204 protein-coding genes, 2 tRNA genes, 3 pseudogenes and 1 riboswitch (1 of these 210 cut by a window edge) are annotated in these 224,216 nt (G+C 65.1%); of the genes and pseudogenes, 98 read left to right on the forward strand and 111 right to left on the reverse strand.

The genetic code is table 11. From position 1 onward, the window contains the following. Together cmoB and cmoA are read right to left on the reverse strand one after the other, a co-directional pair. Positions 1-272: the 5' end (the start) of a tRNA 5-methoxyuridine(34)/uridine 5-oxyacetic acid(34) synthase CmoB gene (gene cmoB, locus ACPRTJ_RS16175; RefSeq protein ID WP_229589968.1), read on the reverse strand. Its footprint begins 685 nt before the window's first position; only the first 272 of its 957 coding nucleotides appear in the window; it begins with the start codon at positions 270-272; the stop codon falls past the left edge of the window. Continuing rightward, positions 269-1,048 (reverse strand): carboxy-S-adenosyl-L-methionine synthase CmoA, encoded by a 780-nt coding sequence (gene cmoA / locus ACPRTJ_RS16180; protein WP_173925038.1) that lies wholly within the window; start codon positions 1,046-1,048, stop codon positions 269-271. The genes cmoB and cmoA overlap by 4 nt, the downstream gene beginning before the upstream one ends. A 162-nt stretch (positions 1,049-1,210) precedes the next feature. Here cmoA and ACPRTJ_RS16185 point away from each other — a divergent pair, with 162 nt between their 5' ends. The 3 genes from ACPRTJ_RS16185 to ACPRTJ_RS16195 all read left to right on the forward strand — a co-directional run bounded on the left by ACPRTJ_RS16185 (position 1,211) and on the right by ACPRTJ_RS16195 (position 4,395). Next, positions 1,211-2,386, forward strand: a complete 1,176-nt coding sequence (locus ACPRTJ_RS16185; RefSeq protein ID WP_054914767.1) for an alpha-xenorhabdolysin family binary toxin subunit A — start codon at positions 1,211-1,213, stop codon at positions 2,384-2,386. A gap of 10 nt (positions 2,387-2,396) precedes the next feature. Then, positions 2,397-3,401 carry an alpha-xenorhabdolysin family binary toxin subunit B gene (locus ACPRTJ_RS16190; protein WP_058540954.1) on the forward strand — a complete coding sequence of 335 codons (1,005 nt, stop codon included), beginning with the start codon at positions 2,397-2,399 and terminating at the stop codon, positions 3,399-3,401. Positions 3,402-3,480: 79 nt separating this feature from the next. Next, positions 3,481-4,395 carry a hypothetical protein gene (locus ACPRTJ_RS16195; protein WP_426427117.1) on the forward strand — a complete coding sequence of 305 codons (915 nt, stop codon included), beginning with the start codon at positions 3,481-3,483 and terminating at the stop codon, positions 4,393-4,395. Positions 4,396-4,413: 18 nt separating this feature from the next. On the opposite strand, the gene ACPRTJ_RS16200 is transcribed toward ACPRTJ_RS16195, so the two are convergent. The 5 genes from ACPRTJ_RS16200 to ACPRTJ_RS16220 all read right to left on the reverse strand — a co-directional run bounded on the left by ACPRTJ_RS16200 (position 4,414) and on the right by ACPRTJ_RS16220 (position 13,622). Then, on the reverse strand, positions 4,414-4,812 hold the full coding sequence (locus tag ACPRTJ_RS16200; protein WP_043862010.1) for a protease inhibitor I42 family protein: 399 nt from the start codon (positions 4,810-4,812) through the stop codon (positions 4,414-4,416). Between the two features lie 135 nt (positions 4,813-4,947). After that, positions 4,948-7,368 carry an endopeptidase La gene (gene lon / locus ACPRTJ_RS16205; protein WP_426427118.1) on the reverse strand — a complete coding sequence of 807 codons (2,421 nt, stop codon included), beginning with the start codon at positions 7,366-7,368 and terminating at the stop codon, positions 4,948-4,950. Between the two features lie 197 nt (positions 7,369-7,565). Next, on the reverse strand, positions 7,566-9,974 hold the full coding sequence (locus tag ACPRTJ_RS16210) for a glucose/quinate/shikimate family membrane-bound PQQ-dependent dehydrogenase (RefSeq protein WP_043862008.1): 2,409 nt from the start codon (positions 9,972-9,974) through the stop codon (positions 7,566-7,568). Positions 9,975-10,020: 46 nt separating this feature from the next. After that, positions 10,021-11,373 (reverse strand): carbohydrate porin, encoded by a 1,353-nt coding sequence (locus tag ACPRTJ_RS16215; protein ID WP_058540955.1) that lies wholly within the window; start codon positions 11,371-11,373, stop codon positions 10,021-10,023. 200 nt (positions 11,374-11,573) lie between these two features. Beyond that, complete coding sequence (locus tag ACPRTJ_RS16220; protein WP_426427119.1) at positions 11,574-13,622, reverse strand: TonB-dependent receptor; 2,049 nt, start codon at positions 13,620-13,622, stop codon at positions 11,574-11,576. Positions 13,623-13,819: 197 nt separating this feature from the next. Here ACPRTJ_RS16220 and ACPRTJ_RS16225 point away from each other — a divergent pair, with 197 nt between their 5' ends. Both ACPRTJ_RS16225 and ACPRTJ_RS16230 read left to right on the forward strand, forming a co-directional pair. Then, complete coding sequence (locus ACPRTJ_RS16225; protein WP_043862005.1) at positions 13,820-14,041, forward strand: VF530 family DNA-binding protein; 222 nt, start codon at positions 13,820-13,822, stop codon at positions 14,039-14,041. Positions 14,042-14,066: 25 nt separating this feature from the next. After that, positions 14,067-14,705: a Pr6Pr family membrane protein gene (locus ACPRTJ_RS16230; RefSeq protein ID WP_411269350.1), complete on the forward strand. Its 639-nt coding sequence runs from the start codon at positions 14,067-14,069 to the stop codon at positions 14,703-14,705. Positions 14,706-14,715: 10 nt separating this feature from the next. On the opposite strand, the gene ACPRTJ_RS16235 is transcribed toward ACPRTJ_RS16230, so the two are convergent. The 3 genes from ACPRTJ_RS16235 to ACPRTJ_RS16245 form a co-directional block, all read right to left on the reverse strand. Further along, a complete protein-coding gene (locus tag ACPRTJ_RS16235; RefSeq protein WP_043862003.1) occupies positions 14,716-15,480 on the reverse strand; it encodes a siderophore-interacting protein in 765 nt (254 codons plus the stop codon). Beyond that, positions 15,477-16,049, reverse strand: a complete 573-nt coding sequence (locus ACPRTJ_RS16240) for a PadR family transcriptional regulator (RefSeq protein WP_054914759.1) — start codon at positions 16,047-16,049, stop codon at positions 15,477-15,479. The genes ACPRTJ_RS16235 and ACPRTJ_RS16240 overlap by 4 nt, the downstream gene beginning before the upstream one ends. 166 nt (positions 16,050-16,215) lie before the next feature. Continuing rightward, on the reverse strand, positions 16,216-19,362 hold the full coding sequence (locus ACPRTJ_RS16245) for a transglycosylase domain-containing protein (RefSeq protein ID WP_123752805.1): 3,147 nt from the start codon (positions 19,360-19,362) through the stop codon (positions 16,216-16,218). A gap of 439 nt (positions 19,363-19,801) precedes the next feature. On the opposite strand from ACPRTJ_RS16245, the gene ACPRTJ_RS16250 reads away from it, so the two are divergent. After that, positions 19,802-21,226, forward strand: coding sequence for an amino acid permease (locus ACPRTJ_RS16250; protein ID WP_043862000.1), 1,425 nt, complete (start codon positions 19,802-19,804; stop codon positions 21,224-21,226). A 96-nt stretch (positions 21,227-21,322) separates the two neighbouring features. Here the strand turns inward: ACPRTJ_RS16250 and ACPRTJ_RS16255 are convergent, their stop codons facing one another. Next, positions 21,323-22,939 carry an FMN-binding glutamate synthase family protein gene (locus ACPRTJ_RS16255; protein WP_054914757.1) on the reverse strand — a complete coding sequence of 539 codons (1,617 nt, stop codon included), beginning with the start codon at positions 22,937-22,939 and terminating at the stop codon, positions 21,323-21,325. Between the two features lie 130 nt (positions 22,940-23,069). Then, complete coding sequence (locus ACPRTJ_RS16260) at positions 23,070-27,338, reverse strand: DEAD/DEAH box helicase (RefSeq protein WP_426427120.1); 4,269 nt, start codon at positions 27,336-27,338, stop codon at positions 23,070-23,072. 202 nt (positions 27,339-27,540) lie between these two features. On the opposite strand from ACPRTJ_RS16260, the gene ACPRTJ_RS16265 reads away from it, so the two are divergent. Further along, positions 27,541-27,948 carry an NUDIX hydrolase gene (locus ACPRTJ_RS16265; RefSeq protein ID WP_043861997.1) on the forward strand — a complete coding sequence of 136 codons (408 nt, stop codon included), beginning with the start codon at positions 27,541-27,543 and terminating at the stop codon, positions 27,946-27,948. Beyond that, complete coding sequence (locus ACPRTJ_RS16270; protein WP_054914755.1) at positions 27,945-28,583, forward strand: LysE family translocator; 639 nt, start codon at positions 27,945-27,947, stop codon at positions 28,581-28,583. Before ACPRTJ_RS16265 ends, ACPRTJ_RS16270 begins: the two co-directional genes overlap by 4 nt. An 18-nt stretch (positions 28,584-28,601) precedes the next feature. Here ACPRTJ_RS16270 and metR read toward each other — a convergent pair whose 3' ends face one another. After that, positions 28,602-29,519: a transcriptional regulator MetR gene (gene metR, locus ACPRTJ_RS16275; protein ID WP_043861995.1), complete on the reverse strand. Its 918-nt coding sequence runs from the start codon at positions 29,517-29,519 to the stop codon at positions 28,602-28,604. A gap of 180 nt (positions 29,520-29,699) precedes the next feature. Between metR and ACPRTJ_RS16280 the strand changes: the two genes are divergently transcribed. Then, positions 29,700-30,692: an alpha/beta fold hydrolase gene (locus ACPRTJ_RS16280; protein ID WP_104572022.1), complete on the forward strand. Its 993-nt coding sequence runs from the start codon at positions 29,700-29,702 to the stop codon at positions 30,690-30,692. Here ACPRTJ_RS16280 and ACPRTJ_RS16285 read toward each other — a convergent pair. The 11 genes from ACPRTJ_RS16285 to ACPRTJ_RS16335 all read right to left on the reverse strand — a co-directional run bounded on the left by ACPRTJ_RS16285 (position 30,689) and on the right by ACPRTJ_RS16335 (position 42,881). Beyond that, on the reverse strand, positions 30,689-31,015 hold the full coding sequence (locus ACPRTJ_RS16285; RefSeq protein WP_173925076.1) for a GlpM family protein: 327 nt from the start codon (positions 31,013-31,015) through the stop codon (positions 30,689-30,691). The two genes, ACPRTJ_RS16280 and ACPRTJ_RS16285, sit on opposite strands and share 4 nt — an antisense overlap. A gap of 21 nt (positions 31,016-31,036) precedes the next feature. Next, complete coding sequence (locus ACPRTJ_RS16290; protein WP_229590064.1) at positions 31,037-32,311, reverse strand: sigma-54-dependent transcriptional regulator; 1,275 nt, start codon at positions 32,309-32,311, stop codon at positions 31,037-31,039. A gap of 47 nt (positions 32,312-32,358) precedes the next feature. Next, positions 32,359-34,266 carry a sensor histidine kinase gene (locus ACPRTJ_RS16295; protein WP_043861991.1) on the reverse strand — a complete coding sequence of 636 codons (1,908 nt, stop codon included), beginning with the start codon at positions 34,264-34,266 and terminating at the stop codon, positions 32,359-32,361. A gap of 66 nt (positions 34,267-34,332) precedes the next feature. Next, on the reverse strand, positions 34,333-35,067 hold the full coding sequence (locus ACPRTJ_RS16300) for an amino acid ABC transporter ATP-binding protein (RefSeq protein WP_043861990.1): 735 nt from the start codon (positions 35,065-35,067) through the stop codon (positions 34,333-34,335). Continuing rightward, a complete protein-coding gene (locus ACPRTJ_RS16305; RefSeq protein WP_043861989.1) occupies positions 35,064-35,735 on the reverse strand; it encodes an ABC transporter permease subunit in 672 nt (223 codons plus the stop codon). The genes ACPRTJ_RS16300 and ACPRTJ_RS16305 overlap by 4 nt, the downstream gene beginning before the upstream one ends. Next, positions 35,735-36,481, reverse strand: coding sequence for an amino acid ABC transporter permease (locus ACPRTJ_RS16310; RefSeq protein ID WP_043861988.1), 747 nt, complete (start codon positions 36,479-36,481; stop codon positions 35,735-35,737). The genes ACPRTJ_RS16305 and ACPRTJ_RS16310 overlap by 1 nt, the downstream gene beginning before the upstream one ends. Positions 36,482-36,580: 99 nt before the next feature. Continuing rightward, positions 36,581-37,495, reverse strand: coding sequence for a glutamate/aspartate ABC transporter substrate-binding protein (locus tag ACPRTJ_RS16315; RefSeq protein WP_043861987.1), 915 nt, complete (start codon positions 37,493-37,495; stop codon positions 36,581-36,583). Positions 37,496-37,834: 339 nt separating this feature from the next. Next, positions 37,835-39,373, reverse strand: coding sequence for a glycerol-3-phosphate dehydrogenase (gene glpD / locus ACPRTJ_RS16320; protein ID WP_043861986.1), 1,539 nt, complete (start codon positions 39,371-39,373; stop codon positions 37,835-37,837). Positions 39,374-39,545: 172 nt separating this feature from the next. Continuing rightward, on the reverse strand, positions 39,546-40,301 hold the full coding sequence (locus ACPRTJ_RS16325) for a DeoR/GlpR family transcriptional regulator (RefSeq protein WP_043861985.1): 756 nt from the start codon (positions 40,299-40,301) through the stop codon (positions 39,546-39,548). Between the two features lie 162 nt (positions 40,302-40,463). Then, the gene (gene glpK / locus ACPRTJ_RS16330; RefSeq protein WP_043861984.1) at positions 40,464-41,963 is read right to left on the reverse strand and encodes a glycerol kinase GlpK; all 1,500 of its coding nucleotides are present in this window, start codon (positions 41,961-41,963) and stop codon (positions 40,464-40,466) included. A 66-nt stretch (positions 41,964-42,029) separates the two neighbouring features. Then, a complete protein-coding gene (locus ACPRTJ_RS16335; protein WP_426427121.1) occupies positions 42,030-42,881 on the reverse strand; it encodes an MIP/aquaporin family protein in 852 nt (283 codons plus the stop codon). Positions 42,882-43,183: 302 nt separating this feature from the next. On the opposite strand from ACPRTJ_RS16335, the gene ybaK reads away from it, so the two are divergent. Beyond that, the gene (ybaK, locus tag ACPRTJ_RS16340; protein ID WP_043861982.1) at positions 43,184-43,654 is read left to right on the forward strand and encodes a Cys-tRNA(Pro) deacylase; all 471 of its coding nucleotides are present in this window, start codon (positions 43,184-43,186) and stop codon (positions 43,652-43,654) included. Positions 43,655-43,746: 92 nt separating this feature from the next. Next, a complete protein-coding gene (locus tag ACPRTJ_RS16345) occupies positions 43,747-44,526 on the forward strand; it encodes a PhzF family phenazine biosynthesis protein (protein WP_116052172.1) in 780 nt (259 codons plus the stop codon). 82 nt (positions 44,527-44,608) lie between these two features. On the opposite strand, the gene ACPRTJ_RS16350 is transcribed toward ACPRTJ_RS16345, so the two are convergent. Beyond that, complete coding sequence (locus ACPRTJ_RS16350) at positions 44,609-45,718, reverse strand: ABC transporter ATP-binding protein (RefSeq protein WP_043861980.1); 1,110 nt, start codon at positions 45,716-45,718, stop codon at positions 44,609-44,611. Beyond that, a complete protein-coding gene (gene argF / locus ACPRTJ_RS16355; RefSeq protein ID WP_043861979.1) occupies positions 45,715-46,635 on the reverse strand; it encodes an ornithine carbamoyltransferase in 921 nt (306 codons plus the stop codon). Before argF ends, ACPRTJ_RS16350 begins: the two co-directional genes overlap by 4 nt. A 390-nt stretch (positions 46,636-47,025) precedes the next feature. Here argF and ACPRTJ_RS16360 point away from each other — a divergent pair, with 390 nt between their 5' ends. Both ACPRTJ_RS16360 and grxD read left to right on the forward strand, forming a co-directional pair. After that, a complete protein-coding gene (locus ACPRTJ_RS16360; RefSeq protein ID WP_116052171.1) occupies positions 47,026-49,134 on the forward strand; it encodes a molybdopterin oxidoreductase family protein in 2,109 nt (702 codons plus the stop codon). A 92-nt stretch (positions 49,135-49,226) separates the two neighbouring features. Continuing rightward, positions 49,227-49,562: a Grx4 family monothiol glutaredoxin gene (gene grxD, locus ACPRTJ_RS16365; RefSeq protein ID WP_038999109.1), complete on the forward strand. Its 336-nt coding sequence runs from the start codon at positions 49,227-49,229 to the stop codon at positions 49,560-49,562. Positions 49,563-49,702: 140 nt separating this feature from the next. Here grxD and bfr read toward each other — a convergent pair whose 3' ends face one another. Together bfr and ACPRTJ_RS16375 are read right to left on the reverse strand one after the other, a co-directional pair. Further along, positions 49,703-50,173 carry a bacterioferritin gene (bfr, locus tag ACPRTJ_RS16370; protein WP_043861977.1) on the reverse strand — a complete coding sequence of 157 codons (471 nt, stop codon included), beginning with the start codon at positions 50,171-50,173 and terminating at the stop codon, positions 49,703-49,705. Between the two features lie 201 nt (positions 50,174-50,374). Next, positions 50,375-50,593 carry a bacterioferritin-associated ferredoxin gene (locus ACPRTJ_RS16375; protein WP_043861976.1) on the reverse strand — a complete coding sequence of 73 codons (219 nt, stop codon included), beginning with the start codon at positions 50,591-50,593 and terminating at the stop codon, positions 50,375-50,377. A 236-nt stretch (positions 50,594-50,829) separates the two neighbouring features. Between ACPRTJ_RS16375 and ACPRTJ_RS16380 the strand changes: the two genes are divergently transcribed. After that, positions 50,830-51,432, forward strand: a complete 603-nt coding sequence (locus ACPRTJ_RS16380) for a peroxiredoxin (protein WP_043861975.1) — start codon at positions 50,830-50,832, stop codon at positions 51,430-51,432. Positions 51,433-51,542: 110 nt separating this feature from the next. Here ACPRTJ_RS16380 and rnt read toward each other — a convergent pair whose 3' ends face one another. Together rnt and pyrC are read right to left on the reverse strand one after the other, a co-directional pair. After that, the gene (rnt, locus tag ACPRTJ_RS16385) at positions 51,543-52,154 is read right to left on the reverse strand and encodes a ribonuclease T (protein WP_173925077.1); all 612 of its coding nucleotides are present in this window, start codon (positions 52,152-52,154) and stop codon (positions 51,543-51,545) included. A gap of 53 nt (positions 52,155-52,207) precedes the next feature. Further along, positions 52,208-53,254 carry a dihydroorotase gene (gene pyrC, locus ACPRTJ_RS16390; RefSeq protein ID WP_043861973.1) on the reverse strand — a complete coding sequence of 349 codons (1,047 nt, stop codon included), beginning with the start codon at positions 53,252-53,254 and terminating at the stop codon, positions 52,208-52,210. A gap of 131 nt (positions 53,255-53,385) precedes the next feature. On the opposite strand from pyrC, the gene ACPRTJ_RS16395 reads away from it, so the two are divergent. Continuing rightward, positions 53,386-54,354, forward strand: a complete 969-nt coding sequence (locus ACPRTJ_RS16395; RefSeq protein ID WP_116052170.1) for an OmpA family protein — start codon at positions 53,386-53,388, stop codon at positions 54,352-54,354. 134 nt (positions 54,355-54,488) lie between these two features. Further along, positions 54,489-55,706: an argininosuccinate synthase gene (locus ACPRTJ_RS16400; protein ID WP_043861971.1), complete on the forward strand. Its 1,218-nt coding sequence runs from the start codon at positions 54,489-54,491 to the stop codon at positions 55,704-55,706. A 51-nt stretch (positions 55,707-55,757) separates the two neighbouring features. Here the strand turns inward: ACPRTJ_RS16400 and ACPRTJ_RS16405 are convergent, their stop codons facing one another. Then, the gene (locus ACPRTJ_RS16405) at positions 55,758-56,285 is read right to left on the reverse strand and encodes a hypothetical protein (protein ID WP_302099647.1); all 528 of its coding nucleotides are present in this window, start codon (positions 56,283-56,285) and stop codon (positions 55,758-55,760) included. Between the two features lie 467 nt (positions 56,286-56,752). Between ACPRTJ_RS16405 and ACPRTJ_RS16410 the strand changes: the two genes are divergently transcribed. Next, a complete protein-coding gene (locus tag ACPRTJ_RS16410) occupies positions 56,753-57,379 on the forward strand; it encodes a response regulator transcription factor (RefSeq protein ID WP_043861969.1) in 627 nt (208 codons plus the stop codon). 75 nt (positions 57,380-57,454) lie between these two features. On the opposite strand, the gene ACPRTJ_RS16415 is transcribed toward ACPRTJ_RS16410, so the two are convergent. The 8 genes and pseudogenes from ACPRTJ_RS16415 to metG all read right to left on the reverse strand — a co-directional run bounded on the left by ACPRTJ_RS16415 (position 57,455) and on the right by metG (position 64,025). Then, positions 57,455-57,634, reverse strand: coding sequence for a PA3496 family putative envelope integrity protein (locus tag ACPRTJ_RS16415; RefSeq protein WP_043861968.1), 180 nt, complete (start codon positions 57,632-57,634; stop codon positions 57,455-57,457). Between the two features lie 104 nt (positions 57,635-57,738). Further along, positions 57,739-58,377, reverse strand: a complete 639-nt coding sequence (nth, locus tag ACPRTJ_RS16420; RefSeq protein WP_043861967.1) for an endonuclease III — start codon at positions 58,375-58,377, stop codon at positions 57,739-57,741. A gap of 4 nt (positions 58,378-58,381) precedes the next feature. Further along, the gene (locus ACPRTJ_RS16425) at positions 58,382-58,903 is read right to left on the reverse strand and encodes an Rnf-Nqr domain containing protein (RefSeq protein WP_116052169.1); all 522 of its coding nucleotides are present in this window, start codon (positions 58,901-58,903) and stop codon (positions 58,382-58,384) included. Continuing rightward, entirely contained in the window at positions 58,896-59,510 is a 615-nt protein-coding gene (locus ACPRTJ_RS16430; RefSeq protein ID WP_116052168.1) for an RnfABCDGE type electron transport complex subunit G, read from the reverse strand. The genes ACPRTJ_RS16425 and ACPRTJ_RS16430 overlap by 8 nt, the downstream gene beginning before the upstream one ends. After that, positions 59,507-60,490: an RnfABCDGE type electron transport complex subunit D gene (locus ACPRTJ_RS16435; RefSeq protein WP_116052167.1), complete on the reverse strand. Its 984-nt coding sequence runs from the start codon at positions 60,488-60,490 to the stop codon at positions 59,507-59,509. Before ACPRTJ_RS16435 ends, ACPRTJ_RS16430 begins: the two co-directional genes overlap by 4 nt. Before the next feature lie 16 nt (positions 60,491-60,506). After that, positions 60,507-61,322: pseudogene (locus ACPRTJ_RS16440) on the reverse strand (RnfABCDGE type electron transport complex subunit B); the annotation flags it as partial. Continuing rightward, positions 61,319-61,894 carry an Rnf-Nqr domain containing protein gene (locus ACPRTJ_RS16445; protein ID WP_043861962.1) on the reverse strand — a complete coding sequence of 192 codons (576 nt, stop codon included), beginning with the start codon at positions 61,892-61,894 and terminating at the stop codon, positions 61,319-61,321. The pseudogene ACPRTJ_RS16440 and the gene ACPRTJ_RS16445, both read right to left, overlap by 4 nt. Positions 61,895-61,985: 91 nt before the next feature. Further along, a complete protein-coding gene (gene metG / locus ACPRTJ_RS16450; protein ID WP_426427122.1) occupies positions 61,986-64,025 on the reverse strand; it encodes a methionine--tRNA ligase in 2,040 nt (679 codons plus the stop codon). A 151-nt stretch (positions 64,026-64,176) separates the two neighbouring features. On the opposite strand from metG, the gene apbC reads away from it, so the two are divergent. Beyond that, positions 64,177-65,271 (forward strand): iron-sulfur cluster carrier protein ApbC, encoded by a 1,095-nt coding sequence (gene apbC, locus ACPRTJ_RS16455; RefSeq protein ID WP_058540969.1) that lies wholly within the window; start codon positions 64,177-64,179, stop codon positions 65,269-65,271. Positions 65,272-65,451: 180 nt separating this feature from the next. Here the strand turns inward: apbC and ACPRTJ_RS16460 are convergent, their stop codons facing one another. Continuing rightward, positions 65,452-65,661 (reverse strand): cold-shock protein, encoded by a 210-nt coding sequence (locus tag ACPRTJ_RS16460; protein ID WP_008365925.1) that lies wholly within the window; start codon positions 65,659-65,661, stop codon positions 65,452-65,454. Positions 65,662-66,011: 350 nt separating this feature from the next. On the opposite strand from ACPRTJ_RS16460, the gene dcd reads away from it, so the two are divergent. Together dcd and ACPRTJ_RS16470 are read left to right on the forward strand one after the other, a co-directional pair. Continuing rightward, positions 66,012-66,578: a dCTP deaminase gene (dcd, locus tag ACPRTJ_RS16465; RefSeq protein WP_028943496.1), complete on the forward strand. Its 567-nt coding sequence runs from the start codon at positions 66,012-66,014 to the stop codon at positions 66,576-66,578. A gap of 100 nt (positions 66,579-66,678) precedes the next feature. Next, a complete protein-coding gene (locus ACPRTJ_RS16470; RefSeq protein ID WP_043861959.1) occupies positions 66,679-66,906 on the forward strand; it encodes a hypothetical protein in 228 nt (75 codons plus the stop codon). A gap of 2 nt (positions 66,907-66,908) precedes the next feature. Here the strand turns inward: ACPRTJ_RS16470 and pdeM are convergent, their stop codons facing one another. The 16 genes from pdeM to ACPRTJ_RS16550 all read right to left on the reverse strand — a co-directional run bounded on the left by pdeM (position 66,909) and on the right by ACPRTJ_RS16550 (position 84,372). Further along, on the reverse strand, positions 66,909-67,568 hold the full coding sequence (gene pdeM, locus ACPRTJ_RS16475; protein WP_258659807.1) for a ligase-associated DNA damage response endonuclease PdeM: 660 nt from the start codon (positions 67,566-67,568) through the stop codon (positions 66,909-66,911). Beyond that, on the reverse strand, positions 67,569-70,028 hold the full coding sequence (locus ACPRTJ_RS16480; protein WP_426427123.1) for a ligase-associated DNA damage response DEXH box helicase: 2,460 nt from the start codon (positions 70,026-70,028) through the stop codon (positions 67,569-67,571). 83 nt (positions 70,029-70,111) lie between these two features. Next, positions 70,112-70,876: an ABC transporter ATP-binding protein gene (locus ACPRTJ_RS16485; protein ID WP_054914743.1), complete on the reverse strand. Its 765-nt coding sequence runs from the start codon at positions 70,874-70,876 to the stop codon at positions 70,112-70,114. 10 nt (positions 70,877-70,886) lie between these two features. After that, positions 70,887-72,002 carry a succinylglutamate desuccinylase/aspartoacylase family protein gene (locus tag ACPRTJ_RS16490; RefSeq protein WP_054914742.1) on the reverse strand — a complete coding sequence of 372 codons (1,116 nt, stop codon included), beginning with the start codon at positions 72,000-72,002 and terminating at the stop codon, positions 70,887-70,889. Between the two features lie 8 nt (positions 72,003-72,010). Beyond that, positions 72,011-72,721, reverse strand: coding sequence for an ABC transporter permease (locus ACPRTJ_RS16495; protein ID WP_043861955.1), 711 nt, complete (start codon positions 72,719-72,721; stop codon positions 72,011-72,013). Then, on the reverse strand, positions 72,718-73,446 hold the full coding sequence (locus ACPRTJ_RS16500; RefSeq protein ID WP_043861954.1) for an ABC transporter permease: 729 nt from the start codon (positions 73,444-73,446) through the stop codon (positions 72,718-72,720). Before ACPRTJ_RS16500 ends, ACPRTJ_RS16495 begins: the two co-directional genes overlap by 4 nt. A gap of 103 nt (positions 73,447-73,549) precedes the next feature. After that, entirely contained in the window at positions 73,550-74,332 is a 783-nt protein-coding gene (locus ACPRTJ_RS16505; protein WP_253086740.1) for a transporter substrate-binding domain-containing protein, read from the reverse strand. Positions 74,333-74,443: 111 nt separating this feature from the next. Beyond that, positions 74,444-76,081 carry an ATP-dependent DNA ligase gene (locus ACPRTJ_RS16510; RefSeq protein WP_426427124.1) on the reverse strand — a complete coding sequence of 546 codons (1,638 nt, stop codon included), beginning with the start codon at positions 76,079-76,081 and terminating at the stop codon, positions 74,444-74,446. Beyond that, on the reverse strand, positions 76,078-77,094 hold the full coding sequence (locus tag ACPRTJ_RS16515) for a ligase-associated DNA damage response exonuclease (protein ID WP_078480563.1): 1,017 nt from the start codon (positions 77,092-77,094) through the stop codon (positions 76,078-76,080). The genes ACPRTJ_RS16510 and ACPRTJ_RS16515 overlap by 4 nt, the downstream gene beginning before the upstream one ends. A 108-nt stretch (positions 77,095-77,202) precedes the next feature. Beyond that, complete coding sequence (locus ACPRTJ_RS16520; RefSeq protein ID WP_253086738.1) at positions 77,203-79,230, reverse strand: c-type cytochrome; 2,028 nt, start codon at positions 79,228-79,230, stop codon at positions 77,203-77,205. Positions 79,231-79,406: 176 nt separating this feature from the next. Next, positions 79,407-81,845 (reverse strand): penicillin acylase family protein, encoded by a 2,439-nt coding sequence (locus ACPRTJ_RS16525; protein ID WP_253086737.1) that lies wholly within the window; start codon positions 81,843-81,845, stop codon positions 79,407-79,409. Positions 81,846-81,961: 116 nt separating this feature from the next. Further along, positions 81,962-82,603, reverse strand: a complete 642-nt coding sequence (locus ACPRTJ_RS16530) for a glutathione binding-like protein (protein ID WP_043862633.1) — start codon at positions 82,601-82,603, stop codon at positions 81,962-81,964. Positions 82,604-82,701: 98 nt separating this feature from the next. Then, a complete protein-coding gene (locus ACPRTJ_RS16535; protein ID WP_078480560.1) occupies positions 82,702-82,908 on the reverse strand; it encodes an SEC-C metal-binding domain-containing protein in 207 nt (68 codons plus the stop codon). A gap of 6 nt (positions 82,909-82,914) precedes the next feature. Beyond that, positions 82,915-83,394 carry an LEA type 2 family protein gene (locus ACPRTJ_RS16540; RefSeq protein WP_043862632.1) on the reverse strand — a complete coding sequence of 160 codons (480 nt, stop codon included), beginning with the start codon at positions 83,392-83,394 and terminating at the stop codon, positions 82,915-82,917. A 2-nt stretch (positions 83,395-83,396) separates the two neighbouring features. Next, on the reverse strand, positions 83,397-83,873 hold the full coding sequence (locus ACPRTJ_RS16545) for a YchJ family protein (protein ID WP_043862631.1): 477 nt from the start codon (positions 83,871-83,873) through the stop codon (positions 83,397-83,399). Positions 83,874-83,877: 4 nt separating this feature from the next. Continuing rightward, positions 83,878-84,372, reverse strand: coding sequence for a DUF6231 family protein (locus ACPRTJ_RS16550; protein ID WP_043862630.1), 495 nt, complete (start codon positions 84,370-84,372; stop codon positions 83,878-83,880). A 159-nt stretch (positions 84,373-84,531) separates the two neighbouring features. Between ACPRTJ_RS16550 and ACPRTJ_RS16555 the strand changes: the two genes are divergently transcribed. The 4 genes from ACPRTJ_RS16555 to ACPRTJ_RS16570 all read left to right on the forward strand — a co-directional run bounded on the left by ACPRTJ_RS16555 (position 84,532) and on the right by ACPRTJ_RS16570 (position 87,166). After that, the gene (locus tag ACPRTJ_RS16555; protein WP_043862629.1) at positions 84,532-85,224 is read left to right on the forward strand and encodes an OmpA family protein; all 693 of its coding nucleotides are present in this window, start codon (positions 84,532-84,534) and stop codon (positions 85,222-85,224) included. Positions 85,225-85,314: 90 nt separating this feature from the next. Then, on the forward strand, positions 85,315-86,028 hold the full coding sequence (locus ACPRTJ_RS16560) for an OmpA family protein (RefSeq protein ID WP_054914734.1): 714 nt from the start codon (positions 85,315-85,317) through the stop codon (positions 86,026-86,028). A 111-nt stretch (positions 86,029-86,139) separates the two neighbouring features. Further along, a complete protein-coding gene (locus tag ACPRTJ_RS16565; RefSeq protein ID WP_043862627.1) occupies positions 86,140-86,415 on the forward strand; it encodes a DUF1145 domain-containing protein in 276 nt (91 codons plus the stop codon). Then, on the forward strand, positions 86,408-87,166 hold the full coding sequence (locus ACPRTJ_RS16570; protein ID WP_426427125.1) for a collagen-like protein: 759 nt from the start codon (positions 86,408-86,410) through the stop codon (positions 87,164-87,166). Before ACPRTJ_RS16565 ends, ACPRTJ_RS16570 begins: the two co-directional genes overlap by 8 nt. A gap of 87 nt (positions 87,167-87,253) precedes the next feature. On the opposite strand, the gene ACPRTJ_RS16575 is transcribed toward ACPRTJ_RS16570, so the two are convergent. Then, entirely contained in the window at positions 87,254-87,718 is a 465-nt protein-coding gene (locus ACPRTJ_RS16575; protein ID WP_043862625.1) for a CopD family protein, read from the reverse strand. Between the two features lie 97 nt (positions 87,719-87,815). On the opposite strand from ACPRTJ_RS16575, the gene dinG reads away from it, so the two are divergent. The 5 genes from dinG (at position 87,816) to pdxH (ending at position 95,224) form a co-directional block, all read left to right on the forward strand. Continuing rightward, on the forward strand, positions 87,816-89,960 hold the full coding sequence (dinG, locus tag ACPRTJ_RS16580) for an ATP-dependent DNA helicase DinG (protein WP_043862624.1): 2,145 nt from the start codon (positions 87,816-87,818) through the stop codon (positions 89,958-89,960). 81 nt (positions 89,961-90,041) lie between these two features. Then, positions 90,042-92,228: a beta-galactosidase gene (locus tag ACPRTJ_RS16585; protein ID WP_054914731.1), complete on the forward strand. Its 2,187-nt coding sequence runs from the start codon at positions 90,042-90,044 to the stop codon at positions 92,226-92,228. A gap of 108 nt (positions 92,229-92,336) precedes the next feature. Then, positions 92,337-93,482, forward strand: coding sequence for a serine hydrolase domain-containing protein (locus ACPRTJ_RS16590; protein ID WP_054914730.1), 1,146 nt, complete (start codon positions 92,337-92,339; stop codon positions 93,480-93,482). A gap of 98 nt (positions 93,483-93,580) precedes the next feature. Continuing rightward, positions 93,581-94,558: an OmpA family protein gene (locus ACPRTJ_RS16595; RefSeq protein WP_054914729.1), complete on the forward strand. Its 978-nt coding sequence runs from the start codon at positions 93,581-93,583 to the stop codon at positions 94,556-94,558. Positions 94,559-94,576: 18 nt separating this feature from the next. Beyond that, positions 94,577-95,224, forward strand: coding sequence for a pyridoxamine 5'-phosphate oxidase (gene pdxH / locus ACPRTJ_RS16600; RefSeq protein WP_043862620.1), 648 nt, complete (start codon positions 94,577-94,579; stop codon positions 95,222-95,224). On the opposite strand, the gene ACPRTJ_RS16605 is transcribed toward pdxH, so the two are convergent. Beyond that, positions 95,221-95,457: a hypothetical protein gene (locus tag ACPRTJ_RS16605; protein WP_043862619.1), complete on the reverse strand. Its 237-nt coding sequence runs from the start codon at positions 95,455-95,457 to the stop codon at positions 95,221-95,223. The two genes, pdxH and ACPRTJ_RS16605, sit on opposite strands and share 4 nt — an antisense overlap. 147 nt (positions 95,458-95,604) lie before the next feature. Between ACPRTJ_RS16605 and ACPRTJ_RS16610 the strand changes: the two genes are divergently transcribed. Further along, complete coding sequence (locus ACPRTJ_RS16610) at positions 95,605-96,069, forward strand: glycine zipper 2TM domain-containing protein (RefSeq protein ID WP_043862618.1); 465 nt, start codon at positions 95,605-95,607, stop codon at positions 96,067-96,069. A 91-nt stretch (positions 96,070-96,160) separates the two neighbouring features. Here the strand turns inward: ACPRTJ_RS16610 and nhaA are convergent, their stop codons facing one another. The 4 genes from nhaA to ACPRTJ_RS16630 all read right to left on the reverse strand — a co-directional run bounded on the left by nhaA (position 96,161) and on the right by ACPRTJ_RS16630 (position 100,581). Next, complete coding sequence (gene nhaA, locus ACPRTJ_RS16615; RefSeq protein WP_078480555.1) at positions 96,161-97,342, reverse strand: Na+/H+ antiporter NhaA; 1,182 nt, start codon at positions 97,340-97,342, stop codon at positions 96,161-96,163. A 169-nt stretch (positions 97,343-97,511) separates the two neighbouring features. After that, positions 97,512-99,131 (reverse strand): NAD(P)/FAD-dependent oxidoreductase, encoded by a 1,620-nt coding sequence (locus ACPRTJ_RS16620; protein ID WP_043862616.1) that lies wholly within the window; start codon positions 99,129-99,131, stop codon positions 97,512-97,514. A 105-nt stretch (positions 99,132-99,236) separates the two neighbouring features. Further along, positions 99,237-99,911 (reverse strand): COG3650 family protein, encoded by a 675-nt coding sequence (locus ACPRTJ_RS16625; RefSeq protein ID WP_043862615.1) that lies wholly within the window; start codon positions 99,909-99,911, stop codon positions 99,237-99,239. A 70-nt stretch (positions 99,912-99,981) separates the two neighbouring features. Further along, positions 99,982-100,581 (reverse strand): short chain dehydrogenase, encoded by a 600-nt coding sequence (locus ACPRTJ_RS16630; protein WP_043862614.1) that lies wholly within the window; start codon positions 100,579-100,581, stop codon positions 99,982-99,984. Positions 100,582-100,684: 103 nt separating this feature from the next. Between ACPRTJ_RS16630 and ACPRTJ_RS16635 the strand changes: the two genes are divergently transcribed. Continuing rightward, a complete protein-coding gene (locus tag ACPRTJ_RS16635) occupies positions 100,685-101,635 on the forward strand; it encodes a LysR family transcriptional regulator (protein WP_043862613.1) in 951 nt (316 codons plus the stop codon). A gap of 33 nt (positions 101,636-101,668) precedes the next feature. Here the strand turns inward: ACPRTJ_RS16635 and ACPRTJ_RS16640 are convergent, their stop codons facing one another. From ACPRTJ_RS16640 to ACPRTJ_RS16660, 5 genes are all read right to left on the reverse strand, one after another. After that, positions 101,669-102,370, reverse strand: coding sequence for an ABC transporter ATP-binding protein (locus ACPRTJ_RS16640; protein ID WP_043862612.1), 702 nt, complete (start codon positions 102,368-102,370; stop codon positions 101,669-101,671). After that, positions 102,371-103,138, reverse strand: coding sequence for a high-affinity branched-chain amino acid ABC transporter ATP-binding protein LivG (livG, locus tag ACPRTJ_RS16645; protein WP_054914726.1), 768 nt, complete (start codon positions 103,136-103,138; stop codon positions 102,371-102,373). Further along, positions 103,135-104,391 carry a high-affinity branched-chain amino acid ABC transporter permease LivM gene (locus ACPRTJ_RS16650; protein ID WP_043862610.1) on the reverse strand — a complete coding sequence of 419 codons (1,257 nt, stop codon included), beginning with the start codon at positions 104,389-104,391 and terminating at the stop codon, positions 103,135-103,137. Before ACPRTJ_RS16650 ends, livG begins: the two co-directional genes overlap by 4 nt. Further along, positions 104,388-105,311 (reverse strand): high-affinity branched-chain amino acid ABC transporter permease LivH, encoded by a 924-nt coding sequence (gene livH, locus ACPRTJ_RS16655; protein WP_426427126.1) that lies wholly within the window; start codon positions 105,309-105,311, stop codon positions 104,388-104,390. The genes ACPRTJ_RS16650 and livH overlap by 4 nt, the downstream gene beginning before the upstream one ends. A gap of 223 nt (positions 105,312-105,534) precedes the next feature. Next, entirely contained in the window at positions 105,535-106,653 is a 1,119-nt protein-coding gene (locus tag ACPRTJ_RS16660; protein WP_043862608.1) for a branched-chain amino acid ABC transporter substrate-binding protein, read from the reverse strand. Positions 106,654-107,008: 355 nt separating this feature from the next. Between ACPRTJ_RS16660 and ACPRTJ_RS16665 the strand changes: the two genes are divergently transcribed. Continuing rightward, the gene (locus ACPRTJ_RS16665) at positions 107,009-107,314 is read left to right on the forward strand and encodes a DUF2288 domain-containing protein (RefSeq protein WP_043862607.1); all 306 of its coding nucleotides are present in this window, start codon (positions 107,009-107,011) and stop codon (positions 107,312-107,314) included. Positions 107,315-107,518: 204 nt separating this feature from the next. Here ACPRTJ_RS16665 and ACPRTJ_RS16670 read toward each other — a convergent pair whose 3' ends face one another. Continuing rightward, a complete protein-coding gene (locus ACPRTJ_RS16670; RefSeq protein ID WP_054914724.1) occupies positions 107,519-109,705 on the reverse strand; it encodes a hypothetical protein in 2,187 nt (728 codons plus the stop codon). 198 nt (positions 109,706-109,903) lie between these two features. Between ACPRTJ_RS16670 and ACPRTJ_RS16675 the strand changes: the two genes are divergently transcribed. After that, positions 109,904-110,791: an NAD(P)-dependent oxidoreductase gene (locus ACPRTJ_RS16675; protein ID WP_043862605.1), complete on the forward strand. Its 888-nt coding sequence runs from the start codon at positions 109,904-109,906 to the stop codon at positions 110,789-110,791. Here ACPRTJ_RS16675 and ACPRTJ_RS16680 read toward each other — a convergent pair. Beyond that, positions 110,691-112,943 carry a putative bifunctional diguanylate cyclase/phosphodiesterase gene (locus ACPRTJ_RS16680; RefSeq protein WP_426427127.1) on the reverse strand — a complete coding sequence of 751 codons (2,253 nt, stop codon included), beginning with the start codon at positions 112,941-112,943 and terminating at the stop codon, positions 110,691-110,693. The two genes, ACPRTJ_RS16675 and ACPRTJ_RS16680, sit on opposite strands and share 101 nt — an antisense overlap. 214 nt (positions 112,944-113,157) lie before the next feature. Then, positions 113,158-116,004 (reverse strand): RNA polymerase-associated protein RapA, encoded by a 2,847-nt coding sequence (rapA, locus tag ACPRTJ_RS16685; RefSeq protein WP_054914722.1) that lies wholly within the window; start codon positions 116,002-116,004, stop codon positions 113,158-113,160. A gap of 116 nt (positions 116,005-116,120) precedes the next feature. On the opposite strand from rapA, the gene ACPRTJ_RS16690 reads away from it, so the two are divergent. Further along, complete coding sequence (locus ACPRTJ_RS16690; RefSeq protein ID WP_058540983.1) at positions 116,121-116,819, forward strand: M949_RS01915 family surface polysaccharide biosynthesis protein; 699 nt, start codon at positions 116,121-116,123, stop codon at positions 116,817-116,819. 6 nt (positions 116,820-116,825) lie between these two features. Here the strand turns inward: ACPRTJ_RS16690 and ACPRTJ_RS16695 are convergent, their stop codons facing one another. Continuing rightward, a complete protein-coding gene (locus ACPRTJ_RS16695) occupies positions 116,826-117,440 on the reverse strand; it encodes a decarboxylase (protein ID WP_100633623.1) in 615 nt (204 codons plus the stop codon). A gap of 151 nt (positions 117,441-117,591) precedes the next feature. On the opposite strand from ACPRTJ_RS16695, the gene ACPRTJ_RS16700 reads away from it, so the two are divergent. From ACPRTJ_RS16700 to ACPRTJ_RS16730, 7 genes are all read left to right on the forward strand, one after another. Then, positions 117,592-117,921, forward strand: a complete 330-nt coding sequence (locus tag ACPRTJ_RS16700; protein WP_043862600.1) for a hypothetical protein — start codon at positions 117,592-117,594, stop codon at positions 117,919-117,921. A gap of 70 nt (positions 117,922-117,991) precedes the next feature. Next, positions 117,992-118,153 (forward strand): hypothetical protein, encoded by a 162-nt coding sequence (locus tag ACPRTJ_RS16705; protein WP_088513942.1) that lies wholly within the window; start codon positions 117,992-117,994, stop codon positions 118,151-118,153. Between the two features lie 133 nt (positions 118,154-118,286). After that, the gene (ccoM, locus tag ACPRTJ_RS16710; RefSeq protein WP_043862641.1) at positions 118,287-118,403 is read left to right on the forward strand and encodes a cytochrome c oxidase subunit CcoM; all 117 of its coding nucleotides are present in this window, start codon (positions 118,287-118,289) and stop codon (positions 118,401-118,403) included. Positions 118,404-118,645: 242 nt separating this feature from the next. Next, complete coding sequence (locus ACPRTJ_RS16715; protein WP_253086732.1) at positions 118,646-120,634, forward strand: FUSC family protein; 1,989 nt, start codon at positions 118,646-118,648, stop codon at positions 120,632-120,634. After that, positions 120,621-120,827 (forward strand): DUF1656 domain-containing protein, encoded by a 207-nt coding sequence (locus ACPRTJ_RS16720; protein WP_043862598.1) that lies wholly within the window; start codon positions 120,621-120,623, stop codon positions 120,825-120,827. Before ACPRTJ_RS16715 ends, ACPRTJ_RS16720 begins: the two co-directional genes overlap by 14 nt. An 11-nt stretch (positions 120,828-120,838) precedes the next feature. Next, positions 120,839-121,696, forward strand: a complete 858-nt coding sequence (locus ACPRTJ_RS16725) for an efflux RND transporter periplasmic adaptor subunit (protein ID WP_043862597.1) — start codon at positions 120,839-120,841, stop codon at positions 121,694-121,696. A 53-nt stretch (positions 121,697-121,749) separates the two neighbouring features. After that, positions 121,750-122,169: a DMP19 family protein gene (locus ACPRTJ_RS16730; RefSeq protein WP_116052147.1), complete on the forward strand. Its 420-nt coding sequence runs from the start codon at positions 121,750-121,752 to the stop codon at positions 122,167-122,169. Between the two features lie 4 nt (positions 122,170-122,173). Here ACPRTJ_RS16730 and ACPRTJ_RS16735 read toward each other — a convergent pair whose 3' ends face one another. Further along, the gene (locus ACPRTJ_RS16735) at positions 122,174-122,932 is read right to left on the reverse strand and encodes an SDR family NAD(P)-dependent oxidoreductase (RefSeq protein WP_426427128.1); all 759 of its coding nucleotides are present in this window, start codon (positions 122,930-122,932) and stop codon (positions 122,174-122,176) included. 115 nt (positions 122,933-123,047) lie between these two features. Between ACPRTJ_RS16735 and ACPRTJ_RS16740 the strand changes: the two genes are divergently transcribed. Next, entirely contained in the window at positions 123,048-123,965 is a 918-nt protein-coding gene (locus ACPRTJ_RS16740; RefSeq protein WP_236176567.1) for a LysR family transcriptional regulator, read from the forward strand. Here the strand turns inward: ACPRTJ_RS16740 and ACPRTJ_RS16745 are convergent. Continuing rightward, positions 123,904-125,118, reverse strand: a complete 1,215-nt coding sequence (locus ACPRTJ_RS16745; protein WP_426427129.1) for a GAF domain-containing sensor histidine kinase — start codon at positions 125,116-125,118, stop codon at positions 123,904-123,906. The two genes, ACPRTJ_RS16740 and ACPRTJ_RS16745, sit on opposite strands and share 62 nt — an antisense overlap. A 192-nt stretch (positions 125,119-125,310) precedes the next feature. Between ACPRTJ_RS16745 and ACPRTJ_RS16750 the strand changes: the two genes are divergently transcribed. Next, on the forward strand, positions 125,311-125,634 hold the full coding sequence (locus ACPRTJ_RS16750) for a DUF2025 family protein (RefSeq protein ID WP_426427130.1): 324 nt from the start codon (positions 125,311-125,313) through the stop codon (positions 125,632-125,634). 71 nt (positions 125,635-125,705) lie between these two features. Here the strand turns inward: ACPRTJ_RS16750 and ACPRTJ_RS16755 are convergent, their stop codons facing one another. After that, positions 125,706-126,782 (reverse strand): diguanylate cyclase, encoded by a 1,077-nt coding sequence (locus ACPRTJ_RS16755; protein ID WP_078480541.1) that lies wholly within the window; start codon positions 126,780-126,782, stop codon positions 125,706-125,708. Between the two features lie 154 nt (positions 126,783-126,936). Between ACPRTJ_RS16755 and ACPRTJ_RS16760 the strand changes: the two genes are divergently transcribed. Further along, positions 126,937-128,004 carry an MBL fold metallo-hydrolase gene (locus ACPRTJ_RS16760; RefSeq protein ID WP_426427131.1) on the forward strand — a complete coding sequence of 356 codons (1,068 nt, stop codon included), beginning with the start codon at positions 126,937-126,939 and terminating at the stop codon, positions 128,002-128,004. On the opposite strand, the gene ACPRTJ_RS16765 is transcribed toward ACPRTJ_RS16760, so the two are convergent. Next, complete coding sequence (locus ACPRTJ_RS16765) at positions 128,001-128,903, reverse strand: formate/nitrite transporter family protein (RefSeq protein WP_043862589.1); 903 nt, start codon at positions 128,901-128,903, stop codon at positions 128,001-128,003. The two genes, ACPRTJ_RS16760 and ACPRTJ_RS16765, sit on opposite strands and share 4 nt — an antisense overlap. Before the next feature lie 116 nt (positions 128,904-129,019). Between ACPRTJ_RS16765 and ACPRTJ_RS16770 the strand changes: the two genes are divergently transcribed. From ACPRTJ_RS16770 to ACPRTJ_RS16795, 6 genes and pseudogenes are all read left to right on the forward strand, one after another. Further along, positions 129,020-130,213: a hypothetical protein gene (locus ACPRTJ_RS16770; RefSeq protein ID WP_426427132.1), complete on the forward strand. Its 1,194-nt coding sequence runs from the start codon at positions 129,020-129,022 to the stop codon at positions 130,211-130,213. A gap of 81 nt (positions 130,214-130,294) precedes the next feature. Continuing rightward, positions 130,295-132,244, forward strand: coding sequence for an FAD-dependent oxidoreductase (locus tag ACPRTJ_RS16775; protein ID WP_116052142.1), 1,950 nt, complete (start codon positions 130,295-130,297; stop codon positions 132,242-132,244). Positions 132,245-132,371: 127 nt separating this feature from the next. Continuing rightward, the gene (locus tag ACPRTJ_RS16780; protein ID WP_054914714.1) at positions 132,372-133,268 is read left to right on the forward strand and encodes a nitrilase family protein; all 897 of its coding nucleotides are present in this window, start codon (positions 132,372-132,374) and stop codon (positions 133,266-133,268) included. A 60-nt stretch (positions 133,269-133,328) separates the two neighbouring features. Next, positions 133,329-134,473: pseudogene (locus tag ACPRTJ_RS16785) on the forward strand (hypothetical protein). A gap of 93 nt (positions 134,474-134,566) precedes the next feature. Beyond that, positions 134,567-135,094: a UPF0149 family protein gene (locus ACPRTJ_RS16790; protein ID WP_231390896.1), complete on the forward strand. Its 528-nt coding sequence runs from the start codon at positions 134,567-134,569 to the stop codon at positions 135,092-135,094. Positions 135,095-135,236: 142 nt separating this feature from the next. After that, the gene (locus tag ACPRTJ_RS16795) at positions 135,237-135,572 is read left to right on the forward strand and encodes a low molecular weight protein tyrosine phosphatase family protein (protein ID WP_058540993.1); all 336 of its coding nucleotides are present in this window, start codon (positions 135,237-135,239) and stop codon (positions 135,570-135,572) included. A gap of 186 nt (positions 135,573-135,758) precedes the next feature. Here ACPRTJ_RS16795 and ACPRTJ_RS16800 read toward each other — a convergent pair whose 3' ends face one another. Both ACPRTJ_RS16800 and ACPRTJ_RS16805 read right to left on the reverse strand, forming a co-directional pair. Continuing rightward, positions 135,759-137,006, reverse strand: a complete 1,248-nt coding sequence (locus ACPRTJ_RS16800; RefSeq protein ID WP_043862583.1) for a ribonucleotide-diphosphate reductase subunit beta — start codon at positions 137,004-137,006, stop codon at positions 135,759-135,761. 249 nt (positions 137,007-137,255) lie between these two features. Further along, complete coding sequence (locus ACPRTJ_RS16805; protein ID WP_043862582.1) at positions 137,256-140,144, reverse strand: ribonucleoside-diphosphate reductase subunit alpha; 2,889 nt, start codon at positions 140,142-140,144, stop codon at positions 137,256-137,258. Between the two features lie 728 nt (positions 140,145-140,872). Here ACPRTJ_RS16805 and ACPRTJ_RS16810 point away from each other — a divergent pair. Genes ACPRTJ_RS16810 through fhuF form a run of 3 tightly spaced genes read left to right on the forward strand, consistent with a single transcriptional unit; the run spans position 140,873 to position 143,728 of the window. Next, the gene (locus ACPRTJ_RS16810) at positions 140,873-141,598 is read left to right on the forward strand and encodes a response regulator transcription factor (protein WP_054914711.1); all 726 of its coding nucleotides are present in this window, start codon (positions 140,873-140,875) and stop codon (positions 141,596-141,598) included. Next, a complete protein-coding gene (locus ACPRTJ_RS16815; protein ID WP_054914710.1) occupies positions 141,595-143,226 on the forward strand; it encodes an ATP-binding protein in 1,632 nt (543 codons plus the stop codon). Before ACPRTJ_RS16810 ends, ACPRTJ_RS16815 begins: the two co-directional genes overlap by 4 nt. Beyond that, complete coding sequence (fhuF, locus tag ACPRTJ_RS16820) at positions 143,213-143,728, forward strand: siderophore-iron reductase FhuF (RefSeq protein WP_426427133.1); 516 nt, start codon at positions 143,213-143,215, stop codon at positions 143,726-143,728. Before ACPRTJ_RS16815 ends, fhuF begins: the two co-directional genes overlap by 14 nt. A gap of 9 nt (positions 143,729-143,737) precedes the next feature. On the opposite strand, the gene ACPRTJ_RS16825 is transcribed toward fhuF, so the two are convergent. After that, positions 143,738-144,439, reverse strand: coding sequence for a 4'-phosphopantetheinyl transferase family protein (locus ACPRTJ_RS16825; RefSeq protein ID WP_088514031.1), 702 nt, complete (start codon positions 144,437-144,439; stop codon positions 143,738-143,740). 101 nt (positions 144,440-144,540) lie between these two features. Next, positions 144,541-145,332: a dienelactone hydrolase family protein gene (locus ACPRTJ_RS16830; protein ID WP_058540996.1), complete on the reverse strand. Its 792-nt coding sequence runs from the start codon at positions 145,330-145,332 to the stop codon at positions 144,541-144,543. Between the two features lie 132 nt (positions 145,333-145,464). Between ACPRTJ_RS16830 and ACPRTJ_RS16835 the strand changes: the two genes are divergently transcribed. The 4 genes from ACPRTJ_RS16835 (at position 145,465) to ACPRTJ_RS16850 (ending at position 149,826) form a co-directional block, all read left to right on the forward strand. Further along, a complete protein-coding gene (locus tag ACPRTJ_RS16835) occupies positions 145,465-146,067 on the forward strand; it encodes a membrane protein (protein WP_043862576.1) in 603 nt (200 codons plus the stop codon). A 111-nt stretch (positions 146,068-146,178) separates the two neighbouring features. After that, positions 146,179-146,856, forward strand: a complete 678-nt coding sequence (locus ACPRTJ_RS16840) for a response regulator (protein WP_043862575.1) — start codon at positions 146,179-146,181, stop codon at positions 146,854-146,856. Continuing rightward, complete coding sequence (locus tag ACPRTJ_RS16845; protein ID WP_043862574.1) at positions 146,853-148,199, forward strand: ATP-binding protein; 1,347 nt, start codon at positions 146,853-146,855, stop codon at positions 148,197-148,199. The genes ACPRTJ_RS16840 and ACPRTJ_RS16845 overlap by 4 nt, the downstream gene beginning before the upstream one ends. A gap of 298 nt (positions 148,200-148,497) precedes the next feature. Continuing rightward, positions 148,498-149,826, forward strand: coding sequence for a dicarboxylate/amino acid:cation symporter (locus ACPRTJ_RS16850; RefSeq protein ID WP_054914705.1), 1,329 nt, complete (start codon positions 148,498-148,500; stop codon positions 149,824-149,826). A 111-nt stretch (positions 149,827-149,937) separates the two neighbouring features. On the opposite strand, the gene ACPRTJ_RS16855 is transcribed toward ACPRTJ_RS16850, so the two are convergent. Both ACPRTJ_RS16855 and ACPRTJ_RS16860 read right to left on the reverse strand, forming a co-directional pair. Next, a complete protein-coding gene (locus ACPRTJ_RS16855; protein ID WP_043862572.1) occupies positions 149,938-150,432 on the reverse strand; it encodes a SprT family zinc-dependent metalloprotease in 495 nt (164 codons plus the stop codon). A 128-nt stretch (positions 150,433-150,560) separates the two neighbouring features. After that, on the reverse strand, positions 150,561-151,160 hold the full coding sequence (locus tag ACPRTJ_RS16860; protein WP_043862571.1) for a Yip1 family protein: 600 nt from the start codon (positions 151,158-151,160) through the stop codon (positions 150,561-150,563). A gap of 268 nt (positions 151,161-151,428) precedes the next feature. Here ACPRTJ_RS16860 and ttcA point away from each other — a divergent pair, with 268 nt between their 5' ends. Continuing rightward, complete coding sequence (gene ttcA, locus ACPRTJ_RS16865; RefSeq protein WP_054914704.1) at positions 151,429-152,253, forward strand: tRNA 2-thiocytidine(32) synthetase TtcA; 825 nt, start codon at positions 151,429-151,431, stop codon at positions 152,251-152,253. Positions 152,254-152,258: 5 nt separating this feature from the next. After that, a complete protein-coding gene (locus ACPRTJ_RS16870) occupies positions 152,259-152,930 on the forward strand; it encodes a DNA-3-methyladenine glycosylase I (protein ID WP_054914703.1) in 672 nt (223 codons plus the stop codon). A 96-nt stretch (positions 152,931-153,026) separates the two neighbouring features. Here ACPRTJ_RS16870 and ACPRTJ_RS16875 read toward each other — a convergent pair whose 3' ends face one another. The 3 genes from ACPRTJ_RS16875 to arsC are packed head-to-tail and all read right to left on the reverse strand — an operon-like array spanning position 153,027 to position 154,388. Further along, positions 153,027-153,440 carry a DUF2069 domain-containing protein gene (locus ACPRTJ_RS16875; RefSeq protein ID WP_043862568.1) on the reverse strand — a complete coding sequence of 138 codons (414 nt, stop codon included), beginning with the start codon at positions 153,438-153,440 and terminating at the stop codon, positions 153,027-153,029. Next, positions 153,433-154,038 (reverse strand): NAD(P)H:quinone oxidoreductase, encoded by a 606-nt coding sequence (wrbA, locus tag ACPRTJ_RS16880; protein WP_043862567.1) that lies wholly within the window; start codon positions 154,036-154,038, stop codon positions 153,433-153,435. The genes ACPRTJ_RS16875 and wrbA overlap by 8 nt, the downstream gene beginning before the upstream one ends. After that, the gene (gene arsC / locus ACPRTJ_RS16885) at positions 154,035-154,388 is read right to left on the reverse strand and encodes an arsenate reductase (glutaredoxin) (RefSeq protein ID WP_054914702.1); all 354 of its coding nucleotides are present in this window, start codon (positions 154,386-154,388) and stop codon (positions 154,035-154,037) included. Before arsC ends, wrbA begins: the two co-directional genes overlap by 4 nt. Before the next feature lie 87 nt (positions 154,389-154,475). On the opposite strand from arsC, the gene ACPRTJ_RS16890 reads away from it, so the two are divergent. After that, a complete protein-coding gene (locus tag ACPRTJ_RS16890) occupies positions 154,476-154,940 on the forward strand; it encodes a TlpA disulfide reductase family protein (RefSeq protein ID WP_043862565.1) in 465 nt (154 codons plus the stop codon). An 84-nt stretch (positions 154,941-155,024) separates the two neighbouring features. On the opposite strand, the gene ACPRTJ_RS16895 is transcribed toward ACPRTJ_RS16890, so the two are convergent. From ACPRTJ_RS16895 to ACPRTJ_RS16910, 4 genes are all read right to left on the reverse strand, one after another. Next, a complete protein-coding gene (locus ACPRTJ_RS16895; RefSeq protein ID WP_426429132.1) occupies positions 155,025-155,417 on the reverse strand; it encodes an META domain-containing protein in 393 nt (130 codons plus the stop codon). Positions 155,418-155,425: 8 nt separating this feature from the next. Further along, positions 155,426-155,863: a hypothetical protein gene (locus tag ACPRTJ_RS16900; protein ID WP_058541001.1), complete on the reverse strand. Its 438-nt coding sequence runs from the start codon at positions 155,861-155,863 to the stop codon at positions 155,426-155,428. Between the two features lie 31 nt (positions 155,864-155,894). Continuing rightward, the gene (locus ACPRTJ_RS16905; protein ID WP_236176574.1) at positions 155,895-156,884 is read right to left on the reverse strand and encodes a 2-hydroxyacid dehydrogenase; all 990 of its coding nucleotides are present in this window, start codon (positions 156,882-156,884) and stop codon (positions 155,895-155,897) included. A gap of 67 nt (positions 156,885-156,951) precedes the next feature. Further along, a complete protein-coding gene (locus tag ACPRTJ_RS16910) occupies positions 156,952-159,705 on the reverse strand; it encodes a response regulator (RefSeq protein WP_043862561.1) in 2,754 nt (917 codons plus the stop codon). Positions 159,706-159,918: 213 nt separating this feature from the next. Between ACPRTJ_RS16910 and ACPRTJ_RS16915 the strand changes: the two genes are divergently transcribed. The 7 genes from ACPRTJ_RS16915 (at position 159,919) to ACPRTJ_RS16945 (ending at position 168,248) form a co-directional block, all read left to right on the forward strand. Then, complete coding sequence (locus ACPRTJ_RS16915; protein WP_043862560.1) at positions 159,919-160,635, forward strand: response regulator transcription factor; 717 nt, start codon at positions 159,919-159,921, stop codon at positions 160,633-160,635. A 63-nt stretch (positions 160,636-160,698) separates the two neighbouring features. Continuing rightward, entirely contained in the window at positions 160,699-161,982 is a 1,284-nt protein-coding gene (locus tag ACPRTJ_RS16920) for a HAMP domain-containing sensor histidine kinase (RefSeq protein ID WP_078479810.1), read from the forward strand. Between the two features lie 175 nt (positions 161,983-162,157). Then, on the forward strand, positions 162,158-163,060 hold the full coding sequence (gene cysM / locus ACPRTJ_RS16925) for a cysteine synthase CysM (RefSeq protein ID WP_162484876.1): 903 nt from the start codon (positions 162,158-162,160) through the stop codon (positions 163,058-163,060). Then, positions 163,060-164,418, forward strand: coding sequence for a 23S rRNA (uracil(1939)-C(5))-methyltransferase RlmD (rlmD, locus tag ACPRTJ_RS16930; protein WP_116052138.1), 1,359 nt, complete (start codon positions 163,060-163,062; stop codon positions 164,416-164,418). Before cysM ends, rlmD begins: the two co-directional genes overlap by 1 nt. 98 nt (positions 164,419-164,516) lie before the next feature. Beyond that, positions 164,517-166,757 carry a GTP diphosphokinase gene (gene relA / locus ACPRTJ_RS16935; protein WP_054914700.1) on the forward strand — a complete coding sequence of 747 codons (2,241 nt, stop codon included), beginning with the start codon at positions 164,517-164,519 and terminating at the stop codon, positions 166,755-166,757. 94 nt (positions 166,758-166,851) lie between these two features. Beyond that, on the forward strand, positions 166,852-167,682 hold the full coding sequence (gene mazG, locus ACPRTJ_RS16940) for a nucleoside triphosphate pyrophosphohydrolase (RefSeq protein ID WP_054914699.1): 831 nt from the start codon (positions 166,852-166,854) through the stop codon (positions 167,680-167,682). Positions 167,683-167,708: 26 nt separating this feature from the next. Further along, positions 167,709-168,248 (forward strand): DUF2058 domain-containing protein, encoded by a 540-nt coding sequence (locus ACPRTJ_RS16945; RefSeq protein WP_043862554.1) that lies wholly within the window; start codon positions 167,709-167,711, stop codon positions 168,246-168,248. Positions 168,249-168,312: 64 nt separating this feature from the next. Here the strand turns inward: ACPRTJ_RS16945 and ACPRTJ_RS16950 are convergent, their stop codons facing one another. The 4 genes from ACPRTJ_RS16950 to purM form a co-directional block, all read right to left on the reverse strand. Further along, on the reverse strand, positions 168,313-168,495 hold the full coding sequence (locus tag ACPRTJ_RS16950) for a hypothetical protein (RefSeq protein WP_043862553.1): 183 nt from the start codon (positions 168,493-168,495) through the stop codon (positions 168,313-168,315). A gap of 221 nt (positions 168,496-168,716) precedes the next feature. Beyond that, on the reverse strand, positions 168,717-169,427 hold the full coding sequence (locus ACPRTJ_RS16955; RefSeq protein WP_043862552.1) for a DUF3108 domain-containing protein: 711 nt from the start codon (positions 169,425-169,427) through the stop codon (positions 168,717-168,719). Positions 169,428-169,435: 8 nt separating this feature from the next. After that, complete coding sequence (gene purN, locus ACPRTJ_RS16960) at positions 169,436-170,089, reverse strand: phosphoribosylglycinamide formyltransferase (protein WP_054914698.1); 654 nt, start codon at positions 170,087-170,089, stop codon at positions 169,436-169,438. Next, entirely contained in the window at positions 170,089-171,147 is a 1,059-nt protein-coding gene (purM, locus tag ACPRTJ_RS16965) for a phosphoribosylformylglycinamidine cyclo-ligase (RefSeq protein ID WP_043862550.1), read from the reverse strand. Before purM ends, purN begins: the two co-directional genes overlap by 1 nt. A 330-nt stretch (positions 171,148-171,477) precedes the next feature. Here purM and ACPRTJ_RS16970 point away from each other — a divergent pair, with 330 nt between their 5' ends. The 6 genes from ACPRTJ_RS16970 (at position 171,478) to ACPRTJ_RS16995 (ending at position 176,360) form a co-directional block, all read left to right on the forward strand. Next, positions 171,478-172,533, forward strand: a complete 1,056-nt coding sequence (locus tag ACPRTJ_RS16970; protein WP_426427134.1) for a DUF2066 domain-containing protein — start codon at positions 171,478-171,480, stop codon at positions 172,531-172,533. A gap of 4 nt (positions 172,534-172,537) precedes the next feature. Next, on the forward strand, positions 172,538-173,611 hold the full coding sequence (locus tag ACPRTJ_RS16975) for an AI-2E family transporter (protein ID WP_043862548.1): 1,074 nt from the start codon (positions 172,538-172,540) through the stop codon (positions 173,609-173,611). A gap of 15 nt (positions 173,612-173,626) precedes the next feature. After that, positions 173,627-174,109 (forward strand): hypothetical protein, encoded by a 483-nt coding sequence (locus ACPRTJ_RS16980; RefSeq protein WP_043862547.1) that lies wholly within the window; start codon positions 173,627-173,629, stop codon positions 174,107-174,109. Positions 174,110-174,240: 131 nt separating this feature from the next. Next, positions 174,241-174,945 carry a DnaA regulatory inactivator Hda gene (hda, locus tag ACPRTJ_RS16985; protein ID WP_043862546.1) on the forward strand — a complete coding sequence of 235 codons (705 nt, stop codon included), beginning with the start codon at positions 174,241-174,243 and terminating at the stop codon, positions 174,943-174,945. Positions 174,946-175,059: 114 nt separating this feature from the next. Further along, the gene (locus ACPRTJ_RS16990; protein WP_043862545.1) at positions 175,060-175,692 is read left to right on the forward strand and encodes a C40 family peptidase; all 633 of its coding nucleotides are present in this window, start codon (positions 175,060-175,062) and stop codon (positions 175,690-175,692) included. Positions 175,693-175,826: 134 nt separating this feature from the next. Next, positions 175,827-176,360 (forward strand): C40 family peptidase, encoded by a 534-nt coding sequence (locus tag ACPRTJ_RS16995; protein ID WP_043862544.1) that lies wholly within the window; start codon positions 175,827-175,829, stop codon positions 176,358-176,360. Positions 176,361-176,425: 65 nt separating this feature from the next. Here the strand turns inward: ACPRTJ_RS16995 and ACPRTJ_RS17000 are convergent, their stop codons facing one another. Then, positions 176,426-177,742 (reverse strand): PQQ-dependent sugar dehydrogenase, encoded by a 1,317-nt coding sequence (locus tag ACPRTJ_RS17000; protein WP_426427135.1) that lies wholly within the window; start codon positions 177,740-177,742, stop codon positions 176,426-176,428. Positions 177,743-177,820: 78 nt separating this feature from the next. Next, complete coding sequence (locus ACPRTJ_RS17005) at positions 177,821-178,399, reverse strand: hypothetical protein (RefSeq protein ID WP_058541005.1); 579 nt, start codon at positions 178,397-178,399, stop codon at positions 177,821-177,823. Between the two features lie 150 nt (positions 178,400-178,549). Then, positions 178,550-178,771, forward strand: a riboswitch (cobalamin riboswitch). Positions 178,772-178,906: 135 nt separating this feature from the next. On the opposite strand from ACPRTJ_RS17005, the gene cobO reads away from it, so the two are divergent. The 14 genes from cobO to ACPRTJ_RS17075 all read left to right on the forward strand — a co-directional run bounded on the left by cobO (position 178,907) and on the right by ACPRTJ_RS17075 (position 191,403). Further along, positions 178,907-179,518, forward strand: coding sequence for a cob(I)yrinic acid a,c-diamide adenosyltransferase (gene cobO, locus ACPRTJ_RS17010; protein ID WP_043862541.1), 612 nt, complete (start codon positions 178,907-178,909; stop codon positions 179,516-179,518). Further along, positions 179,515-180,810, forward strand: coding sequence for a cobyrinate a,c-diamide synthase (locus tag ACPRTJ_RS17015; protein ID WP_043862540.1), 1,296 nt, complete (start codon positions 179,515-179,517; stop codon positions 180,808-180,810). Before cobO ends, ACPRTJ_RS17015 begins: the two co-directional genes overlap by 4 nt. After that, on the forward strand, positions 180,807-181,454 hold the full coding sequence (gene bluB / locus ACPRTJ_RS17020) for a 5,6-dimethylbenzimidazole synthase (protein WP_286900380.1): 648 nt from the start codon (positions 180,807-180,809) through the stop codon (positions 181,452-181,454). Before ACPRTJ_RS17015 ends, bluB begins: the two co-directional genes overlap by 4 nt. Continuing rightward, a complete protein-coding gene (gene cbiB, locus ACPRTJ_RS17025) occupies positions 181,454-182,362 on the forward strand; it encodes an adenosylcobinamide-phosphate synthase CbiB (protein WP_426427136.1) in 909 nt (302 codons plus the stop codon). The genes bluB and cbiB overlap by 1 nt, the downstream gene beginning before the upstream one ends. Further along, positions 182,355-183,347 carry a threonine-phosphate decarboxylase CobD gene (gene cobD, locus ACPRTJ_RS17030; protein ID WP_426427137.1) on the forward strand — a complete coding sequence of 331 codons (993 nt, stop codon included), beginning with the start codon at positions 182,355-182,357 and terminating at the stop codon, positions 183,345-183,347. Before cbiB ends, cobD begins: the two co-directional genes overlap by 8 nt. Further along, a complete protein-coding gene (locus ACPRTJ_RS17035) occupies positions 183,344-184,798 on the forward strand; it encodes a cobyric acid synthase (protein WP_078479796.1) in 1,455 nt (484 codons plus the stop codon). Before cobD ends, ACPRTJ_RS17035 begins: the two co-directional genes overlap by 4 nt. 1 nt (position 184,799) lies before the next feature. Continuing rightward, positions 184,800-185,315, forward strand: coding sequence for a bifunctional adenosylcobinamide kinase/adenosylcobinamide-phosphate guanylyltransferase (cobU, locus tag ACPRTJ_RS17040; protein ID WP_054914690.1), 516 nt, complete (start codon positions 184,800-184,802; stop codon positions 185,313-185,315). A 2-nt stretch (positions 185,316-185,317) separates the two neighbouring features. Beyond that, entirely contained in the window at positions 185,318-186,373 is a 1,056-nt protein-coding gene (cobT, locus tag ACPRTJ_RS17045; RefSeq protein WP_088514024.1) for a nicotinate-nucleotide--dimethylbenzimidazole phosphoribosyltransferase, read from the forward strand. Continuing rightward, positions 186,370-186,939, forward strand: a complete 570-nt coding sequence (gene cobC / locus ACPRTJ_RS17050) for an alpha-ribazole phosphatase family protein (protein ID WP_116052136.1) — start codon at positions 186,370-186,372, stop codon at positions 186,937-186,939. The genes cobT and cobC overlap by 4 nt, the downstream gene beginning before the upstream one ends. Further along, positions 186,939-187,667 carry an adenosylcobinamide-GDP ribazoletransferase gene (locus ACPRTJ_RS17055; protein WP_078479793.1) on the forward strand — a complete coding sequence of 243 codons (729 nt, stop codon included), beginning with the start codon at positions 186,939-186,941 and terminating at the stop codon, positions 187,665-187,667. The genes cobC and ACPRTJ_RS17055 overlap by 1 nt, the downstream gene beginning before the upstream one ends. Positions 187,668-187,789: 122 nt before the next feature. Further along, a complete protein-coding gene (locus ACPRTJ_RS17060; RefSeq protein WP_116052135.1) occupies positions 187,790-188,983 on the forward strand; it encodes a cellulase family glycosylhydrolase in 1,194 nt (397 codons plus the stop codon). A gap of 40 nt (positions 188,984-189,023) precedes the next feature. After that, positions 189,024-189,428, forward strand: a complete 405-nt coding sequence (locus tag ACPRTJ_RS17065; RefSeq protein ID WP_043862530.1) for a MarR family winged helix-turn-helix transcriptional regulator — start codon at positions 189,024-189,026, stop codon at positions 189,426-189,428. A gap of 63 nt (positions 189,429-189,491) precedes the next feature. Next, positions 189,492-190,700, forward strand: coding sequence for an MFS transporter (locus ACPRTJ_RS17070; RefSeq protein WP_043862529.1), 1,209 nt, complete (start codon positions 189,492-189,494; stop codon positions 190,698-190,700). A 151-nt stretch (positions 190,701-190,851) separates the two neighbouring features. Further along, complete coding sequence (locus ACPRTJ_RS17075) at positions 190,852-191,403, forward strand: glutathione peroxidase (protein ID WP_043862528.1); 552 nt, start codon at positions 190,852-190,854, stop codon at positions 191,401-191,403. Between the two features lie 7 nt (positions 191,404-191,410). Here ACPRTJ_RS17075 and ACPRTJ_RS17080 read toward each other — a convergent pair whose 3' ends face one another. Continuing rightward, complete coding sequence (locus ACPRTJ_RS17080) at positions 191,411-191,677, reverse strand: DUF2798 domain-containing protein (protein ID WP_043862527.1); 267 nt, start codon at positions 191,675-191,677, stop codon at positions 191,411-191,413. A gap of 113 nt (positions 191,678-191,790) precedes the next feature. On the opposite strand from ACPRTJ_RS17080, the gene ACPRTJ_RS17085 reads away from it, so the two are divergent. Continuing rightward, entirely contained in the window at positions 191,791-192,726 is a 936-nt protein-coding gene (locus ACPRTJ_RS17085) for a LysR family transcriptional regulator (protein ID WP_043862526.1), read from the forward strand. A 41-nt stretch (positions 192,727-192,767) separates the two neighbouring features. Here the strand turns inward: ACPRTJ_RS17085 and ACPRTJ_RS17090 are convergent, their stop codons facing one another. The 3 genes from ACPRTJ_RS17090 to ACPRTJ_RS17100 all read right to left on the reverse strand — a co-directional run bounded on the left by ACPRTJ_RS17090 (position 192,768) and on the right by ACPRTJ_RS17100 (position 195,229). After that, a complete protein-coding gene (locus tag ACPRTJ_RS17090) occupies positions 192,768-194,042 on the reverse strand; it encodes an OmpP1/FadL family transporter (RefSeq protein ID WP_043862525.1) in 1,275 nt (424 codons plus the stop codon). Positions 194,043-194,186: 144 nt separating this feature from the next. Next, positions 194,187-194,669, reverse strand: a complete 483-nt coding sequence (locus ACPRTJ_RS17095; protein WP_054914682.1) for a hypothetical protein — start codon at positions 194,667-194,669, stop codon at positions 194,187-194,189. A 335-nt stretch (positions 194,670-195,004) separates the two neighbouring features. Further along, positions 195,005-195,229 carry a hypothetical protein gene (locus ACPRTJ_RS17100; RefSeq protein WP_043862639.1) on the reverse strand — a complete coding sequence of 75 codons (225 nt, stop codon included), beginning with the start codon at positions 195,227-195,229 and terminating at the stop codon, positions 195,005-195,007. A gap of 957 nt (positions 195,230-196,186) precedes the next feature. Here ACPRTJ_RS17100 and ACPRTJ_RS17105 point away from each other — a divergent pair. Continuing rightward, on the forward strand, positions 196,187-196,612 hold the full coding sequence (locus ACPRTJ_RS17105; protein WP_078479791.1) for a tetratricopeptide repeat protein: 426 nt from the start codon (positions 196,187-196,189) through the stop codon (positions 196,610-196,612). Between the two features lie 175 nt (positions 196,613-196,787). Then, a complete protein-coding gene (rmuC, locus tag ACPRTJ_RS17110) occupies positions 196,788-198,173 on the forward strand; it encodes a DNA recombination protein RmuC (RefSeq protein WP_162484864.1) in 1,386 nt (461 codons plus the stop codon). Here the strand turns inward: rmuC and ACPRTJ_RS17115 are convergent. Then, on the reverse strand, positions 198,145-201,621 hold the full coding sequence (locus ACPRTJ_RS17115) for a PAS domain-containing hybrid sensor histidine kinase/response regulator (RefSeq protein WP_043860010.1): 3,477 nt from the start codon (positions 201,619-201,621) through the stop codon (positions 198,145-198,147). The two genes, rmuC and ACPRTJ_RS17115, sit on opposite strands and share 29 nt — an antisense overlap. A gap of 111 nt (positions 201,622-201,732) precedes the next feature. Continuing rightward, entirely contained in the window at positions 201,733-202,278 is a 546-nt protein-coding gene (locus tag ACPRTJ_RS17120; RefSeq protein WP_043860011.1) for a TetR/AcrR family transcriptional regulator, read from the reverse strand. Positions 202,279-202,368: 90 nt separating this feature from the next. Here ACPRTJ_RS17120 and ACPRTJ_RS17125 point away from each other — a divergent pair, with 90 nt between their 5' ends. Next, positions 202,369-203,562 carry an MFS transporter gene (locus tag ACPRTJ_RS17125; RefSeq protein WP_100635012.1) on the forward strand — a complete coding sequence of 398 codons (1,194 nt, stop codon included), beginning with the start codon at positions 202,369-202,371 and terminating at the stop codon, positions 203,560-203,562. Between the two features lie 58 nt (positions 203,563-203,620). On the opposite strand, the gene ACPRTJ_RS17130 is transcribed toward ACPRTJ_RS17125, so the two are convergent. Then, on the reverse strand, positions 203,621-204,799 hold the full coding sequence (locus ACPRTJ_RS17130) for an MFS transporter (RefSeq protein WP_043860013.1): 1,179 nt from the start codon (positions 204,797-204,799) through the stop codon (positions 203,621-203,623). Positions 204,800-204,973: 174 nt separating this feature from the next. Here ACPRTJ_RS17130 and ACPRTJ_RS17135 point away from each other — a divergent pair, with 174 nt between their 5' ends. Both ACPRTJ_RS17135 and ACPRTJ_RS17140 read left to right on the forward strand, forming a co-directional pair. Then, entirely contained in the window at positions 204,974-206,116 is a 1,143-nt protein-coding gene (locus ACPRTJ_RS17135; protein WP_426427138.1) for a TDT family transporter, read from the forward strand. 168 nt (positions 206,117-206,284) lie between these two features. Then, positions 206,285-208,159, forward strand: a complete 1,875-nt coding sequence (locus ACPRTJ_RS17140) for an MFS transporter (RefSeq protein WP_426427139.1) — start codon at positions 206,285-206,287, stop codon at positions 208,157-208,159. A 15-nt stretch (positions 208,160-208,174) separates the two neighbouring features. Here ACPRTJ_RS17140 and sugE read toward each other — a convergent pair whose 3' ends face one another. The 3 genes from sugE to rdgC all read right to left on the reverse strand — a co-directional run bounded on the left by sugE (position 208,175) and on the right by rdgC (position 210,633). After that, the gene (gene sugE / locus ACPRTJ_RS17145; protein ID WP_043860016.1) at positions 208,175-208,492 is read right to left on the reverse strand and encodes a quaternary ammonium compound efflux SMR transporter SugE; all 318 of its coding nucleotides are present in this window, start codon (positions 208,490-208,492) and stop codon (positions 208,175-208,177) included. A 117-nt stretch (positions 208,493-208,609) separates the two neighbouring features. Next, positions 208,610-209,572: a bile acid:sodium symporter family protein gene (locus tag ACPRTJ_RS17150; protein WP_043860017.1), complete on the reverse strand. Its 963-nt coding sequence runs from the start codon at positions 209,570-209,572 to the stop codon at positions 208,610-208,612. A gap of 140 nt (positions 209,573-209,712) precedes the next feature. Continuing rightward, positions 209,713-210,633, reverse strand: a complete 921-nt coding sequence (gene rdgC / locus ACPRTJ_RS17155) for a recombination-associated protein RdgC (RefSeq protein WP_088514017.1) — start codon at positions 210,631-210,633, stop codon at positions 209,713-209,715. A gap of 159 nt (positions 210,634-210,792) precedes the next feature. On the opposite strand from rdgC, the gene ACPRTJ_RS17160 reads away from it, so the two are divergent. Then, positions 210,793-210,868, forward strand: a tRNA-Val gene (locus ACPRTJ_RS17160). 16 nt (positions 210,869-210,884) lie between these two features. Then, positions 210,885-210,961: transfer RNA gene (locus tag ACPRTJ_RS17165), tRNA-Asp, on the forward strand. 163 nt (positions 210,962-211,124) lie between these two features. Here ACPRTJ_RS17165 and ACPRTJ_RS17170 read toward each other — a convergent pair. The 3 genes and pseudogenes from ACPRTJ_RS17170 to ACPRTJ_RS17180 form a co-directional block, all read right to left on the reverse strand. After that, a pseudogene (locus ACPRTJ_RS17170) lies at positions 211,125-213,590 on the reverse strand (TonB-dependent siderophore receptor). A gap of 108 nt (positions 213,591-213,698) precedes the next feature. Then, positions 213,699-214,661: a FecR family protein gene (locus ACPRTJ_RS17175; RefSeq protein WP_043860020.1), complete on the reverse strand. Its 963-nt coding sequence runs from the start codon at positions 214,659-214,661 to the stop codon at positions 213,699-213,701. A 44-nt stretch (positions 214,662-214,705) separates the two neighbouring features. Beyond that, a complete protein-coding gene (locus tag ACPRTJ_RS17180; RefSeq protein WP_043860021.1) occupies positions 214,706-215,230 on the reverse strand; it encodes a sigma-70 family RNA polymerase sigma factor in 525 nt (174 codons plus the stop codon). Positions 215,231-215,436: 206 nt separating this feature from the next. On the opposite strand from ACPRTJ_RS17180, the gene ACPRTJ_RS17185 reads away from it, so the two are divergent. Continuing rightward, positions 215,437-217,128 carry a molecular chaperone HscC gene (locus ACPRTJ_RS17185; RefSeq protein WP_054914674.1) on the forward strand — a complete coding sequence of 564 codons (1,692 nt, stop codon included), beginning with the start codon at positions 215,437-215,439 and terminating at the stop codon, positions 217,126-217,128. Here ACPRTJ_RS17185 and ACPRTJ_RS17190 read toward each other — a convergent pair. The 4 genes from ACPRTJ_RS17190 to ACPRTJ_RS17205 form a co-directional block, all read right to left on the reverse strand. Further along, positions 217,125-219,854: a molecular chaperone DnaJ gene (locus ACPRTJ_RS17190; protein ID WP_426427140.1), complete on the reverse strand. Its 2,730-nt coding sequence runs from the start codon at positions 219,852-219,854 to the stop codon at positions 217,125-217,127. The genes ACPRTJ_RS17185 and ACPRTJ_RS17190 overlap by 4 nt on opposite strands. After that, complete coding sequence (locus ACPRTJ_RS17195) at positions 219,851-220,543, reverse strand: DUF1266 domain-containing protein (protein ID WP_043860023.1); 693 nt, start codon at positions 220,541-220,543, stop codon at positions 219,851-219,853. The genes ACPRTJ_RS17190 and ACPRTJ_RS17195 overlap by 4 nt, the downstream gene beginning before the upstream one ends. 587 nt (positions 220,544-221,130) lie before the next feature. Beyond that, on the reverse strand, positions 221,131-221,913 hold the full coding sequence (map, locus tag ACPRTJ_RS17200) for a type I methionyl aminopeptidase (protein ID WP_116055203.1): 783 nt from the start codon (positions 221,911-221,913) through the stop codon (positions 221,131-221,133). Beyond that, the gene (locus ACPRTJ_RS17205) at positions 221,910-222,113 is read right to left on the reverse strand and encodes a ParD-like family protein (RefSeq protein WP_043859970.1); all 204 of its coding nucleotides are present in this window, start codon (positions 222,111-222,113) and stop codon (positions 221,910-221,912) included. Before ACPRTJ_RS17205 ends, map begins: the two co-directional genes overlap by 4 nt. Before the next feature lie 102 nt (positions 222,114-222,215). Here ACPRTJ_RS17205 and pcaQ point away from each other — a divergent pair, with 102 nt between their 5' ends. Further along, positions 222,216-223,148, forward strand: coding sequence for a pca operon transcription factor PcaQ (pcaQ, locus tag ACPRTJ_RS17210; protein ID WP_043859971.1), 933 nt, complete (start codon positions 222,216-222,218; stop codon positions 223,146-223,148). A gap of 188 nt (positions 223,149-223,336) precedes the next feature. Continuing rightward, a complete protein-coding gene (locus ACPRTJ_RS17215) occupies positions 223,337-224,059 on the forward strand; it encodes an FKBP-type peptidyl-prolyl cis-trans isomerase (protein WP_054914671.1) in 723 nt (240 codons plus the stop codon). Positions 224,060-224,216 lie beyond the last annotated feature (157 nt).

Raw genomic sequence — 224,216 nt, forward strand, 5'->3', positions numbered from 1 at the left:
AACGGGCCCTTGCGCCAGGGCGACAGGCCCATCAGCGCGGTGCGCACCTGTACGCGGGTGGCGTCGTCGCAGTCGCTGTCCAGGCGCAGGCCGTGCAGCAGGTCGACCTGGCTGGGCTCCAGGGCCGGCAGCGCATCCAGCGCGCTTTGCCAGCGCTCCAAATCGCCATGGCCCTTTTCCAGCTTGGCATCGAGTTGCGCCTGCAGGCCTTGAGCCCAGTGCGCCAATGGGGTGCCCGCCATGCGGCGGACCAGGGGAGTCAGATCGATCATGGCAGGGCAATCAGCGAGGCGAAGTTCAGGCACTGGAACCACGGCACCACCTGCGAGAAACCGGCTGCCAGCAGGCGCTGACGGTGTTCCTCGAGGCTGTCGGGTTTCATCACGTTTTCGATGGCACTGCGCTTCTGGGCAATTTCCAGTTCGCTGTAGCCGTTGGCGCGTTTGAAGGCCACGTGCAGATCGGTGAGCAGGGCCTGCTGCTGCGGGTCGGCAAAGCGCAGCTTCTCCGACAGGATCAGTGCGCCGCCAGGCACCAGGCACTGGCGAATGCGGCCAAGCAGGGCCAGGCGTGCCTGCGGCTCGATGAACTGCAGGGTGAAGTTCAGCGCCACCACCGACGCCGGCTGCAGGTCCAGCGCGGTGATGTCGGCCTCGATCACCTGCACCGGCAGCAACTCCTGGTGCATCGCGTCCTGGTGGCTGAGGTATTCGCGGCAGCGCTCGACCATGGCCGGGGAGTTGTCTACCGCCAGCACCTTGCAGCCCTCGCTGCGTACATGTCGGCGCATCGCCTGGGTCACCGCACCGAGCGAGCTGCCCAGGTCGTACAGCAGGGTATCGGGCTGGGCGAACTGGGCAGCCAGCACGCCGATGTTCTCGACGATCGTCGGGTAGCCGGGCACCGAGCGCTTGATCATGTCGGGGAAAACTCGCACGACATCTTCGTTGAAGGTGAAATCGGGGACCTGCGCCAGCGGGGTGGCGAACAGGCGATCGGGCTCTTTGCTCACGGGCAATCCAGGCGTTCGGCGGTAAAGGGCCGGCATTTTAGCCAATGTTGCAACAGGATGCATGGCCGACTGACCGGCGCGGCTGGCCGCTGCATTCCAATGCCGGCTTCGAGGAAAGCCTGCCGGCTATTTGTCTTGCAGGCGGGTCCTTAGAGTGAAGTGGCTTGACCCTATTGGCTCACTCACAAGGAATGTGAAATGAAACTCGAACCTGGCGCGCGCTCGTACGATACCGGTGAACTGGAAAAGGAAGCGGCCCTGCTGCCCAGAAACCTGATCGAAGGCATGAACCAGCGTGATGGCGAAAACGAGGGAGGGCTGACGCTTTCCCGCGAACATATCGTCACGCTCAATCAGTATGTGAAGTATGTCACCGGCCTGCCGACCGAAACCGCGTCGCTGGTGCCCTGGCTTGGCTACACCGACATCAAGGAGCCGGTACTGTCGGTCAGTGCCATGCGCACGACCTTTCTCAACCTGCACAAGCATGCCCGCGCCTGGGGCACGCTGTCCGACGAGTGCAAGAAGCTGTCCGCCGAGCTGGGGGTGTGTGCCCGTGGCATCAACACCACCGGCGAGGGGGTGATGCAGGAATGCGAGAAGACCAAGGCCCTTGGCGGGCGGCGTGATACGTGGGAGTCCGTGCAGTTCGCAGCGCCGGTTGCGTTGAGCTTCGGCGACCGGGAGATCGTCTCGTCGCTGGTGGACTACATGGAGGTGCTCAAGGATGAAGTCGAGCATTTTCACGCGCGCGTAAGCAGTGTGCGCAGCCACACCGAAACCTTTCGCGACACCGCGCGTTTCGAGCTGATGAACGAGGTCGCCCTCAAGACCGACGCCATCGAGCGTCACCAGGCCAGCGGTGCCACCCAGGCCCTGCGCGATGAGCTGGCGGCGCTGGACAAGGAAATCGACAACCTCAACAAGCAGTACGACGAGTACGTCAAGGCGGCCCTGTCCGGGCTGGCGGCCGGCCCGCTGGGGGCGGTCATCTCAGGCTCGATCTACGGCTCCAAGGCCGAAAAGGTGCGCAAGACCCGCAACCGGGTGCAGAAGGAACGCAAGGCTGTCGGGGCGCGCCTGACGGCGGCGGTCAACCTGGAGGGACGCCTGCAGGTACTCACGACCCATATGGATGAACTGGCCACCCGCCTGCAGGAGGTGGTGACCGCTTCCTCGCACCTGCAGACGGCCTGGCAGACCATCGGCACCTACATCGAAGCGTCCATCGAAAAGCTCGAAAAGATGAACGACAGCCGGCAGCTGGGCATTTTCATCATCCATTTCAGAAACTTTCTCTCGCAGTGGGCGTTTATCGAAGCCTGCTCCATCACCATGAGCCGGGTCTTCGACGACACGCTGTGGGCCCAATAAGGAGCTACCCATGAGCAACATTCTTCAATTTCCGCTGGGCTGGGATGATCCGCAGTTCGACAGGGTCCTGCGTGCCGGTGCCGCCTACCTGAAGGCCGCCCAGGACAGCCGCTATGCCTTCCTGCCCCTGTTGCACGAGCGTGTGGAGCGCAATGCACGCTGTCTTGACGACAACCTCCAGCAACTGATGCGCCATGCCGATCGCATCATCGTCGCGATCAAGAGCAATGACCTGGGCGGCCTCGAAAAGGACATCGACCCGAACGATGATCCCGAGGACATTGCGCAGTATCTGGAGGTGGCACAGGACGCCATCGGCGAGATTGCCGTCAAGCTCAACGATCAGTTGGGGCAGTTGCGCACGGCCACGGCTCAGATCACGGCCATCCCGGTCTATGACTCCAGTGCCGACAAGGCTCGCTATCAGGGCGAGCTCGACAGGCTGGCGGCCAATAGCAAGGCCTGCGAAGACGAACTGGCCGTGCGGCGCGAGGCCCTGGCCAGTCTTGACGAGGCGATCAAGGTACTTGAGGCGGCCAAGGTGGAATCCACCTTCGGCGGCCTGTTGCCGACCACCGAGCAGCTCAAGGCGGCGGCGGATGTCATCGCCACGGGCGGACTGTCGGTCGAGGCAGTGCAAGGCGCGCTGAAGAAAATTGGCGAAATCATCGGTGCGGCAATGGAAGGCATGCGCTATGCAACGATGCTCGAGCAGCGCCGAGGGATGCAGAAGCAGCACGATGAACTGCAACTGCAACTGACCGCGATGGCACGGGACAAGACGCGCCTCCAGGCCCAGTGCCAGCACCTTGAGGCTTATGCCGAGCTGGTCACGTCACGCGAGCAATGGCTGGCCGGCATCAGGCGCATCGCCGTGCAACTGAAGCCGGTTTGGGATCGGCTCATCGCCTGCAGCATCGACGATGTGCAGGCGTTGAGAGCGGTCAGCGAGCTGGTCGAGGCGTTGAAAGCCTACAAGAAAAAGATCAAGGCCGAGTATGTTGCCGGCCTTTGAGTGAAGGGCGCAAGGCGCTGCAGGCTGTGCTGGCCAGCAGCGCCTTGCGGCTTCTGGATTGCTCTGGTGATGACCCACAATGAACAACATTATTCAAAGACTGAGGCATCCACTGCCTCAGGATGAGCTGGATACCCAGATAGCCCTGATTCCGCTGCAATTGGTGCAGGATCTGGAGGAGGAGGGGCGAATCGACCTGACGTTCAACCGCGAACACGTTGCCGTGCTGGATGCCTACATGGACCATGTGATGGCGATACCGACCCGGCGGGAGGCCTTTCTGCAGTGGTTGGGATACTACCGTCACCCGGACCCCGAGCTCGACTTCTACCCGATGCAGGTGTTGTTCCATCGCATCAACCTCCACGCCGACTCATGGGGGCGGTTGAAGCAGAAAAGCATTCAGTTGCCCATCGCGCTGATCAACTGCGCCAGCTCCATCAGCCTGTCAGGCGAGCGTGCGCTGCTGGCCTGTGAACGTACCAAGGCGTTGGGCGGGCGCAGGGAGGCTTGGCAAGGCGTGCAGTTCGAGGTGCCCGTGCAACTGGATGCACCAGACCGAACCCTTGTGCTGGAGATGGCACGGTGGGTGGCCAACCTCAAGAACTCGGCGGGCGTCTTCCAGTTCCAGGTCGGCGAAGTACGCAAGGAGACCGATAGGTTTCGTGATGACGCCCGGTTCGAATTGAGGCCGGCACTGGGGCGCAAGATCGAGCGCCTGGTGGCATCCGGCACAAAGGAAGGGAACCTGGGGCTACTGGCGCAGCGCATGCGAAATCTGGTGGTACGCCTGGAAGACGTCACCACTGCTGCGTCGCACCTGCAGACCGCCTGGCAGTTCATCGAGACCTATCTGGACGCCTCGATCGGCAAGTTGCACAGCATGCAGGACAGTCAGCAACTGGCCAGATTCGTCATTCACTTCAAGAATTTCCTGGCGCAGTGGTCATTCATCGAAGAGTGCGCCAGGCGTCTTCAGAAACGCCTCGAGTAAATGCTCCGCGGCGCAGCCTCAGCGTACCTGGATGTCGCAGTCGAAGCTCATCGCCGGCTTGACCTCCGGTGCCCAGGGTTGCTGATACACCAGCAGCAGATGGCCGCTGCCGCTGGCGCTGGCCTTGAAGCGCCACAGCGATCGGCCGGCACTGCCCACCAGGCCGGTGTCTTCGGGGTTGCTGTAGACCTCGGGGCCCAGCGCCGCAAGTACGCCGTTGGCCGGATTCTGCAGCAGCCAGCGATAACCGGTACTGGGGTTGCTGGGCAACGCCAGGGTGATGGCCTGGCCGACATCGAGCGTGACCGGGCACTGGCTCTGTTTTTCCACCAGCAGCGGCTGTGGAGGTGTGGGCTGGCTGGCACAGCTGGCCAGGAGTATCAGGCTCGAACTCAGTAACACACGGGATGCGGTCATCATGACTCCTGGCTCGCGGAGGGTCCGGGCAGCCGATAATAGGGAAAGTGTGCTGCCTTGGGAAGATTCTCACGCTTCGCTGCCGGGTGCCCGCGCGGGCTGCCTGCAGCCCGCGCTGTTTCTGTTACCGCTGTTTCAGAACAGCACCTTGGCCACGTCGCTGAAGCGCCTGGCAAAATGCACCTGCAGGCCGGCCTTCAGGTAGCCGGGCAGTTCTTCGAAGTCGCCGCGGTTGGCCTCCGGCAGGATCAGCTCGTGGATCTTCTGCCGGCGCGCCGCAATCACCTTCTCGCGTACCCCGCCAATCGGCAATACCTGCCCGGTCAGGGTCAGCTCTCCGGTCATGGCCACGCCTTTCTTCGGTGCCTGGTCGCGTGCCAGGGACAGCAGGGCGCTGGCCATGGTCACCCCGGCACTCGGGCCGTCCTTGGGCGTGGCCCCTTCGGGCACGTGCAGGTGAATGAACGACTCATTGAAGTAGCCCACCTCACCACCGTACTGCTTGAGGTTGGCGCTGACGTAGCTGTAGGCGATCTCGGCGGATTCCTTCATCACCTCGCCCAGCTGGCCGGTGAGCTTGAAGCCACGGTTGAGGGTGTGGATGCGGGTCGCCTCGATCGGCAGCGTGGCGCCGCCCATGCTGGTCCAGGCCAGGCCGGTGATCACGCCCTTGCCCGACAGCACCTGCTCGCTGCGAAACACCGGCATGCCGAGTGAAGCTTCGAGGTCCTTGGGGCCGATCTTTATCACTGCATCGGGTGTGTCGATCAACTGCACCACGGCCTTGCGCACCAGCTTGCCCAGTTGCTTCTCCAGCTGGCGCACCCCGGCTTCACGGGCATAGCCTTCGATAACCGTGCGCAATGCGCTGTCGCTGATACCCAGGCTGGCCTTGGCCACGCCGGCCTTGGCCAGTTGCTTGGGCCACAGGTGACGCTTGGCGATGGCGACCTTTTCCTCGGTGATGTAACCGGACAGGCGGATCACCTCCATGCGGTCGAGCAGCGGCCCGGGGATGGCATCGAGGGTGTTGGCGGTGCACACGAACAGCACCTTGGACAGGTCCAGGCGCAGGTCCAGGTAATGGTCGAGGAAGTCGACGTTCTGTTCCGGGTCCAGGGTTTCGAGCAGGGCCGAGGCCGGGTCGCCCTGGTAGCTCTGGCCCATCTTGTCGATCTCGTCGAGCATGATCACCGGGTTCATCACCTCGACGTCCTTGAGCGCCTGCACCAGCTTGCCCGGCTGGGCACCGATGTAGGTGCGCCGGTGGCCCTTGATCTCGGCCTCATCGCGCATGCCGCCGACGCTGAAGCGGTAGAACGGCCGCCCCAGGGACTCGGCGATGGACTTGCCGATGCTGGTCTTGCCCACGCCCGGCGGGCCCACCAGCAGCACGATCGAACCGCTGATCTCGCCCTTGTAGGCGCCCACGGCAAGGAACTCGATGATGCGATCCTTGATGTCATCCAGGCCGGCGTGGTGCTGGTCGAGCACCTTGCGTGCATGCCTGAGGTCGAGCTTGTCCTTGCCGTACACGCCCCAGGGCAGGGCGCTGGCCCATTCCAGGTAGTTGCGGGTGACGGCGTACTCGGGCGAGCCGGTCTCCAGGATCGACAGCTTGCCCATTTCTTCGTCGATGCGCTTTTGCGCCGCAGCGGGCAGGGTCTTGCCTGCCAGGCGTTGCTGGAACTGCTCCAGGTCGGCGCTGCGGTCGTCCTTGGTCAGGCCCAGCTCCTGCTGGATGACCTTGAGCTGTTCCTTGAGGAAGAACTCGCGCTGGTGCTCGCCGATCTGGCGGTTCACCTCGGCAGAGATCTCGTTCTGCAGGCGTGCCACCTCGACTTCCTTGCGCAGCATCGGCAGCACCTTTTCCATGCGCTTGAGCATGGGCACGCAGTCGAGTACTTCCTGCAGCTGGTTGCCGGTGGCGGAGGTCAGGGCGGCGGCAAAGTCGGTGAGCGGCGAAGGGTCGTTGGGGCTGAAGCGGTTGAGGTAGTTCTTCAGCTCTTCGCTGTACAGCGGATTGAGCGGCAGCAGCTCCTTGATCGCGTTGATCAGGGCCATGCCGTAGGCCTTGACCTCGTCGGTCGGCTGGCTGGGCTGGTGCGGGTATTCGACTTCCACCAGGTAGGGCGGGCGGTGGTGCTTGAGCCAGGTGCGGATCCGCACGCGGGTCAGGCCCTGGGCGACGAACTGCAGCTTGCCGTTCTCGCGGCTGGCGTGGTGCACCTTGACCAGGGTGCCGTACAGCGGCAGGGCCGAGGTATCGAAGTGGCGATGGTCTTCGGGCGGGGTGTCCATGAAGAACAGCGCCAGGTTGTGATGCGGGGTCTTGGCCACCAGGTCCAGGGTCTCGGCCCAGGGTTCTTCGTTGACGATCACCGGCAGTACCTGCGCGGGGAAGAACGGGCGGTTGTGGATCGGGATCACGTAGACCTTGTCCGGCAGTTGCTGGCCGGGGATGGCGAGGGTGCGACCGGTGTGGTCGGAGGCGTCGAGATGCTCGACTTCAGCGTCTTGGTCGGGATGTTCGGGGAGATCCTGCTGGTCGCTCATGGGGCACCTGCGTGAATGACTATGGTGCTTAGATGGGGCGGGAGGGGGGAGGTTTCAATGGGCGGACAGGTATGTGCAGTACCGGGCGGCCCCTTCAGCGACAAGGCCGGCGCCTGCCGGGCCATGCTGTCACATGGTCCTGCAGGCGCCGGCCTTGCCGGCGAAGGGCTGCACGGCAGCCCAGGTTCAGCGGTCGATCACTGCGCCAGTTTGTAGGCGATCACGTAATCGCCCATCTTGGTGCCCAGCGAACCGTGCCCGCCAGCCATCACCAGCACGTACTGCTGGCCATCCTTGCCGGTGTAGGTCATCGGCGTGGCCTGGCCGCCAGCCGGCAGGCGCGATTTCCACAGCTCCTTGCCGGTGTTCACGTCATACGCACGCAGGTACTGGTCCAGGGTGCCGCTCAAAAAGCCCAGGCCGCCAGCCGTCACCATCGAGCCGCCCATGCTCGGTACACCCACCGGCAGGCCGATCGGAATCGGCGAGCTGTCGCGGCTGGTGCCGTTCTTGTGCTTCCACACCACCTTGTTGGTGGTCAGGTCGATACCGGCCACATAGCCCCAGGCCGGGGCCTGGCACGGTACGCCCAGGGGCGACATGAACGGGTGCATGATCACCGCGTAAGGTGCGCCGGTGTTGGGCTGCACGCCGCTGGTCTCGCTTTCGCGCTTGCTGCCCTCGGCCACTTCGGCACGCGGCACCATCTTCGACACGAAGGCCATGTAGTTGGGGCTGGTGAACAGCAGCTGACGCACGGGGTCGACCGACACGCCGCCCCAGTTGAACACGCCCACGTTGCCCGGGTAGATCAGGCTGCCCTGCTCCGACGGCGGGGTGTACTGGCCCTCGTAGCGCAGTTCGCGGAACTGGATACGGCACAGCATCTGATCGAACGGGCTGGCGCCCCACATGGCCGCCTCGGTCAGGTCCGGGCCCAGCAGGTTCAGGTCCGAGCGGGCCTGGGTCGGTGCGGTGTGGTCGCCCTTGACCGCGCCCTGGGGCGCCGGGATCTCGCGGATCGGCACGATGGCACTGCCGTCACGACGGTCGAGCACGTACAGGCTGCCCTGCTTGGTCGGGGCGATCAGCGCAGGTTTGACGCCGTCGGCGGTCTTCAGGTCGAGCAGGGTCGGCTGGCTGCCGACGTCCATGTCCCACAGGTCGTGGTGGGTGAACTGGTAGTTCCAGCGTACCTTGCCGGTGGCCAGGTCCAGGGCGACGATGCCGGCACTGAACTTCTCGGCACCTGGGGTGCGGTCGGCGCCCCACTGGTCAGGGGTCTGGTTGCCCAGTGGCAGGTACACCATGCCCAGCTTCTCGTCGACGCTGGCCAGCGACCACATGTTGGCCGAGTTGCGGCTGTAGGTCTTGCCCGGTGCCAGCGGTGCGGTCTCGTCCGGGTTGTCGCTGTCCCAGTTCCATACCAGACGACCGTCATGCACGTCGTAGGCACGGATCACGCCCGAGGGCTCGTTGGTGGACTCGTTGTCGGTGACGTGGCCACCGATGATCACCAGCTCGCGAGTGATCGCGGCAGGCGAGGTGGAGTAGTAGCCACCGGCGGTGAACGGGCCGATGCCCTGGGTCAGGTCGACCACGCCCTGGTTGCCGAAGCCTTCGCAGACCTTGCCGGTGTCGGCGTTGATCGCGATCAGGCGCGCATCGGCGGTGGGCAGGTACAGGCGACGCGGGCAGCTGCGCACCACGGCCTGGCCGGCTTCGGAGATTTTCGGCGCAGGGGCGCCGTCCATGTTCACGTAGTTGTTTTCGTCGTAGTACGACACGCCACGGCAGGTCATGTGGGCAAAGCCCTTGAAGCCCACCGGGCTCTTGATCTGCGGATCGAAGCGCCAGATCTCGGCACCGGTATCCGGGTCCAGGGCCAGCACCTTGCTGTGCGCGGTGCAGGCATACAGCTTGCCATTGACCTTGAGCGGGGTGTTCTCGTTGGTCAGCTCGACCGGGTCATCGCTGGTCGGCAGGTCGCCGGTGCGAATGCGCCAGGCCTCTTCGAGCTTGTGCACGTTGTTCGGGGTGATCTGGCGCAGCGGCGAGTAGCGGTCACCGAATTCGGTGCGCCCGTAGGCCTGCCAGTCGCCATCGGGCATGGCCGGCGCGGTGCTGCTCAGCTCGGTGCTGTCGCGGCCCAGCTCGCCCTTGATTTCACCCGGGAAGGTGAACTGGCTTGCCACTGCGGTGGCGCCCGACAGCACCACCGCCAGGCTCAGCAGGCCGGTGTTGAGCTTGCCGGGCTGGCCCAGCAGCGGGCGGCGTGCCCACGGCAGCAGCAACACCACTCCCAGGGCGAACCACAGCGACAGGCGCGGTACCAGTTGCCACCAGTCCAGGCCGACCTCCCACAATGCCCACAGGGTGCTACCCAGCAGCACCAGGCCGTACAGGCCCAGCGCGGTGCGGCGCAGTGCCAGCAGCAGCACGCCCGACAGGGCAAAGCCGATACCGGCGATCAGGTAATACAGCGAGCCGCCGAGCTGGCTCAGCTTGATACCGCCGGCCAGCAGCGCCAGCCCCATCAGCAACAGCAGCACGCCGAGCAGTCTCGGCAGCCAGCGGGTTCTACTCAAGGCACCATCAGTGCTCATCGTGTGTTCTCCATCAAGGTGAAAAGGTTCGAGCCGCAGGGCCCGTTCAGAAGCTGCTCTGGATCTTGAGGCCGCCGATCAGCGCGTCGTCCACGTGCCCGACCCCGCCCGGGTGGCGGATGTACTGCAGGTTCGGGCGCACGGTCAGCCACTGGGCCAGGTGGATGCCGTAATACAGCTCGGCGCTGTACTCGGTGTCCTGGACGGGCAGGAAGGCGGGGTTGTCGTAGTCGAAGAGGGCATTGGCGCGGTTGCGGGCCTCGGCGTTCCTGCGATAGGCCGGGTTGACGTGCACGCGAGCGAGGGCGAAGCCGATGTCGTCCTTGGCGCGGGCATCGAACAGCCCTTTGTAAACCACACCTGCCTGAACATAGTTGTCGATGGCATTGGTCTTCTTGTCGTGCAGCGTGGCATTGGCAAAAACGCTCAGGCCACGTGAGTGATCGCTGGCCAACGACGTCACCTGCTGCTGTGCCCCCAGCCAGAACCCGTGCTTGCTCGAGCTGCTGCGATAGTCCTGGCCACTGAGGGCTGCCGGTTGGCCGTTGCCGTCCTTGTAAACATCTTGTGCCTTGGCACTACTGTAGTAGTAACCGGCGCGATATTCCCCTTTGAGGCCGTCGATGGCCGGCGTCCACACCAGTTCCACCGGCAGTACTGCGCCCTGGGTGCCGCTGCCGCTGAGCTTGAAGCCGTTCTGGCGCTCGAGGTTGGAGGGGTTCTGTTCGTAGGCACCGACCTGGGCGTAGAGTTCCGGCGTAAGGTGGTACTTGACGCGCAGGGCCCACTGGCTCACCGGCCAGTTGTACCAGATGCTGCCGGCCCAGTTGCCCACCTGCGAGCCGCAGAAGGCCAGGTTCTGGAAGTCGCAGGGGAAGCTGTTGAAGTCCTCGCCCTGGCCGAAGCGCCCGACCTTCACGTCGAGGTCGCCGTCCAGGTACGTCTGCTTGAACCACATCTGGGTCAGCCGCCAGGTCTGGCCACGGCCCCAGACTTCCTGGGCCGAGGTGAAGCCGCCCACCCGCGGATCGTTGATGCGATCGTTGCTGATGTTGTTGCCGTGGCGCTCGGTCACGGTCAACTGGAATTCGGCGCCCTGCCAGCCGAGGATCTTCTGCAGGTCCAGGTGGCTGCCCAGGCTGAACTGGTCGCTGTAGCGGGCGGTGTTGCTGTGGTCGTGGCCACCGTGCAGGTTGCTGCCCATCTCCCCGGTGTAGCCCAGAGTGAAGTCGTAGCCGCGCTCGGCCAGCGCCGAGCGTGTGCCGCCCCAGTCGCCGAGCATCCAGGGCGAGTCGCCGTCGAAGAGGGGGGCGGCCTGCAGGCTGCAGGCCAGGGTGCTGGCGGCCAGGCCTGCCAGCAAGGTCGCGGCGGCGGGGGGCAGATGATGGAACTGATGCATGAGATAGCGCTGTCTTTTGATTGTTGGAAGAACGGCAAATTGCCCGAGATGCAGGCATCGTCGAGGGCAAGGCAGTATCAGGAATAGGTGAAGCGGTTCAGCTTGAGGCGGGGAGGATATAGGCGAACGTGCCGGAAAAAAAGCCGGATCAGCAAGAGTGACCGTTGCCGGATGGGTAACAATCCGGCAACGGTGTGGGTTCAGAAGGTAGTTCGCAGGCCTACCTGGACGCTGCGACCCGGCGCTGGGGCGATGTCGCGCAGGATCGAACTGGCATAGCGTACGGTCTGATCGGTGAGGTTTTCGCCGCGCACGAAGGCCAGCCATTCACTCTGGCCGATCTCGAAGCGATAGCCCACGCTGGCCCCCAGGGTGGTGTAGCCGTCGGTGCTGGTTTCATTGGCCGGCTTGCGATGCTGGCTGCTGGCATGCTGCACGTCGACCCGTGCCTGCCAGCGTTCAAGGTTCCAGGTCAGGCCGCTGTTCAGGCGCAGCGGGGCAATGCGAGGCAGGTCTTCGCCGGTATCCAGGTTCTTGGCGCGGGTGTAGTCGCCAGACAGTTCCAGGGCGAAGCTGCCGTAGGCGTTTTCCAGCAGTTGCCAGCGGTCCTGGGCTTCGATGCCGTAGAAGCGGGCGCGCACGCCGTGATAGAGGTATTCGGGCACGTCGCCATGCTCGTGATCATGGTCGTGATCGTGATCGTCATCCCCGTGATCGTGATCATGCCCTTCGCGCAGGTTGCCGCTGGCCAGCAGGCCGATGTAGTTGCGGAAATGGCTGTAGAACACGCCCACGCTGCCCTTGTGCGTGCCGTTGTCGAAGCGCAGGGCCAGGTCGCTGGAGATCGCCTTCTCCTTCGAAAGCCCCGGGTCGCCCACCTCGTAGGTGCCGGTGGCGACGTGAGCGCCATTGGCATACAGCTCGTAGAAGGTCGGTGCACGTTCGGTGTAGCCCAGGCTGGCGGCCAGCGACCACACCGGGGTCAACTGGTACACCGCACCCGAGGACAGGCTGGCGGCGGTGAAGCTGCTGGCGCTGTCGGCCTGGGCGAAACGTTCGCTGCCCTGGCTGTCGGGGTCGACCCGGGTGTGCTCCAGGCGTGCGCCCAGGCTCAGGTCGAGGCGGTCGGTTGCCTTCCACTGTTCGAGCACGAACAGCGCCAGGCTGTCGGTATCGGTCTGCGGCACGAAGGCTTCTTCGCCGAGCGCCGAGAACTCGTTGCGGGTGACCTGGGCGCCGATCACGCCTTCCACCGGCCCCAGCGGCTGGTGTCGGGCCTCGACGCGGGCCTCGTAGCCCTTGTTCTTGAAGTTGGTATGCACCTCGCCGCCTTCCAGCTCCTGATGCTTGTAGTCGGTGTAGCCGGCGTCGAACTTGAGCGAGCTGAACGGGCCGTCGAGGTCGTGCAGTTCGGAGGCAAAGGCATAGTGGTCCTGTTCCATGGCCAGACGCACGCCGGGCTCGGCCACCGAACCGTAGTTGGCATCGTAGCGGCTGTAGGACAGGCCCGCGTAACCGTGTTCCCAGTTGTACGAACCGCCGACGGCACCACCGTCCTGGCGCCCGTCGCTGTTTTCCAGGCGATGCTTGCCGCCGGGTTCGTCGGCATCGCGCACCTTCGAACTGCGGGCGTAGCCGGGGATGCGCAAATCGTTGAACTGGCGGCTGTTGGCGTCCAGGTGCAGGGCGAAGCGGCCATCGCCGGCTTCCAGCTTGCCCGCACTGCTGCGGGTGGTGTCGGCGCCCCCGTAGCGCAGCTCGCCGGCACCATGAATGCCTTGCACCGGCGCGTCGGGGATGCGGTTGTCGAAGGTGTTGACTACCCCGCCGATGGCATTGCCACCGTAGAGCAGGGCGGCCGGGCCGCGCACGATCTCGACGCGCTCGACGTTCACCGGGTCCAGTGGCACGGCGTGGTCGTACGACAGCGAAGAGGCATCCAGTGCACCCACGCCGTTGCGCAGGATACGGATCCGGTCGCCGTCCAGGCCGCGGATCACCGGGCGGCTGGCGCCCGGGCCGAACCAGGTGGAGGCGACGCCGGGCTGGGTGTTCAGGGTTTCGCCCAGGCTGCCCTTTTGCTGCAGGGTCAATGTGTCGCCTTCGAGCACGCTGCTGGGGGCTGCCAGCGGGGTGCCCAACGGGTTGGCTGTGATGACCTGGGGTTGCAGTTCAACCGCGTGGCTGGGCAGCGAGGCCAGCCACAGTGCGGCGGCAAGGGGGGAGAGGTGGAGCGGCAGGTGACGCATGGTGGGGTCCTTGGCAGTTATCGTTTTGGTTACAATATAACATTACCGTAAAACAATAAATGCCAAGGTGCTGTCCAGAGCCTTCGCGGTCACTAGAATCACCTCAGGTGCCCTTGATCGAGAAAGGCCGCACCAGGTGCTGACGCGCCGCCGCACCTGGGCTAAGGTGCGCACCTTCGTTTGGCTGGAGCACAGGCATGACTGCCGCTGACAACAACCCGCTGCATGGCGTGACACTGGAACAGATCCTCACCGCGCTGGTGGCGCACTACCAATGGGAAGGGCTGGCGCAGCGCATCGATATCCGCTGCTTCAAGAGTGACCCGAGCATCAAGTCGAGCCTGACCTTCCTGCGCAAGACGCCCTGGGCGCGGGAAAAGGTCGAGCGCCTGTACCTGAAGCTGCAACGCGGTCGCTGAGCCGATGCCGGTGGCTGACCGTCGCATGGGCATCGGCCTGCTGGCGGGCCTTGGCTGGGCGGCGTTGACCATCCAGCTGTATCTGGTGCTGCTGGCGCGCTGGCAGGATCAGGCCAGCCTGCTGGGCGGGCTGGTGAATCTGTTCGGTTATTTCACGGTGTTGAGCAATACCCTGGTGGCCACGGTGCTGACCCAGGCGGCCTTTGGCCGTGAATCGGCGGCGCGGCGCTGGTGGCTGTCGCCCTGGGTGAGTTCCGGGGTGGCGGTGAGCATCGTGTTCGTGGCGCTGGCCTACAGCCTGTTGCTGCGTCACCTGTGGCAACCGCAGGGCTGGCAGTGGCTGGCCGATGAGCTGCTGCACGACGTGATGCCGGCGGCCTATGCGCTGTACTGGTGGTGGTGCGTGCCCAAGGGGCAGTTGCGTTTCACGCACCTGCTGGGCTGGCTGGTATACCCGCTGGGGTACTTTGCGTATGTGCTGGCGCGCGGTCACGGTATCGGTTTCTATCCGTACCCGTTCGTCGATGTGGCGAGCCTGGGCTATGCGCAGGTGCTGCTCAATGCGCTGGCCATGCTGGGGGGCTTCATTCTGGTCGGCGTGCTGCTGATCGTCCTCGACCGCTGGCAGGGCAGGCGCCTGGCACGGGCCCAGGCGCAACCCTGAAGGTCGACGCTTATTCCTCGTCGTTGGGGTCCAGTCGCCAGTAGGCGGCCGCCTTGAGGTACGCCTCGTTCACGCCTTTCTCTTCCAGCAGCAGGCTCTTGGCCTTGCGCGTCAGCGCCTTTTCCAGGGCAACCCAGGCGTACAGCGTGCCCGACGGCAGGCTCAGGTCACGCAACACCTGCAGCACGTCCTGCTGGTGGCGCCGTACCCAGATCACCTCGACCTGCGCCGCGCTGGGCAGTGGCTGGCGTTCCTGGTCGTCCTCGATTTCGATCACCGCCAGCACCTTGCGTCCGGCTGGCAACTCTTCGAGCCGGCGGCCGATGGCCGGGATGGCGGTTTCATCGCCCACCAGCAGGTAGCTGTCGAAGATGTCCGGCACCACCAGCGAGGCGCGTGGCCCGGCGATATGCAGGTAATGGCCGGGTTCGGCCTGGGCCGCCCAGGTGGAGGCGGGGCCATCGCCGTGCAGCACGAAGTCCAGGTCCAGCTCGCCGGCGGCCAGGTCGATGCGCCGCGGGGTGTACTCGCGCATGGTCGGTCGCACGTCGGTGGCGCCGGGGTTGTCCAGGGCCACCTGTTCTTCGGGGGAGCAGGCGAACATGAGTTTGACGTGGTCGTCGCTGCCGACGCTGAGAAAGCCCTGCAGCTCGGCGCCGCCGAGGGTGATGCGGCGCATGCGCGGGGTCAGCTCGGTCACGCGCAGTACCTCGAGGCGGCGGCGCTTGATCTCGTGGTTGACGCGATGGATTGAAAGGTTGGGGCTGTCCGTCATTCGGAAGTCTCCTGGGTGGGGGTTGCCGGGCCGGCAACGATGGCTTTTGCGGTGTCGTTGAGCAGGGTGCGTACCCGCTCGATCTCTGCGGGGTTCCAGCGCCCGGCATGGATCTGCAGGGCATGGCGCAGGTTGTGGACGGCTTCGTGGATTTCCGGCGGACGGTCGTGCACGCGCATCGAGCGCTTGCTCACCTCGATGCGCGTGCGCACGCCGTCCAGGGCGATGGCCTGGTCGACCAGCGACTGGCGCCCGGCGTCGGTGACGCTGTAGAGCTTCTTGCTGCCGTGGACTTCGCCGCTGATCAGCTCGCTCTCTTCGAGAAAGGTCAGGGTCGGGTAGATCACGCCGGGGCTGGGGCTGTAGCCGCCGTCGAACTCGGCCTCGATCTGGCGGATCAGGTCGTAGCCGTGCCCGGGCTTTTCCGAAAGCATGGCCAGCAGCAGCAACTTGAGATCGCCGGGGGCGAACACGCGGGGGCCACGGTCGCCGCGTTCACGGCCGTGCCGGCGCTCGAAGCCGTCATGGCGCTCGCCGCTGTCGCGGTGGGGTGGGTGATGGTCACGCATGGACTGTCTCCTGTCTGCGTTGCGATGTATCTAAAGATATTACTCAAGATATATCTTAACGCAAGACATGGAGATGATTATTTTTCGCATTTGGCGCTGATCTGTTTCACCGGCAGGGCCGGCTCCTGCACGCAAGCGTGTGGTTGCTGCAGGCGGGCGAATGGCGTCAGGGCTTCGAAAGGTCTTGCGTTGCCACCAGCGGCGGCGTGCACAACGTGTTGCCCCCCGGCTGCAGGTATGGCAGCAGTATCGGCGCCATGCCCTTGAGCACCTGCACCGGCAACGCCGAGGTGAACTTGAATGCCTCGGCCGCGCGCCCCGGCACGAACGCCGTCAAGGTGCCGAAATGGTTGTCGCCCAGAAAGAACACGAACGTCGCGGTGCGGTTCAACGAACGCGAACCGATCAGCCGCCCGCCAGCACCGAAGCTCTCGATGCGGTTGTCCCCGGTGCCGGTCTTGCCGCCCATGGTCAGCAGGGTGCCGTCGGGCAGCTTGAAACTCCCCGACACCCGTCGCGCCGTACCGGCGTCCACCACCTGCGACATGGCCCCGCGCAGGGCCCGCGCCACTTCCACCGACAGCACCCGCTGGCCCCGGTCCGGGTCACCGGCCAGGCGCAGTTCATAGGGCGTGTCGGCGGCGAAGTGCAGGGTGTCGATACGCAGCACCGGCAGGCGCACGCCGTCGTTCTGGATGATGCCCACCAGCTCGGCCAGCGCCGCCGGGCGGTCGCCCGAGCTGCCGATGGCGGTGGCCAGCGATGGCACCAGGTGATCGAACGGGTAGCCCACGCGCTTCCAGCGCTGGTGAATGTCGAGGAACGCCTCGATCTCGACCATGGTACGGATACGGCTGTCACGGGCGCCCTTGTGCCGGCTCTTGAACAGCCAGCTGTAGACTTCCTGGCGTTCGAAATGGCTGGCCAGCACCGCGTCCTGAAAGCTTGCGGTGGGGTTCTTCAGCAGGTAGCCCAGCAGCCACAGGTCCAGCGGGTGCACCCGGGCGATGTAGCCCTGGTCGGGCAGGTCGTAGGTGCCCGGGCCGTAGGCGGCATACAGGCCTTCCAGACGCTGGTCGGTCAGTTGGTCCTTTTTCAGTGGTGGCCGCTTGGCCGCCCCTGGCTCGGCCTTCATGTGCGCGCGCACGAAGGCGTTGAAGGTGGCCTGGTCGGCCTCGGGGAACAGGTAACGGTGCACGGCGGCCAGGCGGATCGGCGTGACCCGCAGGCTGTCGAGAAAGGTGTCCAGGCGTTCCTGGGAGGTCTTGCGCTGGTACTTCTTCCAGAACCGGCGCATGAAGTCGGTGCCCTCGCGGTCGGCGAAGCGGGCAAGGTACTCCTGGCGCCGCGGCTCGGCATCGTCCTTGAGCAACTTGCCGCTGTTGCCCGGTGCCGAATAGGTGCTGTAGCGCACCAGGTCGCGCATCAGGCGAATGAAGGGCAGGTTGATCGACTCGCGCAGGGCATCCTTGAGGGTCGGCATGCGGCCGTTGTCCTCGCGGCGAAAGTTGTTGAACACATGCATGCCGCCGCCGGTGAAAAAGGCTTCGCCGGGGCTGGCCGAATACTTGCGCTCCAGCGCCGCGTCGAGCATCGCGGTGATGTTGCGGTCCTTGTTGCGGGCCAGGTAATCCAGGGCCCAGCGGCTGATGAAGTCGGTGTCGGCCACCTCCACCTTGCTCAACTGGGCCGGGGTCATGTCGACGTACTTGTCGTGCAGCTCGGCGATGATTTCCAGGTACTGGGTCAGCACCCGCAACTTGGCGGTGGAGCCCAGCTCAAGCTTGCTGCCCTCGTTGATGTCGAACGGCTGGTCGGTGCTGTCGGTCTGTACCCGTACCCGCGAGCCGTCGGCGGTGCGTTCCAGCAGGGTGAAGCTGTAGCGCACCTGGGTGGTGCTGGTGGGGGTCAGCAGGCGTTCGCCAATCAGCCCCATCTGCGCCGCAAAGGCCGGGTCGGCGAGGCTCTTGAGGTACTCGCTGACCTGCCCCTGCAGGTCGGCCTGCAGCGTGCTGGTGGCCGACAGGTCGAGGCGGTCCAGGTCGTACAGCGGGCGCCCCAGCGCCGACGACAAGCGGCTGCGGGCCACGCTGATGCCCTTGTTGGTGACGATGGGCACGATGGTCGGCTGCGCCACCCAGTCGCGAAACACCACCTTGCTTGCCAGCGCGGCATCGGCCAGCGGGCGGTCGATGATGTTGTTGGCGGCCAGCAGGCGCACGTGGCTGTCGGTGAGGGTGGCCAGTTCGTTACGACCCTTGGACAGAAAGTGCGACGGGCGACGCTGGGCGATCATCAGCGACAGCACCTGGCGCAGCGCCAGGCCACGTGCGGTCAGGCTGGCCGGGTCGCTGTCGGTACTGGCCAGGGTCTTGTTGACCTCGGCAAAGTCGGCGCCGTACCACACCCGCAGGCCCTCGGCCATGCCGTGCACTTCGCCGTGGCCGGGCACCGCCGACAGCGGCACGCTGTTGAGGTAGTCGCGCACGATGCGCTGGCGTGCGCCCAGGGTCTGCGGCCCGTCCTGGTAGGCGCGCACGCTGGCCGAAATCATCTGGCGCAGTTTCTCGCTGCCCGACACCGTGAGGCCATCGGGGGAGTGGCGGTATTTTTCCAGCTGCGTGGCCAGCGTGCTGCCGCCGGCCGACTGGCCGGGCAGGGCCAGGTGCTTGGCGACCTGACTGTAGGCGGCCATGGCGAAGCGCGGCCAGTCCACCGCCGGGTTGCTGCGCGGATCGGCGGGGTCGAGCAGGTCGCGGTTCTCGATGAACAGCAGGCTGTGCACGATCACCGGCGGGATCGAGGCGAAATCCGGGTACAGGTGCTGCGGGTAATGGAACTGGTACAGCGCGTCGCCCTTGCAGTCGGTGATCGACAGGCCGGCCTGGATCTTCTCGGCATAGGGCACGAAGAACCCGTGCTGCACATAGTTCATCAGCGCCGGCGAAAAACGCGCCTGCTCGACGATCACGTAATCGCGCTTGAACAGCCGCGGCAGAAACTCGCCCAGCGCGCTGTAGCCCAGGCGCTTGTCGAACGGGCCTTCGCCCGGGTAGATGACGGCATCGCTGGGGCCCTTGTGCATCGAATAGCTCAGGGTGGCGGCGAACTGGCTGAACTCGCGCGCCTGCAGGCGCGAGGTGTGCATTTCACGGGCGATCGCCAGGCCCAGCAGTACCAGGGCCCCCAGCACCAGCAGGCCGAACAGCCACCAGCCATAGCGCCGGCGGGGACGTTTGGGCAATGCGGGAGTATCCGGTTGTTCTGCGGCAGCCTGCGTCTTGTCTGGTTCCGTTTGCCACTGTGCGCCCATAGTGTTCAGCCCGGCTGCGTATGTTCGTCTCGCTTGCCTGAAGCTTAGACGCTGGTCGCAATTGATGAAAAATTTGTGGGTTGCCAGCGGCAGGTTCGCCAATCACGGCGCGAACATGCGCCTTTGGTGCAAGGTTGTGTTGCCCCGTTTTGGTGCTATGTTAGCCGCCCGGTTGACACCCGCACGGCCAAGCGCGGGTAATGCCACTCCGAATAAGCGGTAATTGCCGAGAGTTCTCGCCAAATATCGGGGTTTATATAGTGAAAAGCCCTGTAGCGGCCTTCCTATACTGCTCGCCCCTTTCGCTCGGCCGGTGCTCCGCGCACCGGTCGACGTGCTTGCCCACAAGGTGAGCCCGGCGCGGCGAAACAGCAGCCTATCGGCGCTGTACAGCCTGCACGAAGGGTTATATCCAATAACAAAATGAGGTTGTATTCCTATGCCAGTCGGCAACCACCCTTCTCATGGTGAGACCGCCCAGGGCGGCCCACTCAAGCGGGAACTCGGCGAACGTCACATTCGCCTGATGGCGCTGGGCGCCTGTATCGGTGTCGGGCTGTTCCTCGGTTCGGCCAAGGCCATCGAAATGGCCGGGCCGGCGATCATGCTGTCCTACATCATCGGCGGCCTGGCGATCCTGGTGATCATGCGCGCGCTGGGCGAGATGGCCGTGCACAACCCGGTGGCCGGGTCCTTCAGCCGCTACGCACAAGACTACCTGGGCCCGCTGGCGGGCTTTCTGACCGGCTGGAACTACTGGTTCCTGTGGCTGGTGACCTGTGTCGCCGAGATCACCGCGGTGGCCATCTACATGGGCATCTGGTTTCCGGACGTACCGCGCTGGATCTGGGCCCTGGCGGCGCTGGGCAGCATGGGCGCGATCAACCTGGTGGCGGTGAAGGCCTTCGGCGAGTTCGAGTTCTGGTTCGCCCTGATCAAGATCGTGACCATCATCGCCATGGTGCTGGGCGGCATCGGCGTGATCGCCTTCGGCTTCGGCAACGACGGTGTGGCGCTGGGCATCTCCAACCTGTGGAGTCACGGCGGCTTCATGCCCAACGGCGTGACCGGCGTGCTGATGTCGCTGCAGATGGTGATGTTCGCCTACCTGGGCGTGGAGATGATCGGCCTTACCGCCGGTGAAGCGCGCAACCCGCAAAAGACCATCCCGCAGGCCATCGGCTCGGTGTTCTGGCGCATCCTGCTGTTCTACGTCGGCGCGCTGTTCGTGATCCTGTCGCTGTACCCGTGGAACGAGATCGGCAGCCAGGGCAGCCCGTTCGTGATGACCTTCGAGCGCCTGGGCATCAAGACCGCAGCCGGCATCATCAACTTCGTGGTGATCACCGCGGCGCTGTCGTCGTGCAACGGCGGTATCTTCAGTACCGGGCGCATGCTCTACAGCCTGGCGCAGAACGGCCAGGCGCCGGCCAGCTTTGCGCGCACCTCGCGCAACGGCGTGCCGCGCAATGCACTGCTGCTGTCGATCGGCGCGCTGCTGTTGGGCGTGCTGGCCAACTACCTGGTACCTGAAAAGGTCTTCGTGTGGGTGACCTCGATCGCCACCTTCGGCGCGATCTGGACCTGGGTGATGATCCTGCTGGCGCAACTGCGCTTTCGCGCCGGGCTGAGCCAGGCCGAACGGGCCGCGCTCAAGTACCGCATGTGGCTGTGGCCGCTGAGTTCCTACCTGGCCCTGGCGTTCCTGATCCTAGTGGTCGGCCTGATGGCCTACTTCGAGGAAACCCGCGTGGCGCTGTTCATCGGCCCGGCGTTCCTGGTAATGCTGACGGTGCTGTACCACGTGTTCAAGCTGGCGCCCAAGGGCGACAGTGAAGCAGTGGCGGCATCCAGCGCATCCTGATGTACATAACCCCGGCCCAGGCCGGGGTTTTTGTGTGGCTGTACCGCCCCTTTGCCGGCAATGCCGGCTCCTGCAGGTGAGGAGTCGGCGACGTCGTTACGCCGCTTCGGCGTTGGGCTCGAAACTGTCTGCCCGCGCCATCTGCCACATCCGCGAGTAGAACTCGCCGTTCACCTCGCCGGTAAGCAGTTCACCCGGCTTGAGGAACACGTGCAGCTGCGAGAACAGCTTGATCTCGGTGGCCGACATGCGCCGCACCAGGTGCTTGGCCTCCAGCTGCGAGGGGTGATCCAGCCCGGCGGCGGCGAGCATCTCGGCCAGCGCCTTGAGCGTGTTGCGGTGGAAGCTGAACACCCGCTGCGCCTTGTCCGGTACCACCAGCGCCCGCTGGCGCAGGCCGTCCTGGGTGGCCACGCCGGTCGGGCACTTGTTGGTATGGCAGCTTTGCGACTGGATGCAGCCGATGGCGAACATGAAGCCGCGCGCCGAGTTGGCCCAGTCGGCACCGATGGCCAGCACGCTGGCGATATCGAACGCACTGACGATCTTGCCGCTGGCGCCCAGCTTGATCTTGTCGCGCAGGTTCAGCCCCACCAGGGTGTTGTGCACGAACAGCAGCCCTTCGCGCAGCGGCACGCCGATGTGGTCGGTGAACTCCACCGGCGCGGCGCCGGTGCCGCCTTCCTTGCCGTCGACCACGATGAAGTCGGGCAGGATGCCGGTCTCGAGCATGGCCTTGGCAATGCCCATGAACTCCCACGGGTGGCCCAGGCAGAACTTGAAGCCGACCGGCTTGCCGCCGGACAGCTCGCGCAGCTGGGCAATGAACTGCATCAGCTCGATGGGGGTGGAGAATGCGCTGTGGCGCGACGGCGAGATGCAGTCTTCGCCCATCATGATGCCGCGGGTGTCGGCGATTTCCTGGGTCACCTTGTGCTTGGGCAGGATGCCGCCGTGGCCGGGCTTGGCGCCCTGGCTCATCTTGATTTCGATCATGCGCACCTGCGGGCTGCTGGCCTGCTGCGCGAAGCGCTCGGGGTCGAAGCGACCGTCCGAGGTGCGGCAGCCGAAGTAGCCGCTGCCCAGTTCCCAGGTCAGGTCGCCGCCATGTTCGCGGTGGTAGGGGCTGATGCTGCCCTCGCCGGTGTCATGTGCGAAGTTGCCGAGCTTGGCACCCTGGTTGAGGGCGCGAATGGCGTTGGCGCTGAGCGAGCCGAAACTCATGGCCGAGATGTTGAACACCGAGGCCGAATAGGGCTGGGTGCACTGCGGGCCGCCGACGATCACCCGAAAGCTCTCGGGGTCGCTGAGCGGTGCCGGGCGCATGGAGTGGCCGATGAACTCGAAGCCCGACTGGTAGACGTCGATCAGGGTGCCGAACGGCTTGTCGGCGGTTTCGTTCTTGGCCCGCGAGTACACCAGCGAGCGCTGGGCGCGGGAGAAGGGCAGCGCATCGCTGTCGGATTCGAGCAGGTACTGGCGGATTTCCGGGCGGATGCCCTCCACCAGGTAGCGGATGTTGCCCAAAATCGGGTAGTTGCGCCGCACCGCATGGCGGCTCTGCAGCAGGTCGAACAGGCCCAGCAGGCTGAGCAGGCCGGTGACCAGGGTGAAGGGCCACAGCCAGTCGTGGTGCAGGAACGGCAGGCTGGCGAGGGTGAACACGACACACGCGGCGAAGAAGGCATAACGGCTGAGGAGGGAGAGGCTCATGCGGGTTCCTTTTGCAGGCAATCCAAGACCTTATATCGAATGGGGGATTGGATGCCAGTGAACCCATCAAGACAGCGTTGCGGCCTTCGCCGGCAATGCCGGCTCCTGCACACACCGCAAAGCTTCGGGATCAGTGATGGACATCGCGCACCACCCGCTCACGCAGCGCCGCATCCTCCTGCACCCAGTACTGCGCCTTGCCCGCCACCCGCGCCGCCACCGCCACGCCGTCGCGGTACACCACCCGGTTGCCGCTCACCGCTGCCACCTTGGTGCCGGGCAGCAAGGTGCCCACCAGGTTCAGCGGGTCGCTGGCACTCACCGCCACCAGGCTGCCATCCAGCGGGCGCCTGCGTACTTCGCGCAATACGCCGATGGCCTCGGGCAAGGCGAACTGTTCGCCGGCCAGCCCGCTGATGAAGCGACCGCCACGGATCTCGCCACGCGCCTCCAGGCGGTGCAACGTGCGCAGCAGGTCCCGCCAGCTCGGCAGCCAGTCGGCCTCGCGTTCGAGCAGCCGCCAGCACACCACGCCATAGCGGCGCAGCAGGGTCAGGGCCACCTGTTCCAGGGCGTCCTCGGCCGGCGTGCCGGCGCGGCGCAGCAATGCCCAGCGCCCGGCGTCCTCCATGCCGCCACTGAATGCCCCGCGACCGCGCCGATGGCTGCGTGCCTGGCGCTTGCTGGCCGGGGTGATCAGTGCACGCAGGCCGGCAAAGCTGTCGGCACTGATCTGCCCGGCCGCCACCAGTTCCTGCAGGGCTGTCTCCAGCTCGCTGGGCAACAGGCGTGCCTCGTCGCGCAGCTCATCGAAAAACAGTGCGCCGTGCTCGCTGAGCGCGGCCAGTACACGTTGCGCGCGGGGCGACGGTGCCGGGGCGTCGTCGGTGGCGGCCAGTGCTCGCCACAACCCCAGCCGCGCCCGTGGCAGCAGCACGACAGGGGTGCTGCGCAGGGTACTGGCCGCAGCCTTGCCCGAAGGGGCCAGGCGAGCCCACACGAACTTGCCGGCCCGGCAGGCATCGTCCAGCCACTGCCCACTGTAGTCGCGCAGCCGGCTCGGCAGCAGGTCGCTTTCCCAGGCCGAGGCCGCTGCGGCGAAGCCTTCCAGTTGGGTCAGCGCCTCGCCCAGCGCCGCCGGGCCCTCCAGCCGGGTGCCGGGCGAGAGGTGCTGCCAGTCGAACAGAAAGCGCATGAAGTCCTGCAGGCTGACCGGCTCGATTTCGCGGCGCAGGTGCTTGAGCGTGTAGCGGTGGATGCGCGCCAGCAGGTGGCGTTCGCACCATTGTTCAGGGGGGGGGCCCGGGCTGAAGTGCCCGCGCATCACATAGCCCTCCGCTTCCAGGCGCAGCATGGCCTGCTCGACCTGTGAGGGGCTCAGGCACAGCGGCGCGCCGATCTCGCTGCTGGTCAGCGGGCCGAAGCCGCTCAGGCGCGCGCGCAGCAGTTCCACGGCAGCACTGTCGGCATCGATGGGCTGATCGAACCCGGGCAATGGGGTGGGCGCCGCTTGCGGGTACAGCGCCAGCAGCCACGGCAGGCGTTCGCGGGCCAGCCACAGGCCGCCACCCTGCGGCAACTTCAGGTGGCAGGCGCGTGCGCCGGCGGCCAGTTGCTGCAGCCATGCCAGCCAGCCCGGGTTGGCCTGCACCTCGGCATCGCACACGGCCGCCAGGCTCATCAGTGCCTCGTGCATTTCGTCAGCGCCGCCTGGCAACGGCCAGGCCTCGGCACGCACTGCGGCAATCGCCTGCGGATCCAGTGCGCCCAGGTCGTCGGCACTTTGCGGGTCGCTCCAGCGCCGGTTGAGCACGGCCTGGGTGCGCCGCTCTTCCAGCGGTGCGTCATCGAGAAAGGCGTATGGACGTGCATTCAGGATCGCCGCCGCCAGGGGCGAAGGCGCCGGCAGGTCGCGGCAGATCAGGCGGATGCGCCTGTCTTCGATGCGCCGCAGCAGGTTCAGCCAGCCCTCGCAATCCATCGCCTCGTGCAGGCAGTCGTCGAGGGTCTGCTCCACCAGCGGGTGGTCGGGAATCTCGCGCTCGCCGACGATGTTTTCCAGGCACGCCAGCTGGTCGGGGAACACGGCAGCGGTGAGGTCTTCGCTTTTCATGCGCTGGATCTGCGGGGCGACCTTGCGCCCGCCGGCATAGCGCGGCAGTGCCAGCGACACCCCGGCGTTCCAGCGCCAGCGCACGCCGAACAGCGGCGCATCGAGCACGGCCTGGGTCAGCAGGTGCTCGGCACTGGCGCTGGAAATGTAGCGCCACACCTCTTCCAGGGCAAAACTGTGGCCGGCCGACAGCGACAGGATCAGCGCATCCTCGCTGGCTGCCGCCTGCAACTCGAAATTGAAGGTGCGACAGAAGCGTTTGCGCAGTGCCAGCCCCCAGGCGCGGTTGATGCGGCTGCCGAAGGACGAGTGGATGATCAGCTGGGTACCGCCGGACTCATCGAAAAAGCGCTCCATGATCAGCGTGTCCTGCGAGGGCAGGGCGCCGAGGGCCTGGCGGGTGCGGGCCAGGTAGTCGAGCAGTTGCTCGGCGCTGTCCGCGTTCAGCCCGAGCGTGGCGTGCAGCCAGGTCAGCAGCGGTTGCAGCTGGCCGCCGCTGGTATCCAGGCGCTGGTCGATTTCGGCTTGCAGGCGTGCCACAGCGAAGGACAGCTCGTCGCTGCGCCCCGGCGCCTCGCCCAGCCAGAAGGGGATGGTCGGCGGTTGCCCGTGGGCATCCTCTACTCGTACCTTGCCGGCCTCCACCCGCAGGATGCGGTACGACGCGTTGCCCAGCTGGAAGATGTCGCCGGCGATGCTCTCCACCGCGAAGTCTTCGTTCACGCTGCCGATGTTCAAGGCCTGGGGTTCGAGCAGCACGCGGTAGTCGGCGTTGTCCGGTATCGCCCCGCCACTGGTCAGGGCGGCCAACTGGCTGCCGCGCCTTCCACGCAACTGGGCACTGACCGCATCGCGGTGCAGGTACGCGCCGCGCACGCCCTGGCGCCCGCTGTAGCCTTCGGCGAGCATGCGCAGCAGGGCCTGGTAATGCACCTGGTCGAGATTGGCGTAGGGCATCGCACGGGTGAGGCACGCAAACAGCGCCTGTTCGTCCCAGGGCTGGCAACTGACCTCGGCGACGATCTGCTGGGCCAGCACGTCCAGCGGTGCGTTGGGGATATGCAGCTCGTCCAGCTCGCCACGGCGCACGCAGTCGAGCAGGGCCACGCACTCGATCAGCTCGTCGCGGGTGGTGGCGAACACACGACCCTTGGGGGTGCCGTCCACCTGGTGGCCGGAGCGGCCAACCCTCTGCAGCAGCGCGGCAATCGAGCCAGGCGAGCCGATCTGGCACACCAGGTCGACCTCGCCGATGTCGATGCCCAGCTCCAGCGAGGCGGTGGCCACCAGCACCTGCAGCTCGCCGCGCTTGAGACGCTGCTCGGCGTCGAGGCGAAATTCCTTGGCCAGGCTGCCATGGTGCGCGGCCACCGCCTCGCGTCCCAGGCGCTCGCTCAGGTGGCGCGCCAGGCGCTCGGCCAGGCGCCGGGTGTTGACGAACACCAGGGTGGTGCGATGCTCGCGGGCCAGTTGCGCGAGGCGATCGTAGACCAGCTCCCACACATCGTTGGCCATCACCGCGCCCAGTGGCGCGCGCGGTACCTCGATGGCCAGGTCGCGCTGGCGCGCATGGCCGATATCCACCAGGGCGCAGGGGCGCTGATGGCCTACCAGGTACTGCGCCACCCGCTCGATCGGACGCTGGGTGGCCGACAGGCCGATGCGCCGCAACGGGCGCTGGCACAGCGCCTGCAGGCGTTCCAGGCTCAACGCCAGGTGGCTGCCGCGCTTGTTGCCGGCCACGGCGTGGATCTCGTCGACGATTACCGTGTGCACCGAGGCCAGGCCCTGACGCCCGGACGTCGAGCCGAGCAGCACGTACAGCGACTCGGGGGTGGTCACCAGGATATGCGGGGGCTGGCGGCGCATGGCCGCGCGTTCCTTCTGCGGGGTATCGCCGCTGCGCACTGCGGTGCGCAGGGTCGGCGTGGGCAGCCCGAGGGCGGCCAGTTCGGCGCTGATACCGGCCAGGGGGGCCTGCAGGTTGAGCTGGATGTCGTTGGACAGCGCCTTGAGCGGCGAGACGTACACCACCAGCGTCTGTTCGGGCAGCTCGCCGCCGGCGTGCAGGGCCTGGGTGAAGAGTTCGTCGAGGACCGCGAGGAACGCGGTGAGGGTCTTGCCGGAGCCGGTGGGGGCCGCCACCAGCAGCGATTGCCCGCTGCGGATCAGCGGCCACGCCTGGGCCTGGGCGGCGGTCACCGTGGCGAAACGGTGCTGGAACCAGGCACGGACGGCGGGGTGGAAGGCGTCGAGTACCGGGTGATTGCGGGCGGGCAGGTTCATGGGGTGTTTATGCGGCCGTTGCGCCCTGGTTGCAAGGGGCTTTCGTCAGGCTGCTGCGGCCGCTTCGCCGGCAAGGCCGGCTCCTACAAGGAATGCGCCGAACCTGTGGGAGCCGGCCTTGCCGGCGAAGCGCTCAGCAAGATTGAAAGCCCTGCGCCAGCATGTGATCCTAGCGCGCCTTCCCCGCCACGAGCCGCCTACCATGAGCAAAACCATCCGTATCGCCGCTGCCCTGTTGCTCGACGCTCAGGGCCGAACCCTGTTGGTACGCAAGCGCGGCACCCTGGCCTTCATGCAGCCTGGCGGCAAGATCGAACCCCACGAGCAACCCGTCGATGCCCTGGCCCGCGAGCTGTTCGAAGAGCTGGGCCTGCGCATCGACCCGCAGCAGGCGCAGTACCTGGGCCAGTTCAGCGCACCGGCGGCCAACGAGCCGGGTTTCGAAGTGCAAGCCGAGCTGTTTCAGTTGCACACCGACCTGACGCTTGAACCCGCAGCGGAAATCGAGGAAGCCTGCTGGGTCGACGCCCACCAGGTGGATCACCTCGAACTGGCGCCGCTGACCCGCGACCTGATCCTGCCGCTGCACCTGCAACGGGCCGCGCAATGATCCCGCTGCACGAATGGCTGCTGTTCAGCGGCGCCGCGCTGCTGATGGTACTGACCCCCGGGCCGAACATGATCTACCTGATCTCGCGCTCGATCTGCCAGGGCCGCATGGCCGGCGTGACGTCGCTGATCGGTGTGGTGGGCGGGTTTCTGGTGCACATGACGGCCGCAGCTGTGGGCCTCACCGCGTTGTTCATGGCCGTGCCGCTGGGTTACGACCTGCTGCGCTGGGCCGGTGCCGGCTACCTGCTGTGGATGGCCTGGCAGGCGGTCAAGCCGGGTGCGCGCTCGCCGTTCGAGCCCCGTGAGCTGGCCCCTGATTCACCGGCGCGGCTGGTGACGATGGGGTTTCTGACCAGCGTGCTGAACCCCAAGGTGGCGGTGTTCTACCTGTCGGTGCTGCCGCAGTTCATTTCGCCCGAGCACGGCTCGGTGCTGGCGCAGAGCCTGACCCTGGGCCTGACCCAGATCGGCGTGAGCTTCACCGTGAACCTGCTGATCGCACTGTTCGCCGCCGGCCTGTCGGCCTGGTTTGCGCGCTACCCGCTGTGGCTGATGTTGCAGCGCTACGTGATGGGCTTTGTGCTGGCGGCCCTTGCGCTGCGCCTGGTGCAGGAACAACGCAAACTGGCTTGATGCTTGCCGCTTGAACCTTCAGCGCACTGCACTGACCCCATCCAGGGTCGAGAACGAGGTGTCCTTGGCGGTCAGCAGAAAGTCGCGCATGTACGGTGCATCGAGCATGTCGCTGCGCACTGCGGCGTACAGCGTGGCGAATAAGCCCTTTTCACCCAGGCGCTTGCCCTTCACGTAGCCGCGCGAGCTGTACTCGTGCAGGGCCCAGTGCGGCATGCCGCATACCCCGCGTCCGCTGGCCACCAACTGCATCATCATCACCGTCAGCTCGGCGGTGCGCACCTGCCCGGGCTCGATGTCGGCCGGCTCCAGAAAGCGCGTGAAGATGTCCAGGCGGTCGCGTTCCACCGGGTAGGTGATCAGGGTTTCCGTGGCCAGGTCCTGCGGCACCACGTAGGGCCTGGAGGCCAGTACGTGCTGGTTGGCCACCGCCAGCATCGCCTCGTAGGTGAACAGCGGCACGTAGGTGATGCCGGTCAGCTCCAGCGGGTCGGAGGTCACCACCAGGTCCAGGTCGCCACGGGCCAGGGCCGGCAGCGGGGCGAAGGCGAAGCCCGAGGCCAAGTCCAGCTCCACCTCTGGCCAGGCATCGCGGAACTGGTCGATGGTGGGCATCAGCCACTGGAAGCAGCTGTGGCACTCGATGGCCATGTGCAGGCGCCCGGCAGTGCCGCCGGCCAGGCGCGCAATGTCCCGTTCGGCGCCGCGCAGCAGCGGCAGGGTGGCGTCGGCCAGTTGCAGCAGGCGCAGGCCGGCGCTGGTGAAGCGGATCGGCTTGGTCTTGCGGGTGAACAGCTGCATGCCCAGGCGTTCTTCGAGTTCCTTGAACTGGTGGGACAACGCCGACTGGGTCAGGTGCAGGCGCTCGGCGGCCTCCACCAGGCTGTCGGCTTCGCGCAGGGCGTGCAGGGTCTTGAGGTGGCGAATTTCCAGCACCAGGGTGCTCCATGAACAGAATTTGATGGATGAGACAATTTGTTGAGTTTGTCTCATGTTGACGATGCTGTCGACCGCCCGGCAGTTGTCATCAAACGGTCACCGATCTGTGGCAGCGCGCCGGCATGAACTTCATCAGACTCGCGCTTTACTGGCGAACTGCACTCTGGTGTTTCTTTCATGCGGGCAATCCTGTTTCTGGTGGCGCTGTGCAGCGCCTTTTCTTCGTTCGCGGCGCCTCGCTGCGACATCACTTCAGCTATCCGATACGCCGAGGCGGGGCCGGTCAGCCTGGCCTATCAGAGCATCGGGCGTGACAGCGACCCGGCCCTGCTGCTGGTCATGGGCCTGGGCGGCCAGTTGATCCACTGGCCCGACGAGGTGGTACTTGCGCTGTGCCAGCAGGGCTTCAGGGTGATCCGCTACGATAACCGCGACGTCGGCCTGTCGCGCTGGAACCAGCCCCCCGCCCAGGCCAACCTGACGGTCGAGGCGCTGCGCTACCGGCTCGGCCTGCCGGTGGCGGCGCCCTACAGCCTGAGCGACATGGCCGCTGATGGCCTGGCGCTGATGGATGCGCTGCACGCGCAGCGCTTTCATGTGCTGGGGGTGAGCATGGGTGGAATGATTGCCCAGCACCTGGCGGCGATGGCGCCCGAGCGGGTCGAGAGCCTGACCCTGATCATGTCCAGTTCGGGGGCGCAGGGGCTGCCGGCGCCTGCGCCGGCGCTGGTTCGGCAGTTGGCCCGGCGCGGTGCGCCGAATCGCCAGGTGGCCCTGGAGCAGCAGGCCGACTTGCTGGCCGCGCTGGGCAGCCCGCAGGTGCAGGATGATCGCCAGGCCCTGTTGCAGCAGGCCGCCACTGCCTACGACCGGGCCTTCAACCCCGAAGGCGTGCAGCGCCAGGTCATGGCCATACTTGCCGAGCCCAGCCGTGTCGAGCTGCTCGACAACCTGCGAGTCCCGGCCCTGGTGGTGCACGGCACGGCCGACCCGCTGTTGCCGGTGATGCACGGCGTGCACCTGGCCGCGCACATCCAGGGCAGCCAGCTACGCCTGATACCGGGCCTGGCGCACCGCTTCCAGGAGCCGTTCAAGGCCCCGCTGCTGGCGGCGGTACTGCCTTACCTGAAGGCGCACCGCGAAGAGCTGGGCCATCTGGCCCAACGCTAGTGCAGGCGCACCCATACGCTGACCAGCACGGTGGCGGCGATCAGCCAGGCCACTGCCGCCAGCGCCAGTGACAGCTCCAGGCGCAGGCGGTCGACCAGCACGTACAGCGCGGCCAGGTACACGAAGTAGGGGATGATCGACCACATGCCGAACACGATGGTGGCCTTCAGGTCCTCCAGCGAGCGGCCCTTGCCGATGATGTAGTGGGCAATCAGGGCAAAGGTGGGAAACAGCGGCACCAGCCCGGCCACGTAGTAATTGCGGGTCTTGGCCAGGGCCGCGATGATCAGCACCACCACGGCGCCCAGGCAGGCCTTGAGAATCATGTCCATCGAAACGCTCGCTCAGGCCAGGCCGTATTTTTTGACTTTGTCGAACAGGGTGGTCTTGGCCATGCCCAGCTCCTGGCTGGCCTGGCTGAGGTTGCCGCCGGTGCGCTGCAGGGCGTCGCTGAGCAGGTTGCGCTCGAAGGCCTCGACCGCCTCGGCAAAGCCCAGGCTCTGCGCCACATTGGCGCCGGCCTTCTTGAACGCCGGCAGGCCCAGGGCGTGGCGTTCGGCCACGTTGCGCAGCTCGCGCACGTTGCCCGGCCAGTCATGGGCCATCAGGCGCGACAGGGTCTGGCTGTCCAGCGGCGGTGCCTCGCGGTCGAAGCGCAGGGCCGACTGCTGCAGGAAGTGCTCGAACAGTTGCAGGATGTCTTCGCGGCGCTCGCGCAGCGGCGGCAGTTCCAGGGTCACCACGTTGAGACGGTAGTACAGGTCGCTGCGAAACTGGCCGGTCTGGCCGAGGGCATCCAGGTCCGATTTGGTGGCGGCGATCACCCGGCAATCCACCGCAATGCTCTGGTTCGAACCCAGGCGTTCCAGGGTGCGCTCCTGCAACACGCGCAGCAGCTTGATCTGCAGGTTGAGCGGCATGCTCTCGACTTCGTCGAGAAACAGCGTGCCGCCGTTGGCGTGCTCGATCTTGCCGATGCGGCGCTTGCCGGCACCCGTGAAGGCGTTGGCCTCGTGGCCGAAGATTTCGGTCTCGAACAGGTTCTCCGGCAGGCCGCCGCAGTTCAACGCCACGAAGGGCTGGCTCTGGCGCCGGCTGAAGTCGTGCAGGCAGCGCGCGACCAGCTCCTTGCCGGTGCCGGTCTCGCCCTCGATCAGCACGTTGGCCGAGGTATCGGCGACGTTGGCGATCAGCTCGCGCAGGTTCTGCATGGCCGGCGAGCGGCCGATGATGCGCCCCTCCAGGGTGCTGCGCTCGGCCAGCTGGCGGCGCAGCGAGAACACTTCGCGGGCCAGGCCGCGCTGTTCCAGCGCCCGGCGCACCACATCCACCAGGCGCTCCGGCGAGAATGGCTTTTCCATGAAGTCGTAGGCGCCGTTGCGCATGGCGCCCACGGCCATGTCGATGTCGCCGTGGCCGGTGATCAGCACCACCGGCAGGCTCTTGTCGCGGGCCTTGAGGCGGCTGAGCAGTTCCAGGCCATCGATGCCCGGCAGGCGGATATCGCTGACCACGATGCCGGCGAAATCATCGCCGATGCGCTCCAGTGCCTGTTCGGCACTGCCGACGCCTTCGCAGGCGATATCTTCCAGGGCCAGCGCCTGCTGGCACCCGAGCAACACATGCGGATCGTCTTCGACGATCAGGACGGTAAGGGGCGATGGGGTCATAGGGACTCGGCAGGTTCAGTGGGGGCATCGACCAGCGGCAGGCTGAGCACGAACGCGGTACCGCCGCTGGCGGGGTGTTCGACGTTCAGGGTACCGCCGGCTGCAGCGGCGAGGCTGGCCGACAGGGTCAGGCCCAGGCCCAGGCCGTGCTCGCCCGGTTTGGTGGTGAAAAACGGTTCGAACAGGTGCTTGCGCGCTTCATCGTCGATGCCATGGCCGTTGTCGCGCACGCGCAGGCGGTACTTGTCGCCCACCAGCTCGCCTTCGAGCCAGAGTTGCGGCAGCGGCACCGCGGCCATGGCATCCAGGGCGTTGCCGATCAGGTTGACCAGGATCTGCTCCAGGCGGGTCTGGTCGATGGTCAGTTGCTGGTCGGCGTACTCGAGGTGCAGTTTCAGGTGACAGCCCTCGATGCGCGCATTGAGCAGTTGCAGGGCGGCGGTCACGGCCTTTTCCAGCGAGGCCTGGCCACGGTCGTCGCCGCGCCGGGCGAACGAGCGCAGGCTGGCGGTGATACGGCCCATGCGGTCGATCAGTTCGTTCATGGTCAGCAGGTTGGCGCTGGCGGTTTCCAGCGCACCGCGCTGCAGAAAGCGCACGGTGTTGCCCGACAGGGTGCGCAGCGCCGCCAGCGGCTGGTTCAGCTCATGGGCGATGCTGGTCGACATCTGCCCGATGGCCGCCAGCTTGCCGGCCTGCACCAGTTCGTCCTGGGCATGGCGCAGGGTCTGCTCGGCGTGCCGGCGTTCGCGGATCTGGCCCTTGAGGCGTTCGTTGCTGGCACGCAGGTCGGCGGTGCGCTCGGCAATCTTGCGTTCGAGCTGGTTGTTGGCTTCTTCCAGCGCCTCGCGGGCGGCCAGGCGGGTGGCGATCACCTTGCGTCGCTCGTTCCAGGCTATCAGCAGGATCGCCAGCAGGGCGAAGGCCACGGCCACCAGCACGCCCTGGATCATCGATTCGTGGCGCAGGTCCTGCAGCGGGGTCAGCAGGGTGAAGTGCCAGGGCGTGTCGCTCAGGCGCCGGGTCTGGGCCAGGTAGGTGACCTTGCGGTTGCTGTCGCCCAGTTCGGCATTGGCCGGAAAGGTCAGCTTCTCGACCCCGTCGGCGAGCTTCTCGCGCGCCAGCGGCTGCAGTTCGTTGAGCGGGAACCAGTAGTACTGCAGGCTGCGCGCCAGGCGCTCCTTGATTTCCGGGGTCAGCGGGCGCACCGACTTCAGCCGCCGCGCCGGGTCGCTGGAGAGGATGATGATGCCGTTCTCGTCGCTGACGAAGGCTTCCAGGCGGGCTCGCTGCCAGCGCTCTTCGAGCGCTTCCAGGCGCACCTTGATCACCGCCACGCCGATGATCTTGCCGTGTTCCTCCAGGCCATGGGCCAGGTAGTAGCCAGGTTCGCCGGTGGTGCTGCCGATGCCGTAGAAGCGCCCGGGCTGGCCGCGCACGGCATTCTGGAAATAGGCACGGAACGAGAGGTCTTCGCCCAGGTAGCTGTCGACGTCGCGCCAGTTGCTGGTGGCCTGCACCCGGCCGGTGGTGTCGAGCACATAGATGGCGCGGCTGCGGCTGCGCCGGTTGAGCCCTTCGAGGTATTCGTTGACCGCCTGGCGCTGGTCGCCATCGGTGGAGTTCAGCAGGCTGGAGACGCTGTCTTCGAGTTCCAGCAGGCTGGGCAGGTAGGTGTACTTGCTGATCTCGCTCTCGACCGCGCGGGCATGCAGTTCAAGCTGACGCTCGCCGGTCTCGCTGAGGGTGCGGATGCCGTTGTGCTCGCTGATCAGGTAGCCGATCACACCCAGGCCGATCATCAGCAGCAGGACCAGTGGGGGCAGGAACAGGTGGCGGATCAGGCGAGGTTTCACGGCAAGGTCAGGCTTGGCTGGGCGAAAGAGCGTGGGATCGCATTTCATCACAGTGGCCTTGTCACGACCAGCGCCCTCTGCCCGGCGTGGGCCGGGCAGGGGCACCGGGCGGCATCAGTGCTGCAGGATCTTGCTGAGGAAGTGCTGGGTACGCTCGTCGCGCACGCTCTGGTCACCGAAGAACTCTTCCTTGGTGCAGTCTTCGATGATGTTGCCCTTGTCCATGAAGATCACCCGGTTGGCCACTTTGCGCGCAAAGCCCATTTCGTGGGTCACGCACATCATGGTCATGCCTTCGTGGGCCAGTTGCACCATCACGTCGAGTACCTCGCTGACCATTTCCGGGTCCAGGGCCGAGGTGGGTTCGTCGAACAGCATCACGATCGGGTCCATGGCCAGGGCGCGGGCGATGGCCACGCGCTGCTGCTGGCCGCCGGAGAGCTGGCCGGGGTGCTTGTGCGCATGGGCCGACAGGCCGACGCGCTCGAGCAGTTGCAGGCCCTTCTTGGTGGCTTCTTCCTTGCTGCGGCCCAGCACCTTGATCTGCGCGATGGTCAGGTTCTCGGTGATGGTCAGGTGCGGGAACAGTTCGAAGTGCTGGAACACCATGCCGACCCGCGAGCGCAGCTTGGGCAGGTTGGTCTTGGGGTCGGCGATCGAGGTGCCGTCGACCACGATGTCGCCCTTCTGGAACGGTTCCAGCGCGTTGACGCACTTGATCAGGGTGGACTTGCCCGAGCCAGACGGCCCGCACACCACCACCACTTCGCCTTTCTTGACCTCGGTGCTGCAGTCGGTCAGAACCTGGAAATCGCCGTACCACTTGTTGACGTTCTTGATGGAAATCATACGGTTATCCTTTTCTGCAGACGCTTGACCAGGAAGGAAGCGGAGAAGCTGATGACAAAGTACACGGCGCCGGCAAACAGCAGGAACTCGTTGGAGCGCCCGATGATGTCGCCACTGGCCCGTGCCGAGTTGAGGAAGTCCACCAGGCCCACGGTGTAGACCAGCGAGGTGTCCTGGAACAGGATGATGCTCTGCTGCAGCAGCAGCGGGGTCATCTTGCGAAATGCCTGGGGCAGGATGATCAGGCGCATGGTCTGCGCGTAGTTCATGCCCAGTGCCTGGGCAGCCGCCATCTGGCCCTTGGAGATCGACTGCACGCCGGCCCGCACGATTTCGCAGAAGTACGCCGCCTCGAACATCATGAATGCCACGACGCAGGAGGTGAACGCACCCACCGGGGTGTCTTCGCCGGTGATCCAGCGCAGCACGAACGGTACCGCCAGGTAGAACCAGGTGATCACCAGCAGCAGCGGGATGGAGCGAAAGTAGTTCACGTAGGCGCCGGCCAGGCGCGACAGCAGCTTGCTCGACGACAACCGCATCAGTGCCAGCACAGTGCCCAGCGCGATGCCGCCAATGATGCCCATGAGCATCAGTTGCAGGGTCATCTTCATGCCGTTCCACAGGCCCGGCAGGGCTGGCACGATTCCACTGAAATCCATGTCCATTATTTACCCCCCACGGAGATCAGGCCCGGCACCGCGACTTTCTTCTCGACCAGGCGCATCAGCAGCATCAGCCCCATGTTCAGGGTGAAGTAGATCAGCGTGGCCAGGGTGAAGGCCTCGAACAGGTTGGCCGAGAACTCGGCGGTCTGCTTGGTCTGTGCCAGCAGTTCCATCAGGCCGATCAGCGACGCCACCGAGGAGTTCTTGAACACGTTCAGGAATTCGGAGGTAAGCGGCGGAATGATGATCCGGTAGGCTTGCGGCAGCAGCACGTTGTTGTAGATCTGCGGCAGGCTGAAGCCCATGGCGCGGGCAGCGGCTTCCTGGCCACGGGGCAGCGCCTGGATGCCGGTGCGCACCTGCTCGCACACCCGTGCAGCGGTGAACAGCCCCAGGCAGATGACCACGCTGATCAGCGCCGAGGTGGTCGGGTTGAGGTCCTGCTTGTACCACTCCTGCAGGCCTTCGGGCAGCAGGTCGGGTACCAGGAAGTACCAGATGAACAGCTGCACCAGCAGCGGCACATTGCGAAACAGTTCCACGTAGCACGTGGCGATACCCGACACCAGACGGTTCGGTACGGTACGCATGACGCCGAGCACCGAGCCCAGCAGCAGCGCAATGATCCAGGCGGCAACGGCGATCAGGATGGTCCAGCCCAGGCCGGTGATATACCAGTCCAGGTAGGTCTCGCTGCCAACGCCGGTGGACTTGAAAAAAACGCCCCAGTCCCAGTTGTAATTCATCGGGGTCTCCCCTCAGATCGGTTGTTTCACGGGCACCTTCGAGCATCCGGGGGCGCTGGGCGCCCTCGGATGAAAGGTTAGACACTAACTAGCTGGGGGTCAGGACTTCTTTTCGTCTGCAGCTTTGTCGGTAGGATTGGCGATCAGCGCCTTGAGCTCGTCGCTCATGGGGAACATCAGGTTCAGGCCTTTAGGCGGGATTGGCTGGTTGAACCACTTGTCGTAGATCTTGTTGATCTCACCCGACTTGTACAGGGCGACGATGGCGTCATCGACCGCCTTCTTGAACGGGGCATCGCCCTTGCGCACCATGCAGCCGTAGATTTCATAGGACTGCGGGGTACCGGTCACGGCCCAGTCGGTCGGCTTCTTGGCCTTGGCCATTTCGCCGGCGAGCAGGGCGTCGTCCATCATGAAGGCCACGGCGCGGCCGGACTCGAGCATCTGGAACGACTCGCCGTGGTCCTTGGCGGAGATGACGTTCATCTTCATCTGCTTGTCGGCGTTCATCGACTTGAGGATGCGCTCGGATGTGGTACCGGCGGTGGTCACCACGTTCTTGCCGGCCAGGTCCGGGAAGTCCTTGTAGGAGGAATCCTTTTTGGACAGCAGGCGGGTACCGATCTCGAAGATGCCGACCGAGAAGTCGACCTGTTGCTGGCGCTCGAGGTTGTTGGTGGTGGAACCGCACTCGACGTCAACGGTGCCGTTCTGCACCAGCGGGATGCGGGTCTGCGAGGTGACCAGGTTGTATTTGACCTTCAGGTCCGGCTTGTTCAGGTCCTTTTTCAGGGCCTCGACGATAGCCAGCTGGATGTCGTGGGAGTAACCGACGGGTTTGCCCGAAGCGTCGGCGATGTAGGAGAACGGGATGGAAGCGTCGCGGTGCCCCAGGGTAATGGTGCCCGAGTCGTTGATTTTCTTCAGGGTGCCGGTCAGTTCGGCGGCAAGGGCCGGCGTGCTGATCAAAGCGGTCGCCATGGCGGCGCCCAACAGATGGGGAACGATACGCATCAAATTTTCCTCGACGTTGTTTTTCTTATTGAGCCGTTGGCGGGCTCTTTCGTTCAGCGAACACAGCAATGAAGCGGTTGCGCATTCGGGTACTGAGTGTAGAGCATGACTCATGCCAAACTCTGATTTTGATCATAACCCCATGCAAATAGCGGCGGCGGGCATTTTTTGCCGGGGTATGGCGGGGGAGGGATGTCCGGGTTTCCGATTAAGGGCCAATGGCTCGTTCGGGAAACCGAACAGATAGTCCTTTGTTGGCCTCATCGCGGGTCAAGCCCGCTCCCACTGGTTTGGTGAGCTTGTGGGAGCGGGCTTGACCCTCGATGCGATTTGGCGGTGTCAGGCCGCCTGAATACGCCCGCGGCTCAGTTCTACCCGTTGCAGGTAAACCCGCAGAGCCTGTTGTTCGGCCGGGCTGGTGAAAAGCCCCAGCTTGGTGCGCCGCAGCAGGATATCGTCGGCGCTGACCGCCCATTCCTCGCTGCACAGGTAATCCACCTCGCGGGTGAACAACCCGCCACCAATCGCATCACCCAGGTCGTCCGGGCCCTGGACGCCCTCGAGCAGGCGCCATACGCGGCTGCCGTAGGTCAGCGCCCAGCGCTTGGCGATATCCGCTGGCAGCCAGCCGAAGCGCGCGAGAATCTCGTCGCACAGCGCCTGCGGCGTGGTCATCTGTTCACCGCCCGGCAGGCTGGAGGTGGCGGTCCAGCTACCGGTCATCTGGGTGAAGTACGGCGCCAGCTCGGCCATGGCCGATTCGGCCAGCTTGCGGTAGGTGGTCAGCTTGCCGCCGAACACCGACAGCAGCGGCGCCTCGCCGGCAGACGCCGACAGGGCCAGGGTGTAGTCGCGGGTGACCGCCGAGGGGTTGTCCGACTCGTCGTTGCACAACGGGCGCACACCGGAATAGGTGCTGAGGATGTCGGCGCGGCCAAGCTGGTGGTTGAAGTGCGCGTTCACAACCTTGAGCAGGTAGTCGGTCTCGGCCTCGGTGATGCTCACCTGGGCCGGGTCGCCGCTGTACTCGCGGTCGGTGGTGCCGATCAGGGTGAAGCGCTCCAGGTACGGGATGGCGAACACGATGCGCTGGTCTTCGTTCTGCAGGATGTAGGCATGCTCGCCCTCGTACAGCCGGGGCACGATCAGGTGGCTGCCCTGAATCAGGCGAATGCCGTAGGGCGCCTCCAGCTTGAGGTCGTCCTTGATGAACCTGGCCACCCACGGGCCGGCCGCGTTCACCAGGGCGCGGGCCTGGATGGTCTGCTGGCTGCCGTCGGCGCGTTCGAGCTGCACGTTCCACAGCTTGCCCACGCGCCGTGCGCTGACGCAGCGGGTACGGGTGAGGATGTGCGCACCCAGCTCACGCGCGGCCATGGCGTTGAGCACCACCAGGCGGGCGTCGTCCACTGCGCAGTCGGCGTATTCGAAACCGCGGGTGATGGCCGGCTTGAGCGGGTTGCCCGGGCCGAAGCGCAGGCTGCGCGAGGCGCCCAGCTGCTTGCGCTTGCCCAGATGGTCATACAGGAACAGGCCGGCGCGGATCATCCAGGCCGGACGCAGGTGCGGCTGGTGCGGCAGCACGAAGCGCATCGGCTTGACGATATGCGGCGCCTTGGCCAGCAGCACTTCGCGTTCTGCCAGCGCTTCGCGCACCAGGCGGAACTCGTAGTGCTCCAGATAGCGCAGGCCACCGTGGATCAGCTTGCTGCTGGCCGAGGACGTATGGCTGGCCAGGTCATCCTTTTCGCAGAGCAGTACCGACAGGCCGCGTCCGGCCGCATCGGTGGCGATACCGACGCCGTTGATGCCGCCACCGATCACGGCAACGTCATAGATTTCGGCAAGGGCGGGCGATGGCGAGCTGGACTGGGACACGAGGCGGCCTCTGGTTTCTATCGAATATGAACATTAATGTTCGTTTGCGAAAATGGTAGCGCAACAAAATGGCGCCCGCCAGTCGCTTTCAATAGAAAATACTGATCGGATGACAAATAAATGAAAAATTATGAACATTCGAGCGGCCCCCGTTGCGAGGGCCGCGATGGCGCTACACCACGTCCAGGCGGATCTTGTGCTGGTTGAGCAACTGGGCGAGGGCGGCGACGGGGGGCTGGTCGGTCACCAGGCAGTCGATCAGGCTGATCGAGCCCAGGCGCACCATGGCGTTGCGCCCGAACTTGCTGGAGTCGGCGGCGAGGATCACCTGGCGCGCATTGGCGATGATGGCCTGGGACACACGCACTTCCTGGTAATCGAAGTCGAGCAGGCTGCCGTCCTCATCGATGCCGCTGATGCCGACCAGGGCGAAGTCGACCTTGAACTGGTTGATGAAGTCGACGCTGGCCTGGCCGACCACACCGCCATCGCGGCGCACGTTGCCGCCGGCCAGCAGTACTTCGAAATCGTCCTTGGCGCTGAGGATGGAGGCCACATGCAGGTTGTTGGTGATGATCTTCAGGTGGTTGTGGTTGAGCAGGGCGCGGGCGATGGACTCGGTGGTGGTGCCGATGTTGATGAACAGCGAGGCGTGATCGGGGATCTGCGCGGCGATGGCTTCGGCGATACGCTGTTTTTCGTCGCGCATCTGGTCGGCACGCATGGCGTAGGCGGTGTTCTCGATGCTCGAGTCATAGGCCGCGCCACCGTGATAGCGGCGCAGCAGGTTCACTTCGGCCAGCTGGTTGATGTCACGGCGGATGGTTTGCGGGGTTACAACGAACAGCTGCGCCATTTCCTCGATACTGACATAGCCGCGTTCGCGGACCAGCTCGAGAATTTGTTGTTGGCGAGGGGGCAGATTCATGGGCGGTCCTTTTGGGCTGCCGGGCAAATCTGCATGATGCCGCAGGATGGGGGCGGGGGCCAGCGCGGGGCTGGCTGAAACGATCCTGTGGGCGCCTCGCCAGCAAGGCTGGTGCCTACAGTGTAGGAGTCAGCCTTGCTGGCGAAGAAGCCTGCGCAGGTTTTATTCCTCGTGCGGTTCCCAGTCGCGGGTACGGTCCACTGCCTTCAGCCAGCCGGCGTACAGCTTCTCTTTCTGCGCCTCCTCCAACTGCGGAGTGAACTCGCGCTCGATGATGGCCTTGCCGCGCAGCTCGTCCAGCCCGCTCCAGAAGCCACATGCCAGGCCGGCCAGGTAGGCGGCGCCGAGCGCAGTGGTTTCGCGCATCTGCGGGCGTTCCACGCAGGTGCCGAGAATGTCGGCCTGGAACTGCATCAGGAAGTTGTTGGCCACCGCGCCACCGTCCACCCGCAGTGCGCTCAGGCGCTCGCCGCAATCCTGCTGCATGGCGTCGAGCACGTCGCGGGTCTGATAGGCGATCGACTCCAGCGCGGCGCGGATGATGTGGTCGACCTTGACCCCGCGGGTCAGGCCGAACAGGGCGCCGCGCGCGTACGGGTCCCAGTACGGCGCACCCAGGCCGGTGAATGCCGGCACCAGGTACACGCCGTTGCTGTCCTTGACCTTGCTGGCGAAGTACTCGGTGTCGTGGGCGTCGTTGACGATCTTCAGTTCGTCACGCAGCCACTGCACGGTCGAACCGCCGTTGAACACCGCGCCTTCCAGGGCATAGGCCACTTCGCCGCGCGGGCCGCAGGCAATAGTGGTCAGCAGGCCATGGGACGACTGCACGGCCTTGTCGCCGGTGTTCATCAGCAGGAAGCAGCCGGTGCCATAGGTGTTCTTGGCCTGGCCCGGCTCCACGCACATCTGGCCGAACAGCGCAGCCTGCTGGTCGCCGGCGATGCCGGCAATGGCGATGCCGCTCTTGGTGTGGCCGTACACCTCTGACGACGAGCGTACCTGGGGCAGCATCTGCTTCGGGATGCCCAGCACCTGCAGCATCTTCTCGTCCCATTCCAGGGTGTGGATGTTGAACATCAGGGTGCGCGAGGCGTTGGTGTAGTCGGTGACATGCACCTTGCCGCCGGAGAACTTCCAGATCAGCCAGGTATCCACGGTGCCGAACAGCAGCTCGCCGCGTTCGGCGCGTTCACGCACGCCGTCGACGTTATCCAGGATCCACTTGAGCTTGGTGCCCGAGAAGTACGGGTCGGTGACCAGGCCGGTGGTTTCGCGGATGTAGTCCGCGTGGCCGTCACGCTTGAGCTGCTCGCAGATCTCGGTGCTGCGTCGGCACTGCCAGACGATGGCGTTGTACACCGGGCGACCGGTTTCGCGGTCCCACACCACGGTGGTCTCGCGCTGGTTGGTGATGCCGATGGCTGCCACCTGGTCGTGGCTCAGGCCCGCCTGGGCCAGTGCTTCGACCATGGTCGCGCTCTGGGTGGCGAAGATCTCCATCGGGTCATGCTCGACCCAGCCGGCCTGGGGGTAATGCTGGGCGAACTCGCGCTGCGAGGTGCCGACCACGTTGGCGTCACGGTCGAAGATGATCGCGCGTGAACTGGTCGTGCCCTGGTCCAGGGCTATGATGTAGTGCTTGTTCGGGGTGTCGGTCATGGTGTGGGCCTTGCACTCGAAAAGGTGGAAGTCGGGGCAGGGCGAGCCTGGCTCGCCGGTTCGGCATCAGGAGGCCTGGGTCTTGCCCCGAGCGTTGTCGTCGATCTGGGCGTTCGCGCCGTCTGCCGTGGGCAGGTTGCGCGCGATCACGCCGCGATACAGGGCGGCACCCACGCTTGCACCTATGATCGGCGCAATGATGGGAACCAGGAAATAGGGAATGTCACGTGCGCCAGTAAAGGCCACGTTGCCCCAGCCGGCCAGGAAGGTCATGAGCTTGGGGCCGAAGTCGCGCGCCGGGTTCATCGCAAAGCCGGTCAGCGGGCCCATGGCACTGCCGATCACCGCGATCAGCAGGCCGATCAGCAGTGGTGCCAGTGCGCCGCGGGGCAGGCCGTTGCTGTCGTCGGCAAGGGCCATGATCACCGCCATCAGGATGGCCGTGATCACGGCCTCCACCAGAAATGCCTGGCCGGTGGACAGCAACGGGTGCGGATAGGTGGAGAACACCGAGGCCAGCTCCAGGCTGGCGGTGCTGCCGCGCACCATGGCGTGGGTCTGTTCGTAATCGAAGAACAGGTTGCTGTACAGGGTGTACACCAGCGCCGCGCCGCAGAAGGCACCGGCCACCTGGGCGACGATGTAGAACGGCAGCTTGCGCTTTTCGAAGCCGCTGAACAGGCTCAGGGCGATGCTCACGGCCGGGTTCAGGTGCGCACCCGACACCCCGGCGGTGAAGTAGATCGCCATGCTGACCCCCACGCCCCAGATGATGCTGATTTCCCACAGGCCGAAGCTGGCGCCCGCGACCTTGAGTGCCGCGACGCAGCCGGTACCGAAAAAGATGAGCAATGCGGTGCCGAGGAATTCGGCCATGCATTGGGCAGACAGCGTTGGTTGTCGTAGAGCAGTCGTCATTCGTGACCTCGGTTCTTGTTGTTGTGAGGCGCGTGTGCGCTCGACAAAAACCCGAGCAGAATCCCCATTCTGGTCGGGTTGACGGCAGAACTGCACGGTATTGGGGCAGTTCGATATTCAGAATCGAAAAAATATAGACAAGAAACGCTGATGTCAAAGGTCGAAAGTGAACTGCCATTCATATTCTGACTGCCGGTGGCTCAGGTGGTGTCGGTGGCAACCGGGCGGGTAATGGTTGGCTCCGGCGTTTTGCCCTAAAGTAGCCAGCGACTGGAGACCGATCACCCTGCCTGGAGCCCTGCATGACCCCCGCCCTGGATTTGCTCAAGAAAGCCCGCGCCGAACACCGCATCCACAGTTATGAACACGACCCCAAGGCGGCTTCCTACGGCCTGGAAGCCGCCGAGAAGCTCAACCTGGAGCCAGCGCGGGTGTTCAAGACGCTGCTGGCCAGCACCGAGAAGGGCGAGTTGCTGGTGGCGGTGGTGCCGGTGGTGGGCAGCCTGGACCTCAAGGCCCTGGCCCATGCGGCGGGCGCAAAGAAGTGCGAAATGGCCGACCCGATGGCCGCACAGCGTTCCACCGGGTACCTGGTGGGCGGGATCAGCCCACTGGGGCAGAAGAAGCGCCTGCGCACCTTCATCGATGCTTCGGCGCAGCAGTTCGAAACCATTCATGTCAGCGCCGGGCGGCGCGGGCTGGAGGTGGAACTGGCGGCGGCGGTGCTGGCCGAGCACACCCGGGGCAGCTTTGCGGCGATCGGCCGCGAGTAGCATCTGTATCCTCCAAATCCGGCCATTCTGTATATGGAAGCGCGAGCGCCCGGGCAGGCATGCTCGCTGCCTTCCCATGCAGGAGCCAACCCATGCAGCTTGAATTTCACCAGGTCGATGCCTTCAGTTCCCAACCCTTCAGCGGCAACCCGGCGATGGTGTATCGCCTGGAGCAATGGCTGCCCGATGAACTGATGCAAAAGATTGCGGCCGAGCACAACCTGGCCGAAACCGCATTCGTCGTGCGCGAGGCGCAGCGCTGGCGCATCCGCTGGTTCACGCCCTCCACCGAAGTGCCGCTGTGCGGGCATGCGACCCTGGCCAGCGCGCATGTGCTGTTCGAGGTGTATGGGGAAGATGCCGAGCGCCTGGCGTTCGACAGCCGTTCGGGGCCGCTGACCGTGAGCCGCGAGGCGGGGCGCCTGGTGCTGGACTTCCCGCGCTACGACCCGCAGCCGCTGGCCGAGCTGCCGCCGGTGGCGCAGGCGCTGGGGTGCCCGGTGGTCGAGGTGTGGCAGACCAATGAACTGTTCGTGGTGCTCGAAAGCGAACAGGCGGTGCGGGATTGTCGCCCTGACATGGCGGCGCTGGTGCCGTTGCCGGGGCTGGGCGTGATTGTCACGGCGCCAGGGCGCGAGCATGATTTTGTGTCGCGCTATTTTGCGCCGGGGATCGGTATCCCTGAAGACCCGGTGACCGGCTCCACGCACTGCTCGCTGATCCCTTACTGGGCGCAGCGCCTGGGCAAGGATGAGCTGCACGCGGTGCAGTGTTCCGCGCGGGGTGGGGAGCTGTTCTGCCGCCTGGAAGGGGCGCGGGTGAAGATTGGCGGGTATGCGACGCGGGTGGCGAGCGGGACGTTGTTCCTCTAGCGGCCCTTTTCGCCAGCAAGGCTGGTTCCTACAGTAGGCCAGGCAATTTCCTGTAGGAGCCAGCCTTGCTGGCGAAGCCTTATCAGAGCGCCGCGCTGTAGCGTCGCACGCCGTTCTCCGCCACCGGCAGTTGTGCCGGCACCGTGCCGGCCACCGGGAACAGCACCAGGTGGTCCGCCGCCACTTCAATGCCCACCTCGCCGCCGACCTGATGGTCGATATGGCTCGGGAAGATCGCTTCGAGCTGGCTGCCGGTACCCAGTTGCAGGCGGTACAGGGTGGACGCACCGAGGAAGCTCTTGCCGACGATGCTTGCCTTCAAGGCACTGTGGGGCGCATGCACGATATCGTCCGGGCGCAGCAGCACATCCACCGCGCTGCCCTGGGGCAGGGTGTAGGCCCGATTGCCGCGCAGCTCGCCCAGTTCGGTCTGCACCGATTCGGGGCTGGTCAGCTGGCCACGGATGAAATAGCCCTGGCCGATAAAGCTGGCCACGAACGGCGTGAACGGTTCGTGGTAGAGGTTGTACGGGGTGTCCCACTGCTCCAGGCGGCCTTCCTTGAACACGCCCACATGGTCGCTGACGGCAAAGGCCTCTTCCTGGTCATGAGTGACCAGGATCGCGCTGGTGCCGCGACTCTTGAGGATGTCACGCACCTCATGACTGAGGCGTCGGCGCAGTTCCACGTCGAGGTTGGAGAACGGCTCGTCCAGCAGCAGCAGTTGCGGCTCGGGAGCCAGGGCACGGGCCAGGGCCACACGCTGTTGCTGGCCGCCGGACAGCTCGTGCGGGTAGCGCCCGCCAAGCTTGTCCAGCTTCACCAGCTCGAGCATTTCATCGACCACCTGGCGCTGGCGCGGGTGCTTGCCGATGCCGAACGCGATGTTCTCGGCCACGGTCAGGTGCGGGAACAGCGCGTAGTCCTGAAACACCATGCCGATGCGGCGCTTCTCCGGGGCCAGGGTGAAGCCGGCCTTGGAGATGACTTCGCCCGCCAGGCTGATCTCGCCCTCGTGCACCGGCTCGAAACCGGCGATGGCGCGCAGCGTGGTGGTCTTGCCGCACCCCGAGGAACCCAGCAGGCAACCGATGTCGCCGGCGTTGAGGTGCAGGTTGAGGTTCTGGACGATGCGCTGCTCGCCATAGCCGCAGGCGAGGTCGCGCAGGTTAAGCAGTAGAGGTTGACTCATGCGTGGTGATAGGCCGGTTCGACAAGATATTCGAGAAGCGCCTTCTGTGCATGCAAGCGGTTTTCAGCCTGGTCCCAGGCGACCGAACGGGGGTCGTCGAGCAGGTCCAGGCTGATTTCCTCGCCACGGTGGGCGGGCAGGCAATGCATGAACAGGGCATCCGCAGCCGCCAGGTCGAGCAGTTCGCGGTTGACCTGGTAAGGCGCAAACAGCGCCAGGCGCCGTGCAGTTTCCTCCTCCTGGCCCATGGAAGTCCAGACATCGGTGCTCACCAAGTGTGCACCGCGCACGGCGTCCTTGGGGTCGCGCACGATCTGCACGCGCTCGCCGGCCTGGGCCACGAACGCCGGGTTGGGCTCATAGCCCTCAGGGCAGGCGATGCGCAGCTGGAAGTCGAACTGGATGGCCGCTTCTATATAGCTGTTGCACATGTTGTTGCCATCGCCCACCCAGGCCACGGTCTTGCCCTGAATCGAGCCGCGGTGTTCGAGGAAGGTCTGCATGTCGGCCAGCAGCTGGCACGGGTGCAGGTCGTCGGACAGGCCGTTGATCACCGGTACCCGCGAATTGGCGGCGAACTCGGTGAGCGTGCTGTGGGCAAACGTACGGATCATCACCGCGTCGAGCATGCGCGACATGACGATGGCGCAGTCACCGATCGGCTCGCCACGGCCCAGCTGGGTGTCGCGTGGCGACAGGAAGATGGCCTGGCCACCGAGCTGGATCATGCCGGCTTCGAACGACAGCCGGGTACGCGTGGACGATTTTTCGAAAATCATGCCCAGCACGCGGTTTTTCAGGGGTTCGAAGAGTACGCCGCGGTTACGCAGGTCCTTCAGCTCGATCCCTCGGCGGATCACACTGACCAGTTCTTCGGCGGTGAAATCCATCAGGGAGAGAAAGTGCCTAGCGCTCATCATTGACTACCTTTTTGCAACAGACCGCAGATCATCAAAAGCCGGTTTTCGAAAACAACGGAAGTGACCTGCGGCGAAAGCCGCACGGGGCGACGAAATAGGGAAAGGCGCAATACTATAATTAAATGTCGCGTCTTACCAAGTGGGGGCTGCGAACTCGACGTTGCCGAATGTGTTGCAAGCCGTTGGGTGACGCTTTTTATTGGGCCGGACAGGCTTTGTACACTGCCCGCCGAGGCCTTTGCAACGCATGCGCGGTACAGGTGCCAGCGCGCCGCGACCATCGCCTTGCCTGATGCCGGGCGATTCACGCCACGAACGTCACTGGCGAGGGGGGCGGGGCAGGGCCATAGTCGAGGTCGCTAATCAGACCCACAACAAGAGGCGGCCATGAGCAAAAGCGTGCATCACCGTGCCTGTCATCTGTGCGAAGCCATCTGCGGCCTGACCCTGGAAGTGGCCCATGAGCCTGGGCAGGCGCCGCGCATCACGTCGATCAAGGGCGATGCGCTGGACACCTTCAGCCGTGGCCATATCTGTCCCAAGGCCGTTGCGTTGCAGGACATCCAGAACGATCCGGACCGCCTGCGTACTCCCATGCGCCGCATCGGCGAGCAATGGCAGGCCATCGGCTGGGACGAGGCGTTCGCGCTGGCCGCCCGGAAGCTCTGGGCCCTTCAGCAGCGCCATGGTCAGAACGCGGTGGCGGTGTACCAGGGCAACCCCAGCGTGCACAACTACGGCCTGATGACCCACAGCAACTATTTCCTGGGCCTGCTCAAGACGCGCAACCGCTTTTCCGCGACCTCGGTCGACCAGTTGCCGCAGCACCTGACCAGCTACCTGATGTATGGCCATGGCCTGCTGTTGCCGATTGCGGACATCGACCATACCGACTTCATGCTGATTCTGGGCGGCAACCCCTTGGCTTCCAACGGCAGCATCATGACCGTGCCCGATGTCGAAAAGCGCCTCAAGGCCCTGCAGGCACGGGGCGGCAAGCTGGTGGTGGTCGACCCGCGGCGCAGCGAGACCGCGGCCATGGCCGACCAACACCTGTTCGTGCGCCCAGGCGCTGATGCGGCGCTGCTGTGCGGGCTGCTCAACACCCTGTTCGAGGAAGGCCTGAGCCGTACTACGCACCTGCCGGTGGCCGGGCTGGACGCGGTGCGCGAGGCAATCGCGCCGTTCACAGCCGAAGCCATGGGCCCGCGCTGTGGTATCGAGGCCGCGCAGATCCGCCAGTTGGCCCGCGACTTCGCCGCCGCCGACAAGGCCGTGTGCTATGGGCGCATGGGCATCTCGACCCAGGCTTTCGGCACCCTGTGCCATTGGCTGGTGCAGATGATCAACCTGGTCAGTGGCAATCTGGATCGGGTCGGCGGCGCCTTGTGCACCCAGCCGGCAGTGGACCTGGTGGCCAGTACCAGCGGCGGGCATTTCAACGCCTGGCAGAGCCGTGTGTCGGGCCTGCCCGAGTACGCAGGCGAGCTGCCGGTGGCGGCACTGGCCGAAGAGATGCTGTGCGAGGGCGAAGGGCAGGTGCGCGCACTCGTCACCGTGGCCGGCAACCCGGTGCTCTCCACGCCCAATGGACGGCAGCTGGAGCAGGCGCTGCAAGGGCTGGAGTTCATGCTCAGCATCGACCTGTACATCAACGAGACCACGCGCCATGCCGACCTGATCCTGCCGTCCACCTCGGCGCTGGAGAACGATCACTACGACACCACCTTCAACCTGCTGGCGGTGCGCAACGTCAGCCGCTTCAACCGGGCGATCCTGCCCAAGCCCGAAGGCGCGCTGCACGACTGGGAGATTTTCGTCGGCCTGGCCAAGGCCTTCGCGGCACTGGCCGACAAGCCGCTCAAACCGACCCTGACACCCGCGCAGATGATCGACCTGGGCTTGCGCGGCGGGCCCCATGGCCAGGGCAGCGTGTTCGACCTGTCGCTGCACACCCTCGAGCGCTATCCCCACGGTATCGACCTGGGGCCGTTGCAGCCCAACCTCGGTGCGCGGCTGAAAACTGCCAGCCAGTGTGTCGAGGCCGCGCCCGCGGTGATCCTGGCCGACCTTCAGCGCTTCGCCGCGCAAGCTTTGCCTCACGCCACGCAACTGGTGCTGATCGGGCGTCGGCATGTGCGCAGCAACAACTCTTGGATGCACAACTACCATCGCCTGGTGAAGGGCAAGCCGCGCCACCAGCTGCTGATGCATCCCGACGACCTGGCCGGCCGGCAGTTGCAGGACGGCCAGCGGGTGCGTGTCAGCTCGCGCGTGGGCAGCATCGAGGTGGAGGTGCTCGCCAGCACCGATATGATGCCCGGCGTGGTCAGCCTGCCACACGGCTTCGGCCATGGGCGACCAGGCATGCGCCTGGGCATCGCTCAGGCGCAAGCAGGGGCCAGTGCCAACGATCTAACCGACGAGCGTCAGCGCGACGCGGTATCGGGCAATGCGGCGCTCAACGGGGTGGTGGTAGAGGTGGTTGCGGCCTGATATCGGCAAGGCCGAGCGTCACGCTCGGCTTTCCGATACAATGCGTCACCGTGCCGACAACCAGGTCGGAAAGTTCAGCCGCGAGGTGCTTCATGGATATTATCGAAACAATCAAAGAGCAGATTGCCAACAACACCATTCTGCTTTACATGAAAGGCTCGCCGAATGCCCCGCAGTGCGGCTTTTCGGCCAAGGCGGCGCAAGCCGTGATGGGTTGTGGCGAGAAGTTCGCTTACGTGGATATCCTGCAGAACCCGGAAATCCGCGCCAACCTGCCCAAGTACGCCAACTGGCCGACCTTCCCGCAACTGTGGGTGGGCGGTGAGCTGGTCGGCGGCAGCGATATCATGGCCGAGATGTTTGCCAACGGCGAGCTGCAGACCCTGATCAAGGACGCCGCTGCCAAGGCCGAGGCTGCCAAGGCCTGAATCCGGTTTTGCACTGAAGAGCCCCGCATCTGCGGGGCTTTTTTGTGCCTGCCTGGGCCCGGTGGCCGGCAAGGCCGGTTACCCCAGGCGAAAAAAAGCCCCGCACAGGCGGGGCTTTGGTTGCAGCCGGTTGGGCGTGATTACTCGCCCATCTGCGACTGCAGGTAGTTTTCCAGGCTGACCTTGTCGATCAGGCTCAACTGGGTTTCCAGCCAGTCAATATGCTCTTCCTCGGCCTCGAGGATGTCTTCGAGCAGTTCGCGGCTGCCGAAGTCGCCCACGGTCTCGCAATGCGCAATCGCCGCCTTCAGGTCGATCAGGCCTTTCTGCTCCAGGCGCAGGTCGCACTCGAGCATTTCCTTGGTGTGTTCGCCAATCAGCAGCTTGCCCAGGTCCTGGACGTTGGGAATACCTTCGAGAAACAGGATGCGCTTGATCAGTTTGTCAGCGTGTTTCATCTCGTCGATGGATTCTTTGTATTCGTGCTTGCCGAGCTTTTCCAGACCCCAGTCTTCGTACATGCGCGCATGCAGGAAGTATTGGTTGATTGCGACCAGCTCGTTTCCGAGGATCTTGTTGAGATGCTGGATGACGCTAACGTCGCCTTTCATGATGGGGTCCTGCCCTGCGTAAGTGTGTCGATAAGCACGAGTCTGAGCCCGACAACTTCCAGTGTCAAACCTAAGTTATTGAATAATAAATGAAAATTAATCGGAATAAGAATGTTTGTGTTCCGCGTTTTAAGCCTAACTACTTGAATTGCAGGCATAAAAAAACCGGACACGAGGTCCGGTTCTTCAAATTCGCTGTTTTCAGGCTGCGGTAAATTCTACCGGATAAGGCAGGGCGGCCTGGCTGACCTGCAGTTTGGTCAGGGTTTCACGTACCACTTCCTTGGCCAGGCAGGCACATTTGCCGCACTGGGTGCCCACGTTGGTGGCGGCACGGACTTCCTTGTAGCTGCAGCATCCTTCGTAAATCGCATCGCGGATCTGTCCGTCGGTAACACCAACACAAAGACACACATACATAAGGGAGACCATCGCTGGTAAAGGCTTGATGTCGGGGAGCTTAATGCTAATGAGAATGCTTGTCAAAGTACCTTGTGCAGAGGCCCGTTCCAGAGCGACCGGCGGTCAGTCTGGCAGTGGGCTGGCATTCGCTCGGCGCACGGCGTCGGTCGGTGTATGATGGGCAGTTCTTGTGTCATGCCAGCGGACCTGCGGGTCGGCTGCGCAAACCATTCAATACCATCAGGAGATATCGAATGAGCGTGCTCGTAGGCAAAAACGCCCCGGACTTCACCGTACCTGCAGTACTGGGCAACGGCGAGATCGTCGACAGCTTCAACCTGGCTTCGGCTATCAAGGGCAAGTACGGCCTGGTGTTCTTCTACCCACTGGACTTCACCTTCGTCTGCCCGTCCGAGCTGATCGCCCTGGATCACCGCATGGACGACTTCAAGGCGCGCAACGTTGAAGTGATCGCCGTTTCGATCGACTCGCACTTCACCCACAACGCCTGGCGCAACACCCCGATCAACGCCGGCGGTATCGGCCCGGTCAAATACATCATGGCTGCCGACCTCAAGCACGAAATCGCCCAGGCCTACGACGTCGAGTCCGAAGGCGGCGTGGCCTTCCGTGGCGCGTTCCTGATCGACGACAAGGGTGTTGTCCGTTCGCAGATCGTCAACGACCTGCCGCTGGGCCGCAACATGGAAGAGCTGATCCGTCTGGTCGACGCGCTGCAATTCCACGAAGAGCACGGCGAAGTCTGCCCTGCCAACTGGAAAAAAGGCGACAAGGGCATGACCGCTTCGCCAGAAGGCGTTGCTGCCTACCTGAGCGAGAATGCTGGCAAGCTGTAAGCGCCACGCATGAAAAAACCGGCCCTGGTGGCCGGTTTTTTTATGCCTGTTCGCCAGCAAGGCTGGATCCTGCGTCGCGTAGCGTCTGCAGGCGCCGGCCGGCGAAGCGGTCAGTCGCGAAAGTCCTGCCAGCCGCCCATTTCCTTCCAGCGATTGACGATGCCGCAGAACAGCTCGGCCGTCTTCTCGGTGTCGTAGCGCGCCGAGTGTGCCTCCCGCCCGTCAAAGTCGATGTCGGCACTCTGGCAGGCCCGCGCCAGCACGGTCTGACCATAGGCCAGGCCAGCCAGGGTGGCGGTGTCGAAGCTGGAGAACGGGTGGAAGGGGTTGCGCTTCATGTCGTGGCGCGCCACGGCCGCGTTGAGGAAGCCCAGGTCGAAACTGCTGTTGTGCCCCACCAGGATCGCGCGCTTGCAGCCATTGGCCTTGAGGGCCTTGCGCACGCCGCGGAAGATGTCGGTCAGCGCCGACTCTTCGCTGACCGCCATGCGCAGCGGGTGATCGAGCTTGATGCCGGTGAAGTCCAGGGCCGCCTGTTCGATATTGGCGCCCTCGAAGGGTTCGACGCGGAAGAAATAGGTGTGCTCCGGGAACAGGAAGCCCTTTTCGTCCATGCCGATGGTGACTGCGGCTATTTCCAGCAGTGCATCGGTGGCGCAGTTGAAACCACCGGTTTCAACATCCACCACCACCGGCAGGTAGCCGCGAAAGCGCTCTGCCATCGGATGGCGCGAACCGCCGCCTTGACCTTCCTGGTCGTCTTCGTAATCGTCGCTCACACAGTCTCCTCCAGCAGGCGCCAGCGCAGTTGCTCACCGGCGCGCAGCGGGATGACAGTCTGCTCGCCGAACGGCAGGCTGCCTGGGGCGGTCCAGCTTTCGCGGACCAGGGTAATGTGGTCGGTGTTCGCCGGCAGGCCGTAGAACGCCGGGCCATGCAGGCTGGCGAAACCTTCCAGCTTGTCCAGCGCGTTGCGCTGTTCGAACGCCTCGGCATACAGCTCGATGGCGGCGAACGCGGTGTAGCAGCCGGCACAGCCGCAGGCGGCTTCCTTGGCATGCTGGGCGTGGGGCGCCGAATCGGTGCCGAGGAAGAACTTGCTGCTGCCGCTGGTGGCTGCGTCGAGCAGAGCCACCTGGTGGGTGTTGCGCTTGAGGATCGGCAGGCAGTAGAAGTGCGGGCGAATACCGCCCACCAGCATGTGGTTGCGGTTGTACAGCAGGTGCTGGGCGGTGATGGTCGCGCCGACGTTGGCCGGGGCCTCGTTGACGAACTGCACGGCTTCGGCAGTGGTGATGTGCTCGAACACCACTTTGAGCGTGGGGAAGCGTTCGACCACACGGCGCAGATGCTCGTCGATGAACAGCTTCTCGCGATCGAACACGTCGATCTCGGGGCGGGTCACTTCGCCGTGCACCAGAAGCGGCATGCCCACCTCGGCCATGGCTTCGAGCACCGGGAAAATCTTGTCGACGCTGGTCACGCCGGAGTCCGAGTTGGTGGTCGCGCCGGCCGGGTACATCTTGGCGGCATGCACGAATCCGCTGGCCTTGGCCGCGCGAATGTCCTCGGGCTGGGTGCGGTCGGTGAGGTACAGCACCATCAGCGGTTCGAAGCGGCTGCCGGCAGGGCGGGCGGCCAGGATGCGCTGGCGATAGGCGTCGGCTTCGGCAGTGTTGCGTACCGGCGGTACCAGGTTGGGCATGATGATGGCGCGGGCAAAGGTGCGCGCCACGTCGCCGACGGTATGGGGCAATACAGCGCCATCGCGAAGATGGATGTGCCAGTCGTCGGGACGCAGGAGGGTCAGGCGGTCGGACATTGGGGATTCCAGGCGGTTCGAACTCCCGGTGAATGCTACCGGAAAAGCCCGATCCGAGCACTCGCTATCAAGTTTTGCGCAGGGCGTCCGATAGCTTGCAGGTATGCCGTAAGAAATTTGTGGAGCCGCCCGTGCGCCAACGTTACCTAGCCCTGCTCAGTATGTTTGCCAGCCTGCCGGCCGTGGCACTCACCTTCCAGACTCGCGTGGAGAACGTCGAGTGGAAGGTCGAGGGCGATCAGTTCGAATGCCGGCTGATCCAGCCGATCGCCGATTTCGGCAGCGGCGAGTTCGTGCGCCGCGCGGGCGAGCAGGCCACCTTCCAGCTGCGCTCCACCAGCAATGTGCTGGGCGCCGGCTCCGCGACCCTGCTGGCCGCCGCCGCACCGTGGCAGCCCGGGCGTGGCGACATCAACCTGGGCGCGGTGCGCATGGCGCGCAGCGGCGTGCTGTTCAACAGCTCCCAGGGCCAGGCCAGCCGGCTCATCAATGGCCTGCTGGACGGGCGCAGCACCGTGGTGCGCAACTACACCGGCGAAGCCGGGCGCAGCATGGAAGTGCGCGTGCTGCCGGTGAAGTTCAACCGTGCCTACGGTGACTACCAGGCCTGTGCGGCCAAGCTGCTGCCGATGAACTATGACCAGGTGCGCCAGGCGCGCGTGGGCTTTCCGGGCGGCGGTATCGATCTGGATGCCGATGCACGTGCCCGCCTGGACGTGATCATCGACTTCCTCAAGGCCGACCCCACGGTCAACCACATCGAGCTCGATGGCCACTCCGACAACAGCGGCAACCGCCTGACCAACCGCGACCTCTCGCGTCGCCGCGCCCTGGCGGTGCAGGACTACCTCAAGGCCCATGGCATCCCCGAAGAGCAGATCACCGTGCGCTTTCATGGCGAGCGCTATCCGCTGGCGGCCAATACCAATGCCGCCAATCGGGCACGCAACCGCCGGGTGAACATCCAGCTCGACCGCGTCACCCCGGTCGAGAAGCCCGCAGAGGTTGCCCCGCACAAGCCTTCCGAACCGGCAGCGACCCCGCCTGCGCCGGCACCCACGCAGACGCCGGCCGCCCAGGCAGGCAAACCCGCCGCCTGATTCGACGGTGCGACCGCCGGTCGCGCCGACGACAATTTCTGTCGCTTTGTCGTCACAAGCTGTCGCCCCACTGTAAATTCTGCGGTAAGGCCGGTAGAATCACCGGCTTTCCGTACAACCCGTGGAGTGATGGCATGGCGGACGTAAAAAAGGTCGTACTGGCGTATTCCGGCGGCCTTGATACTTCGGTGATTCTCAAGTGGCTGCAAGATACCTACAACTGTGAAGTGGTGACGTTCACCGCCGATCTGGGGCAGGGCGAGGAGGTCGAACCGGCCCGCGCCAAGGCTCAGGCCATGGGTGTCAAAGAGATCTACATCGATGACCTGCGAGAAGAATTCGTCCGCGATTTCGTGTTCCCGATGTTCCGCGCCAACACCGTCTACGAAGGCGAGTACCTGCTGGGTACTTCCATCGCACGTCCGCTGATCGCCAAGCGTCTGATCGAGATCGCCAACGAAACCGGCGCCGACGCCATTTCCCATGGCGCCACCGGCAAGGGCAACGACCAGGTGCGTTTCGAGCTGGGTGCCTACGCGCTCAAGCCAGGCGTCAAGGTCATCGCCCCATGGCGCGAGTGGGACCTGCTCTCGCGCGAGAAGCTGATGGACTACGCCGAGAAGCACGGTATCCCGATTGAGCGTCACGGCAAGAAGAAGTCGCCGTACTCGATGGACGCCAACCTGCTGCACATCTCCTACGAGGGCGGCGTGCTGGAGGATACCTGGACCGAGCACGAAGAAGACATGTGGCGCTGGACCAAGTCGCCAGAAAACGCCCCTGACGTTCCGACCTACCTGGAACTGACCTACCGCAACGGCGACGTCGTGGCGCTGGACGGCGTCGAGATGACTCCAGCCACCGTCCTGGCCACCCTGAACCGCATCGGCGGCGAGAACGGCATCGGTCGCCTGGACATCGTCGAGAACCGCTATGTGGGCATGAAGTCCCGTGGCTGCTACGAAACCCCGGGCGGCACCATCATGCTGCGCGCGCACCGTGCGATCGAGTCCATCACCCTGGACCGCGAAGTGGCTCACCTCAAGGATGAGCTGATGGCCAAGTACGCCAGCCTGATCTACACCGGCTACTGGTGGAGCCCTGAGCGTCTGATGCTGCAACAGATGATCGATGCTTCGCAGTTGAACGTGAACGGTGTGGTTCGCCTGAAGCTGTACAAGGGCAACGTGATCGTCACCGGTCGCAAGTCTGACGATTCGCTGTTCGATGCCAACATCGCCACCTTCGAAGAAGACGGCGGCGCCTACAACCAGGCCGACGCGGCGGGCTTCATCAAGCTCAACGCACTGCGCCTGCGCATTGCCGCGAACAAGGGCCGCTCACTGGTGTGAGGGGCGCTTGAACGAAAGGAACCCGGCCTGAGGCCGGGTTTTTTTATGCCTTCATTGCGGTGGCTCGGCGCCCAGGGCATGGGTGGTCAGTGTGGTCTGCGTGCCGGTTTCAAGGTTGTGGATGACCAGCGTGCCCAGCCTGGGCTGTTGCGTGATGGCCTGAGTGACAAGGTATTCGATCAGCGATGTGCTGTGTGCACCGGAAATGACGATGGTCGAGATAGCGGGTGCCATGGCGTCGCAACCCAGGGGTGGGGCTTGTGTGGTCAATTGTGCAAAGGCAGAACGGGCAGGCGGCAGGTGACTTTCACGTTGTTCTGAAGTTGACCAGTCTTTGGGTTCATCCTGAACTTCAGGCGTGTCCTCGTTGTACTCCGGGCAATACAGCGTCTTGCTGTTGAAGTTGAGCGTCAGGAAAAACAGGATTGTCAGAAAGGGTGGAAAGCCCACCAGAAACCACGTGTAGATACCCTGGCTGTCTTCGCCAAGAAAGGGCAGTGAGGCCAACGCAGAGGCTTCGATGATACCCGCGAAAATAGCAATGATCGTCAGTGGGCTTTTCGGTTCGACGTTGCTCATGTACGTGCCTGCTGCTCGGCGTGAGCGCTGTTTCGTGGGCGCAAGGGTCAGGGTTCGCATTGTTTTTGGAACCACTATGCGGCCTGGGTACTTCGGTGTTCAGGGGGTTATGGATCGTCCTCAGGAAATACTTCGGTGCAACTTCGACGCGATAAAACGCCGTGACAGGATTGATACCCGGGTTAGTCAAATATCACGGATATTTCCTGCGTGCGGGCGAGCGTTGTCATATGGAACGTGGCGAGAGTGCGGTGTTAGTGTTTGTTCGCACTGCATGCACGCCTCGAACGACGCAATGATTGTTTCTGCTTAACGCCTGCTATCAGGAAGTTTTGTAGGAATAATCTTCTATTTAGGTAGGTCTGGTCTTGTCGTGCAACTGTCAAGGAAGCTGCAATGCACTATGCCGGTTGACTAGGCTATTGTGCGGGCTCAAAAAATCGAACAGCGAAAATTGGATTTTGCCCATGAATAAAGTGCTGATCGTGGATGATCATCCGGTCATTCGCCTGGCTGTACGCATGCTGATGGAGCGGCATGGCTATGAAGTTGTCGCAGAGACCGACAACGGAGTGGACGCGCTGCAGCTGGTCAAGAAACACCTGCCCGATATCGTGATACTGGATATCGGCATGCCCAAGCTCGATGGGCTGGAGGTCATCGCAAGGTTGACCTCCAATGACGTGAACATAAAGGTACTGGTGCTGACCTCACAGGCACCTGGGCATTTTTCGATGCGGTGCATGCAGGCGGGCGCCGCGGGTTATGTCTGCAAGCAGCAGGACCTTACCGAGCTGCTCAGCGCCATCAAGGCGGTCCTCTCCGGTTACAGCTACTTCCCCAACCAGGCCCTGCACTCGGTGCGTTCGAACCTTGGCGGTTCCAGCGAAGCGGATATGGTCGAACGTCTGTCGGGGCGGGAGATGATGGTGCTGCAGCAACTGGCACGCGGCAAGACCAACAAGGAGATTGCCGACGGCATGTTTCTGAGCAACAAGACGGTGAGTACCTACAAGACGCGCCTGTTGCTCAAGCTCAATGCGCGCTCCCTGGTGGACCTTATCGAACTGGCCCAGCGTAACGGCCTGGTGTGAACCAGACCTTGCCAGGGCGACTGCCTGGCCCCTGCATGCGCTAGAGACGGCCCGCCCGCGACCTGAAGTGGGCCGTCAAAGATCGAAGTCGTAATCGGCCAACTGCTTTTGCAGGCGGCGTTCTTCCAGCATGTTGTCGATGGTGCGACGCTTGCTGAGGTTGGTCTTCGCCGTTTCGGGCGGGCTTTCCGTTTCCTGTTCGTCTGCCGTGTCCGGCTCGACGTCGATATCCAGCTCTTCGTTATCGGTGCTCATAAGTCACTCCATGCCAAGAGGGCTATTGGCGCACCTTATAGCGATATTTTCAGAGCCGGTAAAAAAGATTTTTTCAATCGTGCGCAACCGATTCAACTATTTGTTCAATCGTCGGAGGTTTTTTGCGGGTACTCGCAAAGGTCCTCGATACGGCAGCTTCCACAGCGTGGCTTGCGCGCCTGGCATACATAGCGCCCATGCAGTATCAGCCAGTGGTGCGCATCCAGCAGATAGTCCTTGGGCACAAACTTCATCAATGCCTTTTCCACCTCCAGCACCGTCTTGCCGGGGGCGATACGGGTGCGGTTGCTGACCCGGAAGATATGCGTGTCCACCGCCATGGTCGGCTGGCGAAATGCGGTGTTGAGCACCACGTTGGCCGTCTTTCTGCCCACCCCGGGCAACGCTTCGAGGGCTTCGCGGGTTTGCGGCACTTCGCCGCCGTGGCGCTCGATCAGCAGGCGACAGGTTTCGATGACGTTCTTGGCCTTGCTGTTGTACAGGCCGATGGTCTTGATGTAGCTGGACAACCCTTCAACGCCCAGGTCGTAGATGGCCTGGGGCGTGTTGGCCACCGGGTACAGGCGTGCAGTGGCCTTGTTGACCCCCACGTCGGTGGATTGCGCCGAGAGGATGACCGCGATCAGCAGTTCGAAGGGGGTGGTGTAGGCCAGCTCGGTCTTCGGGTCCGGGTTGTCTTCGTGCAGCCTGCGAAAGATTTCCAGGCGTTTGGCAGCATTCATGGGCTCAGAGGCTTCCTTGACGGCTAGAGGGGGCCGGCTTGCGCCGCACCCGGTTGAAAATGGCCAGTAGCAGGCCCAGCAGGATCAGTGCGCCCGGGGTCAGTTGGGCCAGGCGCAGCCCGGCAGAGCCCAGCAGTTCGCGGCACAGGCCCAGCAGCAGGTGCACTGTACACAAGCCGATGACCACCAGCAGGCCTTGCGCGACGCCGCGATGGCGCTCGAAGCACTGTTCCAGCAGCACGCATTGCAGTGCGATCAGCGCCGGGTAGATGCCCAGTTGCGCGTGAACCTCCAGGGCCCAGGCGCGCAGGCTCAGCTCCAGGCAGGTCACCAACATCGCCGCCAGCAGCACGCTGACCAGCGTGGTCTGCAGCCCTTGCAGCAGCGGGCGCAAGGGCGTCATGCACAACCGGTGCAGGCACAGGCTCAACAGGCTGAACAACGCCAGCGCTGCGGCCTGGGCCAGGGTCTGGCTGGCGCCCAGCATCGGGGCCAGGCTGAGGATGAGCAGGCTGCGGCTATTCATGTTCACCGGTACCCAGCAGATAGAGGGAGTGTTCGTCGAAGTAGCGCAGGGCATCGTGCACCGCCTGGATCACTGCGCGGGAGGTCACGCTGGCGCCGGCCAGCTGGTCGAACTGGCCGGCATCGCGCTTGAGGGCCCAGGCCGGATCGGGGGTGTCCGCCAGCGTGCGGCCCTCGAACCCGCGTAGCCAGGTGTTGCCCGGTTCACTCAACTTGCCGCCAAGCCCTGGCGTTTCCTGGTGCTGCAGCACCCGGGTGGCCAGCAGGCGGCCGTGGCTGTCGATGGCGATCAGCAGGTCCAGTGGCCCCGCATAGCCCTGAACCCGGCTGTGCAGCACCACGGCGCTGGGCTGGCCGAGCAGGGTCGCGCGGTAGCCGGCCAGCAGGGTGCTATGGGCCAGGGTCGGTGCGGGCAGTGCGAGGGGGCGTTGCAGCGGCTGGTTGTCGTAGCGCTCTGCCGGCAGCACGCTCAGCAGGCTCCTGGCCTTGAGCTGCAGTTCAGCCTGGCTGATACGCGCGGCGTTCAACTGCGCCCAGCCAATGGCGCAGCCGATGGCCAGGCACGCCACGGCCGCCACCAGCAGCACTGCACGCGCCCGGGGGGTCATGCCGGCTGCCCTTGGCGCCGCGCGGCCCAGCGTTCGAGCGCCGGCACGCACAGGTTCATCAGCAGCACGGCGAACGCACTGCCGTCGGGGTAGCTACCCCAGGTACGGATCAGATAGACCAGCACGCCCACCCCGGCGCCGAACAGCAGGCGTGCGCTGGCCGCCCTGGGGCCGCTGACCGGTTCGGTGACGATGAAGAACGCGACGAACAGGCTGGAGCCGGCCAGCAGGTGAAACAGCGGCGAGCCATTGGAGTCGGAGCCCGAGCCGTTCCAGCCCAGCAGGCTCATGATGAACAGGCTGCCCAGCATGGCCACCGGGGCATGCCAGCTGAACACCTTGCGCTGCAGCAACAACAGGCCACCGGCCAGGAAGGCCAGGGCGACCCACTCGCTGCCCGCGCCGGCGAACCGGCCGAAGGCCGGGTGCTGGCCGAACAGTTCGTCGATGGTCAGGCTCTGGTTGTGGCGCACCACATCCAGCACCGTCGCCTGGGCCCAGGCGTCGGGTCGGACGGCCAAGCCGAACACCGCTTCGAGGCTGGTGCCCAGGTCCAGCGGTTGCGGCCCGGGCCACTGGGTCATCTGGGCCGGAAAGCTGACCAGGGCCACGGCATAGCCGAGCATGGTCGGGTTGAACGGATTCTTGCCAAGCCCGCCGTACACATGCTTGCCCAGGGCCAGGGCGCTTGCGCTGGCAATCACCGGCACCCACCAGGCGAGGTAGGCGGGCAGGGCGATGGCCAGCAGCGTGGCGCTGACCAGGGCGCTGCCATCGCCCAGTGCAGCACGCACCGGGCGGCGCTGGGCGCGCAGCAACACCGCTTCGGTCGCCAGCGCCGCGGTGGTGGTCAGCAGCAGGTTGAGCAGGGTGCCCCAACCGTGCAGCCAGGTCAGTGCCAGCAAGCCGGGCAGGCACGCCAGCAGCACCAGGCGCAGGCTGGCGCGCAGGCGTTCGCCCGGGTCAGGCGCGGGCAGCATCGCTTACCGCCAGCAGTGATTCCAGGTGAGCCTGGGCCTGTTGCTGCGCTTGCTGCAGGTCAGCCAGTTGCGCTTGCTGCGCCGGGCTTGGCGAGTCGCCAAAGGCTGTGCGCGCCTTGGTCAGCTGGGCGCGACTCATGGCCGCGGCAATCTTGGCCTTTTTCAGCGCCGCATCGGCGGCTGCAGCCTTTTGCGCCTGCACCCGCGCAATCGCGGCCTTGATCGGGTCGTCGGCCGGCACCGCAGCCGCCGCGTTCGGGGCGGGCCGCTGGCTGCGCGCGATGCGTTCGGCCTGCTTGCGCGCCTCTTCGCGTTGCAGGCGCTGGGCACGCTGCTCGAAGCGGTGGCGTGCATGGCTGCGCCGGGCGGCGCGGGCGAGCTGCTGTGGCCGGGTGTGCGCCAGGCCGCCGACGATCGGCACGATAGGGCTGTCGGCAGGCAGTGGCAGCAGGTCGATGCAGTCGACCGGGCAAGGCGCCACGCACAGGTCGCAGCCGGTGCATTCGGCGCTGATGACTGTGTGCATCAGCTTGGCGGCGCCGACGATGGCGTCCACCGGGCAGGCCTGGATGCATTTGGTGCAACCGATACATTCGGCCTCGCGAATGAAGGCGACCTGGGCGGGCGCACTGCCGCGGTCGGTATCCAGGGCAATCACCGGCACCTGCAGCAGTGCTGCCAGTGCGGCAATGGTCTCGCTGCCGCCGGGTGGGCACTTGTTGATCGCCTCGCCCGCCGCCAGCCCCTGGGCGTAAGGCTGGCAGCCGGCATGACCGCACTTGCCGCATTGGGTCTGGGGCAGCAGGGCGTCGATGCGTTGAATCAGGCTCATGAGGTGAACAGTCCGTTGAAACCGAGAAAGGCCAGGGCCATGATCCCTGCGCCGATCAGCTCGATGGGCAGGCCGCGCAAGGCCACGGGGGCCGCGTCGCTGCGTTGGCGCAGGTCGTCGAACAGGCACAGCGCCAGCCAGAAGCCCAGGCCGCCGCCCAGGCTCAGGGCCAGGGTGGCGAACGGGTCGAGCGTGGCATCGCTGGCTTGCAGGGCAAGGCCCAGGACGGCGGCATTGCCCAGCAGCAAGGGTTTGAGGCCGGTGAACGGCCAGTGTGGCAGTTGGCGTTGCAACCGGTTCAGCACCGGCGCTGCCAGCAGAACGCACAGCGGCAGGAACACGAACAGGCGCAGGTACTCCAGTTGCAGCGGGCGCAACCCGTAGCGGTAAAGCAACTGCCCCGGTACGACCGCCAGCACCATCAGCACCAGCGTCGCCAACCCCAGTGCGTGCACCCGGCGACGTGACGCCGGCTCGACGGGCTGCAGCAGCGGGTCGAGCGCGAGGGCCTGGTGCAACACGAGGTTGTTGACCAGCGCAGCGCTGATAAGGGTAAGGAGCAATTCGGTCATGGGCGCGCCACAGGCAAGAGGCTGTGCGCCATTATCCGGCAATCACGGTGCAATGAGAACGCCCCGGCCGGTCAGGGTCGGGGCGTGGCACTTACTTGATGCGCTGACCCGGCTTGGCGCCGCTGTCAGGGCTGAGCAGGTAGATCTCCTCGCCGCCAGGGCCTGCGGCCATGACCATCCCCTCGCTCACGCCAAAGCGCATTTTGCGTGGCTTGAGGTTGGCGATCATCATGGTCAGACGACCTTCCAGCTTGCTCGGGTCCGGGTAGGCGGACTTGATGCCGGAGAACACGTTGCGCTGCTCGTCACCGATGTCCAGGGTCAGTCGCAGCAGCTTGTCGGCCCCTTCCACGGCTTCGGCCTTGAGAATCAGCGCTACCCGCAGGTCGACGGCGGAAAAGGTGTCGAAGTCGATCTCGGCCGACAGCGGGTCCTTGGTCAGTTCGCCGTTGCCGGTGACCACGCTGGTCTGGCTGGCGGCCAGGTCCTGCTTGGAAGCGTCGACCATGGCTTGCACCTTGACCGGGTCGATGCGGGTCATCAATGCCTTGAACGGGTTCAGCTGGTGGTTCTCGAGACGGCTCTGGTGGTCGTTCCAGGTCAGCGGCGCGACGTTCAGGAACGCCTCGGCATCGCTGGCCAGTTGCGGCAGCACCGGCTTGAGGAAGATCACCAGCTGGCGGAACAGGTTGATGCCCTGGGCGCACACTGCCTGCACTTCGTCCTGCTTGCCTTCCTGCTTGGCCAGCGACCACGGGGCCTTGTCGGCGATCCAGGCGTTGGCGCGGTCGGCCAGGCCCATGATTTCGCGCATCGCACGGGCGAAGTCGCGGCCTTCGTAGGCGTCGGCGATACCCGGTGCCGCAGCCAGGAAGGCCTCGGTCAGCTCCGGTGCGGCGTCGCCGGCCACCATCACGCCGCCGTTGCCCTTGTGGATGAACCCTGCGCAGCGGCTGGCGATGTTGACCACCTTGCCGATCAGGTCCGAGTTGACCTTCTGCACGAAGTCTTCCAGGTTCAGGTCCAGGTCATCCACGCCACGGCCCAGCTTGGCCGCGTAGTAGTAGCGCAGGTATTCCGGCGACAGGTGGTCGAGGTAGGTGCGCGCCTTGATGAAGGTGCCACGGGACTTGGACATTTTCTGGCCGTTGACCGTCAGGTAGCCGTGCACGTTGATTGCGGTCGGCTTGCGGTAGCCGGCGCCTTCGAGCATGGCCGGCCAGAACAGCGCGTGGAAGTTGACGATGTCCTTGCCGATGAAGTGGTACAGCTCGGCGCTGGAGTCTTTTTTCCAGTAGGCGTCGAAGTCCAGTTCCGGCGTGCGGTCGCACAGGTTCTTGAAGCTGGCCATGTAGCCGATCGGCGCGTCCAGCCACACATAGAAGTACTTGCCCGGCTCGCCCGGGATCTCGAAGCCGAAGTACGGCGCATCACGGGAGATGTCCCATTCCTGCAGGCCGGAATCCAGCCATTCGGCCAACTTGTTGGCCACGGCGTCCTGCAGTGTGCCGCTGCGGGTCCACTGCTGCAGCATGGCCTGGAAGTCGGGCAGCTTGAAGAAGAAGTGCTGGGAGTCCCTGAGCACCGGGGTGGCGCCGGAGATCGCCGACTTGGGGTTCTTCAGTTCGGTCGGCGCGTAGGTGGCGCCGCATTTTTCGCAGTTGTCGCCATACTGGTCGTCGGCCGCGCATTTGGGGCAGGTGCCCTTGATGAAGCGGTCGGCCAGGAACATCTGCTTGTCGGGGTCGAAATACTGGGTGACCGAGCGCGTGGCGATATGCCCGGCGTCACGCAGTTTCAGGTAGATCTGGCTCGACAGCTCGCGGTTTTCGTCGGCGTGGGTCGAATGGTAGTTGTCGAACTCCACCAGAAAGTCGGCAAAGTCGCCGCAGTGCTCGGCCTGCACGTTCGCGATCAGTTGCTCGGGGGTAATGCCTTCTTTCTCGGCGCGCAGCATGATCGCCGAACCGTGCGCGTCGTCGGCGCACACGTAGGTGCACTGGTTGCCGCGGTACTTCTGGAAGCGCACCCACATGTCTGTCTGAACGTACTCGAGCATGTGGCCAAGGTGGATCGACCCGTTGGCATAGGGCAGGGCGCTGGTGACGAGAATCTGGCGTGGCTCGGACATGGGGGCTCGGCTACTTTCGGCTACAGGGTATGAACGGTGATCGGCCACTATAAAACGATGGGAAATATATTTCACCCCATGGACGTATCTGCCGTTGTTTCACGGGTTAGCATAGCGACCTGTTTCATTCAGTCTTTTATCGGGAGTCTCCATGAGCGCCGTCACTCGCGCAGCGGTTGAAACCGTCCTTCGCCAATACACCGACCCTTACCTGAACCAGGACCCGGTCAGCGCCGGGTGTGTGCGCAGCATCGATATCCAGGGCGACCGGGTCAGCGTGGCCCTGGAGCTGGGCTATGCCGCCGGCCTGTTCAAGAACGGCTGGGCCCAGGTGCTGCAGACCGCCGTCGAGGGGATCGAGGGCGTGGCCTCGGCGCAGGTCGAGATCACCTGTGTGATCGCCGCGCACAAGGCCCAGGCGCAGATTCCGGGCCTGGCCAACGTCAAGAACATCGTGGCCGTGGCCTCGGGCAAGGGCGGTGTGGGCAAGTCCACCACCGCCGCCAACCTGGCCCTGGCCCTGGCCCGTGAAGGGGCGCGGGTGGGTATCCTGGATGCCGACATCTATGGCCCCAGCCAGGGCGTGATGTTCGGTATCGCCGAAGGGACCCGGCCGCAGATCCGCGACCAGAAGTGGTTCGTGCCGTTGCGTGCGCATGGCGTGGAAGTCATGTCGATGGCGTTTCTTACCGACGACAACACGCCGATGGTATGGCGTGGCCCGATGGTCTCCGGTGCGTTGCTGCAACTGGTGACCCAGACCGCCTGGGACAACCTCGACTACCTGGTGATCGACATGCCGCCGGGCACCGGCGACATCCAGCTGACCCTGGCGCAGAAGGTGCCGGTGGCCGGTTCGGTGATCGTGACCACGCCGCAGGACCTTGCGCTGCTGGACGCGAAAAAGGGTGTGGAGATGTTCCGCAAGGTGAATATCCCGGTGCTGGGCGTGGTCGAGAACATGGCCGTGCATATCTGCTCGAACTGCGGGCATGCCGAGCACCTGTTCGGTGAAGGTGGTGGCGAGAAGCTGGCGGCGCAGTACGGTGTGGAGCTGCTGGCTTCGCTGCCCCTGTCGATGCTGATTCGCGAGCAGGCCGACAGCGGCAAGCCGACTGCGATTGCCGAGCCTGAGAGCCAGATTGCCATGGTGTACCAGGAACTGGCACGGCAGGTGGGCGCGCGCATCGTGCTGCAGGAAGCGGCGGCACCGGCGATGCCCAATATCACCATCAGCGAAGACTGAGTCGACACCCTCGCCTGTGTAGGAGCCGGCGTTGCCGGCGAAGGGCCCACTGCATCACCAGGCAGGTACTGCGGTGTTGCCTTCGCCGGCAACGCCGGCTCCTACGGGCAGCCCCACCGGCAAGGCAAAAAAAAGCCCCGCCGGTGAGGGCAGGGCTTTTTTCAAGCAGTGAAGCGCAAGTTAGATAACTTGTACTTCTTCAGCTTGCATGCCTTTCTGGCCGCGGGTAGCGACGAAAGAGACCTGCTGGCCTTCTTTCAGGCTTTTGAAGCCGTCAGCTTGAATGGCTTTGAAGTGTACGAACAGGTCGTCACCGGATTGTGGGGTGATGAAGCCGAAGCCTTTTTCATCGTTGAACCACTTAACGGTACCGGTTTGGCGATTGGACATGGTCTGTCTCCTTGGACAAAGTTAATTACGGCTCAGGAAACGCCCTGGCCGAGACTGAGTGCAAAGAGGCAGAAAATTCATGAAGATGGGTTGATCGAGATCTTGCATCAGGTAGAGATTCTCAGTGACACGTGCAGCACAGTGGCGTCACCATAACCCTTTTTCCAGAACGTGCCAATGGTCTTGTTCAGCTTTCGTGCAATTCAAGACTGACGGCGCCGCGATACCCCGCGCAGGCCCCGTATGACGCGGATCTTGCCGCCAACACCGCACGGAACTTTGAACCCGGCGCCGGGCCCGGTAAGATGCCCCACAGAATTTCTTCACCACGCTATTTCAGGACACCCGCCATGAGCATCAAATCGGACAAGTGGATTCGCCGCATGGCGCAGGAACACGGCATGATCGAGCCCTTCGTCGAGCGTCAGGTACGCGGCGAAAGCGACAACCGGCTGATCTCCTTCGGCGTTTCCAGCTACGGCTACGACGTGCGCTGCGCCGACGAGTTCAAGGTGTTCACCAACATCAATTCGGCCACCGTCGATCCGAAAAACTTCGACGCCGGCAGCTTCGTCGACGTCAAGAGCGACGTGTGCATCATCCCGCCCAACTCCTTCGCCCTGGCGCGCACCGTCGAGTACTTCCGCATCCCGCGCAACGTGCTGACCATCTGCCTGGGCAAGAGCACCTATGCCCGTTGCGGCATCATCGTCAACGTCACCCCGCTCGAGCCGGAGTGGGAAGGCCACGTGACCCTGGAGTTCTCCAACACCACCACCCTGCCGGCCAAGATCTACGCCAACGAAGGCGTGGCGCAGATGCTGTTCCTGGAGTCCGACGAAGAGTGCGAAGTGTCCTATAAGGACCGCGGCGGCAAGTACCAGGGCCAGCGCGGTGTGACCCTGCCGCGCACCTGAGCCGACGAAGCGAGGGAATTACTCGCCGGCAAGGCACTCCAAGCAGATGAACCGTCCCGGCACGCCAGGAGGCGTGTCGGACTTCGCTCAGGAGCCGCCTATGAAACTCGACCCCTCAATCAGCGCCAAACTTGCCGTGCTGCAGCCCAATCAGATCGGGCTGGTGGCCTGGTCATTGCTTGCGCAGCCGCCACTGATGCAGGCCGGTGGCGTCCCCGGCCAGCCTGGCCCGGACACCCCGTCGCCGGCGCAGCCAGGCGATAACCCGCCGATGGAACCGGGTGAACCCACACTCCCTGATGAACCGCCACCGGCACCGGTTGCCTGAGCCTAGGGCTTGACCGGCCATACCTGCGCGTCTGCCGTCAGGTACACGCGCTCACCCGGCTGAGGCTGCACTGCCCAGCCGCCGGTGAAGTCCCCGAAGGCCGGCAGCAGGCCGAGCCGTTCGCCGATCACGAAGCAGGGCAGGCGCAGTCGTTGCCGCGCGCGCCCCCGCAGCACATACACCGGGTGTACGTGGCCGGCCAGCACCAGGTGCGTGGGATGGGGCTCGGGCTCGTGCTGCAAGGCGAACGGCCCCAGCAGCAGCGGGCCGTCCAGCACATCGATGCGCAGCCCCTCGGGCGGGTCGCCGGCATGCAGGTCGTGGTTGCCGCGTATCAGCGTGATCTTCAGCCGGGCGTGCCGTTCCCGCCATTGCCGCACGCGTTCCAGCGTGGCCGCGGCGCGACCGGTGCGTGCGTGCAGAAAGTCGCCCAGCACGATCAGCTCTTCGCATGGGTAGCTGGTCAGCAGCCGGTCCAGGCGTTGCAGGGTCGATTGCGTGGTGCCGCGGGGCACGGGCAGGTGCTGGGCGCGAAATGCCGCCGCCTTGCCGATATGCACATCGGCAACCAGCATCACCCTGCGCGCCGGCCAGTACAGCGCCTTGTCCCCCAGCAGCCAGAGCTGCTCGCCGTGTACGTCGATGTTCAGGCAGTGACTCATTCAGCGCTCCCGGCTCGCGGCCTTTTCCAGGTCGGCGACCATGCGGGCGATGCGGTCGGCGAGCTTTTCCGTGCTCAGGGTTTCGCGCATGCCTTCCACCAGCAGCGGAAAGGCCAGCGGACCCGGGCGCGCAAGCGGCTGCAGATGCAGGCGCAAACCGCCCAGCCGGCTCAGTACCTGCGCCAGGCGGTCGATCTCCAGCTCTGCGTTCAGCACCTCGTCACGGGCCTGGCCCAGCAGCAGGTTGCCCGCGTCGTGCTGGCGGAACACCTCGAAGAACAGGCCGCTGGACGCCTGGATCTGCCGGGTGCTCTTGTGCGAGCCGGGATAGCCGCCGAACACCAGCCCGGAGATCTGCGCGATTTCGCGAAAACGGCGCATGGCCATTTCGCCGGCATTCAGGCTGGCCAGCACGTCCTCGAGCAGTCCATCGGGGCTCAGCAGGTCCGGCAGCATGGCCGCCCACGGCACTTCGCCAGGGCACAGCAGTTCCAGGCCATAGTCGTTCACCGCAATCGAGAAACTCGCCGGCTGGCTGCGGCTGTAGCGCCACGCCAGCAGGCTGGCCAGCCCAAGGTGGGTGGTGCGCCCGGCAAATGGATAGAGAAACAGATGGCAGCCCTGACGCGAGGTCCAGGTCTCGGCCAGCAGCATGTCGTGGGTGGGGATCACCGACCAGCGCCGCTGCAGCTCCAGCAATGGCTTGACCGCCTGCATGGCCGGCCCGTGGTAGCGACCGTGCGCGGCGCTGTCGAGCTGCTCGACCACGGCCCTGGCCAGCTCGCTGGAAAGCGGCATGCGCCCGCCGTTCCAGCGTGGTACGGCAGGTTTGCGTGCGGTGCTGCGACGCACATAGGCGGTCATGTTGTCGATGCGCACCAGCTCCAGCGTGCGCCCGGCGAACAGGAAGGCATCGCCCGGGCGCAGGCGGGCAACGAAGGCTTCCTCGACACTGCCCAGGTTGCGCCCGCCGCCTCCCTTGCTCCAGAACTTCAGCTGGATGCTCGCATCGCTGACGATGGTGCCGATGCCCATGCGGTGGCGGCGCGCCAGGCGCGCGTTGGCCACCCGCCATACCCCGTCCGGCGCTTCGATGACCCGGTGATAGTCAGGGTAGGCGCCCAGCGAGGCACCGCCGTTGCGCACGAATTCCAGCGCCCATTGCCACTGTTCGTCGCGCAGGTGCCGATAGGCCCAGGTGCTGCGCACTTCCTCGAGCAGTTGCGCGGGGCGAAACCCGGCCCCCAGGGCCATGCTCACCAGGTGCTGCACCAGCACATCCATGCACAGCGCCGGAGAGCGCCTTGCCTCTATCTGGCGTGCTGCCACGGCCTCGCGGGCGGCGGCGGCCTCCACCAGCTCCAGGCTGTGGGTCGGTACCAGGGTCACCCGCGAAGGGCGGCCCGGCGCGTGCCCCGAGCGTCCGGCGCGCTGCATCAGACGCGCCACGCCCTTGGCCGAGCCGATCTGCAACACCCGTTCGACGGGCAGAAAATCCACCCCCAGGTCGAGGCTTGAGGTACATACCACTGCCTTGAGCTGGCCCTGTTTCAGGCTCTGCTCGACCCAGTTGCGGGTTTCGCGGGCCAGCGAGGCGTGATGCAGGGCAATGATGCCGGCCCAGTCGGGGCGCGCCTCCAGCAGCGCCTGATACCACAGCTCGGCCTGGGCGCGGGTGTTGGTGAACACCAGGCAACTGCTGCTGCGCGCCACCTCATCGCGCACCTGCGCGAGCATCTTGAGCCCCATGTGCCCGGCCCAGGGGAAGCGCTCGATGGCTTCGGGCAGCAGGGTATCGACCTCGATGCGCTTGTCCTGGCGGCCTTGCACCAGGCAACCGCCCTCGGGCAGCAGCACGTCGCGGGCATGCTCCAGGTTGCCCAGGGTGGCCGAGATGCCCCATACGATCAGGCCCGGGTGCCAGCGGCGCAGGCGCGCCAGGGCCAGTTGCAGTTGTACACCGCGCTTGTTGCCGAGCAGCTCGTGCCATTCGTCCACCACCACCAGGCGCAGGCTGGCGAACTCGCTCTGCGCCGCATCGCGGGTCAGCAGCAGGGTCAGGCTTTCGGGGGTGGTGATCAGGGCACTGGGCAGGCGCCGGCTCTGGCGGGCACGCTCGGCGCTGGAGGTGTCGCCGCTGCGCACGCCCAGGCTCCAGTGAATCTGCAACGCGTCCAGTGGCGCCTGCAAGGCCCGCGCGGTATCGGCGGCCAGGGCGCGCATGGGGGTGATCCACAGCACTTGCAGCGGTGCCGGGTGCTTGGCGCGTGGCGTGTCCTGGGCATGGAGGTGTTGCAGCGCGGCCAGCCACAGGGCGTAGGTTTTGCCGGCGCCGGTGCTGGCATGCAGCAACCCGGATTCGCCGCGGGCGACGGCGGCCCACACGCGCTTCTGAAAGGCGAAGGGCTTCCAGCCACGGGTGGCAAACCAGGGGCCAGCAAGGTCGGACGGTTTACGCATGCCGGGGCCGCTTGTGGGCAGTGGGTGTGTCTTCACAGACCATCAATGCCCGGCATTAGTTTTAGCGGGTGACAATCGTCGGGTTATTTGAGGTTGCCACTCAGGAACTGGCGCAGCCGCTCGCTCCTGGGGTTGCCCAGCACATCGGCCGGTGCGCCCTGTTCCTCCACCAGCCCCTGATGCAGGAACAGCACCTGGCTCGATACCTGCCGTGCAAAGCTCATTTCGTGGGTCACCATGATCATGGTGCGGCCTTCCTCGGCCAGCCCCTGGATCACCCGCAGCACTTCCCCCACCAGCTCCGGGTCCAGCGCCGAAGTCGGCTCGTCGAACAGCATCACCTCCGGCTCCATTGCCAGCGCCCGCGCGATCGCCACCCGCTGCTGCTGGCCACCGGACAGGAACGCCGGGTACTGGTCTGCCACCCGGGGCGCCAGGCCTACCTTGTCCAGGTAGGCACGTGCCCGTTCCTCGGCCTCGTGCCGGCTTACCCCCAGCACCCGGCGCGGCGCCATGCTGATGTTCTCCAGCACGCTCAGGTGGCTCCACAGGTTGAAATGCTGGAACACCATGGCCAGGCGCGTGCGGATACGCTGCAGCTCGTCGGCATCGGCCACGCGCAGGCCGTGGCGGTCGTGCACCATGCGCACCGGCTGGCCGTCCAGGGTCATGCTGCCCTCGTCGGGCTGTTCGAGAAAATTGATGCAGCGCAGAAAGGTGCTCTTGCCCGAGCCACTGGCGCCGATCAGGCTGATCACGTCGCCGGTGCTGGCCTGCAGTGAAACGCCCTTGAGCACATGGTGCTCGCCGTAGCGCTTGTGCAGGCCTTCGATGGTCAGTTTGTACATGCACGGCCCCTCATGGCGATAACAGGTAGCCGCTGCGGTACGGCTGGTTGCCCGCCACATGCGCAATCACCATGCCAGCGGTGGCCATGCGTCGCAGCGAGCGGGCATACAGCAGCCCGGCCTGCTGGTTGTATACCGGGGTCACGCGGTCGCTGAGCGGGTCGATCACCTCGGCGATCAGTTGCCCGGCCTGCACCGGCTGGCCCGGGGTGACATGAAACACCAGCAGGCCGCCCAGCGGCGTGGCCACCGGTTCGACCGCCGCCAGCGGTGTGGCCGGGTAGGGCAGGGGCGGCAAGGGGGCTGCCTCGCCTTCGATGGCACCGAAACGGGTCAGGTAGTTCAGGATCGCCTCGCAGTCGGTGCTGGCCAGCGGGTGGCTCACATCGCCCTGACCGCGCAGCTCCACCGTCACCGAAAAGCTGCCCTGGGGGATGGGGAACTGCTTGGCAAAGCGTTGCTGCAGCTGCCACCACACCAGGGTGAAACACTCATCGAACGACTGCCCGCCCGAATCGGTGGCCAGCAGGCTGGCCTGGGCCCCGAGGTAGCGCGACAGCGCCTCGACCCGGGGCCAGGCTTCCGGGGTGGTGTACAGGTGTGCGACGGCCTCGAAGTCGCAGTGCAGGTCCAGCACCATGTCGGCATCGCAGGCCAGGCGTTGCAGTACCAGGCGCTGGGATTGCAGCGGGGTGGCGGCGGGCTGCGCGTCCAGCGCCCGGCGCATGCACTCGCGAATCAGCTCGACGTTGTGCCGCGGGTCCTGGGTCAGGTGCGCCTCGATCTGGTCACCGATGGTGTCGCTCAGGTCGACGAAGTGGCGGTTGAAGTTCTCGCCGCTCTGCAGCTCGAAACGCCCCAGGGGCACGTCCATCAGCACCTGTTCCAGGCCCACCGGGTTGGCGATGGGCACCAGCACGATCTCGTGGCGCAGGCGGCCCTGGCTCTGCAATTCGCCCAGGCGTTGCTTGAGGTGCCAGGCCACCAGCATGCCGGGCAGCTCGTCGGCATGCAGCGAAGCCTGGATATAGACCTTGCCGGCACCGCGCGGGCCGAAGTGGAAGCTGTGGATCTGGCGGCAAATCCCCGGCACCGGGGCCAGGATGTCGTGGGTCTTGTGGTGCATGAACGGTCCTAGTGTGCGGGGCCGAGGAAGGCCAGCCAGCGTCGTTCGGCCAGGCGGAACAGGCCCACCAGTGCGAACGTCACGCACAGGTAGATGATGGCGGCCGTACCGAACGACTGAAAGGTCAGAAAGGTGGCCGAGTTGGCGTCGCGGGCGACCTTGAGGATGTCCGGCACGGTGGCGGTGAAGGCCACGGTGGTCGAGTGCAGCATCAGGATCACCTCATTGCTGTAGTACGGCAGCGAGCGGCGCAACGCGGACGGCATGATGATATAAGCATAAAGTTTCCAGCCGCGCAGGCCGTAGGCCCTGGCCGCTTCGACTTCACCGTGGTGCATGCTGCGGATGGCGCCGGCGAAGATCTCGGTGGTGTAGGCGCAGGTGTTCAGGGCAAAGGCCAGGATGGTGCAGTTCATGGCGTCGCGAAAGAAGCTGTCGAGCAGCGGTTGCCCGCGCACCACCTCCAGGCTGTAGATGCCGGTGTAGCAGATCAGCAGCTGGATATACAGCGGCGTGCCGCGAAACAGGTAGGTGTAGAACTGCACTGGCCAGCGCACCCACAGGCGCCGTGACACCCGTGCGATCGACAGCGGGATCGACACCACGAAGCCGATCAGCAGCGAGGCGCTGAGCAGCCACATCGTCATCGCCAGCCCGGTGATGTGGGTGCCGTCGGTATAGAGGAACGCGCGCCAGTATTCCTGCAGCAGCTCGATCATCGCAGTGCCTCCCGGGTGCCGACGTTGTAGCGCCGTTCGAGCCAGCGCAGGGCCACGTTTGAAGCGCTGGTGATCAGCAGGTAGATGAAGGCCGCCACCACCAGAAAGTAGAACAGCTGGTAGCTGCTCTTGCCGGCATCCTGGGCGGCCTTGACCAGGTCGGCCAGGCCGATGATCGACACCAGCGCGGTGGCCTTGAGCATCACCATCCAGTTGTTGCCGATGCCCGGCAGGGCGAAGCGCATCATCTGCGGGAACACCACGAAGCGAAACCGCTGAAAGCGCTTGAGGCCATAGGCGGTGGCCGCTTCGACCTGGCCGCGCGGCACCGCGAGGATCGCGCCGCGAAAGGTCTCGGTGAAATAGGCACCGTAGATGAAGCCCAGGGTGATGACCCCGGCAGCGAAGGGGTTGATCTCGATGTAGTCCCACTCCATGGCGTCGGTCAGGCTGGTGAGCCCGGTCTGCAGGCTGTAGAAGATCAACAGCATCAGCACCAGGTCGGGCACCCCGCGGATCAGCGTGGTGTAGAGCTGCGCGGGGATGCGTAGCAGCGGCAGCGCGGAGAGCTTGGCGCTGGCGCCGAGCAGGCCCAGGCCGACGCTGACCAGCAGCGACATGAAGGACAGTTGCAGGGTCATCCAGGTGCCTTGCAGCAGCAGCGGGCCGAAGCCCCTGAGGCTGAAGGCGCCAAGGCCCAGGTGTTGCAGGAGGTCGTCAAGCATGGGGCGAGCCTGTGCGGGTGGGACCTTGGGTACGCGGTGAGTCAGCTCTTGCACGCACCGCGAACCCGTGTAGGAGCCGGACTTGCCGGCGAAGAGGCCGGCCCTACTTGCCGCTGTACAGGTTCAGATCACCAAAGTGCTTCTTCTGGATGTCGGCATAGGTGCCATCATCGTGTAACGCTTTGATACCTTTGTTCAGCAAGGCCTTCAGCTCGCTGTTACCTTTCTTAATGCCCACCGCCGTCTTCGACGGCAGCAATTCGCTGTCCACCGGTTGGCTCACTTCGTAGCCCGCGCCTTGTGGCGATTTCAGAAAGCCCAGTTCGGCCTGCAGCATGTCCTGGATCGAGGCGTCCAGGCGTCCCGAAATCAGGTCGGCATACACCTGGTCCTGGTTCTGGTAGGCCTGGGTCTTGACCCCGGCCTTGTCCAGCACGGCCTTGGCATAGGCTTCCTGGATGGTGCCCTGCTCGTAGCCGACGGTCTTGCCCTTGAGCGAGGCCGGGTCGGCGCTCATACCTGCACCTTTTCTGAACACCAGTGCGGTAGGCCCGGAGAACAGCTCGTCAGAGAAGTCGATGACCTTCTCCCGCGCCGGGGTCACCGTCATGGACGAGATCACGCCGTCGAACTTGTTGGCCTTGAGGCCCGGAACCATGCCGTCGAAGTCGCTCTCGACCCACCTGCACTTGACCTTGAGCTCGGCGCAGATCGCGTTGCCCAGGTCGATGTCGAAGCCCACCAGGCTGCCGTCGGCGGCCTTGGACTCGAAAGGGGCGTAGGAGGGATCGACGCCGAAGCGCAGTTCCTTGTAGTCCTTGGCCAGGGTGTTGCCCGCAGCCAGGCACAGCGCTAGAGCAGACAGCGTCAGCAGAGCTTTTTTCATGGTGTGGTCCTTCAAGCGCAAATGATGGGTGGCTGCGCAGCGTTACCGCTGGCCGCTCGACATCAAGCTCACAGCAATTTCCGCACCATAGTCCCAATTGCTGCGTTTCGCTTACCCCAGCAGCGACTGCAACGTGGCCAGGTCGTCTGCTTCGTCCACCGGTTTGTCCAGGCGCCAGCGCAGCATCCGCGGGAAGCGCACCGCAATCCCGCTCTTGTGGCGCTTGGACAGTGCGATGCCCTCGAAGCCGAGTTCGAACACCAGCGTCGGGGTCACGCTGCGTACTGGACCGAAGGTTTCCACGGTGGTCTTGCGGATGATTGCATCAACCTTGCGCATCTCTTCGTCGCTGAGCCCCGAATACGCCTTGGCAAAGGGCACAAGGCTACGCTGCGGGCTGCCGGCGGGGGCGTCCCACACCGCAAAGGTGTAGTCGCTGTACAGGCTGGCGCGCCGGCCATGTCCGCGCTGGGCATAGATCAGCACCGCGTCCACGCTGAACGGGTCGATTTTCCACTTCCACCACACCCCCATGTCCTTGGTGCGGCCCACCCCGTACAGGGCGTCGCGGGCCTTGAGCATCAGGCCCTCGACCCCCAGGCTGCGCGATGCCTCGCGCTGGGCGGCAAGCTCGGTCCAGGTGTCGCCCTGCAGCACCGGCGACAGGCGCAGCGCCGGGTGCGCAGTGGTCTGCACCAGCGCTTCCAGCTGCGCCCGGCGCTCGGCCTGCGGGCGGCTGCGCCAGTCGGCGCCCTGCCATTCGAGCAGGTCGTAGCCCAATAGCACCACTGGCGCATCGGCCAGGATCTTCTTGCCCAGGGTCTTGCGCCCGATGCGCTGCTGCAGCAGGGCGAAGGGTTGCACGCCGTCGCGCCACACCACGATCTCGCCGTCCACCACGCAGCCATCGGGCAGCACGGCGGCCAGCGCCTGCAGTTCGGGGAAGCGCTCGGTCAGCAGCTCCTCGCCGCGTGACCACACCCACAACTGGCCCTCGCGTTTGACCACCTGCGCACGGATGCCGTCCCACTTCCATTCCGCCTGCCAGGCCTGGGGCGGGCCGAGCAGGGCGTCGAACTGGTCCACCGGCTGTTGCAGCGCATGGGCCAGAAAGAACGGGTACGGCTGGCCGCCGCGCTGGGCATGTTCGTCTTCGGACTCGGCCGCGATCAGCTTGAGGTAGCCCTGGGCCGTGGGGCGGTACGACAGGTCGGTGTAGCCCACCAGGCGCTGAGCCACGCGCTTGCTGTCGATGTCGGCCAGTTGCGCCAGGGCGCGGGTGACCAGCAGCTTCGACACGCCGACGCGAAAGCTGCCGGTGACCAGCTTCAGGCACACCAGCAGGCTCTGCCGGTCGAGCTGTGCCCACAGGGGCGGCAGGCGCTGCGCCAGGGTTTCGGGCGGCAGTCCGCGCAGCGGCAGCAGGCAATCCTCGACCCAGTAGGCCAGGCCCGCGTCGCTGCTGTGGGCGGCTTCGGGCAGCAGCAGCGAAAAGGTCTCGGCCAGGTCGCCCACGGCCTGGTAGCTCTCCTCGAACAACCAGTCGGGCAAACCCGACAGGCTGATTGCCAGCTCGCGCAGCAGCCGTGTGGGTACCAGCTGGCGCGGCCGCCCGCCGGCCAGGAAGTACACCGCCCAGGCGGCGTCTGCGGGGCTGGCGCTGGCGAAGTAGCGCACCAGTGCATCGCGCTTGGCGTTGCTCGAGGTGGTGGCGTCGAGCTGGCCGTAGAGTTCGGCGAAGGCCTTCATGCGCTGGCCTCGGTCGGGGCGCCTTCATCCTCGTCACCGTATTCGGTGACGAACGCCTGGGCATCCAGCCCGCGCTCGCACAGGTAGCGCACCAGCACGGCCACCGAGCCGTGGGTCACCATCACCCGCTGCGCCCCGGTCTGTTCGATGGCCCATAGCAGGCCGGGCCAGTCGGCGTGGTCGGAGAGCACGAAGCCGCGGTCCACCCCGCGCCGGCGCCGGGTGCCGCGCAGGCGCATCCAGCCGCTGGCGAAGGCGTCGCTGTAGTCGCCGAAGCGGCGCATCCAGCTGCTGCCGGCCGCCGAGGGCGGGGCCAGGATCAGCGCCTGGCGCATGCGTGGGTCGTGCTTGTCCATCTCGCTGGCATGCAGCGTGGCGGGCAGGGCGACACCCGCTTCGCGGTATACCCGGTTCAGCGGCTCGACCGCGCCATGCACCAGGATCGGCCCCAGGCTCGGGTCCAGGCCATGCAGGATGCGCTGCGCCTTGCCGAACGAATAGCAGAACAGCACGCTGGCCTTGCCCAGTGTGATGTTCTCGCGCCACCACGCATTGATCTGGTCGAAGATCTGCTGCTGGGGCTCCCAGCGGTAGATCGGCAGGCCGAAGGTCGACTCGGTGATGAAGGTGTGGCAGCGCACCGGTTCGAACGGTGCGCAGGTGCCATCGGGTTCGACCTTGTAGTCGCCGGACGCCACCCACACCTCGCCGCGATACTCCAGGCGCACCTGGGCCGAGCCCAGCACATGGCCGGCCGGGTGCAAGCTCAGGGCCACCCCGCCGTGGTCCAGGCGCTGGCCGTAGTCGAGGGTCTGCAGGTTGATGTCGGCGCCCAGGCGGCTGCGCAGGATGCCCGCGCCGGGGCTGGCGGTGAGGTAGTGGCGGTTGCCGTTGCGGGCGTGGTCGCCATGGCCGTGGGTGATCACCGCACGTTCAACGGGGCGCCACGGGTCGATGTAGAAATCCCCGGGTGGGCAATACAATCCTTCGGGTCGTGCAATCACCAGGTCCATGCCAAGGCCGCTGCGCTGGGGGTTTAACCTAGGAGCGCGGCCGGGCCGGTGAAGTTCGATCCGAAAGCGTCGCCGGCGTGCTGCCGGCTACGCTGCAGGGGGGCTGCTTCAGTAGCGCGCGTCTACCGGGCGCCCGCCGTTGGGCCAGTCCTTGACCTTGTCGGGGAAGTCCGGGCGTGGCTGGCTGGAGAACCAGGCCGCCACGTCCACCGCGTCCTGGTCGGACAGGCCGCCCTGGCCGAGCGGGAACTTCTCGTGCATGCCGATCGGCATGTTGCGTTTGACGAAGGCGGCCGCAGTGTAGGTGCGCGCCATGCCGGCACCGATGTTGAACGACTGCTCGCCCCACAGCGGCGGGAAGATCCAGGTGCCGTCGGCGCGGGTCAGGCCTTCGCCGTCGTTGCCATGGCACACCGCGCACTGCTGGGCATACACCTGCTTGCCGTTGTCCAGGTCGGGCTTGATCGACGGGTCGACCTTGCCTACGCCGCGCCCTGGCACCTTGTCCTCGGGCTTGGTGTTGTTCTTCATCCACTCGAAGTACGCCACCATCGCCTGCATGTCGGCCCCTTGCGGTGGCAGCGGCGAGCCGCTCATCGAGCGCCGGAAGCAGCCGTTGATGCGCTCCTCCAGGGTGATCACCTTGCCCGCCCGTGGCGCATAGCCGGGGAAGAAGGCCGATACCCCGACGAACGGCGAACCGTCGGCCACGGTGCCGGCGTTCAGGTGGCAACTGGTGCAGTTGAGCGCGTTGCCGACGTTGTCGGGCAGCAGGTCACGGGTCTGCAGGTGCAGGCGCATGCCGCGCACCACCTCATCGGCATTGCTGGCCGCCAGCAGGTCGGCCAGGCGCGGGGTCTCGAAGGTCGAGGCGTCGCGATCCTGGGGCTTGAGCTGCTGGCGCAACTTGGCCACCTGCGCTGCGCTGATCGCCGAGCCGTCGTTGCCCCAGCTGCTGCGCACGAACGTGAGGATCTCGGCGATCTCGGTGTCGGTCAGGCGCGAGAACCCGGGCATGGTGTACACCCGCGGGTGGGCGACGGTTTCGGCGGTCTGCCAGCCGGTCAGCGTGATGTGCAGCAGCGAGGTCGGGTTGGCCGAGGCCACGCTGGGGTTGTGCGCCAGTGGCGGGAACATGCCCGCCACGCCGGCGCCGTCCGGGCGGTGGCAGTCGCTGCAGAACTGCGTGTAGCCCAGCCCGCCGCGGGTGGTGAACAGGTTGTCCGGCGCTGGGGCAGGGGTTCGTTCCACCATCGGCATCGGCAGGTCGTCCTTGCCCGGCGGCAACGACTTGAGGTAGCGCGCGATGGCGGTGAGGTCGGCGTCGGTGAAGTGCTGGGTACTGTGGGAGATCACCTCGGCCATGTTGCCCGACACCGTGGCAAAGCGGTTCTGCCCGGTCTTGAGCAACTGCACGGTGTCGTCCACCGTCCACAGGTTGCGCAGGCTCAGGGCGCGCCAGTGCTCCACGGTCTCGCCTGCCAGGAAGTGCTGGCCGGCGCTGCCGGCGTCGTCCATGGCCTTTTCCTGGAAGGCCACGCCGCGCGGGGTATGGCAGGCGCCGCAGTGGCCCAGGCCCTGTACCAGGTAGGCGCCGCGGTTGAGCTCGTCGCTGCGGGCCGGGTCGGCCACGAAGGGCTGCTTGTCGAGAAACACCAGGTTCCACAGCGACAGGCCCCAGCGCTGGCTGAACGGAAACTTCATGTCCGCTTCCAGGTTGGGCTGGTTGACCGGCTTCACGTCCTCCATCAGGTAGGCGTACAGGTCGCGCATGTCGCCTTCGGTCATTTTCGCGTAGGAGGGGTAGGGCATGGCCGGGTACAGGTTGGTGCCGGCCGCGTTCACCCCTTCGCGCATGGCGCGGTCGAACTGCTCGAAGGTGTAGCGGCCGATGCCGGTGACCTTGTCGGGGGTGATGTTGCTGGAGTAGATGGTGCCCATCGGCGTGGTCAGTTCGAGGCCGCCGGCCATCAACTCGCCGCCCTTGGCGGTGTGGCAGGCCACGCAGTCGCCCAGGCGGGCAATGTAGGCGCCGCGTTCGACTGCCGTTGCCGGGGGCGGCTCACTGGCAGAGGCGGGGTACGCAAACAGCAGCGTCGAGCCAAGCATGGCCAGACGCGATACAAGAGAAGCCATCGCAATCGTCCTTTGGATGCGGCCGCAGGTGGTCCTGTAGGCACGTATCCGCAATCGTTTTTATAGGGTCATCAGACAAACCCGGTTATAGCCGATGGACGAGGGTGGCACTTTGATATGGATCAGCGCGGGGCGAGAAGGGGGCTCGCCGCCAGGGCGACGGCGAGCCGAAGGGGTTACTTGCCGGGCACCAGGGTCAGGCGCTTGCTGCCGTAGGCGCGTTCGAAGTTCTGCGGCTGCATCGGGAAGGTCACGTAGCTGCCCTTGAACCAGGCATCCAGGCCGTCGGCGAAATGCGCGCTGGCCGGGTTGCCCGACTGCCCGCTGCTGCTCACCCCCTGCAGCGGCTCGGCCAGGCCGAAGTCGACCACCATGCGCATCGACGGCATCAGGCGGGCGTTGAAGTCCTGGCCCCAGGCATAGGCCGAGGCGTTGAGTGTGGTGTGGTCGCCGCCGGTGGCCAGCGGGCCGCGCTTGAGCGTGTCGCCCAGGCCATAGGGTGCGCTGACGGGCCAGTGGTACTGGTGCAGCTTGCCCCATTGCCAGGCCCGGCGGTCGGTGCCCATCTGCGCTTCGCCGGCGCTGATGGCCGCGGCCAGGCTGCGGGCCAGGATCGTCGGCTTGTCCTGCTTGCCCGGACTGTTGCGGTCATCCCAGAACGGGCTGTCGTCGCGGCCCAGCAGGTGATCGGCCTGGGCCGAGTACGACAGCCGCGCATTGGCGACGAAGGCTTGCCAGCTCGGGCTGGTTTCAGGCCCCAGTTCATCGAGGAAGATCTGCCGGGCGCTTTGCTGCAGGAACAGCTCGTACACCGCGGCATCCGCCGATTGCGGGCTCAGGCGCCCGTCGAACGCCATCAGCCGGGTGTAGGCCTCGCGGGCGCGGGCCTTCTGCTCGGCGGGCAGGGCGTCGATGGCCTGCTTGAGCGGCTGGGCCATGCCGGGTGCTTCGAACATGGCCTTGAGCTTGGCGGCGAACAGGGTGGTCTGGTCGTACTGCATGGCGATCAGGCTGCGGCTGTCGTGCTTGCCGTTGCCGGCCAGCTGCGCCAGGCGTTCGGCACGCTCGGGGTAGTACCAGCTGTTGGACAGTTGCAGGCCATAGCCCTTGGGAATGCTGCGCTGGTTGGCATTGCCCAGCCAGCCTTGCGGCGGGTCCTGGTCGTAGGGGTGGAGCATGGCGTCGGCGTAGCCATCCCAGTCATAGCGCCCGTCGGCACCTGGGGAGGGCAGCAGGCCCTGGCCTTCGCGGCGGTTGGGGTAGCGGCCGGTAACCTGCCAGCCCACGTTGGCGGCGTCGGCGAACACCAGGTTCAGCGCGGCGGCGCCGATTTCGCGGCTGGCGTCGAAGGCACGTTCGACGCTCTGTGCCCGCGACAGGTCGAAGAACGCATCAAGGCTCTTGTCGCCCTTGAGTTCGGGCATCTTCAGGGCCAGGCCGAGGCTGCCCTGGGTGCCGGTCAGCAGTGCGCCGTGGCGGGTTTCGTACAGGGTTTCGCGTTGCGGGCGCTGGCCCTTGACGAAGTAGGTCTCGTTGCGCGCCTGCACCGGCTGCCAGCGGCCGTCGACTTCATAGAGCACGCGGTTGCCTTCGCGCTTGAGTTTTTCCAGGTACAGGTCCTGGTTGTCGCCCATTGCCGCGCTGCTGCTCCAGGCCAGCTTGCCGTTGAAGCCGGACAGCACGAACGGCAGGCCGGCCAGGCTGAAGCCGGCGGCCTGGTATTTGGTGGTACGTACCTGCACCGGGCTCAAGGCCCAGGCGCCCTGGCTGTCGCTGGCCAGCAGGCTGCGGCCGCTGCGGCTGCGCTGCGGGGCGATGGCCCAGTTGCTCGACGCCGGGGTGCCCAGCAGGTTGAGCGCGGCCAGTTGCTCGCTGACCTTGTTCAGTGTGGCCAGGCCCGGCAGCTGGCTGCCCGGGTTCAAACCCTTGAGCTTGTCGGCTTCGGCCATGGCCAGCGGTTCGTCCGGGTAGCTGGGCAGCAGCCACGGCAGTGTGTCGGCACCGACTTTCTGCGCCAGGGTCAGTGCGGCGATTTCTTCCTGCAGGTTCACCGACTGGCTGAAGCTGTACAGGCTGAAGATCAGCGCCGAATCTTCAGGCTTCCAGTACTCGGGGCGGTAGCCGCTCTGGGCCAGCGGGGCCGGCAGGCGGTCGCGGTAGCGGAACAGGTAGGCGTTGACCCCGCGTGCGTACACCTCGAAGAAGCGCTTGAGGCGCGGCGAGGCGTCGGCGTAGAGGTCGCTGGCGTTCTTTTTCAGGTTGACCGCGCGCATGAAGCGGTCGACCTCCAGCGCATCCGGGCCGGCCATCTCGGCCAGGCGCCCCTGGGCCAGCAGACGCATGCCGACCATCTGCCCGATGCGATCGCCCGCGTGCACATAGCCCAGGGTGAACAGCGCATCGTGGAAGCTGCTGCTCTCGATCAGCGGCATGCCCAGGGCGTTGCGCCGCACCGAGACGTTCTGTGCCAGCCCCTTGAGCGGTTGCACGCCGCTGGTGGGGATGACGCTGTCCTGATGGTTGCCCAGTTGGCAACCGCCCAGGCTGAGCAGCCCGAGCAGGGTCGCGGCGACGCCGAACCGGGGTAGAACGGGGGAAAGGGCTGGCGAGGCCATGGGCAAGGCTCCTGCAGGGGATGGCGCTAAAAGGCGCTACGTTAGTGAGCGCGATCACGCCATGCAAGCGGGGGCGCGGGCTTTATTTTCAAAGTACCGCGCGGCCTTGTCGTGGTTCAGGCTGGCGGCGGGTTGATCTGCTCGACCAGGGCGTAGGCGCGCTGTGTGGCGGGGCGTGCCTGGATGCGCTGGAACCAGCCTTTGAGGGCCGGGAAGTCGTCCAGGTTCTGCTGCTGCCAGGTGTGCGAAACGATCCACGGGTAGATCGCCATGTCGGCGATGCTGTAGTCGTTGCCGGCGACGAATGGTCGGTCGGCCAGGCGCTTGTTCAGTACCCCGTACAGGCGCGCGGTTTCGTCCACGTAGCGCTTGATGGCGTAGGGGATCTTCTCGGGGGCGAAGCGGTTGAAGTGGTGGTTCTGCCCGGCCATCGGGCCCAGGCCGCCCATCTGCCAGAACAGCCATTGCAGGGCCTCCTGGCGGCCGCGCAGGTCCTTGGGGATGAACTGCCCGGTTTTTTCGGCGAGGTAGAGCAGGATGGCCCCGGACTCGAACAGCGACAGCGGCTGGCCGTCGGCGGTGTCATGGTCGACGATGGCCGGGATGCGGTTGTTGGGGGCGATTTTCAGAAAGTCTTCGGCAAATTGCTCGCCCTTGCCGATGTTGATCGGGTGAAGGGTGTAGGGCAGGCCGGTCTCTTCGAGAAACAGGGTGATCTTGTGGCCGTTGGGGGTGGTCCAGTAATACAGGTCGATCATGGTCACGCTCCGTTTGATGGTCGTCTGCTGGAACTGTGCTTGATGTCGAGGCGCAACGTGTGTGGGAGCGGGTCAGGCCCGCTCCCACAGGGGAGGCATCAGGCCCCGTGGCACTTCTTGAACTTCTTGCCGTTGCCGCATGGGCAAGGGTCGTTGCGGCCAACGTCCTTCAGGGCATTGCGCGCAGGTTCCTGAGGGGCATGGTTGCAGTGCGGGCCATGCACATGGCCGTGGTCATGATCATGCGCGTGATGGTCATGATCGTGATTGCAGTCGGGGCCATGAACGTGGGGTTGCTGGGTCATCGAGGGTTACTCCGGAATGAGATCGGCGGGAATTATCTCACCCTTGCGCAACAAGTGCAGGTCGTGGGCAAAGAATAATCCGGTGCTCAGCTCACCCTCCAGGCGATAGGGGATGGCCTGATCGGGGCGCTTGAGCAGCTTGGCGATGGGTTTGAGCTGGCGCCACAGGTTGGTACGCACCGGTACCTGGATGGTGCGCCGACTGTGCGCGTCCACCCGAAACCACTGGCCGTGGTCGCCTTCGACCAGCAACAGGTCGGCCAGGTACACCGCGTAATGCAGGTTGCGCACCTGCAGGGTGCTGTCGTTGGGATTGTCGATGCGAAAGTGCAGGATGAACTCCTGCTGCATCAGCCGCGCCTTTACTGTCTCGACCCGCACCAGGTGCACGCCGGGGTCCTGGTAGCTGCCGCCCCACCAGCTGGCGCAGCCCGCCAGATTCATCAGCAGCAGGCCGATGAGCAGCCGACGGGCGCAGGTGGTCATGACTAATGGCTCATGTAGCTGGCGCAGCACTTCTTGAACTTCTGCCCGCTGGCGCATGGGCAGGCGTCGTTGCGCCCGGCCTTGAGGCCCACCGTGGGGTCGATGAAGTACCAGTGCCCGCCGTTGTGCACGAAGGCCGAGCGCTCGCGGTGGCTGTGCTCGCCGTCGTTGTCGTGCCAGCGCGCCGTGAAGGTGACGAACGCGTGATCGGGCTGGCCGCCGAACACCTCGGCGCTCTCGACCTCCAGGCCCAGCCAGGTGCTTTGCGCGCTCCAGGCGGCAATGCCGGCGCGATCCAGCCCGGCCTGCTGCACCGGCAGGGTGGTCTTGATCAGGTAATCCACCAGCCCCAGCACATAGGCGCTGTAGCGCGAGCGCATCAGCGTCTGTGCATCGGGCGCCGGGTGGCCGGCATGATAATGCCCGCAGCAGGCATCGAGCAGGTTACCGCTGCCGCACGGGCAAACCGAGACACTCATTGCATCACCACCAGTACTTTCCAAAATTTTGCGGGTTGGCCCAGAACTTGGCGTTGAGCCAGTCGGGTACCTGTTTGTAGTCACGTAGATCATAGGTGAACAGGTTCAATACCTGCTCGTCACGTTGAAAACGCTCGCTGTCCTGCAGCGCCAGTGCGTAGAAGTCGGTGTCGCGCCAGCCGCTGGCCGCAAGGTCGACCAGCACCGCCACGCGGCTGGCGTTGAGGTTGCGAATGCCGCCGAGCAGTTGCAGGCCCTGCTGGTTGCTCAGGTGTTCCAGGCAGTCCACCAGCACCGCCAGGTCGAAACGCTGCGCGGCAAGCTCGGCCGGCAGCGCGCCGGGGCGGGCCACGGCGATCTGCGCCTGCGGGTGCGCGGCGGCGAAGGCCTCCAGTGCCGGAAACGACGTGCCCACCAGCAACAGGCGTTGCGGGGCATGGTGCTCCAGCAGGGCGGCGAGGGCCTGCTGGGGCGTGCGCGAAGAAAAACGGTCAGTCATCGAAGCTCCTCGTTAATGCGTCAAGACTAGCCGGCCCGCGACGCAAGGCATAGAGGCACGCGCAAAGCGCCATGGCTTATTGCTGGCGCAGATGGAATCACCGGTCTTTACTCCCAGAGCATCGGTTTTGCACCGATTCCCCCTAGGAGACGCGACAAAATGAGCATAGTTCGCACAGCATTGCCTCTGGTTCTGCTAACCAGCGTATTGACTGGTTGTGCAGGTTTGCAAAAAACCGACTGGCCGAAGTGTGCCGCCGTCGGGGGCGTTGGCGGTGCCGCCCTGGGCGCCATCGAAAGCTCCAGCTGGGCCGGCTGGGGCGCGCTGCTCGGCGGCGGTCTGGCGGCCGGTTACTGCTGGGCCCATGGCGACGGCGACGAAGACGGTGATGGCGTACCGGACAGCCGCGACAAGTGCCCGGGCACCCCGCGTGGCGTTCAGGTCGATGCCAACGGCTGCCCGCCGGAGCCGGTCGCGGTGGTCGAGGAAGTCGTGGTGGTCAAGGAAGAGGTCATCGTTATCCGCGATGTGCTGTTCGAGTTCGACTCGGCCAGGCTCACCACGGCTGACAAACTGCGCCTGGACAAGATCGCCACGCGCCTCAAGGCCGAAGCCCCGAGCGCACGCCTGAGCGTCACCGGGCACACCGACAGCCGCGGTAGCGATGCCTACAACCAGAAACTCTCGGAGCGCCGCGCCCATTCGGTGACCGACTACCTGGTCGAGAGCGGCATTGCGCGCAGCAGTTTCGTTTCGGTGCAGGGCGCCGGTGAAACCCAGCCGGTGGCAGACAACAACACCGCCGACGGACGCGCGATGAACCGCCGCGTGGAAATTCGCATCGATCGCTGAAGCCCTTGCACCCCGCGGCTTGTGAAGTGTCGCGGGCGCGTCTTTACTCCTGTGTGACCGGTACTGGCCGGTGACACAGGAGCATTCCCCATGAATGTAATCACCAAGGCTGCGCTGCCCGTGCTCGTGGTCGCCAGCCTGCTGTCCGGTTGCGCTACCCACAGCGATGGCAGCGCCCCGTTGAACCAACGAACCTGGCCCCTATGCAGCCTGCTGGGCGGCGCCGTGGGTGGCGGCCTGGGCGCCATCGAAAGCTCTGCTTGGGCCGGTGGCGGCGCGGCGCTGGGTGCCATCGCCGGTGGCCTGATCTGCTTTGCCCAGGACGGTGACGAAGACGGCGATGGCGTGTTCGACCGCCGCGACCGCTGCCCCGATACCCCGCCCAACACCCCGGTGAGCCACAACGGTTGCCCGTTGCCCCAATACCCGCCGAGCGAGAAGGCCCCGGCGCCTGAGCCCGAGGTGATCACCCTCAACGACCAGGGCAGCGTGATGTTCGCCTACGACTCGGCCGAACTCACCCCGGCCGCCCAGCAGCAGTTGCGTACCCTGACCGGCAAGCTCAATGACCCGAGCGTGGCCAGCATCAAGGTGATCGGACACACCGACAGCCGTGGCAGCGATGCCTACAACCAGGCGTTGTCCGAGCGGCGTGCCAGCAGCGTGGCCGAGTACCTGATCAGCCAGGGCCTGGCACCGCAGAAAATCACCAGCCAGGGGCGTGGCGAGCGCGAGCCGATTGCCGACAACGAAACCGATGCGGGCCGCGCGCAGAATCGCCGGGTCGAATTGCACCTCAATTGATCGACAGCGGGGCTGGCATCCGGAGGGTGCCAGCCGGTAATGTGGCGTGCAGTGCCTGTGTCGCGTAAGCGGGCCGCCAAACAAGAAAACGCAACAACAAGGGGCGCGGGTATGAAGGCGTTGTGGGGGCTGGGCAAGGCCCTGACGGTAGTGTTCTGGTGGGTGGTACTGGTGAATCTGCTGATGCCGGCAGACAAGCCGTTCCACCAGCTGATCAACCTCGCGGGGGCCATGCTGCTGGTGCTGCACGTGCTCGAGGTGCTGATGTTCAACGGACGGTTGCGTGAGCGCAGCCATCGTTGGTTCGACCGTTTGCAGATTCTGCTGGTCGGCATCTTTCATATCCAATCGATACCGGCCCCGCGCCAGGAGGCTGGTCATGCGTAAGGTCGTGTTGTTGGCAGCACTGTTCAGCCCGTTGGCCCTGGCCGATGCGATCAGCGTGGCGGCGCACTCGGTGCTGCGCCTGCCGAACAAGGCCAGCGTGGTGCACCTGCAGCGCCTGGAGGTGGCGGATTCGGCCACCCTGGTGCTGCCGGCGAGCCTGGTGGAATTGAAGGTGGATGAGCTGCACCTGGGCAACCAGGCGCGCATTGCCATCGTGCCGGCCGAGCATGCGCTGAGCATGGAAGTGGCCCAGGCGCAGTTGGGCCAGGGCAGTGAGATTGCTGCCCACGGTGCGCCGGGTACCTATGAGCGGGTCGCCAGGCCCGGACGTGACCTGAGCTTGCGCATTCAGGCGCTGGAGGCTTCAGAACTGGCCATCGACGCCCGTGGCGGCGCGGGGGCACCGGGGTATGTGGGGCTCGATGGTGGCAACGGCAAGGCGGGTGGTTGCACCTGGGGCCAGGCCAGCGGTGGCGCCAATGGCGACAACGGGGGCGATGGCCATGACGGGGCGCCCGGAGGCCGGGTGCGCCTGGCACTGCCGGCCAGCTTCCCGGCCGAGCAGATCAAGGTCAGGCTCGACGGCGGTGCGCCGGGGCTGGCAGGTGCGCCGGGCAAGCCGGGCGCAGGCGGGGCCAGCAAGGGTTGCCTGGTGTACCGCACCGATGCAGGGGCGACGGGAAGACCCGGGCAGCCCGGGCAACCGGGGGCGGCCGGGGCTGACGGGGAGCTGATTCTTCAGCGCCTCTGATCTTCAGGGCCGCTTCGCCGGCCAGGTCGGCTCCTGCAGGCAAACGTGGCCTTTGCAGGAGCCCGCCTTGCTGGCGAAGCGGTCACCTCACACCAGCAGCCGGCTCGATGCCACCAGCACCACCGCAATACCCAGCAGCAGATTGATCCCCACCAGGCGCCGAATGCGCCCGAGCACTGCGGCCCCGGCGGGCCAGTCCTGCGCCTTCACCGCCTTGCGCAACTCTGGCAGCAGCAGCGCCTGGATTCTCAGAAACAGCGCAAACATCGCAATCCCTGCGCCAATCATCACCTGCACATAACGTGGCGCAGTCTCGAACCCCGAGAAGCGCATGTGCATCATGCCAACGCCGGTGATCGCCAGCACCGCGACCGCCACCCAGACCCACACGAAAAAACGTTGAAACACTTCTACCCACAGCGTCAGCCGTGAAGGGCCGTCAAGCGCGGCCACCATGGCCGGGCGCAGGATCAGCCAGGCGAAGAACATGCCGCCCACCCAGATCAGGGCGGCCAGCAAATGCAGGCTGTAGGGGATGGCAAAGGCGGTCATCGGGAACTCCATTCGGCGCAAGGGGCAATAGCGGGGTATGATAGCGACCCATTCGAAACACTGAAAATTTATCCAGCCCTCCGGGCGCCCCGACACCATGATCAGCAACGAACTCAAATCCCAGATTCAGGGCGCCTATTCGCGTTTTCTCGAAGCCAAGAGCCTCAAGCCCCGCTACGGCCAGCGTCTGATGATCGCCGAAGTGGCCAAGGTGCTGGGCGACATCGCCGTGGACGACGAAGGCCGCCGCAGCGGCGAGCCCGCCGTGGTCGCGGTCGAGGCCGGCACCGGTACCGGCAAGACGGTGGCCTACAGCCTGGCCTCGATTCCCGCGGCCAAGGCTGCTGGCAAGCGCCTGGTGATCGCCACCGCCACCGTGGCCCTGCAGGAACAGATCGTGTTCAAGGACCTGCCGGACCTGATGCGCAACAGCGGCCTGAACTTCAGCTTCGCCCTGGCCAAGGGGCGTGGTCGCTACCTGTGCCTGTCCAAGCTCGACCTGCTGCTGCAGGAAGGCCACGCCCAGACCGCCACCGCGCAGCTGTTCGAGGAGGAGGGCTTTCGCATCGAGGTGGACGAGGCCAGTCAGAAGCTGTTCACCAGCATGATCGAGAAACTGGCCGGCAACAAATGGGACGGCGACCGCGACAGCTGGCCACAGGCCCTGGAAGACCAGGACTGGTCGCGCCTGACCACCGACCACAGCCAGTGCACCGGCCGCCACTGCCCCAACTTCGGGCAGTGCACCTTCTACAAGGCCCGCGAGGGCATGGGCAAGGTCGACGTGATCGTCACCAACCACGACATGGTGCTGGCCGACCTGGCCCTGGGCGGCGGCGCCGTGCTGCCCGACCCGCGCGACACCATCTACGTGTTCGACGAAGGCCATCACCTGCCGGACAAGGCCATCGGCCATTTCGCCCATTACACCCGCCTGCGCTCGACCGCCGACTGGCTCGAGCAGACCGCCAAGAACCTGGCCAAGCTGCTGGCGCAGAACCCGCTGCCGGGCGACCTGGGCAAGTACATCGAGCAGGTGCCGGAACTGGCCCGCGAGATCAAGGCCCAGCAGCAGTTCATGTTCAGCGCCTGCGAGCAGGTGGCGGAGTTTCGCCCCGGCGAAGACATGGAAGGCCGCGAACGCCCGCGCTATCGCTTCGTCGGCGGCGTGGTGCCCGAGCACATGCGCGAGATGGGCATCGAACTGAAAAAGGGCTTTTCGCGCCTGACCGACCTGTTCACCCGACTCACCGACCTGCTCAAGGAAGGCATGGACGCGGAAGTCAGCATCGGCATCCCCAGCCACCAGGCCGAGGAGTGGTACCCGTTGTTCGGCAGCCTGCAGACCCGTGCCCAGGGCAACTGGGAGCTGTGGACCGCCTTTACCGCCGAAGACCCGGAAGACAGCCCGCCGATGGCGCGCTGGCTGACCCTGGCCGAAAGCGGTGCGCTGTTCGATATCGAGGTCAACGCCAGCCCGATCCTGGCGGCCGAGATGCTGCGCCGCAACTTGTGGAACGTCGCCCATGGCGCCCTGGTGACCTCGGCCACCCTGACCGCGCTGGGCAAGTTCGATCGCTTTCGCATGCGCGCCGGGCTGCCCAAGCTGGCCGTCACGGCGGTGGTGCCCAGCCCGTTCCACCACGTGGATGCGGGCGTGCTGCGCGTGCCGGACCTGCGCGCCGACCCGCGCGATGCTCCGGCGCATACCGCCGCGATCATCCGCGACCTGCCCGAGCTGGTGGAAGGCTCGCGTGGCTCGCTGGTGCTGTTCTCGTCGCGCAAGCAGATGCAGGACGTGTTCGACGGCCTGGACCGCGACTGGCGCAAGCAGGTGTTCATCCAGGGCAACCTGTCCAAGCAGGAAACCCTCAACAAGCACAAGGCGCGCGTCGACGGCGGGGACTCCAGCGTGCTGTTCGGCCTGGCCAGCTTTGCCGAAGGGGTCGACCTGCCGGGTGCGTATTGCGAGCACGTGGTCATCGCCAAGATTCCCTTCGCGGTGCCGGACGACCCGGTCGAGGCGGCCCTGGCCGAGTGGATCGAGGCCCGTGGCGGCAACCCGTTCATGGAGATCGCCGTGCCGGATGCCTCGCTGCGCCTGATCCAGGCCTGCGGGCGCCTGCTGCGTACCGAACAGGACCGCGGCACCATCACCCTGCTTGACCGGCGCGTGGTCACCCAGCGCTACGGCAAGGCTATCCTCAATGCGCTGCCGCCGTTTCGCCGGGAAATTTCCTGAGCGGCACAGCGCTTTGCAGTGCCCCGTTGTCTATTGCACAGATCAAGGCCCGCAAGGGCCATCAAGGAGAACTCCAGCCCTATGTTGCGCCGTACCCTGCCTGCCGTGATTGCACTGTTGTTCAGCTCGCCGCTGCTGGCCGGGCAACAGACGCTGTTCAACTTCGTTCGCCCGGCCGCGGTGGTCAATGTGGTGACCGAAGATGCCAGCCTGCCGCAGTACAACGCGGAGCAGACAGCCGAGGGCGAGGTACTGCGGCGCGTGGTGTTCAACCCCGTGGAGCGCCCGAGCCTGCGCCTTAGCCCGCAGACCGGGGTGTGGGACTGGACGGGCGCTACCGCGCTGACCTTGCGCATGCAGAGCGCCATGGACTGGGCGCTGAGCGTCGACGTGACGGTGCTCAGCAGCGACGGCAGTACCCTCACCAGCCGCATCGACCTGCCGGCCGGCCCGGCACAGACCGTGATGGTACCGCTGACCGCCAGCTCGCCGCTGACCCAGGGCATGCGTGTCGGCCCGCCGATGCCGTTCCGTCATCAGGGCCAGCGGGTGCTGCTGACCAGCAGCGAGGGCAAGGCCGACCTCAAGCAGGTGGTATCGGTCACGCTGTCGATGCCCAGGCCCAAGGTGGCGCAGAGCCTGCTGATCGAGCGCTTTGGCGTGCAGGACGACGACGTGCTGCAAAAGGCCGCCTATGCCGGCCTCATCGACGGTTATGGGCAGTCCACCCGTGGTCGCTGGCCCGAAAAGATCAGCAGTGACGACCAGCTCAAGGCGGCTGCCCAGCGCGAGCAGCAGCAGCTCAAGGGCTGGCTGGACGAGCGCAGCAAGCTCAAGCTGGACACGTTCGGCGGCCTGCTTGGCGCTGAGGCATTCGAGGCCAAGGGGTTCTTTCGCACCGAAAAGCGTGAGGGTCGCTGGTTTCTGGTCACACCGCTGGGGCATCCGTTCTACTCACTGGGGGTCAATGCCGTGGCGGCCGATGGCGGGCGCACCTACGTGGAAGGGCGCGAGTCGATGTTCACCGCCTTGCCCGAGGCGCAGACCCCGCTGGCGCAGTACTACGGCCAGGGCGACAACCTGGACGGCAACGGTTCTTCCCAGGGGCGCGGTTTCGGCAAGGGGCGCTGGTTCGACTTCTACGCCGCCAACCTGGGCCGTGGTCACGCCACGCCGACGTTCGACCAGGCGCGCTGGCAGGGCCAGAGCCTGGATCGCCTGCAGGCCTGGGGTTTCAACACCCTGGGCAACTGGAGCGACAACGGCCTGCAGAGCGAACGCCTGGCCTACACCCTGCCGTTGTCCATCGGCGGCGACTACACCAGCATCAGCACGGGGGTGGACTGGTGGGGTGCGATGCCCGACCCGTTCGACCCGCGCTTTGCCATGGCCACCGAACGTGCTGTGGCGATTGCCGCGCGCGACCATCGCGACGATCCGTGGCTGATTGGCTATTTCGCCGACAACGAGCTGGCCTGGGCGGTGCCGGGTAATGAACCGAAGCAGCGTTATGCGCTGGCCTATGGCACCTTGCGCCTGACCACCGACTCGCCGGCCAAGCGTGCCTTTCTCAAGCAGCTGCGCGACAAGTACCGCAACCAGGAAGGCCTGTCCAAGGCGTGGGGCATCGAACTGACGGCGTGGGAACTGATGGAGGACCCGGGTTTCGAGCCGCCGCTGCCCGACCCCGCGCACCCGGAAATCGAGGCCGACTTCAAGTATTTCCAGCGGGTGTTTGCCGAGACCTACTTCAAGACCATCTCCGACTCGCTGAAATGGCATGCGCCCAATCACCTGCTGCTGGGTGGGCGGTTTGCGGTCAGTACGCCTGAAGCGGTGGCGGCGTGTGCCAAGTACTGTGATGTGGTGAGCTTCAATGTGTATGCACCCACGCCGCAGGATGGCTACGACTTTGCCCAGCTCAATGCGCTGGACAAGCCGGTGCTGGTGTCGGAGTTCCAGTTTGGCTCGCGTGATCGTGGGCCGTTCGGGCCGGGGCCGATGGAAGTGGCGCGTGAGGAGGACCGTGGGCCGGCCTATGCGAACTTCGTCAAGGCGGCCTTGAAGGAGCCTTCGATTGTGGGGGTGCATTGGTTCCAGTACCTGGATCAGCCGGCCAGCGGGCGTTTGCTCGATGGCGAGAATGGGCATTTCGGCTTGGTGGGGATTACCGACGTGCCGTTTCAGGGGTTTGTGGAGAGTGTGCGCAAGAGCAATCTTGGGGTGGTGGAGCAACTGAACAAGCCGCTGGTGATGCCGGCACGGTAGGCGCCTGAGAGCGCAAGGGGACCGCCTGGCTTTGCGGTGTTCCCAAAAACCTCCAGTGCTGGAACAATGCCAGCCATTTTGTGGCGCAGTACGGCGGGGTAATTACGGGTGCAGATTCAAGGTCATTACGAACTCCAGTTCGAGGCGGTACGCGAAGCCTTCGCAGCACTTTTCGATGATCCCCAGGAACGCGGCGCCGCACTGTGCATCCAGGTCGGTGGCGAAACGGTCCTCGACCTGTGGGCCGGCACCGCCGACAAGGACGGCCAGCAAGCCTGGCACAGCGATACCATCGCCAACCTGTTCTCCTGCACAAAAACCTTCACCGCCGTCACCGCCCTGCAACTGGTGGCCGAAGGCAAGCTGGCGCTGGATGCACCGGTCGCTCGCTACTGGCCAGAATTTGCCCAGGCCGGCAAGAGCTCGGTAACCCTGCGCCAACTGCTGTGCCACCAGGCCGGCCTGCCGGCGATCCGCCAGTTGCTGCCCGCCGAAGCCCTGTACGACTGGCAGACCATGGTCGACACCCTGGCCGCCGAAGCCCCCTGGTGGACCCCCGGCACCGCCCACGGCTACGCCGCGATCACCTACGGCTGGCTGCTGGGCGAGCTGATTCGCCGCGCCGACGGCCGCGGCCCGGGCGAGTCGATCGTGGCGCGCACCGCCAGGCCCCTGGGGCTGGATTTCCATGTGGGACTGGACGATGAAGAGTTCTACCGTGTCGCGCACATCGCCCGGGGCAAAGGCAACCCGGGTGACGAGGCAGCCAAGCGGCTGCTGCAGGTGACGATGCGTGAGCCCGAGGCGTTGTCCACCCGCGCCTTCACCAACCCGCCAGCCATCCTGACCAGTACCAACAAGCCTGAGTGGCGACGCATGCAGCAACCGGCGGCCAACGGCCACGGCAACGCACGCAGCCTGGCCGGGTTCTATGCCGGGCTGCTGGACGGCAGCCTGCTGGAATCGGAACTGCTCGACGAACTGACCCGCGAACACAGCCTGGGCCAGGACATGACCCTGCTGACCCAGACCCGCTTCGGCCTGGGCTGCATGCTTGATCAGCCACAGGTGCCCAACGCCACGTTCGGGCTGGGCGCCAAGGCTTTCGGACACCCGGGGGCCGGCGGCTCGGTCGGTTTTGCCGATCCGGAACACGACGTGGCCTTTGGCTTTGTCACCAATACCCTGGGCCCGTATGTCCTGATGGACCCGCGGGCACAGAAACTGGTTCGGGTGCTGGCCGGCTGCCTTTGATCGGGTAAGTCCCTGCAACCGGAACCCATTGTCTATTCTGGATTCCAACAGCCTGCGCTGTCGGGTCAAATTTCTTTCATTTTCATGGTGTATCGCTGATGTCTTCACATAAAACCTTAGCTCTCGCCCTGTGCCTGGCCGTGACCGGTTGCGCACAGCACCCTCAGAACGGCTCGGCCGATGGCGGCCATGGCTGGTGGCCCTTCGGCTCCGACAAGGTGGCCGAAAAGGACGTGAAGGATGTGGTCACCGAGAAGGTCGCCCAGGCTGATGCCAAGTCCGAAAGCAGCAGCCGCTGGTGGTGGCCGTTCGGAAACAGCGACAAGGCCCAGAGCCAGGCCCAGGCGGTACCCAAGATCGACGTCAAGGCCACCCAGGCCTGGCTCGACGACTACGAGCCCAAGCTGCGCGAAGCGATCAAGGACAGCAAGTTCGAGCTCGAGCGCCGCGAAGACGTGCTGGTGGTGACCGTACCGGTCGACTCTTCGTACAACCCTGACCGCCCCGCCATGCTGTTGCCGGCCACCCTCGGCCCGATCACGCGCGTGGCCAAGGTGATCGAGACCGACTCCAAGACCGCCGTGCTGGTACTCGGCCATGCCGACAGCAGCGGCGCAGCTGCTGCCAACCAGAAGCTGAGCCAGGAGCGCGCCCAGTCGGTATCGGCGATTTTCCGCCTCAGCGGCCTGCAGCGTGATCGCCTGATGCTGCGTGGTATGGGGTCGGTGGCGCCGCGCGCCGCCAACGACAGTGTGCAGGGCCGCGCCTTGAACCGCCGCGTCGAGCTGCTGTTGACGCCACAGAACACCATGCTGGCGCTGGTGGCCAAGTACCAGCAGCCGACCCCTAGCCCGGCCGAACTGGTTGCCGTGCAGGACGTCAAGGCACCGGTCAAGGCCGCTGCCAAGCCCGCCACCAAACCAGCGGCGAAAGCCACTGCGAAAAAAGCCCCGGCCGCCAAGCCGGTGGCCAAGAAGAAGCCGGCTGCAGCCGCTGCCAAGCCGGCCGCCAAGAAAGCCGCCCCGGCCGCGAAGAAAGTCGTTGCCAGCAGCACCAGCCCTGCGAAGACCAACTGATCGTCAAGGAAACGCAGCATGACCCAGACCCTGGCCGATATGCGCCGCGACTACACTCGCGACGGCCTGACCGAAACCCAGGCGCCGGCAGAGCCGTTCGCGTTGTTTCACCAATGGTTCGAGGATGCCGTCAAGACCGAGCAGCCGCCCGTCGAAGCCAACGCCATGACGTTGGCAACGGTGGACGGCGAGGGGCGTCCGCATTGCCGTATCCTGCTGCTCAAGGGGCTGGATGAGCAGGGCTTCACCTTCTTCACCAACTACGAAAGTGCCAAGGGCCATCACCTGCGCGCCAACCCGTTCGCCGCCATGACCTTCTTCTGGCCCACCCTGGAACGCCAGGTGCGCATCGAAGGCAAGGTGGTGAAGGTCACGGCGCAGGAATCCGATGCGTATTACCAGGTACGCCCGCTGGGTAGCCGCCTGGGCGCCTGGGCATCGCCGCAGAGCCGGGTGATCGCCAACCGTGAAGAGCTGCAGGATCTGGTCAAGGCCACCGAGCAGCGCTTCAGCGATACCCAGCCGCACTGCCCCGAGCACTGGGGTGGCTACCGCCTGCTGCCGGAACGCATCGAGTTCTGGCAGGGCCGCCCGAGCCGCCTGCATGATCGTCTCAACTACCGGCTCAAACAGGGTCTGTGGCTGCGCGAGCGCCTGGCCCCTTAACCGGCGCGGTATTCGGCGGCCGCGCGTTCCAGCCAGGCCGCCAATTCCTTGCGTTTGACCTTTTGCGCCCTGGCGCTGTCCAGACGTTGTAGCATGAAGACGCGTTTGTGCTCGTCGTCCCCGGCCAGCGACAGGGCCAGGTCGCGGTCCATCCAGCGCTTGATGCGTACATACAGCCACCCGTGAAAATACAGACCCGCCAGGGTGGTTACGGCGATGATGAAGTAATCCATGTCTATCCTTGCCTGTTGAGTGTTGGGGTCATGGCGGGGATCAAGTGCCTGTACCGACGCTGAATGGAAGCAATTTTATACACCGTGTGTCGTGACAGTGGTCAACGCGCGGAGTCTAATGACTACCTGTCTTCTGGAGATGATCCTATGCGTAAATCAGTTTTGTTGGTGGCGTCGTTCACCACGATGTCGCTGCTGCTTGGCGGCTGTACCTCCAACCTGACCGGCGATTCCTATTCCCGCGATGAAGCCCGTCGCGTGCAGCAAGTGCGCATGGGTACCATCGAATCGCTGCGTCCGGTCAAGATCGAAGGCACCAAGACCCCGATCGGCGGCGGCGCCGGTGCCATCGTGGGTGGCGTGGCCGGCAGCGCGGTAGGCGGCGGTCGTGGCAGTATCGTCGCGGCAGTCATCGGTGCGGTAGCCGGCGGCCTGGCAGGTTCTGCAGCCGAGGAAGGCCTGACCCGCACCCAGGGTGTGGAAATCACCGTGCGTGAAGACGATGGCAGCATGCGCGCCTATGTCCAGCAGGTTCAGCAGAACGAAATCTTCCGGGTGGGCGAGCGCGTTCGCATCATGACCGTGGATGGCACCAGCCGGGTTTCTCACTGAACCTTGTCCTGCAGCCCTCTGGCTATGAGGGCGTGCAAACAAAACCCCGACTCGGCACCGCCGGTCGGGGTTTTTCATTGCCGGTTCGGCATCAACTGCCGACGGCCTTGCGGCTGGCCATGGCGGTTACCGCGTAGCCGATCACCGCTGCCAGGATGGAACCGGTGAGAATGCCCATGCGGTCCATGCCGGCGTACTCGCTGCTGCCCGGCACGAAGGCCAGCGAGCCGACGAACAGGCTCATGGTGAAGCCGATGCCGCACAGGATCGCCACCCCCAGCACCTGGCCCCAGTTGGCGCCACTGGGCAGGGCGGCCAGACCCAGCTTGATCGCCAGCCAGGTCAGGCCGAACACCCCGACGGTCTTGCCCAGCAGCAGGCCGACCGCGATGCCCATCGGCACATGGTGGGTAAAGCTCTCGGCGGTGACGCCGGCCAGCGACACGCCGGCATTGGCGAATGCGAACAGAGGCAGGATACCGAACGCCACCCAGGGGTGAAGGGCGTGCTCCAGCGCCAGCAGGGGCGACGGCTCGGCGTTGCGAGTGCGCAGCGGGATGGTCAGCGCCAGGGTGACACCGGCCAGCGTGGCATGCACGCCGCTCTTGAGTACGCACACCCACAGGATCAACCCGATCACCATGTACGGCCCCAGCTTCACCACACCCATCCGGTTCATCGCCACCAGCGCTACCAGGCAGGCGGCGGCCAGCATCAGCGACAGGCTGGACAGGGCGCCGGAGTAGAACAGGGCGATGACGATGATCGCGCCCAGGTCGTCGATGATCGCCAGGGTCATCAGGAACAGCTTGAGCGACACCGGTACACGCTTGCCGAGCAGGGCCAGCACGCCGAGGGCGAAGGCGATATCGGTGGCGGTGGGGATCGCCCAGCCGGCCACGGCGGCGGGGTTGTCCTTGTTGAGGAAGTAGTAGATCAGTGCCGGAACCACCATGCCGCCGATGGCGGCTGCGCCGGGCAGCACGATCTGCGAGGGCCTGGACAGGTGGCCGTCGATGATCTCGCGCTTGACCTCCAGGCCGATGAGCAGAAAGAACAGTGCCATCAGGCCGTCGTTGATCCACAGCAGCAGGGGCTTGGCGATTTGCAGCGCGCCCACCTGGGCCACCACGGGCACGTCGAGCAGGCCGTTGTAGAGGTAGGAGAGGGGGGAGTTGTTGATGATCAGCGCAAGGGCAGCCGCGGCAATCAGCAGCAGGCCGCTGGCTGATTCGAGCTGGAAGAAACGCGTGAATGTGCTGCGTAGAGGCAAGGGTGCTCCTCCATCCTGAAATTCGAAGAGGAACACCCTACCCTGTGGGGATATGCTTTAGAACAAAAACTATATTCTTTTTTGTTATATGCTATTGCGGCTTTTCCGCCAGCAAGGCCAACCCCTGCAGGGGCCGATCTTGCCGGCGAAACGGCCCGCAAGCCCTACCTCACGCTTCCAGGTCCAGCCCCAGCATGCTGCGCGCCACTGCCTCGGCCACGCGAATTCCGTCCACGCCCGCCGACAGAATCCCGCCTGCATACCCAGCCCCCTCACCAGCGGGGAACAACCCCTTCAGGTTCAGGCTCTGCAGGCTGGCATCACGGGTGATGCGCAGCGGCGAGGAGGTACGCGTCTCGATGCCGGTCAACACCGCATCGGGCAGGTTGTAACCCTTGATCTGGCGGTCGAACGCCGGCAGTGCCTCACGGATCGCCTCGATGGCGAAGGCCGGCAGGCTCAGCGCCAGGTCGCCCAGGCTCACGCCCGGCTTGTACGAGGGTTCCACGCTGCCCAGGGCGGTGGATGGCTTGCCGGCGACAAAGTCGCCCACCAGTTGCGCCGGTGCCTGGTAGTTGCTGCCACCCAGCTCATAGGCCAGGCTCTCCAGACGTTCCTGCAGTTCGATGCCGGCCAGTGGGCCGCCCGGGTAGTCCTGCTCGGGGGTGATGCCGACCACGATGCCAGAGTTGGCATTGCGCTCGTTGCGCGAGTACTGGCTCATGCCGTTGGTCACCACGCGGCCCGGTTCGCTGGTGGCAGCTACCACCGTGCCGCCCGGGCACATGCAGAAGCTGTACACCGAACGTCCGTTCTTGGCGTGGTACACCAGCTTGTAGTCGGCCGCGCCGAGTTTCGGGTGGCCGGCATACTTGCCCAGACGGGCCTTGTCGATCAGGGTCTGCGGGTGCTCGATGCGAAAGCCGATGGAGAACGGCTTGGCTTCCATGAACACGCCCCGCGCATGCAGCATGCGGAAGGTGTCGCGGGCGCTGTGCCCCAGGGCCAGGATCACGTGGCGCGAATGCAGCTGTTCGCCACTTTCGAGTACCACGCCGGTCAGTTGCTCGCCCTCGCTGATCAGGTCGGTGACCTTCTGCTCGAAACGCACCTCGCCGCCCATGGCTTCGATCTGCTGGCGCATGTTCTCGACCATGCCGGTCAGGCGGAAGGTACCGATGTGCGGCTTGTTGACGTACAGGATCTCGTCCGGCGCACCGGCCTTGACGAACTCGTGCAGCACCTTGCGGCCGTGATGCTTCGGGTCCTTGATCTGGCTGTACAGCTTGCCGTCGGAGAAGGTGCCGGCACCGCCTTCGCCAAACTGCACGTTGGACTCGGGGTTGAGCACGCTCTTGCGCCACAGGCCCCAGGTGTCCTTGGTGCGTTGGCGCACCTCCTTGCCGCGTTCGAGGATGATCGGCTTGAAGCCCATCTGTGCCAGCAGCAGGCCGGCGAAGATCCCGCACGGGCCGAAGCCGACCACTATCGGGCGTTCGGCAAGCTCGGCCGGTGCCTGGCCAACCGGCTTGTAGCTGACGTCCGGGGCCGGGGTGATGTTGTGATCGTCGGCGAACTTCTGCAGCAGCTCAGCTTCGTTGCTGGCTGTCAGGTCGATGGTGTAGATGAACAGCAGTTCGGTGTTCTTCTTGCGCGCATCGTAGCTGCGCTTGAACAGCGTGAAGTCCAGCAGCTGGTCGTCGCTGATCCCCAGGCGCTGCACGATGGCTTCGCGCAGGGCTTCGTCCGGGTGATCCAGCGGCAACTTCAGTTCAGTGATTCGTAGCATGACAGGGTCCAGTATCCCGGCCATCAAAGGGCCGGCGGCTTTGCACAAACCGCCAAGTATAAGCTGTTCGCAGGCGCTTAAGGCAGCTTAAACGCGTGCGGCCGGTCAGTCGTTGCGCGAGCCGCCGTAGTAGCCGCAGCCACGCAGGGTCTGGCCATCGATGCGCAGTTCGGCGCTCAGGTGGCTGACCGCGCCGGTGGCGATGTCCACGCAGCGCTGCGGGGCGACCCACAGGTCGATGCGCTGGCCATTGGCTTCGGTGCTCAGTGACAGGCGCCCGTCGGGCATCTGCTCTTCCAGGTACGGCACCGCCAACGAGGGCTGGCCAGGGCGGTCGAGCACCATGCCCTGGCCGCTGGCCTTGATGTTCCAGTCTGGCTCATGGCCGCTGGCGCGCAGGATCAGGCGCTTGAAGTTCGGGTCGCTGCAGGCGCTGGAGGAGTGCTCGACGCGGTACAGCTGCTGCACGTCGAGCTGGCCATCGTTGCCGGCCTGCTGGCTGCCGGCCAGCTTGCCGCGCACGTCGGCGAACAGGGTGCCGGGGGTTGCCGCCAGTGCCGAAGCTTCCTGCAGCAGGCCGGTGTTGCCGGTGTCGCGGACCACGAAGCGGCGGCTCTCCTCGCACGGCTTGAACAGCAACTGGCCACCAGCGGCGGACAGCTCGCCCTGCAGGCGAGTCATGCCGACGGTGGACACCGTCTCGGGTTTGTCTGCCAGCATCTGGCAACCGGCGAACAGGGGCAGCAGGGCGGCTAACAGCAGCGAAGGGGCGGCACGCATCGGGGGGCTCCAGCATCGGGTCCAGAAAAGTGCCGTCACGTTACGCAGCCTGGGGCGCAATCACAAGGCCCTAGCCCACGTGATAGGTCTGCCCGGTCTGCAGCCCCTCCACGCTCTTGGCGTAGGCCAGCGCCACGTCGGCCGCCGGTACCGGCTTGAAGCCGCGAAAGTAGGGGGCATAGTCGGGCATGGCCTCGAGCAGCACGGTCGGACTGATGGCGTTGACCCGCAGCCCGCGTGGCAGCTCGATGGCGGCGGCGCGCACGAAGGCGTCGATGGCACCGTTGACCAGGCTGGCCGAGGTGCCGGTACGGATCGGGTCGTGGCTGGTGACGCCGGTGGTGAAGGTGAACGAGCCGCCGTCATTGATGAACTCGCGACCGATCAGCAGCAGGTTGACCTGGCCCATCAGCTTGTCGTTCAGGCCCAGGGCAAACCCCTGTTCGTCCAGTTCGTCCAGGGGCGCGAACACCACGTTGCCGGCGGCGCACACCAGGGCATCGAAGCGCCCGGTCTGCTCGAACAGGCGGCGAATAGAGGCACTGTCGCTGATATCGGCCTGCAGGTCGCCGCTGTTGCGACCGACCCGGATCACCTCGTGGCGCTGTTCCAGTTCACGGGCCACGGCCGAACCGATGGTACCGCCGGCGCCGATCAGAATGATTTTCATGGGGCTGTTCCTCGCGTGTGGGGTGAGGTTTCAGTCTAGGGTGGATTTTTGCGTGAATAAGCCTGCTAATAGGCAACCTTTGGTTTTCATGCGGAAACAATCCATGAGCGAGCTGGACGATCTGGCGGCCTTTGCGGTGTTGATGGATGCGGGCAGTTTTACCCTGGCCGCGGAGCAGCTGGGCTGGAGCAAGGGGCAGTTGTCCAAGCGCATCAGCCAGCTGGAGAGCAGCCATTCGGTCAAGCTGCTGCACCGCACCACGCGGCGCCTGAGCCTGACCGCCGCGGGCGCAGCGCTGCTGCCCCAGGCCCAGGCGCTGGTGCGCCAGGTGACCCAGGCGCGCCAGGCGCTGTCGCGGCTCAAGGATGACCTGTCGGGCCCGGTGCGGGTGACGGTGCCGGTGTCGCTGGGTGAAACCTTCTTCGAAGGCCTGCTGCTGGAGCTGGGCAACCAGTACCCGCAGTTGCAGATCGAACTGGAACTGGACAATGCCTACCGCGACCTGCTGCGCGACGGCTTCGACCTGGCCATCCGACAGATCCCGGGCAATGACGAGCGCCTGGTGGCGCGGCCGCTGCTGGCCATGCAGGAGCTGACCTGCGCCAGTCCGGCGTATCTGGAGCGCCACGGCACGCCGACCACGCCGCAGGCGCTGGCCGAGCATCGCTGCCTGCTCAACAGTCATTACAGCGGACGCGAGGAATGGCTGTACCACCAGCAGCATGAATTGCTGCGGGTGCAGGTGGCGGGGAATTTTGCCAGCAATCACTACAGCCTGTTGAAGAAGGCGGTGCTGGTGGGGGCGGGGGTGGCGCGGCTGCCGTCCTACATGTTGCATGCCGAGCTGGCGGACGGGCGCTTGTGCTGGTTGCTGCGCGATTACCAGACACGCAGTACGCCGTTGTTCCTGGTGCACCCGTATCAGGGCGGGATGCCCAAACGCGTGCAGGTGGTGGCCGATTACCTGGTGCGCTGGTTCAAGCGTGGCAGCCAGGCGCTGGGTGCGTTGCCGGTACCGGCCCCTTCACCGACAACGCCGGCTCCTGCACTGTAGGAGCCGGCGTTGCCGGCGAAGGGGCCGTCTGGTTCAGCCCCCCAGGTACGCGTCGCGTACTTTCGGGTCGGTCAGCAGCGCTTCACCGGTGCCCTGCATCACCACCCGGCCGTTCTCCAGCACATAGGCACGGTCGGCGATCTTCAGGGCCTGGTTGGCGTTCTGCTCCACCAGGAACACCGTTACACCATCCTTGCGCAGCTGTTCGATGATGTCGAAGATCTGCTGGATGATGATCGGCGCCAGCCCCAGTGACGGTTCGTCGAGCAGCAACAGCTTGGGCTTGCTCATCAGCGCACGGCCGATGGCGAGCATCTGCTGCTCGCCCCCGGACATGGTGCCGCCACGCTGGCTGAAGCGCTCCTTGAGCCGCGGGAACAGGTGCAGCACCTTGTCCATCTGCTCTTGGTAGTCGCCCTTGTCGGTGAAGAACCCGCCCATGGCCAGGTTCTCCTCCACGGTCAGGCGTGCGAACACGCGCCGACCCTCGGGCACCACGGCAATGCTCTTGCGCATGATCTGCGCCGAACTTTGCCCCACCAGCTCCTCGCCCATGTAGCGGATGCTGCCGCTGTGGGCCTGGGGCGACCCGCACAGGGTCATCAGCAGGGTCGACTTGCCTGCGCCGTTGGCGCCGATCAGGGTGACGATTTCGCCCTGGCGAATCTCCACGTTGACGCTGTGCAGCGCCTGGATCTTGCCGTAGAAGGTGGAAACGTTTTCGAACTGCAGCATTTACGCTTCCCCCAGGTAGGCTTTGATCACTTCGGGGTTGTCCCGGATCTGTTGCGGGGTGCCATCGGCCAGCGGCGTGCCCTGGTTGATCACCACGATATGGTCGGAAATGCTCATGACCAGCTTCATGTCGTGCTCGATCAGCAGCACGGTCACCCCGTGTTCCTCACGCAAGGTGCCGATCAGCGCCTTGAGGTCTTCGGTCTCTTTCGGGTTCAGGCCTGCCGCCGGCTCGTCGAGCATGAGGATCCGCGGGCGGGTCATCATGCAGCGGGCGATTTCCAGCCGGCGTTGCTGACCATAGGCCAGGGTGCCGGCGTTACGGTTGGCGAACTCGACCAGGTCGACCTTTTCCAGCCAGTACTGCGCGTACTCCATCGCCTCGTGCTCGCTGCGACGAAAGCCCGGGGTCTTGAACAGGCCGGCGAAGAAGTTGGTGTTCAGGTGACGGTGCTGGGCGATCAGCAGGTTTTCCAGCGCGGTCATTTCCTTGAACAGGCGCACGTTCTGGAAGGTACGCACCACGCCCTTGCGGGCGATCTCGTGGCCGGCCAGTCCCTGGATGGGCTGGCCGTCGAGCAGGATGCTGCCGCCACTGGGCTTGTAGAAGCCGGTCAGGCAGTTGAACACGGTGGTCTTGCCGGCGCCGTTGGGGCCGATCAGTGCCACCACTTGTTTTTCCTTGACGGACAGGGCCACGCCGTTGACCGCCAACAGGCCGCCGAAGCGCATGCTCAGGCCGCTCACTTGCAGAATTTCGCGGCTCATCGACGCAGCTCCATGTGTGGACGTTGCATAGGCAGCAGGCCCTGCGGACGCCAGATCATCATCAATACCATCAGGGCACCGAACATCAGCATCCGGTATTCACTGAAGTCGCGCATCAGTTCGGGCAGCAGGATCATCACGATGGCCGCGAGGATCACGCCCAGCTGAGAGCCCATGCCGCCGAGCACGACAATGGCGAGGATGATCGCCGACTCGATGAAGGTGAACGACTCCGGCGTCACCAGGCCCTGACGCGCGGCGAAGAAGCTGCCGGCAAAACCGGCGAAGCAGGCACCGAGGGTGAAGGCCGAGAGCTTGATGATGGTCGGGTTCAGGCCCAGCGCACGGCAGGCGATCTCGTCTTCGCGCAGCGCTTCCCAGGCGCGCCCGATCGGCATGCGCAGCAGACGGTTGATCACGAACAGCGCCAGCAGGGCCAGCAGCAGTGCCACCAGGTACAGGAAGATCACCTTGTTGATCGAGTTGTATTCCACCCCGAAGAACTCGTGGAAGGTCTGCATGCCTTCAGCCGCCCTGCGCTCGAAGCTCAGGCCGAAGAACGACGGCTTGGGAATGTTGCTGATGCCGTTCGGGCCGCCGGTGAGGTCGGTCAGGTTACGCAGGAACAGCCGGATGATCTCGCCGAAACCCAGGGTCACGATGGCCAGGTAGTCACCGCGCAGGCGCAGCACCGGGAAGCCCAGCAGGAAGCCGAACGTGGCCGCCATCATCCCCGCGATCGGCAGGCACACCCAGAAGCTCAGGCCGAAGTAGTGCGACAGCAGCGCATAGCTGTAGGCGCCCACGGCGTAGAAGCCCACGTAGCCAAGGTCGAGCAGGCCCGCCAGGCCGACCACGATGTTCAGGCCAAGGCCCAGCATCACGTAGATCAGGATGAGCGTGGCGATGTCGACCGCACCGCGCGAACCGAAGAACGGCCACACCAGGGCAACCGCGATCAGGCCCAGGATGATGTAGCGCTGGGTACGCGGCAGGGTCAGGAAGTTGCTGACCTTGGGCGATATCAGTGCACCCCGGGGGGCGGACCGCATCATCGCGCTCCATTGCTTGTCGAACAGCACGCGCAGGAACATCAGCACCGAGCACACCACAATCACGCTCAGGGCCAGGGGCCCCTGGCCATGCACCTGCAGGCTGATACCGACGATGCTGAGTTTCAGGCCAAGTACCGGGAATGCCACGGCCCAGACCAGCAAGGCGCTGAAAAACGCCGATTTGAGATTTCTGCTCATACTTTCTCGACCTCCGGACGGCCCAGGATGCCGGTCGGACGGAACAACAACACCAGAACCAGAAGACCGAATGCCACCACGTCCTTGTACTGGTCACCGAAGATATCGGCGCCAAAGGCCTCGGTCACGCCCAGCACCAGCCCGCCGAGCATGGCGCCCGGAATGCTGCCGATGCCGCCCAGTACCGCCGCGGTAAAGGCCTTCAGGCCTACCAGGAAGCCGGCGTTGGGGTTGATCACGCCGTACTGCATGCTCAGCAGTACCGCTGCCACGGCCGCCAGGGCCGCACCGATCACGAAGGTCAGGGCGATGATGTTGTTGGTGTTGATACCCAGCAGGTTGGCCATCTTGATGTCTTCGGCACAGGCGCGACAGGCGCGGCCCAGGCGTGAACGCGAGATGAACAGGGTCAGCCCGGTCATGGCCACCAGGGTGACGACGAAGACCAGGATCTGCATGTAGGAAATCAGGACTTCCTCGGCGCCGCCCGGCCCGAAGGAGATGCTCCCCGGAATCAGGTTGGGGATCGACTTGTCCTTGGAATCCTGGGCAAGCAAGACAGTGTTCTGCAGGAAAATCGACATGCCGATGGCAGAGATCAGCGGGATCAGCCGGTTGCTGTTGCGCAAGGGGCGGTAGGCGACCCGTTCGATGCTGTAGCCATAGGCGCTGGTGACCACGATGGTCGCGATGAACGCGGCGGTCATCAGTATCGGCAGTGAGTCGATGCCCATCATGGCCAGCCCGGCAAGGGCGATGAAGGCCACGTAGGAACCGATCATGTACACCTCGCCGTGGGCGAAGTTGATCATTCCAATGATGCCGTAAACCATTGTGTAGCCAATGGCTATCAAGGCATAGGTGCTGCCAATGGTCAGGCCATTAACCAGCTGTTGGAAGAAGTGATAGATCTCAGGCATTACAGCGCTCCTAAAAACCCGATACGCATTTCACTGGTGGGCTTGCGCCCGTCCCGGCTTGTGGTCTGAGGCCACTTCGCACGGGCACTGCCAGCGAACCGCTGGTGACGGTTTTAAGATTTTCAGGTGAACCTGCTCCCGGATCGCGGGAATCAGGCCCATGAACCTCGTAAAACAAAGCCCACTGCTCGCACAGTGGGCTTGTAGTCATGGAGTGACGGGATTACTGAGGGGAAACTTCGGTTTTAGGTTTGCCGAAATGCCATTCGTAGACGACGAACTTGAAGTCCTTCAGGTCGCCGTTCTTGTCATAGGACAAGTCGCCGGTAGGGGTCTTGAAGGTGCCGGTGTGCAGGGCCTGTGCGACCTTGTCGGTGTCTTCGCTCTTGGCCGCCTTGATGCCTTCGGCGATCAGTTCCACCGCCGAGTAGGCCGGGAACACGAACGGACCGCTCGGGTCCTTGCCGTCAGCCTTGATGGCGTCGACGATGGCCTTGTTCGCAGGGTCGGCGTCGAACGACTTGGGCAGGGTTACCAGCAGGCCTTCGGAAGCGCCCTGGGCGATCTGCGAGATCGAGTCGTTGCCAACGCCCTCTGGGCCCATGAACTTGGCCTTCAGGCCTTTTTCCTGAGCCTGGCGCAGGATCAGGCCCAGCTCTGGGTGGTAGCCGCCGTAGTACACGAAGTCGACGTTGGCTTGCTTGAGCTTCTGGATGATCGAGGAGAAGTCCTTGTCGCCGGCGTTCAGGCCTTCGAACACGGCAACCTTGGTGCCTTTGCCTTCCAGGGTCTGCTTGACCGCGGTGGCGATGCCTTCACCGTACTGCTGCTTGTCGTGCAGTACCGCAACCACCTTGGGCTTGACGTGGTCGGCGATGTAGTTGCCGGCGGCCGGGCCCTGGGCGCTGTCCAGGCCGATGGTACGGAAGATCAGCTTGTAGCCGCGGGAGGTGATTTCCGGGCTGGTGGCAGCCGGGGTGATCATGATCACGCCTTCATCTTCATAGATGTCGGACGCTGGTTGAGTGGAGCTGGAGCACAGGTGGCCGACCACGAACTTGACGCCATCGTTGACCACTTTGTTGGCGACTGCCACGGCCTGTTTAGGGTCGCAGGCGTCGTCGTATTCCTTGGCTTCGAGCATCTTGCCGTCAACGCCGCCCTTGGCGTTGATGTCCTTGATGGCCTGTTTTGCACCGATGAACTGCATGTCACCGTATTGAGTAACCGGACCGGTCTTCGGGCCGGCGATGCCGATCTTGATGGTATCGGCGGCAACTGCATGGCTGGCAACCCCGGCCAGAACCATTGCGGCGAACAGCTTGGAAATCTGCTTACTCATAGTGCTCCACTCATTCTGTTGTAATTTTTATAGTCCTGGTGCCCAGGGCTACGGACCGGGATACCGTGACGGCCACGCCGTCCCGCCTTTCCCGTGTTCCCCCGCAAAATGCCCTGGCAACTGTACCGGTACAGTGTAGAGCGCCGCTTGATCGATTGAAAAGCGGGCTTTTCGGGGCAAAATCCGGGGGTGTCGCCTAATCGACAGAAAGTTACATAAAGGCGCCGCCAATTTGCCAGCATGCTGCGGCGGGGCGTGATCTTCATGGCCTTGTCGATCAATTACTTATTTGAAACTGGGTTTTTCTGCAAAAATAGCGACCTTTCAGTGGTCGAATTATTTCTGGTAGGAACCCATGACAGATCAACCAAGCACCCTCTATGCCAAATTGCTCGGCGAGACTGCAATCATCGAGTGGAAAGCGCTGGAGCGTTTTTGGGCCAAGGGTGACCTGATTTGGGTCGACCCGTCGCTGGACCTGATCGAGGTGGCGTCGGCAATGGCCGAAAACCGCAGTGAAACCGTGGAAAAATGGCGAAATGATGGCACGGTCGTGCCGGTGACTGCCGAGCAGGCGCTAGACCTTTCGCACACGATTGCGCCGATCTGGGCAGTGGTGGTTTCGCCGTTTATCGTGATTCAGAAAAAGTCCGCGCCCTGATCTGGTGCGCAAAAACGAACAGCCGGAAGATTTTGGTGCGCGAGGGCGTTCAGGCGGGGTGGTTGTTGGTAACAGTGGGGCAGGGGTTCAAAAAACGCGGTAACAGTTCTTGCCTCATCGCGGGTCAAGCCCGCTCCCACAGGTTGGTGGAGACCTTGGTGGGAGCGGGCTTGACCCGCGATGGCCGCAAAGCCGCCGCGCAGATTACTCGTAGTCTGTCTTGCCCGTATGGCTGTTGAGCGAAATCACCCGCGTCTTGCCGATGCGGTGACGGTAGATCTCGCGCAGGTACTTCACCGCCTTCTTCACGCACTCGCGTGACAGGCGGATATCGTTGATCGACACGAACTTGCTCTTGTCGTTGATCAGCTCGCGGTACTTCTTCTCGTACATCGGCTTGATCGCGTACCAGTTGGTATCGAGGATCTTGGCCGGGTTCTCGAACTCGTTGAGCAGGTCGTCGATACGGTCCTCGTCGAACTCCTCACGGGTGATGAAGTCGAGGATGGCGTTGTCCAGCGTGTCGTCGAAACGGTACGGGGTGCGCGCGAAACAGCGCTTGATGAACGCCACGATCAGGGTCAGGAAGTCGTCCGACAGGCACGGGCTCTTGGCGATCAGGGTGGTCAGCGACAGGTTGGCCGAGGCGCCGATCACCAGCGCGTAGCGCTTGAGCGTGGTGTTGGGGAACAGGCTGTTGAGGTGGGTCTTGAGCCGGTTCAGGTCCATGTACGAGAGCTTGTAGTCCTTGGGCAGGGACACGATCGACACCACCGACGAGCAGTTCTTGAAGAAGTGCAGGTCATGCAGCGCCGCGGCGTCGTAGCCGGAGGTCTTGTACTGCTCCAGGGCCGCGCGATAGCGCTTGGACTCGATCGGCAGCAGGCTGATGCCCTCGATCGCCTGGGTCACCTTGTTGAAGTGCGGCAGGTCGATGGAGCGGAAGAACAGGTCGTCGATGTTGAGCTGCGGCTTCTCTTTCTCGAACACCTTGAACTTGTCGTTGCCTGGTGTCGGCTGCTCGGGCACTACCGATTCGGCGTAGGCGATGGCCACCGGGCCGGCCAGGCTCATGAACAGGTCGTTGGCATCCAGGCGGATGGTCTCGCCGATGTCGATGCCCGCGCGCCGGAAGTAGTTCTGGTCGTAGTCGGTGGTCACCGCCTGGGCGGTGAGGATGTTGAAGATCTGCTGCGAGATGTACTGGTTGGCGTGCTTCTCCATGGCATTGACGTCAATGTCCTGGATGTTGCCGTCATCGTTCTCCTCGGCATAGCGCATGATGTCGTTGGAGATCAGCATCATCGCGTTCCACGGACGGATACGCCCCATCACGCTGGCTTCGCTGCTGTCCTCGTTGTCGAAGTTGTACGAGAAGTCCCATTCCTCCGACAGGTACTTGCACAGCAGGCGGCCGGCGTTGATGTGCAGTGCCTCGGACATCTCGCTGCGGTGATCGGAGATGTTCGGCAGCACGCAGATGCCGCTGGTGAAGATCGGCTCGAAGACGAAGGAGTGCCCGCTCTTGGTGTCGTTCTCGTCGGCCGGCTTGGTGTCGAACGTCTTGTTCATGTACGAGAACTGCTGGGCCAGGCCGAACTCCGAAGCCATGCCCGAGCCGGTACCGCCACCGGCGCTGAAGATGTAGAAGTACAGGCGCGACTGGTTGGCCTTGATGCCGCACGAGTCGATCAGGTACGAGTGGATCAGCTTCCAGTCGGCACTGGAGAAGCGCTGGGTTTCCTTGTTGAGGATGATCTTGGCCAGGTACTGGCCCAGGATCGGCGCGTTGCCGGCGCCGCCCGCATGCACCTCGGACAGGTCCATGATCTTCATCTTGCTGTAGTCGCGCAGAAAGCCGCTCTTCTCGCCCTTGCGCGAAAAACGGATGCGCCCGGCGATGTCCTTGTCCAGGTCGCCCAGCATCACCAGCGGTTCCACCAGGAACACCGGCTTGGCGCCCTTGTTCTGCACCAGGCGCAGGTTGTTGCGGATCCAGCGGCCCGGGCTGTAGGGCTGCTCGCCGGCGTGGCGGTCTTCGTTGTTGAATTCGTTGAGGTAGAAGGTGCGGGCGTTGTACACCAGCTCCGCCACATCCAGGGCAATGTTCGAACCGCAACGACCCAGGCCGATCAGGCACACCGAAGGGAACTGCTGGTCCAGGCGCAACTGGGTGTCATCTTCGACATGCACACTGGGCGGGAACACCAGGTCGCGCAGGCCGTCGAGGTTGTCCAGGATGCGCTGGATATCGGTCTCGGTGTAATACAGGTACTGCTGCGGCGTAGCCGCGCGCGGGCTGTAGTATTCTCGAGGCGCCGGGGCGGTGAGCGCGGTGGAGGATGACATCAGCTCGGAAACCGCGGTGGCAGAAGTATTCTTTGAGGTCATTTTGCGCCATTTGCCTGGGTGGACGGCTGGTAAAAGTCGATATCATCGAGCCATCACGGGATAAGTTTCGCGACTGTATCAGTGCGCCTTTGGCGTGAGCGATAGGGTCCTGCCCTATAACCCTCTAAGGGTTTTCCTGTCACGTCTGAGAACTGAATCGTCCGCATCGCCAACTTCTTTAATTTGCCAGGAGCTGTCATGAGCATTGCACTACCTTCGCTGGGGTTCGCCGGTATCGGTCTGATGGGATTGCCCATGTGTCGGCGCCTGCTGGCGGCCGGTTTTCCGTTGACCGTGTGGAACCGTTCATCGGACAAGTGCGCGCCACTGGTGGCCGCCGGGGCGAGCCAGGCGAACAGCCCGGCAGAGCTCTGCGCGGCGGCGGACGTGGTGATGCTGTGCCTGGCCGACACCCAGGTGGTGCACGAGGTGGTGTTCGGTGACGACGGTATCGCCGCAGGCGGCGCGGCCGGGCAGCTGCTGGTGGATTTTTCCAGCCTGGAGCCCGGCGCCACGCGGCAAATGGCCGCACAGCTGAGGCAGGCCTGCGGCATGCACTGGCTGGATGCACCGGTGTCGGGCGGCACCCCGGGCGCCGAGGCCGGCAGCCTGGCGATCATGGTCGGCGGCGAGGCGGCCGATCTTGAGCGGGTGCGCCCGGTGCTCCAGGTGCTGGGGCAGCGGGTCACGCACATGGGTGCGGTGGGGGCAGGGCAGGTGACCAAGGCCTGCAACCAGATGATCGTGGCCTGTAACGCACTGGTGATTGCCGAGGTGGTGGCCCTGGCCGAACAGTCAGGGGTAGATGCCAGCCTGATCGCCGAAGCCCTGGCAGGCGGTTTCGCCGATTCCAGGCCGTTGCAGATCCTGGCCCCGCAAATGGCCGAGCAGCGTTACGAGCCGGTGAAGTGGCACGTGCGCACCTTGCTCAAGGACCTGGATACGGCGGTCAAGTTTTCCCGCGAGCAGGGCTCGGCCACCCCGATCAGCGGCCTGGCGGCGCAGCTGATGCGCTTGCACGGCAGCCAGGGTTACCTGGAAAAGGATCCCGCAACCCTGGTCGAGCTGTTTCGCCGCAAGCCATAGGCAGGTCGCTGCACTGGTTGAGGCTGCCGAGCACCGCGTGCAGCTCGCCCATCGGTACCGGGCGGCTGAACAGGTAGCCCTGCAGAAAGTCGCAGCCCTGCTGGCGCAGGAACTGGTACTGCTCGACGGTTTCCACTCCCTCGGTCACCACCTTCAGGTGCAGGGTGTGGGCCATGATGATGATGGCCTGCACGATGTCCATGTCCTGCTCGGAGTGGGGGATGTCCTGGATGAACGAGCGGTCGATCTTCAGCGTGTCCAGCGGCAGGCGCTTGAGGTAGGCCAGCGATGAGTAGCCGGTGCCGAAGTCGTCGATCGAGAGTGAAACGCCCTTGGCCCGGATACGCTTGAGCAGGGCGATGGTGTTGTGGATGTTGCCCATCAGCGCGTTTTCGGTCACCTCCATTTCCAGGCGCCAGGCCGGCAGCCCCGCGCTGAACAGCGCATCTTCCACTTCGCTGACGAGTTCTTCGCGGCCCAGGGTCAGCGCCGAGCAGTTGACGGTGACCTTGAGTTGGTCGAAGCCATGGCGGCTCAACTGCGCCAGGTCCTGGCAGGCGCGGCGCAACACCCACAGGTCGAGCTCGCCGATCAGGCCGTTGGCTTCGGCAATGCCGATGAAGCGGTCGGGGCTGAGCAGGCCGTGCTGCGGGTGCTGCCAGCGGATCAGCGCTTCGAGCTTGGCCACCTGGCCGCTGGCCAGGTCGAAGATCGGCTGGTAGTGGATGCGCAGCCCGCGCTCTTCGAGCAGGGCCACGCGCAGCTCCTCCTCCAGTTGCAGCTCCAGGGTGGCGCGGGTTTTCAGGTTGCTGCTGAAGAAGTTCAGGTTGTTGCGCCCGCAGCCCTTGGACTGATACAGCGCCAGGTCCGCGTGCTTGAGCAGCTCGTCGCAGCTTTCGCCATCGTCGGGGAACACGCTGATGCCGATGCTGGTGGTCATCACCATGCGCCGGCCGCTCAGGTCGATCGGTTCCTTGACCTTGTGCATGATGCGCTGCGCCAGGTGGCGGGCCTCGTCGCGGTTGTGCAGGCCGATCAGAATGCAGAACTCGTCGCCGCCGAAGCGGGCCACCACGTCGTGGCTGCGGGTGGCGCTCTTGATCTGCGCGGCGATCACCTGCAGCAACTGGTCCCCCGCGTCATGGCCCAGGCTGTCATTGATGCGCTTGAAGTGGTCGATGTCCAGGAACATCACCGCCAGCATGCCGCCGCTGGCCGCCTGTTCGGCCAGGCGCTCGGCGAACAGCTGGTTGAAACCGCGACGGTTGACCAGGTTGGTCAGTGCATCGTAGTGCGCCGCCTGTTGCAGCGAGACCCGTGCCTGGTCCAGCTGGCTGAGCAGCATGTTGACCCGACGCAGGTCGTGCTCCTTGCTCTGCAGCTTCTTGTCCGACAGGGCGGCGCTGATGCAACTGGCGCTGATCAGCAGGGCGACGAAGGCGATGGCCAGGCTCAGGTGCAGGCTGTTGTCGGTGATCGGCAACTGCAGCGGCGCGTCCACGGGCAGTACCAGGGTCAGGGCCCACATGCCGGTGAAATGGGTAGCAATGATGCCGGTGGCCATCACCAGGCTGGCGACGTACCTGGGCCAGTTGCTGTGGGCTGGGCGGTAGCGGGTCAGCAGCAACGCCAGCAGGCTGACGCCGAAGGCGACCACCACCGAACTTGCCAGCAGGTCGGCGCGGTAGAACTGCGAGGCGTTGGAGCGCATGGCTGCCATGCCGGTGTAATGCATGGCGCCGATGCCCAGGCCGATGGCGATGGCCGCCAGCACATGCTGGTGCAGGCGCGGCTGGGGTGTGCCGAGCAGGTTCATCGCACTCCAGGCGGCGAGCAGCATCAGCAGCAGCGATACGGCCGTCAGGGCCAGGTCGTAGTGCACCTCGAGGGGGGCCTGGAAGGCGAGCATGCCGATGAAGTGCATGCCCCACACGCTGCAGGCCAGGCAGAAGGTGCCGAGCAGGCGCCATTGACGTTGGGCGGCGCTGTGCTCGGCATTGCCCACGCGTTCGATGATGTCGAAGGTGGCGAAACTGCCCGCGCAGGCGACCAGGTAGGCAAGTGCCACCAGGTAAGGGTTGTGCCGGCAATCGAGAAGCAATTGTCCGGTTGCGGGAAGTTCGGCGAGTACATGCAGCCCCTGCCACTCCATAGCATGCCTCTTGGTCCGGTGTGCACGCGGCCTCCAGCGGGGTGGAGACGGTTTTGGCTGAGTATAGGAAGAGAGCATTAACCCATCGGGATTAATGGCAGATTGACTTGTATGGATTGGAGATTGGGGCGATAGCGTTTGGTTCTAAAACCGGGTCGCGCCCTTCGCCGGCAAGCCGGCTCCTGCATCGATCGTGCAGGAGCCGGCCAGTGGGTCAGCCGGCGACCAGTACCCGAATTGCCTCAAGGCGCAGTGCGGCCTTCTCCAGCATCGCCAGGCCCTGCTCGCGTTGCGCACGCAAGGCCTGGATTTCGGTGTCGCGCACGGTCGGGTTGACCGCCTGCAACGCGGTCAGGCGCGCCAGTTCTTCATCGGTTTCGGCTGCCAGGCGGCGCTGCGCCTCGGCCACACGCTCGGCGTGGCGCGGCATGATCTTGGCCTCGCCGGCATTGATGCGCGGGGTCAGGACATCGCGCTGGGCCTGGATGAACTTGTTGGCGCTGGCCTTGGGCACGCTTTCGAGCTGGTCGTTGAGGGTCTCAAACGACACCCGCGCCGCCAGGTCGTTGCCGTTGGTGTCGAGCAGGCAGCGCAGCGCTGCCGGCGGCAGGTAGCGGCCCAGTTGCAGGGCGCGCGGGGCGACCACTTCGCTGACGTACAGCAGTTCGAGCAGCACGGTGCCCGGCTTGAGCGCCTTGTTCTTGATCAGCGCCACCGCGGTATTGCCCATCGAGCCGCTGAGCACCAGGTCCATGCCGCCCTGCACCATGGGGTGTTCCCAGGTGATGAACTGCATGTCCTCGCGCGACAGCGCCTGGTTGCGGTCGTAGGTGATGGTCACGCCTTCGTCGTCGCCCAGCGGGAAGCTGGCGTCGAGCATCTTCTCGCTCGGCTTGAGGATCAGGGCGTTTTCCGAGTGGTCCTCGCTGTCGATACCGAAGGCGTCGAACAGGGTTTCCATGTAGATCGGCAGGGCGAACTGGTCGTCCTGCTCGAGGATCGCCTCCACCAGCGCCTGGCCTTCGCCGGCACCACCGGAGTTGAGCTCCAGCAGGCGGTCGCGGCCGCTGTGCAGCTCCGACTCCAGGCGCTGGCGCTCGGCGCAGGCTTCGTTGACCAGCGCTTCCCATTCGCCGTCGTCGCCGCTTTCCAGCAGCGGCAGCAGGCGCGGGCCGAACTGGTGCTGCAGGGCGTTGCCGGTAGGGCAGGTATTGAGGAAGGCATTGAGTGCCTGGTGATACCACTGGAACAGGCGCTCCTGCGGGCTGTTCTGCAGGTGCGGCACATGCAGCTCGATGGTGTGCTTCTGGCCGATACGGTCCAGGCGGCCGATGCGCTGTTCCAGCAGGTCGGGGTGGGCCGGCAGGTCGAACAGCACCAGGTGGTGGGCGAACTGGAAGTTGCGGCCTTCGCTGCCGATTTCCGAGCAGATCAGCACCTGCGCGCCGAACTCTTCGTCGGCAAAGTAGGCGGCGGCGCGGTCGCGCTCCAGGATGCTCATGCCCTCATGGAACACCGTGGCCGGAATGCCCGAGCGCACGCGCAGGGCGTCTTCCAGGTCCATCGCGGTTTCGGCGTGGGCGCAGATCACCAGCACCTTGACCCGCTTGAGCATCTTGAGGGTGTCGATCAGCCATTCGACCCGTGGGTCGAAGCGCCACCAGCGGCTCTCTTCGTCGCTGTCGCCCTGGGCCTGGAAGCTGACTTCCGGGTACAGGTCGGCATGCTCGCCCACCGGCAGTTCCATGTACTCGTCGGGGCACGGCAGCGGGTAGGCGTGCAGCTGGCGCTGCGGGAAGCCCTGCACCGCAGCGCGGGTGTTGCGAAACAGCACGCGGCCGGTGCCGTGGCGGTCCAGCAGCTCGCGGATCAGGCGTGCGCTGGCCTGGGTGTCGCCATCGTTGACTGCGGCCAGCAGCGCCTCGCCTTCGGCACCCAGGAAGCCCTGGATGGTGGCGTGGGCCTTGGGCGACAGGCGGCCTTCATCGAGCAGCTCCTGCACCGCCTCGGCCACCGGGCGATAGTTGTCGCTCTCGGCGCGGAACGCGGCCAGGTCGTGGAAACGGTTGGGGTCGAGCAGGCGCAGGCGTGCGAAGTGGCTGTCCTGGCCCAGTTGCTCGGGGGTGGCGGTCAGCAGCAGTACGCCGGGGATGACCTCGGCCAGTTGCTCGACCAGCGCGTACTCCGGGCTGACCTGGTCTTCGTGCCACACCAGGTGGTGCGCCTCGTCGACCACCAGCAGGTCCCAGCCGGCGGCGAACAGCGCGTCCTGGGCCTTTTCATCCTCGGTCAGCCACTCCAGCGCCACCAGCGCCAGTTGCGCATCCTCGAACGGGTTGCTGGCATCGCTTTCGATGAAGCGCTCGGCGTCGAACAGTGCCACCTGCAGGTTGAAACGGCGGCGCATTTCCACCAGCCACTGGTGCTGCAGGTTCTCCGGCACCAGGATCAGCACGCGGCTGGCGCGACCCGTGAGCAGCTGGCGATGGATCACCAGGCCGGCTTCGATGGTCTTGCCCAGGCCCACTTCGTCGGCCAGCAGTACGCGCGGGGCGATACGGTCGGCCACTTCGCGGGCAATGTGCAACTGGTGGGCGATCGGCTGGGCACGGGTGCCGCCCAGGCCCCACAGCGACGACTGCAACTGGCGGCTGGTGTGTTCCAGGGTGTTGTAGCGCAGCGAGAACCACGCCAGCGGGTCGATCTGCCCGGCGAACAGGCGGTCGCTGGCCAGGCGGAACTGGATGAAGTTCGACAGCTGGGTTTCAGGCAGGGTGCAGGCCTGGTTCTGGGCATCGAGGCCGTGGTAGACCATCAGGCCGTCGATGACCTCGACTTCGCGCACGGTCAGCTTCCAGCCTTCGAAGTGGGTGATCTGGTCGCCCGGCGAGAAACGCACGCGGGTCAGGGGCGCATTGCGCAGGGAGTACTGGCGGGTGTCGCCAGTGGCCGGGTAGAGCACGGTCAACAAGCGGCCGTCCTGTGCCAGAACGGTCCCTAGACCCAGCTCGGCTTCGCTGTCGCTGATCCAGCGTTGCCCCGGTTGATACTGCTGCGCCATACTGCCTGACTCCCGCCATTCAAAAGGCGACTATCTTAACGGATAGGGCTGCACAGACCAAAGCGTCTGGCGATTTCATCGACGAAAGCCGTCTTTGCCACCACAGGCCTCGACCCATGCTCCGACACCCTCTGCTGTCCCTCCCGTTACGCCACTGCATCGTACTGGCCAGCCTGGCCTCGCTCGGCGCCTGCGACCAGCAGGGTTTCGAACTGCTGCCACCACTGGAGCCCCCGGCGCTGGCGGCGCTGGGCGTGCAGGTGCCGGTGCAGAACGTGCACTTTCGCGACCGCGATGGCGAGGCGGTGCTGGTGCTCAGCCGTCTGGACGACCAGGTCAGCGACGAGGAAACCCAGCAGGAGGTCGACCGGGTGGTGCTCACCGCCACCCTGTATGGCCGCAGCCACGACGCCCAAACCTACAAGGCGCGCTGGACCATCGAGAATGAAACCACCTGCCCGGGGCTGGACCTGGACGTGGGCTTCTATACCGACGTCAGCGGCGCCAGCGACCTGAACAACGATGGTGTGGCCGAACTGACCGTTGCCAGCCATTCCTTTTGCGGCGGCGGTGTCGACCCGCAGGACCTGCATGTGGAACTGCGCGAAGGGGCCGCCAGCTACGTGATCAACGGCCAGTCGTTGATCGCCCCGGAAGGCGAGGATGCCTTTGGTGGTGAACGCGAAGACGGCCCCACCCTCAAGGACGCACCGCCGGTGCTGCGCGAACACCTGGAGAAGGTCTGGAACAGCGTGCTCAAGCGCCCGTGGAGCGAAGCGGCGCCCGAACCGGACGATGACGACCCCGATCAGTAGGGCACGTCAGTAGGTGGCGACGGGGACTTCCACCGTATAGCGGTGCTGCGGGTTGCGTGTGTCAGTCAGGGTGTACCGGCTCATCGAGCCGTTGTCGTTGGCCATCGGCTGGGTATCGATGTCGACGGTGAACGTCTGGCCACCGGTGTGCAGCGTGCCCTGGGGTGTGATTCGCGCATCGGCCGGGACGAGCAGGCCCCCCAGGTGGCCGTAGCCATTTTCATCGAAGTGATAGTCGACCAGGGCGTCGCGTCGTTGCAGGGCGAACACCTCGGGCAGGTAGGGCCGGTGGTCGATGTTCCAGTCATTGCGCAGGTCGCTCACCCAGACGCCCGGCAGGTCGAAACGGTGGCGCAGCAGGCTGTCTTCAAGCGGCACGCTGACCACCTCCAGGCAACACACGGTCTGCTTGCGCTGCTCGTCCAGCACGGCCATGCGCGTGCCGCGGGCAACCACTGCCGGCAGCATGGCAAATGCCATGTTCTCTTCGATATACCCGGCATCGGCCGCCGTGGCGAGGTTGCGCCAGCCACCGAACAGCACCGGGGCCGGGTCGGCCATGGCCGCAAGGCCGGCCGTGGCCAGGCCGATACTCGCCAGGAGGCGATAGGGGATACGCATCGTAGGCTCCTGCCTTATAGGGCGAAAAACGGGAAGCGCAGCGTACTATACTCAGGCACACCCCTGGCTGTGACGGGTGCCACACTTTTGCCATCGGCGCTCAAGGCTGCCGTTTGGCAGCCGACACATTGGCGACAGGAGAACAACAACCATGCTGCCGCCCATCATTCCCCTCAGTGCCGCCCCGGTCACCACGCAACACGACCCGGTCAAGCAGCCGCCGACCATCGCCCCCGTGGTGCCGGCCCAGCCCAGCGCCACCGACAGCAATATCGATTTCAAGAAGCGCGACCCGCAGGAGTCGGGGGTACTGCTGCGTGACGAGCAGCGCCGCCGCCAGGGCAAACGCCGCAAGGCCCCGGACGAAGAGCTGTACCAGGCCCTGCCGGGCGACGAGGTCAACGCCGACAACACCGTGCCGGTGGCGCCGTTGATGGGCGAACAGCCGCGCCAGGGCCTGCTGGTGGACATCGAAGTCTGAGCGGGGCTGTTCAGTGCGGGCGCGAGCCCTCATCATGGCGACTTCCGCAGTCCGTTCCACGAGCCTGAACATGAGCCAAGACGACAACCTGATCGATTTCGGCGCCGAGCGCGCCCGTCGCGTGCACGACCTCAAGGAAAAGCGCCTGAACGAAGTGCGTCAGGCGTTCGAGCAGGCAATGCCCCTGGGCAAGGGCAAGAAAAAGCCCAAGGGCAAGCCGAAGAAGCGCTGATTCTTGATGCAGGTCAACCCTGCACCCGCCTCGCGCGTCCGTTGATGGGCGCCATTGACCTCGGTCAATTTCCTCTCCCGCCCCATTCGCTACTGTTACCCCATCAGACAGGTGCAGGCGAATGGAGGCCGATATGTTCTTCGATAATGTGGTTATCGCTGGCGTTGTGACAGTCGGCCTGATGCTGCTGTTTTTCGCAGGCCTGGGTATTTTCATCTGGAAGGACTCGAACAAGCGCAAGCAGGGCTGATCCTTTCCGATACACGAGCACGCAAGGCATTTAGGGCAACTTCGGTTGCCCATTTTTTTTGCCTGGAATTTGGGGTGGCAGTACCGGGGCCTGCCGGGATGGGCCCTGTAGGCACGGCCTTGCCGGCGCGGGAAGACAGAAAAATTCTGGACTATAAGTAGTTAGCTAGCTAATAATTCGCATCTGACCTTTCCCGCGTATCTGTGTCTATCTTTACTTCATCGCTTCCCAAGGTTCGATCCGTGCCCATCACTCTGCAGGCCCTGCTGGCGCCCAACCGACTCGCTGTGCAATTTGCCGTGAAAACCCTGCTTGGCGGCGGGTTGGCGCTTTGGCTGGCGTTGCGCTGGGGGCTGGAACAACCGGCCTGGGCGTTGATGACGGCTTTCATCGTGGCCCAGCCGCTGTCGGGCATGGTGCTGCAGAAGGGCCTGGCACGGCTGTTCGGCACGCTGGTCGGGACGATCATGTCAGTTGTGTTCATGGGCCTGTTCGCCCAGACGCCGTGGCTGTTTCTGCTGGCGCTGGCCCTGTGGCTGGCGCTGTGCACGGCCTGCTCGACCCTGCTGCGCAGCGCCTGGGCGTATTCCTTCGTGCTGGCCGGTTACACCGTGGCGATCATCGCCTTGCCGGCCATCAATCACCCGCTGCTGGTGTTCGACCAGGCGGTGGCACGCTGCACCGAGATCAGCCTGGGCATCATCTGCGCCACCTTGGTCAGCGCCTTGCTCTGGCCGATGCGGGTTGAGCAGCAGCTCAGCGGGCAGGCTCGCCAGGCCTGGCAAAGCGGCCTGCAGGCGGCCAGTGCGACCCTGACCGGCGAGGAGCAGGGGCGCAAGGGCCTTCTGGAGATTCTGGGGCGCATCGTCGCGGTGGATGCCCAGCGCGAACACGCCTGGTTCGAAGGCAGCCTGGGTCGCCAGCGTGCCCGGGCGATTCGCGGGCTCAGCCAGAAGCTGCTGATCCTGTTGCGCATCGCCCGTTCTGTACGCCGTCAGTGGCGCCAGCTCGACGACGAACAGGCGCAGCACATGGCCCCGTGGTTGAGCGAGGTGCAGGCCGCCCTGGCCGAGCCCGATCAGGCCGCACTGCTGGTGCTGCGCCAGCGCGTGTGGGATGCCGCCCATGACGAGCACAACAGCCCCGCGCAGCATTACTGCCTGGCGCGTCTTACCTTGCTGCTGGACAACGCCATGGCGGCGACCCTGGCCCTGCGCGCGGTGGAGGAGGGCAAGGCACCGGTCGACCTGCCCGACAGCCTGGCGGTGCACCGCGACGTGCCGCTGGCACTGCTGTTCGGCTCGCGCAGTGCGCTGGCGTTCCTGGCCATGGCCAGCTTCTGGCTGGCCACCGCCTGGTCGGCGGCGCCCGGCGGCCTGGTGCTCACCTGCGTGGTGTGCAGCCTGTTCGCCAGTCGCGAGAACGGCGCGCAGATCGGCATGAGTTTTTTGCGCGGCATCCTGCTGGCGGTGCCCGTGGCGTTCTTCGTCGGGCAGATCCTGCTGCCGCAGTGGAGCGGTTTTGCCTTGCTGTGCATGGGCATGGGGGTGCCGCTGTTCCTGGGCGCGCTGGGCATGGCCAACCCGAAAATCGGCGCCACAGCCACTTCGTACTGCCTGCACTTCATCGTGCTGGTGGCACCGCTCAATACCATGACGTTCGATGTGGCCAACTTTCTCAACAGTGCCCAGGCCATGCTGCTGGGGGTGGGCGCAGCGGTGCTGGCGTTCAAGCTGCTGGTGTTGCGCAACCCCGCATGGCACGGCCGGCGCCTGCGCGCCGCCACCCAGAACGACCTGGTACGCCTGACCCGGCGCGACCTGCGCGGCGCCGAAACCTGGTTTGGCGGGCGCATGGCCGACCGCCTGCTGCAGCTGGCGCGCCATTACACCGCGCTGCCCGAGCAGGAGCGCGGCCACTGGGACGATGGCCTGCACGGGCTGGACATCGGCGACGAACTGCTGCACCTGCGCATGTGCCTGGCGGTGGCCCAGGTGCCACCGGACGCGGCGCAGCGTGCGTATTTCCAGCAGCTGGAAAACGTGCTGGCACAGGGCCCGGGTGCCGGGCGCGGGCAGCGCCTGGATGCTGCCAGCGAAGCCTTCATCGCGGCGTTGCAGCAACGCCCCGACAGCGACCCGCTACGTCTTGCCGTGGGCGCGGTACTGCAACTTCGACACAGCTGGGCCAAATGGTGCCGGCGACAGGAGGAACTCCATGGGGTTGCGTGAGTGGGCAATGGGCGGGGTACTGCTCAGCCCGTTTCTGATCTATGCGGTGCTGGCGCTGCTGCTGACCTTCGCGGTGCGGCTGCTGCTGCGTCTGACCCCGCTGGGGCGCTGGGTGTGGCATGAAGCCCTGTTCGACACTGCACTGTTCGTTTGTATTCTGGCCCTGGTCACCCGCGTACTGGGGCCCCTGTAAGGAGTTTGACCATGCGTACCTATGTGCGTGTTGCCGTAACCCTGTGCCTGGTGGTGGTGGCGGTGTTCGCCGGCCTCGAACTGTGGCGCTACTACATGCTCACCCCCTGGACCCGCGACGCGAAGATCCGCGCCGACGTGGTGATCGTCGCCCCGGATGTGTCGGGCTGGGTGCGCGAGCTCAAGGTGCACGACAACCAGGAGGTCAAGGCGGGGGATTTGCTGATGTCCATCGACAAGGACCGCTTCGAGGCCGCGCTGGAAAAAGCCAATGCCGTGGCCGAGACCCGCCAGCAGCAACTGCGCCTGCGCGAACACGAGGCCTCGCGCCGCGCTGCACTGGGCCCGCAGGCGATCAGCGCCGAGCTGCGCGAAAATGCCCAGATCAACGCCGCCGTGGCCCGTGGCGAGCTGCGCCAGGCATTGGCCGAGGTCAAGGTGGCCGCGCTCAACCTGGCGCGCAGCCAGGTCAAGGCACCGCGGGACGGGCACATCACCAACCTGCGCCTGGCCGAGGGCAATTATGTGAATGCCGGGCAGCCGGTGATGGCGCTGGTGGACGACTCGACCTTCTATGTGCAGGCCTATTTCGAAGAAACCAAGCTGCCGCGCATCAAGGTCGGTGCGCCGGTCAAGGTGTGGCTGATGAGCGCCGGCGAGCCGATGCAGGGCCATGTGCAGAGCATCAGCCGCGGCATCACCGATCGCAACGCCACCCCCGACAGCCAGTTGCTGGCCGAAGTGGAGCCGACCTTCAACTGGGTGCGCCTGGCCCAGCGCATTCCGGTACGCATCCGGCTCGACGAGGTGCCGGCGGGGGTCAACCTCAGTGCAGGCATGACCGCCAGCGTGCAGGTGCGCGAGGACTGAGGCGGCGCCTATAATCGCGCCCATCGATTCGGCACGTGGGCGAGGGAACGTACATGAGCATCACCAACAGCCCCACCTGGGCGCAACTCGAAGCACGCTGGGGTCACGGTTTCGACACCTTGCTGGCGCAGGAGCAGGAAGCCATCGCGCTGTGGTGGCTGGAGGCCGAAACCATGAACGGGCGGCTGGACCAGTATTTCTGGAACAGTGCCGGCGACCAGGCCCTGATCGCCTTGCGCGGCCTGCATGCCCTGCACATGCCGGTCACTGCCAAGGCGTTCGGTGATGCCCTGGCGCTGTTCGGCCCGCACTACCCCGAGCGTCGTGACGCGCGCATGGAAGTGCTCGAGGCGCTTGAGGCAGCGCACGGCGAGGACCTGTTCGAGGCCCCGTCGCGATTGATCCAGAACCTGCCCGAGGACTTCGTGCAGGCCGCACTGGACCGCCTCACCGAGCTGTACAGGCACCTCTGAGGTTTCAGAGGAACATCCCGCCCGATACCTCCACCCGCTGGCCGTTGATCCAGCTGCCACCGTCGCCGAGCAGCACAGCCACCGCCGCGCCGATATCATCCGGCAGGCCGACGCGGCCCAGGGCGGTGTTGCTGGCGATAAAGCCGTTCACCTGGTCATTGTCGCGCACCACACCGCCACCAAAGTCGGTCTCGATGGCACCGGGGACCAGGATGTTCACGCGAATGCCACGCGCACCGAGCTCCTTGGCCTGGTAGCGGGTCAGCACCTCCATCGCCCCCTTCATCGCCGCGTAGGCGGCAAAGCCGGGCAGGGCGAAGCGGGTCAGCCCGGTGGAAATGTTGACGATGCGGCCCTGGTCGGCAAGCAGCGGCAGCAGCCGCTGGGTGAGAAAGAACGGGCCCTTGAGCTGGATGTTGAGCAGGGTATCGAACTGCGCTTCGGTGGTTTCGCTGAAGCTTGCGTTGATGCCGATGCCGGCGTTGTTCACCAGAAAGTCGAACTGCCGACGGCCGAAGGTACGCTGCAAGGTGTCATCGAGGGTGGCGGCGAACGCCTCGAAGCTGGCGCTGTTGCTCACGTCCAGTTGCAACATGGTGGCGCGCACGCCTTTTTGCTCAAGCTCGGCCACCAGCGCGTGGGCCTCGTCGGCCTTGCTGTGGTAGGTGCCGATGATGTCGATGCCCTGGGCTGCCAGGTGCAACGCGGTGTTCCTGCCCAGGCCACGGCTGGCGCCGGTAATCAGTGCGATCTTGCGGGTCATGGTCGGTTCCTCGGGGTGGCTGAAGTCGAGCACAGTCTATTGGTCGCTCCGGTACTGATAAATCCGCTGGATTCGGAAATACTGTTCGGCAGGGTCGAACAATGAAGGGGGCTGGATGAACACGCTGGAGCTGTTGCGCACCTTTGTGCGGGTTGCCGAACTGTCGAGCTTCACCCTGGCCGGTGAGAGCCTGGGGCTGCCGCGTTCTACCGTCTCGGAACAGGTGCGCCTGCTCGAGAGGCACCTGGGCACGCGCCTGCTCAACCGCACCACGCGGCGTGTACAGGCCACCCAGGATGGCCTGCAACTGTACGAGCGTAGCAAAGACCTGCTGTCGCGAATGGACGAGCTCGAAGGGCTGTTTCGGCCAGACCCGGCCCAGTTGCACGGTCGCCTGCGCATCGACCTGCCGACGCTGATGGCACGGCGCATCATTCTGCCGGCCTTGCCGGCGTTCATGCAGCAGCACCCGGGGCTGGCGCTGGAGATCAGTTGCACCGATCGCCAGGTCGACCTGGTGCGCGAGGGCTTCGACTGCGTGCTGCGCATCGGTGCGCTCAGTGACCTTGCGCTGGTCGCCCGGCCCCTGGGCAGCCTGCGCATGGTCAACTGCGCCAGCCCTGCCTACCTGCAGCGCATGGGGGTGCCGACACGGCTGGAGGCCCTGCGCGACCACCAGTTGATCCACTACGTACAGAACCTGGGGGGGCGCTGCCCGGGGTTCGAGTACCGACAGGGCGCCACGACGCGGTATCAGCCCATGGGCGGTGCAGTCACGGTGAACAATACCGATGCCTACGAAAGCGCCTGCCTGGCCGGGTTGGGCATCATCCAGGCGCCCTTTGCCGGTGTGCGCGAGTACCTGGAGAGCGGGCAACTGGTCAGCGTGCTGGACCAGCAGGTGCCCGAGCCGATGCCGGTGTCATTGCTGTTCGCTCGGCAGGTGCACCTGCCGTTGCGGGTGGCGGCGTTCATGGGTTGGCTGGAGCAGGTTCTGGCGGGGCAACTCGATCCAGTGGCAGACGCAGGCTGAACAGCGTGCCGGCCTCGCGGCTGGACACCACTTCCATGCGCCCGCCATGGGCCAGGGCAATCTGGTTGGCGATGTACAGGCCCAGCCCCAGGCCGCTTTGCGGGGTGCCGTCGAGCGGGCGCGAAAACGGCTGGAACAGTTGCGCCATCACCGCCGGGGCAATCGGCACGCCCTGGTTGTGCACGCCCAGGGTGAACACCTGCTGCTCGATACGCGCCGATACATCTACCGGGCTGTTGGCGTCGCCATGGTTCAGCGCGTTGGCCAGCAGGTTGGAGAGCAGCTGGGTGATCCGCTCGCGGTCGCAGCACATGCCGCTGAGGTCATCGATATGCAGGCGTATCACCCGCTGCGGGTAGACCCGTTGCAGCTCGGAGGCCACCTGACGCAGGGCGGTGTCCAGGTCGGGGCAGGGCTGGATGTTCACCATGATGCCGTTGCCCAGGCGCCCGCGGGCGAAGTCCAGCACATCGCGCACCAGTTCGGTGGCACGGCGTCCGGAGGCGAGGATGTGCTCGGCGATGGTTCGCGAGCGTGCATCGCCCAGGCGCTTGACCAGCAGCTCGGCGCCGGCGGTGATGGCGAACAGCGGGTTGCGCAGGTCGTGGCCGAGCACCGCGATGAACTGTTCGCGCAGCTCGGCGATGGCCAGCTCCTTCTTCAGCGCCGCCTCGGTCTGCTGGGCGGCTTCCTCGCTCTCGATCTGGATCGTCAACAGCCGCGCGAAGGACTCCATCATCGGCTGGATGGCACTGCCGGTGAGGGCGGCCGGGGCCGGATCGAGCGCGCAGATGGTGCCGAAAAAGCTGCCGTTGGTACGGAACACCGGCACCGAGATATAGCTTTCGAAGCGGTACAGGCGCGGGGTGGGGTGGTGGCAGTAGCGGGCGTCCTCGCTGGCCTTGTCGATCACGATGGTCTGGTGGCTGCCGCGAATCTCGTGGCATAGCGTGGTGGCCACGTCCAGCTCGCCGCCCACTCCCAGGCCAAAGCCCAGGTTGTCGAGCACGGCGCAGGCTGTCCAGTTGTTCTCGGTGACACGGGCCACGGCCGCAAAGCGCATGCCGGTGGTTTCGCAGATCACCTGGAGGATGGCCGGCACGGCGTTGATCCGCGCAATCGTGGCAAGGTCGGCGGTGATGGCAGTACTCATGGAACGTCCACGTGGCTGGCGGCAAGGTGAGGATGTCTGGCAGTTTAGCGAAAAAAAGGGTGTCAGGCGCAGGCGGGTTTTTAGTAACCTCTGCCTGTCGAGCTTCTCCGTCAGAGAGGGCCGCAGACGACCCGCCCCGCGTGCCAATTCCATTCACCCCGCATCTTCGACGATGCTTCAGTGAGGTTTGACATGCACATCACTTCCCAGGATATCTGCGCCGCGGCCGACCAGCTCAAGGGCTTCGTAGGCTTCAACCACAAGCTGGGCCGGCATATCGTGCGCTTCAGCGAAGACTCGTTCGGCATGGACGTGGCCGACGACAGCATCATCCCCAGTGATGAATTCGTGTGGCAGGCGAGCGGCGGCGAGGTGATGACCTTGCGCCGCGAACTGATCGAGGTGCTGCTGGCGCAGAATGTCGACGAGCGGTTGAACATCACCGAGCCGTTGCGGGTGTACCTGCGTCGCAACGACCTGCCGGAGATCGCGGCCCAGCGCCGCTTGCGGGCGTGACACAGGGCCGCAAGCCCTAGCTGCAGGAGCCGGCCATGCCGGCGAAGGCGCCGGAATGTGGTGCCTGCATTTCAGTCCGGGTAGGCCAGGCGCAGCGGCACCACCTCGCCGCGGGCCACATTGACCTTGTTGCGGCCACTCTGCTTGGCCGCATACAGCGCCTTGTCCGCCTCGTTCAGCCACACCATGGAGTCTGCGAAGCCTGGCTGGAAGCTGGCCAGGCCGATGCTCAGGCTGATGCGCAATTGCGGGAGCTGCTCGTTGCGGTACTCGTTGACCCGCTGGCGCAGGCGCTCCATGACCTGGCTGGCATGCTCCAGGCTGCACCCGGGCAGGATCACGCCGAATTCATCCCCGCCGTAGCGCCCCGGCACGTCGTCCTCGCGCAGGTTGCGCTTGAGCTCGACGCTCAGCTGGCGCAGCACGCAGTCACCCACCACATGGCCATACACATCGTTGATGGTCTTGAAGTGGTCGATGTCGATGATCGCGATCACGGCCTGGGCCGGGGCCTGCTGGCACAGCTGAAAGCGCAGCTGCAGCAGGTCTTTCCATGAGCCGTGGTTGAACAGGCCGGTGAGGCTGTCGGTGCGGCTCAGCGCACTGAGGCTGCGCTTGTGCTCGGCCAGCTTGATCGCCAGGCGGTAGCACACCCAGCCCAGCGCCAGCGGATAGAGGGTCAGCATCGGCAGGCAGGCGTACACCTGCACGGTGCTGACCTCCAGTTGCAGGCTCGGCCCGAACAGCGCCACCGCCGCCACCATGCCCAGCCCCATGGCCAGCAGCCCTTGCACAAACAGGCGCTGACCACCGGCGGCGACGTTGTTCATGCCCATCATGGCCAGGATGGTGACGCTGATCAGCGGGTTGAACTGCACGGTGCCGGCCCAGAAGCCGCCCATCAGCGAGTCGACCATCAGGTTGCGCTGTTCGGCGCGATAGGGGGCTTGCGAGCGCAGGCCGAGCTGGTAGGCCAGGTGCGGCCAGCCCAGCCCGTTGAACACCAGCAGCGCTACGACCCAGTACGGCAGCTGCAGGGGCAGCACGCCGGAGAGCACGCTGAACAGGCCGATACCCGAGCCGATGATACGCGGCAGGTAAATTCTTCTGACAAATGATAGTCCCTTGCCGTTGCTGATTTGAGTCATGATTTGCCGATCTGCCTGACGCCGTTCATCGCATAATTTGCGTGAATATTGTTGAACAAAGCCGGGCTGTTCAAGAATGGCCTTGCAGGCCATTTCACAGTTGGTACGGGCAATGGGCATGCACCTGAAACGGTTAGTCGGAGTATTTGCATTCATGGCTTCCCTTGCAGCACAAGCCACCGAAACCCCCGCGCAGCCGTCGCTGCAGCAGGACGGGCGGTACCGCAACCAGGCCCAGTTGCCCCGCGACGGGGTGCTGAAAAAACTGCGCATCGGTTTCAAGTTCCTGTTTCTGAGCAAGCCGGCCGACACCCGGCCAACCCTGCCGATACCGGTGCACCCCCTGAGCCAGGCCCAGGTGCTGGCCGCGCCGGACCGCAGCCTGTGGCGCCTGGGCCATTCCACGGTGCTGCTCAAGCTGCGCGATCGTTTCTTCATCACCGACCCGGTGTTCGCCGAGCGCGCCTCGCCGGTGCAGTGGGCCGGCCCGCAGCGCTTTCACCAGCCGCCGCTGGCGCTGGAGCAACTGCCGCCGATCACGGCGGTGATACTGTCCCACGACCATTACGACCATCTGGATGAACGGGCGGTGCTGGCCCTGGCCGAGCGCACCGAGGTGTTCCTTGCCCCGCTTGGGGTGGGCGACACCCTGGTCGGGTGGGGCGTGCCTGCGGCCAAGGTGCGCCAGCTCGACTGGTGGCAGGCCACGGAGGTTGCGGGCATCCAGTTCGTCGCCACCCCGGCGCAGCACTTCTCCGGGCGCGGGCTGTTCGACAGCAACCGCACCCTGTGGGCGTCGTGGGTGGTGCTCGATGAGGACCTGCGCCTGTTCTTCAGCGGCGATACCGGCTATTTCGAGGGCTTCAGGCAGATCGGCGAACGCTATGGGCCCTTCGACGTGACCCTGATGGAAACCGGCGCCTACAACGTCAACTGGCCCAATGTGCACATGCAGCCCGAGCAGAGCCTGCAGGCGCACCTGGACCTGCGCGGGCGCTGGTTGCTGCCGATCCACAACGGCACCTTCGACCTGTCCACCCACGCCTGGCATGAACCCTTCGACCGCATCATGGCCCTGGCGGCCAACGCACGGGTACTGCTGAGCACCCCGCAGATGGGGGAGCGGGTCAGCCTGGTGCAACCGCAGCGGGGTACCGCGTGGTGGCTTCCACTGGAGCAACAGCAGGCCCAGGCGGGCGTGTTGGCCTCCGGGCAGCGTTAAGGTGCGTCGCTAGGGTCGCGCCGGCCGGGCAAGGGGCGCTCGCGGCCCTTGCTCAGGGTTTCATCGGGCAGGCCGGCGTCGCTGCGAATCTGCGCATGGCTGATCAGCGCGAAGATGAAGCTGCCGCCCACGATGTTGCCCGCCAGGGTCGGCGCGGCAAAGTGCAGCCAGAACTGCTGCCAGCTCACTTCCCCGGCCCACACCAGGTACGACACCTCGACCGAGCCAACCACGATATGGGTGAAGTCACCCAGCGCCATGAGATAGGTGATCAGCAGGATGATCCAGATCTTGGCGTTCTCCATCGACGGGATCATCCACACCATGGTCGCGATCATCCAGCCAGAGATGATGCCCTTGGCAAACATCTGGCCCACCTCGTTTTCCATGACCTTGCGCCCCACTTCGAGAAAGGCGAGATCGGTCTTGGTGTCGAAGATCGGCAGGTGCAGCATCACGTACGACACCAGCACGGTGCCCACCAGGTTGCCGAACAGCACCACGCCCCACAGGCGCAACAGGCGCCCCACATTGTTGAACGTGGGTTTGGTCATCACCGGCAGCACGGCGGTCAGGGTATTTTCGGTAAACAGTTGCTGGCGCGCGAGAATCACCGCCAGAAAGCCCGCCGAATAGCCCAGGCTGGCGATCACCTGGCTGCTGTCGCCCTCGGGCAGGCGGGAATAGAACAGCCCCATCGCCATCAGCGACAGGCCCATGCTCAAGCCGGCCGCCAGTGCCGACCACCACAGCGCCGCGATGGTGCGCTGCAGTTCCTTGTCGCCCTGGGCGCGGATGATCTCGTGGAGCACAGCGGCACGTGGCGGCTGGTTGTGGCTGACCTCCTGCTCTTCGTCCGCTGACAGGCCCGGGGTCTTGCCGCTTTTCTGCTCGTTCATGGGGGAGGCTTCCGTGGTGGGCTCTGAGTAAAGATCCGCCGCCGTTCAATTAGTTGCCTTGTGCCGCAGGCTTTGTCGGCATAATTCACCCCTCTTGAATAGCGGACGTTTTTCCCATGAAACATGGATGTTGCGTCGCACTGCTGGCCGCGCAGGCCTTGATCGCAGCCATGCCCGCCCAGGCGGGCTTGGACAGCGACGTGTTCACCGGTACCCTGGGTACCCAGTCGATCGTGCTGGAGCTCGACCGCGCCGTGCCCGAGGATGTCAGCGGGCGTTACTTCTACGTGAAGCATCACCACGACCTGCAGCTCACCGGCAGCATCCAGGGCACGCGGATTCAACTGGTGGAGGGGCATGAGCCGGCCCCGGAGGCAGGCATCGACTCGCTGCCAACACTCGCGCTGTGGCCGGCTGCCCAGGGCGGCCTGCAAGGTGAGTGGCAAAGCGCCCAGGGCAAACGCCTGCCGATCACGCTGCTGCCGGCACGACTGCCGCAGGTACCGTCGGGTGCAGATCCGTTCCTGGCCCGCCAGTACACCGACTCACCCTATGAGTACCTGAGGCTGATGCAACTGCCGTTGAAGCCGGGCGAGCTTGAGCACTTTCAAGGCTACCCGCTGCGCTGGCTGAGCGAGCCGTCCTCGGGGATAAGCCTGTTCGTGATCGAGGACGGTTACCCTGCGCAGCAGCTCACACGCCTCAACCAGTTGCTGCGCGCGCGCCTGTCCAGTGATGTGGTGGCCTACCACCAGTGCATGCTGCTGGGGCGCCCTGGCGGGTACTACCGGCAGACGGTGACGCCGCGGTTCATGAGCAATGCGCTGCTCAGTGTCAGCATCGTGCAGGACTACAGCTGCGACGGCACGCCGATGCTGCCCACCGATGCGCCGCTCAACCTGGCGGTGGAGTCGGGCAAGGAGCTGACCCTGGACGATGTGCTGTGGGTGGGCGAGGGCAAGCCGTTTCACTACGAGTACCAGCCTGGCCCCAACCCCGAGCAGTTCGCCACCGTGAGTTTCGGTGCCTATGTGGACTACCGCTCGCGCACCTTTGCGCCGTGGTTGCTGGAGCAGCTCAAGCAGCTTTATCCGCAGCACATGTTGGGCGAGGTGGGTGAGGACGGCTGCGATTACGCACAGGCGCAGGTGTGGCAGATGCCCACATGGCGCTTTACCCCCGAAGGCATCCAGTTCGACCCGGTGTTCGACAGCGTGCAGCGCCATTGCCGTGGGGTGGGCTGGGCGGTGCTGCCGTATCGGATCGTGAGGCAGCATGCAGGTGGGGTGGCGCTCGAACTGCCGGAGTGAGGGCGTTCAACTATGTAGCACCGCTGCAGCCTGCAGCGACTTCAAGCTCTCTGCTCCGCCACTTCAAGCAGAGAGCAGCCCATGACTATCGGTTCCACCTACAACCATCCCGCTGATGTTGCGACCCCCTTGGCGGGTAATGCCGAAGGCTGGTCGGCGCGGTTCCCCAACCCGCCCGATCTGTGTTTTGACTACCGCAGGTTGCTCGAGCAGGTCGGTGGTATCGCCCAAGCCCGTCGCGCCGAGCACCGCATTTGCATCATCGGTGCCGGCGTTACCGGTTTGACTGCCGCCCGCGAGCTGCTGCGTTGCGGCTTCCAGCACATCACCCTGATCGAAAAGTCGCAACGGATCGGCGGTCGGCACATGACCATCGTCGACCCTGGCCCAGGCGACAGGGAGCCTTCGACGCCGTTCGAAATGGGCGCCATGCGCATGCCGTTGTTCAATCGCAGTGGCGAAGCGCCGAAAGAGGGGCGCTCGTTGATGGCGTACTACGCCAGTCAGTTCGATCTGCGCTTGTCCGATTTTCCCAACCCGGGTACGCCTGCCGTACGCTCGACAGGCATCTACCTGCGTGAAGGCCTGCTGGACGGCGAGGGCGAGCCGACGCTGTTGATCTGGGACAACGCTGACGGCCGGACACCGCCACCTACGGCCACCTTGCAACAGGTACATGAAAAGTGGCGGGTGTTTGCCGACCGGATGACCGAAACCGTGGCGCAAGCCTATGGCGGCGAGCAGTGGGAAGACCTGTGGGCCGCCATTGTTGAACGCTATCAGGCAATGTCGTTTCGGGACCTGGTCAGGTTGCCGGCAATTGATGTGTGGAACCCCGAAACGCCCGGCGACTTCGGCGGCCTGGGCATGAGCGCGGCAGAGTCCGCGTTGTTCTATGCCATCGGTATCGGCGACGGCAGCTGGGGGGCTTTCTATGATGTCTGCAGCCTTTATCCGCTGCGAACGGCGATCTTCGGCTTCAGCAGCCACCTGCAGCTGGTGCATGGCCGCGTGGACGAGCAGGGTAACCCGCTGGACGCGCCGCTGGTTGCCAATCAGCCTGTATACGACAGCAGAGGTCTGCCGTTCGCGTCACCTACCTACCTGGGGCTGGCCGCTCTGGATGAATGCCTGTTGTTCATGCCGGTGGCGCCAACCGGTGCATCTCCCTACCAGCACCTCAGTGCCCTGCCCAACGGGCTGCTTACCGACAGCCCGGTTACTGGCCTGCGCAAGCTGGCGAACCAGCAGATTCGCGTGCAGTACCAGTGGCATGCCAGCGACCTACAATCGAGCACGTTGCAGAGCGAGGACTTCGACGCAGTGATCGTCACCTTGCCTTCCTGGCTGATCGAGACATCGGTGCGTCTTGAAGGCTTCACTGCGGCAATGCTGCCTCAGCAGATCATCGATGCATACAAGACGGCGCATTGGGAAACCAGCTGCAAGGTGTATGCGCCATTGCAGAAAAGTTTTTTGCAACGTAATCAGGCCATCCCGCAAATTCTCGTTACTGACAGCTTTATCCACGATGTTTATGCCTATCGCTACAACGACCGCTATGCCAGCGACTGCATCCTGCTCAGCTACACCTGGGAGGACGACGCGACCAAGCTGGCCGCGTTCAGCGATGAGCAACTGGTGGAAAAGTGCGTGCAGGAGCTGGACCGGATCCTGTTGCGGTGCAGCAATGTGCAGGCACCGCTATCGCCGTATGTCGATACCCGCAATGCGCGGGTGCAGCGTTGGGTCACCGACCGCAATGCTCTGGGCTGCGCCAGGCTTTACCGGGCCGGCACCTACTACGATGCGTTGAGCCTGATGCGATACAGCCGTGAGCATGCCCGTCACAGCGGGTTGTACCTGGCAGGCGAGTCGTTCTCGGTGGATGCAGGCTGGACCGAGCCCTGCCTGCGTACCGCGATCGATGCCGTGATCAACCTGTGCAACGACACCGGGGCGCTGTTCAACGGCGGTTTCAGCATGGCGGTCTATCCGCACTATCGCATTCAGCCCCAGGCGTCCCGGTAGGCCTTTCCTACAGGCGCAGAGCGGCCTTGCAGCATTGTCGGAAGGGGCCGACTTGTCCCTCTTGAGGGTTGTTTTGTCCACTGGAAAGCCTCCAAACGACAACTCGAACAACAAAAAGGACACTTCCATGCCTGCACCCTCTGTCCCGGTCAGCCCCGTGCGTATTGCCGTGATCCAGTTCGACCCTCAGGTCGGGCTGGACCAGTGCGACAACAACTTGTGCAAAGGTCTGCAGCTCGCCGAAGAGGCGGTGCATGACGGCGCCAACCTGATCGTGCTGCCCGAGCTTGCCAACACCGGCTACACCTTCGAGACCCGAGCAGAAGCCTATGCGCATGCCGAAACCCTCGATGAAGGTCCCAGCATCAAGACCTGGCGCGCCTTCGCCCGGGAGCATCAGGTGTACCTGGTGGCAGGATTTGCCGAGCGCGATGGCCTCAAGCTGTATGACAGCGCGGTGCTGTTCGGCCCCGACGGCCTGCTGGGCCATTACCGCAAGGCACACCTGTGGAACCAGGAAAAGCTCTGGTTCAGCCCCGGTGATCTGGGCTTTCCGGTGTTTGAAACCCCGATCGGGCGGATCGGCCTGATGATCTGCTGGGACGTATGGTTTCCCGAGGTGCCACGCCTGCTTGCGTTGCAGGGTGCAGACATCATCTGCAGCCTGAACAACTGGGTGTGGACACCGCCCCCGCTGTTCGATGCCAGCGGCAGGTGCATGGCCTCGTACCTCACCATCACTGCGGCCCACGTCAACAATGTCTACATTGCCGCCGCCAACCGCATCGGCAGCGAGCGTGGCGGGCGTTTTCTGGGGTGTTCGCTGATCGCGGGCACCAATGGCTGGCCGTTGGGCAAGGTGGGGGGCGCCGAGGACGAGTGCATCCTGTATGCCGATGTCGACCTCAGCACTGCACGCAGCGCGCCGGTCTGGAACAGCCTGAATGACCTGCCACGGGACCGTCGCACCGATTGCTATGGCGCAATGCTGGGTTATGACCAGCATCCAGCGCTGCCGCGCTGAGGAGTCGCCATGGACAAGTCAATCGACAAGGTGGAGGCGGGCTTTCTGCCTTTGCTGCTGATGTGCGTGTGTGTGTCGCTGGGCACCGGGGTGTTCATCGAGGTCATCAGCGGGCGTGCGGCATCCTGGGTCGGGGTATGGCCCGACTACGCGCACATGGTCGCCAACCTGCACGAGCCGCTGGCGCGGTTGCGCTGGATCGTCGGCGATATCAGCGAGGTAGCGTTCTACAAGCATGAGCTGCCGGCGATCGGGTTGCTGCTGGGCGCCGCGCTGGCCCATTGGGCGCACCGCACGGGCCGGGCATGGCAGGGCTTTGCGATCTGCTATGGCACCGGGTTGTGGCCCTGGCTGGTGACCAGTTCGCTGCTGGGGCTGGTGTTCAGCCATGTGCTGTGGGGCTGGACGCTCAGCGCAAGCACCTGGCAACCCACCTTCGTCGCGTTCGTCTCGCTGCCGGCGGCGATGGTGCTGCTGTTCGGCGGCGGTTGGAAGGTCGCGATCAATGGCGCGTTGCTGGGGGCACTGCTGGTGACGCCAGCGAGCCTGCTGCTGGTCAACTACCTGTGCTACCCATTGGGCTTGCCGGTGGTGATCGGCAATGTTGGCGGCATGGCCGTGGCGAGCGTGCTGGCGTTCATGCTGTGCCGGCGGTTTGCAGGCCTGGTGCGCTCGACGCCGCCTGTCGATGCGCCGCCACCGGCACCGGTCGTCGAGAGAGCGACACCGCACTACGGCGTTGGCTGGACGCTGCGACGGGTGCTGGCCGACTTCAGCGAGGCGCCGTTCTTCGGCAATGAGCTGGCCAGCCTGGGCTTGTTGCTCGGCGTGCTGGCGGCCTACCTGCTGTCGCCGGCCGGGCCGGCCTACGGCTCGCAGCTGGTGCTGGAGATGGTGGGCGGGCAGGCGCTGGCGTCGCTGATCGGCGTGCTGTTGTGGCGCAGGCAATGGATGCAGAGGGGTGGTACCCGACCTACATCCCGATCGTTTCCGTGGTGCCGGCGGCGGTGCTGACATTGGGTGGCACGTGGGAGGTGGTGGTGCTCAGTGCCGGCCTGGGCGCGGTGATGGCACCGCCATTGGCGGTCGCAATCAGCCAGCGCCTGCCCAGCCATCTGCATGGGTACATTGGCAACGTGCTGTCGATGGCTGCCTGCACGCTGATGATCCTGCCATTTGTGGGGTGGCTGACGGGCGCCGGGTAAGCGCTGAAGGGCGGGGTGATGTAGTGTTACGGCAGGATCCCGCCTTGAGGCTATGCCATGACAGCTTTTGTACAGCCTTTGAACGATAAGGAAATGACCCGTCTTGATGGTTTTCTGCTCAAGTACGGTAACGATGAAGCCATCCTCACGCTCTCGGAGCTGGATGGCTTTCTGGTGGCGCTGGCCAGTTCGCCCGTGTTGTTGACGCCCAACGAATGGCTGCCCGAAGTGACCGGCGGCAGAGCGCCGCGGTTCAAGAAGCCGGCCGAGGCCGAGGCGTTTTCGGCATTGTTGATGCGCTACATGAACAACGTGGCGGGCGAGCTCAGTGAGGCGTGTGATGCCTTCGAGCCGTTGTTTCTCGAAGACGAGTCCGAGCCTGATCCGCAGGTGGTGGTCGAGGAGTGGTGCTTCGGCTATTTGCGGGGTGTGCAGGTAGCGCGCTGGCCGGCGCTGCCGCCGGTGCAGGTACGGCACCTGGAGGCGATTGCGCTGCATGGGCTGGACGAGAACATCGAAAAAGTCGAGGCGTTGCAGCCGCAGGAGCATGCGGCTTCGGTCGAGGCCGTCGTGATCGGTTTGCGGGCGTTGTATCGGTTTTTCGATTCGCAACGCGGGTAGCCATCGCGCGACCCTCTGATTTGCCGACGCCATCGCGGGTCAAGCCCGCTCCCACAAAGTGTTTGCGCCCTCCTGTGGGAGCGGGCTTGCCCCGCGATGGGCTGTCTGCCAACCCTAATCTTGTTGTAATTCCAGGTAATCAATGACACTGCATGTACTGTTCGTGTGTACTCAGAACCGCTTGCGCAGCCCCACGGCTGAACAGGTATTTGCCGACTGGCCGGGGGTGGAGACGGCCTCTGCCGGTGTGGGCAATGATGCGGACGTGCCGGTGGGCAACGAGTTGCTGGCGTGGGCAGACCTGGTGATCGTGATGGAGCAGGCGCACCGCAAGAAACTGTCGGCGCGATTCCGCTCGGTGCTGGGCGACAAGCGTATCGTTTGCCTGGGCATCCCGGACGACTATGGGTTCATGGCGCCGGAGTTGGTTGAACTGTTGAAGGCCAGGGTGCCGCAGTTTTTGCCGGGTCAACTGTAGTAGTGCGCAAGGTCTGCTGGCCTCTTCGCCAGCAAGGCTGGCTCCTACCGGGGTTCCAGCGTGACCCTGGCTGACAGACGCTAGCAGGCGCAGCGACCAACAGCATGCGAAAACCTCTGAAACAAGCCAGGCACAAAAAAGGCCGCCTTGCGGCAGCCTCTTTTTGCAGCATCCACGCGCGGGAAATCAATCCCAGCTCAACGCGCCGCCAGTCTGATACTCGATAACCCGCGTCTCGAAGAAGTTCTTCTCTTTCTTCAAGTCCATGATTTCGCTCATCCATGGGAACGGGTTGGTGGTACCTGGGTACTCTTCCTTCAGGCCGATCTGCGACAGGCGACGGTTGGCGATGAACTTGAGGTAGTCCTCCATCATCGCCGCGTTCATGCCCAGCACGCCGCGTGGCATGGTGTCGCGTGCGTATTCGATTTCCAGCTGGGTACCCTGCAGGATCATCTGCGAGGCCTCTTCCTTCATCTCGGCATCCCACAGGTGCGGGTTTTCGATCTTGATCTGGTTGATCACGTCGATACCGAAGTTCAGGTGCATCGACTCGTCACGCAGGATGTACTGGAACTGCTCGGCAACGCCGGTCATCTTGTTGCGACGACCCATCGACAGGATCTGGGTGAAGCCGCAGTAGAAGAAGATGCCTTCGAGTACGCAGTAGTAGGCGATCAGGTTGCGCAGCAGCTCCTTGTCGGTCTCGACGGTGCCGGTGTCGAACTCCGGGTCCGAGATGGCACGGGTGTAGCGCAGGCCCCAGGCGGCCTTTTTCGCGACCGAAGGGATCTCGTGGTACATGTTGAAGATCTCGCCTTCATCCATGCCCAGCGATTCGATGCAGTACTGGTACGCGTGGGTGTGGATCGCCTCTTCGAACGCCTGGCGCAGGATGTACTGGCGGCACTCGGGGTTGGTGATCAAGCGGTACACGGCCAGTGCCAGGTTGTTGGCAACCAGCGAGTCGGCGGTGGAGAAGAAGCCCAGGTTGCGCATGACGATGCGACGCTCGTCGTCGGTCAGGCCTTCGGGGGTCTTCCACAGGGCGATGTCCGCGGTCATGTTGACCTCTTGCGGCATCCAGTGGTTGGCACAGCCATCCAGGTACTTCTGCCAGGCCCAGTCGTACTTGAACGGTACCAGCTGGTTGAGGTCGGCGCGGCAGTTGATCATGCGCTTCTCGTCGACCGCTACACGGGCAGCAGAGCCTTCCAGCTCGGCCAGGCCTTCGGCGATGTCGAGATCGTCCAGGGCCGCCTTGGCGCGCTTGACCGCGTCGGAGTCGGCGGCGGTCACTGCACGGGCTTCCTGCGCGGCCACACCGCCAGCGCTGTCGAGCTTGTCGATGCCCGCTTCAGCCACCTGAGAGGCGGTTTGACCTTTGGCGGCGACTTCGCCGTCTTCGTTTTCGAATTCGTCCCAGCTCAGCATGATGGGTCTCCTGCTTGAGGGCCATGAAAGAGTATGGCCGGTTGGATCTAGGGTTGCGCTGCTCGCGGTTAAGGTGTGCACGCAAAATCTTGGAATGCTTCCGGGGGCGCAGCCCCTCGGGGAGGGCGGGGTGACCCGCACCTGGGTGTTCGGCGATAGAGGCCGGTGGTTGTGCCGACCTCTTCGCTGGCAAGGCCAGCGCCTACAGGGTAGGCGCAAGGCGCCGCTTGCAAGCGGCGCCTTCAGGCCTTACTGGCAGGCTTCGCAGTCCGGCTCGTCGATCGCGCAGGCTTTTGGCACTGGGGCAGGGCCGGCTGGCGCTGCTGCCTGGACCGGGGCGCTGTCGCCACCGCTGGACACGGCGTTGAGCTTGCCGGTGCTGATGGTCGACTTCTCGGTGCTGGTGGCGGCCAGGGCACGGAGGTAGTAGGTGGTTTTCAGGCCACGGTACCAGGCCATGCGGTAGGTCACGTCCAGCTTCTTGCCCGAAGCGCCGGCAATGTACAGGTTCAGCGACTGGGCCTGGTCGATCCACTTCTGGCGACGGCTGGCTGCATCGACGATCCATTTGGTCTCGACTTCGAACGCGGTGGCGTACAGGTCCTTGAGCTCCTGCGGAATACGCTCGATCTGCTGCACCGAACCATCGTAGTACTTCAGGTCGTTGATCATGACCGAGTCCCACAGGCCGCGGGCCTTCAGGTCGTGGACCAGGTACGGGTTGATCACGGTGAACTCGCCCGACAGGTTCGATTTCACGTACAGGTTCTGGTAGGTCGGCTCGATCGACTGCGAAACGCCGGTGATGTTGGCGATGGTCGCGGTCGGTGCGATGGCCATGATGTTCGAGTTGCGAATGCCTTTCTGCACACGGGCACGTACCGGTGCCCAGTCCAGGCTCTCGTTCAGGTCGACATCGATGTACTGCTGGCCACGTTGCTCGATCAGGATCTGTTGCGAGTCCAGCGGCAGGATGCCCTTGGACCACAGCGAGCCCTGGAACGTCTCGTAGGCGCCACGCTCATCGGCCAGGTCGCAGGAGGCCTGGATCGCGTAGTAGCTGACCGCTTCCATCGACTTGTCGGCGAACTCGACCGCAGCGTCCGAACCGTACGGGATGTGCTGCAGGTACAGCGCGTCCTGGAAGCCCATGATGCCCAGGCCCACAGGGCGGTGCTTGAGGTTCGAGTTGCGCGCCTGCGGCACGGAGTAGTAGTTGATGTCGATCACGTTGTCGAGCATGCGCACGGCAGTGTTCACGGTGCGCTGCAGCTTGGCGGTGTCCAGCTTGCCGTCGACGATGTGGTTCGGCAGGTTGATCGAGCCCAGGTTGCAGACCGCGATCTCGTCCTTGTTGGTGTTCAGGGTGATCTCGGTGCACAGGTTCGAGCTGTGTACCACGCCCACGTGCTGCTGCGGCGAACGCAGGTTGCACGGGTCCTTGAAGGTCAGCCACGGGTGGCCGGTCTCGAACAGCATCGACAGCATCTTGCGCCACAGGTCTTTGGCCTGGACGGTCTTGAACACCTTGATCTTGTTGTACTCGGTCAGGGCTTCGTAGTACTCGTAGCGCTCTTCGAAGGCCTTGCCGGTCAGGTCGTGCAGGTCTGGTACTTCGCTTGGCGAGAACAGGGTCCACTTGCCGTCATCGAAGACACGCTTCATGAACAGGTCGGGGATCCAGTTGGCGGTGTTCATGTCGTGGGTACGACGACGGTCATCACCGGTGTTCTTGCGCAGCTCGATGAATTCTTCGATATCCAGGTGCCAGGTTTCCAGGTAGGCACAGACCGCGCCCTTGCGCTTGCCGCCCTGGTTGACCGCAACAGCGGTGTCGTTGACCACCTTGAGGAAGGGCACGACGCCCTGGGACTTGCCGTTGGTGCCCTTGATGTAGGAGCCCAGTGCACGCACAGGGGTCCAGTCGTTGCCCAGGCCACCGGCGAATTTCGACAGCATGGCGTTGTCGTGGATCGCGTGGTAGATGCCCGACAGGTCGTCCGGCACGGTGGTCAGGTAGCAGCTCGACAGCTGCGGACGCAGGGTGCCGGCGTTGAACAGGGTCGGGGTCGAGGCCATGTAGTCGAACGACGACAACAGGTTGTAGAACTCGATCGCACGGGCTTCCTTGTCTTTCTCTTCCAGCGCCAGGCCCATGGCCACGCGCATGAAGAATACCTGTGGCAGCTCGAAGCGCACGCCATCCTTGTGGATGAAGTAGCGGTCGTAGAGGGTCTGCAGGCCCAGGTAGGTGAACTGCTGGTCGCGCTCGTGGTTGATGGCCTTGCCCAGACGCTCCAGGTCGAAGTCGGCCAGGGCAGGGTTGAGCAGTTCGAACTGCACGCCCTTGGCCACGTAGGCAGGCAGCGCCTTGGCGTACAGCTCGGCCATTTCGTGGTGGGTGGCGCTGTCGGCCACTTCGAGGAAGCTCAGGCCTTCGGCACGCAGGGTGTCCATCAGCAGGCGGGCGGTGACGAACGAGTAGTTCGGCTCGCGCTCTACCAGGGTACGGGCGGTCATCACCAGGGCGGTGTTGACGTCCTTGATGGCCACGCCGTCGTACAGGTTCTTCAGGGTTTCGCGCTGGATCAGCTCGCCATCGACTTCGGCCAGGCCTTCGCAGGCCTCGGTGATGATGGTGTTCAGGCGGTTCATGTCCAGCGGCGCGAAGCTGCCGTCGGCCAGGCTGATGCGGATGCTCGGGTGCGGCTGTACCGAGGCGTCGGCCGGAGTGCGGGTGGCACGCTCCTTGGCACGCTGGTCACGGTAGATCACGTAGTCACGGGCGACTTTCTGCTCGCCGGCACGCATCAGGGCCAGTTCGACCTGGTCCTGGATCTCTTCGATATGGATGGTGCCGCCCGAAGGCATGCGACGCTTGAAGGTGGCGGTGACCTGCTCGGTCAGGCGGGCGACGGTGTCGTGGATGCGCGACGAGGCGGCAGCGGTGCCGCCTTCAACTGCGAGGAACGCTTTGGTGATGGCCACGGTGATCTTGTCGTCGGTGTAGGCGACGACAGTGCCGTTACGCTTGATCACGCGCAGTTGGCCGGGGGCGGTGGCAGCCAGATCCTGGTTCGAATCAGCGGCCTGCGGCGCCAGCGCTTGCGGGTTCTCGCGAGTTGTGTCGGTTTGCATGGGTGTCTCCACGTTCTCTATGTTTGTTCAGATGCCTTTTGGGCACCTACCGTTCCGTCCGAAAGCTCGCCAACTTGCCCACCGGCGCATGCGCGCCTGGCCGGGCAGGGGCTACCGACTTCGGGACAGATCAGGAAAAAAAGGGGCAATCGCTTGCCGCTCCCTGGCCGAAGTCAAAGGTTCTGGGCCACGGCCCAAAAACTGTTGCTGACGGGGTTGCACTTGCAACACCCGTACCCGAAACAAGGCCCGTCGCGGGCTTGCACCGGTCGCCTTCCGCAGGAGCGGTTTGGCTGCGAATTTCAATCAAAGTTCAAGCAAAAAAAGCGCCTCTGAAGGCTTGAGTTCTCTGCTCCACTTGTGCTTGGATTTTTGTTCAAAACCCAACATGTAGTGTTTTGTCGCGCTGGGGATACAAGATAATGCGGTATCGGGGGTATTGCAAGGCAGTGGCCTGTGGATAACGTGTGGGTAGATTGTGCGTGATTATGGGCAAAGCCTTGTAGGCCGCGTCCCACCGCCATTCCACCGCTCGTCACTCTTTTTTTGCCCGGGCAAAGCGTCGCAGGGGCATTTTTGAGGGCGCGAACCCTATCACAAAAAGCGCACTTGTCCAGCGACTTTGGCGCGGCTTTTTCCGGCGCCCGGCAGTGGTAGTATCGCGGGCCAATGTTGCCCTTTATTGAAGGGCTTCACTCCAACAATAAAAAGCCCAGCCGAGGTGATCCGTGCAGCAGCCCAACAGTCAGGTGTTGATCGTCGAGGATGACGAGCGTCTAGCCGAGCTGACCCGTGACTACCTGCAAGCCAATGGCTTCGACGTGGCGGTGGAGGGCGATGGGGCGAAGGCGGCGGCGCGCATCGTGGCCGAGCAGCCAGACCTGGTGATCCTCGACCTGATGCTGCCCGGCGAGGACGGCCTGAGCATCTGCCGCAAGGTGCGCACGCAGTACAACGGGGTCATCCTGATGCTCACCGCGCGCAGCGAGGACCTGGACCAGGTGCAGGGCCTGGACCTGGGCGCCGACGATTACGTGTGCAAGCCGGTGCGCCCGCGCCTGTTGCTGGCGCGGATCAACGCCTTGCTGCGCCGCACCGAGGTGCCGGCCACCACGGGCGAGCGCCAGAGCCTTCAGTTCGGCCCGCTGCGGGTGGACAACACCCTGCGCGAAGCCTGGCTTGGCGACAACGGCATCGAGCTGACCGCTGCCGAGTTCGACCTGCTGTGGCTGCTGGTGAGCAACGCGGGGCGCATCCTGTCCCGCGAAGAGATCTTTACCTCCCTGCGCGGGGTGGGCTATGACGGCCAGGACCGCTCCATTGATGTGCGCATTTCGCGCATCCGCCCCAAGATAGGCGACGACCCCGACCACCCGCGCATGATCAAGACGGTGCGCAGCAAAGGCTACCTGTTCGTGGGCGAGGCTGCCCAGGCGCTGGGCCTGGTTGAATGAACTCGATCTTCCTGCGCATCTACGGCGGCATGCTGGCCGCCCTGGTGCTGGTGGCGTTGCTGGGCGCGCTCAGCCTGCACCTGCTCAACGAGGTGCGTGCCGAGCAGTACCGCGAGCGCCTGGCCCACGGCACCTTTACCCTGATGGCCGACAACCTGGCCCCCATGAGCGATGTGGAGCGTACCCGGGCGCTGGCGATATGGGGGCGCCTGCTGGGCATTCCGCTGGCCCTCGCCTCGATCGATCAGGCCGCCCTCGACGGTAGCCAGCGCACCCGCCTGCAACGCGGGCATGTGCTAGTGCAGCGCACCGGCCCCCATGCGGCGCGGGTGCTGCGCCAGGTGCGCGGGCAGAACCTGTTGCTGACCGGCGAGGTGCAGCAGATCAGCGAGCAACTGGCCCGCGCCACCATCTACCTGCTGGCCGACGAACTGGTGCGCTACCCGGTGGGCGAGCAGCCGCAGCGCCTGGCCGAACTCAAGCAGAGCAAGGGGTTCGGCTTCGACCTGCGCCTGCTCAGCCTCGACCAGACCGACATGGACGGCGACCAGCGCCGTCGCGTCGACGAAGGCGACACCGTGATGGCGCTGGGCAAGGACGGCAACTCGATCCGCGTGTTCGCCGGCATGGTGGCCACGCCCTGGGTGCTGGAGATCGGGCCGCTGTATCAGATGAACCCGTATCCACCGCAGATGCTGCTGGTGATCGCGGCGCTGGGGCTGTGCCTGATCGGCCTGATCGTGTACCTGCTGGTGCGCCAGCTGGAGCGGCGTCTGTCGGGCCTGGAGGCGGCGGCCACGCAGATTGCCCAGGGTAGCCTGGACGTGCGGGTGGCAGCGGACGACGCCGACTCGGTGGGGCGCCTGGCCGCGGCGTTCAACCATATGGCCGGGCACCTGCAGCAATCGCTGAACATGCAGCGCGAACTGGTGCGGGCGGTGTCCCATGAGCTGCGCACCCCGGTGGCGCGCCTGCGCTTTGGCCTGGAGATGGTCGAGAACGCCAGCAGCGAGCACGCCCGCGAGAAATACCTGCTGGGCATGGACAACGACATTCAGGACCTCGACCGACTGGTCGACGAGATGCTCACCTACGCACGTCTTGAGCAAGGGGCGCCGGCCCTGAACTTCCAGCGTATCGACCTGGACGCCTTGCTCGACCAGGTGATTGCCGAACTGGCGCCGCTGCGCCGCGAGGTGCGGGTGCTGCGCGGGCCGTGCCAGGGCGGCGAGCAGGGGGCGTGGGTCGAGGCCGAGCCGCGCTACCTGCACCGCGCCCTGCAGAACCTGGTGAGCAATGCGATGCGCCACGCCGAGTCGCAGGTCAGCCTGAGCTATCAACTGGGCGCCCAGCGCTGTCGCATCGACGTCGAGGACGATGGGCCGGGGGTGCCGCAAAGCGCCTGGTCGCGCATCTTCACGCCCTTTACCCGCCTGGACGACAGCCGTACCCGCGCCTCTGGCGGGCACGGGCTGGGCTTGTCGATCGTGCGGCGGATCATCTACTGGCATGCCGGGCGCGCCCTGATCGGCAAGAGCGAGCGCCTGGGTGGTGCCTGCTTCAGCCTGAGCTGGCCACGCGCGCATGACGCGGAGCAGGCGCAGGAGGACGGCCTTGAGGCTCGCTGAGCTGTTGCGCCCCGACGCCTTCGATGCCCTGCTGCTGGGGCTGTACGGCCCCGAGCTGATGCCGGCGCAACGGCCGGTGCTGGTGTCGCAATGGTCCAAGTACTATTTCGCCGTGCTGTGGCGTGCGGCCCTGGTCGGGCGCGCCCCGTTGCAGGTTCAGGCGCTGGCGGTGACGCTGGATGGGCGCGGCCTGCCAACCGACCTGTCGACGTCCGCGGCGGTGGGCGGTGTGGTGGCGGTACTGGAACGGCACCTGCCAGCCATCGTCGAGCAACTGGCCGTGCTGGGCAGCGTGCCGGCGGCGGTGTTGTGGGGCAATGCCGGTGACTGCCTGGAGCAGATTGCAGGTGAGCGGCCCGAGGTCCAGCGGTTGCTGGAGACGCCCGGCAACCCGCTGTACGGCGCGGTGCGCTACACCCCTGACGGGCGGCGGGTCAGGCGCACCTGTTGCCTGAGCTACAAGGTCGAGTGGGTAGGGCGCTGCGCGCAGTGCCCGCTGTAAGCCTGCGGCTCACACGCTGACCAGGCTCAGCAGCTGATCGCCCTGCAGGCTGAACTGCCCCTGGATTTCACGGCCGTGGCACCACAGCGGCGACAGGTCGGTGAGCAGGCGCAGGCGGGCGTGGCCATCGGCGGACCATTCCAGCAGTTCGGCGTGCTCGAAATAGAAGCGCTTGTGCACGATGGGGTACAGCGCCTTGAACAGGCTTTCCTTGAGGGAGAAGGTCAGCGTGGTGGTCAGGCTCAGCTGGCTGCGGTCCATGCGCTGCAGCTCATCGGCAGTGAGGATTTCGCCCATCAGGCGTTCGGCGCGTTCGGTCTCCAGCAGGTTTTCCTGGTCCAGGCCCAGGCCCTGGCAGTCGCTGCTGCGGGCCACCACGGCGGCCGCCCAGCCCTTGCCGTGGGTGATCGAGCCGCTGATGCCGGCCGGCCATAGGGGGGCGCGGTCGTCGCCGGTGGCGGGCAGGTAGTCGCGCCCGTCCAGGCGCTGCAGGGCGGCGCGGGCGCACACGCGGCCGGCCAGGTACTCGGCCTGACGCTTGGCCACCGAGCGTTGCAGGCTGGGGGTGGGTTCGATGGCGGCGCGCCGGAAGTCATCGGCGGCGAGGTTGGCCGGGTCGAAGGCGCAGCTGACCAGCACCGCACCGGGGACCGGGTGGGGCAGGGGCCAGTGGTGCTGGAGCGGGGCGCAGCAGTGCGGGAGTCGATTCATGGGCGCTATTGTGCCGTGGCCCACGAGCCTTCGCCAGCAACGCTGGCGCCTACAGGTTCACGCGGCCTGTCGCAGGAGCCAGCGTTGCCGCCAAGCGGGCTTCAGTCAAACACCTTCTTCAAAAACACCTGCAGGTCTGCCCACGAGCTTTCATCGGCGGCCTTGTCATAGCCGATATCCGGCCCGCCGTGCTCGCCGTGGCTCAGGCGGTCGGCATCCGGGTTGGTGAAGCCATGCTTGGCCCCCGGGATGCTCACGAACTTCAGGTCGGCGCCGGCTGCCTCCATCTCCTTCCTGAACGCAGCCACCTGCTCGGGCGTGACCATGCTGTCGCTGGCGCCATGCTCCACCAGCAACGGCGCCTTCACACTGCCGCTGGTTGCCGGCGTGGCCGTCACCAGCGCTCCGTGAAAGCTCGCCACCCCCGCCAGCGGCTCACTGCGCCGCGCAGCGTCCAGCACCACCTTGCCGCCGAAGCAGTAGCCGATGGCGGCGATCTTGTCGGGGTTGGTCTGCGGCTGGATCTTCAGCAACTCGACCCCGGCATCGAAGCGTGTTGCCGCCGTCTTCGGGTCTTTCAAGGCCGCCGCCATGAACGCCTGCGCATCGGCCGGGTGCTCGGTGTTCTTGCCGTCGCCATACATGTCGATGGCCAGCGCGCTGTAGCCCAGCCCGGCCAGGTCGCGGGCACGGCGCTTGGCATAGTCGTTCAGCCCCCACCATTCGTGCACCACCACCACCCCGGGACGTTCGCCCTTCACGGCGTCGTCATAGGCGTAGTAGCCCACCAGGCGCTTGCCGTCGGCGTCCTGGTAGTCGATCTGGCGGGTTTGCACCGCAGCCTGGGCCAGGCCAGTGGCGCCGATCAGGGCAAGTGCGAGCAGGTAACGCATGGTCAGTCTCCTTTTTTCCGTTGATGCCCGCTCGTTCAGCCGGGGTTCAGCCAGCATTCAGCGGCGGTTCAGGGCGCCCTGCTTACTCTAGCTCCCACACAAACACCGCGCATCACTCTGGAGTACACACTCATGAAAAGCCTCAATACCGTACTGATCGCCATCACCATGCTGGGTGCCAGCTCCCTGGTACAGGCTGCCGACACCACCTTCGCCGGCCTCACCTACGGCCAGACCAGCGACAAGATCAAGAAGTCCGGCTTGCTCAGCAGCAACACCGACCACCTCAACACCGACGGCATCATCAGCAAGGACGGCACCTGGGGTGCGCGCATTGGTCAGCAGAACGACCAGGGCCGCTACTACCTCACCTACGACAACGTCTCCAACAACCACAGCGGCCTGAAAATGCGCCAGGAAAACCTGCTGGGCAGCTACGACGTGTTCTATCCGCTGGGTAGCAGCACCAAGGCATTCGGCGGTGCGAGCCTGGGCGTGACCAAGCTCAGCCAGGAATCCTCCGGCTACAGCCGCGACACCGACACCGGCTACGCCTACGGCCTGCAGGCTGGCGTACTGCAACAGGTCAGCAGCAATGCTTCGGTCGAGCTGGGCTACCGCTACCTGCGCAGCAACGCCACCACCGAACTGTCCGAGCACGACGGCGACAAGCTCGGTGCCCTGCGCCTGAAAAGCAGCGCGCAAACCTACCTGTCGGCCAACTACCTGTTCTGAACCCCCGCGCAATACCCGAACCGGCCTTCACTCTGGCCGGTTCGCTGTTATTCTGCCGTTATGTAGCGAGATGCCCGGCCAAGCAGGCCGGGCCTGGTTATGGAGGAGCGTATGAAACTGCTGGTGGTCGAGGATGAAGCCCTGTTGCGGCATCACCTGTTCAGCCGTCTGAGCGAAAGCGGGCATGTGGTCGAAGCGGTGGCCAATGCCGAGGAGGCGCTGTACCAGGCCGAACAGTTCAATCACGACCTGGCCATCGTCGACCTGGGCCTGCCGGGCATGAGCGGGCTGGACCTGATCCGCCAACTGCGCAGCCAGGGCAAGACATTTCCTATCCTGATTCTCACCGCCCGTGGCAACTGGCAGGACAAGGTCGAAGGCCTGGCCGCCGGTGCCGACGACTACGTGGTCAAGCCGTTCCAGTTCGAAGAGCTGGAGGCGCGCCTGAATGCGCTGCTGCGCCGCTCCAGCGGCTTCACCCAGTCGACCATCATCGCAGGCCCCCTGCGCCTGGACCTCAACCGCAAGCAGGCGCTGCTCGATGACCAGCCCCTGGCATTGACCGCCTACGAATACCGCATCCTCGAATACCTGATGCGCCATCACCAGCAGGTGGTGGCCAAGGACCGTCTGATGGAGCAGCTGTACCCCGACGACGGCGAGCGTGACCCCAACGTGATAGAAGTGCTGATCGGCCGCCTGCGCCGCAAGCTCGAGGGCGACAACGGCTTCAAGCCCATCGACACGGTACGTGGCCTGGGCTACCTGTTCACCGAGCGCTGCCTGTGATTCGTTCGCTGCGCCTGCGCCTGATGCTGGCCGCAGCGGTGCTGGCGCTGCTGTTCATGCTGGCCCTGTTGCCGGCCCTGCAGAAGGCCTTCAGCCTGGCCCTGCAGGAGTCCATCGAGCAGCGCCTGGCCTCGGACGTGACCACGCTGATCTCGGCGGCGCGCATAGACGGCGGCAAGCTGCAGATGCCAGATCTGCTGCCGGACGAGAAATTCAACCTGCCCGACAGCCGCCTGCTCGGCTACATCTACGACCGCCAGGGCAACCTGGTGTGGCGTTCGCGTGCCACCAACGACGAGAACATCAACTACACACCCCGCTACGACGGGCGCGGCAACGAGTTCGCGCGCATCCGCCAGGACCACGGCGAGGAGTTCTTCGTCTATGACGTGGAGGTCAAGCTGCTGGGTGGCAAGAGCGCGGCCTTCAGCATCGTTGCCCTGCAACCGGTGCGCGAGTACCAGCAAACCCTCAACGGCCTGCAAGAGAAGCTCTACCTGGGCTTTGGCGCGGCGCTGCTGGCCCTGATGCTGCTGCTCTGGGCCGGGCTGACCTGGGGCCTGCGCTCGCTGCGGCGCATGAGCGTGGAGCTGGACGACGTGGAGTCCGGCGCCCGCGAGGGCCTCAGTGCCGAACACCCGCGCGAGCTGTTGCGCCTGACCGGCTCGCTCAACCGCCTGCTGCGCAGCGAGCGCGAGCAGCGCGGGCGCTACCGCGACTCGCTGGATGACCTGGCGCACAGCCTCAAGACCCCGCTGGCGGTGCTGCAAGGGGTCAGCGAAAGCATGGCCCAGCGCGAAGGCGAGCGCGAGCAGGCGCGGGTGCTGCAGAGCCAGATCGAGCGCATGAGCCAGCAGATCGACTACCAGTTGCAGCGCGCCAGCCTGCGCAAGAGCGGCCTGGTGCGCCACCAGGTGGCCTTGCACCCGCTGCTCGACAGCCTGTGCAGCACCCTGGCCAAGGTCTACCGCGACAAGCAGGTGCACATCACCTACGCAGTGCCCGACCAGGCACTGGTACCCATGGAGCAGGGCGCATTGCTCGAACTGCTCGGCAACCTGCTGGAAAACGCCTACCGTCTGTGCCTGGGGCAGATCCGCATCAGCCTGCGGGTCAGCGACACGGCGCTGGAGCTGTGTGTCGAGGACGACGGCCCCGGCGTACCGGTGCACCAGCGCGAACGTATCCTGCAGCGGGGCGAGCGCCTCGATCGCCAGTACCCGGGGCAGGGCATCGGCCTGGCGGTGGTCAAGGACATCATCGAGAGCTACGACGCCACCCTCACTCTCGACGATTCGCCCCTGGGCGGCGCTGCCTTCCGTATCCGCTTTCCGCTCGACTGAGCGCCTGCCACATTCCGCCCAGTGGGCGGATTACCGCCATCATCGGGTCTATTCTTTGAGTGCCGGGCGGAAATCCGCCAACTGGCGCGTCCTGCCTTGCTGCCTTGCGGTGCACGAAATGCCCTGAAACAGGGTGTTTGCACCGCCTTGGCACATCCTGGCATCAGCCTTGCTATTGACTCCGCAGAGCATTGCCACGCAGCTCGACACAACAAATCCCTCCAATGCAGGAGGGTTCGCGCTTTAGGTGCCGATCGCCTCCTGGGAAGGATGGGCCGGCACATTGAGGAAAATAGCCATGACGACGCGTCAGCCGCTGTACAAATCGCTGTATATCCAGGTGATCATCGCCATCACCATCGGTATCTTGCTGGGTCACTTCTATCCCGACACCGGTGTGGCGCTCAAGCCGCTGGGTGACGGTTTCGTCAAACTGATCAAGATGGTCATCGCCCCCATCATCTTCTGCACCGTGGTCAGCGGCATCGCCGGCATGCAGAGCATGAAATCGGTCGGCAAGACCGGCGGCTACGCGCTGCTCTACTTCGAAATCGTCTCGACCATCGCGCTGATCATCGGCCTGGTCGTGGTCAACGTGGTCAAGCCGGGTGCCGGCATGCACATCGACGTGACCACCCTCAACGCCAGCAGCGTGGCTGCCTATGCCGCCGCCGGTGCGCAGCAGACCACCGTCGGCTTCCTGCTCAACATCATCCCCAACACCGTGGTCGGTGCCTTCGCCAACGGCGACATCCTGCAGGTGCTGATGTTCTCGGTGATCTTCGGTTTCGCCCTGCACCGCCTGGGTGCCTACGGCAAGCCGCTGCTGGACCTGATCGACCGCTTCGCCCACGTCATGTTCAACATCATCAACATGATCATGAAGCTGGCCCCGATCGGTGCCTTCGGTGCCATGGCCTTCACCATCGGCCAGTACGGCGTGGGTTCGCTGGTGCAGCTGGGCTACCTGATGGCCTGCTTCTACATCACCTGCCTGCTGTTCATCCTGGTGATTCTGGGCGGTATCGCCCGTGCCCACGGCTTCAGCGTACTCAAGCTGATCCGCTACATCCGTGAAGAGCTGATGATCGTGCTCGGCACCTCGTCGTCCGAGTCGGCCCTGCCACGCATGCTGGCCAAGATGGAGCGTCTGGGCGCGAAGAAATCGGTGGTTGGCCTGGTGATTCCGACCGGCTACTCGTTCAACCTGGACGGCACCTCGATCTACCTGACCATGGCTGCGGTGTTCATCGCCCAGGCCACCGACACCACCATGGACATCACCCACCAGATCACCCTGCTGCTGGTGTTGCTGGTGGCCTCCAAGGGTGCTGCAGGCGTTACCGGCAGCGGCTTCATCGTGCTGGCCGCGACCCTGTCGGCGGTCGGCCACCTGCCGGTTGCCGGCCTGGCGCTGATCCTGGGTATCGACCGCTTCATGTCCGAAGCCCGCGCCCTGACCAACCTGATCGGCAACGCGGTGGCAACCGTGGTGGTGGCCAAGTGGGTCAACGAGCTGGACGAAGACAAGCTGCAAGCCGAGCTGGCTTCGGGTGGTTCGCCGCTGGTCGACACCCGTCCTACCGACGACCTGGGTGTCGCCGAAGGTGCGGTACGCCAGGGCTGAGGTTAGCCAAACGCAAAAAGCCCATCTTCGGATGGGCTTTTTTTTGTGCCTGTGCAGGCGTCTTCGCCGCAAGGCCGGCTCCTGCAGGGCGCTGGCTTGCCGGCGAGGCGTCTACTCCACCCGCGTCTCGCCGGTGAACACCAGCGTCTGCCGACACCGCCGGCACAGATACCGCCGCCCCTGGCGCACCAGCCCGTGGCGCTGCGCCGAGAACGGAAAGTCACTGCCCGCACATGGGCACTTGTAGATGTAGCGGGTCACGCTGCGGCGCTTGACTGCATAGTTGTGGCAGCGGTTGGGTGGCAGCTCGTACACCCCGCGCATGATCAGCTGCCACTCCTCGCCATGGGGCTGGATGCGGTCGCCGAACAGTTGATGCGCCACCAGGTGCGCGACTTCGTGGGGCACGGTCTGGCGCAGGAAGTCTTCACTGTTCTCGCGGTACAGCTGCAGGTTGAAGCGCAGCAGGTTTTCGTGCAGGTGCGCGACACCGGCCTTCTGCCCGCGCAGCTTGAAGCTCACCTCGGGACGCAGGAAGGGGCGCTTGAAAAAACTTTCGGCTTGCTGGTAACAGCTTTCGACGCGGGAATTGAGCAGCTCTGGCATATCGGTTGGACACTCCTGGCCGGCAATTATGCCGCAACCCGGGCGGCGCTGCCGAGACCGCTGGTCCGCACAGCATCAAGCCGCCTTGCGGCGGCCTGATGGGTACAGCCCCTAGGTTGGCGTATTGTCTAGCTGGTATAGACGGGCCCCACGCCCAGTCCCCAGACGATCACGGTGAAGGCCATGATGGCAACCAGCACCACCAGCCCCACCGCCAGCACCGAACTCGAGAACAGAAAGCCCTCGTCGGACGGGATGTTCATGAAGGTCGGCAGGCCCACGTACAGCAGGTACACCGTGTAGCAGATGGCTGCCGTGCCGACGATCATTCCCAGCCACAGGTGCGGGTACAGCGCCGCCAGGCCGCCGATGAACAGCGGGGTGGCGGTGTAGGTGGCGAACGCGATGCATTGGGCCATGCTCGGGGTGGCGTCGTAGGTGCGCGCCATCCAGTGGATGAAGGCGCCCATCACCGCGACGCCGCCCAGCATGGCCAGGTAGGACATCACGGTCATCCAGATCGCACTGTCGACGGTGAGCATGACCGGTGCGCGGTTGCCGATCACCCAGCCCACCTGGGTGGTGCCGATGAACGCGGAAACGGCGGGTATCGCCGCCAGTATCAAGGTGTGGGTCAGGTACATGTGGCTGATGGTTTCGTCTTCGCCACGGATTTCTTTCCATTCCTGGTCAGGATGGGTGAACAGCCCCAGAACGTGATGGATCATGCCAGTCACTCCCTCGTTGTTGCCATCGCCCCCCAGCGGAGCGCTTGCGCGGCCCAGTGGCTGGGCCTGACGGGATCAGGTCACGCTTGCTGTGGCCTTATGACGCAGTATAGGAAGGGGTTCGCTGCACAAATCCGCTTTTTTAGAGCAAATTGCGCTGTAAGCGCGGCGCTTCATTTCCTTGCAGTCTTTATCGGATGGGCTACGCGAGCGTCAGGTTTGTGCGTAAAATGTGCCGCTTTTGTCACACCTTGCGGATTCAATCGCCATGGGCACCCTTTCGGTCAACCAGAACAAACTGCAAAAACGCCTGCGTCGCCTTGCCGGCGAAGCCGTCGCCGACTTCAACATGATCGAAGAGGGCGACAAGGTCATGGTCTGCCTGTCGGGCGGCAAAGACAGCTACACCATGCTCGATGTTCTGCTGCACCTGCAGAAAGTGGCGCCGATCAAGTTCGACATCGTCGCGGTCAACATGGACCAGAAGCAGCCAGGCTTCCCCGAGCACATCCTGCCGGCCTACCTCGCGACCCTGGGCATCGAGTACCACATCGTCGAGAAGGACACCTATTCGGTGGTCAAGGAACTGATCCCGGAAGGCAAGACCACCTGCTCGCTGTGCTCGCGCCTGCGTCGCGGCACGCTGTACACCTTCGCCGACGAGATCGGTGCGACCAAGATGGCCCTGGGGCATCACCGCGACGATATCGTCGAGACCTTCTTTCTCAACATGTTCTTCAACGGCACGCTCAAGGCCATGCCGCCCAAGCTGCGCGCCGACGACGGTCGCAACGTGGTGATCCGTCCGCTGGCCTACTGCGCCGAGAAGGACATCCAGGCCTACTCGGACATGAAGCAATTCCCGATCATCCCGTGCAACCTGTGCGGCTCGCAGGAAAACCTGCAGCGCCAGGTGGTCAAGGACATGCTGGTGGAGTGGGAGCGCAAGACCCCGGGACGCACCGAGAGCATCTTCCGCGGCCTGCAGAACGTGGTGCCGTCGCAGCTGGCGGACCGCAACCTGTTCGACTTCACCAACCTGCGCATCGATGAGACCGCCACCCCGCGGTTTGTCGATGTGCTGAACCTCTGACCGGCATGCGCGATTATCAGTGGCTGCATGAATTCTGCCTGAACCGCTTCGGTTCGGCGGCGGCGCTCGAGGCGCACCTGCCCGAGCCTTTGAGCCCGGCGCAGCTGCGCCAGATCAGCGACGACCGCTACCTCTCGACCATGGCCCTGCGGGTGTTTCGCGCCGGGCTCAAGCACAGCCTGGTGGACGCCAAGTGGCCGGCGTTCGAGCAGGTGTTCTTTGGCTTCGACCCAGAGAAGGTGGTGCTGATGGGCGCCGAGCACCTGGAGCGGCTGATGCAGGACACCCGCATCATCCGCCACCTGGGCAAGCTCAAGAGCGTGCCGCGCAATGCGCAGTTCATGCTCGACGTGGCCAGGGAGAAGGGCAGTTTCGGTGCGTTGATCGCCGACTGGCCGGTGACCGACATCGTCGGCCTGTGGAAGTACCTGGCCAAGCAGGGCAACCAGATGGGCGGGCTGTCGGCGCCGCGTTTTCTGCGCATGGTCGGCAAGGACACCTTCGTGCCGAGCAATGACGTGGTGGCGGCGCTGGTGGCGCAGGATGTGATCGACCGGCAGCCGACCAGCCAGCGCGACCTGGCCACCGTGCAGCAGGCGTTCAACCAGTGGCATGCCCAGAGCGGGCGGCCGATGTGCCAGTTGTCGATGATGCTGGCGTATACCGTCAACCATTGAGAACGACGGTGTCGCAATCGCGGGTCAAGCCCGCTCCCACAAGGACCGTGGTAATCCTGTGGGAGCGGGCTTGACCCGCGATAGGCGCGCCGCCTATCAGACGCCTTCCCCCGCCACCCGCCGCTCATACTGAAAGCGCCAGCGCACAAACAGCAGCGCACTCACGAACAGCACCAGGCTGATCCCCACTTCCAGCCACCCCAGCAGCGCCCGCGCCGGGTCGAACGCGGCCAGCACGCCCTTGATGAAGTACAGGTTCACCACGAAGCACGTCCACGCATGGGCCCGTGCACTGCCCATCAGCATGCCCGGCAGCACCAGCAGCAACGGCACCAGCTCGATGGCCAGGATCACCCCCACGCGCGCGCCGTGCAGGTTGGCGAACCACAGGTTGTTCACCGTCAGCAACGCCATTAGGCTGAAAAACGCCACCAGGCTCAGCACCCGGGTAGCGCGCACACGTGGCTCCAGCCACTCCAGCGGCGGCAGCACCTTGGGCTTCTTAGCCACGGCCGTTCTCCAGCAGTTTGGCAGTGCTCGCCAGGCGCTGGCCCAGGGCACGGCACAGGGCGATCTCGTCGGCGTCCAGGTCGCGCTTGCCATCGGCCCCGGCATGGTGGCTGGCGCCATACGGCGTGCCGCCGCCCCGGGTGTCGAGCAACGCCGATTCGCTGTAGGGCAGCCCCATGATCAGCATGCCGTGGTGCATCAGCGGCAGCAGCATCGACAGCAGGGTCGACTCCTGGCCGCCATGCAGGCTGGCCGTGGAGGTGAACGCCGCCGCTGGCTTGCCCACCAGCCCGCCACTCAGCCACAGGCTGCTGGTGCCGTCGATGAAATACTTGAGCGGCGCGGCCATGTTGCCGAAGCGCGTCGGGCTGCCCAGGGCCAGGCCCGAGCAATGGCGCAGGTCGTCGAGGGTGGCATACAGCGCGCCGTTCTCGGGGATGTCGGGGGCCACCGCTTCACACTCGGTGGAAATCGCCGGCACCGTGCGCAGGCGCGCCTCCAGCCCACCCAGTTCGACGCCACGGGCAATCTGCCGGGCCATTTCGCTGGTGGAGCCGTGGCGGCTGTAGAACAGGATCAGGATATAGGGCGCGCTCACGGCAGAATCTCCAGCACCTTCTCGGGCGGCCGGCCAATCACGGCCTTGTTGCCCGCCACCAGGATCGGGCGTTCGATCAGCTTGGGGTGCCGGGCCATGGCGTCGATCAACTGGTCGTCGCTCAGGGCCGGGTCGGCCAGGCCCAGGGTCTTGTATTCGTCTTCGCCACTGCGCAGCAGCTGGCGCGCGCCGATGCCCAGCTTGCCGAGCAGGGCCTTGAGGGTGGCGGCGTCGGGTGGGGTTTCCAGGTAGCGCACCACCTCCGGGGTCAGGCCACGGGCTTCGAGCAATTCCAGCGCGCCACGGGACTTGGAGCAGCGCGGGTTGTGATACAGGGTCAGTTCGGTCATGTTCGGGGTCGCATCCGGCAGGGGGTGGCGGCTATTCTAACCGCAGCGAATTGGCATTTTGCCTGAATCTTGAAGAAGGATTGACCCATGACAAGGCGATTGGCAGCAGCCCTGGCCATCACCGCGAGCCTGTTGCTCGGCGGATGCGGTGTGGACTACGGCCTCGACCAGAACGGCAATGCGGTGAAAGCCGAGCAGATCGAAGGGCGCTGGGTGGTGCTCAACTACTGGGCCGAATGGTGCGGGCCGTGCCGCACCGAGATCCCCGAACTGAACGCAGCCGCCAAGGACTGGCAGGCGCAGGGGATCACCGTACTGGGGGTGAATTTCGACGGCTTGCGCGGCGATGAGCTGAAAAAGGCCAGCCAGGCGCTGGGCATCGACTTCACCGTGCTGGCCGACGACCCGGCCGAGCGCTACGACCTGCCGCGCAGCGAGGCGCTGCCGGTGACCTACATCATCGACGACAAGGGCAAGGTGCGTGAGCAGTTGATGGGCGAGCAGACGGCCGAGGGGCTGGCCGAGAAGATCAAGGTGCTAAAGGGCGCCTGATCGGCGGTGCGCCGATCGCGGGTCAAGCCCGCTCCCACAGCGTTGTGGGGCGGGCCTGGCCCGCGATGCAGGCGATGCGGGCTGTCAGCCTTCCTCAGGCCAGAAGCGCAGCGGCTTGCCCTGTTCGGGCCAGAAGCGCACCTGCTCGATCGGCGAAATGTCCCAGCGCTGCACGGTCTCCAGCGCCTTCAGAAAGCGCTTTTCCTGCTCCATCAGCGCCGGCGCGCACTGCTTGCGCGTGCTGCCCACCGGGCCAAAGCTGAGTTTCTCGCCGTCCAGCGTGTACGGCGCAAACCAGTGGTTGCAGCCGGCATTGCCATACGCCCGGCCATCCTCGGCCAGCGTCAGGGTCAGGTGGCTGTAGTCGATCAGCGGACGTTCGCCAATCCACTCCAGCACGTAGCTCTGCTCCTGTTGCAGCTTCATCGGCTCGGCTACGCAACCGGCCAGGGTCGCGACCACCGCTGCACAGACCATCACGGGTTTCACTTTGCAGCCTCCTGGCATTTCGGGCACAGGTGCTTGTCGCCCTGTGTGCACCAACCCAATTCGGCGATGCGCGCCACGGCCGCCGGCTTCTGCGCCTTGGTGCCCAGCTTGGCATCCACGGCGAATTCGAAGTCCAGGGTGGCCTGGCAGCCATCGCAGTTGACCTGCCATGCATGAATCGCCAGCTCGCCGAACACCGGGCCCGCCGCTACCGCCACCCACTGGCCGGTGGGGTTGATCAGGTGGCGCACGGTCTCGACCGTCAGGCGCATCGACAGGGTCTTGCTGCCCTTGAGGGTCACCAGCAGTACGTCGCCTTTCTGGATCGAGCCACCGTTGCCGGTGACCTGATAGCGACCGGGTACCAGCGAGCGGCATTCGATCAGGGTGTGTTGCGGATTGAACAGGGTGTAGCGGAAATCGTGTTCGACCATGGGTCCTCCAAATATGGCGCGTATCCTAGCATCATCCCTCGACCAGATTCTGCGGATTGCCTGCCGCCCAGCGGGCAATGTTCTCCAGCGTGGTGGCGGCGATCGCCGCCAGTGCCTCGCGGGTCAGGAAGGCCTGGTGCGCGGTCACGATCACGTTGGGGAAGGTCAGCAGCCGCGCCAGCACGTCGTCCTGCAACGGCAGGTCGGAGCGGTCCTCGAAAAAGATCTGCGCCTCCTCCTCGTACACGTCCAGCCCCAGGTAGCCGAGCTGGCCGCTCTTGAGCGCGTCGATCAGCGCCGGTGTGTCGACCAGCGCGCCGCGCCCGGTATTGATCAGCATGGCGCCCGGCTGCAGGCTGGCCAGGCTCTGCGGGTTGATCAGGTGCCGGGTCTGCGGCGTGAGCGGGCAGTGCAGGCTGATGATGCGCGATTCGCGCAGCAGCTCCGGCAGGTCCAGGTAACGTGCACCCAGCGCCTCCACCTCGGGGTTGGGGTAGGGGTCGTACGCCAGCAGCTGGCAGCCGAAGCCTGCCATGATCCGCGCAAACGCCAGGCCGATCTGGCCGGTGCCGACCACGCCGACGGTCTTGCCGTGCAGGTCGAAACCGGTCAGCCCGTGCAGGCTGAAATCGCCCTCGCGAGTGCGGTTGTAGGCACGGTGCAGGCGGCGATTGAGGGCAAGAATCAGGGCCACGGCGTGTTCGGCCACCGCATGCGGCGAGTAGGCCGGCACCCGCACCACCGTCAGCCCAAGGCGCTTGGCGGCGGCCAGGTCGACATGGTTGTAGCCGGCCGAGCGCAACGCGATCAGGCGCGTGCCGCCGGCCTTGAGGCGGGTCAGCACCGGCGCCGAGAGGTCGTCGTTGATGAACGCGCACACCACCTCGTAGCCTTCGGCCAGTGCCGCGGTGTCTTCGGTCAGGCGCGCGCCTTGAAAGTGCAGCGCCAGTTGCGTGGCCCCTGGCGCGCTGCTGAAGCTGTCCTGGTCATAGTGTTGGCTGCTGAAGAGCAAGGCTTGCATGGCATGGTTCCCAAGGGTCGGATGCCGTCAGTGTAACCAACCGGCAAGGCCCGGGCCTTGCCAGAGATCAGGCGCTCTGGCGGGCCACGGTCGTCAGGCGGTTGATGGCCTGGTCCAGTTCGTCGAGGGCACGCTGGGCCTCGGGGTCGTCCTGCTTGAGCAGGGTTTCGCTGCGCTGGCAGGCGGCGCGCAGCTGCGGTACGCCGCAATAGCGCGTGGCGCCATTGAGGCGGTGCACGCGCTCGATGGTGGCGTGGCGGTCGTCGGCCTCGCGGGCGCAGCGGATCGCGTCGCGGTCGGCATCCAGCGAAGCCAGCAGCATGGCCAGCATGTCGGCGGCCAGGTCCGGCTTGCCTGCCGCCAGGCGCAGGCCTTCCTCAGGGTCCAGCACCTTCAGGTCGTTGCCGTCGACCGGCAGTTCGGCGCCGCGCTCGTTGGTCGGGCTGCCCAGTTGCAGGCCGGTCCACTTCAGCACCACCTGGGCCAGCTGGCGCTCACTGATCGGCTTGGTCAGGTAGTCGTCCATGCCGCTGTGCAGCAGGGCGCGCTTCTCGTTGGCCATGGCATGCGCGGTCAAGGCCACGATCGGCAAGGCCGGGGCGCTGCGCGTGGCCTCCCACTGGCGGATCTGTTCGGTGCATTCGCGCCCGTCCATCACCGGCATCTGTACGTCCATCAGCACCAGGTCGAAGTGCTCGTCCTGCACTGCGCTGATCGCCGCATGGCCGCTGTCCACCGCCAGCACATCGGCGCCGAGGTCTTCGAGCAGGGTCTGCACCAGCAGCAGGTTGGCCGGGTTGTCGTCCACGCACAGCACGCGGGGTTGGCGCTGGCCGCTGGGCACCTTGTATTCGCCGCTGGTACGCCTGGGCTGCACCAGCTCGAGCAGGGCCCGGCGCACCTTGCGCGTACACGCAGGCTTGGCGTGCAGCTGGCCGTGGGCATTGGGCAGGTGCGGGTGGTACAGCGCCTGTTCGGTGGTGGGGCACAGCACCAGGGCCTGACAGGCAAAGTGCTCCAGGCGCTGGATGTACTGGCCCAGGCGCTCGGGCGCCAGCGATTGCAGGTTGACCCCCATGATCGCCAGCTCGAACGGCTGGCCGGCAAGGAAGGCGGCCTCGATGCCCTTGAGCAGCTGCTCGCTGGTGGTGAAGGTGGTCACGTCCAGGCCGCAGTCCTGCATCTGGTGCGCCAATGCCTGGCGGGCCAGTTCGTGGTCGTCCACGATTGCCATGCGCCGGCCTTGCAGCGCCTGGGGTGGCAGGTCCTCGGCGTCGTCGCGGGCCTTGGGCAGGTTGAGGCTGATCCAGAACTGCGACCCCTCGCCCGGGGTACTGTCGACGCCGATCTCGCCGCCCATCTGTTCGATCAGGCGCTTGGAGATCACCAGCCCCAGGCCGGTGCCGCCGGGCTGGCGCGACAGCGAGTTGTCGGCCTGACTGAAGGCCTGGAACAGGGCACGCACATCCTGGCTGGACAGGCCGATGCCGGTGTCCTGCACGCAGATGCGCAATTGCACGCTGTCTTCGGTTTCGTCATCGAGCATGGCGCGGGCAACGATGGTGCCTTCGCGGGTGAACTTGATCGCATTGCTCACCAGGTTGGTGAGGATCTGCTTGAGCCGCAGCGGGTCGCCCACCAGCGACAGCGGGGTGTCGCGGTACACCAGGCTGACCAGTTCGAGCTGCTTGGCGTGGGCCGCCGGGGCGAGGATGGTCAGGGTGTCCTGGATCAGGTCGCGCAGGTTGAACGGGATGCTGTCGAGCACCAGCTTGCCTGCCTCGATCTTGGAGAAGTCGAGGATCTCGTTGATGATTCCCAGCAGGCTGTCCGCGGATTTTTCGATGGTACCCAGGTAGTCGAGCTGGCGCGGGGTCAGTTCGCTTTTCTGCAGCAGGTGGGTAAAGCCCAGGATGCCGTTGAGCGGCGTGCGGATCTCGTGGCTCATGTTGGCCAGGAATTCGGACTTGATGCGGCTGGCTTCCAGGGCTTCCTTGCGCGCCATGTCCAGCTCGATGTTCTGGATCTCGATGGTCTCAAGGTTCTGGCGCACGTCCTCGGTGGCCTGGTCGATGCTGTGCTGCAGCTCTTCATGGGCGTTGTGCAGGGTTTCGGCCATGCGGTTGATGCCATTGGCCAGTTCATCCAGCTCATGGCTGCCCAGGCTCGGCAGGCGCTGTTCGAGGTTGCCGTCCTTGAGCTGGTTGACCGCGAACTTGATCTGCCCGATGGGGCCGTTGATGGTGCGGCTCATGCGCAGCGCCAGCAGGGCGGTCGCGCCCAGGCCCACCAGAATCAGCAGCAGGCTGGCGAACAGGCTGCGGTAGCCGCGCAGCAGCGTGCCATCGTGGGACAGCTCGATCTCGACCCAGCCCAGCAGGCGGTCGGCTTCACCGGGAACCCGTTCGCCGGCCAGCTCGCGATGGCGGCCGAACACCGGCAACAGGTAGCGCGTGGCATCGTTGCCGCTGCGTTGCAGCAACTGGGTGCCGCCACCGCTGGGCTGCTGGTTGAGCATGCTCGGGCCGGCGTGGGCCAGGTGGCTGCGGTCGGGGTGCAGAAACGACACGGCGCGCACGTCGGCCTGCTCCAGCGCCTCGGCGGCGATGCGCTCGAGCTGCGCCGAATCGTTGCGGGCCAGCACCGGGGCCACCAGGGGCGCCAGTTGCTCGGCGATCATGCGACCGCGTTGCAGCAGCTGGGCCTGCAGTTCGCTTTGCTGCAACCAGGTGAAGTAACCACCCAGCACCAGCGCCATCATGCTGGCCGGGAGCAGGGCGAGCAGCAGTACGCGGCTTCTGATTCCCAATCGATTCAGCACGCCCACTCTCCTGTGCTCGGTTAGCGCTGTAGGACCTTCGTCGGCATGTTCCGACGACCCAACTCTGAAAATTACCGCGACTGTGTATCTAATGCACTCATTTGTATCTGTTTTTGTCGATTGTAGGAGGCGCAGGTGCTTTTGTCGGCGCGTGTTGCTTGCATGGGGGGAATGCTCAATAATCGAGCGATTGAGAATTGCTAGCACCCGCCAATGAATCCCGTCGCCATTAACGCCTCAAACATACTTGCCATCGAGGACGATCCGGTCCTGGGTGCCCACCTGCACGAGCAGCTCGAGCGCAGCGGGTTTCTGGTGACCTGGTGCCGCGATGGCCGCGAAGGGCTGCAGATGGCTCGCCAGCGCAGCTTCGATGTGGTGCTGATGGATATCCTGCTGCCCGGCCTGAACGGGCTGGATGCCCTGGCGCGGCTGCGCGAGAAGAGCTCGATACCGGTGATCCTGATGTCGGCGCTGGGCGCCGAAGGCGATCGCATCACCGGCTTCCAGCGCGGCGCCGACGACTACCTGCCCAAACCGTTCAGCATGGTCGAGCTGCGCGTGCGCATCGAGGCGATCCTGCGGCGGGTGGCGCTGGAGCGCCGGCACCAGCCGGGGGAGGGCACGCCCGCGGGCGAACTGGTGTTCGATGAACTGGCCTGCGATGTGCTCCACGGGCAGCAGCGGGCCGGCCTGACCTTAAGCGAGTACCGCCTGCTCGACACCCTGCACCGCAGCCATGAAGAGGTGTTGAGCAAGGCATTCCTTTATCAGCACGTATTGCAGCGCGGCTATGCCCGGCATGACCGCAGCCTGGACATGCACGTGAGCCAGATCCGCCGCAAGCTCAAGGCCATCGGTTACCTGGAGCGCCAGGTGCGCACGGTGTGGGGCAAGGGCTATGTGCTCAGCGCCAGCGAGGACCTGTAGGTGCTCAGCCGTCATTCCCTGTTCTGGAAGCTGGCCTTGCTGCTGGTGGTGTTCTGCCTGCTGATGATTGCCCTGAGCTGGCAGTGGGGCCGGCACATGGAGATCCGCAACGCCTACCTGTCGCCCAAGGCGCGCGCCACCCTCGAAGACTACGCCCGCGAGGCCGAAAACGCCGTGCGCCGCGGCGGGCAGGCCGGCGTGGATGCGTGGCTGACGCAGATGCACGAGCGCGAGCGCGGTTTCGTGGGCGTGATCGGCAGCGACCTGCAATCGCTGGGCAGCGTGCCGCTGACCGACGCCCAGAGCCAGCGCCTGACGTTTCTGCGCGGCACCGACTGGCCGGTAAGCCGGCATTCGGCGCGCTCGCCATGGATGCTCGTGCCGTTCCCGGACGACTCCAGCCTGGGCAGCCTGGTGATCGAACTGCCGCAGCGGCTGATGCCGGGGCGCCTGAACATGCTGTTCTGGCGAATGGTCACCAACGGCCTGATCCCCGGCTTGCTGACCCTGGTGTTCTGCGTGGGCCTGTATCGCATGCTGATTCGCCCGCTGAGCCAGTTGCGCGAGCAGGCCAATGCCTGGCGCGCCGACCGGCTCACCGCGCGGGTGGCCAGCGACACCACCAGCCGCAAGGACGAGTTCGGCGAGCTGGGGCGCGCCTTCGACGACATGGCCGAGCGCCTGCAGGGCACGGTGGCCCTGCAGCAGCAGTTGCTGCGCGACCTGTCCCATGAAATGCGCACGCCGCTGAGCCGCCTGCGGGTGGCCAGCGAGGGCGAGACCGACCTGGAGGCGCTGCGCGAACGCCTCGGCCGGGAAGTGGACAACATGCAGCGCCTGGTGGAAGACGCCCTGCAACTGGCCTGGCTGGACGCCGAGCGCACGCAGTTGGTCAGCGAACCGATCCAGGTGCAGGCGTTGTGGGAGATGCTGGCGGAGGATGCCTGCTTCGAAAGTGGCTGGCCGCGGGAGCAACTGGTGTGCACGCTGGGGGCCGACTGCTGGGTGCAGGGCAACCTCAACAGCCTGGCCCAGGCGTTGGAGAACATTCTGCGCAATGCCATTCGCCACTCGCCGCCGGGCGGGGTGATACGCCTTGCGGGAAGCCGCCAGGGGGGCCAGTGGCTGCTGTGGCTGGAGGACGAAGGCGGAGGCGTGGACGAGGCGCAGCTGGAACACATCTTTGCGCCGTTCACCCGCCTGGACGACTCGCGGCCGGGGAACGGCGGCTTCGGCCTGGGCCTGAGCATTGCGCGCAATGCCCTGCAGCGTCAGAGTGGGCAGCTGTGGGCGCAGAACAACGCCAAGGGCTTGCGGGTGAACATGCAGCTGCCGGCGGTGATCTAGCACCGCTTCGGCTGTAGGCGCCGGCCTTGCCGGCCAATGCACCACCACCGTTTCAAGTTGCTGCGCGCGGGCTGCTTATATCCCTCGGCTATAACCCTCAACCATTGCGTGATATGGGCCAAAGCCGTTTGCCGGTATGATAGGCGCCCCCGCAGTCTGGATTGCGAAATACGCCATGACCTTGCAGTACCCTACCATCGCCGATTGCGTCGGCAACACGCCCCTGGTTCGCCTGCAGCGCATGGCCGGCGAGACCAGCAATACCCTCCTGCTCAAGCTCGAAGGCAACAATCCGGCAGGCTCGGTCAAGGACCGGCCGGCGTTGTCGATGATCACCCGTGCCGAACTGCGCGGGCAGATCAAGCCAGGCGCCACGCTGATCGAGGCGACGTCCGGCAACACCGGTATCGCCCTGGCGATGGCAGCGGCGATCAAGGGCTACAAGATGATCCTGATCATGCCCGACAACTCCAGCGCCGAACGCAAGGCCGCCATGACCGCCTACGGCGCCGAGCTGATCCTGGTCAGCAAGGAAGAAGGCATGGAGGGCGCCCGCGACCTCGCCGAGCGCCTGCAGGCCGAAGGCCGTGGCCAGGTGCTCGACCAGTTCGGCAACGGTGACAACCCCGAAGCCCACTACGTCAGCACCGGCCCGGAAATCTGGCAGCAGACCGGCGGCAGCATCACCCATTTCGTCAGCTCCATGGGCACCACGGGCACCATCATGGGCTGCTCGCGCTACCTCAAGGAGCAGAACCCCAACGTGCAGATCGTCGGCCTGCAACCGATGGAAGGCTCGGCGATCCCCGGGATCCGCCGCTGGCCCCACGAGTACCTGCCGAAGATCTTCGACGCCAGCCGCGTCGACCGTGTGGTCGATATGGCCCAGAGCGAAGCCGAAGAAACCACCCGCCGGCTGGCCCGCGAAGAGGGCATTTTCTGTGGCGTGTCCTCCGGTGGTGCGGTGGCGGCCATGCTGCGCCTGTCGCGCGAGCTGGAAAACGCGGTAATGGTGGCGATCATCTGTGACCGTGGCGACCGTTACCTGTCGACCGGCATCTTCGACGCGGCCAACTGATGTCCAAGGCCAAACGCAATGGCGGTCTGCGCTTCCAGCCGACCGGTGGTACCCGTGCGCCCCAGGTGCCAACGGGCAAGAAGCAGCGCCTGAGCATCGAGCGCCTGGCCGGTGACGGCCGCGGCATCGCCTTCTTCGAAGGGCGCACCTGGTTCGTCAGCGGCGCCCTGGCCGGTGAAGAGGTCGAGGCACGGGTGCTCAATGCCCACGGCAAGGTGGTCGAGGCACGCCTGGAGCGTGTGTTCAGCGCCAGCGAGGCGCGGCGCCCGGCGCCGTGCAAGCACTTCGATCGCTGTGGCGGCTGCAACCTGCAGCACCTGCCCCATGCCGCTCAGCTCGAACTCAAGCAGCGCCTGCTGGCCGAGCAGTTGCAGCGGGTGGCCGGCGTGGTGCCCGAGCAGTGGGCCGCGCCGTTGTCCGGCCCCGAATTCGGTTACCGCCGGCGCGCCCGCGTGGCGGTGCGCTGGGACGCCAAGGCCCGGAAGCTCGACGTGGGCTTTCGCGCCGAAGCCAGCCAGGACATCGTCGCCATCGACGACTGCCCGGTGCTGGTACAACCCTTGCAGTCGATACTGCGTCACCTGCCGCTGCTGTTGCACAGCCTGAGCAAGCCACAGGTGGTGGGGCACGTGGAGCTGTTCAGCGGCACCGCCCTGGCACTGCTGCTGCGCCATACCGCGCCACTGGTCGAGGCCGACCTGGCACGTTTGCAGGCGTTCTGCAGCGAGGCGGGTGTACAACTCTGGTTACAAGGTGAGGGGCAACCGGCCCCGGCCAATCCAGCGGACACGCTAGGGTTTACCCTGGAACCGTGGAACCTGGAATTGGCCTACAGGCCAGGTGACTTCGTGCAGGTCAATGCCCAGGTCAACACCGCGATGATCGAGCAGGCCCTGGCATGGCTTGCGCCACAGGCCGACGAGCGTGTGCTGGACCTGTTCTGCGGCCTTGGCAACTTTGCCCTGCCGCTGGCCCGGCAGGCCCGCGAAGTGGTGGCGGTGGAAGGGGTGCAGGCCATGGTCGACCGGGCCGCGGCCAATGCCCAACGCAACAAACTGCATAACACGCAGTTTTTTCAGGCCGATTTATCCCAGCCTCTGGCGACTTCAGGCTGGGCGGCAGGAGGCTTTTGTGCGGTACTCTTGGACCCACCGCGCGACGGTGCCTTCGAGGTGGTGCGCAACATCGCCGCACTTGGCGCCCGACGTCTGGTCTACGTGTCGTGCAACCCGGCGACGCTGGCCCGCGACACCGTCGAGCTGGTCAAGCAGGGGTACCGGTTAAAATGTGCCGGGATCCTCGACATGTTTCCGCAGACTGCGCATGTCGAGGCCATGGCGTTATTCGAGGTGGGTTAGCGACGCTGGCCCGCCCGGTGTCGCCCCTTCGATCTGGCAGGGGCGACACCCGTGTTTTCAAGCGCATGAGCATGCGCTGTAGGGAAAGGTAAACAAAGATGGTACAGGTGAGAGTGCACCAGCCGGTCAACACCGACGGCAGTATCAATCTCGAAGCATGGCTGGATCATGTGGTCAGCGTCGACCTGGCGCTGGACCGGGAAGCCCTCAAGGCGGCCTGCGAGTTCGCTCAGGACATAGAGAAAAAAGGTAACCCGGCCAAGCATTCCTGGGCCGACGGTACCTCGAGCTTCCAGGCGGGCCTGGAGATCGCCGAGATTCTCGCCGACCTCAAGCTCGACCAGGACTCCCTCGTGGCGGCGGTCATCTACCGTGCGGTGCGTGAAGGCAAGGTGACCCTGGCCGAGGTGGGCCAGCGTTTCGGCCCGGTGGTGTCCAAGCTGATCGACGGCGTGCTGCGCATGGCGGCCATCAGTGCCAGCCTCAGCCCGCGCCATTCGCTGGTGCTGGGCTCGCAGGCGCAGGTCGAGAACCTGCGCAAGATGCTCGTGGCGATGGTCGACGACGTGCGCGTGGCGCTGATCAAGCTGGCCGAACGAACCTGCGCCATTCGTGCGGTGAAGGGCGCCGACGACGAGAAGCGCAACCGCGTGGCCCGCGAGGTGTTCGACATCTACGCGCCGCTGGCCCACCGCCTGGGCATCGGCCACATCAAGTGGGAGCTCGAAGACCTCTCGTTCCGCTACCTGGAACCCGACCAGTACAAACAGATCGCCAAGCTGCTGCACGAGCGCCGGCTCGACCGCGAGCGCTTCATCAGCGACGTGATGAACCAGCTGCAGAACGAGCTGCTGGCCACGGGCGTCAAGGCCGACATCAGCGGCCGGGCCAAACATATCTATTCGATCTGGCGCAAGATGCAGCGCAAGGGCCTGGAGTTCAGCCAGATCTACGACGTGCGCGCCGTGCGCGTGCTGGTGCCCGAGATGCGCGACTGCTACACCGCGCTGGGCATCGTGCATACCCTGTGGCGGCACATCCCCAAGGAGTTCGACGACTACATCGCCAACCCCAAGGAGAACGGCTACCGCTCGCTGCACACCGCGGTGATCGGCCCCGAGGGCAAGGTGCTGGAGGTGCAGATCCGCACCCATGCCATGCACGAGGAGGCCGAACTGGGCGTTTGCGCGCACTGGCGCTACAAGGGCACCGACGTCAAGCCCAGCTCCAACCACTACGAGGAGAAGATCTCGTGGCTGCGCCAGGTGCTGGAATGGCACGAGGAACTGGGGGACATCGGCGGCCTGGCCGAACAGCTGCGCGTGGATATCGAGCCGGACCGGGTGTACGTGTTCACCCCCGACGGCCACGCCATCGACCTGCCCAAGGGCGCCACGCCGCTGGACTTCGCCTACCGCGTGCACACCGAGATCGGCCACAACTGCCGGGGCGCCAAGATCAACGGGCGCATCGTGCCGCTCAACTACAGCCTGCAGACCGGCGAGCAGGTGGAGATCATCACCAGCAAGCACGGCAACCCGAGCCGCGACTGGCTGAACTCGAACCTGGGCTACGTCACCACCTCGCGGGCGCGGGCCAAGATCGTGCACTGGTTCAAGCTGCAGGCCCGCGACCAGAACGTCGCCGCCGGCAAGACCCTGCTCGAGCGCGAACTCAACCGCCTGGGCCTGCCGCAGGTGGACTTCGAGCGCCTGGCCGAAAAGGCCAACCTCAAGACTGCCGAAGACATGTTCGCCTCGCTGGGCGCCGGCGACCTGCGCCTGGCGCACCTGGTCAACGCCGCGCAGCAACTGGTGGAGCCGGACCGCATCGACCACATCGAGCTGGTGCCGCGCAAGGCCACCGGCTACAAGCCGGGCAAGCGCGGGGATATCCAGATCCAGGGCGTGGGCAACCTGCTGACGCAGATGGCCGGGTGCTGCCAGCCGCTGCCGGGCGATGCCATCGTCGGCTACATCACCGTGGGTCGTGGGGTGACCATTCACCGCCAGGACTGCGCCTCGGTGCTGCAACTGGCCGGTCGCGAGCCGGAGCGCATCATCCAGGTCAGCTGGGGCCCGGTGCCGGTGCAGACCTACCCGGTGGACATCATCGTGCGTGCGTATGACCGCCCGGGCCTGCTGCGCGACGTGTCGCAGGTGCTGCTCAACGAGCGCATCAACGTGCTGGCGGTGAACACCCGTTCGAACAAGGAGGACAACACCGCGCTGATGTCGCTGACCATCGAGATCCCGGGCCTGGACGCCCTGGGGCGCTTGCTGGGGCGCATTTCGCAGTTGCCCAACATCATCGAGACGCGGCGCAACCGTACGCCTTGAGGGCGCCATTGCGGGCAGGCCCGCTCCTGCAGGATCCTTGTGGGAGCGGGCTTGACCCGCGATGAGGCCAGACCTGCCGAACAGAGAGCACACGATGTACACCCTAGACGACCTGCTCCACCTCATGGCCCGCCTGCGCGACCCGCAGTACGGCTGCCCGTGGGACCTCAAGCAGACCTACGCCACGATCATCCCGCACACCCTCGAAGAAGCCTACGAGGTGGCCGACGCCATCGAGCGCAGCGACTTCGAGCACTTGCAGGGCGAACTGGGCGACCTGCTGTTCCAGGTGGTGTATTACGCCCAACTGGCCCGTGAAGAGGGCCGTTTCGAATTCGCCGGGGTGATCGACAGCATCACCCGCAAGCTGATCCGTCGCCACCCGCACGTATTCCCCACCGGCGAGCTCCATGCGCCGCTGGACCTGCCACGGCTCGATGAAGAACAGGTCAAGCAGCGCTGGGAAGAGATCAAGGCCCAGGAGCGCGCCGAAAAGGGCGAGCCCGAACAACTGTCGCTGCTCGACGACGTGCCGGCGGCCTTGCCGGCCCTGTCGCGTGCGGCCAAACTGCAAAAGCGTGCGGCCCAGGTCGGATTCGACTGGGACGACCCGTTGCCGGTGCTGGACAAGGTGCGCGAGGAGCTGGACGAAGTACTCCAGGCCATGGCCGACAACGACCCGGCGGCGCTGGCCGACGAGGTGGGCGATTTGCTGTTCGCCACCGTCAACCTGGCCCGTCACCTCAAGCTGGACCCGGAAAACGCCCTGCGTGGTGCCAATCGCAAGTTCGAACGACGTTTCCGTTTTATCGAACAGGCATTGCGCGACATGGGGCGTCCGATTGAAGATTGCACCCTCGAAGACTTGGACGCGCTCTGGGGCGAAGCCAAACGTCAGGAAAAGAACCTGCCCAGCTGCGGCTGAGCTGTTGCATAAGTGAGTGAACACCGATGAGCCTTTCCCTTCGTGACCAACTGCTCAAAGCCGGCCTGGTCAACCAGAAGCAGGTCAAGCAGGTCAGCAAAGAACAGAAGAAACAGAAACGCCTGGAGCACAAAGGCCAGGTCGAAGTCGACGACACCCAGCAGCGCCTGGCCAAGGAAGCCATGGCCGAGAAGGCCAAGCGTGACCAGGAGCTCAACCGTCAGCAGCAGGAAAAGGCCGAGCAGAAGGCCCGTGCCGCCCAGGTCAAGCAGTTGATCGAGGTGTCGCGCCTGCCCAAGCTGACCACCGAGGACTACTACAACTTCGTCGACGACAAGAAGGTCAAGCGCCTGTCGGTCAACGCGTTGATGCGCAGCAAGCTGAGCAGCGGCTCGCTGGCGATCGTGCAGCATGGCGGTGGCTACGAGGTGATCCCGCGTGAGGCCGCGCTGAAGATCCAGGAGCGCGACCCGCAGCGCATCGTGCTGCTCAACACCCAGGTCGAAGCGCCGGATGCGGACGACCCGTACGCCGCCTACGTCATCCCGGATGACCTGATGTGGTAAGCCTGCTGGGCTAGACACGACAAACCCCGCCTCGGCGGGGTTTGCTGTTTCTGAAGACGGGGAATTACTGGGGTTGGCGCTTGGCTTCGAGGTACTCCAGTTCGATCCGGTAGCTGTGGGCTTCCTGTTCGTTGTGGAACATGCCGACCAGCTGGTCCTGCTGATGCACATCCCAGATACGCACGCCTGCGGCCAGGCCTTCGTGGGACAGTTTCGATTCATCGCGCTCAGTTACTTTGACAGTCATCTGCTAACTCCAAATCCAGTTAACTGCGGCACCGTGTCGCAGGTCTCTTTTATAGAATTTGTTAGCAGCCTAAGTAAATGCTTGGCGCATGAAACATCTTTCATGCCGCACGGTCGAGGCGACTCCTTCGCCAGCAAGGCTGGTGTCTGCAGGGAGGGCCACGCCACAAAAACAAAACCCCGCACAAGGCGGGGTTTTGGGTAATGCACGCTAGCGGCCTGTCAGCTGCCCTTGACCGACTTGCCGTCGACCGTGCCGTCCTGCAGCACGATCACGTACTCCTTGCCGTCGGTCTCGACCTGGCGCAGTTGCACCAGCAGGTAGTCCCAGTCCTTGGCGAACCACAGCTCGGTGACGCGCTTGCTCTGGCTCGGGTCGCGCACGCGCTCGACCTTGATCGCATCGACCTGGCCGGTCTTGGTGCTGACCTTTTCGGTACCCAGCACGCGGAAGTCGTAGGTGTCGATCTCGTCGCCATCCACCACCTGGTAGGTCATGCTCTTCTTGCCGGCTGCCACGTCATGCTGCAGGGCCAGTTGGTAGGACGACTTGTCCAGCACGCCGCGGTTGAGCGGCAGGTTGACCGCGTCGCCACGGTCGGAGCCGGTGATCTTCTTGCTCGACCAGTCGAAGTCCAGGTCGACCTTCTTGGCCTTGCCCAGGCCGCCACGTTCGAAGTGGTAGGTCTGCGGCAGCAGGGTGTCCTTGTCCAGGCGCAGGGTACTTTGTTCGGTCAGGCTGGCAATCATCATCGAGGCCTTGAAGTTGAGGCTCCAGGTCCCGTTGGCGTTCTTGGCCAGGCTGCGCTCGGCGGTGCCGCTCATGGGCAGTTGCTTCCAGTCGGCGGTGTAGCTGGCCGAAAAAGGCTTCAGATCGGCTGCCTGAAGCGGCAGTGCAAGCACGGCAAGTGCGAAGAGCAGGGCACGACGCATAAAATCTCCTAGGGTCGAATCAAGTGGCCGCTGGCCGCCAAGGGCTGGCCATCCAGTAGAGCACCGTGCTCGCCAAGGCGCAAACGGCCTTCGGCGAACCAGCGCACCGCCAGCGGATAAATCAGGTGTTCCTGGCTGTGAACCCTCTGGGCCAGTTGCGCCGGCGTGTCATCCGAGACTACCGGTATCACAGCCTGTACGACCAGTGGCCCGCCATCGAGTTCCTCGGTGACGAAGTGCACACTGCAGCCATGCTCGGCATCCCCGGCTTCCAGCGCACGCTGGTGGGTATGCAGGCCCTTGTACTTGGGCAGCAGGGAAGGGTGGATATTGAGCAGGCGGCCGTGGTAATGGCGCACGAAACCGGCACTGAGGATACGCATGAAGCCGGCCAGCACCACCAGCTGCGGGGCAAAGCCGTCGATCAGCTCGACCAGCGCCGCGTCGAAGGCCTCGCGGCCGTCGAAGGCCTTGTGGTCGAGCACGGCGGTGTCGATGCCCGCATCGCGGGCGCGCTGCAGGCCGTAGGCATCGGCGCGGTTGGAGATCACCGCGCGGATCCGCACCGGGCTGTCGCCGGTGCGGGTACTGTCGATCAGGGCCTGCAGGTTGCTGCCGGTGCCGGACAGCAGCACCACTACATCACAAGACGTGCTCGGCATCAGTGCGCCTTGAGGTTCTTCAGCTCGACCTGGGCGGCGCCTTCGGCAGCGGTGGCGATCTGGCCGATCACCCAAGGCTGCTCGCCGGCTTCGCGCAGCACGTTCAGGGCGTTGTCGACCTGATCCTGACCCACGCAGATCACCATGCCCACGCCGCAGTTGAGTACGCGGTGCATTTCGGTCTCGTCGACGTTGCCCTGCTGCTGCAGCCAGTCGAATACCGCCGGGCGCTGCCAGCTGGCCACGTCGACCACGGCCTGGGCGCCTTTTGGCAGCACGCGCGGGATGTTGTCGAGCAGGCCGCCACCGGTGATGTGGGCCATGGCCTTGACCGCGCCGGTGTCCTTGATCAGCTTGAGCAGCGGCTTGACGTAGATGCGGGTCGGGGCCATCAGCAGTTCGGTCAGCGGCTTGCCGTCGAGCTGGACGTTCTGGATGTCGGCGCCGGCCACTTCGATGATCTTGCGGATCAGCGAGTAACCGTTGGAGTGCGGGCCCGACGATGGCAGGGCGATCAGGGCGTCACCGGCAGCCACCTTGGAGCCGTCGATGATCTCGGCCTTTTCCACCACGCCGACGCAGAAGCCGGCCAGGTCGTAGTCTTCGCCTTCGTACATGCCCGGCATTTCAGCGGTTTCGCCGCCTACCAGCGAGCAGCCTGCCAGTTCGCAGCCGGCGCCGATGCCGGTGACCACGTCAGCCGCGGTGTCGACGTTGAGCTTGCCGGTGGCGTAGTAGTCGAGGAAGAACAGCGGCTCGGCGCCGCACACCACCAGGTCGTTGACGCACATGGCGACCAGGTCCTGGCCGATGGTGTCGTGCTTGTTCAGGTTCAGTGCCAGGCGCAGCTTGGTGCCCACGCCGTCGGTGCCCGAAACCAGCACCGGCTGCTTGTAGCCGGCCGGAATTTCGCAGAGGGCGCCGAAGCCCCCCAGGCCGCCCATGACTTCCGGGCGCGCCGTGCGCTTGGCGACGCCTTTGATGCGTTCGACCAATGCTTCACCGGCGTCGATGTCTACACCGGCGTCCTTGTAGCTCAGGGAGGGTTGCTTGCTCATGATCCAGGCCTTTAGGGGGAGGGATTCGGGGGAATCGACCGGCACCTGCCAGGCATTGCGAGGGTTTTCCTGCTGCCTGAGCGTCGCCGGTCTGCGAAGGCGCGCGATTTTATCAGGGTTACCCGGTAGCGGCCATCCTCAGGCCGACGGGCAGGGCCTCATTCGACATAAAAACATTGATTCGGTATGGCCGCTGGTTGCCGCGCCATGGGCTGTATAAGGTATAGGTAATGAAATTTGACCGCAGGGCTGAATGTTTTACCCGCGGGGGTGGTCAGAGCTTCACTTTTCACTGACCGCGCTTTCTATTTACCTGGACAGGAATCCTCCATGCGTTTGCGTTCATACCTGGCCGTTGGCTGCCTTGCCCTGTTTGGCCTGAGCGTTCAGGCCGAAACCCTCACTGGCCTTTATCAGGTGCGCGAGCCGGTCAGCGGCGAGGGCACCGAAGCCCGCGCCCAGGCCACCCAGAATGCCCTGAGTACCCTGGTGGTGCGCCTCACGGGCGACCCCAAGGCGCCGCAGAGTGCGGGCCTGGCAGGGCTACGCAAGGACCCGCAGCAAATCATCAGCCAGTTCGGTTTCGAGGCCGGCCCGCCGGAAACCGTGCTGGTGGATTTCGACCCCGGCAGCACCGACCGGGCGCTGCGCCAGGCCGGGCTGGCCCTGTGGGGCAGCAACCGGCCGGCCATCCTCGGCTGGTGGTTGAACGACAGCGTGGGCGGTTCGAGCCTGGTGGGCGATGGCCAGAACAGCGCCGAACCGCTGCGCCGCGCCGCGCAACACCGTGGCTTGCCGCTGCGCCTGCCCATGGGCGACCTGAACGAGCAACTGGTGGCCACTGCCAAGAACCTCGAAGGCACCGACCCCGCGCCCCTGCGCGAGGCCTCCGAGCGCTACGCGGCCGATGCGTTGCTGGCGGTGCATGCCACCGAGGGCGAGGGCAAATGGCAGGGCACCTGGCGCCTGTGGCTGGGCGACCAGCGCGAGCAGGGCAAGGTCGAAGGCGCCGATCAGGCCGCCCTGGCCGATGCGGTGATGCTGGCCGTCAGCACGCGCCTGGCGCCGCGCTTTGTCGCGCGGCCGGGCACCGGTGGCGAAAACCAGATACAGGTGCAGGGCATGACCCTGGAGCGCTATGCGCAGCTTTTGCAGACCCTTGAGCCGCTGGGCGGGCGCCTGACCTATGTGGACGGCGATACCCTGACCTACACCGTCAGCGGCACCCCCGAACAGGTGCGTGCGCAACTGGGCCTGGCCAGGCTGCAGGAGGTGCCGGCAGAGGCCGTCGCCCCAGCGCCGGTCGCACCCGCAGCCCCAGGCGAGGCCCAGGTGGCTGCGCCCGCACCGTTCACCGGTTTGCGGTTTCGTTGGCAGGGAGCGTGACTGAATGATGGATACACGCCGTTGGGTATGGGTGTTGGGGGTGCTGGTAATCGGCACGCTGCTGTACTTCTTGCACGGGATCCTCTCGCCCTTCCTTATAGGTATCGGCCTGGCGTACCTGGCCGACCCGCTGGTGGACCGGCTGGAGCGCGCCGGGCTGTCACGCACCTGGGGCGTGGTGGTGGTGTTCGCCCTGTTCACCCTGGTGTTCATGGCGATGCTGCTGGTGCTGATCCCGATGCTGGCCAAGCAGTTGGTGCGCCTGTACGAGCTGGCACCACAGATGCTCGACTGGTTGCAGCACGTGGCGCTGCCGTGGGTGCAGACGCGCCTGGGGCTGGCCGATGGCTTCTGGAAGTTCGACAAGATCAAGTCGGCGATCAGCGAGCACATGGGCCAGACCACCGACATCGTCGGCATCGTGCTCAGCCAGGCTACCGCGTCAGGGCTGGCGCTGATCGGCTGGCTGGCCAACATGGTGCTGATCCCGGTGGTGGGCTTCTACCTGCTGCGCGACTGGGACCTGATGATGGCCAAGCTGCGCCGCCTGTTGCCGCGCCAGCGCGAAGAGCAGGTGGTGTCGCTGGCCCTGGAATGCCACGAGGTGCTCGGTGCGTTCGTGCGCGGGCAGTTGCTGGTGATGCTGGCGCTGGGGGTGATCTACGCCGCCGGGTTGATGCTGGTGGGCCTCGAACTGGGCCTGCTGATCGGTATCATGGCCGGGCTTGCGGCCATCGTGCCGTACATGGGTTTCATCATCGGCATCGGCGCGGCATTGATCGCCGGCATGTTCCAGTTCGGCGGCGACCTGTACCCGATGCTGGGCATCGTCGCGGTGTTCATGGTGGGCCAGGCCCTTGAAGGCATGGTGCTCACGCCGTTGCTGGTGGGCGACCGCATCGGTCTGCACCCGGTGGCGGTGATCTTCGCGATCCTGGCCGGCGGCGAGCTGTTCGGGTTCACCGGGGTGCTGCTGGCGCTGCCGGTGGCGGCGGTGATCATGGTGTTGCTGCGGCACATGCACGACCTCTATAAAGAGTCGGACATGTATGCTGGTGAAATCGACCCGGACCTTTGAAGGACACCCTGAGTGATGGAACATGAAACCGACCACGCCTGTGCATTGGCAGGCGTGATGGATGCATTGCCGCTGCTGGCCGATGACCTCGACGAGGATGAGGTGGCAGCGGCCCTGCAGCAGCAGGGCTACTCGCGGCACGCGGCCGAGAAGCTCACGATGTTCGTACCCTCGGCATTTTCCTGGGTGGTGCTCAAGCGTCTGGGGCTCAAGGCGCTGCCCAGTCATTTCACGGCCTATGACCAGGACGACAATGCGGTGCGGATCCCGGTCGCCAATCAGCACTACTTCACCGCGGCGCTGACCCTGGCCTACAACACCTTCGAGAATGGCTGGAGCGCCGCACTACCGCGCAGCACCTTCCAGCGCGTTGCCGGGCGCAGTTCGGAGATGAACGCGGCCAACCAGGTACTGGATAAGGAAGGCTCGCTCGAAGGGGCGAGCATCAACACCGTGGAGCTGTTTCGCCTGAGTGCAGAGGAACTGCTGGAGGATTGACCCATGCCTGCCCCATATGCCGCGCAAGCCTTTGATTTTGCTAACGCATTGTGCGGTTGGCGTCACGGGTATAGACTTTGCGGACTTTTCACCAAAGGCCCCTTGCGGTTCCTCGGGACTGCCCAGCCAGCATGAAACCGATCCAGTTGCCCCTGGGTGTGCGTCTGCGTGATGACGCCACCTTCATCAACTACTATCCGGGTGCCAACGCCGCCGCATTGGGCTACGTCGAGCGACTCTGCGAAGCCGACGCCGGCTGGACCGAAAGCCTGATCTACCTGTGGGGCAAGCAGGGCGTAGGGCGTACCCACCTGCTGCAGGCCGCGTGCCTGCGCTTCGAGCAACTGGGCGAGCCTGCGGTGTACCTGCCTCTGGCGCAACTGCTCGATCGCGGCGTGGAACTGCTCGACAACCTGGAACAGTACGAACTGGTGTGCCTGGACGACCTGCATGTGATTGCCGGCAAGCCGGACTGGGAAGAGGCCATGTTCCACCTGTTCAACCGCCTGCGCGACAGCGGCCGCCGCTTGCTGCTGGCAGCGTCCAGCTCCCCACGGGAATTGCCGATCAAGCTGGCCGACCTGAAGTCGCGCCTGACCCTGGCGCTGATCTTCCAGATGCGCGCCCTGTCGGATGAAGACAAGCTGCGTGCCCTGCAATTGCGCGCCTCGCGCCGGGGCCTGCACCTCACCGACGAAGTCGGGCATTTCATCCTGACCCGAGGCACGCGCAGCATGAGCGCACTGTTCGACCTGCTCGAACGCCTCGACCAGGCTTCACTGCAGGCGCAGCGCAAGCTGACCATCCCGTTTTTGAAAGAGACATTGGGCTGGTAGGGCCGGCCCAGAGCCTCGGCACATAAAAGTCACATTTTTTTCGATTGAATTTGCAAATCGATCCGATAGAAGGCATAGTCTCGGCTTCATCAAATTCAAGCCACGGTCGTGCCCATGCTAAATCGCTTCGCACCCCTCGTGCCCCTCGCACTTGTGACCTTGCTGTTCGGCTGCGCGACCACCGGTCCCGTCACCCACCAGCAGGCTCCCGCTCCAGTTGCTGCCCAGGCTGCCGCCAAGCCTTCCACCGCTGCGTCGGTGTTCGAAGAAGAGCTGGCCACCGAGCAGGACCTGGAAGCGTTCTCCTCCAGCACCAAGCCCTACGAACTGCCAGCCCTGGCCGACAACATTCTCGAACGTGGCATGTCCCTGATCGGTACCCGCTACCGTTTCGGCGGCACCTCGGAGAAGTCCGGCTTCGACTGCAGCGGCTTCATCGGCTACCTGTTCCGCGAAGAGGCCGGCATGAACCTGCCGCGTTCCACCCGCGAAATGATCAACGTGAAAGCCCCGCTGGTTGCGCGCAACAAGCTCAAGCCAGGCGACCTGCTGTTCTTCAGCACCAATGGTCGCGGCCGCGTCAGCCACGCCGGCATCTATCTGGGCGACGATCAGTTCATCCACTCCAGCAGCCGCCGCAGCGGTGGCGTGCGCATCGACAATCTCGGTGACCGCTACTGGAGCAAGACCTTCATCGAAGCCAAGCGCGCGCTGGCCATGGCACCGACTACCCTGTCGCGTAACTGAGTCTGCGCGTGATGTCCCGCACGGCGGCGTAGCTGAAAAGCTCGCCGCCGTGCGTGTTTACAGAAAACGTCTAATCTAAATTCTCACCTATTTCCGACTTGGGGTCGGGCGGCTTCAGACAGGATGTTCTGACTATGTCGATACTCGCGCGCGTTGCTGTACTTTCCCTGGCGGCCCTGCTGGGTGCCTGCTCCAGCCATGCCCCGCAGAAACCTCAGGTGGTCGAACCGAAGGTGATGGCGCCCCAGGTGTATTTCTCGCCAGTGGCCGAGGATGTGCTGTTCCGGGCTCTGGGCCTGGTGGGCACGCCTTACCGCTGGGGCGGCAATACCCCGGACTCGGGGTTCGATTGCAGCGGGCTGATTGGCTACGTGTACCGGGACGCGGCGGGTATCGCCCTGCCGCGCTCAACCCGCGAGATGATCGGCATTCGTGCCCCGGACATCGACAAGGGTGCGTTGCAGTCGGGCGACCTGGTGTTCTTCGCCACCAATGGCGGCACTCAGGTGAGCCATGCCGGTATCTACGTGGGCGAGGGGCGTTTCGTGCATGCACCGTCAACGGGCGGTACGGTGCGCCTGGACTACCTGTCCAACAGCTACTGGCAGAAGACCTACCTCAACGCCAAGCGCGTGCTGCAGCCGCCGCACCTGGCGCGCAATCCCTGACAGCGTGGCCTGCAAAGCCGGCTCCAGCAGGAGCCGACCTTGCCGACGAACACGTCAGCGCAGTGCTACTGCGCCTTGCTCACCCGCCAGATCACATTGCCCACGTCATCGGCCACCAGCAACCCGCCACGCTGATCGTTCACCACGCCGACCGGGCGCCCCATGGCCTTGCCGTCCTCGTCGAGAAACCCGGTCAGCAGATCAATGGGCTTGCCCGACGGTTTGCCCGCCGTGCTGAACGGCACGAAGATCACCTTGTAGCCACTGTGCGGCTTGCGGTTCCATGAGCCGTGCTGGCCGATGAACGCGCCCTGGTCGAACGGCGCCGGCAAGGCGTTCGGCACGGTAAACGCCAGCCCCAGCGAGGCGGTGTGCGGCCCCACCGCATAGTCCGGCGCTATCGCGCTGGCCACCAGCTTTGCATCCTGCGGCTGTACGCGCTCATCCACATGCTGCCCGTAATAGCTGTAGGGCCAGCCATAGAAGGCGCCGTCCTTCACCGACGTGATGTAGTCCGGCACCAGGTCGCTGCCGATCTCGTCACGTTCGTTCACCGCCGTCCACAGCTGCTGGCTATGGGGTTCCCAGGCCAGGCCGTTGGGGTTGCGCAGGCCGGTGGCGAACAGGCGCTGGCTGCCGGTGGCCGGGTCGACCTCCCAGATCGCGGCGCGGCCTTTCTCCTGCTCCATGCCGTTCTCGGCCACGTTGCTGTTGGAGCCCACGGTCACGTACAGCTTCTTGCCGTCGGGGCTGGCGATCACGTTCTTGGTCCAGTGGTGGTTGAGCGTGCCGCCCGGCAGGTCGACCACCTTGGTGCCGCTGCCCTGCAGGCGGGTGGCGCCTGGCTCGTAGGTGAAGCGCAACAGCCGATCGGTGTCGGCCACATAGAAGTCGTTGCCCACCAGGGCCATGCCGAACGGCGAGTTCAGCCCCTCGATGAAGGTGGTGCGGGTGTCGGCCACGCCGTCCTTGTCGCTGTCACGCAGCAGGGTGATGCGGTTGGGGCTGGGCACTCCGGCGCCGGCGCGGCCCATCACCTTGCCCATCACCCAGCCCTTGATGCCCTTGCCGTCATCGGGCTTGGGCGGCGCGTTGGTCTCGGCCACCAGCACGTCGCCGTTGGGCAGCACGTACAGCCAGCGCGGGTGGTCGAGCTTGTCGGCGAAGGCCACCACCTGGGTGCCTGCCGCAGCCTTGGGTTTGCCGCCCTCTGGCCAGCCGATGGCCGGCGCGATGTTTACCGTGGGGATGAAGGTCTTGTTCGGTTCGGGCAGGCGCGGCGACGGGCCGGTGCCATCGGTGACGTCCAGGCGGGCGTTCTCGCCGCAGGCCACCAGCCCGGTGGTGAGTGCCAGCAGTACAGCAATGCGCATGTTGCCCATGATCGGTGTCCCTCGCGAAGTTGGCCGTGTCCAGTAAGGTAGAGGCGGGCACGTCGGCGAGGTTCCCTCGACAGGGGCTCAGGCCTGCTTGAGCAGCAGCGCGATGCCGGGGTGGTAGCGGCCCACGTCGTCGTGCAGTTTGCGGTAGCCATAGGGGAACACCCAGGCGATGGCGCATGCATTGTGCTTTTGCAGGTCGTCGACCAGGTCCTGAAGCTCTTCGGGGCTGGCGTGTTGCCCGGCCTTGTACGGGCTGACGAACAGCGCGGCGACCTTGAGCTGGCTGGCATAGCCCACCAGGCGAGCCTGGGCGACGCTCTCCTGCAGGGCATCGGTGAGGTCGAGCTTGCCGACCCGTGGCCAGCGCTGGGTGGCTTGCAGGTAGGCGGTCTCTTCCTTGCTGGCGATCACCAGGTCGCAGTGCGCCGCACGCTCGCCTTCGTCGCGCTGCTTCTTGGTCTGCGCACCCTGCAAGGTCACCAGCTCCGCCTGCCAGGCGGCCGCGCTCAGCACGCCAAGGTTGCTTTGCACGCCTTGCCAGTAGGGGGCGTCGCTGTCGCCCAGGGTCTGGTTGTAGCGCTCCAGGCACTCGGCCCAACGTTCCAGGGCGGGGCGCAGGAACTCCAGACGCGGGTTGTTGATGATCAGACCTTGCATGCCGTGCTCCATTGTTATTGTGGATCGGAGAGGTGCGGATAATGGCTATGTGATATCACTGCAGTGAGTGTGACACAAGATGACATAAATGCCATTGATCCAGACCGCTTCGCAGCGCCTTTGATTGACGCTCATGGCCCAACCCTCTAACCTTCGCGACTTGTTTCAGGTGCTCTGCGGCCAAGGTGCCGGCAGGGTGAAACAGGGAAGCCGGTGGGCACGTGCAACGTGCGATTCCGGCGCTGCCCCCGCAACGGTAAATGAGTCGGGATCGCGCAGGGCCACTGGGTGCAACAGCCCGGGAAGGCGCGCGATCCGGGTCGATCAGACCCGCCCATGAGCCCGGAGACCGGCCTGTCACAGATCAACGGCATCACGGAGGGTGATGCGCGGTTCTCCCGGCCAGTGGCAGGGCCTGCGCGTTTTCCGTGTGCCATCGCCAACCTGCTGTCGCGCCGACTCGATCCCCCCGGTCCCTGTGCGCGCCAGTTGCCCACGGAGCCTCCGATGACCGACACCACCGATCGCGACGAACGCCATCTGGCGCGCATGCTGCGCAAAAAAGCGGTAATCGACGAACGCATTGCCAACTCGCCCAATGAATGCGGCCTGCTGCTGGTACTCAGCGGCAACGGCAAGGGCAAGAGCAGCTCGGCCTTCGGCATGCTGGCGCGGGCCCTGGGCCACGGCATGCAATGCGGCGTGGTGCAGTTCATCAAGGGCCGCAACAGCACCGGCGAGGAGCTGTTCTTCCGCCGCTTCCCCGAACAGGTGCGCTACCACGTGATGGGCGAGGGCTTTACCTGGGAAACCCAGGACCGCCAGCGCGACATCGCCGCCGCCGAGGCTGCCTGGGCGGTTTCGCGCCAGTTGCTGCAGAACCCGGCCATCGGTTTTGTAGTGCTCGATGAGCTCAACATCGCCCTCAAGCACGGCTACCTCGACCTCGACCAGGTGCTCGGCGACCTGCAGGCACGCCCACCGATGCAGCATGTGATCGTCACCGGCCGCGGCGCCAAGCCCGAGATGATCGAGCTGGCCGACACCGTGACCGAGATGGGCATGGTCAAGCATGCCTTCCAGGCCGGCATCCGTGCCCAGAAGGGCGTGGAACTATGAGGCAAACCCGTCATTGCCCGGCGGTGCTGATCGCGGCACCTGCATCTGGCCAGGGCAAGACCACGGTGACGGCCGCATTGGCGCGCCTGCACCGTAACCAGGGGCGCAAGGTCCGGGTGTTCAAGTGTGGCCCGGACTTTCTCGACCCGATGATTCTGGAGCGCGCCAGTGGCGCACCGGTGTACCAGCTGGACCTGTGGATGGTCGGCGCCGAGGAAAGCCGGCGCCTGCTGTGGGAAGCCGCCGCCGACGCCGACCTGATCCTGATCGAAGGGGTGATGGGGCTGTTCGACGGTACGCCGTCCAGCGCCGACCTGGCGCGGCATTTCGGCGTGCCGGTGCTGGCGGTGATCGACGGCACGGCCATGGCCCAGACCTTCGGCGCGCTGGCCCTGGGCCTGGCGCGCTACCAGCCCGACCTGCCGTTTGCCGGCGTGCTGGCCAACCGGGTGGGCTCGCTGCGTCACGCGCAACTGCTCGAAGGCAGCCTGACCGAAGGCCTGCGCTGGTACGGCGGGCTGTCGCGGGAAACCGGCATCGAACTGCCCAGCCGTCACCTGGGCCTGGTGCAGGCCAGCGAACTGACCGACCTGGACCTGCGCCTGGACGCCGCCGCCAACGCCCTGGGCGACAGCTGCGAGTCGGCCCTGCCGCCGGCGGTGGCCTTCGATGCGCCGCAGCCGCGCAGCATCGAGCCACTGCTGGCCGGCGTGCGGATCGGCGTGGCGCGCGACGAAGCCTTCGCATTCACCTATGGCGCCAGCCTGGACCTGTTGCGCGAGATGGGCGCACAGCTGAGCTTCTTCTCGCCGATCCACGACCGCCTGCTGCCAGACTGCGACAGCCTGTACCTGCCCGGCGGCTACCCTGAGCTGCACCACCATGCGCTGGCCGCCAACACGCCGATGCTGGCGGCGATCCGGGCCCATCACCAGGCCGGCAAGCCCTTGCTGGCCGAATGCGGCGGCATGCTCTACCTGCTCGATGCACTGACCGATGTGGCCGGCGAACGGGCCGAACTGGCCGGCCTGCTGCCGGGCGAGGCGGTGATGCAGAAGCGCCTGGCGGCCCTGGCCCTGCAAGCGGTAGAGCTGCCCGAGGGCACCCTGCGCGGGCATACCTATCACCATTCGCTGACCAGCACCGCGCTCGAACCCATCGCCCGCGGGCAAAGCCCCAACGGCGGGCGCGGCGCCGAGGCGGTGTACCGTTGCGGCCGGCTGACGGCCTCGTATGTGCATTTCTACTTCCCGTCCAACCCGTCTGCGCTGGCGGCGCTGCTGGCACCATGAGCGACCAGGCCTTCAACGACGCCGAGCGCGCGGCGGTCTACCGCGCCATCGGCGAACGTCGCGACATGCGCCATTTCAGCGGCGGCGAGGTGGCCCCCGAGCTGCTGGCACGCCTGCTGCAGGCGGCGCACCAGGCCCCGAGCGTGGGTCTGATGCAGCCCTGGCGTTTCATCCGCATCACCCGTCGTGAGCTGCGCCAGCAGATCCAGGCGTTGGTGGAGCAGGAGCGGGTGCGCACCGCCGAGGCACTGGGGCAGCGTTCTGACGATTTCATGCGGCTCAAGGTCGAGGGCATCAACGATTGCGCCGAGGTGCTGGTGGCGGCGCTGATGGACGGGCGCGAGGCGCACATCTTCGGCCGTCGCACCTTGCCGGAAATGGACCTGGCCTCGCTGTCGTGCGCCATCCAGAACCTGTGGCTGGCGGCCCGTGCCGAGGGCCTGGGCATGGGCTGGGTGTCGCTGTTCGAACCGCAGGCACTGGCCGACCTGCTGGGCATGCCGGCCGGTGCCAAACCGCTGGCGGTACTGTGCCTGGGCCCGGTCGAGGCGTTCTACGAGGTGCCCATGCTGGTGCTCGAAGGCTGGGCCCGCGAGCGGCCATTGAGCGAGATGCTCTACGAAAACCATTGGGGAGAGCGTTGATGAGTGTGGCCTTGCTGAGTGTGGCCGGGGTGGCGCTGGATGCCTTGCTGGGCGAGCCCCGGCGCGCACACCCGCTGGTCGCGTTCGGCCGTTATGCCGGACGCCTGGAACAACGCTTCAATGCCGGCGGTCGTGGCTGGCGCAGCCATGGCGTTACCGCGTGGTTTCTGGCGGTGGTGCCCCTGACTTTGCTGGTCACTGTGCTGTCGTGGCTGCCCTACATCGGCTGGCTAGTTGAGATACTGGCGCTGTACTGCGCGCTGGGCATGCGCAGCCTTGGCGAGCATGTACGGCCCGTGGCCGAGGCGCTGCGTGGCGGCGACCTGGACGAAGCGCGCCGCCGCGTGGGCTACCTGGTCAGCCGTGAAACCGGCGAACTGGATGACACCGCCGTGGCGCGTGCCGCCACCGAATCGGTGCTGGAGAACGGTAGCGATGCAGTGTTCGCCGCCCTGTTCTGGTTCGTGGTGGCGGGGGCGCCAGGTGTGGTGCTGTATCGCCTGAGCAATACCCTGGATGCCATGTGGGGCTATCGCAACGAGCGCTTCGAGCGCTTTGGCTGGGCCGCAGCGCGCATCGACGATTTGCTCAACTATGTTCCGGCGCGGCTGGTGGCCCTGACCTACGCGGTGCTGGGCAGGACGCGCCTGGCACTGAGCTGCTGGCGCCGTCAGGCGCCGTTGTGGGACAGCCCCAACGCCGGCCCGGTGATGGCAGCTGGCGCCGGTGCGCTGGGTGTCGAGCTGGGCGGCGCGGCGGTGTACCACGGCGAGCTGCACCAGCGCCCGCAACTGGGCGAAGGCCCGCCGGCCGATGCTGACGCCATCGAGCGTGGTTGGCAACTGGTGTGCAAGGGCGTGTGGTTGTGGTTGCTGCTGTTGTGCGTGGGGGCGCAATTCTATGCTTGAACACGGTGGTCGTTTGCAACGGGCGGTGCTGGAGTACGGCATCGCAGTGCAGGACTGGGTCGACCTGTCCAGCGGCATTGCGCCGTGGCCCTTCGCGATCCCCGAGATCCCGTTGCGCGCCTGGGCACGCCTGCCCGAAACCGACGATGGCCTGGAGCAGGCGGCCCGCGAGTACTACGGCGTGCCGCAACTGCTGCCGGTGGCCGGGTCCCAGGCCGCCATCCAGGCCCTGCCGCGCTTGCGTCGCAGTGGCAAGGTCGGTGTGCTGTCGCCGTGCTACGCCGAACATGCCGAGGGCTGGCGGCGCGCCGGGCACCGCGTGCGTGAAGTCGGCGAGGCCGAGGTGGAGTTCTTTCTCGACAGCGTCGATGTGCTGGTGGTGGTCAACCCCAACAACCCCACCGGGCGTCTGTTGAGCGCCGAGCGCCTGCTGGGCTGGCACGCCCGCCTGGCCCAGCGCGGTGGCTGGCTGGTGGTGGATGAAGCGTTCATGGACAACACCCCGCAACACAGCATCGCCGCCGAAACCTGGCGCAACGGGCTGATCGTGCTGCGCTCGTTCGGCAAGTTCTTCGGCCTGGCCGGTGTACGCCTGGGCTTCGTGCTGGCCGAACGTCAACTGCTGCAGCTGCTGGCCGAACAACTGGGGCCCTGGTCGATCGCCGGGCCCACGCGGGTGCTGGGCCAGGCCTGCCTGCTCGACCATGGCGCCCAGCAGCGCCAGATCACCCGCTGCGCCGAGGCCAGCACACGCCTGGCGCAGGTACTCGATGCTGCCGGTTTCACGCCGGCCGGCGGCTGCGACCTGTTCCAGTACCTGGAGCTTGCCCACGCCGCGCAGTTGCACCAGTTCATGGCGCGGCGCGGCATCCTGCTGCGCCTGTTCGAACACCTGGGCAGCCTGCGTTTCGGCCTGCCGGCCACCGACACCGATTGGCAGCGCCTGGTCCAGGCGCTGGACGACTACCGCAAGGAACACCCATGACCACCCTGATGGTGCAAGGCACCACCTCCGATGCCGGCAAGAGCACCCTGGTGACCGCGCTGTGCCGCTGGCTGGCGCGCCAGGGCGTGGGTGTCGTGCCGTTCAAGCCGCAGAACATGGCGCTCAACAGTGCGGTGACGGCCGACGGCGGCGAAATCGGCCGCGCCCAGGCGGTGCAGGCCCAGGCCGCCGGGCTGGCGCCGCACACCGACATGAACCCGGTACTGCTCAAGCCCAACAGCGAGACCGGAGCCCAGGTGATCGTGCATGGCCGCGCGGTCACCAGCATGAACGCGGTGGCCTATCACGACTACAAGGCCATCGCCATGCAGGCGGTACTGGCCTCGCACCAGCGCCTGAGCGACGCCTACCCGGTGGTGATGGTGGAGGGCGCGGGCTCGCCGGCCGAAATCAATCTGCGGGCCGGGGACATCGCCAACATGGGGTTTGCCGAGGCGGTCGACTGCCCGGTGATCCTGATTGCCGATATCAACCGCGGCGGGGTGTTCGCACACCTGGTCGGCACCCTGGAGCTGCTGTCGCCCAGCGAGCAGGCGCGGGTCAAGGGCTTCGTGATCAACCGCTTTCGTGGCGACATCGCCCTTCTGCAGCCCGGCCTGGACTGGCTCGAGGCGCGTACCGGCAAGCCGGTGCTGGGCGTGCTGCCGTATGTGCTGGACCTGCATCTGGAGGCCGAGGATGGCCTGGACCGACGCCAGGGCCAGAAAGCCGCGCAGGTGCTCAAGGTGATCGTGCCGGTGCTGCCGCGCATCAGCAACCATACCGACTTCGATCCGCTGCGCCTGCATCCGCAGGTGGATCTGCAGTTCATCGGGCCGGGCGACGCGATACCGCCGGCCGACCTGATCATCCTGCCGGGCTCCAAGAGCGTGCGCAGCGACCTGGCACACCTGCGCGAGCGCGGCTGGGAGGAGGCGATAACCCGCCACCTGCGCTACGGCGGCAAACTGCTGGGCATCTGTGGTGGCCTGCAGATGCTCGGGACCCACGTGCATGACCCACTGGGCCTTGAAGGCGCCGCCGGCAGCAGCGCGGGCCTGGGCTGGCTGGACTACAGCACGCAGCTGGAGGCCGAGAAGCAGCTGCGCAATGTCAGCGGCACGCTGAACCTGGAGCAGGCGCCCGTCAGTGGCTACGAGATCCATGCCGGGGTCACCTGCGGGCCGGCGCTGGCGCAGCCCGCCGTACAGTTGGCCGACGGTCGCAGCGATGGCGCGGTCAGCGCCGATGGGCAGATCCTGGCCACCTACCTGCACGGCCTGTTCGAGTCGCCGCATTCGTGCACGGCGCTGCTGCGCTGGGCTGGCCTGAACGATGTGCAGCAGGTGGACTACCATGCTCTGCGTGAACTGGACATCGAACGCCTGGCCGACCTGGTGGACACGCACCTGGACGGCGCCCGGCTTCGTCAACTCTGCGGGCTGGACTGACATGCTCAAGCTGATTCTTGGCGGCGCCCGATCGGGCAAGAGCCGCCTGGCCGAACAATACGCCGTCGACAGCGCGCTGGCGGTGACCTATATCGCCACCAGCGAGCCGCTGGACGGTGAAATGAATGCCCGCGTGCAACTGCACCGTGCGCGTCGCCCTGCCGAGTGGGCGCTGATCGAGGAGCCGCTGGCGCTGGCGCGGGTGCTGCGCGAAACCGCCGCGCCCGAGCGTTGCCTGCTGGTGGACTGCCTGACCCTGTGGCTGACCAACCTGCTGATGCTCGAAGACCCCGAGCGCCTGGCCGCCGAGCGCGATGCACTGCTGGACTGCCTGGCGCAGTTGCCGGGTGAAATCATCCTGGTCAGCAACGAGACCGGCCTGGGCGTGGTGCCCATGGGCGAGCTGACCCGTCGTTACGTCGATGAAGCCGGCTGGCTGCATCAGGCCATTGCCGAACGTTGCCAGCACGTGGTGCTGACCGTTGCCGGCCTGCCGCTTACGCTCAAGGGAGCCTGAACATGAGTCAAAACTGGTGGCAGAACGCGTGTCAGCCGATCAACCTGGCTGTGCGCGAACAGGCGCTGGAGCGCCAGCGCGAGCTGACCAAACCAGCCGGCTCACTGGGCCGGCTGGAGCAGGTTGCGGTGGAGCTGGCGGGCTTGCAGGGCAAGCTCAAGCCTGGCGTGCGGCAGGTATGGATCGCGATTTTCGCGGGCGATCACGGCGTGGTGGCCGAGGGGGTTTCGGCCTATCCGCAGGTGGTCACGCGGCAGATGCTGCAGAACTTCGTCGGCGGCGGCGCAGCCATCAGCGTGCTGGCCCGCCAGTTGGGTGCGCAGCTGGAGGTGGTCGACCTGGGGACGGTCGACCTGACCCTGGAACTTGCCGGTGTACGCCATCTGCGCATCGGGGCGGGCACCGCCAACTTCGCCCAGGTGCCGGCAATGACCGCCGAGCAGGGGCGCCTGGCGCTGCAGGCCGGGCGCGAGAGCGCCTTGCGTGCGCGTGACGCCGGGGCGCAACTGTTCATCGGCGGCGAAATGGGCATCGGCAACACGGCCTCTGCCAGTGCGGTGGCCAGTGCATTGCTCAAATGCACCCCTGGCGAGCTGACCGGCCCCGGCACTGGCCTGAATGCTGCCGGTGTCGAACACAAGACCCGCGTGATCGAACGCGCGCTGCTCACCCACGCGGCGCTGGCCGACGACCCATTGGAGCAGCTGTTGTGCTTTGGCGGCTTCGAGATTGCCGCGCTGGTGGGGGCGTACTTGGCGTGCGCGCAGCAAGGCATCGTGGTGCTGGTGGACGGTTTTATCTGCACCGTGGCGGCGCTGGTTGCAACGCGCATCAACCCCGGTTGCCGGGCCTGGCTGCTGTTCGGTCATCGCGGCGCCGAGCCCGGGCACCAGCGGGTGCTCGAAGCGTTGCAGGCGCAACCGCTGCTGGAGCTGGGCCTGCGCCTGGGCGAGGGCAGCGGGGCGGCGCTGGCGGTACCGCTGCTGCGCATGGCCTGCGACCTGCACGGGCAGATGGCGACCTTCGCCGAGGCGGCGGTGGCGGACCGCGATACATGATCGTCGACCTGCTGCGTCATGGTGAAACCGAACTGGGCGGTGGGCTGCGCGGCAGCCTGGACGACGCGCTGACCGAACTTGGCTGGGCGCAGATGCGTGCGGCTGTGGTCGAGGGCGGGCCGTGGACGCGGATCATCAGCTCGCCGCTGCAGCGCTGCGCGCGATTCGCCGAAGAACTTGCCGATCAGGTGGGCGTGCCCATGCAACTGGAGACCGGCCTGCAGGAGCTGCACTTCGGCGACTGGGAGGGGCGCAGCACCGCCGACCTCATGCTTACCGACGAACAGGGCCTGGGGCTGTTCTGGGCCGACCCTTATGCCTTCACGCCGCCGGGTGGCGAGCCGGTCACGGCGTTTGCCGAGCGGGTGCTGGCGGCCATGGCGCGGGCGTATCAGGCCCACGCCGGCGAGCGCGTGCTGCTGGTGACCCACGGCGGCGTGATGCGCCTGCTGCTGGCCCGTGCCCGCGGCCTGCCGCGCGAGCAGCTGCTGCAGGTGGTGGTCGGGCACGGCGCGGTGCACCGTCTGCATTGCGCGGCCGACGGTCGTTTCGCGGAAATCGCCTGATGCAGGCGTTCTGGATTGCCCTGCAGTTTCTCAGCAGCCTGCCGGTGCGCCTGGCGGGCATGCCCGCGCCCGAGCAGATGGGGCGCTCCCTGCTGTGCTACCCGCTGGTGGGGCTGTTGTTCGGCGGGGTGTTGTGGGCCGCCAGCACGCTGCTGGCGGGCAGCCCGCCGATGCTGCAGGCGGCCCTGCTGCTGTGCATCTGGGTGTGGTTGAGCGGTGCGTTGCACCTGGATGGCCTGGCCGACAGCGCCGATGCCTGGCTGGGCGGGTTCGGCGATCGCGAACGCACCCTGACGATCATGAAGGACCCGCGCAGCGGGCCGATTGCGGTGGTGACGCTGGTACTGGTGCTGCTGCTCAAGTTCTGCGCGTTGCTCGCGCTGGTCGACAGCGGGCAGGCGGTGGGCCTGCTACTGGCACCGGTACTGGGGCGGGCGGCGATGCTGGGGTTGTTCCTGTGCACGCCGTATGTGCGCGCAGGCGGCCTGGGACAGGCGCTGGCCGAGCATCTGCCGCGTGGCGAAGCCAAAGCCGTGTTGCTGGCGACCGGTTTGGGGTGCCTGGTGCTGGCGGGATGGAACGGTATCCTGGCCGTGGGCGTGGCGCTGCTGGTGTTCGCGCTGCTGCGCCAGGTGATGCTCAAGCGCCTGGGGGGCACCACCGGGGATACAGCAGGGGCGTTGCTGGAGCTGCTGGAGCTGGCGGTGGTGGTAAGCCTGGCACTCTGAAGGGGCTGTCAGGAGCTCTTCGCTGCGGTCATGAATCCGTAGTGTTTTGCAACTGAATGCAGCACGTGGTCAGCCTTCGCAAGCGCTAGCCTTACGTCCCTCTGTCTTTGCGGGGTGCCCCGATGCGCAACCAACTGCTGGCCTGCCTTATCGCCTGTTCGTCCCTGCCGGCCCACGCCGCCGACCTGATCGACTTCTGGAACACGCCGCGCCATGGCGGCAACAGCTTCAACCGCCTGCCGCCCGACCAGGCCTATTTCGAGGCGCTGCACGGCTACGGGGCGAGCTGGGTGCGGTTGTCCTATGACAAGTGGCAAGCGGCGCAGCGTGATTTTCTGCTCGGTAATGCCGATACCTACCAAGGGCTGCCGGCCGCCGACCTTGCCACGCTCAAGGCCACCCTGGACCGCGCGCACGCCGCAGGCCTCAAGGTCGTTATCACGCCCCTCTCACTGCCCGGCATGCGCTGGGCACAGAACAACGCCGGCCAGTTCGATGACCGGCTCTGGCAGGACAAGGCCTACTGGGCCCAGGCCGCCGACTTCTGGCGTGACCTGGCGCGGGCGCTCAAGGACCATCCGGCGGTGGCGGCCTACAACCTGATCAACGAACCGGCGCCCGAGAAACTCGGCGGCCTGGCCGAGCACGCCAGCGCCGAGCAGATGCGCGCCTGGTACCGACAGCGGCAGGGCAGCACCCGCGACCTGCCGGCGCTGTATCGCCAGTTGGTGGCGGCGATACGCGAAGTCGATCCACTCACCCCGGTCATGCTCGATGCCGGCTGGTACGCCGCGGCCGATGCCTTCGAGTACTGGCCTGGCGCGCTCGACGACCAGCGCCTGCTCTACAGCTTTCACATGTACGAACCCTACGCGGCCACCAGCGCGCCCAACCTGGAGCGCGCCACGCCCTATGCCTACCCTGGGCCCGCGCCCTTTGGCGGCAGCGTTGCGCAATGGAACAAGGCCCGGGTGCAGCAGTATCTGCAGCGCCCGCTGGACTGGGCCGGCAGGCACGCGGTGCCGGCCAATCGCCTGGTGGCCGGCGAGTTCGGCTGCATGCGCCGCTGGGCAGGCTGTACCACCTATCTGGAGGATGTACTGGGCACCCTAGATCGCCAGCAGGTGCACTGGGCCTTCTACAGCTTTCGCGAAGACAGCTGGGACGGGATGGACTACGAGCTGGGCAGCGCCAAAGTGCCGTGGGCTTATTGGCAGGCGATCGAAAAGGGCCTGCCGGACCCGCTCAAGCGCACGCCCTCCAGCCTGTTGGAACCGATTCGAAAACGCCTTGCCCTCAATGGCGCACCCCACTGAACGCTTGCATCCTGATAACTACGGGTATATACACGCATCTATGTTGAAGAGCCATTGCATCTGTACTCATCTGCGCCGGGCCGCCCGTGGGGTCAGCCGGCACTATGACGAAGCCCTTGTGGGCTTCGGCATCAATGTCGCCCAGTTTTCCCTGCTGCGGCATCTGCAGCGCCTCGATCAGCCCAGCATCTCGGTGCTGGCCGAGTCCATGGGCCTGGATCGCAGCACGCTGGGTCGCAACGTGCGGGTGCTGGAAGCCGACGGCCTGGTGGCGTTGGCCGAAGGTGTCGACTTGCGCAACCGCATCGTACTGCTGACGGAGAAGGGCCTGGCGCGCCTGGTGGCCGCCACGCCTGCCTGGGAGCAGGCCCAGGATGCCCTGGTGAGCAACCTTGGCGAAGGGCAGCGCGATGAACTGGTGCGCCTGTTGGAACAGTTGGCTTGAGCGTATTACACCAATAAGCGGGTATATACCCGTGTAACCTTGCGGCGGTCTGGGAGAACAAGAATGACATCGGTATGGCGCACGAGCGGTTGGGTGCTGTTGGGGGCGGCGCTGATCCTGGCATTGTCGCTGGGGGTGCGGCATGGCTTCGGCCTGTTCCTGGCGCCGATGAGCGCCGAATTCGGCTGGGGGCGCGAAGTGTTCGCCTTCGCCATCGCCTTGCAGAACCTGATCTGGGGCCTGGCCCAGCCGTTTGCCGGTGCCCTGGCCGATCGCCTGGGCGCGGCCAAGGTGGTGATCATCGGCGGCATTCTCTACGCCGTGGGGCTGGTGATGATGGGCATGGCGGACTCGGCGTGGTCACTGTCGCTCAGTGCCGGGCTGCTGATCGGCATCGGCCTGTCGGGCACCTCGTTCTCGGTGATCCTGGGTGTGGTAGGGCGTGCCGTGCCGGCAGACAAGCGCAGCATGGCCATGGGCATCGCCAGCGCCGCAGGCTCCTTCGGCCAGTTCGCGATGCTGCCGGGCACCCTGGGCCTGATCGGCTGGCTGGGCTGGTCGGCGGCATTGCTGGTGCTGGGCCTGCTGGTGGCCTTCATCGTGCCGCTGGTGGGCATGCTGCGCGATAACCCGCTGCCCAGCCAGGGGCACGAACAGACCCTGATGCAGGCGCTGCGCGAAGCCTGTTCGCACTCGGGCTTCTGGTTGCTGGCGCTGGGCTTTTTCGTGTGCGGTTTCCAGGTGGTGTTCATCGGCGTGCACCTGCCGGCCTACCTGGTCGACCAGCACCTGCCGGCCACCATCGGCACCACGGTGCTGGCACTGGTCGGTCTGTTCAATATCGTCGGCACCTACACCGCCGGCTGGCTGGGCGGGCGCATGTCCAAGCCGCGTCTGTTGACCACCCTGTACCTGCTGCGGGCGGTGGTGATCGTGCTGTTCCTGTGGGCGCCGGTGACCCAGTTCAGCGCCTACCTGTTCGGTATCGCCATGGGCCTGCTGTGGCTGTCGACGGTGCCGCTGACCAACGGCACCGTCGCCACCCTGTTCGGGGTGCGCAACCTGTCCATGCTGGGCGGCATCGTCTTTCTGTTCCATCAGTTGGGCGCATTCCTGGGCGGCTGGCTGGGCGGTGTGGTGTACGACCGTACCGGCAACTATGATCTGGTGTGGCAGATCTCGATCCTGCTCAGCCTGCTGGCTGCCGCGCTCAACTGGCCGGTGCGCGAGCGCCCGGTGGCGCGGCTGCAGGCGCGGCCGGAGGCGGCATGACCGCGCGCCTGGTAGCGTTGGTGCTGGCTGGCCTGGTGCTGGCGCTGGTGTGGTGGGGCTGGCACCAGGGCGGTCTGGCGCTGATGCAGTTGGGCATGGGCGTGTGCTAGGCGTAAGCTGAACCCCTGCACTCAGGCAAGGGAGACGCACCATGTACGCACGCTGGCTGTTGGTACCGCTATTGATCCTGGCCGGTTCGGGGGCCGTGCTGGCCGCCGACTGCCCGGCCTTGCTGCAGGGCGAGTTGCCCAAGCTGCGCGCCAAGGAACAGGTGAACCTGTGCGAGCGCTTCGCCGGCAAGCCGCTGGTGGTGATCAACACCGCCAGCTATTGCGGCTTCGCGCCGCAATTCGAAGGGCTCGAGAGCACCTACAAGGCTTATCACGGGCAGGGCCTGGAAATGCTCGGGGTGCCGTCCAACGACTTCAAGCAGGAAGACGCCGACAGCGAGAAGACCGCCAAGGTGTGCTATGCCAACTACGGCGTGACCTTCACCATGACCGAGCCACAGAAGGTGCGCGGCGACGACGCCACGCCGCTGTTTCGCGAGCTGGCCAGGCAGAGCAATGCGCCCAGGTGGAATTTCTACAAGTATGTGGTCGATCGTCAGGGCAAGGTGGTGGCCAGCTTCTCCAGCCTGACCAAGCCGGACGATCCAGCGTTCAGGGCTGCCATCGAGAAGGCCATCGCCTCGCAGCCCTGAGGCGGGCTCAGGCCTTGCCCGGGTGGACGGTCCAGGCCACCAGCTTGAGCACGATCGGCCGTACCACCAGCACGCAGGCGAAGGCCACCGGCATGGCCAGCTGGTAGGCCTTGAGCACATTGGCCAGGTAATGCTCGCCGACCCCGCTGTTGGCGGCAGTGATCACGAAGCACATCAGCAGCGCCATGATCGATGACATGTAGAACGCGAATACGTAGGGGGTGGCGCGTACGCCGAGTTTCAGGCGTGGGCGAGGGCGGGTCTGGCTGGTCATGCAGGCTCCTGAAGGTAGGGGAGGCGCCAGACTAGCAGGCTGCCAGGGTACGAGGTAGACGACGCCAGCTTAGGTCTTTATAAAGAGAACCTTACGAATCCTGGAGTTTGGCCGTGAACCTGTTGGGCTCGATACGCAGTTTCATCAAGGTGGTCGAGGCTGGCAGCATCGCCGGTGGGGCCCGCACCCTGGGCTTGAGCGCCGCCGCAGTGAGCCAGAACATCGCGCGCCTGGAAGCCCATCTGCAAGTGCGCCTGCTGGCCCGCACCACCCGCAGCATGGCGTTGACGCCCAATGGTCGCGCCTATTACGACAAGGTCAGGCATGTGGAGCGTGATCTGGAGCTGGCGCAGCTGGCCGTCACGTCCGATGACGGCGAACCCCAGGGCCGGTTGTGCATCTCCTCTTCTTCGGCCTTCGCGCGCTATGTGCTGGCGCCCCTGATGCCGGCATTCAACCTGCGCTATCCGCAGCTTTCAATTGAATTGCTTACGAGCGACCGGCGTGTGGACCACGCGCGCGAGTCGATTGACGTGAGCGTGCGCATCACCCCCCAGCTGGAAGACGGCCTGCTGGCGCGGCACGTTGCCCAGATCCCGTTCATCTGTTGCGCAGCGCCTGCCTACCTGGAGCGTGCCGGCCGGCCCGGCACCCCGGAAGCCTTGAAGGGGCATCGCTGCCTGGTGTTCCGTTACCCGGTGGACGGCCGTTTTCTGCGGTGGGGCTTTGTGCGTGACGGCCTGCGTTTCGATGCCGAGTTCGGGGATGTGTCGATCAGCGATGACATCGACGTGCTGGCACAGATGGCGGTGATGGGGGGTGGGATCGTGCGCCTGGCCGAGTTCGTGGCGCGGCCTTACCTGGAGAACGGGCAACTGGTGCCGCTGTTCGAATATGCCCAACCCCACCAGGCCTATGCACAGACCTCGCCCATGGACATCTACCTGTGCGTGGCCGACCGCTCGGCGCTGACGCCCAAGGTGCGGGCCTTCATGGCGTATGTGGAGGACTGCCTGGCGCAGGCCTGGCGCGTGCGCGCGCGGGCATAAAAAAACCGCCTTTGGAAGGCGGTTTTTTCATGCAACAGCGATCAGAAGCGGTAGGTCAGCGAAGCACCCAGGCCGTGTGCACTGTTTTCGTACTTGGCGTTGTACGAGCCCTTGAACGAAGGGTCGGTGATGGCGGTGCTCTGGTGAATCTTGACGTCTTCTTCCATCAGGTACGAGTAGGCCACGTCGATGGTCATGTCGTCGCTCGGGTTCCAGCCTGCCCCCAGGCTGAACACCTTGCGGTCGCCGGTTGGGATGCGTGGCGAACGGTTCTGGTTGTTGGCTGGCGACTGGTCGACGGAGAAGCCGGCGCGCAGGGTCCATTCCTTGTTCAGCTTGTAGGCAGCGCCGATGGCGTGGGCCCAGGTGTCGTGCCAGTTCTGTTCTTCGGCGATCTGGCCCAGTGCCGGTGCCAGTGGCCCGGTGCCTTCGTTGTTGACCACGATGGACTCCAGGCGGCTCCAGCGTGTCCAGGTGCTGCCCGCGTACAGGGTCCAGTTGTCATCCAGTTCGTGGGTGACCGAGAAGTCGACCGACTCGGGGGTCTTGATCTTCAGCGAGGCGTCGAACTTGCTGCCGCTGAACGGGCCGAAGCCCGGGCCGCTGATCTTGGTGTCGCCCTTGAGCTTGTAGTCGACCATCGAGTGGTAGGTCAGGCCGACGCGGGTTCTGTCGGTGGCCTGCACCATCACGCCGATGTTGTAGCCGACGGCGGTGTCGTCACCGGTGATCTTGACCTTGCCGTCGTTGCTGCCTGGGGTGGCGCGGTTCAGCGCGGCGGACTCCAGGGTGCCGTCGATACGGTTGATGGTCGGGCCGAAACCGATCGAGACCTTGTCGTTGAAGGCGTAGCTGATGGTCGGTTGCAGGGTCACGACCTGAACTTCGCTCTTGCTGCCGAAGTAGCGGCCGGCAAAGCCGTGCTCGTAGTCGGTGATCAGGCCGAAAGGCACGTAGACCCCGAAGCCGAATGCCCAGTGGTCATCGATCGGCTTGACGTAGTAGCCCATCGGTACGCCAACCACGGGGACCATGTCGCCGTCGTTGCTGCCACCGAAGGTGCCGCTGCCCTTGATGTCGGACTTGGCAATGATGGCCGCGCCGCCGACGGTCACTTGTTCGCGTTTGAGGCGGGACATGCCGGCAGGGTTGCCAAACACGGTGCTGGCGTCATCGGCAGAAGAAGAACGACCCGCGAAACCTGTGCCCATGCCACTGATGCTTTGCTCGTTGAGGGCAAAACCGCTGGCGAAGAGTTGAGTTGATGCGAAAGCGACAGCGAGGCCGAGTGAGGATTTGAGTATTACTTTTTTCATTATTAGAACTCCATGGGATCACCGGAGCGCAAAGTATCAATAATTTTGGACGTGCGCTATAGGCTCTAAATCAGGAGATACCGCGTTTTTGTAGGACAATCCGACCAGATTCGCTGATTTTATCCGGTTGTTTGAAAATGGTTCTCAGCAGGCCTGGAGTGCCGGTTTGCCGACGCATGCCTGCCAGGCCTGGGTGAAGTCGCGTAAACGGGCGTGGGGCTGGAATGTTTGACGCCAGATTCTTGCGAGACCTAGCAGGTCGTCGGATTCTGGTAGCGGCAGCGCCTTTTCTTCGACCAGCATCCAGGCGATGGCGGTGGCGTAGCGCAGGTTGACGGTCAGTTCCAGGTGCGGGCCGCTGAGGAACGCGTGCTGGCTGGCGAGGCCGCGGACCAGGCTGGCCAGTTCGGGGTCGTGGGCCAGGAACTGGTCCCAGATCGATTGGTGGCGCAGTTCGCCGATGCGGTACAGGCCGTGGCCACGACGGTCGTGCAGGGCCGAACCCATGCCCGACTGGCTGGCTGCAATGCCCAGCAGCAGGGCTTCGGCGCTGGGGCAGTAGCGGCCCAGGTACAACAGGGTGGGGCGGATGACGAATTCACTCAACTCGCTCGCGGCGATAGCCATAATGCCCTCGAACTTCGTAAATGGCCGGCGGGACGCTGGTGCTTGGCAGCGGGTGGGTCGGGGTCAGGCCCGCCGGAAGCGGGCAAGGCCGCTTGAGTTGAAGTGTAGTGTCATATCTATGCTGTAAAGGACTGTTTTTAAATCGATTGTGGTGGCTTGGCATAACCCATATGACGCTTGGGTATTAGGCCGTGGGGGTTAAAGCGCTTTCGGTGGTTGGGGTTTGGCCAATGAATCCGGGCCTTGCAGAGGGCAGGTCGAGCGCGGCGGTCACTGAATTTCAGGCATAAAAAAGCCCCGCCAATCGGCAGGGCTTCTTGCGTCTCAGACGACCATCAGGCAACCAGTGCCTGGCGAGTCCGGTCAATCACCGCTTGCAGCGGCTCAGCACTCTCGTACTGCTCCGGATACAGACGCTCGCTGTGACGAGCAATGCCGTGTTCATTGACCAGGGTAAAGCTGAAGCTGCCCTTGCGCGCCGCATGGATCATGCAGTTCAACGGGGCAAATGCCTGGCTAAGGGTGCGAATGGCAGCCTGAGTATGGATGGATGTATTCATAGTTATTAGATGTTCCTGCAAAAGACACAGCATAAGAGCCGTGTTCATATAAAACGTTCCAGTAACGCAAAGCTTTAGGGCTAGAGCGAAGAACCTGACTGGAACAGGGCAGCCAGAGGTAAGCGCATTGATTAGGTGGCGCCAGGGCTGACTGGTAGGTACTAGGAAGACAGGCAACACGTCAGGGCTAAGGTTCTGCGCCGCTGTGTGAAGATCCTGTTCAATCTGCAGGGTGACTCGCCAAGAGTAGGTAATGGTTACCTGGGAGTCATCAAGTGGGCCGGTCCTGGTTTCAACAGGTGCTGTTCCGTTGTCGGATCAGGACGCTGCAAGGACTGCTTTGGCCAGAATTGAGTTTCAGCTTGGTACTAACGCTGGCAACACTACAGCAGTTTCCAGGTTGTGGCAACCCTTTGTGCTTTTCGTGCGCCAAGCCGGCCATTATCTCGATTTCAGGCTGTTCTGTGAAGAGGGCCCCAGGAGGCACCACCGCGCGTGCGGAGCATTTTCGTGCAATCCCGTGCCTCGCTTTGGGGCACCTGTCCACACCTGTAACACCTCTTGTCAATGTGGCGCTACACCGCGGCAGGGCCCTGGCGATGACCAGTTCGAAAGTACAAGTCAATGAAAAAAAACACTTTTTTTAGCTGGTGAAAAAATCGTCAGTTTGAGCGCGGGCCCCATTCTACCGGGGTTTGCGGGGTGTAGGAGGGGGTTGTCCACCGAGTTATCCACAGCTTCTGTGGATTGTCATGCGGGTCTGCTCTAGGACGCGGGTGCCAGCAATGCAGGAAGTGTCTGACAATTTTCGCGGCGCATTTCGGCTCGCGCGAAATGTCTACTGACGTGTCAAAAAAAAACATCGCCTGAAGGAAAAAAAGCCTCGAATTCCCTCGGGCCATGCACGAGAAAATCCGGTAGAGTGGCGCGCCTCTCGAGTTGCCTTCGCCGTTTTTTATGAAGTTTCGCAGCAAAACCCCAAGCCCCACTGCCCAACCCCCCGTTGCCGAGCCCCGACGTTTTTCGTTGAAGGTGGCCCTGTGGCTGCTCGACAGCCCGCGCCTGGGCGACAACCCCAACGTCAAGCACTTCGCCGGGCGCCTGCTCAAGCAACCGGCACGCCAGGGTGTGGTGGTGGCGCAGAGCCGGCTGGGGCAGATGTTGTGCCGCGATTGCGGCAACGCCCGTGACCGGCGCATCGGCCACGAGCTGCTGCGCCAGGCTGCCCGGGCCGGTGACCGCAGGGCACAGCTCGAATACGGCCGTCTGTGCACCCAGCCCCAGGTCAACGAGCCGGAGCAGGCACGTTACTGGCTGGAACAAGCTGCCGCGCAGGGCTCCAAAGAAGCCGTGCGGCTGCTCGGGCAACTCACGAGCCACTGATCGACCGCCCGGGGCTGTTAAGCTCTGGGGGATTTTTCTGGGGGTGAGCATGCTGTCTATGGCTGCAATGGATCTGACCAGCATCGTGCTGGGAATGGTGGTGGCGGCTTTGCCCGCTGTGGTGGTGCTGGTGCGTCTGCAACGTCAGCTGGCTGACAGGCAGGCCGCCGCCGCACTGGCCGAGGAGCGCCTGAGCAGTGCGCTGCTGGCCCAGGAGGGCCTGAGCGCGCAACTCGACGCCAGCCGTGACGAAATCAGCGACCTGGGCCAGGCCAATGCCGCCAAGCAGGCCAGCCTGGCCGCTCAGGGCCGCGAGCTGGAGTTGCTGCAGATCGAGCGCGACAACGCACGCGATGCCGCCCATGCCTGGAACCTTGAACGCAACGCCCGTGAAGCCGAGCTGCGCCGCCTCGAAGCGCGTTGCGCCGGCCTTGCCGCCGAACTGCGCGAGCAGCAGGACAGCCACCAGCAGCGCCTGAACGATCTGCAGGGCTCGCGCGACGAGCTGCGTGCACAGTTTGCCGAAATGGCAACGAAGATTTTCGACGAGCGCGAGCAGCGTTTCGCCCAGACCAGCCAGCAGCACCTGGGGCAACTGCTCGACCCGCTCAAGGAGCGTATCCAGTCGTTCGAGAAGCGCGTCGAGGAAAGCTACCAGCAGGAAGCCCGCGAGCGCTTTTCGCTGGGCAAGGAACTCGAGCGCCTGCAACAGTTGAACCAGCGCTTGAGCGACGAGGCCACCAACCTGACCCAGGCACTCAAGGGCCAGAAGACCCAGGGCAACTGGGGCGAGTTGATTCTGGAGCGGGTGCTGGAACATGCGGGGCTCGAAAAGGGCCGCGAATACCAGACCCAGGTCAGCCTCAAGAGCGCCGATGGCGAGCGTTTCCAGCCCGACGTGCTGATCATGCTGCCCGGCGACAAGCAGGTGGTGGTCGACTCCAAGGTGAGCCTCACGGCTTACCAGCAATATGTAAACGCCAGTGAAACCGACGTGGCCCAGGCCGCGCTCAAGCAGCATGTGCTGTCGCTGCGCAACCATGTCAAAGGCCTTTCGGGCAAGGACTACAACCGCCTCGAGGGCCTGCACAGCCTGGATTTCGTGCTGTTGTTCGTGCCCATCGAGGCGGCGTTTTCGGCGGCGCTGCAGGCCGAGCCCAACCTGTTCCAGGAGGCCTTCGACCGCCAGATAGTGATCGTCAGCCCGACCACGTTGCTCGCCACCCTGCGGGTCATCGACAGCCTGTGGAAACAGGAGCGCCAGAGCCAGAACGCCCGCGAGATCGCCGAGCGCGCCGGCTGGCTGTACGACAAGTTCGTGTTGTTCATCCAGGACCTGGACGAGCTGGGCAACCGCCTGCAACAGGTCGACAAGGCCTATGCCGCGGCGCGCAACAAGCTCTGCGAGGGGCGCGGCAACCTGATCAGTCGCAGCGAGCAGCTCAAGCTGCTCGGCGCGCGGGCCAGCAAGAGCCTGCCGGCCGACCTGCTGGAACGCGCCATGGGCGGCACCGACAACCTTGCCGAAGGCCTTACTGCACCAGGCTCAGATGACGATTGAGCAGGGCGCGCAGGGCCGCCGGCTTGACCGGCTTGCTCAGGTAGTCGAGGCCGGCGGCATGTACCCGCGCCACGGTCTCGCCGTGGCCGTCGGCACTGATCACCACCCCCGGCACCGGCTCGCCCAGGCGCGTGCGTAGCCAGGCCATCAGTTCGGTACCGATTTCGCCGTTGTCCAGGTGGTAGTCCACCAGCGCCAGATGCGGGCGCAGGCCCTTGTCGAGCAGGGCGGCGCATTCCTCGCGGTTGCGCGCCGTCGACACCAGGCAGCCCCAGCGGCTGAGCAGGCTGTTCATGCCGATCAGGATGCTGTCTTCGTTGTCCACGCACAGCACCTGCAACCCCGCCAGCGGCTGGCCGGCCTGTTCGGCTGGCTTGGCCTGGGCCGGGCTCGCGGCGCTGGCCAGCGGTACGCTGACGCGGAACACGCTGCCCTTGCCGGGCGATGAGCGCACCTCCAGCGGGTGGCCGAGCACCTTGCACAGGCCGTCGGCGATCGCCAGGCCCAGGCCCAGGCCTTTTTCGGCGCGGGTCTGGTGGCTGTCCAGGCGCTTGAATTCCTCGAAGATCACCTGCAGCTTGTCGTCGGCAATGCCCGGGCCGCGGTCCCACACTTCCAGCCACAGGCGGTCCCCGGCGCGGCGCACGCCCAGCAGGATCGGGCTCTTGCCATAGCGGAAGGCGTTGGTGAGGAAGTTCTGCAGGATACGCCGCAGCAGCTTGACGTCGCTATGCACCCGCAGCTTGCTGCCACGCACGCGAAAATCCAGGCCCTGCTGCTGGGCCAGCACCTTGAACTCGGCACCCAGGGCGTCGAACAGTTCGCTGAGGGCGAACGGCTTGGCGTCCGGGTTGATCTTGCCGTTCTCCAGGCGCGAGATGTCCAGCAGGTCGCTGATCAGCTCTTCGGCCGAACGCAGGGCGCTGTCCATGTGCTGCACCAGTTGCTGGGCGTCGCCCGACAGGCCCTCTTCCTGGTGCGACAACGCGGCGGAGAACAGCCGTGCGGCGTTCAGCGGCTGCATCAGGTCGTGGCTCACGGCCGCCAGGAAGCGGGTCTTGGACTTGTTGGCGGCTTCGGCATGGCTCTTGGCCTCGGTCAGCGCCAGGTTCAGTTGCGACAGCTCGTGGGTTCGCTCGGCCACGCGCTGCTCCAGGCCTTCGTTGGCGTCCTTGAGGGCCTGCTCGGCCTCGCGGAAGGGGGTGATGTCGGTAAAGCTCATCACGAACCCGCCGCCGGGCATGGGGTTGCCGATCAGCTCGATCACCCGGCCATTGGGGAACAGCCGCTCGGAGGTGTGCGCGCGCCCCTGACGCATCCAGTGCAGGCGCCGCGCCACATGCACCTGGGCCTCGCCCGGGCCGCACAGGCCGCGTTCGGCGTTGTAGCGGATGATGTCGGCAATCGGCCGGCCGACACTGATCAGCCCGTCGGGGTAGTTGAACAGTTCCAGGTAGCGACGGTTCCAGGCCACCAGGCGCAGCGACTGGTCGACCACGCTGATGCCCTGGCTGATGTTCTCGATGGCCCCTTGCAGCAGGGCGCGGTTGAACTGCAGCACCTCGGAGGCTTCATCGGCGATGCGTACCACGTCCTCCAGCTGCATGTCGCGGCCTTCGATGGCCGCCTTGACCACGGCGCGGGTCGAGGAGGTGCCGAGCACGCCGGACAGCAGGCGCTCGGTGTGCTCGATCCATTCGCCGTCGGCGTTCTGGTTGGGGTTGAAGCCCTTGCCCTGGCGATAGGCGAAGCGGATGAAGCTCTGGCGCGCACGCTCTTCGCCGACGAAGCGCGCGGCCAGGTGCAGCAGGTCGTCGATCTGTACCGCCAGCAGCGAACGGCTGCTGGGCCGCGCGCTGGTTTCCTGGCCAATGAAGCGCCCGGCCTGCCAGTGCTCCGATACCCGCGTGCGCGACAGGATCGAAACCCAGGCGAACACCGTGAAGTTGCCTGCCAGCGACAGCACCACGCCCTGGGTCAGCGGGGTGATCGGCAGGTTGAGCGGGTTGCCGTGCAGCCAGGCCAGGCCCGGGAACAGCTCCAGCGACCAGCCCACGCTGTGGGCGGCAATCGGCAGTACCAGGGTGTAGAACCACAGGAAGGTGCCGGTGGCCAGGCCGGCGAACACGCCGCGGCGGTTGGCCTGCTTCCAGTACAGCGCACCGAGCATGGCCGGGGCCAGTTGGGTGACGGCGGCAAAGGCGACCTGGCCGATGGTGGCCAGGCTGGCGGTGGAGCCCAGCAGGCGGTAGCTGACGTAGGCCAGCAGCAGGATCACCACGATGGTCACCCGGCGTACCGTGAGCATCCAGTGGCGGAACACCTCGAACGGGCGCTCGGCGTTGTTGCGCCGCAGCAGCCAGGGCAGCAGCATGTCGTTGGAGACCATGGTCGACAGCGCCACGGCCTCGACGATGACCATGCCGGTGGCGGCCGAGGCGCCGCCGATGAAGGCCAGCAAGGCCAGCGCCGGGTGTGCTTCGGCCAGCGGCAGGCTGATCACGAACGAGTCCGGCAGCACCGAGTTGGGCAGCAGCATCTGCCCGGCCAGGGCAATCGGCACCACGAACAGCGCGGCGAGGATCAGGTAGGCCGGAAACACCCAGCGTGCCAGGCGCATGTCCTGCGGTTCGATGTTCTCCACCACGGTGACATGGAACTGGCGCGGCAGGCAGATGATCGCCATCATCGCCACGCCGGTCTGCACGATCATCGACGGCCAGTTGATGGTTTCCTGCCAGTAGCCGTCAAGGGCGGGCGCCAGGCGGGCCTGGCTGAACAGGTCGTCGAAGCCGTCATACAGACTGAAGGTGATGAACGCGCCCACGGCGAGAAACGCCAGCAGCTTGACCAGCGATTCGAAGGCGATGGCCAGCACCATGCCGCGGTGGTGCTCGGTCACATCCAGGCTGCGGGTACCGAACACGATGCTGAACAGCGCCAGCACCAGCGACACCACCAGCGCGGTGTCCTGCACGCGGCTGCCGGTGGCATCGGCCCCGGCACCGATCAGCAGGTTGACCCCCAGCACGATGCCCTTGAGCTGCAAGGCGATGTACGGCAGCACGCCCACCAGGCAGATCAGCGCCACCACCACCGCCAGGGTCTGGGACTTGCCGTAGCGCGCGGCAATGAAGTCGGCGATGGAGGTGATGTTCTCCTGCTTGCTGATCAGCACCATCTTCTGCAGCACCCAGGGTGCAAACAGCATCAGCAGTACCGGCCCCAGGTAGATGGGCAGAAAGGCCCAGAGTTGTTCGGCGGCCTGGCCGACCGCGCCGAAGAAGGTCCAGCTGGTGCAGTACACCGCCAGCGACAGGCTGTACACCCACGCGCGCAGGCGGGGCGGCAGCGGGGTGCTGCGCCGGTCGCCGTAGAAGGCGATGGCGAACATGATGGCCATATAGGCCAGGGCGACCAGGGCGATCAGCCCGCTGGACAGCGACATGAAAACTCCGAACGAAAAAACGGTAACGGCCAACCACGATCAATCAGTCTGGCACGCCGTTCTCACTTCGTCAGCGCCGACGAAGGTCGCAGTGGCAGAGCGTCGCAGTGCTCAGTCGCGCAGGGCCAGTTCGACCAGTTCATGCAGCTGCTGCAGGCTCGGGGGCGCTTCGGCGAACAGAATGCGAAACACCGTGGGAGCCACCAGCAGGTCGAGCAGCCGTTCCACCCCGGGGCCGGCTTCGCCACGCTGCTGCGCGCGGTCCAGCAAGGTCTGCAACTGGCCGCGCAGCAGGGTGGTGCAGTAGCCGGGGCAGGCGCTGCTGAGCACGTCGCGCATCATGTGTCGGCCGGGCTCGGAGCTCATCTCGTCCAGATACTGCTCGGCCCAGGCCAGCAGGTCGCCGCGCAAGGTGCCGGTGTCGAGGGGTTCACTGTCGGGGTGCAGGCGCTCCACCGCCACGTCGGCCAGCAGCGCCGCCAGTTCACCCCAGCGCCGGTAGATGGTCGAGGGGGTGACGCCGGCACGTGCGGCCACCATGGGCACGGTCAGGCTCGCGCGGTCCTGCTCCTGGAGCAGGGCCCGCACGGCGCTGTGCACCGATTGCTGGACACGGGCGCTGCGACCGCCCGTGCGAATACCTTCTTTGATCGCCATGGCGCGACCTTAACACAAAGGGTTTGCGTTAAGGATTAAGGGCGCGCAGACTGCACAAAAGCTAACGGTTAGCTTTAGTGGAGAAAGCACATGATCGGATTGTTCAGCCGTCCGGCGTCGGCGCGTTTGCGGCTGGTGTACCTGGCCGTCGCGCTGCTCGGGTTTCTGGCGGCCTCGAGTGCGCCGACGCCGTTGTACCAGCTGTATCAGCATGCGTGGCAGTTTTCGCCGGCAACCCTGACCCTGGTGTTTGCGGTGTATGCCTTGAGCCTGCTGGCGGCGTTGCTGACGGTGGGGTCGCTGTCCGATTACCTGGGGCGCCGGCCGGTGATCTTCGTGGCGTTGCTGCTCGAGAGCGTGGCGATGCTGCTGTTCATCCAGGCCGAGTCGGTGCCCTGGCTGCTTGCGGCGCGGTTGCTGCAAGGCTTTGCCACCGGCATGGCCACCAGTGTGCTGGGCGCCGCGCTGCTCGATACCGACCGTGAACAGGGGCCGTTGGTCAACAGCCTGGCGCCGCTGCTGGGCATGGCCTGCGGGGCGCTGGGCACCAGCGTGCTGGTGGAGTTCGCGCCGTGGCCGCTGCGCCTTGTGTATGGGGTGCTGCTGGCGCTGTTCGTGGTGCTGGCGCTGCTGGTGTGGCGTTTGCCGGAGAGCGTCAGCCGCCAGCCGGGCGCGCTGCGCGCCCTGCGTCCGAGCCTGCTGGTGCCGCCTCAGGCGCGTGGCGCGGTGTGGCGCATGCTGCCGGTTAACATTGCGGTGTGGGCGCTTGGCGGGTTCTTCCTCTCACTGGGGCCGTCGCTGGTGCGGGAGGTGAGCGGCCTGGGCTCAAGCCTGGTCGGTGGCGCGCTGGTGGCGACCCTGACCCTCAGTGGTGCGCTGGCGATCTATCGGCTGCGCCTGCGCCCGGCACAGCAGGTGCTGGCGCTGGGCACCGGGCTGCTGGCCGGCGGGGTGGGGCTGATTCTGCTGGCGCTGTACAACGCCAGCCTGGTGCTGTTCTTCGCCGCCACGCTGGTGGCGGGCAGCGGCTTTGGTGCGGGGTTTCTGGGTGCGTTGCGCAGCACCCTGCCACTGGCCGAGGCCCATGAACGGGCGGGGTTGATGGCCACGTTCTACGTGCTGAGCTACCTGGCGTTCTGTGTGCCCGCGCTGGCGGCCGGGTTGATGGTGCGCCAGTTCGGGCTGGTAGCCACCAGCGAGGTGTATGCGCTGGTGCTGGTCGGGTTGTGCGCGGTGGCGGGGGTGTTGAACCTGCCGGCGATGCGCGGAGCGCGATCTATCTGATCTCGATGGTGCTGTGTTTTCCGGCAAGAGCAGCGTGGATCTTTGTCGGCGCCGGCCTTCAGGCCTGGCGCCGTGCCCCCAGGCAATAGAACAGCCCCGCAAGCCCCACCGACAGCATCATCAGGTAGAACATCGCTGTCGGCATCAGGTGTGCCAGCGCAAACCCGCACAGCACCGGCCCCAGCGCCGCCCCCAGGTTGGACAGGTTCTGTGCGCCGTAATACACCCCGCGCAGGTGCTCCGGGGCAATGCTGTCGATGAACATGTATTCGGCCGGGATCACGATGATCTCGCCCAATGTGAACACCAGCATCGCCAGGCACCACACCCACAATGTCTGCGCCAGCGAGAACCCCAGCAACCCGATCACGAACAGCAGCATCCCGGCCAGCAGCCAGGGCATCAGCTGGCGACTGCCGATGCGCCGGCCGATGGCGTATTGCAGGGCGATCACCGTGATTGCGTTGGTCGCCACCAGGTAGCTGACGGTCTGGTTGGCCTGGATGGCCGATGTGGTGGTCACCAGGTACTGCGACAGGTAGGCCGTGAACTGGCCGAACACCACCGCGCTGAGCGCGCCGCCCAGGGTGAAGTACACCAGGCGCCGATCGCCGAGCAGGTGCCTGCCGACCGCCAGCAGGCCCAGCGTCGGCCCGCCGAGCCCGGCGCGTGCAGCACGCTCGCCCCGGCGTTGATAGCTCAGGCACATGCCCAGCCCCAACAATGCCGACAGCACGAACGGCAGCCGGTCATCCAATAGCACCAGCGCCACCCCAACAAAAGGCCCGACGGCATAGGCGACGTTGCTCAGGGTGTACTTGATCGAGAACACCTCGCCGCGTGCCTGCACTGGCAACAGCGCGCAGAAGCCGGCCTTGGCGGCAATGTCCACCACTGCCAGGGTGAGGTTGATCACCACCAGGCAGGCAAACAGCATCCCCAGTTGCCGGCTGGCCACGGCCACGAAGAACGCCAGGGCGAAGGCCAGGGTGGAGAACACGATCACCGTGTAGCTGCGCAGGGTGTCGATCAGGTAGCCGCCGTACAGGCTCAGCAGCGAGCCGACGATCAGTGCACCGCCGATCATCAGGCCGATGGCGCTGATGCCCAGGGCGAAGTGCTCCGACAGGTACACCACCAGGTACGGCAGGGTGATGGCCCGCGCCAGGGTCAGCACGAAGGTGGTGCACAGCAGCAGGCGAACCTCGGCGCCATAGCCCCGCAGGCTTTCGAGCATGTTCACGTCCTTGTCCGGTGAGGTCAGCCGCCAGCATACGTCAGCCTTGAAAGGCTCGCGAACGGCTTATATATAGGTAAAACAGATAACAGTTAGAGAAATTACCCGTTATATCGATATTCCATAGGGTTGTAACATCGATTTCACCTCACCGGAGGACAGGAGACCGACACCATGACCTGCACCAAGATAGCCCACCCCTTGCGCCCGCTGAGCCGCCTGGCTCACCCGCGCGAGGTGATCCGACAGTTCACCCCCAACTGGTTCGCCGCGACCATGGGCACCGGCGTGCTGGCGCTGGCGCTGCGGCAGGCGGTGCCGGGGTTGTCGGGTATGGCCGAGGCGCTGTGGCTGCTGACCATTGGCCTGTTCGTGCTGTTCAGCGTGCTCTACACCGCGCGCTGGGTGATGTTCTTCGATGAGGCGCGGCGGATTTTCGCGCATTCCACGGTCTCGATGTTTTTCGGCACCATCCCCATGGGCCTGGCGACCATTCTCAATGGGGCGCTGGTATTCGGGGTCGAGCGTTGGGGCACGGGAGTGCTGCCGTGGGTCGAGGCGTTGTGGTGGCTGGACGTGGCCCTGGCGCTGCTGTGCGGGGTGGCGATCCCTTACCTGATGTTCACCCGCCAGGAGCACAGCATCGACCAGATGACCGCGGTATGGCTGCTGCCGGTGGTGGCGGCCGAAGTGGCGGCGGCCAGCGGCGGCCTGCTGGCCCCGCACCTGACGGACGTCCATCGCCAGTTCCAGGTACTGATCACCAGCTATGTGCTGTGGGCGGTGTCGTTGCCGGTGGCGTTCAGCATCCTGACCATCCTCACCCTGCGCATGGCGCTGCACAAGCTGCCCCAGGCGAGCATGGCCGCTTCGAGCTGGCTGGCACTCGGGCCGATCGGCACCGGTGCCCTGGGCATGATGCTGCTGGGCAGTGATGCACCGGCGATCTTCGCCGCCAATGGCCTGGGCAGCCTGGGCGAGATTGCCCGCGGGCTGGGGCTGGTGGCCGGTATCGTGCTGTGGGGTGCGGGGCTGTGGTGGTTGTTCACTGCCGTGTTGATCACGCTGCGCCATCTGCGCGATGGCATGCCGTTCAACCTGGGCTGGTGGGGCTTCACCTTTCCGCTGGGGGTGTATGCCCTGGCCACGTTGAAGCTGGCGGCGTGGCTGCAGTTGGGGTTCTTCACGGTGATGGGCCACGTGCTGGTGGTGGCGCTGGCAGGGCTGTGGCTGGTGGTGGCCAGCCGTACCCTGGCGGGGGCCTGGCGTGGCGAGCTGTTCGTGTCGCCTTGCATTGCGGGGTGCACGGGCAAGTGACAAGGGTGGCAGTTTCGCCGGCAAGGCCGGCTCCGGCAGGGTTTTGCTGGCGCTAGAAGGCCTGGTCGGCGAAGCGGTTCATGCAGTGGCTTGCATTTACCCGTGCATCTGTGGCTTTTTGCGGGCTGGCTTCCTCCAATAACAAAGCCCCACTCAGGACCCTGGACGATGAGTCACCCCTCACAGTTTGCCCTGCTGCAAAAACGGCGCTTTCTGCCGTTTTTCGTCACCCAGTCGCTGGGGGCGTTCAACGACAACCTGTTCAAGCAATCGCTGATCCTGGCCATTCTCTACAAGCTCAGCCTGGGCGGCGACGGCACGATGCTGGTCAACCTCTGCGCGCTGCTGTTCATCCTGCCGTTCTTCCTGTTCTCGGCCCTGGCCGGCCAGTTCGGCGAAAAGTTCGCCAAGGATGCGCTGATCCGCACCATCAAGCTGGCCGAGATCGTCATCATGGGCGTGGGCGCCGCGGGCTTTCTCTATAACCACCTGTGGATGATGCTGGTGGCGCTTTTCGCCATGGGGACCCATTCGGCGCTGTTCGGCCCGGTCAAGTACTCGATCCTGCCCCAGGCCCTGCGCGAAGAGGAGCTGGTGGGCGGCAACGGCCTGGTGGAGATGGGTACCTTCCTGGCTATCCTGGCCGGCACAATCGGCGCCGGGGTGATGATGTCCAGCACCCACTACGCGCCCATCGTGGCCAGCGCGGTGGTGCTGGTGGCGGTGCTGGGCTACCTGGCCAGCCGCGCAATCCCCCGTGCCGCGGCCTCGTCGCCGCAACTCAAGCTGCAATGGAACATCTTCAGCCAGACCGTCGCGACCCTGCGCATGGGCCTTAGACAGACCCCGGCGGTATCGCGCTCGATCGTGGGCAACTCGTGGTTCTGGTTCGTCGGTGCCATCTATCTCACGCAGATCCCGGCCTATGCCCAGGAGTGGATGCACGGCGACGAAACCGTGGTCACGCTGATTCTCACGCTGTTCTCGGTGGGCATCGCGGTGGGGTCGCTGCTGTGCGAGCGCCTCAGCGGGCGCAAGGTGGAGATCGGCCTGGTACCGTTCGGCTCGTTCGGCCTGACGGTGTTCGGCCTGCTGTGGTGGTGGCATTCGGGGGATATCCCGGCCGCCGGCGCGCCGTATGACTGGCTCGCCCTGCTGGGCATGAGCAAGGCCTGGTGGATCCTGCTGTCGATCATGGGCCTGGGTGTTTTCGGCGGTTTCTACATCGTGCCGCTGTACGCGCTGATCCAGTCGCGCACCCCCGAAGACGAGCGTGCCCGGGTGATCGCGGCCAACAACATCCTCAATGCACTGTTCATGGTGGTCTCGGCCGTGGTCACCATGCTGTTGCTGGGGCTGGCCAAGCTGAGTATCCCGCAGCTGTTTCTGGTGGTGTCGCTGCTCAACATCGCAGTCAACACCTACATCTTCCGCATCGTGCCCGAGTTCAGCATGCGCTTCATGATCTGGCTGCTCAGCCATTCCATGTACCGCGTCGAACACCGCGACCTGGACAAGATCCCGGATGAAGGCGCGGCGCTGCTGGTGTGCAACCACGTGTCGTTCGTCGATGCGCTGCTGATTGCCGGGGCCGTGCGCCGGCCGATCCGCTTTGTCATGTACTACAAGATCTACCGCCTGCCGGTGCTCAATTTCATCTTCCGTACTGCGGGGGCGATCCCGATTGCCGGGCGCAACGAAGACCTGACGACCTACGAGCGTGCGTTCGAGAAAATTGCCGCCTACCTGGCCGACGGCGAGCTGGTGTGCATCTTCCCGGAAGGCAAGCTGACCTCCGATGGCGAGATCGATGCATTCAAGGGCGGCCTGAGCCTGATTCTGGAGCGCACCCCGGTGCCGGTGATTCCGTTGGCGCTGCAGGGCCTGTGGGGGAGTTTCTTCAGCCGTGACCCGGCCAAGGGGTTTTTCCGGCGCCTGTGGTCGCGGGTGACCCTGGTGGCCGGTAGCGCCGTACCGGTGGAAACGGCGCAACCGGCGCTGTTGCGCGAGCGGGTCAGCGAACTACGCGGCACCTGGCGCTAGGCGCGGGGGCCAGGGTCAGCTGGCGCTGACCTTGAGCCCCACCAGGCCGATGATGATCAGTGCCACGCTGGCCAGGCGCATCAACGCCATGGATTCGCCAAACAGGATGATCCCGGCGATCACCGTACCCACTGCGCCCACACCGGTCCAGATCGCATAGGCGGTGCCCAGCGGCAGTTCCTTCATGGCAAGGCCGAGCAGGCCGAGGCTGACCGCCATGGCGGCAACCGTGAGCACAGTGGGCAGGGGGCGGGTGAAGCCGTCGGTGTATTTGAGGCCGATGGCCCAGCCGACTTCGAACAGGCCGGCGAAAAACAGGATGATCCAGGACATGCGCAGTACTCCATCTGTTGATGGGGCCGTCCCCGGATCGGTCACGCGGTGCGTCGTGAGGTCGTCCTCACAGTGCGCACTATAGTGCACATTTCCTTGCCGGGGGGCAAGTGGCGGTCAACGCGTGGCGTCGACCGCTGCCGTTTCGGCGACGGGTTCTTCCATGCGCCGGAACCAGGTCGAGAGTAGCGCACCGGAGATGTTGTGCCACACGCTGAACAGCGCGCTGGGCACCGCCGCCAGGGGCGAGAAGTGCGCACTGGCCAATGCCGCGCCCAGCCCGGAGTTCTGCATGCCGACTTCCAGCGCCAGGGATTTGCGCTGGGCCAGCGGCAGCTTGAACAGCTTGCCGGTGACGTAGCCCAGGGCGAACCCGAAGGTGTTGTGCAGGATCACCACCGCCATGATCAGCAGGCCCGATTCGGCGATCTTGGCCTGGCTGGCCGCCACCACCGCGCACACGATCAGCACGATGCTCACCACCGACACCAGCGGCAGCACCTGCACCGCCAGGTGTACGCGCGGGCCGAGCAGTCGCTGGGCGAGCACGCCGAGCACGATCGGCAGCATCACCAGTTGCAGGATCGACCAGAACATCTCCATGAACGAGACCGGCAGCCAGGCCGAGGCCAGCAGCCAGATCAGCGCGGGGGTCAGCAGCGGGGCGAGCAGGGTGGTGACGGCGGCTATTGCCACGGCCAGGGCCAGGTCGCCCTTGGCCAGCCACGCCATCACATTGGAGGAAGTACCGCTTGGGCAGCAGCCGACCAGGATCACGCCCACGGCGATTTCGGCGGGCAGGTGGAACAGCTGGCACAGCAGCCAGGCCACGCCCGGCATGATCACGAAGTGGGCGACCACGCCCAGGGCCACGCGCCAGGGCTGGCGGAACACGGCGGCGAAGTCTTCGACCTTGAGGGTCAGGCCCATGCCGAACATCACCAGGCCCAGCAGCGGCACGATGGCGACCTTGAGGCCGATGAACCAGGCGGGTTGGAAGAAAGCCAGGAGGGCAAACAGCAGCACCCACCAGGCGAATGTATTGCCGACAAATCGGCTGAGGGCAGCGAGGGCGCGCATGGGGTACTCCTTTTTTATTATCGGCGGCCCCATCGCGGGTCAAGCCCGCTCCCACAAGGATTGCAGCGACCCTGTAGGAGCGGGCTTGACCCGCGATGAGGCCCGCAAGGCCTCTATATAGCTATGTAGAGAGAAGCCGATCAGACCCCCTGCGGGATCTCCTCTCCACCCAGCGCTTCGAACAGCGCCGGCAGGAAGTCGCCGAAGGTCAGCATCATCAGGGTGAAGCTTGCATCCAGCTGGCCAAGGGCCTCTTCGCCGCCGTCTTCCTCGGCCTGGTCCTGCAGCAGCTCTTCGAACTTCAGGCGCTTGATCACCATCTTGTCGTCCAGCACGAACGACAGCTTGTCCTGCCAGGCCAGCGACAGCTGCGTCACCACCTTGCCGGTACCCAGGTGCAGCTGGATCTCGTCGCTGGTCAGGTCCTGGCGCTTGCAGCGTACGATGCCGCCGTCTTCGTGGGTGTCGCGCAGCTCGCACTCGTCCAGCACATAGAAGTCCGGTGCAGCCTTCTGCGACTTGACCCAGTCGGTCAGGGTCGCGCTTGGGGCGATCTTCACGGTCACCGGGCGCACCGGCAACGAGCCCATCACTTCACGCAGGGTCGACAGCAGGTCCTCGGCACGCTTGGCGCTGGCCGAGTTGACCAGGATCAGGCCCTGCTTGGGCGCGATGGCGGCGAAGATCATCGAACGACGGATGAAGGCGCGAGGCAGGAAGGCCTGGATGATCTCGTCCTTGATCTGGTCACGCTCCTTCTTGTAGACCTTGCGCATCTGCTCGGCTTCGATCTCTTCGATCTTCTCCTTGACCGCATCACGCACCACGCTGCCAGGCAGGATGCGTTCTTCCTTGCGTGCCGCGATCAGCATGAAGTCGCCACTGACATGCACCAGGGGCGCATCTTCGCCTTTGCCGAAGGGCGCGACGAAACCGTAGGTGGTCAACTCCTGGCTGGCACAGGGGCGCGCCGGCTTGCTGGCCAGTGCGGTTTCCAACGCCTCGGCGTCGAACTGGATGTCCTGGGTAAGGCGGTAGGGCAGCAGGTTTTTGAACCACATGGGGTGCATCTCTCCTCGGTACATAAGGAGGGCATTATTCTCCGAGCGGCGTGTTCAGGCCAAGCCCGCTAAGTCATTGGAAGGCCTGAAAAATAATTTTAAAAAAGTGCTTGCCAGAGTGTGAGGTGCTCCGTAGAATGCGCGCCACACCGAGACGAAGGGTGATTAGCTCAGCCGGGAGAGCATCTGCCTTACAAGCAGAGGGTCGGCGGTTCGATCCCGTCATCACCCACCACTTCTCAGTGTATCGCGCAGCGGTAGTTCAGTCGGTTAGAATACCGGCCTGTCACGCCGGGGGTCGCGGGTTCGAGTCCCGTCCGCTGCGCCATATATTAGCTTCAGGGCCCACTGAACTCCCTGAAGCCACAAACGAAGCGACCTTAGGGTCGCTTTTTTTGTGCCTGGCGTTTGGCCGCGCCTGCCACGCATCCCCCTCCAACAACGAAAAAGGCGCCGCTGAGGGCGCCTTTTCCAGACAGCCTCGCGCCGTCTTACCAGTTGTAGGTCACGTCTGCACTCAGGGTGCGGCCTTCGCCGTAATAGCAGTCCAGCCCGCCATTGCAGGCCGCCACGTACTTCTCGTCCGTGAGGTTCTGCAGGTTGGCCTTGAGCTTCACGCCCTTGACGTGCAGCGGCGATTTTTCCAGGTCATAGGACACCATGGCGTCATACACGGTGTAGGACGGAATCTGGAAAGAGTCGCCCACGTAGTCCGAACCGTAGCTGCTGCGCACATAGCGCGCGCCCAGGCCCACACCGAACCCGGCCAGTACTGTGGAAACGTCGAAGTCGTAGTTGACCCACGCCGAAGCGGTCAGCGGTGGCTGCATGGCCAGGGTACGGCCTTCGCGGCCGTCGTTGATGCTGCGCCACTTGATCTGGTTGCGTGATACCGCAGCCAGCACGCTCAGGTTGTCGGTGACATTGACCTTGCCTTCCAGCTCGACACCACGCGAACGCACCGAGCCGCTCTGCACGCTCAGGCTCGGGTCGTCGCGGTCGTTGGTCAGCATGTTGTCCTGGTCGATCTGGTAGGCGGACAGCTGGATGAAACCGTCGATCGACCTGGGCTCGTACTTGATGCCCACTTCATACTGCTTGCCGTTGGTGGGGTCGAAACCCGAACCGTTGGCGTCGACACCGGACAGCGGCAAAAACGACTCGGCGTAACTCACGTAGGGCGTCACACCGTTGTCGAACGAGTAGCCCAGCCCCGCACGCGCGGTGAACTTTTCATCCTTCTGGTTGGTGTGGCCGCCGTTGAGCGGCGTCTTGTTGTCGGTTTCGGCAAAGTCATAGCGGCCGCCCACGGTCAGGAACCATTTGTTCCACAGCAGTTGATCCTGGGCATACAGGCCGGTCTGGGTAATGGTGTTGTCCCAGCGGTAAGGCTGGGTGAAGGTGAACTTGCTGCCGTAGACCGGCTTGTACAGGTCGATGCCCGGGCCGCGACGGTCGTATCGGCCGAGGAACTCGGAGTTGAAGTGGTAGTAGTCCACCCCCAGCAGCAGGGTGTGGTCCAGCTCGCCGGTCTTGAACTTGGCCTGGGCGGTGCTATCGATGCCGTAGACCCGGTTGTGCTGCGCCCAGTCCACCCCGAAGCGGTCTGCCTAGTAGCTGAAGTCGTTGGCGCCGGTGACCGGGTTGGGGCCGAATGAATAGCCGTGCAGTGGCGCGACGTAGCGGTCGTCGAGGTCGGCGTAGCGTGCGTTCTGCTTGAGGGTCCAGGTGTCGTTGAGCTCGTGGGCGATCTCGTAGCCGACCACGAACTGCTCGCGGTCATATTTGTTCAGGCCCGGCTCGCCGATGAACAGGCTGCGGCTGATGCGCCCGTTGGCGGTGCTGTACACCGTGCCCTTGGCCGGCAGGCCCTGGGCTTCCGGGGTGTCGCGGTCTTTCTGGTACTGGCCGAACACCGTGACGGTGGTGCGCTCGTTGGCCAGCCAGGTCAGGCTGGGCGCCAGCAGCATGCGGTTCTGGTCGGCATAGTCGATCTGCGAGTTGCTGTCGTTGACCACGCCGGTCAGGCGATAGAGGAACTGACCCTGATCGTCGATCGGGCCACCGAGGTCGAAGGCCCCGTACTTGCGGTCGTAGCTGCCGCCACCGATGACCACTTCATGCAGCGGCGTGGCGGTGGGGCGCTTGCTCACCATGTTGACGATGCCGCCCGGCTGGTTCTGGCCATACAGCACCGACGCCGGGCCCTTGAGCACTTCGATGCGCTCCAGGGTGTAGGGGTCGATCTGCAGCGAGCCACCCGTGCTGCCGCCGCTGTAGGGCAGGTGCAGGCCGTCCAGGTACAGCGGGGTGGGGGAGAAGCCGCGGGAGGTGGGTTCATCGAACACCTTCACCCGGTCGGCGAAGCCGCCACCGGTCATGCCGGCGGTGTAGCGCAGGGCCTCGGTGACCGACTGGGCGCCGCGCATCTTCACTTCGTCCTGGGTGATGACGTTGATCGTCTGCGGGATCTCGCTCAGGGCCGTGTCGGTCTTGGAGCCGGTGGCGCTGCGCTTGGCCACGATCCCGTCGACCGGGCCGTAGGCCGATTCGGTTGCGCGGCTGTCGATGTTGGTGGCGCCCAGCACCACGGACGCATCGGCAGCAGGCAGTTTTTCCAGCACCAGGGTCTGACCGTCCAGCAACTGCCAGGTATGGCCGCTGCCCTGCAGCAACCGGTCCAGGGCCTGGGCCAGGGTAAAGGCACCCTGCAGGGCCGGACCGGACCGGCCAGCCAGGTCGCTGGAGTTGAACACCAGACGTACGTTGGCCTGGTCGGCCAGTTGAGTGAGCATCCGGTCCAGCGCCTGGGGCGCCAGGTTCAGGGTCAGGCGCGTGGTAGTTTCGGCTGCGTGGGCCAGCGGCAGGGTCAGCGGCACCCCGCCACCCAGGGTCAGAGCGATGGCCAGCGTCAGGGTACGGCCACTGAACGGAAAAGCGTTGGAAAGCGCCTGCATTGAAATCGTCCGTCATCAAATGTTGGTAAGAAGCGATATTTATGAGAAGTATTCGCGTTCAAACCAACGACGATTCATTGCCGTCAACCTTGCCAACAAAATCCGGATTTATTTTTCTTCGACGCTCTCGCGGTTCATCACCAGGGTCAGCCACGGCAGTTGCACGACCCGCAGCGGTTGGGTGCGCGCCAGGGTACTGAACATCTGGGCACCGTCGTCCAGGTTGAACACCCCGCTCACCGCCGTGCTCGGCAATTGCCCGGTCACCACCAGTGCGCCGGGTACATAGCGCCCGATTTCGCTGACCACCTCGTCGAGTGGGCGTCGATTGAAGATCAGCTTGCCGCGCTGCCATGCCGAATCACTGGTCAGGTCCAGCGGGCGCGTGGAGGACGGTGGCAGGCCCTGGGCATAGTCCAGTTGCTGGGCCGGTTCCAGGCGCGCGCTCTGGCCACCGGACGTTACCTGCACCACGCCCTCGCTGACGCCGACCCGCACCTGCTGTTCGAGCAGGTTCACGTCGAACCGGGTGCCCAGTGCCTGGGCCGTGCCTGCGGCGGCATGCACCACGAATGGACGCGCCGGGTTCTTACTGACCTGGAAAAGCGCCTCGCCCTTGATCAGGTCGATATCGCGACGCGTGGACGAATAGCGCACCGACAGTGCGCTGGCGCTGTTGAGCCAGACCTCGCTGCCATCCTCCAGCACCAGGTGTCTGCGTTCGCCGACGGCGGTCGACTGGTCGGCCATGTACACCTTCATTGGCTGCCCCAACTGGGTCACGGCCAGCACCGCCAGCCCGGCGGCCAGCGCAGCCCATCGCAAGGGTTTTGCACGGCGTTGGGGCGCTGGCGGCACGAAGGATTGCGCGGTGGCCGTCTGCGCTACCCCGTGCCACATCTGCTCGGCCAGCCGCGCCGCTGCTTCGTGCGCCGGGCTGCGCTGGCGCCACTGGCGAAACGCGGCATGATCCGACTCGCTGGCATTCCCCGACATCAGCATCACCCACTGCTCGATGGCCTGATCCTCCAGCTCGACAGGGGATGGTTGGGAAGGGTTGGGTCTAGTCATGATGAGGGGCTGCTGAAACCTTCAGAGGGGGCGTACCGGGCATTCTAAATAGATTCCGACTGACGTAGCCAATCGCGGCAGTGCCGCATGGCTTGCACAATGTACTTGCCCACCGTGCTTTCGGACACGTCCAGGCGCACGGCGATCTGTGCATGGGTCAAGCCTTCGAGGCGATTGAGCAGCAGTGCCAGGCGCGCCTTGCTGGGCAACTGGGCCAGGCTGCGGTCCAGTTGTTCGATCGCTTCGGCAGCCAGGAACTGCTTCTCGGGGGAGGCGAGGGGGTCGCAGACGTCCAGGTTGTCACTGACGTCGTCATGCAGCGCCGAGCGTCGCTGTTCCTGGCGCAGGCGGTCGATGGCAAGGTTGCTGGCAACGCGAAAGACAAAGGCACGCGGTTCGAGAATCTGCGCCGTATCGGACAGGCTGGCCAGTCGCAGGTAGGTGTCCTGGGCCACGTCCGCGGCCTTTTCCACATTGCCCATGCGCCGTGCAAGAAACGCCAGAAGGTCGGCGTAATGCTCCTGGAAGGCGCTGACCAGCGGGTTGACGGCGGAGGTTGGGGTGGACATCCATTGTGCTCGTGCGACGTAATGCGCAAGCTTATCTCAAATGAGAATGACTATCATAGATATGTTTTTTTACAGGTCAGGCCTTTTTCGCCGTGTGTGCATTCGTTGTTTGTCGAGGTGGGGGGTTCAGTTAAAGTAGGGCGCCTTTCAGCAGGCCGGGCGAGCTCCGGCCGCTGGCCGATGACGACCACTGCCAGAGACCTCATATGCAGGATGCAACCCCCGCCGCCGCGCCCTTGCTGGGCATTGACCTGGGCACCACCAACAGCCTGATCGCCGTATGGCAGCAAGGCCGTGCCCAACTGATCCCGAATGCCCTTGGCGAGGTGCTTACCCCCTCGGTGGTCAGTATCGATGACGACGGCAGCATCCTGGTGGGGCGCGCCGCCCGTTCGCGATTGACCACCCACCCCGATCGCAGCGTCGCGGCATTCAAGCGTTTCATGGGCAGCGAAAAGCGCCTGGAGCTGGGCGGGCAGGCATTCAGCCCCGAAGAGCTGTCGGCCCTGGTGCTGGGCTCGCTGAAGCACGACGCCGAGGCCTTTCTGGGCTGCGCAGTGCACGAGGCGGTGATTTCGGTGCCGGCCTATTTCAGCGATGAACAGCGCAAGCGCACCGTGTTCGCCGCCGAGCTGGCGGGCCTCAAGGTGCAGCGCCTGATCAACGAACCGACCGCCGCCGCCATGGCCTACGGCCTGCACGAGCAGAAATTCGAGCGCACCCTCATCTTCGACCTGGGGGGCGGTACCTTCGACGTCACTGTGCTCGAATACGCCCTGCCGCTGATCGAGGTGCATGCTTCCACCGGCGACAACTTTCTTGGCGGCGAAGACTTCACCGAAGCGCTGCTGCAGGCCTGCCTGAAGGACTGGGGCATGACCCTGTCCAGCGTCGAACCGCAGGCGCTGGCGAGCCTGTACGACAGCATCGAACTGCTCAAGTGCAAGCTGGGCGAAGGCCCGCAGACGGTCTACTGGAAGGGTGCCGGCGAGCCCCGCGAGTGGACCCTGGACGAGCTGGGCGCGCAGACGATCTGGGAGCCGCTGCTGGGACGGGTGCGCGCGCCCATCGAGCAGGCCCTGCGCGACGCGCGGCTGAGCCCGCGCGACCTCGACAGCCTGGTGCTGGTGGGCGGTGCCACGCGCATGCCGGTGGTGCAGCAGATGGTGGCCAAGCTGTTCGGCCGACTGCCGTACCGCCACCTCGACCCCGACACCATCGTCGCCCTGGGCGCTGCCAGCCAGGCGGCCTGCAAGGCCCGCGACTCGGCCATCGAAGAGCTGATCCTGACCGACGTATGCCCCTACACCCTGGGCATCGAGACCACCCGCGGCGCCAACATCAGCGGGGTATTCTCGCCGATCATCGAGCGCAACACGGTGATACCGACCTCGCGGGTGCAGCGCTTCTACACCTCCCACGAGCAGCAGAAGACCATCAACGTCGAGGTCTACCAGGGCGAGCGGCCGTGGGTGCGTGACAACATCTTCATCGACAGCTTCGTCGTCGAGCTGACCCCGATGGACAAGATCCAGTCACTGGACATCCGCTTCAGTTACGACATCAACGGCCTGCTCGAAGTCGACGTGACCCTGGTGGACACCGGCAAGCGCCACAGCCACAGCATCGACCGCAGCCCCACCGGGCTGGATGAAGAGGCGCGCCAGAACAGCCATCAGCGCCTGGCCGGGCTGAAGATCCACCCGCGCGATGCATTGCCCAACCGCACCCTGACGGCGCGCCTGGAGCGCGCCTGGATGCAGTGCCTGGGCGATGAGCGCGAGCAGATCGGCACCTGGCTGAGCGATTTCAGCCAGGTGCTGGCCACCCAGCAGTCCAGCCTGATCGCCAGCCAGCGCCAGCAGTTGAACGAGGCGCTGGACGCACTCAACCTCTAGCCGATCAGGCGCCGCAGCACAGCCTGCAGCCCGCCGCTGAGGGCGTCGGGGTCGTGATGCTCCGGCGACACGCCCCAGCGGTTGGGCAGCACGTCGCCGGGCATCACCACCAGCACCAGCGGCAGGAACGGCAGCGCTACCGACAGCGCAGCCAGCAGCACCATCACCACGATCCCGTGGCCAATGTCGTGCAGCCGGCGCAGGCAGGTGCCGAACAGCAGGGCCAGGCCCAGGCCGATCTTGACCATGGCCTCGGGCGCATCGCTGGAGGTGATGGCAAGCACCAGGGTGACGAAGAACCACAACATCAGCTGGCCGACGAATGCGCCACGGCCCAGGCGCGTGTTCCAGCGCCAGAAGGCCCAGGGCGATACTGGCTGAAGATCGGCCTGGGCCAGCAGCAGGCGCTCGCACCAGGACAACACCGCGGTCAGCGCAAAGCGCAGGCCGATACCGGTGCTGGGGTCATCCTTGGCCTTTTGCAGCTGCTTGAGCACCTTGAGGCGCGGTACGCCGACACGGCCGTAGCGGATCAGGCCCTTGAGCGTATCCATGACCTGGTAGAACACCGCGCTGTCCATGCCGTAGGCATCGAGCTTCTCGCGCGGCGGCCGGCTCGGCTCGCCCTTGATCAAGCCGCTGCGAAAGGCTTCGAACCACGGCTCTTCACTGGAGATGTCGGCCATGGTGCGCAGCAGCACGCGGTGCTGTTCGGCATCCAGTGCCGGGTCGTGGTAGAGCACCGCCCAGAACAGCATCATGCCCAGCAGGTCGTCGGCGAAGGCCTCTTCGTCCTTCTGGTAGCTGTCCAGCAACGCCAGCGTGCTGGGCAGGCGCGCACTGCTCAGGGCCTGGTCCGGCGCGGGCAGGCTGTCGGCAATGGCTTTTTGCAGCGGGTCGCGGCTGTCCAGCCAGCCCAGCAGCCCATCGAGGTTGCCTTGTTCCTGCAGCAGGTTCAGCAGCAGGGTATGGACCTTTGCCAACGGATGGCCGGGTGGGCACTGCAGGGTGTCGAGCATGCTCGGCGTCACCAGCGCCAGCCAGCGTTGTGGCGCCTGGGCCAGGGCCAGCATGAACAGTGCCTGGCGGTGCCAGTGCCACAACTCGGCGCCGGCCGGGGCGGGAGGCAGCACCACGCCTGCGGCGCCCAGCTCGCATTGCATCTCCAGGCCGAACGGTACCGGCATCATGGCGCGCGGGCTGAAGGTCTCGTGCAGGCGGGCCAGGGTGCGCCCGTCGTAGGCGCGCAGGCGGCGCAGCCAGTCGCGGCACAGGGTGGTGGCGCCGTCCTTGAGCACGTCGGGCAGTTGTGGGTGCGGCGAGTTGCTGTTCAGGAACGCCTGGATCGCCAGCGGGATCGGCGCCTGTTGCAGCCAGGCCAGTTGCTGTTGGGCCTGGTAGCGCAAGCCGTCGAGGATCAGTTCATCGATCAGGTGGCTGCTTTTAGGTTCGTCGAGCACCTGTTGCAGCAGCGCGGCGTCACCGCAGTGCAGGGCCCAGGCGTGACGGTACAGACGCTGCAGGGCCGGGTCCGGGTGTTCGTCGATCAGGCTGGCGAGCAGTTCCAGCTCACGCTCATCGGTGGCCCGCCAGTCGACGAACTGCCCCGCGATGCCGTCCAGTTCCAGGCGCGCGGCCTGGAACCAGCGCGTCAGGGTTTCCGGGCGCTGCGCCGGGCTGCCCAGGGTCTGTTCGTCTTCGCTCAGGTCGTCGGGCCAGGTGCGCACCGGTGCCAGGCGGTCGAAGGCCTGGATCATCAGCGGCAGGCGTTGCGGCTGGTGCGCGGTGCACAGGTCCAGCAGCTCGCGGGCGGCCACCGGGTGGCGGAATTCCAGCCACAGGCGGCTCCAGCACGACAGCGCTTCTTCTTCCTTGCCCAGCAGGCTGGCCTGGCAGGCCAGCTGGTACAGCGCGTCGACATCGTCGGGTTGTAGCGCCTGGCGTTCGACGCACAGCGCGTACAGGCTCGGGCTGGCCACCCCGGCCTGGCCGATCTGCAGCAGCAGGCGTTCGACCAGTGCGGCGTCCGGGGGCAGGGCGACCACGGTGTGTTCCCGGGCGAAAGCGGCCAGTTCGAACAGCGGGCGGTTGTAGTAGAGGTGGTCCAGGCTGCGCAGGTACCACAGGGTTTCCAACTGCGCAGCCGTAGACCAGTCGTTCATCAGGCGCATGTCGAACGGGTCGGGGGCGGCGAAGCGAGCCAGCAGCGTCTCGACTTCCTGCGCCTCTTCGAAGCCCAGGCGCAGCAACTGTTTGTCCCAGGCCAGGCGCTTGGCCAGTACCTGCACGCAGGCATTGGACAGCTGGCCGGCTTCTTCCAGGCGCCACAGCAGCTCCCAGCTTACGTCCTCGAGTTCTTCGAGGGGCAACTGGTCGAGCTCACGCAAGTAGTCCTGCCAGGCATCGACGTTGTAGCGCCGGGCCGGGTCGGCGAGCATGCGGGCGAAGGTGGCGATGACCGGGTGCACGCGGGGCGGGCGCGGCGGGCGTTCTGCGTAGGCCTGTTCTTCGCCGGCGTCCTCGTCGTCTTCGTCTTCGTCTTCGTCATCGTCATCGTCATCCGTGCGGGTGGCGAGCTTGAGCGCGTGCTCGTAGGCCTGGCGCAGCAGTTGGAAGCCCTGCGGGTCGGTTTCGGGGTGAAACTCCGGCAGGCGGGCGCGGTAGGCGCCGCGGATGACGTCCTGGTCCTTGGTGGGCTCGATGCCCAGCTTTATCCAGCAACTCATGACCAGGTGCCCTCCTCGAGCGAATCGGGCCGGGGCGGGTAGTCCAGCGGCAGGTCCCAGGGCAGGCTGGCGAACAGTGCCTTGCCGCGCTTGAGCATGTTCATGATGATGCAGCGGTTCCAGTGCTCGGCGCCCTGGCGGTCGATACGGTAGGGGTAGACGTCGTCGTCATGGCTGGAGCAGTTCCATAGCGATTTGCCGAACATGTAGCCGGCGATGTAGGTGTCCCAGCTGTTGTAGAAGTGGCGTGCGCGCAGGGCCAGGCGGCTGTGCAGCCAGAGGCTTTCGGGCTCGGTGATCAGGTTCTCGAACACCCCGGCGCGCAGCAGGTAGCCCATGCGGCCCAGGTCCCAGGCGCGGGTGCCGCCGAAGCCGCAATCGGCATAGGTGCGTGCGGCAAATTCATAGTTGGCGCGCTCGCGCGGGCCCAGCTCGTCAAGCAGTGCCTGCCATTGGCTGGGTTGGCGGCGAGGGTATTGCCAGTAGGCGTCGTTGAGTTTTTCGGCGTGGCCGGTGTCGGCCATGCGCAGCATGTCGAGCAGCTCGCGGCGGTTGTTGATGCCCCACCATTTTTTCAGGTCCAGGTCCCCTTCGGCTTCGAAATAACGGGGGGAGGTGAGGCTGGCGCCGTTGAGGGCGGCCATGGGTGCAGAAAGGGCGTACAGCCAGTGCTGTTCAATCTCTTCCATGAATAGAAGGCTCCGGGGTCGACGGGGAATGGGCGGGGTCGACCGTAATGGCGCGGATTGTAGAGAGGCGGGGCGGGTGGGGCAATTGGATCCAGATTTTTTCGGCAGTGGTGTCTACCGGTGCTGGTTTTCTTGCTCTTGCTCTTGCTCTTGCGGTTGCTGTTGCTGTTGCTGTTGCTGTTGCTTTGCTTTTGATCTTCCGTCCTTCAGGAGGCCGAATGGAGCCTGCGTGTAGTGGGGTGTAGGGCCATGGATGGCCCGGAAAGTGCCGACGGGCAGGGATGCCCGTACGGCGCGGCCCCACGGAGCGTGGGTGGAATGAGGGGACCCGTAGCGAAGCGTAGGGCCGGATGCTGGACGGAGCGGTTTTGCTTACTTTTTCCAAGAAAAAAGTAAGCCGCTGTAAGAGCGGAAGGGGCCTTCGGCGTCTCTGTCCATGCTGGATAAGCTCGCTAACCTTACAACCGTCGCTCCCCGGGAAGGAGGCCGAGAGATTATCCGGCACGGGCGGTGATCCAAGCGCCCCACAAGCCCCCCTGAAGAACCGGAACATCAAAAGCACGATCAGCAGTGCGATGGTGAGCCAGTCACCCGACCATGCCCCGCTCTTCCTCACGCAAGGTCAACACCTCGACCCCCTGCGCCGTCACTGCCACCGTATGCTCCCACTGTGCCGACAGGCTGCGGTCCCGGGTGATCACCGTCCACCCGTCCTTGAGCGTACGCACCCCACGCCCCCCCTGGTTAACCATCGGCTCGATGGTGAACACCATGCCCGGCTTGAGCACCAGCCCGCTGTTGCGGTGTCCGTAGTGCAGCACCTGCGGCGCCTCGTGCATCTGCCTGCCGATGCCGTGCCCGCAGTACTCACGCACCACGTTGTAACCCGCGCCCTCGGCAAGCCGCTGTATCGCATGCCCCACATCACCCAGCGTGGCCCCGGGCCGCACCTGGCGAATGCCCGCCCACAACGCGGCATAGGTGGTATCGACCAATTGCCGCGCCTCGTCGGCAATGGCGCCCACCGCATACATCTTCGACGAGTCGGCAATGTAACCACCCTGTTCCAGGGTGATGTCCACATTGATGATCGACCCCGCCTTCAGCACCTCGTCGGCACTTGGCACGCCGTGGCACACCACATGGTCGACGGAGGTGTTGAGCGAATACTTGAACCCGTACTGCCCCTTGCTGGCCGGACGCGCCTTGAGCACATCGACGATGTACGCCTCGGCACGGTCGTTGATCTGCAAGGTGCTGACCCCTGGCGCGACAAAGCCGTCCAGGTGCTCGAACACCCGCGTCAGCAATTGCCCGGCGGTACGCATCAAGGCCAGCTGCTGCGGGTTCTTCAGGATCACCTCGCTCATGCGATCAGCTCCCTGAGGCTGGCCTGCTCCTGGCGCAGCAACTGGCGCAACAGTTCCTGGTAGGTCATGTGCGGGTTGAGCTCGGCCAGCATGCCGATGCGAATCCAGTACTCGGCCTGCGCGTTGATCGAGCGCGACACCGCGCCGCTGGCAATGCGCAGGTCTTCATGCAGCGCGTCATCGATCTTGACGATACCCATTTTAATACTCACTCTGTATACGAAGCGTATATATAGCATATAGCTTGTGTGTTGTTCGAGGCCGGCGCCGCAAAGGGGCTGCGGTTGCGATAAACTCCGGCCATGAACCTCGATACCCGCATCAAGTTCCGCCACCTGCTGTGCTTTCTCGAAATCGCCCGTCAAGGCAGTTTCGCCAAGGCCGCCGACGCCGTGGCCATCAGCCAGCCGGCGATTTCCAAGACCCTCAAGGAGCTCGAAGAACTGCTGCAGACGCGATTGTTCGAGCGCGGCAAGCAGGGTGTCGAGCTGACTGCGGCCGGGGTGCGCTTCATGCGCTACGCCGGCCCGTGCGTACAGGCCCTGCGCGAAGGGGTGAGTACCCTGCGCGGCGAGGAACACGCGCCGCCGCAGGTGAAGATCGGCGTGCTCTCGACCGTCGAAAGCCTGCTCATTCCCGAAGTGATCTGCCGCCTGCACCAGCGCCACCCGGCCCTGGTGGTCAGCGTTGCCACCGGCCCCAGTGCGCACCTGCTGGCGCAGCTGCATGTGGGGGAGCTGGACCTGGTGATCGGGCGCATGACCGACAGCCCGCAGATCCAGGGCCTGCTGTTCGAGCACCTGTACAGCGAGTCGATGTCGCTGGTGGTGCGCCCCGGCCACCCGTTGCTGGCACGCAGCCCGATCGAGCGCAACCAGGTGGGCCAGTACCCGCTGGTACTGCCCCTGGCCGGCACCACCATTCGCAAGCATGCCGACAGCCTGTTCGTGCAATGCGCCATCGAACAACCGCAGCAACGTCTGGAAACGCTTTCCCCGGCACTGAGCCGGCGCTATGTGTTGGGCAGCGATGCGGTGTGGGTGGCCCCGCGTGATGCGGTGCGGGTCGACCTGCAGCGGGGCGAGCTGTGCGAGCTCGACCTGGGCGTGCGCGAACCCGGTGGCTCGGTGGGTATCTGCAGCAATGCCGCGCTGCCACAGGCCCTGCCGGCCCAGTGGTTGTGCCAGGTGCTGCGCGAAGTGGCGGGGCAGTACCGCGAAGGACACTACCCGTAGATTTCATCCAGATCCGGGGCGTTGGCTGCAATACTGGCCACTGGCTTATCGGCTGCATGAAGAAGCCTTCACCTGGCTGAACTTCTCGACCTTTTGTCGCTCTCATGCCGGTAGCCATTGGTCGTGGCCGCCTGATAAGCTCGCGGCTTTACTCGATTGCCCTTTTGGCGCATGAACAAGGAAATAGCATGAAACAGCATCGGTTGGCGGCTGCGGTTGCCCTGGTTAGCCTGGTACTGGCGGGTTGCGATTCGCAGACCAGCGTCGAGCTGAAGACCCCGGCACAGAAAGCTTCCTACGGTATCGGCCTGAACATGGGCAAGAGCCTGGCACAGGAAGGCATGGACGATCTCGACTCCAAGGCCGTGGCCCAGGGCATCGAGGACGCTGTCGGCAAGAAGGAACAGAAGATCAAGGACGAAGACCTGGTCGAAGCCTTCGCCGCGCTGCAGAAGCGTGCTGAAGAACGCCTGGTCAAGATGAGCGAAGAGTCGGCCGCCGCCGGCAAGAAGTTCCTTGAAGAAAACGGCAAGAAGGACGGCGTGGTCACCACCGCGTCGGGCCTGCAGTACCAGATCGTGAAGAAGGCCGAAGGCGCCCAGCCCAAGCCTACCGACGTGGTCACTGTTCACTACGAAGGCAAGCTGATCGACGGCAAGGTGTTCGACAGCTCCGTCGAGCGCGGCAGCCCGATCGACCTGCCGGTCAGCGGCGTGATTCCGGGTTGGGTCGAAGGCCTGCAACTGATGCACGTGGGCGAGAAGGTCAAGCTGTTCATCCCGGCTGACCTGGCCTATGGCGCACAGAGCCCTAGCCCGATGATCCCGGCCAACTCGGTACTGGTGTTCGATCTGGAACTGATCGCCATCAAGGACCCGGCCAAGGCAGCAGAAGACGCTGCTGAGAAGTAAGCGTCCCGCTGTGTGCACAACGCCCCGTCTCGACGGGGCGTTGTCGTTTATGGATCGGGCTGAACCGTGGGAGCGATCTGACGTCACACCTTGGTGGCGTGCGCAACTGTGACGGCTTTCGCAAAGTGACCGCGTAATGAAACAGGTGTGTAAAAAA

Origin of the sequence: Pseudomonas palmensis, from assembly GCF_049942755.1 — a bacterium.
Classification (GTDB): Bacteria; Pseudomonadota; Gammaproteobacteria; order Pseudomonadales; family Pseudomonadaceae; genus Aquipseudomonas; species Aquipseudomonas palmensis.

Bases quoted from the DNA above. Each gene is read 5' to 3' on its own strand.
- cmoA (WP_173925038.1), bottom strand. From the start codon at position 1,048: ATGCCGGCCCTTTACCGCCGAACGCCTGGATTGCCCGTGAGCAAAGAG.
- ACPRTJ_RS16185 (WP_054914767.1), top strand. From the start codon at position 1,211: ATGAAACTCGAACCTGGCGCGCGCTCGTACGATACCGGTGAACTGGAA.
- ACPRTJ_RS16190 (WP_058540954.1), top strand. From the start codon at position 2,397: ATGAGCAACATTCTTCAATTTCCGCTGGGCTGGGATGATCCGCAGTTC.
- ACPRTJ_RS16195 (WP_426427117.1), top strand. From the start codon at position 3,481: ATGAACAACATTATTCAAAGACTGAGGCATCCACTGCCTCAGGATGAG.
- ACPRTJ_RS16200 (WP_043862010.1), bottom strand. From the start codon at position 4,812: ATGACCGCATCCCGTGTGTTACTGAGTTCGAGCCTGATACTCCTGGCC.
- lon (WP_426427118.1), bottom strand. From the start codon at position 7,368: ATGAGCGACCAGCAGGATCTCCCCGAACATCCCGACCAAGACGCTGAA.
- ACPRTJ_RS16210 (WP_043862008.1), bottom strand. From the start codon at position 9,974: ATGAGCACTGATGGTGCCTTGAGTAGAACCCGCTGGCTGCCGAGACTG.
- ACPRTJ_RS16215 (WP_058540955.1), bottom strand. From the start codon at position 11,373: ATGCATCAGTTCCATCATCTGCCCCCCGCCGCCGCGACCTTGCTGGCA.
- ACPRTJ_RS16220 (WP_426427119.1), bottom strand. From the start codon at position 13,622: ATGCGTCACCTGCCGCTCCACCTCTCCCCCCTTGCCGCCGCACTGTGG.
- ACPRTJ_RS16225 (WP_043862005.1), top strand. From the start codon at position 13,820: ATGACTGCCGCTGACAACAACCCGCTGCATGGCGTGACACTGGAACAG.
- ACPRTJ_RS16230 (WP_411269350.1), top strand. From the start codon at position 14,067: ATGGGCATCGGCCTGCTGGCGGGCCTTGGCTGGGCGGCGTTGACCATC.
- ACPRTJ_RS16235 (WP_043862003.1), bottom strand. From the start codon at position 15,480: ATGACGGACAGCCCCAACCTTTCAATCCATCGCGTCAACCACGAGATC.
- ACPRTJ_RS16240 (WP_054914759.1), bottom strand. From the start codon at position 16,049: ATGCGTGACCATCACCCACCCCACCGCGACAGCGGCGAGCGCCATGAC.
- ACPRTJ_RS16245 (WP_123752805.1), bottom strand. From the start codon at position 19,362: ATGGGCGCACAGTGGCAAACGGAACCAGACAAGACGCAGGCTGCCGCA.
- ACPRTJ_RS16250 (WP_043862000.1), top strand. From the start codon at position 19,802: ATGCCAGTCGGCAACCACCCTTCTCATGGTGAGACCGCCCAGGGCGGC.
- ACPRTJ_RS16255 (WP_054914757.1), bottom strand. From the start codon at position 22,939: ATGAGCCTCTCCCTCCTCAGCCGTTATGCCTTCTTCGCCGCGTGTGTC.
- ACPRTJ_RS16260 (WP_426427120.1), bottom strand. From the start codon at position 27,338: ATGAACCTGCCCGCCCGCAATCACCCGGTACTCGACGCCTTCCACCCC.
- ACPRTJ_RS16265 (WP_043861997.1), top strand. From the start codon at position 27,541: ATGAGCAAAACCATCCGTATCGCCGCTGCCCTGTTGCTCGACGCTCAG.
- ACPRTJ_RS16270 (WP_054914755.1), top strand. From the start codon at position 27,945: ATGATCCCGCTGCACGAATGGCTGCTGTTCAGCGGCGCCGCGCTGCTG.
- ACPRTJ_RS16280 (WP_104572022.1), top strand. From the start codon at position 29,700: ATGCGGGCAATCCTGTTTCTGGTGGCGCTGTGCAGCGCCTTTTCTTCG.
- ACPRTJ_RS16295 (WP_043861991.1), bottom strand. From the start codon at position 34,266: ATGAAATGCGATCCCACGCTCTTTCGCCCAGCCAAGCCTGACCTTGCC.
- ACPRTJ_RS16300 (WP_043861990.1), bottom strand. From the start codon at position 35,067: ATGATTTCCATCAAGAACGTCAACAAGTGGTACGGCGATTTCCAGGTT.
- ACPRTJ_RS16305 (WP_043861989.1), bottom strand. From the start codon at position 35,735: ATGGACATGGATTTCAGTGGAATCGTGCCAGCCCTGCCGGGCCTGTGG.
- ACPRTJ_RS16310 (WP_043861988.1), bottom strand. From the start codon at position 36,481: ATGAATTACAACTGGGACTGGGGCGTTTTTTTCAAGTCCACCGGCGTT.
- ACPRTJ_RS16315 (WP_043861987.1), bottom strand. From the start codon at position 37,495: ATGCGTATCGTTCCCCATCTGTTGGGCGCCGCCATGGCGACCGCTTTG.
- ACPRTJ_RS16325 (WP_043861985.1), bottom strand. From the start codon at position 40,301: ATGAATCTGCCCCCTCGCCAACAACAAATTCTCGAGCTGGTCCGCGAA.
- glpK (WP_043861984.1), bottom strand. From the start codon at position 41,963: ATGACCGACACCCCGAACAAGCACTACATCATAGCCCTGGACCAGGGC.
- ACPRTJ_RS16335 (WP_426427121.1), bottom strand. From the start codon at position 42,881: ATGACGACTGCTCTACGACAACCAACGCTGTCTGCCCAATGCATGGCC.
- ybaK (WP_043861982.1), top strand. From the start codon at position 43,184: ATGACCCCCGCCCTGGATTTGCTCAAGAAAGCCCGCGCCGAACACCGC.
- ACPRTJ_RS16345 (WP_116052172.1), top strand. From the start codon at position 43,747: ATGCAGCTTGAATTTCACCAGGTCGATGCCTTCAGTTCCCAACCCTTC.
- ACPRTJ_RS16350 (WP_043861980.1), bottom strand. From the start codon at position 45,718: ATGAGTCAACCTCTACTGCTTAACCTGCGCGACCTCGCCTGCGGCTAT.
- argF (WP_043861979.1), bottom strand. From the start codon at position 46,635: ATGAGCGCTAGGCACTTTCTCTCCCTGATGGATTTCACCGCCGAAGAA.
- ACPRTJ_RS16360 (WP_116052171.1), top strand. From the start codon at position 47,026: ATGAGCAAAAGCGTGCATCACCGTGCCTGTCATCTGTGCGAAGCCATC.
- grxD (WP_038999109.1), top strand. From the start codon at position 49,227: ATGGATATTATCGAAACAATCAAAGAGCAGATTGCCAACAACACCATT.
- bfr (WP_043861977.1), bottom strand. From the start codon at position 50,173: ATGAAAGGCGACGTTAGCGTCATCCAGCATCTCAACAAGATCCTCGGA.
- ACPRTJ_RS16375 (WP_043861976.1), bottom strand. From the start codon at position 50,593: ATGTATGTGTGTCTTTGTGTTGGTGTTACCGACGGACAGATCCGCGAT.
- ACPRTJ_RS16380 (WP_043861975.1), top strand. From the start codon at position 50,830: ATGAGCGTGCTCGTAGGCAAAAACGCCCCGGACTTCACCGTACCTGCA.
- rnt (WP_173925077.1), bottom strand. From the start codon at position 52,154: ATGGCAGAGCGCTTTCGCGGCTACCTGCCGGTGGTGGTGGATGTTGAA.
- pyrC (WP_043861973.1), bottom strand. From the start codon at position 53,254: ATGTCCGACCGCCTGACCCTCCTGCGTCCCGACGACTGGCACATCCAT.
- ACPRTJ_RS16400 (WP_043861971.1), top strand. From the start codon at position 54,489: ATGGCGGACGTAAAAAAGGTCGTACTGGCGTATTCCGGCGGCCTTGAT.
- ACPRTJ_RS16405 (WP_302099647.1), bottom strand. From the start codon at position 56,285: ATGAGCAACGTCGAACCGAAAAGCCCACTGACGATCATTGCTATTTTC.
- ACPRTJ_RS16410 (WP_043861969.1), top strand. From the start codon at position 56,753: ATGAATAAAGTGCTGATCGTGGATGATCATCCGGTCATTCGCCTGGCT.
- ACPRTJ_RS16415 (WP_043861968.1), bottom strand. From the start codon at position 57,634: ATGAGCACCGATAACGAAGAGCTGGATATCGACGTCGAGCCGGACACG.
- nth (WP_043861967.1), bottom strand. From the start codon at position 58,377: ATGAATGCTGCCAAACGCCTGGAAATCTTTCGCAGGCTGCACGAAGAC.
- ACPRTJ_RS16425 (WP_116052169.1), bottom strand. From the start codon at position 58,903: ATGAATAGCCGCAGCCTGCTCATCCTCAGCCTGGCCCCGATGCTGGGC.
- ACPRTJ_RS16430 (WP_116052168.1), bottom strand. From the start codon at position 59,510: ATGACCCCCCGGGCGCGTGCAGTGCTGCTGGTGGCGGCCGTGGCGTGC.
- ACPRTJ_RS16435 (WP_116052167.1), bottom strand. From the start codon at position 60,490: ATGCTGCCCGCGCCTGACCCGGGCGAACGCCTGCGCGCCAGCCTGCGC.
- ACPRTJ_RS16445 (WP_043861962.1), bottom strand. From the start codon at position 61,894: ATGACCGAATTGCTCCTTACCCTTATCAGCGCTGCGCTGGTCAACAAC.
- metG (WP_426427122.1), bottom strand. From the start codon at position 64,025: ATGTCCGAGCCACGCCAGATTCTCGTCACCAGCGCCCTGCCCTATGCC.
- apbC (WP_058540969.1), top strand. From the start codon at position 64,177: ATGAGCGCCGTCACTCGCGCAGCGGTTGAAACCGTCCTTCGCCAATAC.
- ACPRTJ_RS16460 (WP_008365925.1), bottom strand. From the start codon at position 65,661: ATGTCCAATCGCCAAACCGGTACCGTTAAGTGGTTCAACGATGAAAAA.
- dcd (WP_028943496.1), top strand. From the start codon at position 66,012: ATGAGCATCAAATCGGACAAGTGGATTCGCCGCATGGCGCAGGAACAC.
- ACPRTJ_RS16470 (WP_043861959.1), top strand. From the start codon at position 66,679: ATGAAACTCGACCCCTCAATCAGCGCCAAACTTGCCGTGCTGCAGCCC.
- pdeM (WP_258659807.1), bottom strand. From the start codon at position 67,568: ATGAGTCACTGCCTGAACATCGACGTACACGGCGAGCAGCTCTGGCTG.
- ACPRTJ_RS16480 (WP_426427123.1), bottom strand. From the start codon at position 70,028: ATGCGTAAACCGTCCGACCTTGCTGGCCCCTGGTTTGCCACCCGTGGC.
- ACPRTJ_RS16485 (WP_054914743.1), bottom strand. From the start codon at position 70,876: ATGTACAAACTGACCATCGAAGGCCTGCACAAGCGCTACGGCGAGCAC.
- ACPRTJ_RS16490 (WP_054914742.1), bottom strand. From the start codon at position 72,002: ATGCACCACAAGACCCACGACATCCTGGCCCCGGTGCCGGGGATTTGC.
- ACPRTJ_RS16495 (WP_043861955.1), bottom strand. From the start codon at position 72,721: ATGATCGAGCTGCTGCAGGAATACTGGCGCGCGTTCCTCTATACCGAC.
- ACPRTJ_RS16500 (WP_043861954.1), bottom strand. From the start codon at position 73,446: ATGCTTGACGACCTCCTGCAACACCTGGGCCTTGGCGCCTTCAGCCTC.
- ACPRTJ_RS16505 (WP_253086740.1), bottom strand. From the start codon at position 74,332: ATGAAAAAAGCTCTGCTGACGCTGTCTGCTCTAGCGCTGTGCCTGGCT.
- ACPRTJ_RS16510 (WP_426427124.1), bottom strand. From the start codon at position 76,081: ATGAAGGCCTTCGCCGAACTCTACGGCCAGCTCGACGCCACCACCTCG.
- ACPRTJ_RS16515 (WP_078480563.1), bottom strand. From the start codon at position 77,094: ATGGACCTGGTGATTGCACGACCCGAAGGATTGTATTGCCCACCCGGG.
- ACPRTJ_RS16520 (WP_253086738.1), bottom strand. From the start codon at position 79,230: ATGGCTTCTCTTGTATCGCGTCTGGCCATGCTTGGCTCGACGCTGCTG.
- ACPRTJ_RS16525 (WP_253086737.1), bottom strand. From the start codon at position 81,845: ATGGCCTCGCCAGCCCTTTCCCCCGTTCTACCCCGGTTCGGCGTCGCC.
- ACPRTJ_RS16530 (WP_043862633.1), bottom strand. From the start codon at position 82,603: ATGATCGACCTGTATTACTGGACCACCCCCAACGGCCACAAGATCACC.
- ACPRTJ_RS16535 (WP_078480560.1), bottom strand. From the start codon at position 82,908: ATGACCCAGCAACCCCACGTTCATGGCCCCGACTGCAATCACGATCAT.
- ACPRTJ_RS16540 (WP_043862632.1), bottom strand. From the start codon at position 83,394: ATGACCACCTGCGCCCGTCGGCTGCTCATCGGCCTGCTGCTGATGAAT.
- ACPRTJ_RS16545 (WP_043862631.1), bottom strand. From the start codon at position 83,873: ATGAGTGTCTCGGTTTGCCCGTGCGGCAGCGGTAACCTGCTCGATGCC.
- ACPRTJ_RS16550 (WP_043862630.1), bottom strand. From the start codon at position 84,372: ATGACTGACCGTTTTTCTTCGCGCACGCCCCAGCAGGCCCTCGCCGCC.
- ACPRTJ_RS16555 (WP_043862629.1), top strand. From the start codon at position 84,532: ATGAGCATAGTTCGCACAGCATTGCCTCTGGTTCTGCTAACCAGCGTA.
- ACPRTJ_RS16560 (WP_054914734.1), top strand. From the start codon at position 85,315: ATGAATGTAATCACCAAGGCTGCGCTGCCCGTGCTCGTGGTCGCCAGC.
- ACPRTJ_RS16565 (WP_043862627.1), top strand. From the start codon at position 86,140: ATGAAGGCGTTGTGGGGGCTGGGCAAGGCCCTGACGGTAGTGTTCTGG.
- ACPRTJ_RS16570 (WP_426427125.1), top strand. From the start codon at position 86,408: ATGCGTAAGGTCGTGTTGTTGGCAGCACTGTTCAGCCCGTTGGCCCTG.
- ACPRTJ_RS16575 (WP_043862625.1), bottom strand. From the start codon at position 87,718: ATGACCGCCTTTGCCATCCCCTACAGCCTGCATTTGCTGGCCGCCCTG.
- dinG (WP_043862624.1), top strand. From the start codon at position 87,816: ATGATCAGCAACGAACTCAAATCCCAGATTCAGGGCGCCTATTCGCGT.
- ACPRTJ_RS16585 (WP_054914731.1), top strand. From the start codon at position 90,042: ATGTTGCGCCGTACCCTGCCTGCCGTGATTGCACTGTTGTTCAGCTCG.
- ACPRTJ_RS16595 (WP_054914729.1), top strand. From the start codon at position 93,581: ATGTCTTCACATAAAACCTTAGCTCTCGCCCTGTGCCTGGCCGTGACC.
- pdxH (WP_043862620.1), top strand. From the start codon at position 94,577: ATGACCCAGACCCTGGCCGATATGCGCCGCGACTACACTCGCGACGGC.
- ACPRTJ_RS16605 (WP_043862619.1), bottom strand. From the start codon at position 95,457: ATGGATTACTTCATCATCGCCGTAACCACCCTGGCGGGTCTGTATTTT.
- ACPRTJ_RS16610 (WP_043862618.1), top strand. From the start codon at position 95,605: ATGCGTAAATCAGTTTTGTTGGTGGCGTCGTTCACCACGATGTCGCTG.
- ACPRTJ_RS16620 (WP_043862616.1), bottom strand. From the start codon at position 99,131: ATGCTACGAATCACTGAACTGAAGTTGCCGCTGGATCACCCGGACGAA.
- ACPRTJ_RS16625 (WP_043862615.1), bottom strand. From the start codon at position 99,911: ATGCGTGCCGCCCCTTCGCTGCTGTTAGCCGCCCTGCTGCCCCTGTTC.
- ACPRTJ_RS16630 (WP_043862614.1), bottom strand. From the start codon at position 100,581: ATGAAAATCATTCTGATCGGCGCCGGCGGTACCATCGGTTCGGCCGTG.
- ACPRTJ_RS16635 (WP_043862613.1), top strand. From the start codon at position 100,685: ATGAGCGAGCTGGACGATCTGGCGGCCTTTGCGGTGTTGATGGATGCG.
- ACPRTJ_RS16640 (WP_043862612.1), bottom strand. From the start codon at position 102,370: ATGCTGCAGTTCGAAAACGTTTCCACCTTCTACGGCAAGATCCAGGCG.
- livG (WP_054914726.1), bottom strand. From the start codon at position 103,138: ATGAGCCGCGAAATTCTGCAAGTGAGCGGCCTGAGCATGCGCTTCGGC.
- ACPRTJ_RS16650 (WP_043862610.1), bottom strand. From the start codon at position 104,391: ATGAGCAGAAATCTCAAATCGGCGTTTTTCAGCGCCTTGCTGGTCTGG.
- livH (WP_426427126.1), bottom strand. From the start codon at position 105,311: ATGCCTGAGATCTATCACTTCTTCCAACAGCTGGTTAATGGCCTGACC.
- ACPRTJ_RS16660 (WP_043862608.1), bottom strand. From the start codon at position 106,653: ATGAGTAAGCAGATTTCCAAGCTGTTCGCCGCAATGGTTCTGGCCGGG.
- ACPRTJ_RS16665 (WP_043862607.1), top strand. From the start codon at position 107,009: ATGACAGATCAACCAAGCACCCTCTATGCCAAATTGCTCGGCGAGACT.
- ACPRTJ_RS16670 (WP_054914724.1), bottom strand. From the start codon at position 109,705: ATGACCTCAAAGAATACTTCTGCCACCGCGGTTTCCGAGCTGATGTCA.
- ACPRTJ_RS16675 (WP_043862605.1), top strand. From the start codon at position 109,904: ATGAGCATTGCACTACCTTCGCTGGGGTTCGCCGGTATCGGTCTGATG.
- ACPRTJ_RS16680 (WP_426427127.1), bottom strand. From the start codon at position 112,943: ATGGAGTGGCAGGGGCTGCATGTACTCGCCGAACTTCCCGCAACCGGA.
- rapA (WP_054914722.1), bottom strand. From the start codon at position 116,004: ATGGCGCAGCAGTATCAACCGGGGCAACGCTGGATCAGCGACAGCGAA.
- ACPRTJ_RS16690 (WP_058540983.1), top strand. From the start codon at position 116,121: ATGCTCCGACACCCTCTGCTGTCCCTCCCGTTACGCCACTGCATCGTA.
- ACPRTJ_RS16695 (WP_100633623.1), bottom strand. From the start codon at position 117,440: ATGCGTATCCCCTATCGCCTCCTGGCGAGTATCGGCCTGGCCACGGCC.
- ACPRTJ_RS16700 (WP_043862600.1), top strand. From the start codon at position 117,592: ATGCTGCCGCCCATCATTCCCCTCAGTGCCGCCCCGGTCACCACGCAA.
- ACPRTJ_RS16705 (WP_088513942.1), top strand. From the start codon at position 117,992: ATGAGCCAAGACGACAACCTGATCGATTTCGGCGCCGAGCGCGCCCGT.
- ccoM (WP_043862641.1), top strand. From the start codon at position 118,287: ATGTTCTTCGATAATGTGGTTATCGCTGGCGTTGTGACAGTCGGCCTG.
- ACPRTJ_RS16720 (WP_043862598.1), top strand. From the start codon at position 120,621: ATGGGGTTGCGTGAGTGGGCAATGGGCGGGGTACTGCTCAGCCCGTTT.
- ACPRTJ_RS16725 (WP_043862597.1), top strand. From the start codon at position 120,839: ATGCGTACCTATGTGCGTGTTGCCGTAACCCTGTGCCTGGTGGTGGTG.
- ACPRTJ_RS16730 (WP_116052147.1), top strand. From the start codon at position 121,750: ATGAGCATCACCAACAGCCCCACCTGGGCGCAACTCGAAGCACGCTGG.
- ACPRTJ_RS16735 (WP_426427128.1), bottom strand. From the start codon at position 122,932: ATGACCCGCAAGATCGCACTGATTACCGGCGCCAGCCGTGGCCTGGGC.
- ACPRTJ_RS16740 (WP_236176567.1), top strand. From the start codon at position 123,048: ATGAACACGCTGGAGCTGTTGCGCACCTTTGTGCGGGTTGCCGAACTG.
- ACPRTJ_RS16745 (WP_426427129.1), bottom strand. From the start codon at position 125,118: ATGAGTACTGCCATCACCGCCGACCTTGCCACGATTGCGCGGATCAAC.
- ACPRTJ_RS16750 (WP_426427130.1), top strand. From the start codon at position 125,311: ATGCACATCACTTCCCAGGATATCTGCGCCGCGGCCGACCAGCTCAAG.
- ACPRTJ_RS16755 (WP_078480541.1), bottom strand. From the start codon at position 126,782: ATGACTCAAATCAGCAACGGCAAGGGACTATCATTTGTCAGAAGAATT.
- ACPRTJ_RS16760 (WP_426427131.1), top strand. From the start codon at position 126,937: ATGGCTTCCCTTGCAGCACAAGCCACCGAAACCCCCGCGCAGCCGTCG.
- ACPRTJ_RS16765 (WP_043862589.1), bottom strand. From the start codon at position 128,903: ATGAACGAGCAGAAAAGCGGCAAGACCCCGGGCCTGTCAGCGGACGAA.
- ACPRTJ_RS16770 (WP_426427132.1), top strand. From the start codon at position 129,020: ATGAAACATGGATGTTGCGTCGCACTGCTGGCCGCGCAGGCCTTGATC.
- ACPRTJ_RS16775 (WP_116052142.1), top strand. From the start codon at position 130,295: ATGACTATCGGTTCCACCTACAACCATCCCGCTGATGTTGCGACCCCC.
- ACPRTJ_RS16780 (WP_054914714.1), top strand. From the start codon at position 132,372: ATGCCTGCACCCTCTGTCCCGGTCAGCCCCGTGCGTATTGCCGTGATC.
- ACPRTJ_RS16790 (WP_231390896.1), top strand. From the start codon at position 134,567: ATGACCCGTCTTGATGGTTTTCTGCTCAAGTACGGTAACGATGAAGCC.
- ACPRTJ_RS16795 (WP_058540993.1), top strand. From the start codon at position 135,237: ATGACACTGCATGTACTGTTCGTGTGTACTCAGAACCGCTTGCGCAGC.
- ACPRTJ_RS16800 (WP_043862583.1), bottom strand. From the start codon at position 137,006: ATGCTGAGCTGGGACGAATTCGAAAACGAAGACGGCGAAGTCGCCGCC.
- ACPRTJ_RS16805 (WP_043862582.1), bottom strand. From the start codon at position 140,144: ATGCAAACCGACACAACTCGCGAGAACCCGCAAGCGCTGGCGCCGCAG.
- ACPRTJ_RS16815 (WP_054914710.1), top strand. From the start codon at position 141,595: ATGAACTCGATCTTCCTGCGCATCTACGGCGGCATGCTGGCCGCCCTG.
- ACPRTJ_RS16825 (WP_088514031.1), bottom strand. From the start codon at position 144,439: ATGAATCGACTCCCGCACTGCTGCGCCCCGCTCCAGCACCACTGGCCC.
- ACPRTJ_RS16830 (WP_058540996.1), bottom strand. From the start codon at position 145,332: ATGCGTTACCTGCTCGCACTTGCCCTGATCGGCGCCACTGGCCTGGCC.
- ACPRTJ_RS16835 (WP_043862576.1), top strand. From the start codon at position 145,465: ATGAAAAGCCTCAATACCGTACTGATCGCCATCACCATGCTGGGTGCC.
- ACPRTJ_RS16840 (WP_043862575.1), top strand. From the start codon at position 146,179: ATGAAACTGCTGGTGGTCGAGGATGAAGCCCTGTTGCGGCATCACCTG.
- ACPRTJ_RS16850 (WP_054914705.1), top strand. From the start codon at position 148,498: ATGACGACGCGTCAGCCGCTGTACAAATCGCTGTATATCCAGGTGATC.
- ACPRTJ_RS16855 (WP_043862572.1), bottom strand. From the start codon at position 150,432: ATGCCAGAGCTGCTCAATTCCCGCGTCGAAAGCTGTTACCAGCAAGCC.
- ACPRTJ_RS16860 (WP_043862571.1), bottom strand. From the start codon at position 151,160: ATGATCCATCACGTTCTGGGGCTGTTCACCCATCCTGACCAGGAATGG.
- ttcA (WP_054914704.1), top strand. From the start codon at position 151,429: ATGGGCACCCTTTCGGTCAACCAGAACAAACTGCAAAAACGCCTGCGT.
- ACPRTJ_RS16870 (WP_054914703.1), top strand. From the start codon at position 152,259: ATGCGCGATTATCAGTGGCTGCATGAATTCTGCCTGAACCGCTTCGGT.
- arsC (WP_054914702.1), bottom strand. From the start codon at position 154,388: ATGACCGAACTGACCCTGTATCACAACCCGCGCTGCTCCAAGTCCCGT.
- ACPRTJ_RS16890 (WP_043862565.1), top strand. From the start codon at position 154,476: ATGACAAGGCGATTGGCAGCAGCCCTGGCCATCACCGCGAGCCTGTTG.
- ACPRTJ_RS16895 (WP_426429132.1), bottom strand. From the start codon at position 155,417: ATGGTCTGTGCAGCGGTGGTCGCGACCCTGGCCGGTTGCGTAGCCGAG.
- ACPRTJ_RS16900 (WP_058541001.1), bottom strand. From the start codon at position 155,863: ATGGTCGAACACGATTTCCGCTACACCCTGTTCAATCCGCAACACACC.
- ACPRTJ_RS16905 (WP_236176574.1), bottom strand. From the start codon at position 156,884: ATGCAAGCCTTGCTCTTCAGCAGCCAACACTATGACCAGGACAGCTTC.
- ACPRTJ_RS16915 (WP_043862560.1), top strand. From the start codon at position 159,919: ATGAATCCCGTCGCCATTAACGCCTCAAACATACTTGCCATCGAGGAC.
- ACPRTJ_RS16920 (WP_078479810.1), top strand. From the start codon at position 160,699: ATGATTGCCCTGAGCTGGCAGTGGGGCCGGCACATGGAGATCCGCAAC.
- cysM (WP_162484876.1), top strand. From the start codon at position 162,158: ATGACCTTGCAGTACCCTACCATCGCCGATTGCGTCGGCAACACGCCC.
- rlmD (WP_116052138.1), top strand. From the start codon at position 163,060: ATGTCCAAGGCCAAACGCAATGGCGGTCTGCGCTTCCAGCCGACCGGT.
- relA (WP_054914700.1), top strand. From the start codon at position 164,517: ATGGTACAGGTGAGAGTGCACCAGCCGGTCAACACCGACGGCAGTATC.
- mazG (WP_054914699.1), top strand. From the start codon at position 166,852: ATGTACACCCTAGACGACCTGCTCCACCTCATGGCCCGCCTGCGCGAC.
- ACPRTJ_RS16945 (WP_043862554.1), top strand. From the start codon at position 167,709: ATGAGCCTTTCCCTTCGTGACCAACTGCTCAAAGCCGGCCTGGTCAAC.
- ACPRTJ_RS16950 (WP_043862553.1), bottom strand. From the start codon at position 168,495: ATGACTGTCAAAGTAACTGAGCGCGATGAATCGAAACTGTCCCACGAA.
- ACPRTJ_RS16955 (WP_043862552.1), bottom strand. From the start codon at position 169,427: ATGCGTCGTGCCCTGCTCTTCGCACTTGCCGTGCTTGCACTGCCGCTT.
- purN (WP_054914698.1), bottom strand. From the start codon at position 170,089: ATGCCGAGCACGTCTTGTGATGTAGTGGTGCTGCTGTCCGGCACCGGC.
- purM (WP_043862550.1), bottom strand. From the start codon at position 171,147: ATGAGCAAGCAACCCTCCCTGAGCTACAAGGACGCCGGTGTAGACATC.
- ACPRTJ_RS16970 (WP_426427134.1), top strand. From the start codon at position 171,478: ATGCGTTTGCGTTCATACCTGGCCGTTGGCTGCCTTGCCCTGTTTGGC.
- ACPRTJ_RS16975 (WP_043862548.1), top strand. From the start codon at position 172,538: ATGATGGATACACGCCGTTGGGTATGGGTGTTGGGGGTGCTGGTAATC.
- ACPRTJ_RS16980 (WP_043862547.1), top strand. From the start codon at position 173,627: ATGGAACATGAAACCGACCACGCCTGTGCATTGGCAGGCGTGATGGAT.
- hda (WP_043862546.1), top strand. From the start codon at position 174,241: ATGAAACCGATCCAGTTGCCCCTGGGTGTGCGTCTGCGTGATGACGCC.
- ACPRTJ_RS16990 (WP_043862545.1), top strand. From the start codon at position 175,060: ATGCTAAATCGCTTCGCACCCCTCGTGCCCCTCGCACTTGTGACCTTG.
- ACPRTJ_RS16995 (WP_043862544.1), top strand. From the start codon at position 175,827: ATGTCGATACTCGCGCGCGTTGCTGTACTTTCCCTGGCGGCCCTGCTG.
- ACPRTJ_RS17000 (WP_426427135.1), bottom strand. From the start codon at position 177,742: ATGGGCAACATGCGCATTGCTGTACTGCTGGCACTCACCACCGGGCTG.
- ACPRTJ_RS17005 (WP_058541005.1), bottom strand. From the start codon at position 178,399: ATGCAAGGTCTGATCATCAACAACCCGCGTCTGGAGTTCCTGCGCCCC.
- cobO (WP_043862541.1), top strand. From the start codon at position 178,907: ATGACCGACACCACCGATCGCGACGAACGCCATCTGGCGCGCATGCTG.
- ACPRTJ_RS17015 (WP_043862540.1), top strand. From the start codon at position 179,515: ATGAGGCAAACCCGTCATTGCCCGGCGGTGCTGATCGCGGCACCTGCA.
- bluB (WP_286900380.1), top strand. From the start codon at position 180,807: ATGAGCGACCAGGCCTTCAACGACGCCGAGCGCGCGGCGGTCTACCGC.
- cbiB (WP_426427136.1), top strand. From the start codon at position 181,454: ATGAGTGTGGCCTTGCTGAGTGTGGCCGGGGTGGCGCTGGATGCCTTG.
- cobD (WP_426427137.1), top strand. From the start codon at position 182,355: ATGCTTGAACACGGTGGTCGTTTGCAACGGGCGGTGCTGGAGTACGGC.
- ACPRTJ_RS17035 (WP_078479796.1), top strand. From the start codon at position 183,344: ATGACCACCCTGATGGTGCAAGGCACCACCTCCGATGCCGGCAAGAGC.
- cobU (WP_054914690.1), top strand. From the start codon at position 184,800: ATGCTCAAGCTGATTCTTGGCGGCGCCCGATCGGGCAAGAGCCGCCTG.
- cobT (WP_088514024.1), top strand. From the start codon at position 185,318: ATGAGTCAAAACTGGTGGCAGAACGCGTGTCAGCCGATCAACCTGGCT.
- cobC (WP_116052136.1), top strand. From the start codon at position 186,370: ATGATCGTCGACCTGCTGCGTCATGGTGAAACCGAACTGGGCGGTGGG.
- ACPRTJ_RS17055 (WP_078479793.1), top strand. From the start codon at position 186,939: ATGCAGGCGTTCTGGATTGCCCTGCAGTTTCTCAGCAGCCTGCCGGTG.
- ACPRTJ_RS17060 (WP_116052135.1), top strand. From the start codon at position 187,790: ATGCGCAACCAACTGCTGGCCTGCCTTATCGCCTGTTCGTCCCTGCCG.
- ACPRTJ_RS17065 (WP_043862530.1), top strand. From the start codon at position 189,024: ATGTTGAAGAGCCATTGCATCTGTACTCATCTGCGCCGGGCCGCCCGT.
- ACPRTJ_RS17070 (WP_043862529.1), top strand. From the start codon at position 189,492: ATGACATCGGTATGGCGCACGAGCGGTTGGGTGCTGTTGGGGGCGGCG.
- ACPRTJ_RS17075 (WP_043862528.1), top strand. From the start codon at position 190,852: ATGTACGCACGCTGGCTGTTGGTACCGCTATTGATCCTGGCCGGTTCG.
- ACPRTJ_RS17080 (WP_043862527.1), bottom strand. From the start codon at position 191,677: ATGACCAGCCAGACCCGCCCTCGCCCACGCCTGAAACTCGGCGTACGC.
- ACPRTJ_RS17090 (WP_043862525.1), bottom strand. From the start codon at position 194,042: ATGAAAAAAGTAATACTCAAATCCTCACTCGGCCTCGCTGTCGCTTTC.
- ACPRTJ_RS17095 (WP_054914682.1), bottom strand. From the start codon at position 194,669: ATGGCTATCGCCGCGAGCGAGTTGAGTGAATTCGTCATCCGCCCCACC.
- ACPRTJ_RS17100 (WP_043862639.1), bottom strand. From the start codon at position 195,229: ATGAATACATCCATCCATACTCAGGCTGCCATTCGCACCCTTAGCCAG.
- ACPRTJ_RS17105 (WP_078479791.1), top strand. From the start codon at position 196,187: ATGAAGTTTCGCAGCAAAACCCCAAGCCCCACTGCCCAACCCCCCGTT.
- ACPRTJ_RS17115 (WP_043860010.1), bottom strand. From the start codon at position 201,621: ATGTCGCTGTCCAGCGGGCTGATCGCCCTGGTCGCCCTGGCCTATATG.
- ACPRTJ_RS17120 (WP_043860011.1), bottom strand. From the start codon at position 202,278: ATGGCGATCAAAGAAGGTATTCGCACGGGCGGTCGCAGCGCCCGTGTC.
- ACPRTJ_RS17125 (WP_100635012.1), top strand. From the start codon at position 202,369: ATGATCGGATTGTTCAGCCGTCCGGCGTCGGCGCGTTTGCGGCTGGTG.
- ACPRTJ_RS17130 (WP_043860013.1), bottom strand. From the start codon at position 204,799: ATGCTCGAAAGCCTGCGGGGCTATGGCGCCGAGGTTCGCCTGCTGCTG.
- ACPRTJ_RS17135 (WP_426427138.1), top strand. From the start codon at position 204,974: ATGACCTGCACCAAGATAGCCCACCCCTTGCGCCCGCTGAGCCGCCTG.
- ACPRTJ_RS17140 (WP_426427139.1), top strand. From the start codon at position 206,285: ATGAGTCACCCCTCACAGTTTGCCCTGCTGCAAAAACGGCGCTTTCTG.
- sugE (WP_043860016.1), bottom strand. From the start codon at position 208,492: ATGTCCTGGATCATCCTGTTTTTCGCCGGCCTGTTCGAAGTCGGCTGG.
- ACPRTJ_RS17150 (WP_043860017.1), bottom strand. From the start codon at position 209,572: ATGCGCGCCCTCGCTGCCCTCAGCCGATTTGTCGGCAATACATTCGCC.
- rdgC (WP_088514017.1), bottom strand. From the start codon at position 210,633: ATGTGGTTCAAAAACCTGCTGCCCTACCGCCTTACCCAGGACATCCAG.
- ACPRTJ_RS17175 (WP_043860020.1), bottom strand. From the start codon at position 214,661: ATGACTAGACCCAACCCTTCCCAACCATCCCCTGTCGAGCTGGAGGAT.
- ACPRTJ_RS17180 (WP_043860021.1), bottom strand. From the start codon at position 215,230: ATGTCCACCCCAACCTCCGCCGTCAACCCGCTGGTCAGCGCCTTCCAG.
- ACPRTJ_RS17185 (WP_054914674.1), top strand. From the start codon at position 215,437: ATGCAGGATGCAACCCCCGCCGCCGCGCCCTTGCTGGGCATTGACCTG.
- ACPRTJ_RS17190 (WP_426427140.1), bottom strand. From the start codon at position 219,854: ATGAGTTGCTGGATAAAGCTGGGCATCGAGCCCACCAAGGACCAGGAC.
- ACPRTJ_RS17195 (WP_043860023.1), bottom strand. From the start codon at position 220,543: ATGGAAGAGATTGAACAGCACTGGCTGTACGCCCTTTCTGCACCCATG.
- map (WP_116055203.1), bottom strand. From the start codon at position 221,913: ATGAGCGAGGTGATCCTGAAGAACCCGCAGCAGCTGGCCTTGATGCGT.
- ACPRTJ_RS17205 (WP_043859970.1), bottom strand. From the start codon at position 222,113: ATGGGTATCGTCAAGATCGATGACGCGCTGCATGAAGACCTGCGCATT.
- pcaQ (WP_043859971.1), top strand. From the start codon at position 222,216: ATGAACCTCGATACCCGCATCAAGTTCCGCCACCTGCTGTGCTTTCTC.
- ACPRTJ_RS17215 (WP_054914671.1), top strand. From the start codon at position 223,337: ATGAAACAGCATCGGTTGGCGGCTGCGGTTGCCCTGGTTAGCCTGGTA.